Source organism: Paenibacillus contaminans (genome assembly GCF_003285015.1).
In the GTDB taxonomy this organism is placed as follows: Bacteria; Bacillota; Bacilli; order Paenibacillales; family NBRC-103111; genus Paenibacillus_V; species Paenibacillus_V contaminans.
Genome location: NZ_QMFB01000005.1, coordinates 57672 through 288357, shown reverse-complemented (window position 1 = coordinate 288357; position 230686 = coordinate 57672). Strand labels below are relative to the sequence as shown.

Below are 230686 nucleotides of genomic sequence, written 5' to 3'. Positions count from 1 at the left end.
GGTATCGGCTCGTCTGCGGAGCGGGAGCATGCGGTCAAGCGGCTTCGCGGCTTCGTAAAGCTCGCGGAGAGTAACGTTTGGAGCGGATTTTCGCTTCTTGCGGCAGTAAGCCGGATGTATCCGTCCAAAATCGAAAATTTCCGCAAGGCTTATCGCGATGTGACGGAAGGCCTTATTTACCGCAATGTCGGTTCCAATGAGACGGTAGTCGACATCCAGGCCATCCGGTATACGTGGCGGGTGTATTTTCCGCTCGACGAGATCGAGAAGCTGACCCACTTCCTGGCTAGCGGCAACACGCAGGAATGCGGCCGGATCATCGACGACATTTTCGCCAAAAACGCGGAACGGCGCATCCACCATCATCAAATGGTACCTATTGCCAAAATGATGTTCTATGATATGATAAAGCTGCTTGAAGCGGGCGAAGCCGATCCCAAGGATATTCTCGCGCTGGAGACGGCATTTACCCGGAAGACGGAGAGCGCTTTCGGACATGAAGACATGCGAGAGGCGCTTACCCAGGCAATGAAGATGATTGCGGAGAGCGGCAAGCGGGAAGTCAAAAGCAAGCTGAATGCGGCGTCCGTTACCCGGTATATCGATCTTCATTATATGGAAAATTTGCATTTGGACCATATGGCGGAGCAGATGGAGACGAGCCCGAAATATTTCTCGAATTATTTCAAGAAAACGTTCGGCGTGAACTTTGTCGATTACGTCAATAAAGTACGATTGTCCCACGCAAAGGAACTGCTGAAACATACGGATATGTCCATCGCCGACATCGGGGAAAAAATCGGTTATTTAAATTCGTCCACTTTCACGACCACATTCAAAAAATATTACGGCATATCGCCGAGCGAATTCCGCCGAAACCTGACAGGCGATTATTTGCAATCCGGAGGGAACACGAAATGAAAGCGATTATTGCCCGTAACAAGGCTATTCATACCATGGAGATAAAAGAGCCCGAGCTGCTGCCGGGCCATGTGCTCATTCGTACCGAATATACGGCGGTAAGCCCGGGCACCGAGATGACGGCGGTCAGAAATTCGACGGACATTCCGGCCCAGCTGGGGTACAGCGCCGTCGGCATCATCGAGCGGGTATCCGACGAAGTGGCGGACATAAGGAAGGTCGGGCAGCGCGTCGCATGTTACGGCGGCCCCTATGTCCGGCATGCGGAGCTGCTCGGCGTTCCGGCCAACCTGACAGCGCCCGTTCCGGATCATGTGAGATCTGAGGATGCCGCCTTTGCGGGGCTTGGCGCCATTGCGATTCACGCTTTGCGTACCGCCGATTTGCGTTTCGGTGAGATCGCCGTCATTGTCGGACTCGGCATCCTCGGAAACCTGACGGCTCAAATCGCGGCCGCAGCCTCTTATCCGGTTATCGGCTACGATATGAATGCTTACCGTGCGTCGCTTCTGGGTCAGTGCGGAATCAAGCATGCGTATGCGGAACAGCAAAAAGTAGAGGACGCGATTGCAAGCTTGAGCGACGGCTTCGGCGCGGACAGCGTTCTGCTTTGCGCCAGCGGGAACGGCGAGGCGATGTTCAACAACGCGTTCGAATGGATCCGCGACCGCGGCAAAGTCGTCGTAGTCGGCGATGTGACGACCGAGTTTTCGCGCGCCAAAATGTTCAAGAAGGAAGCGCAGGTGCTGATTTCGCGGGCCGGCGGCCCCGGCCGTTACGATGCGGGCTACGAGCGCGAAAACCGCGACTATCCGATGGGCTTCGTCCGCTGGACCGAAGGACGGAACATCCGCGAATATATTCGGCTGCTGGATGAGAAACGGATCAATTTCGATTCGCTGATCAGCGGCATCTTTAACGCCGAGGATGCGCAAAAGGCGTATGACGAGCATATGACGTCGGCTTCGACGGCGATGGGTACGTTGTTCAAGTTTTCGCCGAAATAAGCGCAGTGAGGACCGTTAGAAGTTTGGAGTCCAGATCACATGATTTCAAGAGCGGTTGAAAGCTCCAACCCACTACCTCTCACACGCGCAAACATATAGCCGAGCACCAAAGGACCGTCCGTGATTTCCGGACGGTTTTTCTTATTGGATAGGAAATGTTGCGATGCGAATGCTTTCCCGAACAATAGAATTATAAACATAAAGCAGGGCAGGAAAGGAAAATCCGAACTTGACGGACAAATGAGGACTAGGCAAACAAGAAGGGGCTACTTTAAGATAGAACATACCGGTTAAAAGAGAACCTTAATGACGAAGGGAGAAAGGGGTTAACAGCTATGTTCAGATCGACATCCTGGCGCATATTTGTGATCAGCGGTATTTTCTTCGCCATTACGATTATTCCGTTTTCGTTGTTTCTGGCTAACCGATTTTCTCAATTCGCATACTCTCAGATGGGAACGTTCAATCAGGACCGCATCGATGAAACGGCAGAGCGCACGGAGTTTATGCTGGCCAAGCTGAAATCGTACAGCCTGAATATGTATGAAGACCAAACCGTTCAAAGCTGGATCTATACCTCCACCGAAAATCTGCTGCAAAATGCCGGTACGATGCGGGTTGTAACCAAGTATTTATCTAATGAGCCTTTTATTGAAGGCGCTTACTTATTCAGCATGCGCAAACGTGAGGTCATCGACTCCAAAGTTGGACTACTCCCGTTTGGGGAGTTCGCCGATCAGCCGATGCTGCAGCGAATCGAGCGCAATCCCGGGTCCTTCCTTCGCTACTTTGATCACCAAATAGGAAAAAGTTCGTATTTGGCGCTCCAGCTTCCTTCAACTCCTGTGCAGAAAAACCGCGACGGGTATCTTGTCGTCCTGTTCAACAAGAAGGAGCTGCAAAAGCATTTGATCTCAAGCGGCGGACGGACGGATGCGCTGCTATCGATTGTGGATGATCAGGGCAGGCTGATCTTAGGGGAATCGGATGAGCGTCTCGAGGAGAGCATCCGTAACATCCGAACAGGATTGAAGCGGGGATCCTTCGAGCTGAACAGTGCTGGAGGGGAAACGTTCGTAAATTATGCCCGTCTTGAATCGTTGGGATGGACCATTATATCCATTACGGAGATGAAGCAATTCCGTGAAAAGGCCGATGCGTTCAAAACCGTCATTATCGCCTGCTCTCTGCTGCTGCTTGCGGCGCTTCTCCTTATTGCTTATTGGAATTCACGCCGATTCGTCGGGCCATTCCGCCGGCTGGCAGATCAGCTGCAGCGGATGCTGGGCGTGAAGGGGGAGAACGATTACGGCGTCATTGAAAAGGGAGTCGTCATGCTTCGCGATCATTACCCGCTGATCAAGACTGAATATTTGCGGCAGTGGCTATTGCAGGGCAGGCTTACCGATAGGGCCAGAGCAGCGATTGTCCGTGAATCCGGTCTGCTGAACTACGAATGGCTTCGGCTGGCCGTTGTCAAAATTGATTCCTATTATGAAATGTCCGAGCAGTACGATTTTGTCTCGCGTAAGCTGCTCAAGTATGCAATTGGCAATATCGCGGAGGAGCTGCTGGGCCGGCCGGAACGGCCGATAGAGGTGGTCGATTTCGGCTCGGATCATCTGGTTGTGCTCATTGGCGCGGCCAGTTCCTCGCCTGATCCCGAATTGACCAAAGAGCTGAAGGAGCTGCGTCGGCAAGTTGCCAGCTACGTCAAATTGGACGTCACGATCGCGGAAAGCGAGGCCCGCCGCGTGCATGATGATTTGCGCAAAGTATACGACGATATGAATGAACTGACTTTGTTCAAGTTTGTCAGCGGCGATGACAAAATCTACATCGAACAGGACTTTGAGCGCTATGCCGATCTTCAGGCTCCGATTGAGGAGGCTGTGCATGAAAGCCTGATCCAGACCATTCGCAGCGGCAAAGAGGAGAAGGCGCTGCCCATGCTGGACGAGTTGTTCGTACGCTTGCAGACGATGAAATATACCGAGTGCCAATTTCAGCTGAAACTGCTTCTGTTTGCGATTGTCAAATCGTTTAGCAAAATGACGTCCATCCAGAGTGTTGAAGGGATTGAACATCACTTAAGGCAGTTCTCCACGCTTGCTGATGTCCATGAATGGCTAAAGGATGAGACCGGCCGTATCATTCGGCTGCTAAGCGACAGAAAGGGCTTCAACCGCAAGGAAAAGCTGGTCGAGGAGATCATCGAATACGTTCGTTACCATATTCATGACCCGATGTTGTCAGTGGAAGAGATCGCGGATCATATCGCGTTGACGGGCAAATATGTTCGGCACCTGTTTCACGAGCAATATGGCATGCCGCTGTCGAATTTTATTTTGAATGAGCGGATCGGGAAGGTCAAGGAGCTGCTGGAGCAGACGAGCTTGCAGGTCACCGACATCGCAGAGCAATCCGGCTTTCAGACGAAAAGCCATTTTTTCACCGCCTTTAAAAAAGCGACCGGCATGACGCCGACCCAATACCGCGACAGCAAGGCAGGGGAGCGGACGGAGCAGGCGCGACTTGCCGAAAACTCGGCGAATTAGCGTGCTGCGATCGATTGCGAACTTGCCGGGCAAATCATAACCTGCCGAATCACGCAAATCGGCGGGAAGAGAACCGAATAAGGCCAATGAGAACTAGGCGGATTCTCACTGTGAATGCTACGATGGCGTCGTTCGTATCCTGCAAGCCAAATAAGAAAGGAGGAACGCTTTTGGAGCGACGGAGAAGGTTTGGCGGGGCGTTCGTACACGAGCTGTCGCGGAACAGATATTTGTATCTGCTTGCGCTGCCCGGCATCGCGTTTCTGGCCGTATTCGCGTATATGCCGATGGTTGGACACCTGCTCGCCTTCCAGAATTACAGGCTGTCGGACGGTATATGGGGAAGCGAATGGGTCGGATTTAAAAACTTCGAGTTTTTCTTCAACGGGAAAGACTGGCTGCGCGTGACGCTGAACACCGTTTTCCTCAATGCGCTGTTTCTCGCATCCGGCCTCGGCAGCGCGGTGGTAATGGCCGTTTTTCTGAACGAAGTCCGGAACAGGTTGTTCAAGCGAATCGCGCAATCGTTTATTTTTTTACCGTACTTTATTTCATGGCTTGTCGTCAGCATGATGGCGCTAACGCTGTTCAGCACATCGGAGGGGCTGATTAACCGCGCGCTTGCCGTCCTTGGCTTCGAAGGCGTGGACTGGTATTTGACGCCCGGCGCATGGCCGTACATCCTGACCGTAATCAGCGCCTGGAAGATTGCTGGATATAATTCCATTATTTTTATGGCGGTCATTACAGGCATCTCCGCGGAATATTACGAGAGCGCGCGAATCGAAGGCGCGAGCCGGATGCAGCAGATGCTCTACATTACGCTGCCGCTTTTACGGCCGATCGTGATGGTATTGGCGCTGCTTGGCGTCGGCCGCATTTTCTACGGCGATTTCGGCATGATTTACGCGATCATCGGAGATAACGGCGTACTTTTTCCGACGACGGATGTCATCGATTCGTATGCGTACCGTGCACTGCGGCAGCTGGGAAATTTCAGCATGTCTTCGGCCGTCATCGTATACCAATCCTGCATGGGTCTGGTTACCATTCTGATCTTTAATGCGATTGCGCGCAAGGTGGACGCGGATTCAAGACTATTCTAAAATGGTTCGGCGAAGCGGGCGGAGGCTTGGCCAAGCAGCCTTTTTCGCCGAATGGTTTAAGGTGTGATCGATGTGAGAGAACGGTTGTTTCTTGTTTTGATGTACGCGGTGCTGATCGCGTTTGCGCTGTTTTGCTTCATTCCGTTCTGGATTGTGTTCATCAACTCGTTCGCCGATGAATCGATTCTTCAAACGGCGGGATATCAGCTGCTGCCAGGCCAATTTAGCCTTGATGCGTACGAATTTCTGCTCTCCGGCAAGCAGGTGTTTCGCAGCTACGGTATTACGATTCTTGTAACGATCGCCGGCACGACTCTAGGTGTTCTCGTGACAGCCGCCTATGCCTATACGCTGAGCCACCGGAAAGTGAAGTACCGCAACATTTTTTCGTTTTTGACCTTTCTGACGATGCTGTTCGGCGCGGGGCTGGTCGGCTTTTATATGCTGATCGCCAACTGGCTGCATCTGAAAGACTCGTTATGGGCGCTTATTTTGCCTTATCTGCTTAATCCGTTCTACGCTTTCATTCTCGTCTCTTACTACCGGACGCTTCCGTATGAATTGAATGAAGCCGCGACGGTGGACGGCGCCAATGATCTCTATATTTTCTTTCGCATGATCTGGCCGATCTCGCTGCCTGCGATCGCTACGGTGAGTCTGTTCTATGCGCTGCAATATTGGAACGACTGGTACTTGTCGCTGCTGTTTATCGATAATTACAAAATGCTGCCGCTGCAGATGATGATCCGCCAGCTGATGTCCAATTTGAATGTTATGGCTTATGTGAGCGGCAGCCAGACGCAGTACAACGTCGTCGTGCCGACCTACGGCATGCAGCTGGCGATCGTCTGCGTTACCATCGGCCCGATCGTGTTCGTCTATCCGTTCATTCAGCGTTTCTTCATTAAAGGTTTGACGCTCGGATCGGTCAAAGGGTAGGAAGGCAAAGCCTTTGTGGCTCGTTTGGCCGTTGGGGCTGCAGACTGCCTTCTTTTATGAACCGGCGCATCCGCCTATTTTCTTCATTTTTTTCAAAACAGGGGGAATCAACCATGAAAAGACTTTTGTCCGCCGCGCTCGTGCTGCTGATCGCGCTCTCAGGCTGCACGGGCAAGAACGAAGGGGAAGGGAAAACGTCCAAACCTTCAGGCCAGACCGGAGATAGTACCATCGTAGGCGGTGAAGCCAAGCTGGAGGAGGTAACGCTGAAAATTATGATTCCCGGCGACCGGCCGCGGGATATGGATTTGGTCATCGCCGAAGCGGAGAAACGAATGAAGGATACGATCAATGTCAAGCTCGATGTCGTGTTCGTGCCCTGGTCCGATCTGGCGCAAAAGACGCAGGTGACGCTTGCTTCCGGCGAAAACACCGATCTGATCTTTGATGCGCCGTGGCTGCATATCAATCAGATGATTGCAAGCGGTTTCTATGAGCCGCTGGACGACCTGCTGGCCAAGTACGGCAAGACCGTGCTGGAGAAACGGCCGCAGCAAATGTGGGATTACAACAAGTACGGCGGCAAAATTATGGCCGTTCCGCTCGGCGTAAGCTACATGTCCGGCAATTCCTACATGGTGCGCAAAGACATTCGCGAGAAGCTCGGCGTACCGCCTATCAAAACGTATGAAGATTTGATCGCTTTTGCCTACAAAGTGAAGGAGCAGGAGAAGGGCATCATCCCGATGAGCGCAGGCTCCGCCACTTATTCATTTGTCGCCCACCATGCGTTGAACGATTACGAAACCCATGTCAGGCCGACCCATGCGCTGGGCAACAGCTTGATGCTTTATTACAAGAACAATGACGGCAAAGTATATAATTTGCTGGAGGATCGGGAGCCGATCGGAACATGGCTGGTGAACACGCGCAAATGGTTTAAAGACGGACTGATTTTCAAGGACATTTTGACGACGAAAGATTTTCACCAGCCGGTCTCGGCAGGCAAAGTGGCAATCGTCACGAACGGCGCGTTCGGTATCGGCGATTCCTTAAAGAACACGTTCAAGAACAATGTGCCGGACGGCGAGCTGGAAACGGTCACCTTCTTTAACCCGGAAAAGGGCGCGAATTTCACCAACTTCAAGCAATGGAATTTTCTCGCTGTTCCGAAGGTAAGCAAGAACAAGGAGCGGGCGATTATGTTCCTGAACTGGGCGAATGAGAAGGAAAACTACGACCTGCTCTCTTATGGAATCGAAGGCAAGCATTGGGAAGCGGCAGGAAAGGACAAGATGAAAAACCTGGATACTTCCGGCTACTCTGCATTTGGCTATGTCTGGTTATGGAATCCGGTCGATGAGCGCAGTGTTATAGGCGGCGATCCGAAGAATGATGAACTGGATGCCGTGCTTCGCGATGCCGACAAGTTCACCGCCGATATTTTGGCCGGCTTCGAATTTGACAGTACTCCGGTGCAAAACGAGGTCAGCCAGTACAATATAGTTGATGGGCAATATTACACGGCGCTGTTCAACGGAGTGATTGATCCGGCGGACACATTGAAGAAATTCGAAGCGGAGGCCGGCCCCGCCCTCAAAAAAATTCAGCAGGAGCTGCAAAAGCAAATCGACGAGTTCCTGGCGGCGAAGAGAAAATAGCTTATACACTTATGTAGGGCGTGTCTGAAAACCCGCTCGGAGTATTCAGACACGCCCTAGTAAAAAGGAGCTGACCAAGATGATTTCGAACAAAAAATGGGGATCGATCCTGATGGCAGCAGCTTTGCTGATTACCCCGGTCTCTGCGGTGCAGGCGAAATCGCCTTTTGCTGCTGTGGCAGTAAATCAGGCGGCGGCACCATCGGCAGCGGAGCAGACGAATTTCCGCAATCTCGCGGCAGGTCTACCGTATGACTGGTCCGAAGCGCCGGAAGCTTCGCATCCCGATGACGGATACAAGCTTACGGACGGAAAATATGGCGCGTTGGATAGGAATGATCCGGCATGGGTAGGGCATCTGCGCGGAAAAACGCGCGAAGTCGTATTCGACCTGGGGGAGGAAAAGTCTGTCGGGAGGATAAACGCTCATTTTTTTCAAGATTATCCGGCTAACTCGATCCTCGTGCCGCTGTCGGTATCGATGTACGTCTCCGACGATAAGGAAAATTGGGGGCTGCTTTCCCATAACGCTACGCAGCTGCTTTGGGGAGATGGACCGCCCAGACAGGAAACCTTTGAATGGGATGGCAGCCGGGACGGAATCAAAGGCGGGAATACGGATGGCGAGCTGGCTTATGCCCGTTATGTGAAGGTAGCCTTTACGATGCACCATTCGCTTTGGGAATATATTGACGAAATCGAAATTATGGGGATGGACGGCAAGGCTGACGGAGCAGTAAAGGTACCTGTCGAGCAGCCTCATTTTTTGGAGCCGGGGGAAGCTACAGCCGGTATCCGTAATCTGAATCTGCTATATAACGGACAATACGCGAATGGTTTGGGCGATTGGAACAAGGAACGGCTTATCCCTAATATCAGCTATGTAAATAAAAACGGCGAGCCGGTCGATTGGCTGTTTGACGGCGTTTTATATCTCGGAATTGCTTCGCCTGCCGGCCGCGATTTCGGTCTTGGACAAACGAACCTGGACGATTGGAAATGGTATTTGGATAAAACATTTGCAGCCTCGGGGGATATGCAGCAGTTGAATGAGGCTGCCAAGGAAGTCGGAGCCAAGCTGAACCAGCCTGATCATCAAGTCAAGGTTGTGTTAATGCTTCCGAATCCTGGGGAATCCTTAACAGATTTTGGCGATATTGACGGCAGCGGTTCCTTAAATTTTAACGACTCCGTCGCAGGCAAAGAAGAAGCGTTTGTAAACAGGAAAAAAGCGGTGCAGTGGTGGCTGGATCAGGTCCAGCAAAAATGGCAGGCTGCCAACTACTCCAATCTTGATCTTGTCGGCATGTACTGGATGCCGGAACAAATCGAGATATCCGAATCGGGACCGGACATGATTCGCGCAGTGACGGAAAAAGTGCACGCCATGAACTTGAAGGTTTTCTGGATTCCTCACTCTTTAGCTTACAAAATGTTTATGTGGAAAGACGTCGGGGTGGACGCCGCCGCCTACCAGCCGAATTATTTCTTTGGCGGAATGGAATCCGACCGTCTGGAAGATGCTGCGAATAATGCAAAGCGGTACGGGATGGGGAACGAAGTTGAGTTTGATGACGGGATGCTGACAGATCCCGTACTCCGCCAGCGTTTTATCGAATACTTGGACAGCGGAGTCAGATCCGGCCTGATGCAAAATGGTTTCAGAGCTTACTATCAAGGAAATAATGCAGTATATAATTTAGGGGTAAGCAAGGATCCGAGTTTGCGTTTAATGTATGACTGGCTGTACCGGTATTTGAACGGAACGTACGCCATAGACAGCAGCCCGGCGCCGGATACGATGGCGGAGCTTGTACGGGGTTATGTCTCGTCAAACGAAATCAATTCGGTTTTTGGTAATGAGTTGGCGTATCGTTTGCAGATCATCAAGCTTCTTCAGGACCAAAACAAGCTGAAGGATGCCGTAACGTATATGCAGGATTTTCTCGCACACATTCACGACCCGGCCGTGCAGGCGCAAGGATTGATTTCGGCCTCGGCAGCAACGCTGCTTGATACCTACGCCAATGTTCTCATTCAAACTTGGTCTGACGGCTGGGGCCTCGGCAATCTGGCTCTCGGTCAAAGCTATACCATTTCGCAGCCGCCTACCAGCAACTATCCCGATTCCGGGAATGAGCTTACGAACGGCCTATTCGGCGGGACGGATTTCCGTAATGAGCAGTGGCAGGGCCATGCGGGAAGCGATTACCCTGAGGAACGAAGCCGCACGATCACATTCGATTTGGGCAGCAACAAATCGATCGGGCTAATTAAAGCGCATTTCCTTCAGGATAAAGGACCGGGCATCTATTTCCCTCAGAACGTCGCTTTTTCCGTTTCGACTAACGGCCAAACCTGGAGCACGCTGGCAACGGTTTCTCCGCCGCTTGCTCAGGATGCCGCCACGGCCGAGTTCGTGAGATGGAGCGGAATAACAGACGGCGTGCCGGGAAAAGCGGGAGCTGATAAAGTATACGCCCGCTACGTCAAAGTTGAATTCCCGGTTAACGTCTGGGTCTTCCTTGATGAAATCGAAGTTCTCGGCGTTGACGGCAAGGCGGCCGGTGCTGTAGTTTTGCCGCCTGCGGCAAATCATAAGCCGTAAAACCGGGACGATACACGCCAATCAAATCAGACGATGAGCCAATCGGAGTTGGCTGTCATATGGCAGGGCTTGCACAGTTAGGATCATGGACGCCTCAACATTGTCAGAACCGATCATGCAACGGATAGTAGCCCTCATATTGAGGAAAAGATTACTATTCGTGAGGCAAACCTCACTATTTCAAATCGAAAACCCGTGTTTTGGTTAGGTAATGAGGCAAATGCAACTATTAGTGAGTCAAACGAAATTGATAGTGGTGTTTGCCTCACTAATGGGCGAGAACGAGCATGTTACCTGCGAAATAGTGAGGACAGCCTCATGAACAATAAGGTTTTCTCCACTAATCGCACGGTTCGCGCATAACCACTACGAGTTCCATGTTTGCTTTCGTAACCAGGTCATCACTCCCTAGTTTTAGACTGAACAACAAATCAAAAAGAGGACGAGCGCCAAATATTGCTTCGAAAGCGCTGGCGCTCGTTTTGTCATTCGTTGATCATCGTCTGCCTAAATGCCTTGCACTATTGGGCCGCCTTGCACCTCAGTTACCGCAAGCAGAGCCGGTTCGTCGATCGTTGCCAGCCAGCGGATGCGCATAAGTACCCGGCCGTTCACGATCGTCGTATCAATATCAGCCCCCTGTACGGCAGAGGCAAGCAGAGCATGAACGTTATGCTGCGGGACGAGATGCGGCTGTTTCATGTTCACCATAATCAGGTCGGCCGCTTTGCCGACTTCCAGCGTTCCCGTCTCATAGCTTTCATAACTCCCATCTCCATTTGTATGAAATCCGCATTAAAGCTGCAGCAAAAGCTTTTGGGGCTGCTTGCTTGAGAAGCTTCAAATATAAAATACAAGCATTTGCTATTTTTCATGTGCTTCCGGACAAAATACCCACGCCTTTTATTGACGCTCTACATATTCTGTTGTGTGCATTAATCTCTTTCTGACCTTCTTATCGGAGGTCTTTTTTTTATGGTCTCGTTCATATCTGCCGCCTCCGTCACTTTTATTAAAAATCTATGACATTCGATTTCGACGACGCAGCCGATTATCCGTGAACCGGCGCATACAACGTTTTTACATGCCCGATATTCAAAAAGGTGCTATTGCCGTTCGCATCTGCAAAATCCACGATGCCGCTGTTTATTTTTTTGATAAAGCCGATTTTCTCGGAGTGACCGCCAATATCAAATACGACCATCTGGCCTTCCGCTTGTTTGCACTGAGCTTCGAAAGATTGGGACAAGGGATTAAGGGAGTGTTGGGCAGACAAAGTTCCAATGTTTGGCGAATAAGGGGCGTGAGAAGGCGGGTGCGGAATTAACCATTTCAAGTGTTGTAGAGAAACGCAGATCGGGCCGTAAACGGGAGAGGCAACCACGATATAGTCATTTAGGATACCGGTTAAATAGCCGCTCATGGGTTTGTTTCCACTCACATGGATTTCAACGAATAGTCCCTTTGCTTTGTTAAGCATTTTGGCGACCGTGATTTGTTCGATTTGATATTCGGCGGGCAGCTCGGCGGGCTGGTTTCCATTCGCATCATTGCCCGACATGAGATCCGCCTTCAAATGATGCACATGAGCGAGCGGAATGTACAAATATTGCTGTTGATGGAAAAGGACGATCAGGTCGTCGCCGACATCCATCAGTTTTCCATGCAGTGTCCGGTTGCCTGTCATCTCGACGATCACTTTCTTGTCAGTAAACAGCTTTACTTCGTTCAAAAGAACCCCTCCTTTTTAAAATAACCAAGAAACCCAGTACGAAAGAATGACCAGCGTAAAGACGGTCGAGACCGGAATGACGACGGAAGTGACCTTCAAATATTGGCCCCAGCTGATTTTGACGCCGCCTTTCCTGACGATATGCATCCACATTAAGGTAGCCAGAGTACCGATCGGCAGCAGGAGCGAGCCGACATCGCTGCCGATAACGCTTGCCAAATAGGCGATTTTCAGCGTTAAGGGATCGAGTCCCATATTCATTAAAGTCAGCGTTCCGACCATCAAGGCAGGATGATTGTTAAACAAATTGGAGAGCACGCTTAGCAGGGCGCCCATCAACACGCTGGCGTTCAGCAAGCTGCCGGAGACGATAGGCTGGAGAAACTGTATGAGCAGCTCGGTTAATCCGATATTATTCAAGCCATAGATGATCACGTACATACTGAAGGCGAAAATGAGGATGTACCAGGGCGTTTTTTTCAGCATATCGGCCGGAGAAATTTTTAAATGAAACCAGCGCCATCCCAGCAATAAGGCGGATCCGATTACGGCCATTAACGAAACGGGGATATGGACGTAGGAAGCGACGAACAGGCTGACGCGCACGCAGAACACAAAAATGAGAATATTCCGCATAAACTTGTTGCGATTTTCTGTCGGATAGACTTCTTTTAAGGGGTGGTTTCCCGGCATCAAATTCCATTGAGCGGCTTTAGGCAATTTTTTGGGAAGCGACTTGTAGAAGGTGGCGAATAATAGAGCAGCAAGCAGTACGAGTCCGAGCGATGCCGGAACGAACATCATGGCCGAGTGCATGTAGAGATCCATATTGACGATTTTGAGTGCGATCAAATTGACGATATTACTGACGCCGATCGGGGCGCTCGAGGCTGTAGCGATCAAGGCTCCGGAAAGCAAGTACGGTATTTTTTGATGATGTTTAAGTCCCATGTTCTGCAGCAAGAGCAATAAAATCGGAGTTGTAATTAAAATGCTGCCGTCGTTGTTGACGAAAAGCGTCATGAGAAAACAAAATAAATTCGTTAACCAGAATAGACGAATGCCGGATCCTTTGGCTCTCCTGGTTAAAATCTCGGCAGCCCAATTAAAAAATCCGAAGCTTTCCAGTACGATCGCCATAACAATGGTTGCCATGATGGTGATGGCCGCGCCGCTTATCGTTTCCGTTATTGCCCCTAGATCGGACAAGGTTACGCTGCCGCTAAGGAGAACGAGAAAAGCGCCTACGGTTGCAGGTATCGCTTCATTTACATGGGGACGCCAGAAGATGAAGCCAATCGTCAAGAAGAAGGTGCAAATCGTAATGATAACCGTTAAATCATGCATGCTTTAACCTCTTTTCAAGAATCGATATCATTCTTTCTCTAGTAATCTACTCCTTCAGCAAGCCTGAACGACGCCCCGAACAGTTGAAAAGTCATACTGGTTTCATAGAATCATTTTCCTCCTTTTCGACTGCCTCACAGCATTTATGTAATGTATATATACGTGCATGACGCATAACTCGTACTGGTCAATATCCCTAACTCTATGAAAACCATCTCCTATCATTTACTGACATTTAACCGGGAGTGATATTTGGTAGCGATAGATAATCGACTATAAGGAAGAGGATGATAGAGAGGGCTTGGCGGAAAAAAAGAAGCCGCCCCGCATGGTCCGAATAGACGCGCGGGACAGCTATTAATTGTTGCCGTTTCCTTTAGGGACAGTAAGATTTTATTTCAGTTCGACGGTCAAAACAGCCGTATAATCGGCATCGCGGTTCAGCAAATCGAAAACGCGCTTTTGCGTTTCCAGGCTTACTTGTTTGATCCCGTTCAAAGCAATCGTCTGCGGCAGCTCTTCATGCCGGATAAAGCTTTTTTTGCCGCCCAGCTGAACGATCACATCGACTTTCTCTTTGGCTTCGATGGAAACGGTGATGGAACGATACCCTTCGGTATCGATCATGGTTTCCAGCTCGCCCTCCACAGCCAAATCTCTGGTAAATGTTTTTACATTCCCCGCAGGATTGACCGTTGATGAGGGTTTGCCTGCCGGCGGCTCCGGCTGCGGATTCGTTACAGGCGTTCCTGCTGCAGCGGAAGACGTTTCTAATGACGAATATTGCTGCAAATTCCGATTGGCTTTCAAGTAGTTGTATGTACGGTTCAGAATCGTTACCGCTTCCGCACGGCTGACCGGAGCGTGCGGCCTAAAGTAGCCGCTGTCATCGGCGGTCATGATGCCGCTAGTATGCATGCTAGCCACAGCGGATTCAATTATGCTCGAGTAATCGTCAAAGCTGCTGCTGCAGCTGCCGTCGCTCTCTTTGACAAGCACGAGCGGGTACAAAACAGGCGCGCCTTCGGAAACGTAATAATCGACGGAAATGCCGGTGTCCTCCGAGTAACGTCCGTCAAACCGATATTCGTCGGCTTCCTCGTAAGAGGAGAACAGCTCATAAGGAATATCCGTCATCCCCATAATGACTTGGCAGCTTGCTCCGGGAGCGTCGTCTGCGAACGGTATGGCCATGTACATGATTTGGGCAAGCTCGAGACGCGTCAGTTTTTTTTCGGGCTGAAAGAACGGCTCCTCCACACCTTCTTTAAAAGCAAATGCGATGCCGCCGAAATAATAATCGTAGATCGCAGTAATTTCCTTGTGCGCCCAATGCGTTTCCGGAACGTCCGCATAACCTGCCAGCCTTAAATCGGCGTCCTCTTCCTGCATATTTGGCCTGTATTTATCGAACAGCCGGTAAAGCATGGCCGTAAACTCGGCTTTTGTCAGCGAATTGCCGGGCTTGAAGGTGTTGTCGGGATAACCGTTCAAAATGCCGCGATCCGTCATAAACGAGATGGCGTCCATCGCCCAGCCGTATCGCTGCGGGTCGACGTCGCTGAATTTGGCAGCCGCTTGCGCTTGGACGGAAGGTAAGAAAAGCGAAAATAATAAACAACAAGCAATGATTACGGGTACTAGCTTTTTGGTGATTGTCATCGGGCAGCCTCCTTTGCTTCCATATATTATAAAGAAAGATGTAAATATTTGAAACATATTGATGACATTTGCAGTCTATTTGTACGGGAAGCTGGGCCAAACGGGGGCTAACCGCTATCATGCAGTGCCGCAGCGAGTGCCGGGAGAAACCGTGCTTGGATACGCGAGAGGTTATGGTTGGCCGCCGGGCTTGTATCCTCCACGCGCGCCGGGAGTTGAGCGGCGCAAAAGTTCGAAACATCGCTTTTTCCTCTCAAGGCAGCATTTTACGAGATTACGGAGGGTTTATGGATATGGGACGTTATCGTTATTTGGCAGCAGTGCTTTCGATTGTCATGCTTGGCATACTGGCGGCATGCAAGGACGATTCGCCTGAACCACCGGTTGTCTCCAAGGACGGCGCCAGCGCGGATGTCGTTGTCGTCGGCTCAGAGCTGGAAGGCATGTATTTGGCTAAAGCAGCTAAGGAGGAGGGACTTTCGGTCGTGATCCTCGATCCGCGCGAGAAGCCGGGCGGGCAGCTGATTCAAGGCGAAATGCAGTTTCTGGACGAGCCTCAGGACGACGAAGGCAAAACGCTTTTGCAAGGGCAGGTCAAGACGCTGTTTGACGGGTATAAAAGCGGGAAAATTCGCAAAGCCGCCGAGTTCGAGCACTACTACCGATCGCTTCTGGGCGATATTCCCATCGAGTCCGGAATCAAGATTAACGGGCTTGTCATCGATCCCGACGAACAGTCGCCGAGCTTGAAAAAGCTGAACGCGATCGACTACCAAACGAAGGACGGAAAGCTGAAGCGGATTACTGCGTCCTATGTCGTCGACAATACGGATTTTGCTGCGATAACGAGCAGGCTCGGCTTGCCTCGCATTCCCGGCATCGAGTCCGTGTTCGGAGGAGAACGGGAGCATATGGCCGCGACGATCATGATGAAGTTCAAAAACGTCGATTGGAAAACGTTCAAAAGCGAAGTTTACCGTCTGAGCCGGGAAGAGATCGCTGCGAAATACGGCGGAACTACGACGGTTACGGATTACACCACTTGGGGCTTCGGTAATACGGTTAGAGGCTTCCAGGCAAGCGATAAGCGATTGTTTTTGCGGGGGCTCAACATCGTCAATCAGCGGGACGGCGATGCGGCTATCAACGCGCTGCTCGTTTACGGCGTAGACCCTTCGAGCGAGACAAGCGTCAAAGAGGCGCTCGAAATGGGCATCCGCGAGACGGAGGACGTTCTCAAGCATCTCCGGAAGGAGCTTCCCGGCTGGGAGAAGGCGGAAATAAACGGCTATCCGGACTATTTGTATATTCGCGATTTTGACCGCTACGAAACCGAATATGTGCTGCAAGCTTCGGATATCATGCGAGGGACGATGTTCTGGGACAACGTAAGCGTAGCCGGTTATCCGATCGACTTGCAAGGCACGCTGCAGCATTATTGGGGCTCCCAAAAGGGAAAGCCAGACAAATACGGCATCCCTTTGCGCTCTTTTATTTCCAAGGGCTACAGCAACGTCCTCGTCGCCGGCAAAAACGTAGGCGCAACGGGAGCCGCATACGGCAGCGCGCGCATTCAGCCGAACACGTCGCTTGCGGGTGAAGTTATCGGCATCATTTTGGGACAGATTAAAGGAAAGTACGGCATTCGGGATATCGATCAAGCGCGAATGAAGGAGCTTGTCCGGTACGTCGGCAGCAAGGGAATTGCTCTGGATTCGAAAGAAGGAAACGACAAGATCCGGCACTTGACGGAGGAAGAGCTGAAACAGCTCGATTACGGCAGTTTTGAGGTGAAAAAGTAAGGGCAGCCGGAATAGTTACTGACGAAGAACGCAAAAAGCTTTGCTATGTTCGTCATGAGGTCTAAATTAAATGTCAGATGGTTTAAAATACGGGATGACGAAGCTGGATTGCGGAAGTTTTGAGTCATAAGCAAACGTTAGGTGTATTAACTACAGTTAAAATAACCGAAATTTCGATTTTCATCCATCTAACTGGAAAAACTGCAGTTAAATTTTACGATTTACCGCCTAATTCGCAAAAAGTGTTAAATTAGATACAGGAAATCCATCTATTATGCTGACGGAAGGATTTTTCCGAAAAATAACTGCAGGTTTTCCATGGAGCACATAAAAGTAGAGGAACTAATAAAACGGCAGCCTGACTTTAGGTCAGAACTGCCGTTTTTGGGTGTTATTTATTCGTGCAGCTCGCAAGAGCTAGGCATGTGCGGGCCGTCGTAGCCGCACGCCAGATCGCTGCACAGCCGCTCACTGAGCGCATAGCGGGAAGCCGCCGCCCGTCATGGCAGCTCGTCAGACCGTACAGCCGTTCACGGCCGCCCGCCAAGCCGGCCCCGTTAAATCGCCGTCCAGCCGGCGTCGGCGGTAACTACGGTGCCGTTGACGAAGCTGGAGTCGTCCGAGGCGAGGAACAGCGCAACCTGTGCGATTTCCTCCGGCTCGCCGGTTCTCGGCATCGAGCCCATGCCAAGCATCGACCGTTCCATGCCGAAAGCGTGAGGCTCCTTGCCGCCGACGCCGATGTTCGTGTTGACGCCGCCCGGCGCGATCGCGTTGCAGCGGATGCCAAGCTTCGCGTATTGATAGCCGATGTTTTTGGTCATGCCGACGACCGCATGCTTGGATGCCGTATAAGCGGTGCCCGCCCGTGAACCGAATAAGCCGCCGACCGAAGCGATATTAATGATGCTTCCTTTGCCTTTGGCTTTGAAAATCGGCAGCGATTTGCGGATGGCGCGCATCGGTCCCGTCGTATTTACCGCGAAGACGCGTTCCCACAGCTCGTCCGTCAATTCCTCGGCAGGCACGAAGCCGTCCATTATCCCTGCATTGTTAACCAATATATCGAGCGTTCCATAAGTTTGAACCGCAGTGTAGATCATATGCTGTACGTCTTCTTCCAACGCAACGTTCGCCGCTACTGCAACGGCGCTGCCGCCATCTGCTTCAATTTGTGCGACTGTCGCTTGCGCCGCTTCCAAATTGATGTCGGAAACGACCACATTAGCGCCCTCATTAGCGTAGAGTACCGCAATTGCTCTGCCCATTCCCGAACCTGCACCCGTAACGACCGCTACTTTACCGTTAAGCTTCATTGTGAACGACCTCCGTTAGGATTAATAGTATTGTCGATTGAAGAAACGATTAGTAATAATAAACAGCTGTACGTTATTCAACAACTGTTTATATTTCAAGTATAATGAGAAAGAGTTAGGCGAACAATCATCAAAAAACGGCGTTTTGTCGATAAACGTACAAAAAGCTGCGTTCTGTTCGGGAAGTCTACAAAATAACACAAAGGTGATCCATATGTCGAAGAACGGACAAAATGTCGACCGCAGAGTTGCCAGAAGCAAGCAAGCTTTTAAATCCGCGCTGCTGGCATTGCTTGCAGAGAAGGATTTTCAAGAAATTACGATCACGGAAATCGTGGATCGTGCGGATTTTAATAGGGGCACGTTTTACGCGCATTATACGAATAAAGACGGACTGCTCGACGATGTGATCGACGATGTGCTGTCAGGACTTCTCGATTCTTACCGAGAGCCGTATAAGCATGTGGAATCGTTCCATTTGGACGAATTATCCGTGACTGCGGTCAAGCTCTTCGATCACGTATACGAGAACGCCGACTTTTACTCCACGATGCTGAAAGCCAAAGGCATTTCCGGATTTCAGGAGAAAATGTTCCGCGAGCTCAAAGCCATATCGCAGGAAGAGCTGACGGTTTCCAACGCCGATACCCCTCCCGGTCTGAATGAAGACCTTCAGCTTACGTACCAGACTTACGCGCTGCTCGGCATGATCGTTTATTGGGTGCAAGAAGATTTTAAATATTCGCCGAGTTATATGACCGAGCAGCTTTTACTTATTTTGAACCGCAACCTAAATCATACGATCGTGAAGCGGAAGAAAGAAGGCAAATAACAACCGAATGTACCGATAGTATCTTTTTGCACGAAGCGCTTTCCGGGCTTCCGTCAGGCCGATTTCGGCTTTGGCGGGGGCTTTTTGCATGGCCGGGCAAAAAAGTGCTATCGTCCGAATTTGCTCGATTCGACCGCGTGGTTGCAATCTTTTTCCTATCGTTCCGAGTGTATACAGACCATGTCTGCGCAAAAAAGGAGCAGGCAAAAACTTATTATTGTGCGAAATGACGCACATTTGTAAAGTTAAGCATATGAAAACGGGGTGCGGACGAATCGGACCGAATGGAAGCGCTTCTGTACAACCAAGCAACATAACACCTAAAGAAAGAAGGGGTCCCGATGCGTTCATCTGTTTCAGAGATTCAAACAAATCAGACAAAGGTTCAAACGCCGACTGCCGGCAAACGACTCTGGTTTGATCTTAAACGCGACAAATACTTATATTTGCTGGCGCTTCCCGGCCTGTTGTATTTTTTAGTTTTCAAATATATCCCGGTCGGCGGCCTGATCATCGCTTTTCAGGATTACTCGCCATATCTCGGCATTCTCAAAAGCGATTGGGTCGGCTTTGAGCATTTTCAACGGTTTTTCTCCAATCAAGATTTCGTAATGCTGCTGCGGAATACGATGGCGATCAGCTTACTGAATCTCTTCTTCTTCTTCCCGTTCCCGATCGTCGTATCGCTCTTACTCAACGAACTGCGCCATATGGTGTTTAAACGTTTTGTGCAAACGGTCATCTATATTCCGCATTTCTTATCTTGGGTTATTATAGCCGGTTTGACGTTTCTGATGCTTTCGGAATCGGAAGGCTTCATCAATAAAGTGCTCGAAGCGCTAGGAATGAGCAAAATAAGCTTCCTGACGGAGCCCAATTATTTCTGGGGTATGGTTACCGCTCAGTCCATTTGGAAAGAAGCCGGCTGGGGGACGATCCTCTTCCTCGCGGCAATCGCCGGGGTTAACCCGCAGCTTTACGAAGCGGCCGTTATGGACGGCGCGAACCGTATGCGTCAAATGTGGCACATTACACTGCCGGCTATCCGCAACGTGATTATCATTTTGTTTATTTTGCGTCTCGGCTCGATTATGGATACGGGCTTCGAACAAATTTATTTGATGATGAACAACAATGCGACCGTTACCGATGTTGCCGACGTATTCGATACGTACGTATACCGGACGGGTATCAAGCAAGGCCAGTTCAGCTATAGCACCGCGATAGGCTTGTTCAAATCGATTGTCGGTATCGTGCTCGTCATGCTTGCCAACAAAGCCGCGAAGAAGTTCGGCGAAGAGGGCGTTTACTAGAATTCGGCACAGAAGGAGGTCAGTAACATGAGAAGCAAAAGCTTATCCGGACGCATATTCGATACGTTTAATGTAACCTTTCTCGTAATCGTGTCCATCGTAACGTTTTTTCCGATCTACTACACGGTAGTCCTTTCGTTTACGGATCCCGTTCAATATTACCAAGATAAGCTCATTTTATTTCCTAAAATGTGGACGCTCGACGCTTACAAAACGTTGCTTTCCACCAAAACGTTCCCAAGCGCGATCGGTATCAGTACCTTCCTCGCTACAGTCGGGACCGCGATCAGCTTGATCGTGACTTCGGGCCTGGCGTACGCGGTTTCTCGCAAGCGGCTTCGTTTCCGCAGATTCATCATGTTCATGCTCATGTTCTCGATCCTGTTCCAGCCCGGTCTGATCCCTTCTTACTTGGTGGTCCGTAATCTCGGCTTGATCGACAGCATATGGTCGCTCATTCTACCTGTTATGACGAGCGGCTGGTATGTCCTCTTGATGAAAGGGTTTTTCGACAGCATTCCGGACAGTCTTGAAGAAGCCGCCCGTATTGACGGAGCGAATGAAATCGGCATTTGGTTCCGGATTATTTTGCCGCTGTCGCTGCCTTCGCTTGTGGCCTTCGGCCTGTTTTATGCGGTAGGCTACTGGAATACGTATTTCAACGCGCTGATGTACATCAACGATTTCCAGAAGTGGCCGCTGCAGGTTGTCTTGCAGAACATGCTGGTTGATCCTGCTTCCGCAACCGGCAACATCGATTTCCGTTCCGATAAGCAAATGCCGACGGAAACGCTCAAAATGGCTGCGGTCGTTATCGCCACCGTACCGATCATGCTGGTGTACCCATTCCTGCAGAAACACTTTGCCAAAGGGGCAATGGTTGGTTCGGTTAAGGAATGATCACAATAGAGTAACAATCAAAATGGGAGGTTTGGTCATGAAAGTAAAGAAAATGGTAAGCTTGTCTTCGGCTCTCGTTTTGTCTTCGTCCCTCGTGCTTACTGCTTGTGGCTCGAAGGATAACGCTTCTTCCGGCGGGGACGGCGGCAAAACCGCAGCACCTACGGATATCAGCATCTCCGTAATCAGCTATGCGGACGAGTTCATCGACGAAACGAACAGCTTGTGGCAGGAATTCGAGAAAAAGACGAACACGAAGCTGAAAATCAACTGGATTTCCGCAACGACGTTCGAAGATAAAATCAACGTTTTGCTTGCTTCCGGCAACTTGCCCGACTTGACCTTCGTTGAAGATATTACGGCTGCTCCGGTAGGTCCGCAAATCCGCAATATGATTAAACAAGGCGCATTCTGGGATTTGACGCCTTTCCTGAAGGACTATCCGAACCTGACTTCGCCTGAGATGAAGGAAACGATCGAGAAGTCCAAAATCGACGGCAAAAACTATACGATTCCGCGTTACTATCCTAGCTACGGCGGCGGCGTATTCCCGATTCTGCGCAAAGACTGGCTGGATAAGCTCGGCCTGAAAATGCCGGAAACCGTCGACGAATTCTATAACACGCTGAAAGCGTTTAAAGAGAAAGATCCGGACGGCAACGGTAAAGCGGATACGATCGGCTACGCGGCAAGTCCGGCGTACATGGGCTTTATGTACAACGTGTTCAACGATACGCAAGGCGTATGGAAGCTGCGCGACGGCCAGCTCCATTCGATCCTGACGGAGGATGCTTCCAAGGACGCGATGCTGTGGATCAAAAAAGCGTATGACGACGGCTTGTTCCCGGCTGACTTCGCGATCTTGAACTTCTCGCAAATCAACGATGCGTTCCAAAGCGGCAAAGCGGGCGGCGGCGGTTATGCGATGAACAATGCATTCAGCCGTCTTGCACCGATCCAAAAGGTCGATCCGAAAGCCGACCTGATGCCGATCACATCGCTTACAGGTCCTAAAGGCAACAAGTATACGCCATCCGGCTCGCCATTCTACGGCCACTACCTGATTCCTAAGAAAGTGTCCGAGGACAAAGTGAAGAAAATCCTGGCGTTCATGGACTACGGCTACAGCAAAGAAGGCAACAAATTGGCTCGTTACGGTATTCCGGGCGTTCACTACAACGAAGAGAACGGCAACATCGTAGCGACTGAGCAAGCGAAAAAAGACAAAGTCATGACGAACCTGATGGACTCCATCTTCCATGAAATCAATGAATACTCGGCTGTTGCAGCTGCAGGCATGCCTGCCGACTTCTATGCGCGTCAGAAGCAAATCGTCGACGAGCGCAAAAAAGTAAAAGTAGCGAAGCCGGATGAAGGACTCATTTCGGAGGCGTACAACAAATACTACAGCGAAATCAAGAAAAAAGCGGACGACATGCGTACGAAAGTCATCGTCGGCAAAGCTTCGCTTGAAGAGTACGACAAGTTCATCGCCGATCTGAAAGCAGATCCGAACATGCAGCTGATCACCAAAGAAATCAACGAAGCGTACCAGGCTTCTTTGAAGAAGTAATGTTTTGAGACAACCAACCGCGGGATGCGGTTGGTTGTTTTTTTGTATTGTCCAAGTGATGGAGGATAGTACATTGTCAGGTTATCAACAAACCATTTTAGTTGACAGGAGCGCAAGAACATCCAATTAATGCTATAAGACAATTGTCGTTGGAGGAACTATAGGTATTTTTATAGAATCATAGCTATTGTAAACAATCGTTATGACGAAGGAGTATATTGACATTGAACCCAGTGATCTTGATTGGAATGGCGGGTGTCATTTGCGGTGTTCTGCAGCTCTTGTTTCCTGACTATATTTATAAACTCGGACTACTCGGAATTAGAAGCCGCGAAGCAGTGAAAAAGGGTGCTATACCTACGATTGTTGCTGGAGTATGTTTTATTCTTTTCGGATTGTTTAAAGAAAAGTGAAGTTATTTTAGGGGGGGTCTCAACTAGACCCATAAGAAAGAAGGGGCTTTTAAATGGATGACGACGTTCTAACGCTTATAAAGGTTTTAATACCAATGGCAATATTACTTTCGTTCTTTTATTATTTTAAAGTTATTCAGAAGAAAAGAATTGATGCAGATAAGAGAATTACCTTTTGTAGAATTGAAGGGAAGAGATTCGATTCTTTCAAAACAGACATTTCTTCTCCCAACTTCAAAATATATACTATTATTTTTAGCGATAACTTTGGAAACGAGTTGGAAATTAGTACGAACGACAAAAAAATATTTAATAGTTTAAAACCAGGTCAAACAGGAAAATTAACGCATGGATTGGGTCATTTGGTCGATTTCGAACCGGATTCTCAATAATAAAAAAGAGTGAAAATTTTCAAAAAATCTTGCAGCCATAGGTTCCCGCACAGTAAAATTGAAAAGCAGCGAACCCATGTATGGCAGCGAGAGCGGGATACAGACGAGAAAATTAGCTAATAATAGGAAGATGAAAACTGTTTCCGAAATATGCCTGGTTCGGTTTGACGCGATTAGGAAGCGAGGTACTCAAGTGGGCGTAGCATCCAGACAAGTAAACATCAGCAAAAAGATCACGAAGGCAATTGCCGTAATCGCCGGCGGTATTATTACAGCGTATGGACTGGAAGCCGTGCTTATCCCCAACAGCGTATCGGACGGGGGTGTGACCGGTCTGAGCATTGTAGGCTCGCAATGGATGGGCCTGCCGCTGGCTCTGTTGATTGCACTGCTCAACATTCCATTCATTTTTTTGGGTTATAAGCAAATTGGTAAAAGCTTTGCGATTTATTCGGTGCTTGGGATTGCGTCGCTTGCGGTCGGCACGACGATGATGCATCATATCCCACCGATTATTAAGGGCGATACGCTGCTGATTACCGTTGTCGGCGGCATTATTATCGGTTTTGGCATGGGGCTGGCGCTGCGGAATGGCGGCGCGTTGGACGGCATCGACATGTTGGCCGTACTGCTGTCCCGAAAGCTGCCGTTCGGAACGAGCGATCTCATTTTATTTCTGAACCTGTTCGTATTCGTGGTCGTCTCGACGGTGTTCGGGTTTCAAGGCGCGATTTTGTCGGGGATCGCTTATTTTATCGCTTCCAAGGTCATTCATATTGTGGAGGAAGGATTAAGCGGCGCCAAAACGTATAAAATCATTACCAGCCAAGCGGAGGAAATGATTGAGACGATTCGCGACCGGCTGGGACGAAGCTCGACTTACACGTTCGTTCACGGCGGTTATTCCAACGAGCAGTTCAGAGAAATAACATGCGTAATCAACCGGATGGAGGAAAGTAAAATGAGGGAAATTATCAATGAGATCGACGATAAAGCCTTCATTATTGTGTACGACATAGCGGAAGTGAAAGGCGGCAATTTCCGTAAGCGCGATATCCATTAGACGATGGGATTCGTGAAAAGAAAATTTACATAGCGGCTTATCGCCGCACCAAAAAAGAGAAGCGCCGGGCGGCGGAATGACCCGGCGCTTTTATTCGTTTGGCAGCGCAAAGTTCTAACGGGTGCTCGTGGCCTTATACGAACCCGCCCTTTCCACTTAGGATTCTCTCATGAAAAGCGCGGGCAGCAAACTTTAGATCAAATGCGGTCAACGCACTAGATTTGATGATACCCAAGATGGAGGGCTATGAAGTACTGCGGCGAATTAGTAAAAACATCTTACCTATCAGCCAAAGGGGAAGAGGTCGATATGATAATCGGGCTTGGACTAGGCGCCGACGACTATGTGACCAAACCGTTCGGGCTTGGGGGGCTGGCGGTCAGAGTCCGGGCCATGCTGAGACGATACTTGTATTTCAATCGCAACTCAGCCAACGATACATCAACAGCTTCGATTATAAGACATGGGGATATCGTTTTGAATGATCAAACCTATGAAGTGGAAGTCGGGACTTCGAAAGTCGCGTTGACCGCCAAAGAATTCGATATTTTAAAGCTGCTGCTGTCTTACCTTTCCCGCGTATTCACGAAATCTCAAATCTATCAAGCGATTTGGAAATCTAATCTGGGGGTATGAATGGTCTACTAGTTAAAAGAACCACAGTGCGATTAACCTTCGTGTTGTGGTTTTTTTTCTATGCAGCCTGTTCGGGTTTGATGCAGTAATAAAAAGATCCGATTCAAGGACACCTTCATTAGTCTCCAGTACTTTTAACTGTCATGAGGAAGGGAAAAACTGTATAATTGGGAAAATGTCGAAGTAGAAATACTTGGAGGGCTCCAGGTGTAGTCATTACTCCAGTAATACCTTAAGTAGGAGGATAGGGATATGGATAATATGCAATTAAAATTATTTTCACCGAACGAAGGCATTGGTGGTTTTAGTGAAAAAGGTTTTGATCTCAATGCTATTCATCCAACAACTACATCATGGGTTCGACAATCGAGATTTCTTTCTCCAGAAAGCCCTAAAGAAACCTGTATTAGTGAGTTAATTGGATTGAGCGACTGTTCATCAATAGTTATCAATGACAATGGAAGTATACTTTTTAGCAGCAATCGAGGTAAAGCATTGGTCTCTGTATCCCCTCAGGGTGAAGTAGAGTGGCAATTTCAAAGCGGTACTACTTTGATAACCCCTTCAATAGGAAGGGAAGGTACCATTTATGTAGCATCAACGGGGGCATGGGAATCCAAAGGTCACAAATTATTTTCTTTGAGCAATAGTGGCCAGATAAAGTGGATACACGAGATAGACGATCTAGCCAAATTTTCCCCTGTAATTGATGCGGAAGGAAATATTTACATTGTTACAAATGGAACCAAATTACTTGCTATTGATCCTGTAGGCGAGTTGAAATGGGTTTTCCAAGCGCAATTTGAGTTTAGATGTGCTCCGTTAATAACTAATGACGGACGTATTCTAATATTGGCTGGTGATAAAAAACTATATTCCCTTACTATGGAGGGAGAAGTACAATGGCATACTAAGGCAGATACATTCCTAGAATCTATACCTATTATTGATTATGAGGGAAATATTTATATTGGGCTGTCAGAACAATCGAAATTAAAAATAGTAAGTTTCGACAAACAAGGGAACAGAAATGAGGAATATTCCACAATTGATGGCGATATCTGGACAACGCCTGCAATTTGTAAGAATGGTAATTTATATGTTGGTGCAAGTCCTTTCCGTTTGATTTCTTTCAGAATGGGGGGAGACATACAATGGGAGACCTTCATTGATGGGCAAATTAATTATCCGCCTATCGTTGATAGTTTAGGGACCGTGCTAGTCGTATCATCAAATAATACAAGCGTAAATAGATTATCATGGGTTACCGCTTTGACTTCGGATGGTCGTGTAAAATGGAGAAGTGAATTCACCGGACAAATCACATGTCCTGTTGTTGCACCGGACAAGAAAATTTATTTCACAAATAATTTATCTATGGGATGCTCATGTTTATACTCTTTAGGAGAGTCTTAAATGTAACTATGTTATAGAAGGGAAATAAGGGAGGGACAGTGAATGAGAAAGTATGTAATCGGTATAATCATCGGCATATTTCTAGCACTTTCTTCAACAGCAATTGCCAGCAGTATAGTCGAGACCAGTATTTTTCCTGTGAATTTCATTTTTAACGGAGAGAAAAAAGAATTAACCGGCGAATATTCAACCCTCAATTATAATGGTCACGCCTATGTCCCGATTCGTTTCATCGCGGAAAATATGAACGCCGGTATTGCTTATCATGACCAAACGAAGTCAATATCCGTTATGTACGATGAGGATAAGCCGTTGTTGAAGGATTTTAAGGACACGGGAAAAGTGTACGTCAATCATGTAGCCTTGTCCGGAAAAGACGGTCAAACGAAAATAACCGGCGATATTCTTATAGATCCGTCGGAAAGCTTGAATAATTCGGAAGCGGAACAAGTACTTTGCACGTTTGATCTGGCCTTTCAAGATAAGGAAGGCAAAGTTATCAAAAGCATTCAAAACACGCTGAGCATAACCAAACAAGACCTGGGAAAAATCATGCCATTTGAAAAAACGGTAAATGATGAGCTGCAAGACTATGATTCGATACGGTTGAACGTCAGCTTTTTGGACGGCGATCCGATTCGGGGCGATATGCCTCCTCTGGCGCAAGTTGCTGCAACGAACGAACAGGTGAAGGTGATCCAAGGAACCTACTGCTGGAAGGGCTGTGCTGACTATGCGCCGGCTCCGGATTTGATTAACCGGCATCAGGTTACGGCTGCCGAGGTTCAAAGCGGTGAAGAAATCAAGATATCTTTCGATTACAATCCACAGCCTTTTGAAATCAAGCTGCAACAGTATACCGGCGACTCTGCGGCTCCGGTCGATCTTCAGGAGGGTCGTTTTACAGTCCCTGCGGGAAAAGGCGTGCATATTTACAGACTGGACGCTTTTTGGCACGGAGGAGGAGAAGCGAGTTACGCTTTTGCCGTGAAGGTGAATTGATTCATTTGTGTGTTTGTCAGACTGAATTGCCGCAAAGAGTCGGAAAAAAGAGCCGAGTTTGGGCATGCAGGAATGAGCCAGCAAAGCGTTGAAGTACACGCAGTGCCTGAGGGATCAGGCTGTGTATTCAATCTGTGCACCTACATGTATTCCATCAACAGTTGAAGGAGCGGAAAAAATGAATAGCGATTATAACTTTCGCATGTTTGCTTATCCTTGGGATTTTGCCGGCTCCCTTGGTATGGAGCGATTGAGAAGCTTGCGAAACGAGGCGGGGATCGACGGTCTGTACATGGCTGCGTCGTACCACTCCATGCAGCAGTTGAGCTTGCATGACCAAACGCCTTCCATATACGAGGGAGAGGCGGGGGTGTTTTTCGCAGCGAAGGAAGCGTTGTATGGAGAGATAAAGCCGCATGTTTCTTCCCTTTCTCGGCATGCGGATTTCGATGCCCTGAGGGATGAGATGGCGAAGAGCGGGCTGGAGTACCATGCTTGGGTTGTTGCCTGCCACAACAGCGAGCTGGCTCAACGTTATCCGGAGTGCGCGGTGCAGAATGCTTGGGGTCACCGTTTCCGTCATGCGCTTTGTCCAAATAATCGGAATGTCAGGCAATATGTGACCACAATGCTTCAAGAAATGGAGAGCAGACATGCGCCCGCAAGCTTTTTGCTGGAGTCGCTTTCCTGGATGGCGGTTCCGCATCATCAGCATGCCAAATGGGGCATCGACTTGAATGAGGTCAATCAGCTGCTCGTCTCGTTATGCTTTTGCCCGGATTGCGTGAAGCTTGCTCAAAACAAAGGAATCGATACCGAAGCGTTGCGGTCCGACGTGCTGGAGCAGCTGCGTTTAGTCTATCAGGGAACAGACGGGGGAGAAGCGATGTTCGAACTCGCAGGTCTTTCCGATTATTTGAGCTTCAGGGAAGAGAGCTTGGCGGTCTTTGTCGGGGATTTGAAAAAGCAGATTCACGCTGAAATTCATATGGCCGTTTTCGGTTCTCACCGGGTATCCGGGCTGAATGCGGATCGGCTGCACGGCATTGCGGACCGGATCATGACCTTCTCTTATACGGATGATGTCCGCCAAACGCAAGATGTACTAGAGAAGTATTTAGCGAAAATCCCCTCCGGCAAATTGTCGCTGGGACTTGGGGCCTGCGCTCCGTGGGCAACCGGCCGGCAAGCGCTGGAGGCCAATGTGCAGGCTGCGATCGATAACGGCATTCGCGAGATCGGCTTTTATCACTACGGCATGATGACCGCGAAGCATATGGAATGGTTGAGGGAGACGCTGAGTGTATGGAATAATCGAGGGTGAATGGCGGAAGCGATCGTGCTATAGTAGGGGGGAACAAGCCGGGCAAGGGGGACAGGCCGATGTTTAAAGCACTGATCGTGGACGACCAGTTGGAAGAGCGGGAAGGCATCCGGTTTTTGATCGACAAGTATAAGCTCAAGCTGGATCCGGTGGAAATGTCGAACGGCGAAGAAGCGTTTCAGTATTTGCTGGAAAACCATGTCGATATTTTGCTAACGGATATTAAAATGCCTTTTATGGACGGACTGGAGCTGACGAGAAGAGCGCGGGAGCTTGACGAGAATCTGAAAATTATTATTTTCAGCGCTCACGGCGAATTTGAATACGCCAAACAAGCCATCGCCTACAAGGTCGAGCACTATATTCTGAAGCCGATCGAAGTCGGAGAATTTCTGCAGGTAATGGAAAGCGCTATCACATTATGCGAGCAGGCAGCTGAAAATAAACGGCAAGCGCGAACCTTCGAGAACGCTCATCGTATGGCGGCGCAATATGAGAAAAAACAGCTGCTATGGGAGCTGCTTCACAGCGGCCCAATTAGCGATTCATTGCGAAACAGGGTCGACGAATCGGGGATCCGCGCCGATTTGGAGCGCAGCGTGATGCTGCTCGTGGATGCGGCCGGGCGGCTTTTCGACGCGGACGGACTCGATTTTGCCAAGGCGGTTCGCGAATGCGTGCCCGGAGAGCACGATGTGCTGAACCTGCACGAATATCAAAGCGTCGTTTTTTTGAAAACGGGCGCACACAGAGGGACGAACGACGAGTTGGTCATGCTGGGAGAGCAGCTGAACGCGCATTTGCAGTCCCGGTTCGGGATGAATATGTGTATGGCGATCGCCGGCCCCGTTGAAGAAGCCGAATGCGTTTGCGGCTTGTATCAGCAAATGGAAAGCGTGCTGGAAAACCGTTTTTTTGCTGAAGGGAGCAAGGTTTTCTTGTTGGCGGGCAGCGACGATAGCCTGTATAAAGGTCCGATATACGCGGCGGATTCGGTCTTGGAGACGGTATGCGAGCAAGTGCGGAGCGGCAGGTTCGATCAAGCCGCAGCCGGCATTGACCGGCTATTTCGCGAGTTTTCCGCTTCGGGCAGCCATTCCGCCATTTACGTCAAATACCTTTGCACGGAAATCGCCAAGAATCTGTTCGCGCAAATTCCCGAGCGGGGAGACAGGCCGTTTCGCGCCATTGCGGAATCTCTTTACAAAACGAATCATATCGAGGACGTCAAACGAATATTGCTTGCTCTGCTGGACGAGGCGAACGGGGAATCGGTCTGCAGTCCGGCAAAATCGACAAGCAAGGCGATCGAGCAGATTATGGCGATCATTCATAGCGAGTATATGAACGACCTCGGGCTGGACTATGTGGCGGATAAGGTGTACATGTCCTCGAAATATGTAAGCAACTTGTTCAAAAAAGAGACGGGGCAAAGCTTCATGAAGGCGCTGACGGCTCATCGCATGTATAAAGCGGAGCAATTGCTGCGCGAGACGAACAAGAAGGTCGCGGATATCAGCATTGAAGTGGGGTATCCGAATACGTCGTATTTTTGCAATCTATTCAAAAGCTACTTCGGCACGTCTCCCGCCCAATTCAGGGAAAGAGGGTACTCGCGGATATGATCGCTTATCTGTTTAAACATTTGCCGTTCAAACAGAAGCTCGTTCTTTCTTACCTCATCGTCGTGATCGTACCGATTTTGATCCTCGGCATTTACGCCTACAACCAATCCAAACATCTTCTGCAAACGCAGGCTCAGCAAAGCTTGGAAGCTTACGCGGGTAAAATCGCCGGCAATATCGAGGAAAAGCTGGGCCGCTACGAGGTCATCATTCGCTTTATCGCTTTCAACACCAGGATCCAGCAAATTTTAGGAAATACTTACGACAATTTCAGCGATTTGTCCGTCGACTATCTTAAGGATGTCGAGCCTTTCTTCTCGAACATTTCCGCCATGAACGAGGATCTTCAGCAAATCACCGTATACACGGCGACCGGGCTGCCCCAATTCGGAAACCTCATTCAGCCGCTTGATCTCGCGGTCAACAGCAGCTGGTATGAGGAAGCGAGCAAAAGCGGCGATATTTTATGGTTTTTCGACGGCGGGGAGCTGTACGCGGTGCAAAAGATCGTTAATGCTTACAGCAGCCGGGTGCTGGGTTTTCTTTATCTTAAGCTGGAGCACAACAGTATTCTGGACGGCTCTCTAGTGATGGAAGCGGAAAATTACGGCATCGTCGTCGCCGACAAACGTAACGAGATCGTATACGACAGGGAGGTAAAAGGCAGCGCAGTTTCCGCTTTCAGTTATGCGAATGGCGCCGACCGGGCCGTTCCCAAGGCCGGCGATAAATATATCGCCTCGACGAAATCGATAGCCCGCGCCGGTTTGACGCTTACCTATTATGTGCCGATCGACGGCATGAACAGGGAAATCGGCTGGATTCTCCGGGTTGCGCTGATGATCGCTTTATTATGCCTGGTTGTTGTCGGCGTGGCCATCTTCTTTTTTTCCACGCATTTTGTTAAAAGGCTTCAGAGCTTGAACGACAAGATGAAGAAAACGGAAAAGGGCGATTTCGACTTGTTCATTGTCAGCGATTATCGGGATGAAGTCGGACAATTAACGAATCAATTCGGCAAAATGGTTCGCAGGCTGGACGAGCTGATCAAAGACGGCTACGAGAAGGAAATCGCCAAGAAGGAAGCGGAATTACGGGCGCTGCAAGCGCAAATAAATCCTCATTTTCTATACAACAGCTTATCCGTCATGAACTGGAAGGCGATCCGGATGGGAGCGGACGAAATCAGTTATGTGGCGACGCGCTTGTCGAAGTTTTACCGTGCGGTGTTGAATAAAGGGCATTCGACGATTTCGTTAAAGGAAGAGCTGGAAAACATTCGGACGTATATCGAGCTGCAGCTGATGTTCCGGAAAAACAGCTTCGATGTCGATTACCGGATTGACGGCTCCATCGGCGAGTTTGTGGTGCCGAATTTCTTCCTGCAGCCGATTGTCGAGAATGCGATCGAGCACGGCATCATCCAGAAACGAGAAGGACGCGGATGCTTGACGATAACGGGGGGCCTAAGGGACGGCTGCATCGAAATCGAGATTGAAGATAACGGGCCGGGCATGAAGGAAGAGGTAGTGCGCGGCATTTTATCAGAGAAGCATTCGGGGTACGGGCTTCGAAACGTGGACGAGCGCATCCGGCTGTTTACCGGACAAGCGTATGGACTCCAAATTCGGAGCAGCGAAGGAGCGGGTACGGAAGTTGCGGTTCGGCTGCCGATTCATAAGGCGGATGGAAGGCCAGCCTTACTAAATTAGCGGAAACAAGGCGTTTGTCGGCGATTAGTAGGGAAACCGTACAATTAGTAGCCTTTTCCGAGTCATTGTAAGGTTTTCCTTATTCGCTCAGCAGAACATGGAGGATGGGCTAGAAGTCCCGCCCACTACCTCGCCCACACGCAAACGTATAGCCATGCACCAAAGGACCGTCCGTGATTTCCGGACGGTTTTTTCTAATAAAGAATTTATATGATGTTGGGATAAGAGCGAGTTGTAAAATGCTTGCGAAATCGACGGTCCCCGTGTTTATGAGGCTAGGATCACTACTTTCGCAGCAACAAGGCGTTTTTGGCTAACGAATTAGGGAAAGCGTGCTTTTCGTTTCCAATTTTTTGAAAGTATTGCGCTTTTCCTCGCTGCCTCACCGGAATACGAGAAATCGGCGCCATGCGAACTGGAAAACCTACAGTTAATTTTGCGAATATTCCTCGTTTTAAAGGTCTTAATGGAAAACCTACAGCTAATTATAGCGAAATCTGCAAAAAACGAAGCGATGGGCAAAATTAGCTGGAGGTTTTCCAGCTAAAAGTCTGTTTCGTGCGTTTTAACCGAAAATAGCTGGATGTTTTCCAGTTAGCACCCCGTTCGTGCAATAAAACCTGTGGGAAATGCGCCTGAACGTAAGCCGTTTATCTTGATTCTCTTAATTATCGGAAATGTATAGAAAAACTGCAATGTTCCTGTATTATTTGATATTTTGCATTCGTCCGGACGCTACTACAATGTTTGTAGGGCACAAAAGATACTGGAGGCAGAGCATTGGAACGGAAAATGGCGATCATTACGGAATCTCAAAGCGACTTGTCCGAGTTGCTGCAAAAAGCGAGCACAGGAATCCGGATCATCAACCCGGAGCACTTGTCATCGGCCGATCTGGACGCTTACGATGCGATTGCCGTTCTTGGCGGCACGCAAGAAACGCCGCTTTTGCTGACGCCGCGAAACCGGGCGAGTATTGAAGCGCAAATCAAGCGGGGCAAAAAAGTGTTTATCGAGTACTGCGGCGCTGCCGGGCTGAGCTTTTATAGTCCGCCGTCTCCTACCCGCTACGATCGGCTTGTATTTTGCGATGAGGATGGAGGGGAATTCGGGCTGAGTCAAGGCGACTTGCTGGATGACCAGTGTAATACGGCTTTGCGCAGCTATCCTTCCGCTCATCCCGAGTATCGCTCCATTCTGCATTATGTCCGAAAAGATGTTCATCGCAGCATACAGGTTAGTTCAGAACTGTACGAGGACTCCAGCCATCGCGCGCTGTGGCTGGAGAACAATGATCGCTTGATGGTCTGCTCATTTCGCCTAAGTCACTTTGTCAAAGCCCGTTTTTCGCCTTTGATCAAATGGAAGGGGCTTGCCGACTACATCGTGAGCTGGCTTTGCGATGAACGGGTGAAGGTTAGCGGCTTCATTAAGGACGAGTACAGTACCCGCGCATTTACCGGGGAGGACAGCTTTGAAGCAAGATTACGAGACACGATCGAGCAGGGCGTCGCCTGGTTCCGCGAAGCAGAACTGCTGATCGATGAGGGCAGAGAAGGGATCATGGAAGGGATCGCCACGGAGATTTATCCCGACGGGAAGCAGCGTGTATTGACGGATGTTCGCAACGATTGCACCGGCGAGGCGTCGATGGCCTATTTCCTGCATTATTTGTTGACGGGCGACGCGAACAGCAAGCTGGTTTCGGATCGGCTTATTTCGGTATGCTTTGATATTTTGCAGGAGAAAGAAGAAACACGGCACAAAGGCATGCTGCGCTGGTCGGGGTGGCAATGGGGAACCTGCTATCAGGACGACGCGGCAAGGGTGCTGATTCCGCAGCTGCTTAAATGTTTGTACACCGGCAGCGACGATTATTTGGCCGAATGTACGGATGCGCTGCATTTCCTCGTTTCGACGACGGGAACCGACGGCACGCGCGTCAGCCGGACGGACAATATCAAGCTTACGGAAGCGGAAATGCGCAGGCTGGCGTCGGAGCCGGGAAATTTCCCGAGCGGCCATTATAACGGCTATTATTTGGCATCGCTGCTGCTTGGCTATCGGTTGACGGGAATCGAGCCATTTAAGGAAACGGCCGTCAAAGGCATGCAAACGATTATGGCCGCTTACCCGAATACGCGGAGGGAGCATAGCGAAACCCAGGAGATGTGCCGGCTCATTCTTCCGTTAGCGTGGCTGTATTGGGTGACGAAGGACGATGAGCATAAAGCATGGTTATACCGGGTAACGAAGGATTTGCAGCGGGTTCGCCATTCCTCCGGCGCCTATTTGGAATGGGATACCGGGTATCAAGCAAACCGCAGCGCCAAAAACGACACCGACGAATGCTCCCTGCTAACGAACAATGGCGACCCGATCGCAGATTTTCTCTATTCCGTCAACTGGCTGCCGATCGGCTTTATGCAGGCTTACTTTGTTACTGGCGACGATTATTTCATGGAGCTATGGCGGGACCTGGCTAAGTTTATGATATCTGCGCAGCTTCACAGCGGCAACAAGCAGCTGCATGGCGGCTGGGCGCGAGCTTTTGACGTCGAGTTGATGGAAGTATTCGGCTTGCCCAAAGACACCGGCTGGGGCCCGTGGGTCATCGAATCGGGCTGGACGGTCGCGGAAATCGTCTCCGGCCTGACGATGGGCGCGCTGAGCGAGCGGTTGAAGTTATTTTATGCGTAAGCGTCAAAGAGTCCCATGTCAGCAACAGCGAATGACCGAAATGCTTAGCGGCTGGAAAACCGGCTTCGTGAGCTTATGTTTGTTAGGAGAGGTTTGCAGATGAGAAGCGAGACAAGACGGCAAGGAGAGCCGGCGGCGAGGGCGGCGGCAGGAGCGCTCCCTTCTGTTTGGCGGATGCTAGGCAAGCAAAAATATTTGCAAATGATGATCGTTCCGTGGATCGTCTGGGTGATCGTCTTCCACTATATCCCGATGTACGGCGTGGTCATTGCGTTCCAGGAATACCAGCCGCTCAAAGGAATAACAGGCAGTCCTTGGGTCGGGTTCGATCAATTCAGAGCGTTTTTCCAGAACCCGGAGTTTTGGAATTTGATGAGGAATACGCTTGGAATCAGCTTATGGAAGCTGATCTGGGGATTTCCGATGCCGATTCTGTTCGCCTTATTGTTGAACGAGCTGACAGGCAACCGGTTTAAACGGTTCGTTCAGACGGTTTCCTATTTGCCTCATTTTATTTCTTGGGTGGTCATGGCGGGGATCGTGTACGGGTTGTTGTCGCTAGACGTCGGGGTTATAAACCGGCTGCTATTGGCCGTCGGCCTTTTGGACGAACCGATCATGTTTCTCGGCGATTCCCGGTTTTATTGGCCCATCCTGATCATCTCCGACATATGGAAGGAGCTCGGATGGGGGGCGATCATCTATCTTGCCGCGATCGCAGGCGTCGACCCGGCGCTTTATGAAGCGGCCGAAATCGACGGGGCCAACAGACTGCGTAAAATGGTCCACATTACGCTGCCGTCGATCGCCCCGACTATCGTCATTTTGCTTATATTCCAAATAAGCGGCATTCTGAATTCGAGCTTCGATCAGCTATATTTGCTGCAAAACCCGATGGTGCTCGACGTTGGAGAAGTCATCGATACTTATGTTTACAAGACCGGACTGACGCAAGGAAGGTTTTCATATTCGACGGCGGTCGGATTGTTTAAGTCATTGATCGGGTTTGTGCTGATTGTCCTCGTAAACCGGATCGCAAAGAAAATAAACGGATCGGGCATCTGGTAGGGGGATGAAAGGATGAAGCTTCGGCGGGGAAAATGGTTTGATCGCTTGAATATGGCGGGGATGCTGGTTTTATGCTTTTTGTGCCTGTATCCCTTCTATCAATTGGTTGTCTTGTCTTTTAACGACGGTACGGACGCCATCCGGGGGGGCATTTATTTCTGGCCGCGGGAGTGGACGTTGGATAATTATGCGACCGTATTCAGTAATCCGCTTCTGGGAAAGGCGTACCTGGTTACGGCTGCACGTACGGTCATCGGCACGCTGACAAGCGTCATTGCGACGGGAATGCTTGCCTACGCATTGTCGAAGAACGATTTGCTTTTTCACAAATGGTATGTGTATTTGCTGGTTTTCACTATGTTTTTCAGCGGCGGCCTCGTTCCGACCTTTTTATTGATCAAGTCGATCGGACTATTAAATAACTTTCTCGTCTATATCATTCCGATGCTTATCAGTGTATGGAATGCGATGATTATGATCGGATTTTTTCGGTCGATGCCGGACGCTTTGGAAGAATCGGCGAAAATCGACGGGTATAACGAAATAGGCATCTTCTTCCGTATTGTCATTCCGACTTCGATGCCGGTATTTGCCGCCATTGCGCTGTTTAACGGCGTAAGTCACTGGAACGCTTGGTTCGATGCTTATATTTATATGAATAATCCCGATCTGCAGCCGCTGCAGACGATTCTTGTAAAAATCATTAAGGAAACCGCCGCGCAGCAGACATTAAACGATCTGTTGGCGCGCGACGGCATTCAAGCGACGGCGGTTACGCCGGAAGCGGTCAAAATCGCAACGATGATGGTGGCGATCGGACCGATCCTGCTTATATACCCGCTGCTGCAAAAATATTTTATCAAGGGGATTATGCTTGGCTCTCTTAAGGGGTAATCACTGGGTGCACACAGTGTTTATTTAATAAAAACGATGGGGGATATGCGAATTGAACAAGAGCAATTATCGCAAAAAACTGGGAATCGCGCTTAGCGCATGTTTATGCACCATGCTGTTCGCCGCTTGCTCGTCAGGCTCCGGCGGACAAGCGCCGACCGGCTCGCCGGCGGCAAGCTCGAATACGCCGCAGGCGTCGGCTGCGCCGGATTCCGGCGGCGGTACGGGGGATTATATCGCCGACCAGAAGAAGAAATGGCATATCGGAGACAATATTTCTTTCGACTGGTATATCAACCTGAATGCCAACTTTTCGAAATGGGACAATTATGAGTATTTCAAGGACATTACCGAGATTACCGGCGTCAAGCCTAATGTGAACTTCCCGACCGGAACGCCTTCGGAGAAATTGAATTTGATGCTGGCTACGGGCGAGCTGCCGGATATGATCACGCTGGAACAAACCGACCCGACAGTAGAGAAGCTGATCAAGGAAGGGCTCGTATACTCCCATGACGAACTGATCGAGAAATTCGCTCCCGAATTCAAGAAAGAAATTCCGAATGACGTCTACAAATTAATTAGCTCCGACGTCGACGGCAAGCTGTACGGATTGCCGAGCTATTATTATACCAATTTAATGGGCGCTTACACCTATATGGTGCGGCAGGACATCTACAAGGAGCTGGGTTCCCCGGACATGTCGACGCCTGACAATTTGGCCAAGGCCCTCAAGCTGTTCAAAGAAAAGTTTCCGACGATGGAAGGCCAGCCTTCGATTCCGATGGCATTCGCCAATCTCGGGGAAGATCAGCTGACGACGAATGTCGTTGAAGGCTCGTTCGGCATCCGGCAGTACTACGTGGGCGATAACGGCATCGTATCCAACAAGTATAAAGACCCGCAATACGCCGAATATGTGAAATACATGAACCGGCTCTATAAGGACGGACTTATCGACAAGGAGCTGTTTATCAAGAAGAGCGAGCAGCTGCAGAAGGATTTTGCAACCCGCGTATTCGTCGTGCCGGGCCGGTATTGGGATACGTCAGCCGCCACACAATCGCTGACGAAGCAGTTTGGCGAGGAGAAGACTTATTTTTATGCAATGGATCCAATGAAAGCGGTTCCGAGAGTAGAGTATCCGGGTGAAAGCCGGATGGGCTGGACGATTACGCTCATTACGAAAAAAGCGAAAAACCCGGAAGCGCTAATCAAATTTATCCGTTATATGTGGAACAGGGACGGCAATTTGCTTATGAATTACGGAAAAGAAGGCGTGGATTACAAACTCGCAGACGAAAAGTCGGTATTGCGCACCTTGCCTGAAGAGAAATTGAACGAGTACCGGATCAAGAAAGGCATTTTGCAATTGTCCTTCTTTAAATATGATTGGCTGAAAGAGGTGTTTCCAGATACGCCGGAAACCAAGAAGCAAATGGAGATGTACGCGCTGATCGACAAGAGCGCCAAAGACTGGACGGCCATTACGTACAAGATGGAGCCCGATCCGACAACAGCGGAAGGTACGGTAACGACACGGATCAAGGAAATCGCCAAGACGGCGATGCCGAGAATTATTTTGGCCGATTCGGAGGAGAAGGCGGTTTCGCTGTACCAAGAGATGCTGGCGAATATGGAGAAATCGGGATTAAAGCAGCTTGAAGACTACTACTCGAAGCAGTACAAGAAGAACGTGGAGAAGTTCGGCGCGGAATATGCTTTGAAATAAGGATCGCTCTCAATGAGGAGGATAATCCATGGGTATTAGGAGGCCATTGTTTCAGTTGTGCCATTGGTTGGTATGTTTGACGCTGGTTGGGGGACTGTTTCCTGTCATGGCTGCTCAGGCAGCCCCTGGCCCGGGCACGACGCATCGGCAGTATGTGGAAAGCGAAGCGGATTTTATGAACCCGGAGCGCGGCTTCGAATTTGATTTCGATCCGAGCCTGCCTCAGTATGAAGCCGCCAAGTCGCGCGAAGCAGGCTACAGTATAGCATTTTGGAATATCGATCTGGAAGCTTTTCGCAGCGCTCCGTTAGATGCGGCATTTCTCGACGGGCTGGAGCAAGGCTTCGTCCAGGTGCGGCAGGCCGGGATTAAGGTGCAAATGAATTTTGCCTACGGCACGACCGGTCAGGATGCGCCAAAGGAGACCGTTCTAGGCCATATCGAACAGCTTAAACCGTTGCTAACCGGAAATGCCGATGTGATCGTCAGCGCCCAGGCAGGCTTTATCGGCGCATTCGGAGCTTGGACGTCTTCGTCGAACGATTTGGCGGACCCGGCGACGGCCCGCCTGATCGTTCAAGCGCTGCTGGATGCTTTGCCGGACAATCGAATGATCCAGATTCCCTGGCATGTGAGCAAGGAATCGTTATACCCGAACAACAACACGCCGCTGCAGCCTGCGGAAGCTTTTAGCGGAAGCGATCGGGCGAGAATCGGCTATTTCAACAATACCTTCCTTAATGACAGCTATGCAGCAGGCGTAAAGCAGTACATAGCAGATGATACCCGATTTACGCCGATCGGCGGCCAGACCGGACCGAATCCACCGCGCTCGGACGCCGTCAACGCAATCCCGGAAATGGCGGCGATGCATTACAGCTATTTGTACGCCGGTTGGCATCCGGCCGTATACCAGGCCTGGAAGGATCAAGGAAAGTACGAGGAGATCGGCAAACGTCTCGGCTATCGCTTCGTGCTGGACGAAGCCGGTTGGACGAGCGGCTTCAGGCCGGGACGGACGGCAACGATCGAGCTTGATGTCCGCAATGTCGGGTTCGCCGCGATGTTCAATCCGCGGCCGGTTTATCTGGTGCTTGACGGCGCTGCGGGACGTTTCGACATCCCGCTTGAAGGGATCGATCCGCGGCGGTGGAGCCCGGGAGAAACGACTCCTATCACGGCTGAATTTCAAGTGCCTGCCGCCGTACCGCCGGGCGAGTACAAGCTGGCTTTGTGGATGCCGGACGAAGACGCCCGAATCCAGGCGCGGCCGGAGTACGCGGTACGTTTGGCGAATGAGAACGTATGGGATGCAATCAAGGGCTATAATGTGCTGGCCGATCAGGTGACGGTGCTTGCGCCCGAACAAAACTCCGCTCCGGTCGTGACGGATGCGGCGTACGCGGTTTGGGAGAATACGGCTGTAAACGGTACGCTGCCGGCTGCCGATGCCGACGGCGATCCGCTGACATTCAGCATTGTGCAGAACGGGCAAAAAGGAACGGCGACACTCACGGACGCTGTAAACGGGATGTTCGCCTATACGCCGAATGCGGGTACTACGGGTACGGATACGTTTACATTCCAGGTTCATGACGGAGCCGCGGCCTCCAATATCGGCGCGGTGACGGTGACGATTCGGTCGATCATGGACATTCCGGCGCCGGGTTACGGCGAATATACGGAAAGCTTTGAAGACTTCCTGAATCCGGAACGCGGCTTCACGTATTATTTCCAGCCCGGTGATCCGCTGTATGAAGCCGATCAAGCTCGAGCGCTCGGCTATAGCATCGATCATTGGAATGTCCAGCTGGATGCGTTCCGAAGCGGACCGATCAGCCAATCGTTTCTCGATCAGCTTAATTCGGCTTTCGATAAAGTCCGGCAGGCGGGAATAAAGGTCGTACTTAGATTCAATTACGATTTTTCGGCAATCGGCAACGACGCGCCTAAGAATGTCGTACTGGGCCACCTTGAACAATTGAAGCCGGTCTTGACCGATAACGCCGATGTGCTTGCCGTTATGCAGGCCGGATTCGTCGGCGCATGGGGGGAATGGCATACCTCGCAAAATAATCTGGATCAGCCTGCAAATGCCGTTCCGATTATGGAAGCGATCCTGGACGCCCTGCCAGCCAACCGGATGGTGCAAAGCCGGACTCCGGCCAAGAAAGAAGAGCTGTTCCCGAACGGGGGCGTTCCGCTGCAGCCCGCGGAAGCGTTCAGCGGAAGCGTAAGAGCGCGTATCGGGCATCATAACGATTGCTTCGTGGCCAGTTATAACGATGTCGGAACGTATCCGATCGATGCCGTCGAGCAGTGGAAGGATTACGTATGGGGCGATACCCGCTATACGCCGCATGGCGGAGAGACTTGCGCGCCTTCCTCCTATGCCCATTCCAGCAAAGCGATACCCGAAATGGAAAAGCTGCATACCAGCTATTTATTTAGCGGATGGCATCCCGCCGTTTATCAGGGTTGGAAGGACCAGGGGAAGTTCGACGAAATCAGCCGTCGTTTAGGCTACCGGCTGGTGCTCGACAATGCCGGTTGGACGAAGCGTTTCAGGCCGGGGCAAACGGCAAGCGTCGAGCTGAATTTACGCAACGTTGGATTTGCCGCTATGTTTAATGAACGGCCGGTGTATATCGTCTTGGACGGCGCAGGAGGACGTTTCAATTTTCCGCTGCCCGATGCGGATCCGAGATGGTGGGCGCCGGGAGAGGCGACTAACGTAACGGCGCAATTCCAGGTGCCGGCGAATGTGCCGCCAGGCGATTACAAGCTGGCGCTGTGGCTGCCGGATGACGCCGAGAGTATCCGGAATCGCCCTGAGTATGCCGTACGTTTGGCAAACGAAGGAGTCTGGGACGAGAATAAAGGATACAACGTTATAGCCGAGCACTTGGCGGTGCTTGCGCCGGAGCAAAATACGGCTCCCGAAGCGGCCGATCAAGCTTTGCAAACAGCGGCGAATACGCCGGTCAGCGGGATGCTCCTGGCGAGTGACGGCGATTCCGATTCGTTGACATTCAGCATCGTGACGAACGGCCAAAAGGGAACGGCTGCCATCACCGATGCTGCAACGGGGGCATTCACTTACACGCCGCTGGCGGGACAATCCGGAACGGATACGTTCACGTTCCGCGCGAATGACGGCCGAAGCGATTCCAACGTCGCGACGGTTACCGTGACCATCGAGCCGGGGGCAGAGCCTTCGAATCAGGCGCCGGTCGCGCAGGATGGCGCTGTGACGACGCAGGCGAATAAGGCCGTGAGCGGCGCGGTCGGCGCAAGCGATGCGGACGGCGACACGCTCGCCTACAGCATTGTGACGAACGGACTGAAGGGAACGTCGGTCATTCTGGCGAGCGGCACGTTCGTCTATACCCCGAATCCGGGAGCGACGGGCACGGATACGTTTACGTTCCGCGCCTATGACGGCAAGGAATATTCCAATATTGCAACCGTGACCGTGACGATCCAATCTCCATCGCCAATCGAAGGAGGGGGCGGTCAGAGCGGCGGCGACGGTTCTGGAACCGGTACTTCGGGCGGCGGCGATGGCGGCAACGGCGTCAAATCTGCGGCTCCCGGAACGCTGGCTATACCTGCGGGAGGCTCCGGAACGGTCAGTCTCGGCGAAGATATTTCCGTTTCGGTGCCTGCCGGCGCATCCGATCGGGAGCTGCGAATTGCGATTCGCAAAACCGAAGAGGAAGCCGTGCCGGCTAACGGTCAACGCAAGCTGCTGAGCGCCGTATTCGAGCTGGAGAACGGTTTGGAACTGAACTTGCAAAAGCCGGCGACGGTTACGGTCAAGTTCGATGCTTCGCAGCTCGGCCGAAATCAACGGGTCGCTGTTTTCCGGTACGACGAAGCGAAAAAAGCATGGCTGGAGCTCGAAAGCGTCATAACGGGGAATCAAGCGACCGTCAGCTTGGAGCAATTCGGAAGGCTGGCCGTGTTCGCGATTGACGAAGCACCTTCCGTACCGGCAATGACGCTGACCGACATGAAAGGTCACTGGGCAGAGCAGCAAATTCGGCAAGCCGTATCCGACGGAATCGTTGACGGCTATGAGGACGGAACGTTCAAGCCGGATGCGACGGTAACGCGGGCCGAATTTACCGTGCTGCTGGCGCGCGCGCTTCAGCTGCCCGACGGCAGCTCCGATTTGACATTCACCGATCGCGAGCAAATCGGCCCATGGGCCGCTGACGCTATCGCCAATGCGGTAGAAGCCGGGATTATTTCCGGCTACGAGGACGGAAGCTTCCGTCCGGACGCGGTAATCAACCGTGCGGAAATGGCCGTGATGATCGCGCGTGCACTAGGATGGAAGGCGGATGCCGGCGTGCTTACGCCGTTTGCCGATGACGGAACGATTCCGAGCTGGGCCAAGCCTTTCGTGATGGCCGCAGCGCAAAAAGGGATCTTGGAGGGCCGCGAAGGCAACCGTTTTGCCCCTCTCGACACGGCGACGAGAGCGGAAGCGGTCGTTCTGCTCCTCCGCGTTTTGGAGGCGGCTAAGTAAGTAAGGGAGCGGTGCCGTACCACCTCTTATATGGAGATCGTCCTGCTGCCGCTCGTTTTGGCGGGAGGCGGGCTGATCGTTTAATGCAAGCGCAGCAATCGAAAATGATGACGGGGGGGGGGGCGGCTCAAGCAATCTATAATCTTGCCAAGATGAACTGAAGCCTAATACAAGATAGAGTCCGATTGAAGACATCGGGCTCTTTTTCTATGTACGCTCAGCATGGGTGTTATCTCTAAGCTGATAGTCCGGAATGGGGGCTGGCAAGCGCCTACCATTAGCCAAGAGCAAAGGTGTTCATCGCGAGGCGGAATCTGAATGAAGCTTACGGCAAACGCACGGTTTGAGGTACACGAATCCAATTTGAGGCGGTCGCGTGGAATGAGTCCCCGTATCGTGGAAGCCGCTCCCAGTCACTATTTACCTGTTTAGCGCATACTTTCGAAATTCATATATACTGCAGTCCGAAATTGCCCAATTCGAACAAGGAATCGGGGTTACCCTCACGCTGCAGTCCGAATTTGCCCTCTTGGAGGATGCATTTACCGGTGTGACGAGCCAAATAACCGCTGCAAGCGGGCGTTTTCGGACTGCGGGCGCGGATAGGAATGAGAACTCGATTCCAATTGGGCGAAATCGGACTGCGGCCGATTCGTCGTGCTATTCTCATTGTGTCGCATAGTGCATTCGCATTGTGCGTTTCACTTGTGCCATTTGCTGTGCTCAATTCGCATTGTGCATTAGCATCGCGGATTTCGCTTGAGCATTTTCGCTTGAGCATTTCGCATCGCGCAATTCGCATTGTGAAGTGCATTGCACTCCTCGCATTTCGCATCACCAAGAAAGCGCTATCCCTTGTATTGAAAAGCGGCGCGCCATTATACATAATAGCAGTATAGCGAACGTTATTGGCGCCTTTCCCTCGAACCGGCATTGATCAACAGGATCGAATAACTGCCGCTCAACATTTAGTCTTCTAAACTATGAGTCAGAGGTGGTTTACATGCGGGTCGACCAGCTTGAGAAAACGGAATATCGCGATATTCTGCTGTATAAAATCGAAGAAAACGGCCATGGAGATTACCCCTTTTTTATTCAAAAGGTCACGGTAGATCATGAAGAAGGCAGCCTCCATAGACATGATTATTTTCAGATCTATTATGTCGCCAAAGGCAGGCTGAAGCATTACATTAACGGCAAAACGTTTGGACTCACGAAAGGCGATTTGTTTGTTATCCCTCCCTACATCCCGCACAAAACCTTTTCTTTCGACAATGACAATGAACGTTGTGAGGCGCTCGAAATCGAATTCAAGCCCGAATTCATCAACCAGAGCTTTGCGAACGATGCCGATTTGGAGTTGTTCATGGATTTCATGTATATTGAGCCGTTCATGGTGAACGAGCATCAAGTGCGGCCACGTTTAAGACTTAGCGGATCGGTCGAAATGGACGTCGAAAAAATCGTATACGATTTCTTGCATGAATTCGAGGAGCGGAAGCCAGGCTTCGAGCTTATTATCAAATCCGCGATTCTCAGACTGCTTGCGATTCTTGGCCGGGAAGCGGCTTCGGACTACGGTCCCGCCGATTCATATAGCCATCAGGATAAACATAAGGAATCGATTCTCAGAATCATCCAATATATAGAAGAGCACTACACGGAGAAAATATACTTGCATGACATCGTCAAACGCTCTTTCATGTGCCACAGTTATTTTTGCTCCGCCTTCAAGCAGGTGACGAAAAAGTCATTCGCCCGTTATTTGAACGAATTAAGAGTTTCAAGAGCGAAGGAATTTCTATGCAAGACGGATCTCAAAATCGTCGAAATATGCAGCAAGACCGGATTTAACAACGTGACCCACTTTAATCGCATTTTCAAGCAAATTACTACCATGTCGCCCATGCAATTCAAAGAAACCTATACACATAAAACGCCTAAAAGCAAAATAGTGTGATTGAAGTTTTCGATAAATTACAAGTCAGAGGTGGTTATATGCGCTTCGACCAACTTGACAAAGAGGAATATCGGGATATTTTGATGTACAGGCTTGAGGAGAACGATCATGGCGATTATCCGTTCTATATCCGGAGATATATTTTAGAAAATGATTTGGTGCACACGCGGCATAGACATGACTATTTTCAAATTTATTACATTACCAGAGGTCAGTTGAAGCATCGCATCCATGACAAAGAGTACGAGATGATCAAAGGCGATTTGTTCGTCCTTCCTCCTTATGTGCCGCATAGCGTCGAAAACTACGATCATGTAAGCTGCGAAGTCATTGAGCTGGAGTTTAAACCGGAATTTATCAATCAAAGCTTTGCCGGCGATGTGGATATTCAGTCGTTCGTGGACTTTATGTATATTGAACCCGCAATGGTACAGGAAAGCAAGCTGAGACAGCGGTTAAGCTTGGCCGGGAAGATGGAAGGCGATGCAGAAAGCATATTAAACGATATTTTATACGAGTTCAACGGGAAGAAGCCGGGCTTCGAGCTTATGGCCAAAGCCTTGATGCTTAAATTGCTTGCGATGGTAGGCAGAGAGGCGGCTCCTGAATGTCATCGATCCGACAATCTCGTCGATAAGCACAGGGAGTCCGTCCTGAGGGTCGTGAAATATTTGGAGGAGCATTATGCCGAAAAAATATACTTGGAAGACGCCGTGAAAGTATCGCTGCTTTCCCATACCGCTTTTTGCAATGTGTTTCGAAACGTTACGCAAAAATCCTTCACCCGATATTTGAACGAGCTCAGGGTATCCAAAGCCAAGGAATATTTGAAGAAGACGGATATCAAAATGATCGATATTTGCAGCAAAACAGGCTTCGATAATGTCACCCACTTCAACCGGACGTTCAAGCAGCTGACGTCCATGACCCCCAAAGCGTATAAGCAGGTGAACCGGTAGTTTTCGGAACCGCATAATTGAAAAGCCGCAACTCTTCAAATATGTAACCTGCACGACCAGTAAGGCCGTGTTGGAAAGGATGATCGGCGATCTCACCGGTGTCGAAGAAAAGAAAGCCAGAAAAGAAAAAGAAACCGCAGCTACAAAGCCGGAGCAAGTACCTGCAGGACAAAGAGACGGTCAATTATGTTCGTTTGAGCTGAAAGCCCCTACCCATTACCTCCCCACGTGCAAACGTATAGCCATGCACCAAAGGACCGTCCGTGATTTCCGGACGGTTTTTCTTATTGTCCCGCGACAAATACCCGGCCAAACACCGCGATTTCACGGCATAGTCCGCGTTTGTTCAGGATAAGTCCGGTTCGGATTATAGACGGAATGTACGGCGGCTCCCTATGATGAAGCTATCATCCACTCGGAAAGGAGGCGATTAACATGTTGTTAACATTGGCGCGAAATCGATGGCTGTACGCGATGCTTGTTCCTGGAATCGTTTACTTTTTAGTATTCAAATATTTGCCCATGTGGGGACTTGTCGTCGCATTTCAAAATTATCAGCCGTTCCTCGGCATAACGGGAAGCGAATGGGCAGGCTTTCGTCACTTCGACCGTTTTTTCAGCGACCCGGAATTTTTCAAGCTGTTTCGGAACACGGCTTTGCTTGCCGTCTATAACATTGTCTTTTTCTTCCCGCTGCCAATCATTCTGGCGTTGATGCTGAACGAATTGCGGCTGGAAGTGTACAAAAAAGCAGTGCAGACGATCGTCTACATTCCGCACTTTATTTCTTGGGTCGTCGTCGTCGGCATGTTTTATACGTTTTTTACCATTCAGGACGGCATCGTTCCCAGTTTGATGACGGCAGCCGGTATGGAGAAGATCGATTTTCTGCAAAGTCCGGATTGGTTCAGAACGATGATTACGTCCCAAGTCATATGGAAGGAAGCGGGATGGGGAACGATTATTTTCCTCGCGGCGATCAGCGGCGTAGACCCGCAGCAATATGAGGCGGCCACGATCGACGGTGCCGGAAGATTTCGCCGCATGTGGCACGTCACGCTGCCGGCCCTTCGTAGTACGGTCATCATTTTGCTGATTCTCCGGTTGGGCAGCTTTATGGATACGGGGTTCGAGCAAATTTTTCTCATGCTGAATGCGTTAAATCGCGAAGTCGGCGAAGTATTCGATACTTATGTGTATACAGCCGCGATTCAGCAAGGCGATTACAGCTACAGCACGGCCGTTGGCCTGTTCAAGTCGGTCATTGGCGCCATTCTTGTATTCCTCGCGAATTATATGGCCAAGAAAAATGAAGAAGACGGCATCTTTTGACCGTTTGCATCCAGAGTGGAGGGGAATCCGTTGACGCATGACAAATCGCTGGGAAACCGCTTGTTCGATGCAGTCAATATAGGAATGCTGCTTCTGGTGTCGCTGGTGACACTGGTGCCGTTCCTCTATATTATTGCCGGATCGCTCGCCTCTCCCGAAGAGGTGCTGCGAAAGACATTTATTTTGTTTCCGGACCGTTTCGACTGGACGGCGTACCGTTATATATTTTCGACCGATACGGTGATGAAAAGCCTGTGGGTGTCCGCTTGGATTACGGTTGCCGGCACGGCGATCAATCTGTTCATGACCGGCATCATGGCTTATCCGCTGGCGAGACGGGACTTGCCCGGCAGACGGCCGATCATGTTTTTGGCTACGTTTACCATGATTTTTAGCGGCGGCATGATCCCGACGTTTCTCGTCGTGAAGTCGCTCGGACTGATCGATTCGTACTGGTCCTTACTGATTCCGGGCGCGATCAGCGCATTTTATTTAATCATTCTGAAAAACTTTTTTCAGCAGCTTCCCGATGGTCTGGAGGAGTCGGCCAAAATCGACGGCTGCAATGACTTTCAAATTTTTTATAAAATCGTGGTTCCGCTCTCAAAGCCCGCTATTGCTACGTTAACGCTTTTTTATGCGGTTGCGCATTGGAACAGTTACTTCTCAGCCATTTTATATATCAACGATTCCAGCAAATGGCCGGTACAAGTGCTGCTAAGGCAAATCGTCATCCTTTCGCAAGGGGGGATCGGCGATTCCGCGATGTTCACGGATCAATTCGTCGTACCGCCCGCAGTCACGATCAAAATGGCGGTTATTGTCATCACGATGATTCCGATGCTGTGCATCTATCCGTTCATCCAGTCTTATTTCACCAAGGGGATTTATCTCGGCTCGGTTAAGGGTTGAAAACAGTGTTGACCAAGGTGATCGTTTCGCTCGCGAAAGGAGGACAGAGGCTGTAAAATGACAGCAGTGCGGTTAGCGTATCCTTGGTCAAATCAAATATAAGCACTGTTATATAAAAAGGAGGTCACTGCTTTTATGATAACATTCTCAAAAATGGCGAAGAAGTCGACGATGGGGAGCCTGGCTGCGGTTATGGCGCTTGGCGCAACCGTAGGCTGCAGCGGCGAAAAACCGAAGGAATCCGCAACATCGGCATCGCCTAACACTTCGAATTCGGCATCGCCAAGCAAAACCCCGATTACAATCTCGATGATGGTCCCGCAATACACGACGGAACCGGTCAAAGCCGACAGTCCGGGCATGCAGAAGATTCGCGAGTACACCGGCTACAACATCGACATCAACTGGGTGGTCGGCGCCGGCTTTGAAGAGAAGTTGAACGCTACGATCGCCTCGGGCTCGATGCCGCAAGTGCTCGTCATTCCGGATAACAAAAGCGCCAATATCGTCAATGCCGCACGCTCGGGCATGTTTTGGGAAGTCGGACCGTACTTGAAGGATTATCCGAATTTGGCCAACTTGAATCCGCAAATTTTGACCAACATCTCGCTTGACGGCAAAATATACGGATTGCCTAGAACCCGGCCGCTCTCGCGCTCAGGCATCCTTTTCCGCAAAGACTGGCTCGACAATGTCGGCTTGAAAGCGCCGCAAACCGTCGACGAGCTGTACGAAGTCTTGAAAGCCTTTACGCTCAATGATCCGGACAAAAACGGAAAAAACGACACATTCGGTTTGAGCGACCAGGGGGCGGCAATCGACAATCTGGCCATCTATTTCGGCGCACCTCTAACCTGGGGAGTTCAACCGGACGGCAAGCTGATTCCTTCCTTTATGACGCCGGAATATTTGGAGGCCATGAAGTTTAACAGGAAGCTGTATACCGAGAAGCTTGTCAATCAGGATTTCCTGATCGCGAAGGACGGCTATGTGGCAAATATCAATCAGGGGAAAGCCGGTTTTCTGTTCACGGCGGTGGATTCGGTGACGACCGCGCTGTTCGCCGATTTGAAGAAGTTGAATCCGCAGGCAACGCTCGATGTCGCTACCGGCATCAAAGGACCGAAGGGCGAATTCACGCCGGCCGATGCGGGATATGCGGGACTCCTGATGTTTCCGAAGAGCAGCGTAAAGACCGAACAGGATTTAAAAAATATTTTGGCGTTCTTTAACAAAATGACCGACAAACAGATGATCGACTTAACGATGCTCGGCGTTGAAGGCCATACGTACACAATGGAAAACGGCATGCCGAAGGTGAATAGCGACTTGTATAATAAAGAAATTAACCCGCTGAATCAGATCATGGTCAAATTGGGCATTTTCGGACCGAAGCCGGGCGATACGCCAATGGAAACCAAATGGAAAGGGATCGTCGCCGATAACGAGAAGAAAGGCGTTTCCAATCCGACCGCTCCTTTAATCTCGCAAGCCAATGTGGAGAAAGGCGCCCAATTGTTAAAGCAAGTGACGGACGCTCGCGGCAAATTCATTATGGGCGAACTGGATGAAGCCGGATGGCAGCAGGCTATCGAAACGTGGCGTAAAAACGGCGGGGATCAAATTATCGCGGAATTTACGGCCGAATACGCGAAAATCAACAAGAAATGATGGAGTGATCACGGATGGACAACCAGTTATACCGCAAGACGATACGCCGTGGACTGTTTGACTTCCATGCCGGGGAAGCGGTTCCGGAGGTGCGGCTGAACGTTGCGGATTACTTCGCGGCCGCAGCCGCGGCGGGTATGCAGACGATTACGTTTATGACCAAGGACGCGTTCGGAAACAGCTACTTCGACACGCAGATCGGCCATAAGAATACGAAGCTTAACGGCGATCTGCTCGCCGAAGCCATAACCGAGGCCAAAAAGCACGATATCGCCATCATTGCCTATTATAATGTCGGCTTAAACAGTCATGTCGCCGGGGCCAATCCGGACTACCGGCAGCGGGCCGCCGATCAAACCCCGATTAAGGAAGCGTTCGGATTTTACGATCTGCTCTGCATGAACTCGCCTTATCGGGATTACGTGTACGGTCAATTGCGTGAAATCGCTGAACGCTACGAGGTGGCCGGATTTTTCTTTGACATCACGTATGTGTGGGACAACTGCTGCCACTGCGAATATTGCCGTGCGGCGTACCGAAATCGCTTCGGCTATGATGCGCCGGCGGCGCCGATGCCGGGTACGAAGGAAATGGCGGAGTGGCAGTCGTTCCAGCGGGATATTCGCCACCGGTTTCTGCGGGACGCGGCGAACGGGTTGAAGGCGATACGGCAGGATTTCCTGATTGGCTGGAATCATGCCGGCGACCCGCGATTCGGCCAAGTGGAAGCGGACCGGTATGCGGATTATTTCACCTCGGAGTTCCATCCGCCGCATTATCAGTACGGCAGCTTGCTGGCGCGCTGGAAACGCTCGTTCGGCAAGCCGTTCGAGCTGATGATGCCCAGCGAGATGGGAAGCTGGGGGGAATGGACGGTCGCGCCGCCCGAAACGCTCCGCACGACGGCGGCCATCGCCGTGGCGAACGGAGGCTCGATCAGCTTCGGGCATGTCGCATATCCGTCCGGCGCTTTGAAGGGCATCGTGCCGAAGCCGGTCATGGAGGCGGTCAAGCATGCCAACGACTGGGTCGAATCGATCGAGCCGTGGCTGCTGGAAGCCGTCAGCGAGCCTCACGTCGCCGTTTTATACAGCATCGGCAACAAACGCATGCTGGAAGCGTCGGCGCTGCCGCGAAACCAAGACGAAGCGACGCTGCAAGGCATACACCGGATCTTGTCGGAGGGGCATGTTCACTTCGATTTCCTCGACGAAGACGGGCTGGCGTCGCATATCGGGCGGTACGAGATGGTGATCCTGCCGGATCAAGCTTATTTGAGCGAAGAGCTGCAAGCCATCGTACGGGAATATGTGCGAAACGGCGGCAAGTTGCTGGCAACCGGACGGACCTCCTTGTATCAAGCGAACGGAGAGCGAAGCGACAACTTCGGACTGTGCGATGTGTTCGGAGCCGATTTCCTTGACATGTGGCTGTATGGCGTCTCTTATGTATATCCGGTCGATTCCGCACTGTCGGACAACGTTCCGGATATGCCGCTGCTGCTGAAAAATCCGGCGCTGCCTGCACTGAAAGTATTGCCGACAACCGGAACGAAGCTTGCCGGACTCATGGAACCGGCCGTCGAGACGAAGGTTCACCGCCATGTGTACCATCAGCACGCACATCCGGCAGCCGAGACACCTTATCCGGCCGTTATCATGAACCGGTTCGGCCAAGGGAGCTGTATGTACATTCCGCTGCCGTCGGAGGCGGGATACTGGAGCAGCGGCTCGCCTTGGCTGCGTAATTTGTATCTGAACGGCTTGCGGTTATTGAATCCCGATCCCCGAATCGCCGTTCGCGCACCGCTATCCGTTGAAGTGAACGTGATGCGGCAGCCCGGCCAGTCGCGAGTGATCGTCCATTTGATCAACGTGCGCGAAGAAACGGCGGCAGGCTCGAAGGTGTTCATCGAAGAGGTTCACCCGGTCGGCGAAATCGAAGTTTCGCTTCGCCTGGAAGCCAGCCGCGTCCGGTTGATTCCGGAAGGAACAGAGCTTGCGGTGCAGAAGCATTCGGATGGCATCTCGTTCGTCGTGCCGCCGTTCGGCTTGCACACTGCGGTAGCAGTTGAGATAATCGATCCATCATTGGCATAGGAAAACTTTTATTCCGTATCCGTGAGGAGGTGGTTGTGATGAAGCGGAGACCCCCGCGATTATTAGTTCGGCTTATGGTGATCAGCATTTTCGTGGGAGCGATTCCCGTGCTTGCCTTAGGCAGCTTCTCTTATTACTTATTTTTGGATCGGGTCGCGAACCAGGTCAATCAACGCAACAGCCAGCTTCTCACGGAAACGCAGATGCGCCTCGAGCAGCTTTTTACGACGATCGATTTCTCGCTCACGCAATTGGCTAACGCTACCTTGCTGCAGGACGCGGCCGATTGGGAGTTTTCGGGCAGCCGCTTTCAGTCGTTTAACGAGCTGTCCTTGCAATTGTATCGGCTGCAAAGCCTGGAAATGGGAATCAGCAATGTGTTTTATATCAACTTTACCAAGGGCTGGCTGCTCGATAACTACGGAGCGTCTCTATTGCAAGAGCATCCTGATCGGGAACGGTTCATCGGCTATTCCGAAAAAAACGAGAAATCGTTTTGGGCGACACAAGCGGCGAACACGGGAAAGAGAACGGAAGCGGGAGGCGCAGCCTGGTCGGATATTGCCGCGATCGTTCTTTTGAAGCGAACGCCGCTCCACGCAATGACGCCGACCGGGATGCTGGGCGTGCAAATCCCGCGTTACGAAATCGAGCGCCGTCTGTCCTCCGGCGGCAATCGCGATGCGAAGCTGATGATCGACGCCGATCTTCACATTTTGGCGGGTTCGGATTCCTTCTCGGCCGGTTGGAATCGGCTGCCTGACGAGTTTGCCGCTCGTATCAAGGACACGGTTAAGCCGGGCAGTCCGGCAACGTTCCCGTTCGACGACTCGCATCTGGCCGTCGTCAATCGGTCGGCTTACAACGGATGGTATTATGTTTCCATCTATTCGAATGCCGAAATCGCCAAGGACGCCCGCTCGATTCGGAATACGATGTTTCTCACTTGCTTTCTCGTCCTCTTGCTTACGCTGGTGATCGCGATGGCTATGAATCGCCGCTTCTATAAGCCGATCCGCAAGCTGTACGATTCGGTCGTCCGCCTGTCCGATTCGCAAGCAGACAGCAAATATAACGAAATCGAACTGATTGAAGCGCGTTTGGAAGCGCTGACGGAGACGCAGAACGGCAAAGATGCATTTATCGCGGGTCAGGTCAGCCAACTGCGAGAGCTGTTCCTGTTTAAGCTGCTTATCGGCGAGGTCAATCCTGCGGAAGCGGAAGCCAAATCCGCCTATTACGAGTTGAACCCGCAATGGAAGCAGTTTTGCGTCGTATCCTTGCAAATCAGCAATTGGGAACGCTCACGCTACAAGGAAAGCGACCGCGATCTGATGATGATGGCCGTAAAAAATGTAATGGGCGAGCTTATCCCCGCTTCCAATAGCCTGCCTGCCGTTACGATCGGCCAGAGCCAGGTTGTCGTCATCGGCAGCATGCACGAGACGCCGGAGCAGTTTCGCGACTATGTGGTATCGCTGGTCGTCATGATCCGCGCAGCCGTTGAACGCTATTTGGAGCTTGATACCATATTCGGGATCAGCCGATCGATTCATTCGTTGAGGGAAGCGAACCGCGCCTATCTGGAAGCGACGGAAGCGCTGAAGCAAAAAAGCGTCATCCTCGAGCAATCTCTTTTCTTCTTCGAGGATTTGACGCCCGATCGGATTATCCGGGTCAAATATCCTGCGGCGCTGGAGAAGGCGCTTATTGAAGCGATCGAGGAGAACGATTTCGAGCAGGCGAGAGAGAACTTGCGGCTGATCTCCCGCTATTTGCTGGAGGCCAACGTCAGTTACCGCGAACTGCAGCTATACTTAGTGCGTTTGCTCGTCACGCTGTTGACCGACTCGCTCGATTCCGACGAGTTTCTGTCCCAACTGTTGAACGATCAGAAGACGATTTTCGATCAACTGTTCGAGCTCAACTCCCTGGAAGAGATCGAGAACTGGATCGTCGGGAAGGTGCTCCTGCCGTTCATTCAATGGCGGGAAGAACAGTCGCAGAAGCAGTACTACATCATTACCGAACAGATGCGCAAAATGATTCACGAGCAGTACCAGACGGATCTCACGCTGGAAATTTGCGCGGAGCAGTTGCGATACCATCCCGATTATTTGCGGCGGGTGTTTCGCAAAGGAACGGGCATGAGCTTCAGCGACTATCTCGCCCAGCATCGGCTCAACGTATCCAAGGATTTGCTTGAGAACACGGAGTTGACGATTTCGGATATTGCGCTGCAGCTCAATTTTCAAAATTCGCAAAACTTTATACGCTATTTCAAAAAAATGGTCGGCATCACTCCCGGACAATATCGCCAAAGCTTACGGGATTGATAGGCAAGGATCGGCGTGAAACGTCTCACGTTTCCCCGATCTGAAAAACGCAAGCGCTTGCATTTTACCATTATTTTGTTAATTTCGGTTTTAAAGGCACTATTTTCTCGTTTACAGGAGCAAAAAAATTCATAATTTTACGAAAGGTAGGAGGATAAAAATATGTTGATACAAGTCAACCGAAGGACCGGAAGCCTGTTGGCCAGACTCTTGGTTATTGCTCTATTCGCTTCCGTCTTGCAGTTGAACGGATGGGCTTCGGTCAAATCGGTTCAAGCCCAAACGCAGTTTCACGATATCGATGCGTCCTATGCCAAACAAGAAATCGAGGAATTGGTCGCAGCAGGCATCATTTCCGGCTACGAGGATGGCAGCTTCGCGCCGGCCAATCCGATTACACGCGGCGAACTGGCCAAGATCATTGCCTCTATGCTGAAACTGGAGCCAAAACCCGAGCAGGCCAGCCACTTCCAGGATGTAGCGGAAGATAGCTGGTATCGCGGTTACGTCGGAGCGCTCGTTGAAGCGGGCATCACGCAAGGCGTCTCCGAAACGGCATTCTCTCCCGACTCGAATGTAACACGGGAAGAAATGATCGTGCTCTTCATCCGCGCTTTTGGCCTGGAAGAGAAAGCGCTTCAATGGAGGTCCGATGTTACCTGGTCCGATACAGAGCAAATTTCCGGATGGGCCAGAGCGTACATCGACTTCGGTTATCGGATCGGCTTCGTGCGCGGCATCGCCAATCCGGACGGCTCGCTCCGTTTCGATCCGGAAAGCCGTGCTGAGCGGCAGGCGATCGCCCGGCTTGCTTTTGAATTCTTAGCCAAACTGGACGAATACATAGAGCAAGCCGAAGAAGTCCTGCCAACGGTAACGCCGTCCGCATCGCCAACTACGGCATCTACGGCAACACCGACTACGGCGCCAACTACTGCACCGACAACAACACCAGCCACGGCGCCGACTGCAACGCCTACTACAGAACCGACTGCAACACCAACTGCGGAGCCTACTGCAACGCCTACTGCAGAACCGACTGCGACGCCAACGGCAAGTCCGACTCCGACGCCAACGGCAACGCCAACCGCAGAGCCGACCCCGACACCGGAGCCTACTCCTGAGCTTGGCAGCGTAGCCGGTATTGTAGCCGACATGGCCAGCGCGCCGCTTGCGGGAGCCAACGTCCAGGTGACGGGTATCTCTCTATCGGCTATTACAGATAGCGCAGGCGCTTATGCGATTCACGATGTGCCTGTCGGCAGTCACACGGTTACTGTAAGCAAGACGGCATATGCCCCCTACCAATCAAGTCCCTTCCAGGTTACGGATGGAGGAACGGCGGCCGTTAACGTTACCCTTGAACATATGCCGGACCTGAGTATTGTGGCGAATGGTCAGGCACAGTCGCTAATTATCGTGGAGTCAAGCGCAGATAATCAAACAAGAGTAGCAGCGAATAAATTAGCCTCGTATGTCAAGAAATCGACAAACGCTACTCTCCCCGTCTTGACGACGACCGAGCTTAGCCAGTCCGGTAATCAGTATGACAATAAAGTACGCATTTATGTCGGAACGAAAGCTCCTCAGACAGATACCGCTATTACGAGCGAGCTGCAAGGACTGGCGGATCACGGGTTTGTCATGTGGCCTCACGAGCAATCGATTTCTATCATTGGGCCGACAGCTTGGGGGACGGAATATGGCGTGGACGAATTCCTGGAACGCTATGTTGGCGTTCGTTGGTTGCTGCCTGGACCTGACGGCGAGGATGTACCGTTGACAACAAATCTGGCAGTTCCTTTTGAACTGGTAAAAGATGAACCAGCAGCAATTTCCCGGCATTTCTTCGGGATGGCTATTCAAGGCGAGTGGAGTAGAGATAATCGCATGCAGCAATCGATTAATTTCCACCATAACATGAATACCTTGTTTGATCCTGCTGTTTTTGCCGATCATCCAGAATATTATCCGAATGGGGTTCTTCCTACTCATCCTTATGACTGGCAGCCATGCTTTACGAATGAGACGGCGCAAGCGGCGATCGCAAGAATTATCCAGTATTTTAATCAAAATCCTGCTGCAAAATCCTACTCGCTAGGCATTAACGACAAACAGGATAACTTTTGTGAATCCAATCCGAATCATCCAAATTATCCAGGGAAGTTAAACTCAATGGGTGTAATGAATATGTCAGACGTCTATTATCCCTGGGTTAACCAAGTAGCTGAAGGCGTTTTGGCTGTACACCCGGATAAATACTTTGGATTGCTGGCCTATTTGAACGTTTATGACCCGCCGACCGTTCCGTTGAACCCCCGTGTCATTCCGTTTATTACGGATGATCGTATGACCTGGGTACTCCCGGAACACGAGACAGCCGGCAAAGGACAGGTCGCCCGCTGGGAAGAGAAGGCTACAAATATTGGATTCTATGAATATTTATATGGCTCGCCGTACAATGTGCCTCGTATGTACATGCAACAAATGGCGGAAAATTACAAATATGCGCAAGATCATAAGGTGATTGCTCATGTCGCAGAGTTGTATCCGAACTTCGGAGAAGGCCCGAAACCGTGGGTATCTGCCAAATTGCAATGGAATCCGAGCCTCGATGTCAACAAATTGACAAACGAATGGATGGAGCGAGCGGTAGGTGCGGCAGCAGTCCCTTATTTGAAGCAGTATTATGAATATTGGGAAACGTTCTGGACAACGCGCATCTTCCAATCAAGCTGGTATCTGGCATGGCTCAACGCAGTGAATAAGCGGAATTACCTGAATCTGTTCGACCACAGCTATCTGGAAATCGTGACGAAGGAAGATATCGCGGAGAGCCGTCGCCTGCTGGAGTTGACTGTTGCCAATGCCGGGGCAGGCAAGCAGAAGACGCGTGCCCAGTTGCTGCTCCGCACATTTGAGTACTATGAAGCCTCAGCGCTAAGCTATCCGAAAAAAGGAACGGTCAACACGCCTGCAAACGAACAAGCCGCAATGGCGATGTTGGACGATATCGAAAAAAGCTATGAGATGGCCAAAAAACGGCAAAATTTATTGACTTCATTCACCGGCAATCTGATTCTCGACAGAACGAACAAAGAAAACTCTGGCGCATGGGATGGCGTACAAAAAACACTTATTGATGCTGTGCAACGTTATGTCAATACGGAACCGGCAAATGGAAACGTACGACAACGTTTCTACAACGTCTTGAGTGGGATTGATTCTTACACGAATCTTTCCGCATCTGCGGTTAAAACAATGGCAAGCAAAGAGACCATTTTGCAATCGCTCGATTTCAGTCAAGGACCGTGGACAGCAGCGGTTCCGTTCTCCGAGTTTACCGTTATGGGCTCCAATGCCGCCGCGCCTGCTGAGACGAAAGTGTACTTATTGTGGGATAACGAGAACTTGTATGTCGGGTATGAAAACTTCGACAGTGAAGTGACGACGAACAAATTGATTAAGAGCACCGAAGCACCGAATAACTGGTGGAAAAGCGGCCAGGACGACTCCGTTGAAACCTATGTGACAGGTGATGTCGCAGCAGGCTATAAAGGATTTTTCACCAATCCTAACGCCGTCAAGTTTGTCTATAAGAAAGGCCCAACGCCAGATCCGAGTACTCAATGGCAAGCAAGCGCCCAAATCGGAACCGACCGCTGGAATACGATTCAGGTCATTCCCTTCTCCAGCATAGGCGTCGATCTGGCTCAGACCAAAACGCTGATGGGCTTCTTCTTCCGGGCTTATCACGGGTCGACCAAATTTTTAGGCTGGGGCGGTGGAGCGCCTTGGAAGGATGACAGCTTCAGGCCTGTTCATCTAGTAGAGTCGGCAAATTATCTCCAAAACTCATCGTTTGAGCTGGGCAATCCGCAAACACCTAATGTAATCCCCTCGTGGAGTTCCTGGGGAACTACGGTCACACAACGGACTTACGAATACGCACACACAGGTACTTATAGCCTTGTGACCAGCGGAGTCCAGTCGGCTGCCGGACCTTATCAATACACCAGCCCGGGGATTACTCCTGGCAAGTATAAAGCCGTCCTGTACTACTACTTGCCAGCCGATGCCAGTACAACAGGCACGATTCAGTTCTGGACCAATATCAAATCCGGTGCAACTCAGGTTGCCGATGTGCGTACCGACAACATGCCACTCTCCTGGGCGATCGGAAAGTGGAAGAAGCTTGAGTATATTTTCGAGGTCAAACCTGACTATAACGGAGTTGCGCCTACTCAGATACAAGTCTGTGTAGCACTGAGAGACTTCAATACAACCACCAGACTTTATATCGATGATTTCTCCTTATATAAGCTGGCTGACTAAGCTTTAAAAAGATTGGGGGGGGCGCTAGTCGCCCCCTGCTTTAAAATCGGCTGTTGCTGCCATGCAACATTAGTCTACTCGAATGGCGGGGTTACGCCAAAGTCGTTGTCGAACCTATTTTGACCTGATCGGCAGCGTGGATCATACACGGATGCGTCTCCCCTATAGGAATTACAAGATATGCAAGCGCTTACTATCGTGAGAAATCCGTTTGGCTATTCCGCCGACGATTTCCATATAAGCTCAACCAATTCCATTAAGGAGGCATTTATTCTATGACCCATCCATCCGGTAATTCCAGCCATGAAGAAACATTGCCGCGCAATGACCAACCGCAAGCCGCCAGCAATGAGAAAATGAGCAGGAGAGCGCTGCTCGCCACGCTCGGAACAGCGGGTGTGGCGGTTGCGGCCAATAGCCTGTTTTCAAGCTCGGTCGCCAAAGCGGTTGGCGGCGAATCAACCGTCACCGAATCGGTTTACGGCGGCGAAGGCGGCGAAGGCTGCGAAACGACCATCGATGCCGATTGCGTCAACTTCCACTATACCGATGATCAGCCGGTGCGGACAGTCGGGGACCGCTTGCGCGAGACCGTCAGCGTGAAAGACTTCGGCGCGACAGGCGACGGGGTTACGGACGATTCGGCAGCCATCGCGGCGGCGCTGGATTACTGCAATTCGCTGAAAAATGCGGCAGTCAACCCCGTTTACCAATCGCCTGGAGCCAAGTTGATTATCCCGCCAGGTACCTACAACGTCAATCAACCGTTCACCGTGTTTTGTCATCTGGAAGCACGCGGAGCGGTGTTCCTGTATCCGGATAACTTCGCCGGGACTGCAATCACAATCGGCGGTACGGATAGCAGCAATGTTCTGATCGACGCTATAATTACGCTACCGGATTTAAAAAAGCCGTTAAATCCTGTGCTGACGGCAGGAAGCAAAGGGATACGTATCGCGAATGTGTGGAGCTGCGATCTTTATGCAGGCCGCATCTATTATTTTGAAACCGGGCAGCATTACGATTCCATCGGGAGAGGGAATGTCTTCAACCGCATTTATGGGGGTTATATCTTAAATAGCAAAATCGCCTATTTGATTCAACCAACCGGTCCTATAAACGATTCGTTCTGCAACGAACTGGATTTCATCGGCGGTTCCGTACAGCAAGTAGGAACCGTGTATGGGGTCAGGACTTCCGGGTGGCGGCATGTTGTCCTTAGCGGCACAGGCGTCTCCACCATTACGAATGTAAGATTCAGGGGCACCGATTTTGAAGGGTACACGAGCGAATATCATGTATACGCCAACGGCGCTCAATACTGTTTATTCGATCATTGCCGCTGGGAAGCCGGACTCGTACCGGATCAAGCCCCAGGCAATTATGGCAACTGGTTTGGCGTTGTCGCAACTCCAAGTCCTTCCAACTCATTCTCTCAACCTACCTACAGGACATTTAACAATGGGGATAAAGTTGTGCTCGCATCTGCAACTGCGCCGGCCGGGTTGACCAATGGAGAAGCTTATTATGTGATCAATTCCACATCCGGTTCGTTCCAGCTCTCCACTTCGCCTAGCGACACGAGTCCGCAAGCCTTTACTACTGCCGGCAGTGTCGTTCGATTCACGCTTCCTGTAAGGTTTTTCTTCGACGGCCCTCCAGGATACTATCAGGCAAGCAATAATGAAATCATTGGGGGGACCTACTCCTATCCGAACGCCCAGGAAATCATGTATAACGGCGTTCTGGCCTCCTGCAATCAACTGCGCACTGTCGGTCAACGATTTGCGATCGATCAAGCGAAAACCAATGATTTCGGTACACTGGCTGTTTCGAATACGGCGGGAGCGGCTTTAAATGCGCTGACCATCTACTCTCAAGATCCGTACTCAGACCCAATTAAATGGAGAATGGGCATTTCAGCGGGCGGTAAGCTCAGATGGAACGGCACAACCGCCGGTCAATTTGGCACCGATCAGCAAAATTTTGGACCCGCGGACCCTGGATCGCTTCAGCAAAGTATATCGTTTAATTCGACAAGCTTGATACAAAATACGAACACAAATAGCGGCTCTTCCACGAGCTCGCAATTCAGAGCAAAGGCCGGTGCAAATGCCAGCAACTTGGGAAGTGCTTCCTTTGGTTATTTTCCGGCAGCCAATACGACCATAGGCGCGTTTGCTTCTGGGAAGGTGGTCATTCAGGGGACAGGAACGGGGACGGAATTGCCGAAGGGTGTCGTTTGTTATGCGCCTGCACCCGGAGCACAGTTTGGGCTTTATATGGGAGGCGGTACTGCCAATCTGACTGTTGATAAAACGAATGGCGTATTCGTCGCCAATGTCGCTGCCGAACCTTCGACGAATCCGGTCGGCGGCGTGTATATATACGCACATGGAGGCGCTCTTAAGGTGCGCGGTTCCGACGGGACAGTGACAACCATTGCCCAGGCATAGAATCGACGATTTTCCTTGTACACTAGAGAAGGAAGTGATACGATTTCAGCAATCGAGTTACAGAAAATGGTTGCTCTGGACGGTAGTCAACTATATTGCGAGATGGAGTGAATGGCTTGAAAGCATACGAGCTTGTGCTGCCCCCACGGATTCCTGCGGAAACAGGCAGCGAGATCAATATCTACTTCGATAACCTGATAACGGGCAATGCCGATCGTTACGATTTTGCAGCCGTATCCGAGATTGGAAGACATTTGAATGAACGTTGGACAGCCGTACCGGATAAGCCGGGAGATTACAAGCTGCGAATAGAGGTTTACGACGATCACGGCGATCGTTTGAGTGCGGCGGACACGGTAATTCACGTCCGTGACAAGCAGCAATCCGGACATGCCAAGCGGATTTTGTTTATCGGCGACAGCATTACCGGAGCGGGCCGCTATACGCAGGAGCTGCTGCAGCTGTTTGCTCGGGATGACATGCCGTATTCGCTAGCCGGTTCGCGGGGCTCCTATCCGAATGTACACGAAGGGCGTGGCGGATGGACGGTCAGCAAGTTTTTTATCGATCAGGAAAGTCCTTTCGTGACGGACGGGGCTTTTTCATTCAAGCATTATATCAATACCCATAACATCGATCGTGTCACGGACGTAGGCGTTTTCCTGGGCATTAATGATATCTTTCATCCTACGGCCGATCATGAGGCCGAGAGTATCATCGATCGGCATTTTGCCATGCTTGAAGCCATGTTTGAGGATATTCGCCGTTTCGATTCCGGTATTCATATCCATTTGATTATGCCGATTCCTCCATCGCGGTTTCAGGATAGCTTTGGGTACAATTACGGGGCGGGGCAAACAAGGAAGAGATTTAAGCGCAATTTGCTTTTGTGGAATGCGGCCATCCTTAAACGATTCTCTCAACGTGCCGGAGAAGGGATAACGCTCATCCCTGCGTATGTAAATCTGGATACGGTTCACAATATGGAAACTGCCGAGGAAGCGGTCAATTCCCGAAACTCCAGCACCGTAATCAGGCAGAGCAACGGTGTGCATCCGGCAGAAGCGGGTTATTTACAGATTGCGGATATTATCTATTACGGATTGAAAAATCAAGCGGAGCGTATATAAGACGGATCATCATCCTCCTTCCGCAATAAACTAGTAGCCCATTAAAAGCCGGCCGGGATGGCCGGCTTTTGCAATGCGCCTATGTTTATGTCGCGAAAGCAAAAAATGTACGATATGTTCATAAAATCATATATTTGTTTATGTTCACCGTCTTGCCTATTCATTAAAATGGCGGTAGGACCCGAATTGGAGGTGAGCGAAAGGCAGGGAAGGAACGTTTGGCGTCACTCGATAATTAGGGGAGCAAGACTGCAATCGGAAAGGAGGATGTGCGATCTCACCGATATGGAAAATAAGAAAACCGCTCAAAAAGATTACAAATCAAAGCGAACGCAAGCAGCGGCCGGACCCGGAAATGGTCAACTTTGTTTGTGTCGGCTGCCGCGAGAATGAGAGAATCCCGCTGAGCGTAGTGAGAGACTTCGACGACATGGATGCCGGCGATCGGGAGGTGCCGCTGCAGTTTGTATGCGAGGCTTGCGGCAGCGGAATGTATCCGGAATATTACAAGGGAATACACGGCTATGAGTTTCGGATCGAAGACAGGCTGGGAGCACGGACGTAGAAAAAATAGGTAGAGACAGGATGTGTTTTCACATATATAAAATTCTTTCGATAATATGAAAAGTAGATTGACTCCGAATATCCCGTGATTTATGATTTGCTTAACACATTGCGATGTGGAATCAGTAGGATGAATCTGCTTGTAAGGGAGGCTATCAATGAAAAAGAAAAAGCGAGTCGCAGCGATCATTACGGAGTATTGGGACATCAGCCATGCCGACGTCGTGATTACGAAAATGCTCGAAGGGTTCAGCGTTGACGGCGTACGATATACTTCGACTCTCGAAATCGCTTCGATGTATGTGGACCAATTTCCGGAAACCGACATCAGCAGAAAGCTCTCTGAGAAGCATGGCTTTCCGATCTACGGATCGATAGAAGAAGCGCTGAAATGCGGCGGCGACACTTTCGATTTGGATGGAATTCTTATTATCGGCGAACACGGGGAATATCCGGAAAATGAGCTTCGGCAAATCCTGTACCCGCGCCGCAGATTGTTCGAGGGTTGTTTGAATGTGATGCTGGAAGCCGGAAGGGTCGTGCCGGTGTACTCCGACAAAGGCTACGCGGTTGTCAGGGAGGACATCGAGTGGATGTACCGGAAAATCAAGGAGCATCAAATTCCGTTTATGTCCAGCTCGGTCGTTCCTTTCGCCCCGCAATACCCGGCATCGGCTCCGCCTCCTAAGGGTGCGCCGTTGTACAAAATGTTCGGTTTTTCCTATGATGGCGTCAACGAATCACCGGAACGGTATACGTACCATACGCTTGAGATGATGCAGTCGATTGCCGAAAATCGGGCATACGGAGAATCCGGCATTAAATCGGTCCAAACGTTCGAAGGCGAGGCTGCGATCGAAAAGCTGTTAAGTCCCGAATGGAATGCGTTGTACCGGAAATTGGGCGGTTTTATCAATTTGACGGATTTGGATAAGTTTCCTTATAGCATGACGAATCCGATGTTTTTCGAAGTCAATTACGTAGACGGATTATTATCCGGCATTTTGTTTGCCGACAATGAGGTATGGGATTTCGCTTCCGCTTTCCAGATGGACGAGGAGTCGGAGCCGTTCTGTACCGAGTTCTTTCTGCAAGATAAAAAGCCTTATTTTCATTTCGGCAGGCTCGTTTTGGAAATCGAGAAGTTTATTCACACCTCCCGTCCGCCGTACCCGGTCGAACGTTCCCTCTTAACGACAGGAGCAACGGATGCGATCATGAGGTCGCTCTATCACAAGAAAGAAATTGAAACCCCTTACCTGCAAGTCCGTTATTGATGAAATCTAAAGCTTGTATAAGATAAACTTCGGGGTGATCGTAGATGAGACAGTTGGAAAATAAGGTGATTTTGGTTACAGGCGCTTTCGGTCAAGCGGGGCAGTCGGCGGTAAGTTTGTTTTTGGAAAAAGGCGCGTACGTCGCGGCTACCGACCGTTGGGAGTCGGAGAAGTTCCCAAACTTGACGGGGCTGAAGGAGCAATACGGCGAAGACAGGCTGATTTATGTGCAGGCGGATATTTTCGAGGAAAGCGAAGTGCAGCGCGTTATTGCGGAGACGGATAAGCATTTCGGCAGACTTGACGGCACTTACCATACGGTGTACGGCTCCGTAGAGAAACCGGCGCTTGAGCTCACTTTGGAGGAATGGGATTTTACGCTTAAAGGGACGTTGACAAGCACCTTCCTCGTGAACAAGTATGCATTGCCGGTCATGATTCGCTCCGGCGGCGGCTCGATCGTGAACGTATCTTCGGTCCTAGCGTTTCGTCCGCAAGCAAGCAGTTTGGCCTATGGAACCGCGAAGGCGGGCATCAACCATTTTACACGCATTATAGCGGCGTCGTATGCCAAGCAGGGCATTCGCGCGAATTCGATCGTTCCGGGAGATTTCAAATCGGAAGAAGGCTGGAACTCATTGCCGGAGTCAGTAAAACAGGATATTCGCGACAGCACGTTGCTCGGCCGCAGCGGGACACCCGTCGAGATCAATGAAATGGCGGCTTTCCTGTTGTCGGATGCGTCCTCCTACATTACGGCATCCCTGTTTACGGTAGACGGCGGATATAAAATTTAAGTCCGGTGCAATCCAGCGATCCTATGCAAGCACGGCGATTTTACCGGGTTTTCTTGACATGCCGATACGTTGACACGATAGGAAGAGTCAATTAAATTATTTGTAATAACGTTTTTACAAAAGAGGTAGCTTCCATGACGGTTAGACTGAAAGATATCGCCAGCTATTTGAACATTTCGGTATCCACGGTGTCGAGAGTAATCAATAACAGGGATCGTGTGGACGAGGACACCCGAAGAAGGGTGCTGGAAGCGCTGGATAAATTCCAATACCGGCCCAACGAGGTGGCAAGAAGCCTCAAGAGCAAGTCGACGAAGGCGATCGGACTCATTGTGCCCGGTATTTCAAATTATTTTTTCTCCATGGTTATTAAAGGAGTCGAAGCGGTGGCCAGGCAGCAAGGATACTGCTTGATGCTTTGCAATAGCGACGAGGACAAGGAACGCGAAGGCGACTACACCGATTTTTTGCTGCAGAGGCAAATTTCCGGGCTGGTCATCGGGATTGTAGGACGCGAGGCGGGTTTTCTTGAGCGTTATAAACATGCCGGTATTCCTGTCGTGTTTATCGATAATTTGCCCGACGTCGAAGACAATGTCGATTATGTCGTCATAGACAACGTTAAAGCCAGCCGGGAGCTGACGAATCACCTTATTCGCGTAGGACACAGCAAGCTGGGTATTATTACCGGGCCGCTTGACGAAAGCGTCTCGGACGAACGGCTTAAAGGCTGGCAGAAAGCGTTAGCCGAAAACAACATCCCTGTGAATAAGAAATGGATCGGAACAGGGGAGTTCAAGCAGGAAAGCGGCTATCGGATCATGCAGGGGATGCTGAAGCAGGAGGAGCTTCCGACCGCGATTTTGGCGGCGAATAATTTACTCGCTTACGGAGCCATGCACGCCATTATGGAGGCCGGTCTGAAAATTCCGGAGGACATCGCCGTCGTTTGCTTTGACGCCATTGATTTCATAGGGCTAATCAAGCCGCAGATTACTTCGGTTATTCAGCCCGCGGAGCAAATAGGCACCATTGCCGGAGAAATCATTATGCGTAAAATTCAAAATACGAAAACGAAAGTCGTGGAGAAAATTACGCTGGAGCCGGTGTTGGAAATCAAGGAATCGTGCGGCATCCGGCTTGTGAAATCGGGAGGCGCGGGAAGCTGAACGCTTTCCGCTAACGCTACCGTTTTACAGTCGGTTTAGGGTGCAGCGGTTGAAAGGGTTTATTTTTTTGATTCGTGCGGTAACGTTATTACAAAAAAATATGCATAGTAAGTCGGGTGCTCACATAATCGGGCATAAATTGCAGTTTGAAGCGATATGTATGAAGTGATACTGCTTCATATGGCGGAAAAACAGTTAAGTTAAGGGATATATGGTCTGGTTTTAAATTGTTATTTGTAAGAACGTTATTACAGAACATAACAAGATGAGGTGCTGCGACGATGAGCGAAAAGGCAAAAGCGGATTTGATCCTGACAAACGGATATATTTTAACGGTTGACCCGAGCAGACGGATGATCGAGAACGGCGCGATCGCCATCGTGGACGGACGAATCGCCGCGATCGGCAAAAACGCGGAAGTGCTGCGCGATTACGAGGGCGAGCAATACGATTGCAACGGCGGCGTTGTGCATCCGGGGCTGATCGATGCGCATGAGCACGCGGTTTGGCATTTGGTTAGATGCTGGGTCGCCGATACGTTCAGCGTGCGCGAGGTTTGGGAGGACTACGAGGATCCGCTTGTCCGCAACATTTCGAGCTACGACGAGCATCTCGGGATGCTGCTTGCCACGATGGAGATGGCATTAAACGGCACGACCTTTTTCGGAGATACGGGAAGCTCGAGGCATCTTGAAGGAATGTTCACAGGGGGGAATATCGTAGGCGTCAAGGGCTTTACCGGCGCCGGTATCGGCGATAATTATATCCCCGAGCTGGCGATCATGCAGTATTCCACCAACAAGTGCCTGGACATTCTGGAGCAGCAGTTAAAGGATTATCCGCGCACGCGCAAAAGACCGGTAGGCGCCCATATCGGCTTGGCGGGGATGGAGCATTGCTCCGGCGATTTGATCGTAGGCTCCAAAGAGCTGGCCAAAAAATACGGCGTCCAAATGCAAGTTCATCTGAGCGTGTACGAGGATGAAGTCAAATATTTTGTGAAAGAGTACGGGATGACGCCGATCAAATATTATGACAGCCTTGGCGTCCTTGATGAAGGCACGACGCTTGTCCACGCCATTCAAACGCAGGAAGACGAGCTGCCGATTCTCGCCCGGAAGAGACCGTACATTATCCACTGTCCGGGTGCGTCCGCAAAATACGGTTTGGGCGCCTTATCGGGATATTTCCCAGAGATGATGGATATGGGGGTCGACATTGCGCTCGGCACCGATGCCGGAAACTGGAGCGACGGACTCGATATGTTCATGCAAATGTACTTGGCTGCTGTCGGTCACCGCGAAACGAAAAAAGAAGCGCCGATTTTTACGCGCGAAGACGTTTTCGTCATGGGAACGATCAACGGCGCCAAAGCGCTCGGCGTGGAGTCGGAATGCGGCAGCCTGGAAGTCGGCAAAGCGGCGGACATCGTCGTTCATACGACGTTAAGACCCGAGGCGCTGCCGGCGTATGACCGCTTGAACAGCCTCGTTTATGCGACGCAAGGGAAAACCGTCAACAGCGTGCTGGTGGACGGCGAATTCATTGTCAAGGACGGCAAATGCACGAGAGTCAGCCTCGAGGAAATGGCTCCGGTATTCAACGAGCATGCGATGAACCTTGCGGAAAGAATGAAGTTCAAGCTGCAGAGAACGTGGCCGCTCGTTTAGGGCACATGCGCAGCTCCCAGCGCGCAGTGATAGGCTGCGAAATGGCTCATCATCTTCCATTACGTGATATAGTAATTGGAAAATATACATCTATTTTAAAGTAATTTCGATTTTTGAGCCCAATAGATGGAAAAAATGCAGGTAATTTTATTCGTTTCGTCTATTATTGGAGAAATCAACAAAAATAACTGCAGTTTTTCCATGTAAATACCGATTTTTCGGGTTTTAAGTGAGATTAACTGCAGTTATTCCAGCTAGACTTGCGGCGGCATGAACGATGGCTGTGCGGAAAGCACTTTGTTCATTTTCATCCCCTGCTTAAAGAGTTGATTGGCAAAGCAAATACGCTTCCATCCCCGCTTTGCGGCGGTTTTGGAAGCGTATTTGTTGACATTTCCGAACTGGCGCGGTCGCGGTCTCTCGTTTAGCCGCGGCGCTTTTTGCCGGACTTACAACATAGCCATTGCGGTATGCAGGAGCGACGACGCCCATTCTTTGCCCTTATTCATCCCGATCTAGCCTCTCGGGACAGCAAGTTAAAGTGCTTGAATTAGAACCTTATCCGGTCACCCCTGCTGCCCGAACTTCTCGCGGTACTGGCCCGGCGTCATGCCTTCGTGCTTCTTGAAGATCCGGATCAAATAAGACGGCTGATAGCGAAGTGTTTCGGCGATATCGCTTATTTTCTGATCCGTCGTGAGCAGCAGCTCCTTGCACCGGTTCAGCCGCAGCCGCGTGACGTAATCGATGAAGTTGGTTCCCGTTATTTGCTTGAACGTTTTGCTGAGCTTGTATGGGGTCATATGCAGCTCATCCGCATACGCTTCGAGCGAGATATCGGTCAGGAACTCTTCCTGCAGCCGGGTCAGCAGGGCGTCGATCATGTGCTTCAAATCGGGATCGTACGCCAGCGACAGCGTTTGGATATAAGGGCTGACGAGAGTTGTCCGGAACCAGGCGAGCATTTTTTGCGGTTCGCGGATTTGCAGCAGCTCCTCATAAAGGTGAGTGCCTTCATACAGCGTGTACGGATTCGTATCGCTGCGCATAATCGCATTCAGAATGCTGCCAAGGAGCAGAAGCATGCTCTGGTGGACGATCAACTCCGTTCTGGAGTTTTGCTGCAGCTGACGCAAAAATTCGCCGATCAGGCGCATCGCTTCATCTTCCTGCCCCAAGCGAATCGCACCCGTAATTTCGCGTTCCAGCTCAAAAGGGTACTGGGCCGCCTTGCTCTCCTCGCTCTTGATGTCGTTCATGCTCAGCACTTCGTTCGTGCGCTCGATATCGCGGAACAGCAGCGCTTTGCGGGTTTGCTCCAGCATGTCGGGCGTCTGTACGATCGAATCTGCGATGGGGCTAACTACTATAGTGGCTTCCATACCAAGGATGTCATTGATCGCCTTGATGATTTGCCCGGAGAGCGTATGAAGCTCTTGAAGCAAACGCTCCTCCGATTCATCCCCGTCCAGCGCGACAAGCATAGAAGCGGACAAATCGTGAAAGTCGATGACATGGTTGTGCGGAAACGGGCTCGAAGCAAGCTCCTGCACGATTTTGGAGGCGGCGAACGATACGAGTTGTTCGTCGTTCTCCGAAAATTTTCCGTTTGCGCTAGACGTGCCTTGCAGCTGCATCATGGTGAAAGCGAACTTTTTGTCGAGAATGTCCCAGTCAAGCTGATTCATCTTCTCGATCATTTCCGACTCGGAATAATAATAGTGATGCCCTTGCAAAAACTGATTCAGAAAACCTTCCCGAAGACGGGGAAGCACTTCCTTCAGTCTTGCGGACAAGGTTTCGTTCTGCGATATATTGCGTTTCCACTGGCTTTCGAGAAAGGCGATTTCATCTATGCCGTCCGATCCTTTGTCGTTTTCGATCAACCTGACAAGCCGTCCGATCGGGTTATAGATGCGGCGCGATGCGAACCAGGCCAGCAATAACGCGGCAAGTAGCCCGATGCAGCTGATGACGATAATCGATTTGGACATCGAGTTGAACGGGGCGGTAATATTCGATAGCGGCGTAGCGGAAATGTATGTGAACGTCGAGACCAGGAATGCCATCTTGCCGTACGAAACGGAGTAGCTTTCGCCCTTCCATTTCAAAACGAACGTATTCGTATCCCGATTTTCTTTGACGATCCGTTCCTTTAGCGCTTCTTCGAAGCTGCTTTCCGAGCCGTCCTCATGCGGACGAGGCGAAGTGATATATTGCCCGTTGTTATCGATCAAAAAAGCGGCTCCGTCCTGCGATGTCAACTTTTCCACAAGCTCGTTCAATTTATTTTGATTGATGTAGATAATGAAGGCGCCATAGGAATCCTCACGGTAACCTCCGCCAGGCAGTTTGATGACGATAGCTTTTTGCGCTGATTCGGGCTGGTCTATGCGTTTAAGATTGTTCTCCCAGTAAATGCCTTGAATCGGATCGAGCAGGGACACGAAGAGCTTCCGGTCTTCCTCGTTCGTTATGCGCCTAACCCCCGCCGCATCGCCAATGAGGCTGTTCTGATCCTTGAGGTATAGAAAAACGCTGCTGATAAACGGGTTCGTATCGCGCATCAAGCTGAGCGATTTCAGAAGTTCTTTGGTTGTTTCGAATTGGCCTACGAAATCCAGCGTTTTGATGGATTCGTCAAAGCCCGGATTGAAGGCAAGCTGGGTGGAGTAAAGCTCCAACTGGGAAAAATAGTCGTTCATCCGCTGAATCGATTGATTGAGCTGCACCTGATGCGACTTGTTCAACTCGTTCACGATACGTCCGCCGCCGGCGTAGTACAGGCTGATCCCGATGAAGGTCACCGGCAGACAAGTAATGAGCAGAACAAGAATCAGGCTTTTACGATAAAATGATCCCTTTATGAAATCGAACTTTTTGGTGATCACAAGGACGTCACTTCCTTACCTTTTAGACGAACCTATAGTATTTCTATAATTGTCTGCTAAAATCCTTTTGGTCATTATGAACATTATAAAAATTATTGATCGAGCCGGTGACCGGCGAAAAAAGATCCTAAGATCGCAGGATGCGGCAGCAGGCAAAAAAGAGCTGTTCCCGTCATATTTCGGGGAACAGCTCTTAGTATATTAAAGTCTATTCCGTCTGAATCTGGCGACGAACAAGCAGGAGAGGAGAAGCACGACAAGCGCAATAGCCGTCGCGATCGCTTCTGTCTCGCTTCCTTGCGCCGTCGCGGCTTGCCCTTGGCCGCCGAAGCCGCCTTGGCCGAAGCCGCCCGGCATACCGCCGGGTCCGCCCATGCCGCCGCCCGGAGGCATGCCGCCTTGGCCGCCGCCGAAGTCGCCGAAGCCGCCTTGGGGCGGTTGAGGCATCTGCCCGGCCTGGCCGCCCTGCGGGGCGTTGCCCTGGGGCATCTGCCCGGCCTGGCCGCCCTGCGCGGCGTTGCCCTGGGGCATCTGCCCGGCTTGGCCGTCCTGCGGGGCGTTGCCCTGGGGCATCTGCCCGGCCTGGCCGCCCAGCGCGGCGTTGCCCTGGGGCATCTGCCCGGCCTGGCCGTCCTGCGGGGCGTTGCCCTGGGGCATCTGCCCGGCCTGGCCGCCCTGCGCGGCGTTGCCCTGGGGCATCTGCCCGGCTTGGCCGTCCTGCGGGGCGTTGCCTTGGGGCATCTGCCCGGCCTGGCCGCCTTGCGCGGCGTTGCCTTGAGGCATCTGCCCGGCCTGGCCGTCCTGCGGGGCGTTGCCTTGGGGCATCTGCCCGGCTTGGCCGCCCTGCGGGGCGTTGCCTTGGGGCATCTGCCCGGCCTGGCCGCCCTGCACGGCGTTGTCCTGAGGCATCTGCCCGGCATTGTTGCCGCGTCCGCCCCGGCCGCCGCCCATGCCGCCGAAGCCGCCCATACCGCCGCCGCTGCCGTTTCCGTTATTCGTGGAGGCGGCTTCCCCGCTAAGCTGCTTGGCAAGGGTGGCCGTATAGCTCGAATTAAACGCCGTCAGCGACGTTATGCCGCTTTGATACTGCTCGTACGTGTAGAAAGGTCTAGGATCCTGCTTTACATACACGGATATCATATCGGCTATTTCTTGAGCTCGGGCCGTGAAGGTTTCGGGCGCCAAATAGCCGGCCAAAGCCTCTTGGATCATCTTATGGTACATGTCCTTATACTCGTCGACCGCAAGCAGCTTGGCGATCAACGGCCGGTCGGCCAAAGCGCCCTGCGTCGGCTCGTCGATGTAAACTTGCGAGCCCCCGAAGCCGCCGAACGCCATATTGTAATCCCACGGCAGAATCGAGAATATGCCGTTATTATCGTACAAATAATAATTTTGCTTGTTGGAGCCGAGGTAGCTGTCCATGTTCGAGGTCATGGCGTTCAGCGCGACATATTTGAGAGCTTCCTCGACATCGAGCACCTTTTCGTAATCCGTTCCGTTATTCAGTTCGTCCAGCATCTTGATCAGCACGTCCTGATTGGAAGACTCGGATTTCTGAACAAGTCCGGAGTAGGAGGATATTTTATCGTCCACCCACTTCAAATCGCTGCCGATTCCGTTGAACTCCGCTTTATACAAGGCGCCGTTGGCATTGTCAAAGTGCCTCTCCAAATAAGCGTCGCCAATCTGCTCCACCGCCAAATAAAATCCCCATAACTCGCCGTTTACATACACATTCACATAAGAGAAGCCCGGCGTCGGCAATCCCATTTGCTCGGCAAGCTCATACGTCATAAACTCGCGCATGTACGTGGCATCGCTGTAGTTGTTGTTCAGATTGATTTTGCTGATGCCGTACAAGGTTTGACTGGACAAATACTCGTCGAAGGAAAGCTTGAAGCTGTACCTGTCCGACTCCGAGTTGACGACACTGCGCAGCGAAAGATTCCCTTTGGTGCGAATGCCGACATTGTCGAAATGCATCCCGTTATAGTCGATGGAAGCCGTCTTCATCTCTTCGGCGGCGGCATTATCCAGCATGCTTTGGAAATCGTTCTCGTTTATCGTAATGTTGACATCGATCACTTTATCTTTGGGGAAAACATTCTCTTCGATGTTTTTGACGTTGGCAGCTGCGGAAGTACTCGCTCTTCCGTCCGGGCTGCCGCCGCGATCGGGAAATAACGTGACTGCAAGGCCGATGATCAGCAAGGCGGCGCAGACGAGCGTTATAACGGGCAGTCTCTTTTTCCTTTTCATAAGACCACCACCTGTCACTGGGATACGTAATCGCCGCTGTAGCTGATCAGCACGGCGTTACGGACTCCGTCAAGCTCCGTAATTTGGTTGACGAAACGGGGCTCGTTTTGACTGAGACGCACTTCCACGGTCATTTCGATATTGTCGGAGGTGATCGTTTTTTGCTTCACGTTATAACGTTTGACAAGCGCGCCGAGCTTCTGCACGACCGCTTGCTCGCTCTGATCGGAATCGCAGTTGATGACAAGCAGGTACGGCGTTTCGAAGGAAGCGTTTTTGATAAAAATAAACAGCACCAAACCGACGATCACGGAGCCGATAACCGCAAGGGTGTAAAAGCCCGCACCGGTCACGATACCCGCCACGGCCGCCCAGAACAGAAAGATCAGATCGGTCGGATCCTTGATCGGCGTTCTGAAACGGACGATGCTTAACGCGCCGACCATACCAAGCGACAGGACGAGGTTCGAATTGATCGCGATAATGACGAGAGCGGTAATCAGGGTCATGCCGATCAGGGAAACGTTGAAGCTTTTGGAGTAAAGCACGCCGCTGAAAACCCGCTTATACAGCATATAAATGAACAACCCGATCAGGAATGCGATGGACATGGTGAGCAATATTTTGACGATGCTTATATCCGAGCTGAAGTTTTCAAGCACCGACTTTTTGATGACGTCTGTAAAATTGGTCGTATTTTGATCCATAATTATTGATCCTCCCAGGAGTTGAATTTGAGAAATTTTCTGCAGATGACGTACTTGGAGTTCGATTGTCTGATCAGGCCCTCGGTCTGGATCGCTGTTCGGATATATTCCGGAAGATACTCGTCGTACTTCACCTCAAAGACGATGAAATTGTTGTCGTAGGCGTGGATTGTGCTAAGGTCGCGGTTGAAAATATCAACGCTGTTCATGCCCGTCTTCAGGTTTTTATCGAATGTGATCCGGACGTTTCCGGCATAGGAAACATAAGCTTCGCGAATGTAGTCGACGATGACCTTCGGCCGCAGCATTCGCGTTTTCATCTCGCGGTATGCCTCATACAGCAAAGGCTTTTCAGGGACGTTCAACACTTCATAGTTCCCGGCAAGTACGGCGTCGGCCGTTTCTCTCGTCAGCCGCTCCTTCACCTTGGAGATGAAATCGTTCTTTTTGATTTTTTTCTCCAAATGGATGACCTTGTCCGAGAAATTGTAAATGCGCATGCGATATTTTTCACGCTCCAGCACGCCGCCCAGCTTTTCATGCAGCGCTTTGTTGTCGATGTCGTCGAAATACAGGCTGCGTATATGGTATTCGCCTGACGCGTCCGCATTCTTGTCCCTCTTAAGCAAGTGCTTCAGCTGCCGGCTGATAATCTGGTATTGATGATGGTTAATGTAATATTTCAATTCATGACGAAACTTCAATCTAGCGTTCGCATTCGCAATCAAAATGTAACACCTCTCTCTCCATGTTCGATCCGTTTAGGGATGCGCGGCTTTCGTCGCTGTTCAGTTCTTTGTAAGCGGCTTGCTTTACAATTACTTTACAATAGGCAAATGAACGTACCCTGAGCGGAGCCTGAGAGGAAACTGAAAGTTTGGATAACGGCGTCTTTTGCGTTTATTGTTCGATGCCCGCGCACTTCCTGCGAAAATGAAACCGGTACAGGAGATTCCATGCCATGTACGGACGATTTCGTTTTGACTTGCGTGCCGGTTCCCGATAAGCTTCTGTTAAGGAGCTATCCTGTTCTGCCGAAGGAGGAAGCCTGATGATCGGACAAAAAGGTATTTGGATTTTGGGAGGACTGCTTGTTTTGACGATTGCCGCATTTGCCGGAGTTGAGCTGCTTAAAGTAAAATCGCATTCGCCTGTCAAGCCGAAATCGCTCGTGACGACGTTCGTGGACGATCCCCGGACAAGCAGAGCTTTTACGTGGCATACCGATAGCACGGATACGGCGGCTGTCGTTCAAATCGTGCGCGGGACGGGCGGCGTTTCCTTCGAAGGCAAGGAAGTGCTGACCGTCAAGGGGACGACGACCGTCTTCGAAGCGGAGCGAGGCCGCAAATACGGCGTACATAAGGTGAATGTTACCGGTCTTGAGCCGGGGACGGTTTATTCGTATAGGGCGGGTGGCGGCGGGACCGAGGATTGGAGCGAGACGGCGAGTTTTGTAACGGAAGAGCAGGCCGTGACCGATTTCACGTTTATCAACGTAACGGATTCGCAAGGGGTGACGGAGAGCGATTTCGCATTATGGGGCAAAACGCTGGACAAGGCATTCGCCGTTTTTCCGGAAGCGAGGTTTATCGTACATAACGGAGATTTCATCGAAGAGCCGAAGGACGAGGCGGCGTGGGAGGCGTTTTTCGGCAAAGCGCAGCGCTGGCTGACGAAAGTTCCGCTCATGCCTGTGATGGGCAATCATGAGGAGGTCGACAAAAAGGCGGACCGTTTTGTTTCGCATTTTCAGGTGCCCGGCAACGGAGCCAAAAATGTCATTCCAGGCACGAACTATTCGTTCGACTACGGCTTGGCCCATTTCGTCGTTCTAAATACGGAATCGAAGCTGAAGGAGCAGGCGGAATGGCTGCGCAGCGATCTTGCAGGCACGGATAAGCCATGGAAAATCGTCGCTCTGCATCGCGGTCCGTACGGGGGCAACCAGGATGAATCCGTGCTTAAGCGGTTTGTGCCTTTATTTGACGAGTTTGGCGTTGATTTGGTGCTGCAGGGACATAACCACGAATACTCGCGATCGCATCCGCTCAAAGGCGGGCAAATCGTCGCGGAAGGGGAAGGGACCGTATACGTGGTGCCCAATTCGTCCGGCCCAAAGTTTAATAAGAAGAAGGAAGATTTGTTTTATCACAAGGTACATTTTCAGAACGGGAAGCAGGTGTTTGCCGGCATTCGCGTAAACGAGCGGACGCTGACCTATCAGGCGTTTGATGTAGACGGGAAGAAGCTGGACGAGTTTGAGTTGAAACGTTAGACATAGGTCTTCGAGAGGCAAGGCACAAAGTCAAAACCAATCCAAGGTTCCCCCTGTATAAGCTCTTGTAGGGGGTTTTTGCGTTCCAAGCTTTTCAGCAAGCCGCCATATGGGTTTTTAATTGCGTTACTGCAGTTATAGCACTTTTTTTGCCAATCATTAAAAAATTGATATATCCCGGAAATCAAAACTTTATCCTTTTGGTATACGATTATCCGCGGTAAGCTTGAGGCATCAGCTAGCTGACGGTTCCGGCCGGAACATGAATCGAAGCTAAGGGAGGCATATCGATGGCGGGAAAAAGAACTGTCGCTGTAATCACCGGTCTGCTAATGTTCGTGGCTGTAATAGGCTGTTCGACATCAGAAAAGTCAGGCAACGCTAGCACCCCGGGAAACCAGAACAAGGACCAAGGGGAGGCGGCGACTGACTCCAAAAAGAATGAGAAGGTATACATCTATGCTAACGCAGGAAATCTTTCGCTTGCCTCTACGCTTAGCAAGAAGGAAGATTTGGAGATAGTTCACAAGGAAATATTGGATCGGTCCGGATTCGATGTACAGACCAATATTCCGCCAAAAGGTCAAGAAGCGGAAAAATTAAACCTGTTGCTTGCTTCTAATGAGCCGATTGATATTTTCGTTGGAAGTATAGGCGGATTCAGAGACAACGGCGCAATCCAACCTCTTAATGATTTATTGGACAAATATGGATCATACATCAGGAAGTTATGGCCAAAAGAATGGGCAAGCGCTTGGGATGCGGTTACGGATAAGGAAGGGAAAATATGGGCGATTCCGCAGGTGCCCCAATTAGCTGAGAAAACGATATTTCTTAGGTCGGATTGGCTAGCGAAGTTGAATTTAACTATGCCCAAGACGATTGAGGAGTATGAGACGGTATTGAAGGCGTTTAAAGAGATGGACCCAACGGGGGCGGGTCAGACGATCCCGATTATCACCAATATGACAGGCCTGAATTTGGCTTTATCAGCGGGCTTCATGGATGTAGGTTATGGTCCTTGGCTTGATAAGGACGGAAAAGTTAAACCGCCGGAAATTAATCCGGGATATAAAGACTTCATTGCCAAAATGGCTGAGTGGTACAAAAAGGGATATATCTTTAAGGAAACCTTCACATTAAATACGGAGCGAACACGCGAATTAATAAAGCAGAACAGGGTAGCCTCCGCCATTATTCATTATTCAGTCGTGACGAACATCCAATCCGACCTTCAAAAGAAAACGCCGGAGGCATTATATGAAGTTGCCGGAGAACTCAAAGGTCCTAAAGGCAATATTACAACGATGTCCGGATTGTCGCCGTATGGCTGGATGCTGAATAAAAAATCGAAAAACCCGGAAGCGGCGATCAAGTTCATTGATTGGATTAATTCCGACATCGAGAACTATTTATTGATCATGTATGGAATAAAGGATAAGCACTGGAAATATATCGATGAGACCAAGCACGTCTTTGAACGCATGAATCAGGATTATGCAGGAGAATACCTAACGGCCAGCACATTTGCTTACACCGTACAATTTGCACCGTCCGACCCTGCGAGCAAACCGGAATATGACTTTCTGGGCAAATACAGCGGCGACACGAGCAGGGTGAAAAACCCGGCCACGGCAGATGTGGACTATCTGTACGACCAGCAGGAGATTTCCGACAAGCTGCCTCATATCGAGGATATTAATCGCATGATTGAGGAGGAAGTTGTCAAGTTTATTATGGGGGCGAGACCCATGAGCGACTATGACAAATTTGTTCAGGAGCTGTATTCTGCAGGATTGGACAAATGGATCGAAGTCATGACGGAGCAGTACAACAAAGTAAAAGCGGCGAAGCGATGAGAAGATCCATTCCATCTCTGATCAATCAATATAAATTGTATTATTTGCTAATTGCGCCCGGCGTTATCTATTATCTTATATTTCACTATATTCCGCTGTATGGCGTTGTCATTGCATTTAAAGATGTATCGCCATTTGATGGGGTTAAGGGGATTTTAACAAGTGAATGGGTAGGGCTGAAGCACTTTCGAAATTTCACCAATTCCTATTACTTCTGGGATGTTATGAGGAACACATTGTTGATTAGTATATATCGGCTGATCTTCGGCTTCCCTGCTCCGATCCTATTGGCGATTTTACTGAATGAGGCAAAGAACATCCTGTTTCAAAGAGTTGTGCAAACGATTTCATATCTTCCGCATTTTATTTCGATGGTAATAGTCGCCGGTTTGCTGACGACATTCCTAACGACAGACGGCGGCATTCTTAATACCCTCTTGCAGCAGATGGGCCTGAAGCAAATTTTCTTCCTGGGCGATGCGAATTATTTCCGTTCGGTGCTTGTTATTTCGGGTATCTGGAAGGAGGTAGGCTGGGGGACGATCATCTATCTTGCAGCTATCGCAGGAATCGATTCGCATTTGTATGAGGCGGCGAAGCTTGACGGCGCAGGTCGACTGAGACAAATCTGGCATGTAACGCTGCCGGGGATCGCATTCATTATCACGCTGCTCCTTCTTCTTTCTATCGGGGGGCTGCTGGATGCGGGTTTTGAACAAATCTTTCTGCTGTATTCCCCATCCGTATATAAGGTAGCGGATATTATCGATACCTATGTTTATCGTAAGGGGCTGGTTGATTTGCAGTATTCCTATGCTGCTGCCGTCAATCTTTTCAAATCCTTAATCGCGGTTGTCCTCTTGCTCGGCGCAAACTACTTGGCTAAGAAATACAAACAGGAAGGCATATGGTAGAGGTGAAGGAAGATGAACCAACAACGCCGTAATATGGGTGAGAGAACATTTCAGATTGTGAATTACAGCTTTTTGACCATGATTTCTTTCTCCTTTATTATCCCTTTTCTTGTTGTACTTGCCACTTCGTTTGTCAGTGAGAACGAGCTGATCGCCAGAGGGAATTTCATCCTCATACCGAGGGATTTGGACTTCACGGCCTATAACCTGCTGTTGAGCAAAGGCTCATTGATCTATAACGCTTACGGGATCACATTCCTGAGAGTACTGATCGGTACAACGCTCAATCTTGTGTTTACGGCCATGATGGCCTACGGGTTGGCACGAAGGGATTTACCGGGCAGGAACGGATTGATTACGTTCGTTTTTATCACAATGCTTATCGGGGGCGGACTCGTCCCCAATTATTTACTCATGAAAAGTATACATTTGCTGGACACCTTCTGGGTGATGATTATTCCCGGATTAATCAGTTCGTGGAATTTAATTGTTATGAGGAATTTCTTTATGCAAATCCCCATGGAGATTGAAGAATCGGCGATCATTGACGGAGCTTCGCCGCTGGGCGTCCTCGTGCGGATAGTTTTTCCGTTAAGCTTGCCCACGTTTGCTACCATCGGGCTTTTCTATGCAGTAGGTCACTGGAATGCTTGGTTTGATGCAGCGATCTATATTAATAATACCCAGATGCATCCGCTGCAGCTTATTCTGAGGCAAGTTGTGCTGTCTATGACCTCGGAAGAATTAAATACGACGATGACGGCAGGGATGATGGAAAGACCGACGGCGCAAAGCTTGAAAGCGGCAGCGATCATCGTTACAACCGTACCTATTTTGTTTGTCTATCCTTTTTTACAGAAGTATTTTGTGAAAGGTGTACTGACAGGTTCAATAAAGGGTTAGGGCGTGTCTGAAAACTCACTCGGGGTCATCTTTCACCGCCTTTCCGCCCCCTGCTTCGTTCCGTTTGCTCGACGTACCCCCGGTACGCCTTCCCAAACGCGCCTTGCATGGAACGAAAATTCGGCAAAATCTGTTCCCCTCGGAGTATTCAGACACGCCCTAGCAAATTTCTTGCGATATCATCAGAAAAATTCAAATGGAGGGTGCAATTAAATGGATAATTTGAGGGATGTAGTTTTAGAGCTTGGGCCATCCGAAGGGAATCCGCGCAATAGCGAGGGAGCTTTTATCGAGCTTAAAGACGGCAGGCTGCTGCTCGTGTATAGCCGTTTTCTTGGGGATTCTCCAGAGGATTATGCCTATGCGGTAATTGCTAAGCGTTATTCGGCTGACCGGGGAAACACCTGGACGGATGACGAAGTAATTGCTAAGCCGGAGGAATATGACGCCATTAATCTTATGAGCGTGAGTTTATTGCGGTTGGGAAATGGCGATATCGGTATGTTTTATGGCGTTCGTCAGGGCTGGCATGATTTGCGTTTCTTCCTAAGACGTTCAGCGGATGAAGGCGAGTCATGGAGCGAGGCTGTCTGTTGTATGCCGGGTCCGGGTTATTTCAATGTAAATAACGACAGAGTGATACGTTTGCAAGGAGGGAGGCTGGTTATTCCCGCCAGCTACTTTAGAATGCGCGGGGAAAGTACGGTGGATTTGAGTTCATGGGATTCACGGGCCATGCTGTTCTTTTACTTATCCGATGACGATGGGGTTACCTGGAGAGAATCCAATTCGTTCTATACATTGCCATACTCCAGGTCGGGATCGGGTTTGGACGAACCAGGCGTAATAGAGCTTGCAGACGGTACATTATGGGCATGGTGCAGGACGGATATGGGTTATCAGTATGAAACCTTTTCCATGGACCGGGGAGAGACATGGAGTGTGCCTGTGCCTTCTTTCTTTACTTCACCGAATTCCCCGCTCTCGATGAAGCGAATTCCGGAATCCAACTATCTGCTGGCTGTGTGGAATCCTATACCTGATTATCAGACACGCCTTTACGAACGGCACACGGCGGGGCGATTTCCGTTGATCGGAGCGATAAGCAAGGATGAAGGCAAAACTTGGGGACATTACTTCTCTGTTGAAACGGATGAAAGCAGCGGTTATTGTTATGTTGCCATCCACTTTGTCGACGATTCCGTCTTGCTGGCTTACTGTGCCGGCAATAGGCAAGACGGAAGCTGTCTCCGCAGGCTGAGAGTAAGCCGAATAAGACTATCGGATATTTTGCCGCAGCCTTAGACACGTATGAATGTAACAGGAGCTTATTGTGCGGGGCTCCTGTTTTTTTACTATATAGACAATCGGAATATCTCGGGGCATGCTGATGATAAGAAAGGTCAACGATCCGGCTAAGGAAAAGGGGGCAATAAAATAGCATGATCGAAAAGATATTTACATTCAGAAGAACCCGGAAATTTTACTTTAAAGTGATCGGCTACACACTCTTTCTCTCTTTGCTTCCCGTTCTGATCATCAGCATATACCTGTATCACAATGTCAAAGCGTCGCTCAGAACCGAGCTGCTTAACGCTAATTCCAACTATTTATCCCAGACGGCCAATGCGTTGGAGATTATTATCAATCAAATCAGCAATAATTTCAGGCAGTTCACGCTAGACAGCACGATGCGGGAGTGGGAGAGATTCCCCAGGGGCAGCTACTACGAAGGGCTGAATAAGGATATCAGCGATTTGGATTTGCCCATTCTGGCACGGTATATCAATAGCAAAGCCAAAGTGAGATGGAACCTGGACAATATGAAATTCTCCAATGATTTCATTCATTCGGTGTTTCTAATCGATAGGGCCAAGGATGTTACACTGACGTCTTTCGGGACCGAATTGTCGGAGGATGAAGCGAACGCTCAGGAATGGATCGAAATTCCGGATGACGCAACGGAGTTTCCCTATTTCATGGAAGCGAGATTTATAAATAAGCCGGGGGCTGACGCAGAACAAATACTGCCTGTCATCTACAAATCTCCCAACATTAATAGCTATATGGTCGTTAACCTCAATGCGGATCTTATTTATGCCAGAATTGTAAAGAGTCTGGAAAGGCGTGAAAATGAAACCTTTTTCGCTTTGTCGAAAAACAATGCGGTGCTGCTTCACGACGGGCGGGAAGAGATGTACCGGAAAATCAGAGCGGAACTCGATGGCCGCATGTTGGATGATCTTCCTGCGGATCAGGACGTCATCGAGTACAACGACAAGCGGATGCTCGTCACTTACGAGACATCGCAGCTTCTTGGCTGGACGTTCGTCAGGGCGGTTGATCTGGATGGACTATATAGCAGCATCTTTCACATCAAAGGTCTCATATTCCTCTCTTCCTTTATGCTGATTGTGGCGACGGGACTTCTGGCCTTCATGGCCAGTCAAAGCATCTACGGGCCCGTGTTTCGCTTGCTCGCATATATGAAGAGTGTCGATTATACCGATCATTCGCAAGTACAACCGAATACGCAGTCGTACGATGAGTTCAAGACGATCGAGAACCGGTTTACTCGCTCTATCGAGGACAGAGCCAATCTGCAGCATCGATTGAGGGAAAGCCTGCCGGCTTATAAGGAGAAGTTTCTTACTACGCTGATCAAGAATAACAGGTATAGCAGGGAAGAAATGAGCGAGCGGATTTTAATGCTGGGACTTCGATTTGAACTGAAGGATATGGTGCTGTTGAATGTACTATTCGATGACCGGGGCAGGAAGGAGTTGGACTTCTCCAGCAGAAATCTGATCAATCTGCAAATCGTGGACATTCTGGAGCGGGTGCTCTTCAAAAGCCATTCCGGTTTTATCGTGGAGATGTCCGAGGACTTGTTTACCGTAGTATTGAATAGCAAGCAGTCGGACATGATGGACGTCTATGACCTAGCCGAAAATATGAAATCCGAAGTGAGGAGGACGCTTGACCTATACTGCACGATCGGTATAGGCCGGCATTGTTCGGACGTATATCAGCTGCACAAAGCGTACGACGAGGCGGAAGAGGCAATCGGGCACCGCGGCAACGGCGGGAATGGTGAAGTTATCTACATCGATGATGTGCGGCTTGAAAGTCTGCCGGTCTTCGTATATCCGAAGGAAAAGGAAACGAAATTGAACCAATTCGTCAAGAACGGGGAGACAGGACAGGCCAAGCTGGTATTCGCTGAGTTTGTGAAGGAAGTGAAAGAGCAGCAGGATCGGGTGCAATATCAGCAGTTGTTACAGGCTTTCGTTCAGCTGTGGGTGCGGTTGCTGGAAACGGCAAGCAATATGCGGCTGGATCTGCCCAAAGAGCTAGGTGTGAAAAACACTCTGTTCACCGTGCTTCTACAGAAAAAAGATGTGGAGGAGATGATCAGCTGGTCCGAAGACATGATCGGAGTCATGTCCGTTCATATTGACGGTGCATTCCGGGAAAAGAAAAACAATTACATCCAAGAAGTGATGAAACTGGGCGATAATTGCAGCGGCAAAGAGTTGTCGCTAGCGAATGCGGCTGACCATCTGCAGCTTAATCCCGCCTATTTGAGCAGAATCTTCAAAGACAAGACGGGAATGAATTTCCTGGAATATCTGACACAAGTTCGCATCGAGAAAAGCAAAAAGCTGCTGCATGAAACGAATTGGAAAATCAAAGAGATCGGCGAGGTATCAGGTTACAGCAATGTGAATTATTTTATCCGCGTATTCAAGGAAGTGACGGGTACGACCCCGCGGGAATACAGGAAGTTGTACAGCACTGGAGAATTACCGGCTAACTCCGGAGCTTCGCATCGATAGAAAGAGAAGTCAATTGTAGTAAAGCAATGTCAACTGTAGTTATGTTACGGCCGGTAACCGCGGCATTAAAATAAAGCTGTGATGGATCGGGATAGGTCGCGCTACAGAAGTAAAGAGCGGAGGAATAACATGAAGATAAAGGTTTTGCAAATTGGAGCCGGTTCGATGGGTACGCGCAGAATTCGTGATTTGACAGCTCGCGCGGATGTGGAAGTCGCCTTATTGGAAATGAGGACTGATCGGAGAGAGAAGGCAAGCAATCAATTTGGGATACCCTGTTTCGATTGTATGGAATCGGCGTTAGCTTGGGGAGCGGTTGCAATTAGTATTTCTACGCCGCCGCAGTCACACTCGCAGTATGTGAAGATCGCTTTGGACAGAGGCTTGCATTTTTTTTGCGAGGCTGAGCTGTTTCCGTTTCGTTATCGGGAAGTAGAGCGTAAAACAGCTGAAAAGCAAACGGTTGCCGCGCCTTCATGCACACTTCAATTTTTACCGCTATGCAAAGAATTATTGAGAATTGTGCGGGAAGAGCTTGGCGAGTTATTTGCCTATACTTTCTGCTTATCCATTGATATAGCCAGTTGGCATCCAGATGAAGGAACGGAATATTACGCACGTAATCGCAGCACGAATGGTACAAGAGAAATGGTAACTTTCGAATTAATCGGACTAACCGATCTGTTTTCCGAACCGCAAGGCGTAACAGGTATAGTGCGTACGGGAGGGGAGTTGGGACCGAACTATGAAGATAGCTGGAGCTTGCAAATGCGCTTAAAAAATGGCGGGATCGGTCAACTTGTCGTTCTAGGAGCGAGTCCTACGGTAACAAGAAAAGGCGTTGCCGTAGGCAGCAACGGAACAATCGAGTTTGATCTTCTCACAGGCGATATTCATCGTAGGTTACCGTTGCTTGGGATACACGATACGCGAAATTTTGGCAGTTTGTCGGATCTATTGGAATCCGTCTATAAAGAAGAGATTGACACTTATATTGAGGCGATTAAAGGGACCGATCAGTGGCCGCACGACTTTCGCAAAGCTAACGTGATATGCGGTACTTTGGCAGCTGCTGAGAAGAGCTCCGTTACAGGTAAAGTGGAAAAAGTGAATCCGGACTTTTTACCCGCTGAATTACCGGATCAGTACGAAGATGAAAGCGAATAGAGCAGCGGTACGATGTCAACTCTTCATGCAGGATCAACCTATTCAAGTGAAGTCAATTGGAATAAAGAAATGTAAACTGCAGTTATGTAAACGCTTCCGATAGATGGCTTATATTGTATTAGAGGAAAGGAGAATGGTGGACTTTCAAAGTATACGGTTTCGCTCTTCTGTATGCAAAAGCTTGGGATTACGATTGTTTCATTATTTTAATAACCGGGAGGATTCTTTGATGGCAAAGAATTTGGCGCGAAAAATCGTTTTTATTTGTTTAGCCGTTCTTATGGCTGCGGGAACGCTAATTGCAAATCCCATTCCCGCAAGTGCAGCCACAGCCGACGCAAATTTAATGCAAAATGCCGGATTCGAGAGCGGAACGCTAGATTCATGGAGTACGATTACGGCGGAGATCACGAACGTGCCCGCAAATGTCAGGTCGGGGACATATGCCGCGAAGATAACGCAATTAGGCGAACAAGTGAATCAGGTGGTGACCGGGTTATTGCCGAATACGAAGTATAAATTGACCGGTTATGCCAAAATGGACAGCGGGGCGACGTTCATTGGCGTTAATAGCTACGGCGGCGAGATTCTGGCCGAAACGCTTGTCGGAAATAGTTATACGAAAGGGACTGTCATCTTTACGACAGGTGAATCCAACACGTTCGCCCGAGTGTTCTGTTATAGACCGAGCGGGGATACGGGAAGCGCCTATTGCGACGATTTCTCATTGGAAGAAGTACCTGATGTCGTAACTAACGTACCTAACGTTTTCCCAATCGGTCTTTTTTGGCCGCCCGGACCAAACGATACTACAGATGAAAGATATAAAGAAATGAGAGAGATGAACGCCAATTTTTTCATTGGCAATAACTACGTAGTCTCACCGGAAGCTAACGATAAAGCCTTAAGGCTGGCGGAAGCGAATGATTTCAAAATCATGGTTAACGATAGCCGCTTCGCCGTAGACTTTTACAATGTACCGCAAACTGCGGGAGGCGGAACCCTTTCCGTCAGCGATTCTCAGCCGATCGGGCAGACGTTTAAGGTGAAGAGAGAAGATTTGGACACAGGCTGGTACATCGAAAGCGTCAAGCTTTTTGTCGATCCTGCCTCACCATGGGATCCCGGCACGATACTGACTCTTTCGATTTACGATAGTCCGGCTAAGCAAACTTTACTAAACAGCATTACGAGCAACTCGAGAGACGGCGCATTTCCTATAGGGAATATACCGATCGGCTTAAATCAATCTTATTACATGGAGGTCACGAGCAATAGCTCGACCCCTGTAAACCTATCGGCAAGCACAAGCGATGTATACAACGATGGAGAAGCCTATCGGAATGGCGTGCCGGAACATGCCGACCTTACGTTCGATATCACCTACTTTCAGCTCGTCTACGCCGATGGCGCCAGACTGCGTCCATCCGATGCCAGTTTGGATGCAATCACCGAAACCTATAAGGATTATGAGGCGACAAAAGGATATTATTTGCTTGATGAACCGAGCAGCAATTTTTATCCGAAGCTGCAGGAAGCAACGAAACGATTGAAAGCCAATGATCCCGATCATATGGTGTTTGTCAATTTGCTGCCGAATTTCGCTACCCCCGGACAACTGGGCTTCGAAAACTATACGGCGAGTGAACCATTAACCTCCCAACAATCGCTGGGGCAAACGTTCACGACGATGCCGGGTCAAACCCATATATCGACCGTTCAGATCTGGGTTGATCAGCAGACATGGAACGAAGGCGAGGAAGTGACCCTAAAGCTTTGGGATTCTCCGGCCAAAACGAACCTGATCGCCGGCGGCAGCCGTATGGGGGCAAATTCGAACTGGCCGCAGTTTAATCTTGATACCGATGTCCAAGAAAATACGCTGTATTATATGGAGTTTACGGTGGAGGGGAATGCTTCTATTGACGGAGTGGTCCGCTCGAAAATCGGCGACAACTGGATAAACGACGGAACGGCCTATAGGGATGGATCATTAATAGATGCTGACCTGTGGTTTACTTTTGATCAGAACATTCAAGGCGGAACTTATGAGGATTATGTGTCCCGCTGGGTAAGCACCCAACCGGATGTTCTCTCCTTTGATTTTTACCCTTATGCAAATGGATCGGAGTTTCGAGAAGGATATTATGCCAATCTGGAAATCATCCGAAATCATTCGTTATCGGCCGGGATTGATTTCTGGAGTTATATGCAATCCGTAGGTCATAACTGGCAGCGTGTTCCTAACGAATCGGAAATGCGTTATCAGGTCTATACGAATCTGGTCTATGGCGCAAAAGGCTATATGTGGTACACCTACTTTACACCGGCCGGGCATAATAACGGTCTGATTTTGCCGGACGGGACCAGAAACAATTCCTACTACTGGGCAAAGGATATCGATGCCGAAGTCCAATATCTCGGTTCGACGCTTTTGAAGCTGACTTCCAAAGAAGTTTATCATACCGGCAGCACGATTCCTGATTCTACAAAGGCGCTGCCTGCTAATTTTTTCTGGCAGCAGATTGGCGATCAACCCGCTGTTATCGGGTATTTCACCCACGAGAACGGCCGGAAATATGTGATGGTAGTGAATAACGACTATCAGAATTCGCAGACCTTATCGTTTCAATTATCGCCCGGCATCCATACTGTGACGGAAGTATCCAAAACGACTGGAGCGGAGGTCAGTACGAATTACAACAGTACGACCGGAACGCTGTCCGATAGCTTCGAACCGGGCGAGGGCAGATTGTACGCCTTGGATGCTTCGTTCGCCGATACCTTGACTACCGCAATCGATATGGATTTGACAACGACGGCCGGTACCGCTCTTAACGGCACGCTTAGTGCGAATGCTTCGTCCGGCGGCCCGCTTCTTTACAGCATCGAAACGAACGGAACGAAAGGCACCGTAACCTTAACAAATCCGACGACCGGAGCGTTTCGTTATACGCCGTTTCACGGCGCTGCGGGAACGGATACCTTTACGTTCAAAGCGAATGACGGCATAACGGATTCGAATATCGGGAAAGTATCGGTAACGATCTCTTCCGAACCGGCCGCAATCAGCACTTCTTTAACGGCTGAAAGAAGCTCGGTTCCTGCGGGAACGGAATTTAAAGTGAGCTATGGCTTAAACAATGTTACCGGGGCGGTTTACGGACAGGATATCAAATTGGATTACGATCCTGCCGTCATGGAATTTGTATCCGCAAGGTCCTTACTAGAAGGGCTTGCTCTTGTAGAAATAGTCAAGGAGCCTGCGGGCAAACTGCGGCTGATTGTTGCCAGTCAAGGCTCGGAGCATGCGATCGTTAGCAGCGGGCAAGCGATAGAGCTGACATTTAGAGCTAAAAATATTTCACAAACGGCGACAGGAGTAGTCTCGATTACGAGCGCGGCTCTTGGAAACGATCAAGGAAACGAGATCCTGGCCGCATTATCGTCTATTAGTATTCAGATTACGACAGGAGATACTGGCGGACATAGCACCGACATCAATCAAGACGGAAAAGTCACCATAGGCGATTTGTCCATCATGGCCGCTCATTACGGTAAAGACAGCAGCAGTCCGGATTGGCAGCAAGTGAAGAAAGCGGATATTAACGGAGACGGGAAAATTGATATCCTCGATCTCGCAGCGGTTGCCAAGAAGATTGTGGAATAACGGAACGTATAAACAGGAAGGGGAATCCTCCTTCCTGTTTGTACTAGACGGCCCTTTACCCAGCGAAAGGACGATATGATGAATCGTAAAATGATCCCCTGCCTATTAGTATGCTTACTCTGTTTTCCATGGCTGCTGCTTGCAACCGCTTCTGCGGAGACGGCATCATCGTTTTTATTGACCGCCGCTAAACCTGTTGACGGTAAAACGATCGTCACCATGAGCGGTAAAAACCTTGAAGATCTATATGGCTATGAGGCCAGATTTACGTTTGATCCCGACCACTTAGAGCTTGTGGAAGCTAAATCCAATCTGAACGGTTTTTCCGTATCCCCTATTATCAAGAAAAACGAGATCATCATCGCTCATACCAAAATCGGAAATGTAACCGGAGAAAGCGGGGATATCATCATCGGTACCCTGACATTTAAGACTAAAAATTACGGTACCTCCACCGTTAAGTGGGAATCCATGAAGGTGGTCGACCGCAATTTGTCCAATCAAACGTTTTCCTTAGGAGAGAGCATTTCCGTGTCAAAGGGGTTTCTAGATTTGGATGGCCATTGGGCCAAGGCAGATATAGAACTGCTTGCTTCGAAAAACATCATAAAAGGAATCGATGAAGATCTTTTTGCACCGGAAGCAAAAGTCACAAGAGCACAGTTTACCGCATTAATTGCTCGGGCGCTGGATCTGAAAGTTACTAGGAATCAAAACCCGTTTACCGATGTAACGCCTGGTTCTTGGTATGAGAATGAAGTAAATAGCGCTTATTCAGCAGGCATTATCCAAGGAAAGACAGAAACCAGCTTTGCTCCGGAAGAGAACATCTCAAGGGAAGAAATGGCTGTTTTGATGGTTAGAGCGAGCGACTATGCTTCAGAGTCTGCATCAAGGGACGATATCGATACTGGCTCCGTAATGACTTTCGCCGATTCGGAAGCTATAAGCGAGTGGGCCAAAGCGGAAGTCCAAATAGCTGTCCGTTTAGGAATCATGAATGGCAGAGCGGAGATGAGGTTTGTTCCTCTGGATCAGGCTACAAGGGCGGAAGCGGCGACGGTGATGAAAAGATTATTAACTTCGTTACGCCTTCTATAGCAAAAGAAGCGAGAAACGGGGCAAAGACGCAGAAAACAGGTGATTTACCGTACCTGTTTTTTTGTTTTTATTCAAATATAAGAATTTATAGGTTTCAACTACCAAGTGCTTATGTTTCAACGGTAAACGCGCGCGTCCCAAAGGACCGCGAAGCCGTTTATCCTTGCATTGCGATTCCCCTAGCCGGATAAATTGTTTCCATTAGTAATTTCACTTACTGGTATAATTTGATTCAATATACAATTACCATAATCTTATTTGTTTATGTGAGAATTGGAGGGAATGCCATTGTTTTTTACGATTCCAAGGAAATTGATAAGGAGTCTATGGAGAGTATTCGCGTCCAAGCTCTTTAATAAAATGATTCTCTTATACTCGGTATTGACCTTACTTCCGCTGATCCTCGTGATTAGTGTCTTTTATTATAGATCGACAGCCATTTTGGAGACGAAAATCACCGATTCGAAAAAACAATCATTGGTAGAGATGGTCGATAAAATAGACGGATATTTACGGGATGTTACTCTACAAGCCGCGCAGATCCAAAGGGATGATAGTATTGCAACCGCTTTACGGGAGGATTTTACCTCTACTGACAAAAATCAAGAGAGCTTTACGAGCAGAGGCAAACGTGTTAATGAACGATTGTCCGAGTGGAAATTAAGAAGCGAATTTATCGATGCCATATACTTAGTTAACGCAAATCAACAGGTCTATTATGCCGATTCCGAATACAAGCTTGAGTCTATGCTTGCTCTGGAAGCCATGGCGCACGAGAAGCCCGAGGCTTTCGTTTGGGCTCCCTTTAACGATCATAACCGGTTGGTAGGCGCTAAGGAAATGCTTCATGAGCCTACTGGAAAAAAAATCGGTCTCTTGATTGTCATGCTGAATCCGGAGCGGATAGCGAAGGCCTATTCAACCTACGGCAGTCAGGAATTTTTTATGACGAACGCCGGCGGGCTGATTTTGTCCAATGCAAACCAACAACAAATCGGCACTCGTTTTCGTCTGCCGGATACCAAGAATACGGTTCTATTAGAAAGAGTATCCGATTATTCGGGATTCCGTTTTATCAGCCTTTTTTCAAAATCCAGCTTCCACGAGGAAATTGATAGCTTGGCTTTTTTTGCACTGTTTATTACAGCGGTAACAGGGCTTCTTGTACTGATTCTGACCGTTATTATATTGCGCCGGGTGACAACGCCGATTGCGAGATTAAGTAATCTGATGGGGAAGGCCCAGAAGGAGATTTACGAAAAGATCGACAATATCAAAACGATTGATGAAGTCGGACGGCTCTGTGTCAGCTTTAATCATTTGATTACGGATATACAAAATTTAATTGAAAAGGTTTACAAAGTCGATCTGCTGAACAAAGAAGCCGAACTTAAAATGATTAAGGCCCAGATCAATCCGCATTTTCTATACAACACGCTGGAATCCGTCAACATCATGGCTAAAGAGCTTGGTTCAACGGCTATACCGGACATGATCCGGTTGCTGGCCGCTATTTTTCGCTTTTCGATCTCGCCGGGAAGCGATTTGATTCCTCTGAAAAATGAGCTTCAATTCGTTTTGTACTATTTACAGCTGGCTAAGTACCGATACAAGGAACGGCTGACTTGGACAATCGACGTTTCGGAAGAGCTGCAGCAGGTTATCGTGCCGAAGCTCATTTTACAGCCGCTTGTGGAAAATGCCATTATTCATGGAATTGACCTGATTCAGGAACAAGGCATCATTAAGATCAGCGCTTATTTGCACGAATACGATTTGATTGTCGAAATACAGGATAATGGAGCGGGACTTAACCTGTCATCCAAGGATCATCCAAGCTTAGGGATTGGTTTAAATAATGTGAAGCAGCGGATTCAGCTGCTTTATGGCCGAAGATACGGGTTAACGATAGAGCCGGCATTGGACTGCGGGACGATCGTCCGCTTACGCTTGCCTATTAATTTAATGAAGGATGATGAACCTCAATGAAAATCATGATCGTAGACGATGAAGAGCTCATTCGGAATCACCTTGCCCATTTAACGGAATGGAGCGATTTGGGTTGTCAAATAACAGGTGTTGCGGCGAATGGAGTCGAAGCGCTTGAGCGGATTCCAGCGGATAAACCGGATCTCGTTATTACCGATATCCGTATGCCGCTTATGAACGGCATTCAATTAGCCGAGCAGATTAAAGCGAGGTTTCCGCACATCCGGTTTCTCTTTTTGACCGCATTTAATGACTTTCAATATGCGCAGCATGCGGTAAAGCTGGGGGCGGCGGATTTTATCCTCAAGCCCATTCAGAATGCGGAGCTGCTCCGCTCCGTCGAGTTAATCATGCAGGGGGAAGAGCGGACGAGCCGGGAAGACAGGCTCAAGCAGGAACAAGTCATTCAGTCTATGCTTAGCCATGTCGTTAATGAGCGGGATAAATATGCCGTTGCTAGTGAGAATGGATTGGAAGACCGTGAAATCATTGTCGTTTGTGTTGTGATTGATAATGCAGATGTTCTAATAGAGACTGGGGAAGTGTATTCGTTCGTTGCTTTGAGGGAAGCGATGACCCAAATTCTCGATTATAATCCCTATAGCTATTGGGATTATTCGGATAGCAAGGGACTCTATCTTATCCTGTTTAAGCCGCATGGCGATCTGTGGGAGATGCGCGGGGACAGCATGAAAATGGCCGGCGATATGCTTGATCGCTGTAAAGAGTCGTTTCCGTTTGCCGTATCGATCTGTATCAGCAAAGTGAAGCCTTCTATTTTGTACTTACATCAAGCCTGGAAGGAAATCAAGGACTGCTTGGACTATCGGATGCTGCTTGGCAAAGGCTCGATCATTTCTAACGATGCGCTCCCAAATCGCGTGCAGGGCAACATGAATGGCGCTGACCAGCTCAATGAGTTAATCGTTATGCTGCGTAAAGGGGAAAAAGAAAAAGTTCCTTCCTATTTGCTTTCCATATCCAGGGAGATGATGGGGAAAGGACTGACGAAAACCAATATCCATACTTTCGCCCTGCAAGTCATTCAAAGAGTAGAAATGCTTCTGCTGGAATACAATTTGCGAATTCCCGAAGAAATTCAGTTGCAAACTCGCAAGACCATTTTATCCTTTGATATTTTGTTTGATTTAATGTTGTTTCTGGAGCAATGGCTGGAGGAGTCTGCAGATCGAATTATTGCGACCAACCGGAATCAATCGATGAATGGACTTGTCAAAGAAATTTGTACTTATTTACGAAGTAAATCCGCTGAAGACATGTCTTTGGAGAGGCTGGCAGACTATTTTCATATGAATCATTCTTATCTCAGCCGTTTGATTAAAAAAGAGACCGGTCAAAATTTTCGCGATTTGCTCTGGTCTTACCGAATTGAAGCTGCCAAACGAATGCTGCTTGAAACGAGGATGAAGGCGAATGAAATTGCCTATGAAGTCGGATTCAAGGATCCGGCGCATTTTAGCATATTATTCAAAAAACATGTGGGCTTGAGTCCGATGAACTACCGCGAACAAATCAAATAAAAGTACGATCGGCAAACTGGTCAACTACAGAAAAGCAATGTCAAGTGCAGTTATTCGTCGCATTCGCTTCCCAAGCTATAATTGGACTAAGTGAAAGGGGCAAATGGAAAGGACTTGCAAAAGCGGTCCTTCGGTACGCGATTCGCCTCACCGTACATTATGAAACAGGGGGAACGAAGAATGGGAAAGGTTATGCTGAGAAGATTGGCACCTGCATCGGTTTTATCCTTATCGTTATTGATTTCAGCGTGTTCAAGCACTCCATCGCCGGCTTCATCGGTCGAACCGTCGGCAACGGGGCAAGCGTCAAACTCGCCGGACACGGCGGCTAAGGAAATGACGATTAAGTTTGACCCGCAAGGTTATTTGCCGCGGGAAAGTACGACGAAGGATCCAGCCGTACACAAGGTAATGAAGGAGTTGGCAGACGAATATACGAAGCTGAAACCAAACATCAAGATTGAGTTTGTAGAAGTGACGGCACCTGACCGCAAGGCATGGCTGCAAGCAAGAATGCTGAGCAAGGATGCGCCGGATATTTTCTGGACGAATTTCGAGGAAACGTGGACCAACTATCAAAAAGGCTGGTTTCTTCAGATGGACCCTTGGTTGAATAAACCAAATCCATATAACGATAATAAAATTTGGAAGGATACATTTGTGACAGGCATTATTGACGCCGTCAGAGCACCGGACGGTAAAGCGTATACCATTCCCGGGGACGGTGTCGCGATAGGTATTTATTACAACAAGACGATCTTTGACAAGCTTAGCTTAACCGTACCGAAAACTTGGACTGCATTCATCGAGGTACAGGAGAAAATTAAAGCGTCCGGGGTCATACCGATAGCTTTTAGCACAGAGTCCGCTTCTTCCGGTCCGTGGGCCGATACGATTATGCATAGCGAATTTATGCTCGATAAGATCAAGGATATCGATACTAGCGGTAACGGCAGATTGGAGCCGAATGAGACTGTTAAAGCCATTAAGGACGGAAAGTTTCCCCTTAAGGAAGTCGTCAAGCAAGAGTATACGCTGCTGAAGGAATGGTCGCAGCAATGGCCTAAAGGCTTTAATGCGCAAATCGATGAAGAACAAATGTTTGAATCCGGAAAAGCCGCCATGTTTATGGCTGGAAATCAATATGCGGATTATTTGAAGAAATCAAATTTCGGATTTGAATTCGGGGTGTTCAGCTTCCCGGCTATTACTCAGGATGTTGCATCCGCCGCGTCAGGCAAGGCAACCAAAATCTACGGGCCATGGGGGCCTGCACAGTGGTTGGTACCTGGTTATTTGGAGCAAGAGGATCCGAAAAAAGTGGCGGCTATTATGGATTTTCTAATGTTTCTCGGCAGTCCTGACAATATGACGCGGATTTCGGCGGAAGGCTTGACGATTCCGAACATTCTTGGGGCGAAAACGCCCGAGGGCCAGGAACCGTTTATAAACGAGATCCCGCTAACCATTATGCAGGGCTATCATGCGCTTCTTGATGCGCCGTTCAAAGATAAAATGAAGGCCGCGATGCAGCTTTATCTTAATGGAGATTGGACCATCGATAAGTTTACCGATGAAGTCATGAAATATTATAAAGAAGCAGCTGACCGCATGGCAGAGGCTAATCCAGACTGGTTGAAATAGACCGGTATCCATAATTGGGGCTTCTAAACGGAGGCCCCTTTATCAATTTTGCAGGAATGGAAGATGAACATGCCCTATTCGGATGCAAAGACGCTTCAACTCAACAGGAATCGGCAAGTAAACGACAAGAAAAGAAAACAGATAAAAGTTACCATCAAAGCTTATTTATTTCTGCTGCCCACGATTCTATTGATCATGACCTTCAGTTATTACCCGGCGTTATCCGCATTTTATTATTCGTTTACGAATTGGGACGGGTTTCAGACAGCGAAGATTATCGGTTTTAAAAATTTTGAAATCATTTTTACTTCGGATGAGTTTCGCCGAGCTTTTCTGAATTTATTTTGGTTCTCTGCGTTTAATGTGATCACAGCGCTCACAGCCCCGCTTTTGGTTGCCTTGCTCATTTATAAAGTCAAACATGCCAAGCTGCAAAATATGTACCGGCTATTGTTCGTATTTCCGATGGTGGTGCCGGGCATGGTGACGATCTTGCTGTGGAAGTTTATCTTAAACCCGGATGTTGGCTTGTTGAATTCCTTTCTCGCTGCCATAGGCGTCCCCGACGAACATTTGCCGTTATGGCTGGCAAGCATGAAAATGGCGCTCCCATCGCTATTGTTAGTTGGCTTTCCTTGGATTTCGGGCGTTTCCGTATTGATCTATTTGGCCGGTTTCCAAAGCATACCGGTTTCTCTGCGAGAGGCAGCAATTGTAGACGGAGCGAACGGAACGACATTATTTTTCCGGATAGAGCTGCCGCTAATTATGTCGCAAATCAAACTGATCATGATTTTAACGATTATTTCGGTGCTGCAAACGTTTAGTCTGCAGCTCGTTCTTACCAATGGAGGGCCGGCTAATACGACAACCGTTCCAGGTTATATCATGTATCGCGAAGCGGTGACCAATAGTCAGATGGGGTTCGCGTGTGCGATTGGCGTCGTGTTATTTATTATGATTTTCATCCTCACGGTGATCAACAATACATTTCTGAAATCGTCCACGGAGTTCGATCAGAATTAAGAGAGGTAAGAGACCATGAATAAGTTAACCTATCGTTCAGGGATTAAACATGTCGTTCTAGCTGCCCTTGGACTTCTGACGTTCATTCCGTTTATCATGCTGGTGCTGATCTCTTTTAAGGATGCCAAACAGTTTGCGACCCACCGTTGGGTACTCACGTTTCCGCTGCATCTGGAAAACTACACGGAAGCCTGGCATCAGATTCAGAGATTTATCTTAAATAGCTTTATCATAAGCGGTGTAACTGTCGTCGGCGTGATTATCGTTTCCTGTCTAGCCGCTTATCCGCTTGCCCGAATGCGGTTTTTCCTCAAGGAACAGATCTACTTTTTGATTATTTCCTTATTGATGATTCCGAGCGTTCTAACCTTAGTGCCGCTTTTTGGGATTGTTATCAAACTGCATATCCTCAACAACTGGCTTGGATTATGGGGGCCGTATATTGCCGGGGGTCAAGTGTTTTGTATCTTCGTATTACGCTCTTTCTTTGCATCTTTGTCGGAAGAGATGTTTGAAGCGGCGAGAATGGACGGTGCAGGGGAGGCCAAAGTTCTGCTTAGTATCGTCGTGCCGTTGTCGAAGCCCATAATCGGGACATTGGCGATGTTAAATATTTTATCGACCTGGAACGAATATGTGTGGCCGATCATGGTGATGAACAGCATCAAGCTTCAGCCCATACCTGTCGGACTCCTTTATTTCACCCAAAAACAGACGGACTACGGCTCGTTGTTCGCAGGTTATGCCATTGCATCAGTGCCGCTCGTGTTGTTGTTTGCGTTTGCCAGTAAACAGTTTGTTGAAGGCTTGTCCTCCGGTTCGGTAAAGATGTAGACGGTTCAATGCACAGATTACATTGGAGGTTTTCAGGATGAGGAATGGAACATTCGGAAAAGTCGTAATGGAGCTTTCTCCGACGGAGGATAATCCGCGCAATAGCGAGGGTTCTTTTATAGACTTGAAAGACGGCCGATTGATGTTCGTTTATAGCCGCTTTGTAGGCGAAACCGAAGACGATTATGCTTTTGCTTTAATCGCCAAAAGGTATTCGTCTGACCAAGGGAATAGTTGGTCCGAGGATGAGATCATCGCAAGCCCGACAGAATATGATGCTTTGAATATAATGAGCGTTAGCTTACTGCGTCTTGCAAACGAGGATATCGGGTTATTCCATTTGATTCGATATGGCTTTCATGATACCAGGCTTTATTTACGAAGGTCATCGGATGAAGGGAAAACTTGGAGCGAAGCGGTTTGCTGTATGCCGGGGCCGGGATATTATAACGTCAATAATGATCGGGTGATTCGACTATCAAGCGGGAGACTGGTCGTACCGGCATGTTATTTTCGGATGCAGGGTAACAATACGGCAGATTTAGGTTCATGGGATCCTCGCGCGATGCTGATGTTTTGCCTGTCCGATGATGATGGCGTTACATGGCGGGAGTCTCGCTCCTTTCATGCTCTTCCTGTTGCATGGTCGGAAGCGGGCTTCGACGAGCCTGGAGTCGTCGAGCTGATGAATGGCACGCTCTGGGCTTGGATCCGAACGGATCTTGGCCGGCAATACGAGTCGTTTTCGGTTGATGGAGGGGAGACCTGGAGTGTGCCGACGCCCTCGATATTCACTTCGCCCAGTTCACCGCTTTCCATGAAGCGGATCCAACAAAAGAATAACGTCCTATTGGCTGTTTGGAACCCAATTCCGACTTATCAAACACGCATTTATGAGCGACATTCCGGGGGACGTTCGCCGCTTGTCGGAGCGATCAGCCGCGATGAAGGAAAGACTTGGGAAGAGGAATTTGCCATGGAGACAAACGAGCGATCGGGATATTGTTATACCGCTATTCATTTCGTTGATGATTCCGTATTACTGGCTTATGCCGCTGGACATGCGGATGAAGGCTTCTGCCTACGAAGACTTCGCATACGAAAAGTTAAACTGTCGGAGTTTATGTCTTAGATGGTCAAATAAAAAGCTTTCAAATCCACAGGTAAAGTGGAGTCGAAAGCTTTTTTTTGCGTGGAGCTGGTTTATACTCTTAGGTTCTCATTGCAGCCGCTTGTCTAGCTCTTCAATGTCCGTAGAAGACAAGCCTGTCACTTCAGCAATAAGTGAAATAGATAAGCCTTTTTTCAACATGCTTGCTACAATTTCTTTATCTCTCTCTGCTTTGCCTTCCAACTTACCTTCCAGCTTGCCTTCCTCTCGTCCTCGCGTTTCCGCATAATCCAACGCGGAACGTTCATCAAGAAGCGCTTTTTTCCTCATCTCGTAAAGCATTCGCGCCTCTTTATTCTGACTAAGAAACTCCAGTGTCGTCATCGCCTTTTTCAAGCCTGGTGTATCCATTGCTAATTCCTCCCATCTGTCTTTGGGTGTGCCGTTAATGAACATCAGCCAATTTACCAGCCGGTGATCCATCTTTTGGGCCTTCAACCCCAAAGCTGCGCACTGCCAGAGATGTTATCTTCATTATACCAAAAATAGGGTGGAACGCAGTCCGGAGAGATGATTAGTGGAAACACTCGGTACCTGGTAAAGAAAAGGGCTTAACCAAATGGCCATCAAATGGTAGGGAAACTGGAAATTCTACATCTATTTCCCTGCCGTCACCCCTTTTGAAGCAATTAGATGGAAAATGTGAAGGTATTTTCATCGTTTCGGCTATTTTTTGATAGAATCAACAAAAATAGCTGCAGTATTTCCATGTAGATGCCGATTTTTCACTTTTTCAGAAAAAATAACTGGAGTTTTTCCATCTAGGCCTAGGCCGGGCATCGACATGAGGGCGTTCCCAATATCATTTTCTCAATTAGCAGACAGAGAAGCCCCCATCCGCACGATAGCAGTGGTTTGGAGGCTTCTCTGTCTAGGACTGCCCATTCCGCATTTACCTTCCGGTCAGCTCCATTAAGTCGCAGGCCTGACTCTGCACTCCAACAACTACTTAATCCCCGCCGTCAGCATGCCTTCGACGAAATAGCGCTGTCCGAACACGAACAGCACGATGATCGGAAGGGTGGCGTAGGTCGCGGCGGTCATCAGCATGGGCCAATCGGTGCCGAATTCGCCGACCATGTTGGCCATGCCGACCGGCAGCACCATCATCGTTTTGGACTTGGTGATGATGAGCGGCCACATGAAGTCGTTCCAGTGCGACAGAAACGTCACGAGAATCATCGTCGTCAGCACCGGCTTGGAATTGGGCATAACGATGCGCACGAGCGTCGACAAAGGATTGCAGCCGTCGAGCTTGGCCGCTTCGATCATTTCCGAGGGTATCGTCATGAATGACTGGCGGAACAAAAAGATGGAGAACGCCCCGACCATGGACGGAATGATCAAACCCTTGAAGCTGTCGAGCCAGCCGAATTCCTTGAGCAGCAGGAACTGCGGAATGATGACGACTTGATGAGGCACCATCAGCACGGCCAGCGTGCAGAGAAACACGATATGCTTGCCCCGGAAATGCAGGAAGGAGAAAGCGTAAGCCGCAAGCGAGCAAGTGACGACCTGCGACGCCACCCGCGCCGAGGCGACGAACAGCGAATTGCGGAACCATTGGAACAGCTCGGTTTGCTTCCAGATCTGAATGTAGTTCTCCCAGATCCACGCTTTGGGGAGCCATACGGGCGGGAATTGCAGCGTTTCGGGAGTCGTCTTCATCGAAGACGTCAGCATATAGAGAAACGGGATGGTCATGCCAATAGAAATGGCGGAAACTACGACGTAAAGCGCGATTTTTCCGGTAATTTTGGCGGCCGGCATCGGGTTTCCCCCTCCTTATCGTTCATAAAACACCCATTTTTTTTGCAGCTGGAATTGGACGATCGTAATCAGAATGATGACGAGAAACAGCACGGTCGACAAAGAGCTGGCATATCCGATATTGTAGCTGCGGAAGGCGTTCTCATAAATGTAGTACAAGAGTGTAGTCGACGAATCGCCGGGCCCGCCTTTGGTCATGACGTAGAACGTGTCGAATGCCTGGAAGGAGCCGATCAGATTGACGATCAAGAGGAAAAAGGTTGTCGGCGACACAAGCGGAACGGTTATATTCCAAAGCTTCCGCCAGGCTGTCGCTCCGTCGATTTCGGCGGCTTCGTACACATCCCTCGGGATGTTCTGCAGCGCCGCCAAATAAAAAATGGCGGTATACCCCGAGCCGGACCACAACGCCATCAAGGCGATGGAAGGCACGACAAGCTGGGGATCGTAAATCCAGCCCGGCTTTTGCAAGCCGAACAAGTCGAGCGCCGAGTTGATCAGGCCGTATTGCGGATTGTAGATAAGCAGCCAAACGAGCGATGTGGCGACGGTCATGCTGACGGAGGGCATAAAGAACAACGTCCGGAAGAAAACCGCGAACCGGATTTTATTAAGCAGCACGGCCAGCACGAGCGATACGGCGACTGTCGAAGGAACGAACAGCAGCACATAATAACAGGTAATTTTAAGCGAGTGATAAAACATAGGGTCGCGGAACAGCTTGAGATAGTTTTCTGCGCCTACGAACACTTTAGGGGTCAATATATCCCATTGATAAAAACCCAGGGCAACGGCATACAGGAGAGGCCCCCATAGAAAAAGAAGGAGTCCGGCCAGCGTAGGGGACAACATCCCCCACGCCCAGAACGTATCCCGCCGGAAAGCCGGAATTCCTCTTTTTACGGATTTATGCGTTTGAAGCTCAAGCGGACTAGGCATGGATTATTTCCCGCTATTCGTAGCTTTCAGCGCTTCGGTCAATTTGACGCTGACCGCCTTCAGCGCGTCTGCCGGTTTGGTCTGGTTCAGCAAGAGGAGATCGCCCTGTTTCGTCGCCTCGTTGTTCCATAGCGAAAAATTCGTCGTAGCCGGATAAATGGTGGCCAATGCGGTGGAGTCGATCAGCGCCTTCAAATTTTTATCGGGATTGAACTGAATGAAATTGCTCTGCAAATCTTTGCGGCTGCTGATGTTCGATTTGGAAAACTCGACCAGACTATCCTTCTGCCCGAGGAACAGAACGAAATCGGCCGCGACGTCCTTATGCTTGCTGTTGGCGGCAACGACGCGAGCCGGTCCGTGGGTCACGACTTTAATGCCTTGCGAGCCCTTCGGCCAAGGGGCGACATCCCAATCGATCGTGGCGTCCGAGCTCTTCAGTGTTCCGACAAGAGAGCTGCCGGTCGGGAGCATGGCGATTTTGCCGGCGATGAACAGATTGACAAGGTTGCCGTCGGGAGCGGCCGTTTTGTCGGGAGCCGATTTGTCGACGAAGACGAGATCCTGCAGCCACTGCAAGGTGTCGATATTTTCTTTGGATTCCAGCAGCGATGCGGTTTTGTCGTCATTGTATATTTTGCCGCCGTTCGAGAGCAGCCAATTTTGGGCGCTGAGCACATCCAGAGAGACCGCGGTTCCCCAGACGCTTCCCGGCTTCGTCAGCTGCTTCGCCACTTCGCGGAATTTATTAGTGTCCCATGTATCGTCCGGATAGGGGATTTTATTGTCGTCGAATATTTTTTTGTTATAAAAAATGCCGTTTCCGTCCATAGCCGCCGAAATGCCGTACGGCTCGTTTTTATATTTGTACAAGTCTTGGATGGAAGTAACGAAATCGGCTTCGTTATAATTGTTGCTTGTAATATAAGGCGTCAAGCTGGAGAGCTGCCCCTTGGTGACATAATCGGCGAAATTCGGACCGTTCATATCGAAAATATCCGGCAAATCTTTGCCGGCCGCTTGCGCGAGCAGCTTCTCCCAGTAGTTGGCCCATGGGAATACGTTTGTCGTTACTTTGAAGTCCAACTCGGGATGGAGCTTCTGATAAGCTACAGCTCTTTCGGTAATCCAATCCGCATAAGGCTGATACCAGGCGGCGTACGTAAGGGATACGGCTTTTTTGCCTTTGGCGGAGCCTTCAGGACTGCTGCTCGAGCCATTGCCGGTCGTACCGGAATTCGAGCAAGCGCTCACAAGGAGAGCAAGCAAAACGATGAAGACTGCGATCGGTTTTTTTCTCGCAAAATTGGTTTGGGACATTGTTCAACCACCTTTGTATTGTAGTTAGGGGGACGCGCGTCCTGCCCTAAACAATAGAGTCGAGCGGCGGTATGGTCAATAAACTTTATTTTTGACATAAACCGGATTTTGCATAAACCGAATATGTGGTAAACCGTTTTTGCAAAAGCTCCGTGGTTTGCGGCCGACAGTCGATGCGTATCGCCCAGCCGCGCGCCGGGAGCTGCTGGAATTTTGCAGTTTGTATAATAGCCAATCGCTTCGAGTCACTGCGGGTTGCGAGCGGCGGGGCCTTCGTTCCGTCCTCAACCGGTCGATTCCGCTTTGCGGTACATGCCGGGGGTCATGCCGACGCTTCTCTTGAACACGCGGATGAACGCGATCGCCGTCGTGTATCCGACCGTTTCGGCAATGTCCTGGATGGAGCCGTCCGTTTCGGTCAGCAGCCGTTTGGCGCCGTTCATGCGGAGGTCGATTAAATAGTCGGTGAAATTGATCGAAAGCTCTTCTTTGAAAAAACGGCTCAAGTGGGAAGGATTCATCCCGAATACATGCGCCAGGTGAGTCAAGGACATGTTCGGATTGGCGTAATGCTGGTCGATATAAGCGCGAATTTTGTTCATGGTCGCGGATAAACTGCGGTGCTCGCGCACTTGGACGGACTTCAGCGCAAAATCTTCCAGCACGCCCTGCAGGCAGCGGTCCATCTCGTCGATCGTTTCCGCCCAATCCAGCATGGAGACGAGAATCGGCTGTGCCTCCGACTCCCATAGTCTCCCAAGCGCCTCGGATTGCTCCCACACCTCCCGATGGATGGAGTAAAGCGTATAGTTCATGATGCTGATCAATTCGTCGTGGGAAAAAACGCCGCACCGCAATTGGCGGAAGAGGCGCTCCTGTTGAGACCCCAAGCTGCTGTCGCCGGTTCTGACCGAATGGGCGAGCGGACGGATCATTTGCACGCTTTGGAACAAATCCAGCTGCGGCCGCGAGGCGAGGTCGGCTTCCGTAATGACGCGATTGCCGCCAAGCGAAGATTTGCAGCTGACCCGATGCAGCGCCTTTTCGTAGGAGAACGGAAGCTTATCCAGGTCGTCGACCGAATCGCCAATGCCGATTGTGACCGTAAAAGGCAGGTTGAGCAGCGTCCATTCACGCAGCGTATGGCATAGCAGGGTCAGCCGCTCGTTCAGCGCTTCCGGGTCTTCGCCGGAGGCTTGCGCAAGAAGGCACAGCCGCCCGGACGCGAGCCATTCGCACCAGACGGAGAGGCCTCGCTCCGCGCTCAATTCGCGAAGGCAAGTCTGGAAAGCATATTTAAGCAGCTCCCGGTCGCGCTCAGGATAAACGTCGGCAAAATGCCGCTGCTTGTCGATCTCGGCTACAGCTGCCGACATCCACTCGAATTGCATCGATAAGCCGCACATCTCCAGGCTGCTCTCCGTTTTTTCGTCCGTCCGAAGCCGGCCTTCGAGCAAGTCGAGAAACGCCAGCCGGCGCCCTGTCACCCGATGCTCCTCCTGCAGCTTATCCAGCTTGCCGGTGTTTTCCCGCATCCGTTCGATCGTTTGCTCGATCGCCGTGAATTCGTCGCCCTGATTTCGCTTCGATGTCATGTGAGAGGTTTCCGGCATATCGATTTTGGTCATAATTTTACGGATTGGCGCGTAGTTCCGCCGGCTGGCGATCATGATCCACAATATGCCTCCCGCGACCGAAAGCGCTGCCAAACCGGCGAGCAGCAAAGTGATGCCGGACATCGTATGAACGACGCTTATATATTTGACCCCGCATGTCATCTCCCAGCCGGTATAATCGGACTTGAGTCGCAGCGAGTCGATCGATTCGGCGGCCGTCCCCGTAATCCGGGCTCCGCCTTGATCGAAGAACGTTATGATGTTCATGTTCGGGCCGACCAGCTCCTTCAGCAAAAGCCGGAGATCGTCGACGCGAACGTTGACGACGATGACGCCGCCGTCGAAGAAAGGGAATGTTTTGGCCAGCGAGACGACGGTTCGCGAAGGCTCGGCGGAGGAGCTCGGATACTCGCGCGCGCTGCTCCATATCAAGCGGTCCTGCGTTTCCAGCGCATGGTCGATAAATTCGCGGTCGGAGACGCGATCCCGATGCTCGAAGCTCGTATCGCTGACGAACATGCCGTCGGCTTTCCGCATCACGTATACGGAATCGATCATGGGGTAGCTGGATTTCATATTTTGCAGCGAAACGAACAGCTCATAAGGCGCGGGGTCCGTCGTTTTGCCGCTAGCCATGGCGAAACGCTGAACCAAGTCGGTCGCGAACAGCTGTCTCAACATTGCGTTATCGATCGCGCGCAGGTCGTTGTCGACCGTGCGCAGCACTTGCCGGCCGAACACGTCGTTGGAATGAAGCGTCGTCCTGCGGGCCAGATCGCTGAGCGCGAAGAAAGAAATGAGGATCAGAACGATGGCGATGACGAGAAAAATCGGCAAGTAGGATACTACCAATCGGTTGTACCATTTATTCATCATGCGGCTTGCCCCCTTCGGAACGGATTGATTCGTCTGTCTTGATTTTAGTCGATTTAGCGGCCCAATGCTTTATCATTCCGGTCGGTTGTTTTGCATTGCGCCGGTTTATTTCGACTGGCGTTTGAGTGTTTTCTCAATAAACGGACGTAGTAACTTATAGAGACGCTCAAGCGGAAGAAAGGAGGCAGCTATGGAAATATCGGAGCAAAATGTCGAGAGCGAGCTTAAGCGGCGCAATCCTTACGCTTTGGAGTTTGTTATGGACCATTACGGCGGACATCTTCATGGTCTTATTCAGCGGATACTCGAAGGGATCGCTCATAAGGAGGATATAGAGGAGTGCTGCAGCGATGCTTTTGTTGCAGCCTGGGAAAGAGTGGAGGAATACGACAGCGCGAAAGGCTCCTTGAAAACGTGGCTGCTTATTTTGGCCAAATACAAGGCCCTTGACTATAGACGCAAGCTGCAAAAGCGGGTTGAAACGGTAACGCTGCAGCTTGATCCGGCGTCTCCGTCGGGGGTGGAGGACATTTTTCTTTCACGGGAAGAGTCGCAGGAGATGATAAATGCGATCGCCCGTTTACCGGAGCCGGACAGGAGCATGTTTTGCAAACGATATATTTACTACGAGACGCTTGACCATATCGCAGCGGAGTTCGGGCTGACCAAGAAGGCTGTCGAAAACCGGCTGTACCGCTGCCGGACAACACTTAAACAAAGCTTGGCTCATGTCCTGAAAGGAGGATAAGCATGAACGATTCCAGCGAAAAGACGATGTTCCGTCTGCTCGACGGGCTTGAAGAAGAGAAGCTGAGCGAGCTCGGAGACGTGGAAGCCCCCGGTGAAGGGAAGCCGGATGCCGAAACGCTGCTCCGGATCAAGAGGCAAACTTGGGCCAAGCTGGGAATAGCTCCGGCACCGGCTCCGGCTCAACCGGCCGATGAACGGCCGAACCTGCTCGCCCGACAGCCCTTGCACGAACCGCACGCGGCACCGGCTCCGGCTCAACCGGCCGATGAACGGCCGAACCTGCTCGCCCGACAGCCCTTGCACGAACCGCACGCGGCACCGGCATCGGCTCAACCTGCCGATGAACAGCCGAACTTGCTCGCCCGACAGCCCATGCACGAACCGCACGCGGCACCGGCTCCGGCTCATCCGGCCGACGAACGGCCGGATCTGCTCGCCCGTCAGCCCATGCACGAACCTTCCACGGCTCATCCGTCCGCTCCCCGGCCTGTCCGTCCGTTCCGGCGGCTCTGGCAAGTAGCGATAGCGGCGGCGGCATTGCTTATTCTTGCGGTGGGTCTGAGCTTCACAACGGATGTGAAAGCGGAGCTGCGAAAAATGCTGCAGTTTATTCCCGGCTTGGGCATCGTTCAGGAAGGCGACGCCGACAAGCCTGCGTATGTGCTTGAGACGCCGGTTAAGGTGGCGTCAGGCAAAGGGGAAATAACGGTTGAAGCCGTCATGCTTGAGCCAAACCAGACGATTATTACCCTGCTCGGAACGAATACGCCTCAGATTCGGGAATTTCAGCTGAAAACGGGTGACGGCCGCGAGTATCCTTTTACTTTTTCCACCTTGGTTAACTCAAACATCTGGCAGGGCACCTATTATTATCCGAACCCGATTGAGCTGTCAGCAGCCGAAGAAATAACGCTTCAACTGCCCGATATGGTTATAGGGCCTCTTAAGCTGAAACCGGCGAAAGAATCCGACGCCCTTCAGGAGCTCGGGCATTCGGCCGAACGCGCCGGCATCCAAATCGTTGCCGTAGATACGCCGATCGATGAGGAAACGACGAAAATTACGCTCCTTTCCCGGCTTCCGGAAGGGCGGCAAATCGAGTCCTTCGGCAAGGAGACGATTACCGGCAATGTCCGTCTCGAGCTGCGCGACGGTCAAGGCGCGGAAGTACCTATTCTCGAGGATACCGGCTTTTTGCGTCCAAAGGAGCTCCTCTTCAAGCATCCGTTGCAACGGATTGGCGAATTGACTTTGACGATGCCGTATATTCGCGTCGTCGATCGGCAAGCAGCCGAGCTGGAAGTCAAGCTGCCCGTTCCTGCGGAAGGCTTCGCTCCGCTGAACGAAACGGTTACGCTCGCAGGTTTCCCGGTAACGTTCACGCAGATCGAGCGTACGGACGAGAACAATGTACGAATCGGCGTAAACGTCCATTTCGATGCGGCCGGCGAGGAGACGCTGCAAAGCTTCCTTGTCGACAGGGAAGATCCCGATCTAAAAAGCTATAGCTGGCGGATCAATGAATCGTCGCAGGAAATCGTCGAGCTGAATCTTCCCGTTTTGCCGGGTGAGAAAGAAATTGCGTTTTATTTGAAAGAGCCTCGCATATTGATTCAAGGACCGTGGGTTATTCCGTTAAAATAGCTCTATCAGCAGGCAAAGCCTCCTATGACAAAGCCGTCATTGGGGGCTTTTCGCATATACGGGCTTAGAGCCGATTGCGCGATTTTTCGCTAGACTCGGGGATTGAAGTAATGATAAGATGTCTGGCAAAGTCATGTAAAGCCGGCTATGACGCTGCGCAAACCGAAAGAAGGGTTGCCCGTCCCGCCGCTTGTGTATAATGGAGCATGTCAGGAGAATGAGAGGTGAACCCATGTCCATCCGCTTAAAATTATTATTGTCTTACACCGGAATGCTTGTTATCAGCCTTGTTATGTTCGTAGTGACGGCGCTGCTTTTTACCGTTGTTTCGACAGGGGATATTCGTAATTTCCGCGACTTCTATAAATTGCATTATCAGTTGAATCCGCTGACTGAGCAGGAGGAATCGATTTTCCTGGAGCTGAAATATTTGGCGAAGAACGATCCGGATAAGCTGCAGGACCAGAAGCTGATGCGCGAATACGATTACGAGCTTAGATCGGAGAAAGCCGGCCTTTACGTCCGGAGGGAAAGCAATCATGCCTATGAATCGATCACACATGTCCTGCCGGAGTTTTATCAGGGGCTGCCTCCATACGATCTGAATAACAACCAGATTCGGAGCACGTTTTATATCGGAGAACGGTTTTATGCGTATGCCAAGTTCGATTTTAAATATACTGACGGAGCAAAAGGCAGCTTATTCGTCTTCCGGGAGCGCAGCCCCTTTGTCGGCTTGACGCGAAGGCTCCTGCCCGTACTGACCTTGATTTTGGTCGGCGTCCTGGTTGTGGCCAACGTTTTGCTGTACCGCTGGATAACGAGAAGCGTCGTCAAGCCGCTGAACAAGCTTAGAAGCTTCACGGAGCGGATTGAGGACGGAAATCTTCAATTCAAGCTGGATTTGCATTCGAAGGATGAGATCGGGAAGCTGAATGAGGCGTTCGAGAAAATGAGGCAGCGGCTGCAGGAGTCCGTCAGCCTTCGGCTGCAGTACGAGGAGAACCGGAAAGAGCTGATTTCGAATATCTCGCATGATTTGCGTACGCCGATTACGAACATTAAGGGCTATATCGAAGGGATACGCGACGGGGTTGCCGATACGCCCGAAAAAATGGAGACGTACGTCAACATCATCTACGCCAAAGCGGTCGACATGGACAAGCTTGTAGACGAGCTGTTTCTTTACTCCAAGCTGGATATCAAGCAGGAACCGTTTACGATGGATCACGTGGATATCGCAGCGTTTTTGGACGATTTCACCGAGGAGCTGCAGTTCGATCTGGAGAAAAAAGATGTCACGCTCGAATGGGAACGGCAGGCTCATGGAAACGTCGAGGTTGTCGCCGATTTGGAAAAAATAAAACGTACGCTGCTTAATATTATCGAGAATGCCATTAAATATGCGAATAAGCCGCTTAAAGTGATCCGGATTTCGCTTCAGGCGGATTCCGATTGGGCCACGGTTGAAATCAAGGATAACGGCATCGGCATTCCGGCGGAAGCCGTTCCTCATATTTTCGAACGGTTTTACCGGACCGAGCTTTCCCGCAATTCCTCGACCGGGGGGAGCGGGCTGGGGCTTGCCATCGCCCGGCAAATTATCGAGGGGCATGGGGGCAGCATATGGGCTACAAGCGAGCCGGGAACCGGAACGAGCTTGTTTTTTACCTTGAAACGGACAACGAACCAGGGAGGTGCCGGGCAGCGTGACTCGCATACTGATCATTGAGGACGAAACGACTATCGCTCAGCTTGAGCGGGATTATTTTGAACTGAACGGTTTTGCCGTAGAGTTATGCCATACGGGCGACGCGGGGCTGCAGCTTGCCTTGCAGGGGGAGTACAGCCTCGTTATCGTCGATCTGCAGCTCCCGGGGATGGACGGATTTGAGCTTTGCCGGCGGATCAGGGAGGCCAAGGAGGTTCCCATTCTGATCGTATCCGCGAAGAAAGAGGAAATCGATAAAATAAGGGCGTTCAAGCTCGGAGCCGACGATTATGTCACGAAGCCGTTCAGTCCAAGCGAGCTTGTCGCAAGAGCGAAGGCGCATTTGACCAGATACGAGCGTCTGCTTGGCAAGCAGGAGCCGCGCCCCAAGAACGAAGAAATCCATATCCGGGGTATCGTCATCGACAAAGCTTCCCGCAGAGTATTCGTCCGGAATAAGGAAGTTTTGCTTCCGGCGCGGGAATTCGATCTGCTCGAGTTTATGGCCAGCCGTCCGAACCGGGTATTCAGCAAAGAGGATTTATTCGAACGAATTTGGGGAATGGATTCGAACGGCGATATCGCAACCGTTACGGTGCATATCCGTCGTGTGAGGGAGAAGATCGAGATCGATCCGTCCAACCCGCAATATATCGAAACGGTTTGGGGAGCAGGCTATCGTTTTACCGTATAAACGATGTCGTTCAAGGAGAATTAAGCTCTCGTTTATAAATTATTAATAGTTCGTTTCTGGGCCGTTCACATGTATCCTCTATCATGTAGTTGTAGGCAGCAAACAATTACGGAATTCGAGGAGGATATCCAACAATGAAAAATCATAAGCAAAAAATAGCGGCAGTTCTGTTAGCGGCGGCAATCGGTACGACATCTTTGCCTTTCGCGGTGATGAATGCGCAAGCCGCTTCCGATACGAACGCAGTTGCAGCGGTTTCCGCCAATCAAGACCTCAAAGCGGCAATTAACGATCTGATTAAGCTTGGCGTGCTGCACGGCTACCAAGACGGTTCGATCAGGGAACAAAATCAAATCACCCGCGCCGAAATTGCCAAGCTGGTTGTCAAAACATTCGATCTGCAAGGCAAAGCCGAAGGCCAGGCCCTTTTGTCGGACGTCAGTGAGAAGGAATGGTACTACGACTACGTCATGGAAGCGGTCGGACAAGGCATTATGCAGGCGGACAATGGAGCGTTCAACCCAAGCGCAGCGGTAAGCGACGACGAGCTTGTCCAGATCGTATCCAAAGCGCTGAAGCGCGACGTCAAATCCGTACAATACTGGATGAGCCAGCAAGTTTCGGCAAGCCAGTCGGCATCCCGCGGCGAAGCGATCCAACTGCTCCATACGTCGCGCAAAGCGATACCTTCCGAGAACGCGAAAATCAAGAGCGTAGAAGTATTAAACGCGATTACGCTTGTCGTCACCTTCGACGCACCGTTGACGGCTGACGATGAGGCGTTTGCCAAAGCTAAGGAAGACTTCGTGTTCAATGACGGTTTAACCCTGACGAATATGCCGCGTTTGAAAACCGGCTCGATTGCCACATACATCGTTCCTACATCGGTGCAAAAAGAAGGCACGAAGTATAACCTGACGTACAAAGGCAAAAATGAGGGCAGCTTTACCGGCAGCGGAACGAAGCTGGAAATGACGACGGCGAGCCAAGTGACGAACGATACGTTCGAGATCGAAGCGCTCAAGGCGAACGGAGTCGTCGACTACGGCTATATCATTTCCGCATACAGCGGAGGCCGCGGCGCCAATGCGTTCGTGCTGGACGACAATAACAAGGCAAACGGCCAAACGTACCAAGTCATTTCTTCCATGCAAGCCAGACAAGTAACGATTACGCCGGAAGGCGGCCAGCCGATTATCGCGAAATACGTACCGTTTACGCAATCGACGGACGGCAAGCAAGAACCGAAATTCCGTCTGCCTGAAGGTCAAGTTTTGACGCCGGGCGTAAAATATACGGTAACGTCCGATTGGGCTTCCATTGCAAATCCGACTTTCGTTGCGCAAGAAATCGCATCGCTGCAAGTTACGGGCGCCGAGGCGACGAGCGACGTTTCGATCAACGTTACGCTGTCCCAGGATCCGGGCGACGAGCTGTTCTCGGGACGCAGCGTCGAATTGACGGCTCCGAACGGCGATAAGCTTCTTGCTACGTACAAATATTCCAGCCGTAAAGGCGCCGTAGGCGTATTCGATATTCAGAAGGACGGCAAACTGACTTCCGGTACGACGTACTCGGTAGCTCCTGTCGGAGCTTGGGCGACGGCATCGCAAGTTAGCTTGACCGGGAAGTAATGCTGCAGGCGCTCCGTCGTTCCGCAAGGCCATGATGAATGAAATGTCGATTCGACGACACTAGTCCGAACTTATTTCATGGCGGGTTTCGGGCGCGGAGTGCTTATAAATTCCCATATTTTAAGAAAGGTGCTGGTTCGCTATGCTGCGCTTCGTCGTCTTGGCGTTAGTCCTCGTTTTATCCGGGTGCCGGATGAATGTCGCTCCCCTTTTGCACGATGAGGGGCAGCAAGCGGCCCAATCCGCCAAGATGGAGATGGATAAAATGAACCAAGCTTTGCTGGAAGCCGCCGCTAAAGGAGATAAGGAGACGATCGAGAAGCTGCTCGCGGACGGCGCGGACATTGACGCGACGGACGAACGGGGAAGAACGTCGGCTATGATTGCCGTGCACACGAAGCAGCTTCCGGTCTTCAACTTACTGGTCGAGAAAGGCGCGAATATTAACATTCGCGACAGCCGCTCGGACAATCCGCTTTTGTATGCCGGAGCGGAAGGCATGCTTGATTTTGTCAAAGCTTCGATCGCGGCGGGAGCCGACACGAAGATCACGAACCGTTTCGGCGGAACGGCGCTCATTCCGGCCGCTGACCGGGGACATGTGGATATCGTGCAAGAGCTGCTTGCCGCTTCCGATGTAAACCTGGATCATGTCAACAATTTGGGCTGGACCGCATTGCTGGAAGCGATCATTCTCGGCGACGGCGGGAAAAATCATCAAACGATCGTCAAGCTGCTGATCGAGCATGGCGCAAACGTAAACTTGGCTGATGGCGACGGCGTTTCTCCGCTCAAGCATGCCCAGACACGGGGCTATAAGGAGATGGCGGAAGCCTTGAAAGCGGCGGGAGCCAAGTAGTGCTTCGCACACGCCGTATAGCTGCTCCATAATAAATGCATGCCAAGGGGCTAACCCAAAAGTCAATTTTGAGCTTTGAATATCCCGCATCAATATGAATGTTGCATGAAAAAGACGCTTCCATCCACTATTACAGTGGTTTTGGAAGCGTCTTTGCACATCTTTTGGGATTGACTCACTTGGAACGCCCTTTTGAGACAGCGGCTATTTCGATCCTGGACGGTATAATAAGCCAATATCGAATATATTAGCCAATTACCGGAAGTACGAAATAGGATGGAATAAGGTTTGCACTCAGTTAGTTGGCGATCAAGTCTAAAACTAGGGTTGAAAACACGGTTACGAAAGCAAACACGGAAATCGTAACTGTTTGCCTGGACTGAGCGCGTAGTGGATAAAACCTTATTGTTTATGAGGCTATCCTCACTATTCCACCTGTAAAACGCTCGTTCCGACCGAATAGTGAGGCAAACGCCACTATCAGTTTTGTTTGCCTCACTGATAGTTGTGTTTGCCTCATTAACTCGTCCGAACACGGTGTTTTAGTAAGAAACAGTTTTGTTTGCCTCACTAATAGTTGTGTTTGCCTCATTGACTCGCCAGAACAAGGATCATCAGCGGCACGGAGCATGCATGTATCTAAAGCTCAGTTGAAATGCTCCTAATTCGCGCAGCACTTCTTGAACTTTTTGCCGCTGCCGCAAGGGCAAGGGTCGTTGCGGCCGATTTTTTTCTTGGCGGTGAAATCGATAACCTTCCCATTGCCCGGAGGCGCTTGTACGAGCACCTTGCTTGGCTCCGGAGAGAGCTCGTTCGGCGTATGGCCTTTGAGCGCCCAATGCCTTGTATGATTGTGCAGCTGAACGATGTGCTCCATGAACGCCTTCGTCATCTCGAGGCTGCCGATTTCCAGAAACTCCTGCAAATACTGAAACAGCTGATTCGGCGTCCGGTCGTTTTGCACCGCGAAGACGCATTCTTGGATAAGCTCGTCCGCTTCTTCACGCTTTATTTTATAGTTGCCGTCAATAAAATCGACAAAAGCCTGATAGGCCGAATTTCGGTCTACGAATCCCGGCTCGCCTGCAAGCAGAAGCTGCTCCTTGGTGAACGGATAGAATGGTAGCTCTTTTCTGGCTTCCTGTTCTTTTTTGACGTTCTCCGCGTTCGAGGCTTTGCCGTGGGAGTAGCCGGCGGAATCTCCCTTTATGTTGTATTTATAATAGTGGTCGGCGTCTTTAATAAGGTTCAGGTAGTCGAAGATACTCGGAACTTTTTCCGTATGCGCAGCAGCCAGCTCGGCTAGCTGATCGATATTCAGTGTGCCGTAGTAGTAAAGCAGCCCGAAAGTGAGCCTGATAAGCTCCGTGTTGCGGCTGGCCGCTTCATCGCAGGACGCATCGTCGCAAGCGGCAAATGCTTTCAAAACCTCGACCGGCAAAACAAGCACGTTTTGCTCCTTATATTTCCCGGGAAAAAGGAGTCCTCTTTCGGTAAAATAGTTTACTTGGCGCGGTTCCAAAGGCAAGTTTGCGAAACCGCCGCAAGCGGTAATCTGCTTTAGTATGTTATAGCGAGTCAAGTCGAAGCTCAAGAGAAGCGCGGGCAGCGCTTCAATAATATGCTGAGCCAATAAAGCGCTAAGTTCTTTCTTGTTGAGTGCGCTGGCACCTTTAACATCCAAATTGACGCGAATGGCGGAAAGCTCGGTTTTCGTCAACCGCGCGAGAGCGTCGGCGAGCGAAAGAGGCACCTCGATATCGGTCCATTTTTTTTCCTCCGCCTTGTCCTGCCCAACTTGAAAATCTTCGCCCATCTTTTTCAAGGCAACCAGCAGCTTTTTCTGGTCTGCGGCACTTAGCTGCTTATTCATGCGTTCACTCCTTCCAAACAAATGAAAAACCCATCCACACGCTTCGGCGGGATAGGGTAAGTTTACTATAGTATACTACTATAACGAATTTTCGGCTGTATATCCAGACCCATTTCCATGAGACCATGGGACCAGCCGAGCTAAGCATTGCCCGCGAGAGGGGCGGACGCCCGTTTTACCTGCCTTCCTTGGCCGCTTTTATTTTGACCTCATACTGGTTGAAAATCTCGTTTCCTTTGTAATTGTCCAAAATGTCTTTGCGGTAGGCGGGCCAATTTTGCCCCGATTTGTCCTTGAACAGCATCTGTACCTGAAGCTCGTTCTGCTTGGCGCGCATCGCTTCCGCACTGACGCCGAGCGGCGGGGTCAAGGTGGTGCCCACGCTTTCATAGACGGGAATTCCGGTAATCGTGCGATAGATGGTTTTGTCGCGCTCCGTCATTCTCGGATCGATCACGTTCAAACCAAGCGTCTGCGGAGTATTCGGCGTGAAAAAGCTCCAAATGGCGAGGAAATTGCCTTTATTGACGATATCCTCTTCGATTACTTGCGGCTTCAGCGTGATCTCGCTGCCATTCCGGCTGTAATGCTTGCCCTCGACTCCATAATGGGTCAGCAGAAAGCCTTCCTCCCCGCACAGCCAGTCGAGAATCGCGGCGATGCGCTTCAGCTTCTCGGGATTCAGCCCGGCGGCATTATTCGAGAAAACGAACGGATATTCCGGCGTAACCGCCGCCCTCAGCGGCTGATTGCCGAACGGATTAAACGGCACCCACTCGGCCTTAGGGTCTATGGCCTTGCTTCTGGCTTGTATGCTGTTCGCGTTGGAATCGAAGGCGAAATCGACGGTATTGCCAAGCACGATTCCGGCTTTGCCGCGTACTGCTTTATCCACGTAATCGAGCCCCTTGTTCAGAAACCAGTCGGGTTCGACAAGTCCTTTGTCCATAACCTTCAAAATATCGTCCGCTACACTGCCTACGCGCAAATCCATCTGCATATCGACAAGCCGGCTTCCGTCGTAGAACGCAGGGAACAGCAAGCCGTTCTTCACGTATTCCGGCCAATCGGCGGAAATGGCCGTTCCTCCGCCGGAGGTGGTGAAGCCGTAAGTATCGTTTTTGCCGTTGCCGTCCGGGTCTTCATTGGTAAACGCTTCCAGGACGCGATAGTATTCGTCGTAGGTGGACGGGATCGGCAAGCCGAGCCGGTCGAGCCAATCTTGGCGAATGTAATAAGCGCGGTACGAGTTTTTGTCATAAGGGATCGGCGCGCGAAAAAACTTGTTATGAAACTGGTATTGCTTAAGCTCCGTTTCGTTCATCCAATACTTGAAATAATTCGGCATTGTGGCCGGCGATACGAAAAGCGTCATATCCGCAAGCGCGTTGTCAAGCGCATAAGAAGCGCCTCCATCGGGGCTGATGCCGAGCCACACATCCGGCGGATCGTTGGCGGCAAGCAGCGAAGCGAGCCTGGAATTGTATTCGTTCCCCGGCTCCATGGCCGTTACTTTCAAATCCACGTGAAATTTCGATTCGATCGCTTGTCTGACGAAATCGTTCTTGCGATCCGGCAGCACGGCGCCGGCCGGTCCGTTAATGAATAAATGAAGAGACAGCCTCTCGTCTTGAGCGGTGCTCTGTCCGCCCAATTTGTTGCCTGCCGGAAGCCAATCCGTCTTCATCGCGACGAAGACTAAGCCGATTAAAGCGGCTGCAGCCGCAGAGGCAAACGCTGCGTATTTTATCTTGCTCAAGTAAGGGAACCTCCTGTCGGATTCCATGATACCGGATAAACGATTACATGCCGGAACGCTTGATCATTCATTCAGGCTATGTGCCGAATCGCTGTCTGTATCCGCATTTTCTGCATAATTCCTCGACGGCTTCTCTCCGCGAAAATCCGTAAAACAGATTGTTCGCCCGTTCGCTCTCTACGATTTCCGAGAAAGAAGACGTATGAACGTTACCCAAGTTGATGACTCCTTCGCCATCGAGGCAGCAAGGGACGACCGTGCCGTCGACCAGAACGCCGGCTTGCGTGCGCAGCCCGTGACAGAAGCCTTTGCCGTCGTCCTCCGGCGCTTGCAGGCTAGGCCACTGAAATTCGTATTCCTGATTCAAATAGATGTTTTTGGCAATTTTCACCCCGCTGCCCGGCATTACCTTTTCCTCGATCTTGAAGTCCAGGTTGAAGGCTTGCTCAAGAACCTCGAGCGTTTCGCGGTTACGATTTCTTTGCATGTTCGTCACATTGTCCTGATCCAGATTCCACAGCCGGAACGAAATGATGACGTTATGCTCGACCGCTTCCCGGACGAAGGCGAGAATGTTGGCCAAATAGTTTTCGCGGTCGACCGATCCCTCATGCCCGTCGAAGCTATGGAGCGAGAAGTTCATTTGGCGCAGCGCCGGCTTGCCCAGAAGCTTATGCCGGTTTTTGACAATCAGCGTTCCGTTCGTCGTTATGTTGACCTTGAACCCCTTGGCATGGCTGGCGTCGAGCAGCTCGTCGATTTTCGGGTGGAGCAGGGGCTCGCCTTTAACGTGCAGATAAATATGGTTCGTATGCGGCTTGATTTGGTCCAGTACGCGGTTGAATGCATCCAGCTGGATGAATTTCGCTTGCCGTCCCGTTTGCGGGCAGAAGCTGCATGCTAGATTGCAAACGCTGGTAACTTCGATATAAACCTTTTTAAACGTTTTCAAGACGGGTCTCCATTCCGTAGCTGTTGTGCTTGTGAGTTATATGAATGCTGTTGAGCGTGTAACGAACAAGTATAAACGGTTTCGCCGTCCCGAACGCTTTCGAAGAAAGCGACTTCGTAAGCCTAAGATAAGGTCAGGCGTGTTCACCGATAAAATATCAGGCATAAGGAACATGAAACATATAAATGCTGATATTTAAAAAAACTCAAGCAAGAGTTCAACTTGAGCTTTCTTCTATTCTATCACAGGTGACGGCGGCGCTTTATAGGAAATTTTTAAAATCTCATAAAAGTATACATGCTGCCGATCCGTTCGACTTCCCGGTAAACCGGGGCGTAACGGACGATTACCCTTGTTTGCTCGATTCGCGATAAAACCGGTATTGGTTTTTGCCTCTTTCCTTCGATTCGTATAAAGCGATATCCGCCTTCTTGCATAAGGTTTCCGGATCGGCGCCATGCTCAGGGAAAAGCGAGATTCCGATGCTGACCGTTACTTTCTCGTCCTTCAGCTGGAACTCTTGAGCGGTAGACGTTACGATCGCTTCGATGATCCTGCTTGCGGCATCCTCGGCCTGCATTTTGCTTGCGGAAGGCATAATGAGAACAAATTCGTCGCCGCCCAATCGGATCGTGATATCCTCCTTGCGGGCGATCGAGCGTATACAGTGAGCTGCGCTTTTTAACAATTGGTCGCCCATGTCATGCCCCAAATGATCGTTGACCAGCTTAAAATTGTCGAGATCGATCATCAGGATTGCGGTATTCCCTTTGTTTTTGGCTATGGTCGAGACCAGCAGCTCATCGAAGGCGGCCCTGTTCTTCAAGCCCGTCAGACTATCGTGGAAAGCGAGGTACATCGGCTTGGCCACCCATCTGGATATAAGCAAAGACAAGACGACCGTAATCGCTAAAATGACGACGAGCTGCCAAGCGAACGTTTTTTTATTGCCGCTTAAAATCAACTGCAAGTCTTTGTCGTTATAGATGATTTCGAGAACCTTGTTTTGCGTCGTCCCCGTGTCGAATTCCGAAACATAGTGGACATAGCGGTAAATAGCCGGCTCATTTTGCCATTGCCCCGTAAATTCGGTCGTTTGCCCCGTGTTGAGCGTTCGCTCGAAATAGGCTCTTCTTTCCTCCGTCAGCTTGCGGCCCGAAGCGTCTTCGGATTCCCCGAACGCGATGCCGCCGATGTTCAATACGTTGACCTCGTTGATCGAAGGGGAGTTTTGCACAAGCTCGTCAATCGTGCTTAGGAAATTGAATTTATTGAAAATATCGCCTTCCTCAAGCGAATAGCCCAGCTCGATCGTGAACTTTTTGTCGCGCGTCGGCATGTAGCTGTATTTTTTGATGGCACCGGACTTTTGCTCGATGTCAATGCCGTCATGGAAAAACTCGCCCGCATTTCTTTTCTCCTCCAGCACCTGGGCGAGCTTCCTGCAGCATTCCGAGAAGTTGATCCCGACATCCCGCGCCATACTGCTGTGCGTAACGACATTGCTGCTGTTGATAATATAAATATCCAAGGAAAGCATTCGTTTAAGCGAAGCGAAATCCCATTCGTCGAAATTCGGATTGCGTTCGTACATGTTCATTAGAAAAAAAGAGTTTTCGCGCATTTTCGTCGCGACATTTGCTCCGAACACCAGGTAAGCTTTCTCAATCGTTTCCAGCGCATATTTGGCCATTCGTTCATACTGACGCACTTGATCCGTTTTGTTATGTATGGCTTGTTCTCTTAACCTTAGATGGTCCGATGTTGCAATGGCAAATGAAATAGCGACAGCAAAAACGATCATGGTAACCGTCAATTTAATTCCGAAACGAAATTGCATCTCGTCCACCTCGCTGCTGAACAAATATCAAATATCTGGAAGGGGGGATTCATGTGGACTATTCCACACGAAGCCATGAAATTCCTTTATTCGACAAGTAAAATATTCAGCGGATCTTTGCTTCCGAAGACCGTGCGATAACGTGCGGAATAAGGAAAAGCCGGCGCGATGAAGAAATATCCTTCGTAATGGAACACCTAGCAGGCTTGATGAACGCGATGACGGAATATACGAAAAGCATCATGCAAGTGACGACCTCAATCGCAGAAATCTCGCATGAAATAAAAGAATCCGCCGACATGGTTCATGCCCAAGCGGCGGCTACGGAAAAAGATTACGGCAAGCACGGAGGAATTGACCGCGCTGCCTCGGCATTTGCTGGATATGGCCAAGGAGAAGGCCGGCGGTCGACAAACCGGCGAATAAATACCAGACATGGCAAGCCCGCCTCCGACTGAGAGTATCTCGGCGCTGCAAAGGGAATACGCAACTCTCGCCAAACGGTGCGGCAGACTTTTGCCGAGTTAAAGCCTGTTCAACGGCTCGATGCGGTAGACCGACTTCTCGCCGGCCGGTCCTTGGTGCTCTCCGTGTATGACCCAGCCGTACGAAAGCGTCGAAGCCAAGCGGCTGCGCTCATCCGCGGTGAGCTTGGCGGAGATCGACTCTTGTCCGGGCTCCAGACCGAGCTCGGCCTCCTCGCCCAAGGCCAGGAGAATCCAGCTGGCGATGCCCCGCAGCGTGTTGAACTTGATCTGGTAGCCGTTGTAGACGGCGTCTTCGAAGGCGGCCGAATCGTTTGCGGCAGATGCGGTCAATTGCTTGTAGTCGAACTGAAATTTGCTCTCGTCCTGAGGCAGCTCGCCTGCATGGATGCGGCGGAGCAGCTCCTCCTTGGGCCAGCCGTATGCGGTTAACGATTCCAGCATGAGGGCGTCCCATTGGGACAGCTTGCTTTGACGGTTCTCGGAAGAAGACATGAATGATCGCTCCTTTTAATGGCGTGCGTGTATTTGTGAACAAAGAGACTGCCCCGGCCGCATTAGGGCGTGTCTGAAAACCCACTCAGGGTCATCTTTCACCGCCTTTTCGCCCCCTGCTTCGTTCCGTTTGCTTGACGTACCCCCGGTACGCCTTCACAAACGCGCCTTGCATGGAACAAAAATTCGGCAAAATCTGCTCCCCTCGGAGTTATCAGACACGCCCTAGCGGCGGTTGAGGCAGTCTCTTTTGATTCTCTTTAGAATTCCTTATTTTTTGCTTGCTTTGTACGCGTTCAGGAATTCCTTGGCTTTGCCGGCATCGGCTTTAAGCTCAAGGCCGGTTTTGACGATCGGGCTGACTGTCGATACGGCTTTGAATTTATTGTTTTTGTAGTAAGCGAGGAACTCGTCTTGATTGATGGAGTAGAGCACCGCTTTTCTCAGATCGGCGCTTTTCGCCACTTCACGGTTTTTGGTGTTAAACAGCAGGTACGAGACGGCGTTGCTCGGGATCGTTTGCAGCGATAGCTTGCTGTCGCCCTTAACGATGTCGAACTTCGTCTCCGACACGCCGTAGTACAGGTGAATCTCGCCGCTGCGCAGCGCGGACAGCGTGCTGTCGGCGTCTTTAATAAAGCGGACTTTGATGTTGTTGACCTTCGGTTCGTGTTTCGTGCCCGTCATGTAAGCCGGGTTTTTGAGGAAGACCGCTTCGTAGTCGTTTTTGTACGACAGAATGTACGGACCGCTGGTAAACAGGGTGTTGTTGTATTTAGCGCCTTCGGTTACCGTGTTTTGGTCGCCGTACGGGATGTCTTTGTTCACGTCGAATTTGGCGACGTCATACGTGTTGATGCTCTCGACTTGCTTCTTGGATACGATACCTGCCGACTGGTGAGCCAGGTAATTCAGCACCTGCGGGAACGGGTTGGTCGTCGTCAATTTCACGACTTGGTATTTGCCTTCTTTGCTGTTTGCTTGCTTCTTATCGGAAACCAGGCCGGAGATTTTGGCGCCAAGGCCTTTTTCCAGACCGGCTTTAACCGTTTCGGAGCTGCCCGATTGCTTGATCGATTCCAGGACGGAAGGATCCGTTACGAGCTCTGCGTTTTTGATATGCTCATGCAAGGTGTACGTGCGGTGGTTCGGCACCGAGTTTTTGTCCTTCGCACGCAGCAGGGAGAAGATGACGTCGTCCGCACCTACGCGTTCGCCCGAATCGACAGCCAGCTTATCCTTGATTTGGGCGAAATTGATGTCGTCCCGCAGGATGAAGTAGTAGTCGGTGTTGCCTTCGGCAATGGCGAAGTTATACGACAGGGAGCCTTCCGGCGTCAGCTTGTCGTCGTCCGTCAGGTTGAGCAGCCTTACATACATGTTTGTATTGATGATGTTGATCGATCCGTCGTTTCCTTTGATCGGATCCAGCGACGTCAAGGTCGGCAGCGTCGATTGCAGGATAATCGGATCTTTCGCGCGTTTCGCGGCATCCTTGAAGTCCAGTTCTTCCCATGGGAGAGAGCGGGATTTCGAGAGCCGTACGGAATCCTTGTTCAGGACTTCCTGATTGAATGCTTGCGATTTGACCGAAATGTAAAGAGGAGCGATATACGCCTTGTCGAATACGAGCTTCTGCTCGAGCTGTTTGTACGTGTCCGTGAACTGCTCTTGCGTCTGCGTCGAAGCTTTTTCGATCAATTCGTCGATCTCCGAGTCGGCCAGGATGCTGTAGTCTCCGCCCGTTTTGAACAGCGAACGCACGGCGTAGTCCGGGTTGCCGGTTACGGTGGTCCAGCTCGACAATGCGATGTCGTAATTGCCTGCGTCCTGCTGCGCCTTGAATGTACCGTAATCCGGCTGAAGGTTCAGCTTAACGTTGAAGCCGTTTTTCGTCAGTTGATCGCGGACGATGTTAACGTCGGTCTCCCCGGAGCTCATAGCCAGAAGCTCGATATCTACCGGATTGCTGTCGACGGCCGGCTGCCCCGAAGGCGCCGGCGAGTTCGACTTGTCCTTGGTTGCCAAAGTGCACCCGCTCATCATTAGCGACACGCTGAGGATGGCCGGGATGAGTAATTTACCCCTTTTTTTCAAGTGAATCCCTCCTGATGAAAATAGTATTTGTTATATGAACGCACATTCATTCATCACCCCCGCATGTTTGGAAACGTAGTAGGTAGATGGAGTATGAATGAGGATTCCGAAAATGTTGCCGGTAAAGACCGAAGGCTTAATCCAGCTTCGGATCGAGCGCGTCGCGGAGCCCGTCTCCCAAGAAGTTGAAGGAGAGAACGAGCGCGATGATGGCCAGACCCGGGTAGATGGCCGTAAACGAATGCGTCTCCAGATACGCGCTGCCGACCTTTAGAATGTTGCCCCACTCCGGGATATGCGGCTCGACGCCGAGGCCGAGGTAGCTTAAGCTGCTGGTCGAAATTACTGCGCCCCCGATGGTTAATGTCGATTTGACGATCATAGGAGAGATGGAGTTGGGAACGATATGCTTGAACAGAATCGCCAGATCGCCGGAGCCGAACGCTCGTGCTGCCTGTACGTATTCGAGCGTCGAGACGAGCATAACGTTCGCCCTCATCGTCCTGGCGTAAGTCGGAATCGCTCCGACGCTAAGCGCCAGAATAAGGTTAACCGTGCTGGCGCCGAATGCGGCGATGATCGCAATCGCCAGCAGGATGCCGGGGATCGCGAATAAGATGTCGAGCGCCCGCATGATGATGTTATCGGTTTGCCGGCCGTAATAGCCGGAAATCGCACCCAGAATGCCCCCGATCACGACCGGAATCAACGTGGACAAAAGGCCGACGAACAGCGAGATCCGCGCGCCGAAAACGATCCGGGAAAAAAGGTCGCGGCCGAAATTATCGGTGCCGAGCGGGTAAGCCAAGCTTGGTGACTGCAAAATCGCTCCGTAATTGTTTTCGATCGCCATTCCGTAATCGAACGTTAGGTAGCTGCATACGGCTATGGACATCAGGAATCCGATAAAAAACAGGCCGAGCATCGAAGTGGAGCTTCTGGACAAGCGTTCGACGACATCGCTAAGCTTTGAGCCTGACGAATATCCTTTGTCGCGCAGCTTGGCGATCAACAGGATGCCGAGGAACAAGGCGAACAAATTGCCTGTTAAGGAGGTGACCAGCAGGATGACGGCTACGGCCCACATCCATTTAGGAAGGAGCTTATCGTCAGCGCGGCGAGCCACCAGCACCAAAGCGATCAGCTGAAGCACGGCCGCTGCCAAAAGCAGCGCCATTCCTTGCAGGAACGTATTGGCGACGTAAGGCTTGAACACGTTTAATGCCGAGACGGCGAATACGAACAAGGTCGTAAGCAGCGTATAAAAGGCCAAGGTGTAAGCCGCGCTTTTCTTACGTTTGATCAGCTGGAATGCTGCACTGCCGACGAATATATTGGCCGTCAGCAAGCTGAGCAGCAGCACGTAGCCTAACCGTCGGGTGGACCGACGCAGCTCGCCGCTGCGAAGCAGGTCCTTTCGAATAAGGGACATTACCGCCAGCTGCAGCAGCCCAAAAACCAAATACGCGATGCACGCAGCCAGAACGGCCGGCCTCAAGACGGCGCCGGATAAGTCGTAGCTGTTCAGCGCCAGCACCAGCGCAATCCCGAGAGAAGCGATGCCGGAGAAGCTTGCTTGACCATATTCCGGGCAAGAGCTCAGCCGGAAGCGGATTTCATGATTGTTTAGTTGAGTTGTTTTCACGGCAGCCACCTGCTAGTATTGTTTCATTTTTGAACGGATTCTAGGATCGAAAAGCGCGTACAGAATATCGATCACGACATTGACGATGGAAATTGCAATTGCGGTGTACACGACGCCTCCCATTATTGCGGGAATGTCCGGGATGAACTGCTTGTCTACAATGTAGCTCCCGATGCCATTGATGTTAAAGACCTTCTCGGTAACGGCCGCTCCTCCGAGCATCCCGCCGAACTGAAGTCCGATGACCGTAATGATAGGGATCAGCGCGTTGCCTACGGCGTGCTTCCACAGGACGTGCCTGCGGGATAACCCCTTGGCTTTGGCGGTCGTAATATAATCCTCGTGAATGACCTCGAGCGTGGAGGAACGGGTCATTCGCGCAACTGCGGCAGTAAGCCCTGTACCCAGAACGACGATCGGCATAATCATGGACAGCCAGTTCTGGGGATTATATGTAGCGGGAAGCCAATGCAGCTTAATCGAGAAATTCAGAATGAAAATCAAGCCTTGCCAGAAATTAGGGATCGACAACCCGAGCAAAGCGATCAGCATGAACGTATAATCGAAAAACGAATTCGGCCGCGTCGCCGAAATAATGCCGATCGGCAGGGCGATGAGCACCGCGACGATCGTGGATATAACCGTGAGTGTCATGGTCACGGGAAATTTATTGGCGATCGCTGTCGTAACGTCCTCATTGCCGGCAAACGACTTGCCAAGATCGAATGTCAAGATACCTTTCAGCGTATCCCAGAGCTGAACCAGATAAGGCTGATCCAGACCGTACAGCTTATTGAATGCGGCGATCTGCTCGGCTGTGGCGGTTTCCCCGAGAATATTGGCGGCCGGGTTCAGCGGCGATATATACAGGATGGTGAAGACCAGAAAGGCGACGCCAAAGATGACGAACACCGTCATGACCAGCCGCTCCAAAATATACTTCAGATAGGCGTTGCTATAGATCCCCATCAGCGCGTACATCAGGATGCCCGGCAGGAAGGACACGGCGAGAAACGCAGGGGAATCAATCAATTTTCGAAACGTCTCCGCCAACGTAACACGAGTTTGGTTGTGCAGCTCCAGATTGGCTTCGAACCGCAGCTGCAGTTCTTCCTTGAACTTCTCGGCGGTTAAACGTTCCGCTTCATGCTCCAGCTGCTTCTGACTCACATGCTGGTTGAAAAATTGATGTTTTCGGGTTAACTGTTCCTTCATTTCCGATAAAATCCGGTTGTAGCGGCCGGACTCCAGGAGCTCGCGTTCCAAGCTTTGCCGCAGTTCCTGATGATCGTTCCGTTTGCGGCGATACAGGTAGACGAGGCCGACGATTACGGTCACGGGTGCCCCTGCGAGCAGCAGCAGGAAGCGATAAGCGGGATGTTGTAACATTTTGGAGTAGATGTTCCCGAGTCGGTCAACGAGACGGGAACCCGTCACGATCGTATGCCCTGTCAAGCTGGTAAGCCCCTTTCTATATCAGTGTGTTTAATTTGCATTATTCCGATTGATATAGTAGATTTTATTTTGAGGGGCGAAGAAAGTCAACACCCCAAACGAAATTTATGAAACAATATTTCAAAAATTTGAAATTTGGTGATACAATTTTACCATGCTGGAAAGACTCATGGTAGATAGCAATTTAAAATAAATCATTATAGACGGCCAGGTGACAACATGGATACGTTATTGCAGGTGAATCAGTTATCCGTCTCGTTTTTTTCTCGCGATAAGGAAGTCGAAGCTGTTCGGGGCGTGAGCTTCGAGGTCCGCAAGGGCGAAACGTTAGGGATTGTCGGAGAATCCGGCAGCGGCAAAAGCGTCACGGCGCGCACGATCATGCGTCTGATGCCTTCTCCCCCATCTATGGTGAAGGGAGGAGAGGTTTTGTTTCAAGGCCAGAATCTGGCTTACAAAACTGATCTCGAAATGGAGGAGATCCGGGGACGCGATATCGGGATGATTTTTCAGGACCCGATGTCCTCGCTCAACCCGACCATGCGGATCGGCAAGCAGATCGAGGAGAGTCTGATCAAGCACCGGAAGCTCTCCAAGTCGGAAGCGCGCCGGGAAGCGATCGAGATGCTGAAGATGGTCGGCATCCCGAATAGCGAAGCCCGATATATGCAGTATCCCCATGAATTCTCCGGCGGTATGCGTCAGAGGGTTATGATTGCCATTGCGCTTGCATGCCGCCCCTCGCTGCTGATCGCCGACGAACCGACAACTTCGCTGGATGTGACCATTCAAGCGCAGATTCTGCACCAGATGAAAGAGCTTCAACAGAAGCTCGGCACCTCGATCATCCTCATTACTCACGACCTGGGCGTCGTTGCTGGTATGTGCGACCGCGTCGTGGTCATGAAGGAAGGCGAGATCGTCGAAACCGGAACGACGGAGGAGATATTCTCCGCACCGAAGCATCCTTATACGATCAGACTGCTTAACGCGCTGCCCCGATTGGACGAAAAGAAGAAGCAGAAGCCGGTACCGAGCATCGCAAGATCGGCTGAGGAAAGTCCGCTGCTGCAGGTCCGGTCGCTGAAGCAGTATTTCGACCTAGGCAAGGGGCAGATCGTCAAGGCGGTCAACGACATCAGCTTCGATATCCGGGCGGGCGAGACGCTTGGCGTCGTAGGCGAATCCGGGAGCGGGAAGTCGACGACGGGACGCGCGATTCTTCGCCTGAACGAACCGACCGGGGGCGAAGTGCTCTTCAAGGGAATCGCGTTGAACCGGCTCAATCGCGGTGAAATGAAAACGATGCGGCGGTACATGCAGATGATCTTCCAGGATCCTTACGCCTCGTTGAACCCTCGTCTTCGCATCGTCGACATTATCGGCGAAGCGCTGGACGTCCACCGAATGACCAGCGGGAAGCTGGCTCGGCAGAAGCGGGTGGAGGAGCTGCTCGATATGGTCGGGCTCAGCCCAACGCATGCGATGCGGTATCCGCATGAATTCTCGGGAGGCCAGCGCCAGCGGATCGGCATCGCCCGCACGCTTGCCGTCGAGCCGGAATTTATCGTCTGCGACGAGCCCTTGTCGGCTCTGGATGTCTCGATCCAGTCGCAGGTGGTCAATCTTTTGGAGGAGCTGCAGCAGAGACTGGGCCTCACCTATTTGTTCATCGCCCACGATTTGTCGATGGTCAAGCATATCAGCGACCGCGTGGCGGTTATGTACAAGGGTAAAATCGTGGAGCTGGCCGAAAGCGAGGAGCTGTACGAGAATCCTCAGCATGCGTACACGAAGTCGCTGCTTGCCGCGATCCCGGTTCCCGACCCGAAGGTGGAATCGCGAAAGACGTTCACCGCTCACATGGAATCGTCGAAGGCGGATCCGTACGGCTTGGAGCGCTCGAGCTTCGTGGAAGTGAAGAAGGGGCATTGGGTGGCGGTCGCCGAAGCGTGATATGGAAGGGTTGTGACAGGCTGCGCGGAAGGCGGCCTGCCACAACCCTTTATGTATTGCAGGTATGCGGAGTATACACATGAAATCCGGCGGATAGAGGGGGTAAGCGAGAAAATGCGATCAGGAGCTGGGCTGCATGTCGCTTGAGCTTCGCAAGAAATGTCGACTGGGCAGTTCGAAATCATTCAGCGATAATGTGCGCCAAAATTAATTTTTTGAATGTTTAATTATTTCTGCGATTTCTTGTACCCTTTTCAGCGAAATCCCGTTTTGCTGCTCTACGGCGAGAGGATGCTCCGTAGGCTCGATTTCAATAAATGGCCGGACTCCTACCTCGCGGGTATGCACCATTGTTTTCAAACTTAATGTCGATTCGGAATAACAAGGCAATGCAGTCGAAAGCCAGCCGAACATCGGCTCCAGCTCATTCTCCCGCCCCTTCTTTGTCCAGGTGGATACGGACTTATCGAAGCTGGCTTTGCTTAGCGACACCCAAACATCCCAAATAAAAGGCTGCGTATCGTCTACTATTGTAATTTCAACATTACCGCGGATGAAAAAGTGCTCGCCGTCCATCACGCATAAATCGGAATCGAGGCGGAACCTCGCTTCCCGTTCTTCCGGTTTGGCTTGAAACCAAAGGTAGGGTGCATCGCAACCGTAGCTTCTTGGCAGATCAGGGTGCCTCTTGCCGCAGCAGGAGCATAGGTAACCGTTGTTTTTTGGCTTATAAAAGCGATTAAACATCATTCGTATCCCCTAGAGAAACAAAATTGTCTTACTTCCAATACCATCTGTCCACATCGTTCCGTTTACGTGTGCAAGTAAATCGGTAAACAAATGTCAATTCGAAGCATCAGAGCTCAGATGAAATCTCCATGCCTCCGACGACTCGTGTCCTGAAGTGCCGGTACTGTGACCGTATCAAATTCAAGCGCAACTGCGCTGCATACGAAACCAGGGTTTGACTGAGGGCTTGGCTCTCTCACGACAAGTCAAGTTGGATCACGAGTGGTCAAGGTACTATTGGGAAAAAGGCTGCTGGCTTGTAAGGCAAGCCTCCTATTTCTCGACAAAAAGCCTACTTTCTGGATGCATAATGAGGCAAAAGTTACTATTAGTAAGGCAAACCTCACTCTTTCTAACTGAAATTCGTGTTTCTGGCGAGTTAATGAGGCAACCGCAACTATTAGTGAGGAAAAGGAAATTGATAGTTTCGTTTGCCTCACTATCAAGTGAAAAGGAACATTTTACTGGCGAGATAATGCGGAAAGCCTTATTAACAGTAAGGTTTTCTTCATTAGGCTCATATAAAACGAGGTTCGACAGCCGACGAGTGACCGAGCCCATGCGCCGGGAGTCGCTCGGTGCGGATCAAATCCGTATGACACCGATAAAACGACAGCTTCATACGTTGCCTCTAATGGTCGTAACAAGCCTCCAAACGCTCGGCCTCATCAAATAACCCGATTGTGCGTAACTCTTTCATAATCAATTCCCTTAGCGCCCGAACCTCAAAATATGGTTTGATTTGAGCATCTCTAATGAAGGTTAGTTTGGATTCAATGATTCAGTCCGGTATCCAATTTATTGCTTCTTTTTCAATATGCTTAAATATTCCTTCCAAGGCCCGACGTCCTCCCTGTACCTCTCGGCCATGACCCTTACGATTTGAGAGATGTGCGTCAAATCGTGAACGACCCACGTTGCTAGCAATTCCCTTACTTTCACTTCGCCGAACGCAGGATGAGAGCCTGTCAATTCAAAATGCATGTCAGGATCGATAAGCTTCCTGAGCTTGGCTATATTTTGTTCCCTAACCGTTTTAAATTCAAGAAACCGCTGCTCCGTCGATCTTCCCTGCTGTTCAGTTAAGTGAGAATACCGGTCAAACGGGGGAAATGGCTTGCTGTCACCTTCCTGTAGAATAAATTCCAGCCTGGGTATCCAATTGGTCTTCTCTCCCTCGATGAGGTGCTCGATGACTTCGGCAGCATTCCAGGTTCCCTCGCCTTCATTGCCTTGCAGCCATCCGTCGGATAAACCGGCCAAAAAATACTCCAAGGTTCGCGGAGTACGCTCCAGAATCTCGATCACTTCTTTCATATTTACATTCATAGGATCGCTCCTCTTTTGCGATTTTCGGCGAGCCGCTTTACCGAAAAGGACTCAATAAACTCGCGTCCCATCTGCCGCTCTTGCAAAGCAATAATACCAATGTTACCACATATATCCGTTTTGGCGGAGAGATCTATGCGTTATGATAGTTATTGGAGCGGCTCCCAAGGAAGTTCGAGCAGCTTCATAGTTTTTTCGAAAACGTAGCTGCCGTCACAGAAATGATCGGTCGTATTCAGTAGACTTACTATAGAGAGTGCGGCTAAGAACATAACCGAAGTGGAACTTTTCAGGCTGTTTAGAAACCCCGTTTTCTGCCAAGTTGGCGACACCTAACCCCTGTATTTACGCGGTTTTTCGGGCGAGGTTTTTGTCGTTAAAGCACTTTCTAAACATTCTGGACTATCGTTTTGAATTCAACTCAGATAGGTGTGTATGATCATACATAACGATAAAACGTTGAACGCATATCAAACAGCATCGCCGATGGAGCCGGCGGATTTTCTCGGCCTTGCGATCCGCTTAACGGAGATGGTCTACGAGGCGCATCAACAGACGACGTTCATTGGCGGCTTGCATCCGGCTCATATTATCGTGCAAGGGGATGGAGAGAAGGCGTATTTGTCGGCGAACGGAGCTTGGCATGCGGCTTACCGTTCACCGGAGCAAACGAGCCGGCTCAATCGCGTGCCGGACAGGCGCAGCGATCTGTATGTGCTGGGCGTCATCTTGTATGAGCTGCTGACCGGCCTGCTGCCGTTTCGTCCTGAAGGCGATGAAGACTGGGATAACGCTCACATCCGGATGACGCCCCGCCCGTTGTCCGCCATTCGGCCGGAATGGGGAGGAACGCTGGAAGCGATCCTGCTGAAGCTGTTGGCCAAATCGCCGGAGGACCGGTACCAGAGCGCTTACGGATTGCTCGATGACTTGAAACGATGCGCCGGGGTGCTTCAGAGCGATGGGCGGCTGCTTCCATTTGAAATCGGCGTTATGGATCGAATCCGTTCCGGGAGGCTTCCGGACGCTTTGTACGGCCGCAGCGCGGAACTTGAGCGCCTGTCCGCCGGTCTGGAACAGGCCGCGAACGGTTTGTTCGCCTTCCGGTGGGTTAGCGGAGATGAGGGAAGCGGCAAAACGTACCTAATACAATCGCTGCAGCCGGATATTGCGGCGCGTGACGGCCGTTTGCTTGCAGGGAGTGCCGATCCTTCTCATCCGGCAAAGCCGTTTGAGCCGTTTCTTCAAGCGCTGCGGCATTGGATCCGCGAGCTTTGGAGCGAGCCGGACGATGTGATCGTGCGGTTGAAAAAACGATTGCATGCCGAATTCGGGCAAGAGGCGGAGACCATTGTTTCGATGCTGCCGGAAGCCGCGCCGCTGTTCGCAAGCCAAGCGGAAGGGAACGCTGTTCCGGATAAGGAAACCGGGGCGCGGTTTGGCGAACTGCTGCCGAAACTGCTCGGTTGTTTTGCCGCAGCGAAACCGCCGCTTGTATTGGTTCTTGATCATCTAGAATGGGCGGACGAAGACACGCTTGCCGTTATTCGCGCGCTTGCATCGGGGGATGCCATTCCCGGCCTGTTCCTGATTGGAGCTTGCCGGACGGACTTGTACTGCGACGGGGATGACGGGAGGCGGGTACGCGTACCGGATATTCCATGGCTTCGGGAACGGCTGCGGGCGTATCCGGAGGAGCAGGTAGCTCTAGATCCGCTCTCTTATACGGACGTCAGGCAATACGTCGCCGATGCGCTGCATGAAGATTCGGCCCGGGTTCGACTGCTGGCGAGATCCGTCTATCATCAGACGGGCGGAAATCCGCGTGCGCTTCGCGTTTTGCTGGAAAGCTGGACCAAAGCGGACAAGCTTTCTTTTGACGATAAGCAGCGAAGATGGGTTTGGGACGCGGAAGTGATCCGGCATATGGGCGATGGGCAAGGAGGTCACGGTTGGATGGAAACCGGCTTCGCCGGCCTCCCCGATGAAACGAAAACAATGTTGGCGATGGCAGCTGCGATTGGCCCGGCTTTTCGCCTCTCGGTTCTTTCCGAGGCTTGTGAGCTTACTCTGGAAACGACAGCTCGTTTGCTTTGCGATGCAGAGGCGGAAGGAATCTTATGCCGGGAGGATGGCGCCGGAACCGATGGCGAGCATGAGAGCCTGTACATGTTTTTGCACGATCGGCTGCATCGGATGGCGTATGCTTATGATTCAAATCGGAATGCGTGGCGGCATCTGAAGATCGGACGGGCGCTGCAGCGCCAGCTGGAATGGAACGACGGTACCATGGCGGAAGCGATCGAACATTTGAATCTGGGTGTTGCTGACATGTTTGCGCAAGAGCGGATGCAGCTGGCTGAATACAATTTGCGTGCGGGACGCAGCGCTATGGAGCATGGGCAATATGAACAAGCAAAACGATACGCGAAAGCCGGGCTTCAGCTTGTACAAGATGAAAGCGAGATGGCTACAGGGGCTTTGCGCTTCCAATTGAAGCTTGTTCTGGCATGGTCTGAGTATATGCTCGGCAGCATTGCGGATGCGAAGCGGCTTCTGCTCGACATGAAGCAGCATGCCAATCAGCTCGATCAGGCGGAGCGTTCCCGTCTGTGGGCGTCGTTGATTCAATTTCATACGTTTGATGAGAATGAGAAAGCGATTCAGTATGGAAAAGAGGCTTTGGCCGCTTATGGATGGAAGCTGCACGAGGACGTCTCCAAATGGACTGTCATCAAGGAAGTGATGCATACCCAGCTCGTCCTGAAGCGAAAGAGAGGGAAGCTGCATCAGTTACCGCCCTCTCATGATACCGAGTATGCGACGCTAAGTCAGCACGTGGAACGGCTGTTTTTCCCATTGCTTCTTTATAATGCCGAGTCGATGGTTGACCTGTATGCCCGATTTATTCGTTATGCGATCCAAAAAGGAAGGACGGAGTCGCTGACGGGAATTTTGTGCGTTTATGAATTGTTGGTGCAGAGGAAGCTACCGCGCTTTGTTCAAGCGGTCCCCGACGCCGAGATGCAAACCGCCCAAGCTTCGGTTGAGACTGCGTCCGGACAACAGCATATTCTCGCTTTCGCAACAGGATTGTCCAAGCAATTGGAGCATCCTTTCGAAGCATCCGTTTATTTGGAGAAAGCGCTGCGTGACGGGCTGGAGCGAGGTGAGGTGACTTTTGCCAATTTGGCCATGATTACATGTCTGCTTACGCACAACCGTGACTTGTATGCTTTATCCAGGCTATTGGAATTTTTCGATAAACATATGAGGCAGTATGCGAATGACAAGACGCTGGAGCTGGTGCACATTGCCGGCAGTTATTTGGCGGCGCTTCAGGACGCGTCTTTGCAGGACAGCTTTGTTGCCATTCCCGTCCCGCACAAAGAAGGAGAGGACAACTATGGCTGCCTCTGCAAGCTTGAGGTCGCTTATTTGTCCGGGAAGTACCGGGAGGCGCTGTATTGGGCGAAGCTGGCAAGGGAGACCGAGTTGGCTTTGGATGTGGCGCGGGTTTGGAAGCAGCGCCTGTTTGAGACACTGACGTTAACCGCTATGTATCCGGAGGCGAATGCGGAGGAACGCAGCCGGATACGGAACGCGGTACGGGAGCAGCTGCGAAGCATGAAAAAAAGGAAAGGCTACCTCGGCTCCGGTTCCTCCGCGTGCTTGCTGGTCCAAGCGGAATGGGCGCGGATCCAGGGGAACGATATGGGCGCGCTGAGCGGCTATACGGCGGCGGCGAAGCGGGCGAGAGCCGAAGCATACGGCTTAATGGAAGGGATCGCTTGCGAACGGATTGCGTCATACTGCGAGAGCGAGATGCTGAGCCGGGCAGGGGCGATGATCGCCGCGATGGATGCCTGCACGGCTTACTCCGCTTGGGGGATTACCTCCAAAGCTGCACAAATCAGGACGGAGCATGCGGATCTATTTGATCTGCTATCCACGCCGCTGGACATTCCGGCGCTTGGGCAGGCGAGGACGGAAGATCGCTCGAATTTTCGAATTCCGCAGCCGCAGCAGACCGGTTCTGGAGAAAACGGAGCTGCGGAGAGCGGAGACGCGCTTCTGCGGCAAATCATCGCTTGCTCCGGCAAGCCGAAGAAGGACAATTGGCTGGAAAGCTTCCTTGAGGCGGCGCTTCGCCAAACAGGTGCAGACCGGGGTTACGTACTTGCCTGCAGGAGCGGCGGCGTCCAGATCGAAGCAAAACTTGGACAGCACGAGGGTGAAGAGGACGCCGATTTGTATGCGGAGCATGTCTTGCGCCATACGATCGCGACCGGAGAGCCGCTTTTGCTTCACGATGCGGCGCGCAGTTATTTTGCGAAGGGCCGCTACATGGACATGTATCGCCCCCGCTCCATACTGTGTATGCCGATCGTTGTGCCGGGAGATCGAACGTTCTACGCGCTGTATTTGGAAAACCGGCATGTGCCCGATGTATTTACGGATCGTGACGTCCGCATGCTTGAGCTCATCGCAACACGTTTGATGTACTTCAACATGCTGGAGGACGAAGCAGCCGCTGCGGCGACTGCGGTACCCGGAGCAGCAAAGTCGAGGGATACGGCGGACATCGCAGACACGGTGGATATGGCAGATCATGCACAACATCGCGTCTCTACTACCGCGACAGAAGCGGCGGAATCGCCCTTGATCGAGCCGCTGACGAGGAGGGAAATTGAAATCGTCGCCGCACTCGCAGAAGGGTTATCCAATAAAGACATTGCGGAACGGTTCGGAATTGCGGAAACGACGGTCAAGACGCATACGTCCAGAATTTTCGGAAAATTGGGCGTCAAACGGCGCGGGCAAGCGGTCGTGCTCGCCAAAAAGCTGCAGTTGCTTGAAACGTAAGGGGGCTGTCCCAAAATTCGCTTTCGGAATTATCGGGCCCCACTTCATATGTGATTTCGTTTAACAAAAGAACCTTCATTTCCACTTACCTAGTGGTTTTGAAGGTTCTTTTACATCATTTATGGGATTCGCTCGTTTGAGCGTACCCTTCTGGGATAGCCTCTTTTTGTTTATATCCTCTTGGTTGAACGCTACCGAAGGCCCCTTACGCTATAGTCCGATTTCGCTCACTTGGAGCAGGGAATCGAGGTTCCTCCTACGCTGTAGTCCGAATTTTCCCGCTTGTAGAATGGATTTAGCGATGTATCGAGTCAAATAGCCGCTGCAAGCGGGCATTTTCGGACTGGAGGCGAGGAAAGGAATAAGGACTCGATTCCAATTGTGCAGAATCGGACTCCAGTCGGTTCCAGCGCATGCAAGCGACGAGCGATGCCGCCGTCTCCCTTATATGCTAGTTGAGGGGCCTGAAGATCGAGGAGCACACACCGTTTGGTTGAGCGGCGGCACCTATTTTTGCACCGTGCATCGCTGCCGGCGCGTGGCGTTTCGCTGCATGAAGACGGTCGGTCGGCCACATCATGCGCATGCGATCTCTGTGCTGCGGACAAAGCTGGGTACAGCCTGCGGTGCCGTGTTATACCCGCTAAATACTTTTGTGTTTTCTTCGCGATATACAACTTTCGTAGGACTACTATTTTCTTGATTTCGCGTACAATGCTTGCAGGTTCGATGATTGAGCAGGAAAAAGGAGTGTTTAGAAGCTTGAAAACGCGAAGATGGAAAGCGCTGCTTGCGTGTTTATTATCTGTAATGATGCTGGTGTCAACCGTTACGCCGGCTTTTGCGGCAGGGACGAATCCCGGTGAGCTTACAACTTCAAATAATGCTGCATTGAAGCAAACGGAGTTGTATCAAGCGCTGGTTGACGAATATGGCGAAGCGGAAGCATCGACGATGCTGCGCATGATGCAACAGCTTGGCGCCGTGAATGGCGAAGGCGGACTTCAAACCTATCCGGTCGTGTTAAACGGCCAATCTTATTCACTAGCTCAGCTACAATCGTTATGGGAGGCTGCCGACACAGACCTGTCGCAGGTTGCTGTCGTGGATGGCGAGGAAATTACGCTGGGGCAGCTCAAAAAGCTTCTGGAAATCGAGAAGTCGCTAGGTTATGCGTTAAATGGTCTTGAGCAAGGGACCGTCTCGATTACGGACAAGCATTTGGACAGTCTCGACGGGATTTTGGATCAGGTGCAGGCAGGCGGCGTTCAAGCCTACGACGAGCAGGGAAATCTGCTTGGCTATGATGCGGCCGGCAATCTGGCAAGCTTGCCCGATCCCGCTAATGCTGCGGGCAAGAGCTCCCCTCTCCTGATGAATGCGGCGGCGCCGGAAACCTTTATCGGCAATAACAGCGATTATCAAGACTTTGTGCAAGTGAGCATTGCAAAATTGCGCGGCATGTGGGGGGGGACCGTGGAGGCAGAGTTCGCCTTAAACGCTGCGCAGACGGTACCCGTCTCTTTCGATTACGAACTGATCGCAGGCTCGCAAAAATTTCTTTATCCAGATGCGAGCAAAAATCGCGGTACCGTTATGTTTCAGCCAGGAGAGACGAGCAAAACGGTTACGATTCTGCTAAATGCAAGATACCAAGGCAATGTGGAAACGAAGGATTGGAACATATTCCAAACGAGAGTGTACCACGGGGCTGCGCAAGCGGATCTGATTCATTTTTACAATTATAAAAATTTCGACCGTTTCAGCTACAAGACTTCGCTTAGCAATACCGATTACCAGATCAATTACGCCTATAACGGCGGCGCTTACTTATCGGTTTCCACGATGCCTGGTACTGCTGGACATTTGCAATATTCCAACATCGCCGGTTTTGATAACTTAAATTATAACTACGCAAAATTTTACGACAAAGCGAACAATGGCGTTGTGGATCGGCTTGAGGCGAATACCGGCAAATACAAGACGGGCCAATTGCTGCCGATTAATGTGTTCTTCAATCGTCCGTTTGAAATTTCGTCCATGTATGGTCAGAAGCCGGCGGCGACGATTCAATTACATAACGGAGCAACTGGCTATTCGTTAACCAGATCAGGCATCCCTACGTTGCAAGAATATATGACTGCGGGGTTAACCTTCGGGTTTGCGGCGGCGCTCGACAAGCAGACGATTAAGGACTATTTGCAAAATCCGCTGTCGTATACCGGGCTGCAAACCGCTACAATCGACGGCATTACGTGGACGTATGACTGGCGCTACTATCGGCAGCAGGATTTTTATGGGAATTGGGTGAAAAATCCGACCACCTTCATTTATCCGGACAGCGGCTATCAAGCAAAACCTTACGCGAACAATCCCGATATCATTCTTACGCCTGCAAGAGCGGACGCATTTACCGGGCTTTCTATCGATAAGACTACGTACTATGTCGGGGACAAAATTAAGGTAAATGTAACGCTGGAGGATACGGATGGCTTTTATGAATGGCTGGTGAATGGCGCAATCACGCCGGCAGACATCAAGAAGCGCGTTTACGCCTCGATCGGTGACCGGGACAACGGCATCATCGAGCTGGATTGGAAAAGAGATCCCGGCGGCGAGCCGGTTACGCCTCTGCAACTGGAAGGCGAATACGAAGTGAATGACGCCACCTTCGCCTATCTGTCCAGCGCCCATGCCGAAAACGGCTACTTGCGCGCCAAGATTTTTTACAATAATGGCAGCGAGCTGAATTCCGTCAATACAGGCTTGCGCGAAGATATGGCGATGCTGAATGAAACGTTCCAGTATTTCCGGATCGTCAAGCCGGTGTATGTAACGGCCGATAATTCTAGCATCGCCTATCCGGCCACTTGGCCTTCCGGAACGGCCAAAACGGTCAATTTAATAAGCAAAACGGCGACCAAAATAGCTTACAAGATTCCACAAGATACAACATTCAAGACAGCGGATCAATTCGTATGGTCCAGCAACGACGAGTCGATCGCCGCGATTTTGGCGGATGGGACGATCGTGCCGAAGCAGACGGGGACAGTAACATTTAAGCTAACCGTGAAAAATGACGGCCGTCTGCAGCCGGAAACTGTGCTCGTCAGCGATCCGATCGAAGTTGTGGATGATGGCTCTTCGGCGATCATCATTCCCGATTTTGCGAACCAATTGATGGCTTATCAGCATGAAGATGCGGTGATGTATTGGTCGACCAACGTCATGGCTCGGTACAAGCAGCTTGCGGGCAGCGGGGCTGCACAGCAGGCGTATTTCAAAGTCGAATTGTTTGAGGGGTACCACGAGGAGGATACCTTGGCCGCGCAAACTCCGGTGGCAACCTGGTCTGCGCCGCAAACGGCGGGGCTTATCAATACGACGAATTTTAAAATTCCCGGTCAATATTTAACGAATTTGTCCGTTGGCAGCCAGCCGACCTATACGCTGCGCGTATCGACCGTCAACCCGGAGAATACGTACCATGTGTTATCGGCGACCGCTCATATTATCGTTCGTTCTCCTGCCGTCAAGATTCAGATCGACCGATCGGCGGGTCAGGCGTTCACCGATCAAGTCGGTTCCATTCCGATCACATGGACGCTGCAAAATTTTGACGGTTTTGCCGGCAGCGAGTTTGAATTTGAAGTGACGCGCAACGGTACGCTGGTGCCGGGCAGCAAAATTACGTACGATGCACAATCCGGCCAGTTTACGAGTAGTTCTGTGCGGAAAACGGACGGAGACTTCGTGCTCCAGTTTGCTCCAGTAGACGCCACCGAGCACCGTCTGAAGGACAATTACGTCGTAACGATCAAGGCGAAAAACAGCGCCGATTCTACCTGGTCCTATGATTCGTATTATTTGTACGTATATGACTCAGATGTGCTGAACATTCAGGTAGACGGCCAACAGCAGAGTCAAGTTACGCTGAGTAATATCGATCGTATTTCCCGCATGACGAGCGAAGACATTTTGGCGCTGAAGCGCGATATTACACTGGTGAAAAATACGTCGATTAACCACGCGGATTTTACCGATCTGAATTTGATTACCGACCAGATCGCGTGGAACGTAGACGACAGCCATGTTGCGACCTTGAACTACGGGACGTACGGCAATCTCGCTTCAACAGAGGAATACGGGTATAGCTCGTATTTGCCGAAGTCGTTGTTCCAGCTTACCGGACTTGAAACCGGCCAGACGAAAGTGTCAGCGACCCATGCGCGTACCGGAATGAAGGTTGATCTGGACGTTACGGTCGAGACGCTGCGGGACAAGCTGTACTTGTTCCAGCTTTATCCGAAGGCAGAGACAACCGTCAACTACTCGACGATGGAAAATGGCTTGAAGGTAGAGCGCACGGTCCAAACGAACGCAAACGGCGAGCTTGCGCTTTATGAAGAGAACGGCATCGTCAGCGATGTGTATGTGACCTCGTTTTATGACAATTCGACTTACACTGGCGTGATCGATCAGCTTCATCTGAAGTCGAAAGAGCAAAATCCGGCTACAAGACAACTGTATCCGGTTAATATTTTGCAGCTTAGACGGTTGGCTGAGGTCGACGTTTATTTGAAAAAGCCGGACGGCAAGCCGTATGTAGGTGAAGTCACGTATCGCGGCGGCGTATACCGCAACGGACGGTATGCCAAACCAGCGGAAGTTGGGGTCGACACTGTCTATACGGTAGGCAACGACGGACGGTTAAAGGTGATTTTCGATACGACGGATTTCTATGATCCAACGCTGGAAAATAACGCTTCTTCTTTGTCGGCGAAGGATGAAATCGAAATTATATTAGAAGTTCAGTTCGCGAATGATGCTTATTATCCGATCATGGTGTACAGCTCGGGGAATGCGAATCCGGTTGACCGAATTGAATTCGGCGACAAGGTTCAGCAGTTGCGAGCGAATGCATCCGGAAAGCGGGAGACGTTTGTTTACGCGCAATCGGTGAAGACGAACGGAAGCTACACCCGGATCGATTTGTTGAACTACAGCGGAAAGTTTGGGCCTAACGATCAGTTCAAGATGATTAACCTTGCGACTGAATTTATGTGGTGGGGCGAAACGACTGTTGGCGATTCGGCTAAAGCGGAATTGGTGAGCAATCTCGGCACACTTCCCGATGGACAGAGCTCAGAGACGATGAAGTATCCGTTCTCGGATTACTATACGACTCGGCATGTTCAAGTTCTGAACGCAAAGACGATCTGGCTGGACAAGGCAGAATCGGGGACGTTCAGTCATCGGTTGTACAATGATCGAGGAGAGTTTCTGAAAAGCTTTAATACACGCGCAACACTGGTCAACATGATCGGTGTGCCTGGCGTCGATATTTACGGGCTGAAATCGGAAATTAGCCGGGTTCGCAACGACATGGCAGGAACGTCGACAAGCACCTCATCGATGAGCAATAATGACCGCGTGATGATGGAAACGTTGAAGCTGCTCGGTAAATTTAACCTGGGCGTCGGGCCGATGTCCATGCAATTGTACCCGACGGATGATCCGATGGTGTATAGGACGATTATGCGTCTGCATACATCGAATGTGCCATCTGCAACAAGCAGCACAGCCGGAGGAAATGCTTCCGTATCGTTCTTCCAGAAAAACAGCCAAAGCTTCGCGCCAGGCGCCGGCGATATGAAAAGTATGGCGCTTGGCTCCTATGCCGCCGAGCAGCGTTCCGCATTCGCCAAAGCGCAGGCGGAGCAAGGCTCGTCAAGCAAAGGGCCGATGTATACGGTCAGCGGTTATTACATGGGTGAGCTTCGTTATAACACGCAAACGGCCAAATGGGACAATATCGTTCAGGCCGGAGGTTTTACGGCAGGCGGAGGCTTCCAATATCAGCAAGTATGGAATATGATGGCCGGATTCGTTCCGGTTACGTTCTCCATTGATGTTGGGGCCGCAGTGGAAGTTTCTTTCCACACAAGCGTGCTATACGAGCAAATTTCCGGATACCCCTGGGCCGACCCAACGAAGACCAGCGTTAATGACTACTTGACGTCCTTGCGCATTGTTGCGTACGCCGAAGCGTTTGGCGGCATCGGCTTCGACTTGTCGGTTATTGCGATGAAGATCGGATTGTTTGGACGGCTGCAGTTTGACAACACGGCAACATGGCTGAACCGCAATTATTTGGCGGATACAAGCGAACGAGTATTGTCCGGGGATAAGCTGAACTTAACAGGTATTGCCGGCATTCGTGTTGTCCTTAAATTTTTGTTCATTTCGATTTCCTATGATTTGGCTTCTTTCAAATATAGTCGTACGTGGCTATTCAAAAACTGGGACAAGATCGAGAAATATTGGAATGCAAATTCCAAGCAAGCCTTGACATCGAAAAATGCCGCCCGAGCGATCAGTCTGTATCTGGAATCGATCGGTCAACCGGAGATGGCGGTTTTGCAGTCGACTACGGTGGAGAGCCGCGATTATTTGCAGGAGTATGAACGTTCGTGGAAAACATCCAATGGCGGCGGGAATGCGCGATTGCGCAGCACCTTTGCCGGAAGCGGCCTGGACTCGAAGATTGATACGCTGCAAACGAACGCTTATCCGTTCTCCAACCCGCTTGTTGCCGATGACGGCTCCTTGTTCGTCTACTTGTCGGATGCAGGCAGCACAAATGTTGCAGATACGGCAGCATCGTGGGCGAAGGTTAATGCCGTTTCCGGATTATATGAAAATCAAGGCCCGATTACGACGGACCCTGCGATGCGCCGATTCGGTGACAGCAGTCTCCAGATTGACGGCGAGAATGACTTTGTTGCGGCAGTTTGGGTAACGCAAAAGCAGCCGCTTGCGAAGGAAACGGGCGAAACGATTACGAATGAAGAAATTTTGCTGATGAATAACGGCACGGAAGTGATGGCGGGCATCTATGACGGCGGTACATGGACGACGTACCCGTTAACCGATAATTTATCGCCGGACTTGGCTCCTGTTGTTGCCGTCAGCAATGATAAAGTTTTCGTCGCTTATCGAAACGCTTATTCACAAAATGTAAATAACCCGTTCGACTTCACGTCGTTCGATTCGATCCTGTATCGCGTATATGATCGTACGACCAAGACGTGGAGCGATCCGGAGCTGCTTTACAATGGATCGAACGGAACGATTATGGGAATTAGCGCGACGGCTCTGTCCGACGGCACAAGCGCTGTTGCTTATGCGCTAAATAACGGCGGAAGGCAGGATGCGGCAGACAACGAGATCGTGTACACCGTTGTGGATACAAGCAAAGACGCTGCAGCCGCCGCTTCCACCTGGAAAACCAAAGGCATTGTGAAAAGCGTTCAACTGACGAGCAATCAATGGGCGGACGAAAATCCAAAATTGACGAGCGTCCGGTGGACCGACGGCAGCGAGCGATTTGTGCTTGCTTGGTACAAAACGAGTGTGAACTCGTATGGTTCGCAGGTAAAAGATATTCCGCTGGCAGCTATTCGCGCTGACGGTGAGCTGGATGCAAGCTTTGTAGACAGCTTATCGGATTTGACTGTCTCGATGAGCGAGCAGATTGATCCGAATTTTGTATTTGCGAACATGTCGCGCGCAAACAATACCGTCGATAACTTGTCGATCGTATGGAAAGACTCCGAGGTCAATACGGATGAGGCAACGGGCGAAACGGTTTCACGCGATCGCTTGCGGGCTGTAAAGTTTGGCGCAGCAGGCAATCAGTTTTACTTGAGCGCTGTTCAGGATATTGGTAAAGCGGAAGACTATACGCAGTTTGACCAGCTTTCCGTCTATGTGAGCGGTGCAGATGGCCGTCAAGTAAAAGGCGTCTTGCTTGGCACAACCTATACGACAGATGCGTTTGAAGCTGGAAATGTGACGTCGCCGGACGGGGACAACTTGCCTGTTTACGTCTCGAAGTCGGTCAGCAATTTGTACACCTCTACCGGGTATTACAAAAATGCTTTTAACGGCGGGCAAATTTGGCTGAACCCAGAGGAAATTGTGAAAGGTTTCGATCTGCCGATTGAATTTTCGATCGTGAATGAAGGGCTGGATCGCATTCAGGAAGTGGAAATCAGTGTGAACGGGGTTGCACGGAAATATCCGGTCAATCTATTGCCGAACAGTACGGAGCAGTTGATCTATACGTACAGCATTCCGAATACGGTTGGCAATATCAGCTTCACGGTGAAGGCAACGTTTGCCAATGGCGATGAGCTTGAGGAGCAAGGACGCATTATTTTGGATATTGCGGATGTAGGGATGTCGGATATTAGCATGCAGGCGGAGGGAGGCAGCCGTAAGCTGTACGTTCCGTTGTACAACAAGAACGACGCATCGCTTGCAGGCAACAAAAAGAAAACAGTCAAGCTGGGCTTGTACAGCAATACCATTTTTACGGACGAGTATGCGATTGGCGTTCCGGTAGAGATCAAGGATGAGTTGTCGCTCGGCATGATCGATAATGGCGGTTATGTTGCGGTGCTGGATTTTGATGTGAAGTCTTATTTGGCGGCGCAAGGCAAAACCGAAATTCCGGACGACGGGCTTTATGTGTACCTGCATGCCTGGATCGAGGACGAGGAAGGCCATGTTGTTACGGAGTTCGATGATACGAACAATGTCAAATCCGTATATGTCGAGCGGCTGGCATTGAAATACAACAAGCCTCTTGTGCGTATGGAAACCGAGCAGGACAATACGGGGACTGGCACAAAAGTCGCATTTTCGATGCAAAATATGAACATGGCTCCGATTGCAAACGGAAATGTGGTCATGTACTTATTGGATCAAGCAGGCGTTGTGCTGGAGACGCAATATTTGAGAGCGAGCACGGATTTGTTGCAGCTCGGCTCGGAGCAGACGGTTAAGCATACGTTCAACTTTACTCAGAAGGGTTACGATATAAGAGCGGAGTTCTATCAGGAAAGCTTGGATGGCTTCAACAAGGAGTTAAGTATGCTCACGATGTCGGGCGTGCCGCTTTCGTTCAAGTCGAATGGAACGAGCTATGATGTAAATGTGCGGGATCTGGCTTCGTCACAGCTAGTAGCTGTGGCTGCCAACAGGAACGCTGCGATTACGATTAAGCAGAACGGGCTAACGGTTGCTAGCGGTACGGGAAATGTTACTGTGGACGTTGCTCTGCTTGCTTCCGCCAGCGGAACAGCAAACTCGTTCGAGATTTGGGTCAAGTCTTACCAAGGCGGCCCGTTAAATTCCTCTCAGGTGTACACGGTCAATCTGACCAATACGTCGACAGGAATCGGCAAGCTGACGGCTTCGGCGGAAAGCTCCAACCCGATTAAACCGGCGGTATATTGGGATGACGCCTCCGTTTACTTGAGTGAATACGTGATTGATGGTTATGAGATCAGCAAGGCGCAAGTGAATATCAACAATCAAGGCTGGGTTGACGCCACAAATGCGTATGACGGCTCGCAGCGGACTGAGGTTGCGAAGGCGACGGCGCCGGATACGTATGAAGTGCGTACCAGAATCGTATTCAAGAACGGGACGATCCAGGAAGCGAACAAGCTGGAGTTTGTGATCGAAAATCCGGTGATGGACCCTGTTCAATCGACGATGGAGCCTGTAGTAAAAGAAGGCGTGGCGGGCGGAACAACACCGATTACCGTGCCTGTTATTTTGCGGAATGCTAACGGTTATCCGTTGGCAGGCAAGATCGTAGAACTGACGCAAGTTTCCGGTGTCGCTTCGACGATTCAACCCGTCCAGCCGGTAACCGATGCGGATGGCAAGGCGATTTTCCAGATTACGTCCGGTGTACTGGGTTCCGCCGCATTCGAGGCTAAGGAAAAGGACGGCGCTTCGCTGTCCCAAATTTTGAACCTGACGTTCAAAAACGGCGGTATCAGCTTGACGCGCACGACCGTTCAGGTGGAGTCTGGCGTTTATGCGAACAATCTGGACGAGGCGTCGGTGACGGTGAGCGTCTATGATGCGGCGGGAAATCCGCTTTCGAATCATCCCCTGTATTTCTATCCAATATCGTTTGCCGGAAGTTTTTCCGTAGATCAGAATACGGGATACACCGATGGGAACGGGATGTATACAGCAAGGTTCAAAAGTGACACAGCTAACGTCAATCAGCAATTTAAGATCGATTTTGGTAGTGGTCTCACCGTAGTCAAAAGCATTCGCTTTATCCCGGGGCCGTTTGACGGAAGCGGGAACGGGATGGAGATCGCCCTTCTGGGTAATACGGCAACTAACGTAATGGCTAGTGGCAGCGATAGCCGAACGATTCAAGTAACCTTAAGGGACAGAGCTGGACTAGGCGTTGCGAACAAGACGGTCAGCTTGGCAGCGGATTTGCCAGGCGTTACGATTTCATCCGGGATGACGGCGACCAACGTTAATGGCGAGATGCGTTTCACCGTCAGCGGCACAACGCTTGGCGAGGCGACGCTGACCGCTGTCGAGGCGGAGACGCAGGCAGCGAAGACGATCAAGCTCAACTTCGTTCCGGGTCCGTTCTCATCGACCAATTCGGAAGCAAGCATTACCAAAACAACGATGGTAGCGGGTAGTACGGATACGGCAACGGTTACCACTCATATTCGCGACGCTTTTGGCCATCCGATTGCCAATCTTTCCGTACGTATGGAAGCTCAGCGTTGGACGGGTACGGGTACGGTTCCTACACAATGGCAAACAACCGATGCGGATGGCAAGGTGGAGTTTACGGTAGTGGCTCAGTCTTATGGGGGAGTTCAGTATCGTTTGTTCGTTGGCAGCAACCCGCAGCTTTTCAAATTGTTTGATGTGCTTTTTGATTATGGTACCGCCAGCGAATCGAACATGGACGTTTATGTATCCAAGCGAGAGATCGAGGCTAAAAACAGTTCCGATTTAGCTGAAATGACGGTAACCGTCAAAAATGACTTGGGACACTATATCCCTAATGCGATTGTCCGTGTTTCTTCGGAAAGTCCGAATGTCAGGTTTAGTTCGACAACCTTATCTACGGGAACCTTCGGTCAAGCGACATTCGGTGTTTATGGAGAAGCTGCAGGTACGGCAACGATTAAAATCACTGTGGACGGTTCCAGCGCGGAGCTTACGGAAACGGTAAAGGTGATCCCGGCGCCGATTCAAGACTACCGTACGCAACTGACAAGATCGATCGACAAGCTTGAAGTGCTCGGCAACAATATCGATCAAGCGACGCTAACGATTACAGCGAAAGACCGCTTTAATAATCCTTATGCCGGGGCGGATGTCGAGGCAACGGTCAGCAACTGGGGCGTGTCCTTCGCCGTATATGGAACGACGGATGCAGCCGGGCAAGCGGTTATTCCTATCCGGTATGCAGGATCGGGTACATTTAATGTGTATCCAAAAGTGACGTATGAAGGCAGCTCCGCTTCTTTACCGCAGATTAGCAACTTAACGTTCGTACAAGGGCCGGTTAATCTGCTGAACGCGGACATTTCGGTCGATAAGCAGACGTTCAAGGTTGGCGAGAAGCCGAAGGTGACGATCGTGCTGAAAGCTGAGAACGGATTGCCATACGAGCCAACGGGTAACGAGTGGTATTATTATGAAGTGGAAGGCACGACCGGGGATGGGAATCAGCCATACGCGCAAAGACTCGATCTGAGCTACCCGCAAGGTCAAGTGCCGTATGAACTGAATATTTCGCAGACAGGGGAAGCTTCCTTAGCGGTCTACTTGGCAAGCTATCAGTCGGGCCGAATTGCGAAGCTGCAGGATCTGCCGGTACTCACCTTTACTACAGGAGACTTTGTCGGCAATGCGACATTGACAAGCGATTCTCCCGGCGGTGAAACGCCTGCCAGCTTGCGGCAAGAGTACTGGACGAATTTACAGGCGACCACGACGGATGTTGGCGGCAACCCGGTCAGCGGCCGAACGATTTCGCTCCGGGCGTATGTTTGGGACGATGATCAGCAGAAACTGGTGATCGATCCGAAAACGACGATCATTGCAACCGGAAGTAACATGTCCGGCGCCGACGGAACGGTAACGTTCAAAGCCAAGCGCAGCGAAGCAGGGGATGTTACCTTTGAAATGGTTGATGAGGACTTGGAACAAGTTGTAGGTTATAAGTATTATCACCGGTTCACCCAGCAGCTTTTTGATCCGGAACAATCGCGAATCGAAACGGATCATCTGGAACGGCTGGCTGACGGCGTCGAGAGTTCGCTGATTACAATTCATATGATAGGTACGGATGGCCAGCCGATGGTCGGGCAATATCTGAATTACTACGGATATGGAACGGACAAGGTTCAGGTAGAGGAATTGGATAATCAGAGCGGGTCGGATGCGAACGGCGTATATCGCTTCAAGGTGACGAGTCAAACGCCGGCGGATGTCATCATGTATTTTGCCGATGTTTATCATGGGATCAGTACTAACGTACCGGTCATGCTTCGATTTGTGACGCCGGAGCAAAAAATCGATACGCGGCAATCTACCGTTGCGGCAGCGGATGCGGCGGTTGTAGCGGACGGGAAGCAATATGGCGTTGTCGCTGTCGAGATCGTCGACCTGACGAATACTCCGATCGCTTATCGTAAAGTTCAATTGATTGGGTTAAACGGAAGCTCCGACATTGATGTTGAGGTACTGGAAACGGATGCCGATGGAAAGGCATGGTTCTACGTATCCAACGATGAAGTTGAAGAAGTGACGTACAAGGTTGTCGATGTAGTAAGCGGTCAGGAGTTGGAGAAAAAGGCTACCATGATGTTCGTAGCAGGCAATTTGGATGTGACTCGTTCCAGTGTGACAAGTACGCATACCGAAGTGCCGGCAGACGGGCAGTCCGCTGCAACGATTGAAGCCGCACTCGTAGATGCGGACGGTCATCCGCTGCCGGGTCGGCAAATTCGTTTGGAGGCGACCGGAGGTCAAGGGACAATCGCGCCGCAGCTTGCCGTTACGAATAGCGATGGCAAAGCAAGCTTTACAGTGAGCCGTTCCGAAGTAGGCGCGATTACGTATGTTGTCGTCGATGTGGCGACAGGGCTAACGCTGCCGGCGCAAATGACGATTCACTATGTAACAGGCGCTCCGGATGCCAATCGCTCCGAGGTTGCTGTTCGTCCGAGTGCAGTCGTTGCGGACGGTTCGAGCAAGGCAACGATCTCTGTAGCGCTTAAAGATGCTTCCGGTCATGCCTTGCCTGGCGCGGCTGTCAGATTGGCGGCGAATGGCGGCAACTCAACGATAACGGCCGTAAATGCAGTTACCGATGCTTCAGGTGCGGCAGCATTCGAAGTGTCTAATGCAGAGGTAGGACAAGTCAGTTACACAGCCTATGCTGCGCTTTCCGGCTATCCTGAACTGGCGATTGCCCAGCAAGCGAATGTTTCCTTCGTGAACGGAGACCTTGATTTGAATCGGTCCAGCGTAACGGCTGCTACGTATTCGGTCTTGGCGGATGGTATTTCTGCTATCGACGTGACAGTTGCCTTGCAGGATACAAACGGTCTGGAAGTCATCAACCGCGAGCTGAAATTGCAGGTGGAAAACCAGCCGGGCAGAACGTGGAACGCAACTACGAACGAGCATGGCGCAGCGAATTTCGAAGTAACCAGCTCAACTGTAGAGGACATGACGGTATATGTAACCGATGTGCTTACCGGTTTGGAGCTTCAGTCCAAATTGAATCTCTCGTTCAAAGCCGGAGCTGTTGATGTCCATGCTTCCGGAATTGCAGTTGCGCCTGCAGCGGTACCTGCGAATGGGACCGACAGCGCAACGATCACGGTCACGATACAGGACGCTTATCAGCACGTACTGGGCGGTCAAACCGTTTCGCTGATGAGTAATGGCGTGGCAGTGGGCATGCAGACGACCGATTCGAACGGAAAAGCAAGCTTCGCTGTAACGAATAGTGTCGTTGAGAACAAGAGCTATCACGTATATGTATCTGTTAACGGGCAAGATCAGCTGCTCGGTGAAGCGAATGTGATGTTTACGAATGGCCGTATCGATGCAGCGGCTTCTACCATTGTGACGGACACCCAAACGCCTATTGCAGCGGACGGAACCGCCAACGCGGCCATTACCGTGACGGCAGTAGACGAATATGGCCATCTTATGGCGAACCGCGAGATTGAGCTATTGGAAAACGTGACGAATCGTCACTGGCGCGGCGTTACCGATGCGAGCGGAAAGGTACAATTCCTGGTTAACGGCACCGTTATCGCGCAGCGCACCTACCGTGCGTATGATGCAGCCGGACAGAAGGAAATTCAAGGCTCCGTTACACTTACTTTCATCGCAGGCGCAGCAAGCCGTTCAGCTTCTACAGTTGCAGTCGCACCGAATGAAGTCAAGGCAGACGGTGTGAGCGAAGCGAAAATTACGGTGACGGTAAGCGATGCATACGGTCATGTGCTGCCAAATCATCAGGTTTCGTTACGGGCGGTAACCGGCAGTGCGCAAGTGAAAGAGGGAATACTCGTAACGAATCAAGCTGGTCAAGCGGTCTTTACCGTTGTAAACGACCGAGCGGAGAAGACGCAGTTCGAGGTTGCGGTTACAGGCGGGAACACGAGTATCGTCCTGGATGCGAAGGCCGAAGTGAACTTTGTCAGCGCGACAACAACGCCGCCGACTGAAACGAATCCAACGCCTGTGGATCCGACGCCTGTAGATCCGAAACCTGTAGATCCTGTGGATCCGGAGCCTATCGACGAGGAGCAAGGATTGTTTAAATCGGATATCCTTGATATCGAGAAAATACGGGCACGTTTCCGTGCGCAGCTAGCACGCACAGCCGGAGAGGATGGCGCGGCAAGATTCAGCGATCTAGCCGGACATTGGGCGACTATGCCGGTCGGTTTATTCGCAAGATTGGACGGAATTCGCGGATATTCGGATGGTACCGTTCGTGCCGACCATACGATCACGCGCGCAGAATTTGCTTCTTTGCTCGTACAACTGCTGGAGATTGAAAATACGGGAACCAAACAATGGTCCCTACGCGACATCGACTCGCATTGGGCTTATGAATCCATTGCCGTATTGGCAGGACATGGCGTGATCAATGGTTACTCGGACAGCACCTTCCGTCCGGACCAAACGATCACCAGAGAAGAAATGGTGACCTTGTTGCTTAACCTGGTCAATGTAAAGGCGTTACCGAAGCGCTATGCGGCTTCATTTACAGATTCCGGCCAAGTCAGCCCTTACGCTGTACAGACTGTGCAAGCAGCGTCAAATGCGGGGATCGTGAGCGGTTATCCGGACGGAACCTTCCAACCGCAAGGGAATGTTACCCGAGCGGAAGCCGTCGTGATGCTGGCGAACCTGCTGCAGCTGGAAAGTGGGATTCGCGCTTTATTGCAGCCGGAATTGGCAAATTGATGTGTGAAAAAGAGTGCCTCAAACGTCATTGACGGTTGAGGCACTTTTTTTTCGTATGACGCCGCGGTTCGGCTCGGTCGAATAAGCCTGAAAAGTCGGCTTAAAACGCCGCCGCGGCCCGGCTCGGTCCGAAATAAGCCTGAAAAGTCGGCTTAAAACGCCGCCGTGGCGCGGACCGGTCGGAATAAGCCTGAAAAGTCGGCTTAAAACGCCGCCGCGGAGCGGCTCGGTCGAAATAAGCCATCCCTTCTCTAGTAAAATAAATAGCACCTCAACAAAGAAACACGACGCGTGTTCATCTTTGTGAGGTGCTTTCCTGACATGATGATACACCATTATGCCTGAATATCCATGTGTTATAAATTTCCATGAAGTTGGCGAAGCGGACCGGACCAGACAGCAATCTGCAAAGCCGGGCATTTATGAAAGGACTTGAAAACGGCCTACATGCGCCGTGTCCGACGATTTGCCGGATGAGGGTTCATGCGGGCGGGAAACGTTTTAACGTAAGCTCGACGAACGTCCGTACGTCCTGTTGCCTCTGCAAGAAGGTCTCGATTGACGTAAGTCTCTAATCAAGACGATCAATAAGTTTCATAAACCAGTTCGCCGTTTATTTCCAGCTTTTTATTAAAAGCTGCATAAATGTAGAGTCGACCCGCCGGGGTATCGCCTGCATCGTAACCCAATTGAAAGGCGCCGTCACCATCGAATACAAGCTCGGATAACACCAGCTCGGTCACGTCTTCGTCTGGGTGCGCTTCGGCAATCAGGTCAAGCGCGCCGGCGTTCAGCTCGTCAAAACGTTCCCATGCGTTCTTGACGAAAGGCGACAGCCGTTTCATGTCCGTTTTGGCGGCGGCTTCCGTTCTAACGGATAGCTCTTTTCCTTTATAGCTTAACGTGGACATATAGGATGACAGCGAAACATCGTATTGAAAAGTGCCGACACCTTTGACCGTATGGTCCGGCTCGACGATGAGATTATCCGCAACATCCAGCCGCTCCAGCTTCGGATTAAAAGCGGTATCCAGCTTCGAGATTTTATTTTCCGAGCAATAAAGCTCGACTAAATGCGCATTATGGCTGAGATCCAGGCTTGCGATGTGATTGCTGAAGCATCTCAAGCTCTGCAGCGCCGGGTTTCCGGTTACATCCAAACGCTTAAGATGATTGTTATTGCAGCGGATACCGATCAAGTCCGGGCAGTTCTTTACGTCCAGGCCGATTAAATAGTTGCTTCCGCAATCGAGACGGGTGAGCCGTACGTTATGCTCCAATTTCAAATCGAACAGGGAATTGTAGCCGCAGTTAAGCTCTTGTAAATTTGAGTTCTGTACCAAAGGTAATTCCGAAATGATGTTCCAATAACAGTCCAGCTTGGCGAGTTTGACGTTGTGACTGACATCCAGATTCCGAATCCGGTTAAATCCGCAATCGACGGTTTCCAGCTGCACATTTCCCGTCAAATCCAGGGAGGGCAGCTCGTTTTTGTTGCAATCAAGCTCCTTCAGCAGCGGATTGCGGCTGAGATCCAAACGGGTCAGCTCGTTGTATCTGCAGGACAGCTTTTCCAATTTCGGATTATTGCCCGTGTCCAGAGAAGTTAATTTGTTTCCTCCGCAATCGAGCGCCTTCAGGTTTATATTGCTGCCGATGTCGAGCTCCGTCAAGTTATTGAACGAGCAATCCAGCTCCTCAAGGGACGCGAAGTGCTCAATCCCTTTCAAACTTGAATACTTGTGATTTGCAAGCTGTAACGATACGATTCGATCGACATCGCTAGCCAGAATCGACTCACGGTTTCCGCAAAATGCTTCCAATACATATGCTTTGAAGCGTTCATCAATGAAATCTTGGGTTATATTCATGGTTGCTCCTCCTTGAGGCGAGTATTAGGGCGGGGGATAAAAGGCAAAAAGCTCCCAAACCTCCGCCGAGGCTCCTGGAGCATCTCACACCGCATCTTCAGCCGATAAGCCTATTTGGATAACTCGAAAGCCTGGTTCGGCTGGTTGCGCCCGTCACTGCTTTACTAGTATTGGATCGCTAGCCGGTTCCCGGATTACGGCGACGCTTCCAGTCGCGGTAACGCTCTGTAATAATCGGCTCGATTTTGCGGTAGTTTTCGAACGAATCTTCCACATGGTAGATCGTCGGCAATCCGGCAGCCAATACGTTCGTGAAATCGACAGCCGTATAAAGATCGTTATGGATATCCAGGTATTCGCGGGCAAACGAGTCGGCCTCATCGGACAGCTCCTTCGAGCTCAGTACGCCATCCCAGTTTCGGCGGAAAAATTGAGCGCCCGTCATTTCATTTCGTTTGACAAGCTCGATATCCGCCGCATCGTCTTTGCGGCTTCGTTTGCCGGTCAGATCGTTTTTGATCACCCAGGCTATGAACATGCCCGACGGGACGTAGGCTTGATAGGAATCCAGCTCTTGAGGAAAGTCGCCTTCGTAGTGCCATTTGGCTTTATCGAATACGTATATTTCTTTTTCCGGAATCTGAAACAAGATATCGCTCGGTTCCTCGGCAAAACCTTTGTTTTTCAGCTCGTCAGCCAGTTCCTTCAGCCGATCGACCGCTTCCTCCTTAGTGGGATATTGCTCGTATGTAGGATTCATCGTCTTTTTGTCGGCATATAATCGGCCTTTAATGATATTCAGGATACAAATATTCGTTGCTTCCGTAATGCTCAAATGCCGGTAATCTTTAAACGTTTTACCCCGTTTGGTCAATACCGTCTCCGTCTTGTCCATGCTGTCACCTCGCTGTATTGCCGGAAATCCTGCCTCTTGCAGGCAAACTGCAAATTCCCTCAAACTCTATTATAGTTTCCTGCGATGAAAAGGGCAGCAGCCTTTATACCTGCTTATTTGGGTGAATATGGGAAAATTGACTCAGATAAAATATGCTCCATAGCATTCGATGCTGATATGAAATTCTTTTTGTAAGAATTGTGCTCCAAGCTACAGAACGATTGCTTAAATTATGCTACCCTGTATAGGAAAATGAAAACATAGGAGCAAATTAGATGGATAAAGTTTTTGTTACCGGGGGCACAGGCTACATAGGCAAAACATTAATTCAGGAAGCGCTTAAGCAAAATATTGAACTGATCGTGCTTACACGTTCTGCTGCAAAAGCGAAGCAGCTGGAGGCTCAAGGAGTTGCGGCGGTTGTGGGGGATTTGCTGGAGGATGGAGAATGGCAGAAGACTATTCGAGAATGTCAGTATGTGATTCACTTGGCCGCGCCGCCAACCTGGGGCAAAAAGGTCACGAAAAAAATAGCGCGGCAATACAGCGCCGGTCATTATGCTATGACGGTACGTTTGCTGGATCATATCAGCCCGACTGCTATTAAAAATATTATCTATGTAGCAGGTACCAGCTATTTAGGAGACAGCGGAGCCGATGAGCCCAAGGATGAAAAGTACCGCAGTACGCCAAAAGGGTGGGGACCTTATATCGCCCCTTCGGTAAATGTGCTGGAAACGTACAAGCAGCGAGGGCTGCCGATTACGACGGTGTTTCCGGCACAAATTTATGGCGCGGACTCGTGGACCGTGCAGTTGTTCATGGAGCCTTTGCATCGGAATAAGCCGATTTATTCGCTGCAAGGAAATGAACCGATGTTTTCGCCTATTCATGTGGAGGATTGTGCAAGAGCTTGTTTGCATCTGATGAAGCATGCGAGCACAGGCGAAAGCTACATTTTATGCGACGCTTATCCGGTGACATCCGGCAAATTCAAGCAAATGATCGAGCGGGAGATGCGAGTAACCGGAAAAACGATCAAAATTCCGGCATGGCTGTGCAAGCTTGTAATCGGCCCTGTGCTCACCGAATACGCAACCGCGCATACTTATTTTTCAAATGCCAAGCTGCTTGCAACGGGTTTTGAGTTCCGTTATCCGAGCATAGGGCAGGGGATTCCCCATGTTGTAAAGCAGTGGTTGGCAAGTGTTACGGCAAAATAATGAGGGGGGCGCCGCCCCCTTTTTCGTATCCCTCGTTATCACTTATTGATTTTACAAATGGTTGTTAATTCTGTGTGAATACATTGCGGCGAAGTGTTCCATTCTCCAGCCTCGGGTCCTCTAAGTTCAAGATAGTATTGAAATAATTTATGATCCATGTTCATCCATCCAGCCCCCCATCTTCTATATGATTTAAGTGTATTTCAGAAAACTACTTTATCATTCAAATAAATCAGTTTATCGTAACCAACGTCAAGAAGACTTCTTTTCCATACTGCGGGCAATTAAAAACTGCGCCGAATAGTAGGTGATCATCACACCGTACTTTGCCCACGCAAGCGGAGCGACAAACATATTCCAGGCAAGCAGAGAGTCGGACAGAAAAAATAGGACGGCTCCCGCTACGGCAATCCGGCTCCCGCTAATAACGGCGCTCCAGATCATAATGGAAATGACAATGACATAGATGAGCACCGGAATCCATAATCCGCTGTTTCCGCTTGCTAACATGCCGTCGTGGAGCTCCCGCAACAGGAAATAGGAGTACGCCGCAATGGGGATAAGAGAAAGCAGATGGACGGAAGCGAACTTCCATCTCGTCATAAAAGCGATGATATATACGAGATGCGCCGTCAAAAACGCGAATAGCCCTGCCGCAAACCATTGATTTCCCGGTAACAGCAATAAACCGTCGCCAATGGCAGAAAGGAATAAGCCGGCAATGATGCAAGTTTTATAAGCTTTCTTGATGTTGCGGGTTAAAGCTGCCAGCCCAATGATAAGAAGAATCGTCCCCGGCTTTAATATCCAGCGCAACACCGTTTGGTCGCCTGCCATGGCGAATAAGTATCCTATCCCGGAAACTATAATTGCGGCTACTAATAGATTTCGATACATAGACCGTTTCCCCCAGCACGAGTTTAGTTTTGCACGCTGCGCTTGTTCCTGTCTGTCGGCAGCATACCGCAGTCAGTATAGTTCACAAAAACGATTCGTACATCTACCAAACGGTATAGAACGCTCAATAACAGCGAGAAACTGCCGATAATTTAGATGAAGGGAGCGGAACGTTTTTTTGCACCTTTACCACAGATTAAGCGAAAAAAGGGGAACGGTCTCGATTGTCGAACTACTGTAATTGACCTGCAAATGGATGCACGATGTGCACAAAAGGGGTAGTGTTTAACATGCAAGAGCTTACCAAGACGATCCGAATCCCGGATGAAATATATGGTAGAGAAAATGAACGGGCCGTTTTGCAAGAAGCATTCCGATGGGCCGCTCTCGGTTCCACAGAGTTAGTTGTCATTTCCGGGCAGCCGGGTGTGGGGAAATCTTCTCTCGTGCTAAAAGCCTTCAAATCCGCCGTCATCGGAACGTGTAAATTCGCTTCAGGCAAATTTGATCAGTACAGTACGGGCATTCCTTATGAGCCTTTTATAAAATGTTTTCAAACCGTTATTAGGCAAATCCTGACCGAGCCTGAGCGCACTCTTCAAAAATGGGTCGAGCGCGTTCGAGAGGTAGTCGGTCCGAACGGAGCCGTCATTGCGGAAGTGATCCCGGAAGCGGAATTGCTTCTAAAGCCGTATCCTCCTCTGGAACCTGTTTCGGCCATTGAATCGCAGAACCGGTTTGAGTCGGTGTTTCGCCGCTTCGTTCAGGCGTTCACACAGTTGGATCATCCGCTCGTTTTGTTTTTTGATGATGTGCAATGGGCGGATGAAGCTTCGCTTCGACTGCTGCACGCGTTGATCGTTGCTCCCGAAAGTCAAAATCTGCTTGTGATCGCCGCATACCGAGAACAGGGATGGAATGGGGACATCAACCGGATCGAGCAATGGATGGAAGGTGAACATGCCGGTTATTCGATCCGCCGGATTTCGCTCGAGCCGCTCGAATTCAAGCATATACAGAAGATGGTGGCGGATTCCGTCGATTGTCAGCCATCCGTAAGCACTCCTTTGGCCCAGCTGTTATTTGCCAAGTCATTGGGAAATCCGTTTTATTTGAAGCAGCTGCTCCAATCGGCCTTCGACGAACAAAGCATTCGGTTTCATCCCGATGGACTATGGGAATGGCATCTGGAGGCTCTAAAGAAGCTGCCGGAAATCGTCGGACAAGTCGATTATTTGATCGATCGGATTAACAAAACGCCAATGCGCTCCAGAGAGCTGCTTGTTGTCAGCTCATGTCTCGGCAACAAGTTTGATGCTCGATTGTTAAGCGCTGTGAGCGGTTATAAAGAGGATGAGATGAACGAATATTTGTCGTCCACCGTTCAGGACGGGCTGTTGATTGCTGTAGATCAAGCGGACTCCGTCCTACAATATCAATTTACACATGATCGAATTCAACAGGCGGCTTATTCGCTGCTGGATCGTCAGCGCCTGATGGAGGTCCATTTGACCGCAGGGCGCTATATGATGAAGCGATATTCAAGCGACAAGGACCGGCCTTTGTTCGATATCGTCAACCATCTCAATCATGCGCTCGAGCTGCTGTCTCCGGAGGAACGCGAAACGGTTGTCGAATGGAACGAGGAAGCGGGTAGGAAAGCGATGCAATCTTCCGCCTATTCGACAGCGCTGCAATATTTTAAGACGGGGATCGAAAACGCTTCAGACGATTTCTGGAATCGCCGCTTCGAATTTACGTTTCGGATGCATGTAAAATGTGCCGAGTGCGCCTATTTATGCGGGCAATATGACCAGGCGGATGCCGGACTGAACGACGTTCTGAAGCGGTCGCGCAGCTGGTCGGAGCGCGTGCAGGCGTATAAATTGAAAATCGAGCATTACAGCAATATGGGAAAATATTCGCACGCGATTGAATTGGGGCTTCAGGCGCTCCGGGATGCCGGCATTCGAATATCCGACCGGCCGCATAAGCTGATTATTCTTAAGGAAGTTCAATTAACGAAGCGGCTATTGGCGAAGAGGATGGAGGAGCTGCCCGAGCTGCCCGAAATGACGGATCCTCAGGCCACAGGCGTGATGGAGCTGTTGGCGGCTCTTGTGGCGCCGACGTTTTTTTTCAACCGGGAAGTGTTCGCCGTCATTGCATCCAAATTCATACGGCTCGTATATGAGCACGGTTCCTCTTCGGTAGCCCCCGGTGTATATGCGGCTTACGGCATGCTATTAGGTACGGCGCTCGGTCAATACGAACTGGGGTACCGTCTGGGGCAAATTGCGATCGACTTGGCGGATCGGTCCGCCAATGCTTCGGTTAAAACCAAAGTGCATGTTATGTTCTATGGTGTCATATCTCCTTGGATACGATACGACCGCGACGATGAAGTCAAGCTGGAGCAGGCTGCCAGGCTGGGCTTGGAGGCGGGGGATTACGTATACGCAAGCTATGCGATCGGCAGTCTGATCAATTTGTCTTATGTCAGAGATTCGATGGACCGCATGTTCGAGGTCAACCGCCAAAGCTTGCAAGTGATCGAGCAGACGAAAGAAGAGCTTGTTTTCAAAAATGCTTTGATTTATATGGAGTTGGCAAAAACCTGGAAGTCTGCCGCTGGAGACATAGGGCCGATCACGTGCGGCCGGACAAGCGAAGCGGAATTTTTGGAAGAAGTCATGAAAGAGGAAGGCAAAGCCGTAACGCTGTATCAACTATATACGTATAAAACGCAAATGTATTATTTGTTCGGTCGGTACCGGGAAGCGGTTCGCTTCGCTGAATTAGCCAATCCCTATGAGCATTTGTCGGCTCATGCTCCTCATTTGTCGGAGCATCATTTCTACGAGGCGCTGTCGATTGCAAGTGCATGGGAGGAATTTTCCGCAAGCGAAAGAAGCGCGTATTCGAAGACATTGAAGCGGAGATGCCGGCAGTTCAAAGCATGGGACAAGATGTCGCCGGAAAATTTCCGACATAAATGGCTGTTGATTCAAGCGGAAATAGCCCGGTTAAAAGGGGCGGAGCAGGAGATGGTCGATCTGTACGATCGTTCCATTCAATTTGCCCGCGAGCGAAAGTATGCCCAGTATCAGGCGGTGGCGTGCGAGCAGGCAGCCAAGTATCATTTGCAAAAAGGCAGAGAAAGAATCGCCCGCGGATATATTCAGGAAGCTTATGAAATGTACGGCGTATGGGGGGCGGAGTCCAAGCGAAACGGCTTGCGGATGCAGTATCCGGAGTGGCTGCAGGAATCATCGAATAGCGAAGACCAGGCAGCTTCACCCATACCGGACGAGGGCCAGGATTCAACGCGAGAAAAAGACGAGGCGGCTTTCTGCAATCCTGCTGAAGGTGACACGGACACGGTTCGGCAAGAGGCTGCTGATAAAGTAATTGACTTTGGTGCGATTGTCAAAGCTTCCTTGTCTTTGTCCCAAGGATTGGACTTGAAAGAGATTCACAAGCACCTGCTGGAAATTATTATAGAGACTTCCGGTGCGGAAAAAGCATGCCTGATCGTAGTTAGGAACGGCGATCTGCATGTGGAGACCGTTATCAAGGTCGACGGCGAGATTAGCGAGCTGTCTGCCGCATTGCCGGATAGCGAGGATGTGCCGGCATCCCTTGTACAGTACGCTTCGCGGCTTGGGCAATGGGTTCATATCGAGAATGCCGCGCAGGATGAGCTGTTCCAGACCGATCCGTACATGATCCGGAATCATTGTCGGACGGTTTGTTGTTTGCCGCTTTTTTTACAGGAAAAGCTTTCAGGGGTGCTCTATTTGGAAAATAGCCGGCGCATCCGTACGTTTGCAAATGACAGCATCGCGACGATTCGCATTTTGGCATCGCAAGCTTTGTTCGTTTGGAAGCTGTACGGCTCTTTCGGAGACATGCCTGTCTCGCCGATCGCGTCGAATGAACCGAATGAACCGAAGGAAGAGCATTCCATGGACGCCTTGACCGACCGCGAGCTTGAAGTGCTGAATCTGATGGCATCGGGAATGACCAATAAGGAAATTGCTTATCAGTTGGGGGTTACGGCAGGTACGGTCAAGGTTCATATCCACAACATTTTCAGCAAATTAAATGTGAACAGGCGAACGAAAGCGATTGCCGAAGCCAAGAGGAAAAATATACTGAGTTAATCGGTTGTGAGGATGCGATGAGCATCCTTTTTTGATTAATCAGCAAGTATATCGTGGAAGTGGCTCTAAATCTCGGTAAACGCCAGCGGATAGACGCCGGTAGGCGTTTATCCTTGTCGTATAAAGGGACTTGTTCCGGTAAAATCGCATTTTTCTTTCGTTCTATACCTGCTCTATACCATTTGGTATATGCGGATTTTTATCAAGACGGATATGATCATTAGGTGTTTCATAGGGAAGTCGTCGTTCATTACAAGAATCTATTTGACTAGGAGGATATCGTATTGGGGTTCAAAAGCAGGTTCAGACGTTGGCAAATCGTTATCGCTTATTTTCTCATTGCGGGGCTTCTCGCCCTCGGCGGCGGGGTTCCCGTTCAAGCCGATTCAGGCGCCGGCAGCAGCTCCTTCAGCAGTTTTACGGTTACGACAGAAACCCCCGCTTATTTTAGCGGTTATCGGGACAATCAGGGAAATTATATGAAAGAAAAGCCGGCCTATCATTTCAAATTTACTGCTGCCGACAATTTGCAGGCGGGGGACATGATTCAAGTCGCGCTGCCGCATGCGTTTAATTTCGTGGGAAACCCGGGATTTATGTGGTCGGCCAATCAGGCCGTTCCGATGGCTAATATCTCTGCCGCAGTCAACGGGACGCCAAACGGTATTTTTGCTGCCGCAACGACGCAGTTTTCTGATGACGGGTTTCCGGAATTGTCGTTTCAACTATCCAGCGGCATCGTTAGCGGTGCTGTGGTGGACGTTCGTTTGGCCAACTTTCTGATTACACCTGAGTATCACCGCATTATACCGGGGCTGAAGTCGTTTGCGCTCCGTTCGAGCGGCAATTCTACTCCATTCTCGACGACTCACGGCTTATTTACACGCAATGTTGCCGGTTACTATCCGGATGCCGACTCGTATGCGGCTTCGGCCGTCACGGGTTATCATTTCAAGTTTACTGTCATGCAGCCTATAGAACCTAGCGATACGATCACGATGGTATTTCCTCAGGGAGCGACGGTTCCTGCTTCGGTCGACGCATCTAAAGTCAAAATCAACGGGACGCCGGCGGCTTCGGCGGTTGTGTCCGGCAATGAAATGACCGTACAGTCGACGACTGCATTGCCAAGCTTCTCGGCAGCGGTAATTGATATCGACCCTTCTGCCCAAGTGGCGAATCCGTCTGTACCCGGCTATTACAATTTTGCCGTCAAGACGAGCGTGGATCCGATGGCTGCGACCCGCAAGATCGGAATCGTCTCCGCATCGGGCGCTTCGTTAGCCGACAACCCGTCCAACAACGATGGTTATGTGGCAGAAGAAGATACTCATTTGCGCTTTATGTTTACCGCACCTACGATACTGAAGGCGGGAGATACGGTTACCGTATCCAGCGCTCCCGGTACGGTATTGAGCGAACCGGGCATATCCGCAGCAGATATCGTCTTGGAATGGGCGTCGGACTATCAGGAGAACAACGTCTCCGCTGCGGCTTCCGTAACCCGCATCGCAGACAACCAACTGCAATTCGCCCCTCCCGCGGAATATTACGTCGATCCCGACTATCATCTCATATTCAATATTCCGAAAACGATCGTACAAGGCTATGGAGAATACGAATTTCAAGTATCCACTTCGCAGCAGGTCATACCTGCAAGCGTGACGCTAATCGTTGCTCCGCCTCACATTCAAAATTTCAATGTGAATGCCAGCACTAGAGTTGCAGGGGCACAGAACGTGTCCTATACGTTCGCTTTCCAGACGAATGAACCGTTAGACGCAGACGACGATTTCAATCTCATTTTTCCGCAGGGAATCACAGTCCCGCCGGATATACAAGCAAGCTCCGTTACGGTCAATGGGGTGCAGGCGACTGGTGTTGCGTATGACAGTTTCCTGCGTAAACTCAGCGTAGGAGTCCCTATGAATTTACGCTTGCTGGATGCGGTTTCCATTACGATCGCCGGGAATGCAGGGCTGACCAATCCGGCTGTCGGAGAGTATTCGTTCAGCGTGTATCCTACGTGGTACAGCGATAAAGGAGCGACGGAAAAACTCAATTTTGCAACGATGACGGGAATCGCCGCATCGCCGAAAACCGTGGAGCTGAAGCTGGGAGACACCGTCAGCAAGCAGCTTCAAGTGACGGCGAGCTTGTCGGATCAGTCGGTACAGGACGTAACGGCAGCAAGCTCCGGCACGACGTACGGCAGCAGCGACACGAGCGTCGCGACGATCGCGCCGGACGGCCTGATCGAGGCCAAGCAGGCGGGCCAAGCGTTGATCACGGTCGCCAGCGGCGGATACACCGATACGGTGAGCGTCACGGTAGCGAATGCCGACGTGCCGACGCCGACCGTCACCGGGATTGCCGCATCGCCGAAAACCGTGGATCTGAAGCTGGGAAGCAGCGTCAGCAAGCAGCTTCAAGTGACGGCGAGCTTGTCGGATCAGACGGTACAGGACGTAACGGCAGCAAGCTCCGGCACGACGTACGGCAGCAGCGACACGAGCGTCGCGACGATCGCGCCGGACGGCCTGATCGAGGCCAAGCAGGCGGGCCAAGCGGTGATCACGGTCACGAACGGTGGATACACCGATACGGTGAGCGTCATGGTAGCGAATGCCGACGTGCCGACGCCGACCGTCACCGGGATTGCCGCATCGCCGAAAACCGTGGAGCTGAAGCTGGGAGGCATCGTCAGCAAGCAGCTTCAAGTGACGGCGAGCTTGTCGGATCAGTCGGAACAGGACGTAACGGCGGCAAGCTCCGGCACGACGTATAGCAGCAGTGATACGAGCGTCGCTTCGATCAAGCCGGACGGCCTGATCGAAGCCAAGCAGGCGGGCCAAGCGGTGATCACGGTCACGAACGGCATCTACAGCGACACAGTGAGCGTCACAGTAGCGAATGCCGACGTGCCGACGCCGACCGTCACCGGGATTGCCGCATCGCCAAAAACCGTGGAGCTGAAGCTCGGAAGCAGCATTAGCAAGCAGCTGCATGTGACGGCAAGCTTATCCGACCAGACGGTACGAGACGTGACGGCCGCAACCTATGGCACGGTGTACAGCAGCAGCGATGTGAATATAGCGATCGTCAAGCCGGACGGACTGATTGAGGGCAAGCGGGCAGGCCAAGCGGTGATTACGGTCACCAACAGCGTCTACAGCGACAGGGTAAGCGTCACCGTAACAGCAGATCAGCAAGAAGGGGGGACAACCTCCAGTCCTAACAGTTCTTCTGTCCCTCAAGAGATTGACAGTGTAGAGAAGTTTATCATTGCCGCGGAAGGAGGAAGCGTAGTCTTTAATGGAGTCGCTTCCGTACAAATAGATCCGGATGCCTTACCTGCAGACGGGAAAGTAAAAGTAGCCAAACTTCCTTCACATCGTGCGCCTCTAACAACAGGCCTGGAGAGGCTCGGCAGCAGCATCGTGGAGTTCACCAGCAGCACGGGCAAAACATGCAATCTCCCGGTAACGCTTGGTTTCAGCTATAATCCGCAGCAAGTGGAGGCAGGTTCGAAGCCGGCTGTGTTTTACTACAACGAAACCCAAGCCCGTTGGATGTACTTAGGAGGCAAGGTGGAAGGAGACGGTACGATTGCCGTCGAAGTCAACCATTTCGGGAAGTTCGCCGTATTTGCATCTAGCATAATCGAGTTTGCTGATTTGAAAGGCCATTGGGTAGAGGCGTATGCGGATCGTCTGATCGGCATGGGGGTCGTTCGCGGCTTTGAAGATGGAACGTTCCGTCCTGATCGGAAAGTGACCCGGGCAGAGTTTGTGAAAATGGTAGTCGATCTGATGGCATTAAAGCCTGCTGCGGCTCCCGCCGCTTTCGCAGATAACGATTCGATTCCGGCTTGGGCGAAGGAAGCGGTCGATTCGGCCGTTCAGGCAGGAATCATCCAAGGCTATGAAGAACAGGGCAAGCCTTTGTTTAAGCCGAATCAATCGATAACTCGCGCGGAGCTGGCTGCCATTTTCTCTAGAGTATTGGAAAAGCTGCCGATTAGCGGGAATGTAGACAAGGTTGCGTTTGCGGATCAGGCGAGCATTCCGGCTTGGGCACAGTCAGCGGTTCAAGCAATAGCAAGCTATAAAATCGTTAGCGGCTATGAAGACGGCACATTCCGCCCGGAAAATAACGCTACGAGGGCGGAAACGGTAAAAATGCTAGTTATGTTATCGGAGTGGTTGCCGCTTTAGCTTTCATGCAGGCGAACTTTATCGAAAAATAGGAAACAGGCCCTGGCACTATGCCAGGGCCTTACTGCAGTGGCTCAGCAGCCGGTCGAGCAGATGAGTGAGCATGTGGAACGCATGTTATCCACTATTTTAACATCTTACATGCTTGCGTTTAAAGCCAATAGCGTCTTTATCCACTGCCTTTTGAATACGATCGGAAGCGATCAGGAAGCTGCTTTTTTTCTTATCCTTGTTGACCTCTACCGGGCCGACTGCATTGGCGGTTTCGACAGCCTTATGATGGAGCGGCAAATAGGATACCCCGACCGTGTAAATAAAATTGTTCATCGCGTATTTCGTTCGTTCGGGGGCATCGTGAATCGTATTTTTCACAATTTCAAGCATATTGGCAATTTTGTCTTCGGCAAATTCAACGTCCGGGCGATTTCCCAATAGCCAGCAGTAACAACTCCAGCCCGCCGACATTTTAAGTTCTTCGCCGCTTACGATCCATTTGTCGGCGACTTTTTGCGCTATATCCGCTTCCGCCAAGGTTACCGCAACCACGTAATCCGACAGCATATAAAAATAAGCCGCATCGACCCAACGATCGTAATCCGCCTCAGTCATCCCATTCGGATCTGCGATTATTCCGGCAAAGTACATGGCGTCGTAGTTCCCGGTAGCGTAAAGTTGCTCGGCCAAAGGCTGATTTATTTTTGTTTTTTTGAAAATGGGCTTCATTTCGCCTGTAGCCACGCCAAAAAGCGGTTCGTGCGCGCCATTTGAGATGTAAATTTTCTTGGTTCGTTCCTTGCCGAGAGCTTCAAGCTCCTGCATAACCGTTTCTAAATCCATTATTCAACACTTCCTTCTTTTTATTATAACCTATAAATCGTTACTCCATATCGAACCCTAGTCTTTTCAAAATGGAATTAACGAATTCGGTTTTATTGTCAGCGTAGGTGAGCTTATCTTTGCTATGCGTCAGAGATAGTCTTTCTTTTAACGTCTGATATTCCTTTCGAGCCTCTTCATGCTGAATTAAATAATCTCTAAATGCAAGTTGTTTTGATAAAAAGGAGCTTTCTTTCTGGTACATATGAATTTGATGGGTTCTTGGTTCGCCCTTATTGAAATAATGTCTGTCCGGCAATATGTTTGTACCCTTGTATGAATACCCTAAGCTTTCCAAACCTTGAACGCATCTATAACCTTGTTCGAAATCTTCCAATTCAATTGCAATATCAATGATTGGCTTAGCGCTTAAACTCCTAACAGCAGTACTGCCTATATGGTGAACTGTTAAAATAAGCTCGCCGATCTCTGTTTCCATTCTATTCTTCTCTAATAAAAATTCCGCTACCCATTCCTCTGTCCAAGGAAGGAGGAACACTTCACCTTTAGGTAAACCAAGCATACTGCACCTCCAGTAGGAATTTAGCGGCATTTCTATTATAGCTCATCTTACCGAAACTACGAATAGAACAAATAAGGCCACCCCGAAAGGGAGGGGGACAATAGGTTCAATCCAATAGCAAGAACAGTGCGCGCGTAGTATTGGTAAGACTGCGGTGGGGGCAATAATCGGAGGAGTAATTAGATAATGATAACAAAACACACCCGCGTAGCCGTCAGAGCTTTGTGGGTGTGTTTCCATTAATAATCGCTACTTGATAATCAACGATATAGAGAGAGTTTAACAACAACATAGGCTTTTTACTTTAACAACTCTAACAAAGCTTGAGGATTCTGATTTGCTTGAGCCAACATCGTTTGGGTAGCTTGAGTTAAAATGTTCGATTTTGTAAAATTCAACATTTCCTTGGCTATGTCTGCATCACGAATACGTGATTCGGCCGAGGTTAAATTTTCAGCGGAATTTCCCACGTTGTTCAACGTGTGTTCCATACGATTTTGCAGTGCACCATATATTCCTCTATAGTTCGAAACTTTTGCTATTGCTCGATCTGCTTGAGCTAATGATTGCTCGGGTACGGATGGCGGCAATATCCCAATATTTGTAATGCCCAATCCTTGCTTATTTACATTGAACAGGGGGATAGAAATCGTCTGATCTTGGTTAGCCCCTGCCTGAATGTCAAGTTTTGGCGGGATATAGTCTATATCCTTTATGTCTGTATGTATAGTCGTTTCAATATGGTTAGTTACTATTGTTTCATGTGTTTGTTCAAACACATCAAGTTTTAACGCAAACGGGCCATATTTGAAACCCAATGTTACGCTCGAACCCTGCGGCACGGTTAGTTGCCAATCAAAAGAGACTTGCGGCTGACCTACTGCCGGATTATTTATTGCAAGATCCGTTGGAGCTAAAAATCCAAGCGAATTGTCAAACGTAATGCCGGCGTCAGCATCTGTTCCCGTCATGTTAAATGTACTTCCTGAAATCGGATTTATTATGTTATTTCCATTAGCCAGAGGACTCCCGCCAGCATCAGAGATAACTGAATTTGTTGGAGGATTAACTAAATTACTTAGTTTAATATTAGAATCAATTGAATCACCATTAGTAATAACATATTTGATTTCCATGGAATTATCGGGTAATACAGTCCTATACCTCATAATGGATAGGTTTGTACTTGGAAACCACATATGATCCCAAGCCGGTACAGTGCCTGCGTTACTGCGGGAAGTGTATTCAATTGGTCTCGAGCTTCCATTAACATGGATATTTTCGAGCATTGAACCGTATGCATTCCCAAGATCTTTCGGTCCGAAAATGGTTTCATTCATGCCTACAGAGTGCCAGTAAGCAGGTGTAGTATATTGCGGATCGCTTAAGGCGGTTAACGTCTCATAAACAGTCGTATTTGTGTCTGTCCTGGTTGTTGTATGAATGTCGGTATTTTTATCATTGTATCCTTCTCTTCCATCCGGTGAAACGATTGGTGTAATATTGTTCGTATTAACGTATGTATCGGTCGTTACAGATGTATCTGAACTGCTGACTAAATGCCTTGCTTCCGGAGGTGTTCCTTGCGGTTTGTAAACTACATTTTTATGTATTGAAGTAACCGGTGGAGGGTCGCTTATAGAAAAAGCTACGTTACTGCTTGAACGATCAGCCAATATCTCGTAATCGTCTCTTGACAACAAGTTAATTGTATTGAATTCGGTTCTCTCTGAAATGCTGTTTATTTCATCAGCTAGCTGATGTATTTCTTGGTCAATCGTCCGCCTATCTTCATAGGTATTCGTATCATTCAAGCCCTGAACGATTAATTCTCTCTTTCTCTGTAAAAGGGAAGTTATTTCTTGTAAGCCGCCTTCTGCTGTTTGAATAAGTGAAATACCGTCTTGTATATTTTTTTCCGCTTGAGCTAATCCACGAATCTGCGCTCTCATTTTTTCCGATATTGCCATTCCCGCCGCATCATCTGCCGCTTTATTAATATGTAATCCTGATGACAACTTTTCCAATGAGCTTGCCGTAGATTTATTATTTTTGTTTAATTTATTTAATGTATTTAGTGTCGAAATGTTATGCGCTATTCTCATATTGCCACCACCCATAATCATGCATCGGCATTTTTAGTGTAAGCTACCATTCTAAAAATAATATCTTACAATATTTATTGCATTTGGTATAGAGTCACCTTAAATTAATGCCCCAAACCAGTTGCACCATATGTTGGTATTTTTCTTTTCGTATAATGTAAAGACACAGGAAAAACTGAAGCACACCATTGTAAAGGCGGTGTCCGAAGTGAACGGTTGCAATGTGGCGTCGGTCAAATGGGGGCGGGAGTGGCTAATGACAAGCCGGTATTCCTCTTATAGGGAAATAAGGTTATCCTGCACGCCGGTAAGCGCGTGCGGGATAACCTCAAGTTAGCGAATATCAGATTAGTTCGGAAAGCTGAAGCAGGCGTTGCACGATAGTTGCAGCCTCGGCTCTCGTCACGAAGTCTTGTGGCGCAAGTCTTGCGCCGCTTCTCCCCTGTATGACTCCTGCCTGGATGCTATCTGCAATTCCCTCCAGCGCCCAGTCGGAGACAGAAGCCGCATCCGTATACGGAAGAAGCGCTTCGTCCGCCGCTTGATCAGGCATTTTGGCTTTCAGCCCGGTGAGCGTCATTGCTCTGGATAGTAGGATCATCGCCTGCTCGCGAGTAATCGTATCCTGCGGATGAAACGTTCCGTCTTCAAAGCCGTCAAGCAAACGATAAGTATATGCCGTATGCACGACGTTGTTGAACCAAGCCGCCTGGAAAATATCCGAGAATGGTGCGGCCCCCTTCTCCAAAGGAAGCCCTAGTCCACGAACGAGAATCGCGGCAAACTCCGCGCGGGTAACCTCCCGTTCCGGCTCATACGAGTTGCCTTCCGTACCGATGACGATCATCCGCGCACCCATGTCGCGAATGGCCTGTTCGGCCCAATGGCTCGTCACATCACTGAATTTTATAGAACGAGATACAATGGCGAAAGTGCCGTTGGTAAAGCTGCTGGCTTTCGCATAGTGCCGGTTCTCCTTCACAATGACTTGGAGAGGTACATTGCGGAGGATACCATCCGGTTCAACAACTACGGCTGTTGTCACTGAATCCGGGTTCACGTTGTCCGGAATCGCAATCCAATGTTCTAGGAAGGCGTGGAACTTCGAAACCTCGACTGTTGCATCTCCGTAGGTCGCCTGGATGATAAATTCAATCGGCGGCGCGAGGAGGGTGAACATGCCTTTGGATTCGGCTTCTTTGATCGTTTTAGCCGTGTCCTGTGCGGCCCGTGTATTGATCTCTATTTTTAGTTTGATGTCCTGCAAGGCGACCGATTCGCCAAACTGGCTGGCTAGAGCTTCGATGTTGATTTGCTGCACTGGCAACACATACGTGGCCTGGTCGGCTTCGAGAGTGATGACAGCTTGCTTTTTTACCATGCTTTTGACCCATTGGCCGTCTATTTCAGCCACAACCCTGTCAAAGCTTGAGTTAGCCCGATATGTGATGATCGCGCCTTGCTCTTCCGCCGCAAGTCGATTTTCAAGCTTGGTCCGATCGCTAACTATCGTCAGCATCGTGTTGCCGTAATCCACTGTTGTTTTCGCTCCCGCTTCGACCACTCGATGGTTAAGGAGGATGTCCGCCAGTGAAGCGATAGGCTCTTTGTTATCGTCGTTATTGCTGCCGGTATTGTTGTTGCTGCCACCGCTGTCGGACGGGAAACTCGGGATGACTGCGTTGGATGCAGCAGAAGCTTTGCTGCTTTCGACTTGATTGATCGCTTTTACGGTAAAGGTATAACTTACGCCATTGGTCAGGCCGGTGACCGTGATCGGGCTGGAGGATCCGCTCTGCACGATACCCCCTGATGAAGCGGTCACTTCATAGCTGGTGATGGCATAACCGCCGTGATCGGTCGGTGGCGTAAAGGAAACGGTTGCCTGCCCATTCCCGGCAACGGCTGTCACATTTGTAGGTGCGGCAGGAGCGGCAGCGGGTGTGGCAATGGCTTCATTCGACGCGGCACTCAAGCCTCCTGAATTGCCGGCTTTTACGATAAAATAATACGTCATGCCGTTCGTTAGCCCAGTCATGTTGTACGTCGCATCCGTTACTGTTGCGTCTGCCGCATCGATAAACAGGCCTTGAACGGTTGATAGATACACATTGTAATAGGTTGCGCCCGTCACAGAATTCCAGTTTAAAGTGACTTGGCTGTCCGCTCCATCCGCAGTCAAATGTTGCGGAGTTGGAGGGGCCGGTTGTGCCGCTTCTGTCACGGTTACTACGTAATTCTGCGTGGTGTTGTCCGCAGCGGTTACCGTATACGTCACCGGACTGGAGAAGTTCTGCGCTACGCCGCTATTCGGCGAGATGCTTGCGCCCGTATGCGCAATCGTCGGTGTTAGCGACGTGATATCCGTGCCGTACGGAACGGTTACAGCAATCGTGCGATTCGCCTCGTTCACGGTTCCAGTAGCAGACGGTGTCGTGAAGCTGAATCCGGTGATTTCCTTCGCTGGGTTGACCGCTACATTCACCGTTACCGTGTAGCTCTTCGTGCTTCCATCCGCTGCGGTCACCGTGTACGTCACCAAATTGGAGAAGTCCCGTGTTGCTCCGCTACCCGGCGAAATGCTTGCTCCTGTTTGCGTAATCGTTGGCGTTAGCGACGTGACGTTCGTTCCATAAGGTACATTCACTGTGATTGTCCCGGCTGCTTCGTTTATCGTTCCAGCAGCAGACGGTGTTGTGAAGCCGAACGCCGTGATCGCCTTCGCCGGGTTAGCAGCTACAGTTACCGTTACCGTGTAATTCTTCGTACTTCCGTCCGCTGCGGTCACCATGTAAGTCACCGAATTAGAGAAGTCCCGTGCTACTCCGCTATTTGGCGAAATGCTTGCTCCAGTGTACGTAATCGTTGGTGTTAGTGCAGTGACGTTCGTTCCATATGGCACATTCACCGTAATTGTACCGGCTGCTTCGTTTATCGTTCCAGCAGCAGACGGTGTCGTGAAGCCGAACGCCGTGATCGCCTTCGCCGGGTTAGCCGCCACATTCACCGTTACCGTGTAACTCTTCGTGCTTCCGTCCGCTGCGGTCACCGTATACATCACCGGGCTGGAGAAGTCCCGTGTTACTCCGCTACCAGGCGAAATGCTTGTTCCTGTGTGCACAATTGTCGGCGTCAGCGACGTGACATCCGTTCCATAAGGCACACTCACCGTGATTGTACCGGCTGCTTGGTTTATCGTTCCAGCAGCAGACGGTGTCGTAAAGCTGAACGCCGTGATCGCCTTCGCTGGGTTTGCCGCTACATTGACTGTTACTGTGTAGCTCTTCGTGCTTCCATCCGCTGCGGTCACCGTATACATTACCGAATTGGAGAAGTCCCGTGTTGCTCCGCTATTTGGCGAAATGCTTGCTCCTGTATGCGTAATCGTTGGTGTAAGTGCAGTGACGTTCGTTCCATAAGGCACATTCACCGTAATTGTACCGGCTGCTTGGTTCACCGTTCCCGTAACAGCCGGTGTCGCAAAGCTGAAGCCGGTGATTTCCTTCGCTGGATTCAGCGCCACGTTGACCGTTACCGTGTAGCTCTTCGTGCTTCCATCCGCTGCGGTCACCGTATACATTACCGAATTGGAGAAGTCCCGTGTTGCTCCGCTATTTGGCGAAATGCTTGCTCCTGTATGCGTAATCGTTGGTGTAAGTGCAGTGACGTTCGTTCCATAAGGCACATTCACCGTGATTGTACCGGCTGCTTGGTTTATCGTTCCCGTAGCAGACGGTGTCGTAAAGCTGAAGCCGGTGATTTCCTTCGCTGGATTCAGCGCCACGTTGACCGTTACCGTGTAGCTCTTCGTGCTTCCATCCGCTGCGGTCACCGTATACATTACCGAATTGGAGAAGTCCCGTGTTGCTCCGCTATTTGGCGAAATGCTTGCTCCTGTATGCGTAATCGTTGGTGTTAGTACAGTGACGTTCGTTCCATAAGGCACATTCACCGTAATTGTACCGGCTGCTTGGTTCACCGTTCCCGTAACAGCCGGTGTCGCAAAGGTGAAGCCGGTGATTTCTTTCGCCGGGTTCGCCGCCACATTGACCGTTACCATGTAGCTCTTCGTGCTTCCGTCTGCTGCGGTCACTGTGTACATCACCGGGCTAGAGAAATTCCGCGCCACTCCGCTGCTCGGCGAAATGCTTGCTCCAGTGTGCGTAATCGTTGGCGTTAGCGACGTTACATTCGTTCCGTAGGGCACATTCACCGTGATTGTACCGGCTGCTTGGTTTATCGTTCCCGTAGCAGCCGGTGTCGTAAAGCTGAACGCTGTGATCGCCTTCGCCGGGTTAGCAGTTACATTGACCGTTACTGTGTAACTCTTCGTGCTTTCGTCCGCTGCGGTCACCGTATACATTACCGAATTGGAGAAGTCCCGTGTTGCTCCGCTATTTGGCGAAATGCTTGCTCCGGTGTACGTAATCGTTGGTGTTAGTGCAGTGACGTTCGTTCCATATGGCACATACACCGTAATTGTACCGGCTGCTTGGTTCACCATTCCCGTAACAGCCGGTGTCTCAAAGGTGAAGCCGGTGATTTCTTTCGCCGGGTTCGCCGCCACATTGACCGTTACCATGTAGCTCTTCGTGCTTCCGTCCGCTGCGGTCACCGTATACATCACCGGGCTGGAGAAGTTCCGCGCCGCGCCGCTGCCCGGCGAGATGCTTGCTCCAGTGTGCGTAATCGTTGGCGTTAGCGACGTGACGTTCGTTCCGTAGGGCACATTCACCGTAATTGTACCGGCTGCTTCGTTTATCGTTCCAGCAGCAGCCGGAGTAGCGAAGCTGAACGCCGTGATCGCCTTCGCAGGGTTGGCAGCCACATTCACTGTTACGGTGTAATGCCGTGTGGTATTGTCCGCAGCAGTCACCGTATAGGTCACCGGGCTGGTGAAGTTCTGCGCCACGCCGCTATTCGGCGAGATGCTTGCGCCCGTAAACGTAATCGTCGGCATCAGTGCAGTGACGTCCGTGCCGTTGGGCACGGTTATAGCGACGGTATGATTCGCCTGGTTCACTGTGCCAGTTGCAGCCGGGTTAGCAAAGCCGAACGCCATGATCGCCTTCGCCGGGTTCGCTGCCACATTGACCGTTACGGTGTAATTCTGCGTGGTATTGTCCGCAGCAGTCACCATATAGGTCACCGGGCTGGTGAAGTTCTGCGCCACGCCGCTATTCGGCGAGATGCTCGCGCCCGTAAACGCAATCGTCGGCGTCAAGGACGTCACGTTCGTTCCAAACGGTACCGTTACGCTTATCGTACGGCTCGCCTCGTTCACCGTTCCCGTCACCGCTGGGCTTCCGAAGCTGAATCCGGTGATCGCCTTTGCCGGGTTTGCAGCTACCGTAACGGTTACCGTGTAGCTATTGGTGCTTCCATCCGTTGCCGATACTATGTAGGACACCGGGCTGGAGAAGTCCTGTGCTGTTCCGCTAGCTGGAGAGATGCTAGCGCCTGTGTGCGTAATCGTCGGAGTTAGCGACGTGACATCTGTGCCATAAGGAACGGTAATGAAGACTCCACGGCGCGCCTCACTCACGAGACCGATTACAGCCGGTGTAGTGAAGCGGAAGTCAGTCATCACCTTCTGCGTATCATTCTCTACCGTAACGGTTACTGTATAGCTTTTTGTACTTCCATCCGCTGCGGTTATCGTGTAGGACACCGGACTGGAGAAGTTCCGTGCTGTTCCGCTAGCTGGAGAGACGCTAGCGCCTGTGTGCGTAATCGTCGGCCTTAGCGACGTGACATCTGTGCCATAAGGAACGGTAATGTCGACCGCACGGCGCGCTTCACTCACGATTCCGATTACAGCCGGTGTAGTGAAGCGGAAGCCAGTCATATCCTTCGCCGAATTCCTCTCTACAGTGACGGTTACCGTGTAGTTTTTCGTACTTCCATCGGCTGCGGTTACCGTGTAGGACACCGGACTGGAGAAGTTCTGCGCTGTTCCGCTAGCTGGATAGATGCTAGCGCCTGTGTGCGTAATCGCAGGCCTTAGCGACGTGACATCTGTGCCATAAGGAACGGTAATGTCGACCGCACGGCGCGCTTCACTCACGAGACCGAATACAGCCGGCGTAGTGAAGCGGAAGTCAGTTATCTCCTTCGCCGAATTACTCTCTACCGTAACGGTTACCGTATAACTTTTCGTGCTCCCATCCTCAGCTGTGACCGTGTAGTTCACCGGACTGGAGAAATTCCGCGCGACTCCGTTACCCGGAGAGATACTAGTACCCGTGTGCGTAATTGTCGGGGTCAGCGATGTGACGTTTGTTCCGTACGGCACCGTTACGCTGATGGTGCCGCTTGCCGCGTTCACCGTTCCCGTCACGGCCGGGTTTGCGAAGCTGAAGCCGCTGATTTCCTTCGTCGTACTTACTGCCAAACCGAGCCTTTCTGGCCTTAATATTCCATTTCCCCAGTGCCACAGCTTCCCATCTTGATCTATGGCATACGATCTGCGAAATCCCCCCTCCACATATTTGAAGCCTATCAAACGTACAGTGCCCCCTTCGGAAAAAGAGACACTATATGTCTTAGCATATGACGTACTCGTGGTTGTATTGTCGCCCAGTTGTCCCTTGTCATTTACTCCCCAAACCCACATTTTCCCGTTAACATCTATCCCCAGTGAGTGAGTATACCCTGCGGAAATTTGAGCAAATTTAATCGGAGTGCTACCGTTCTTAATCGGAATCGGCATTTGATTATATTTGAAATCTGGAGAAAGCCCGTGTCCAAGTTGCCCTTTGTCATTGGCTCCAAACCCCCATACATTACCGTATATATCGAGAACTAAACCAAAAGGCCCTCCTTCACTTGATGAGGAGCCAAGAGAAACCGATTTGAAATCGACGCCTGCTACCGGCGGATATCTTTTGGGATCGAATTGCATTTCATGTATGTACCATAACTGATCCTCTGAATCAATCGCCATAATCGCTTGTATATGCCCATAAATAGATTTAAATGTAAATGTGTTTCCGTCTTTCACCACTTGCATTTGAGTTGGTACTTGGGGAGTCGATGTCGTATCAATCCCCCATGACCATAGGAAACCGTTGCTGTCCAAAGCATATGAAGTATTGTGTTTTACTGCTATATCTGTAAATGTTCTACCTGGGACAGATATTCTCCCCCATGTAAGAGAACTGCCTGAAGGTCCATTGCCTAATTGTCCGTGCTCATCGTTTCCAGTCGTCCAGATATTCCCGTTAACGTCCAGTGCAACGGAGTGATTAGTCCCTGGATTTACTTTTTTAAATTTAACCAAATTGCTGCCGTTCATCACTTTAACTTGTTTGGGGAGTTCGGAAGATACGGTTGTTCCGTCACCATATTGGCCAAATTGGTTGCGATTCTCCTCCCCCCATGCCCAAATCTGACCCTCCTGATCTAACGCAAATGTAGTCGGTTCTTCGGAAGTAACAGATACAAATACGGGGTCAGCTGGTGCAGCATGTGCATTCGTCTGAATAAACAAGTAACTTGCGATAAGGATCAGCGCAAATAGAGCGTACTTGATCAATGTCATCATTAAAATCGATTTTCTCATCATGTTCTCCTTTACTGGAAGTCTTGCATTCTCACGGGATTCGAATATTATTATGCAGGAAATTCCCATAAGCTGGATCGAGTTCACCCTACTCGGAAATGGGATGAAGATGTCGGCCTTCGAATAAGAACGATGGAGCAGCTGCAGCTATTCAAGCTAAGAGATAGCCTCCTTTCCTAATAACAGCAGGGAAATTATCCCTAAGATTTTAGCAAAAACCAGTATATCAAACGGCTATAAAAGAACTGCGAAATAACTATGAAAGAACTATGAAAGAATGACTGTTCACTTGTTATAGTGAAAGATCTTTACATATAGTATGATCAATAGTAGAGGGATAGGAATTTCAGGTGTTTCCCGTTCTAAGGAGAATTTCGAAGTTATGAGTATAACGCTATCCAATGTGGTCATGCTGGTTTCCATTTTTTTGATGATCGCGTTCTTATGCTACGCCTTTCTGTATAGGCAGGAACGGGGAATCCGGTATTTTGCCTGGGTTATGGTTTGCCGCGTGGTTTATGCCGGAAGTGTAATCATGGAAATCAACAGCGAAAGCTTATCGTCAAAAATGCTTTTTCGAAATATTGAACAGACCAGTCTGTTGTTTGTGGTACCTATGGTCATTTTTTTTATGCTGGCCCTATTCGGAAAAGACGAATATTTGCGTCCGTTTCGAATGATGCAAATTATTTCGGTTTTCGTGCTTTGGTCGTTGCTTATATGGACGAATCCTTATCACCATCTGCTTTTCAGGGATATAGAGCTCAACCAAGGACATTTAGAAATAAGCAAAACCGTTTATGCGATTGCGTTTAATATCATCTGTTATCTGATTATTGCCGCTTGCGTCTTTTATTTGTTTGTCTATCTGCGGCGCGTTCGTCCCGAGCTTCGCAAGCCAGGCATCTGGCTTGTACTTTGCGGCTGTATCCCCGCTGCGACGGAGGTTGCCAAGTCCGCTTATTCAGGCTTCACGCCGTGGCTGCTTCCTATTTCGGTGTATTGCGGATTTTTGGGAATGACCATGCTGTGGATCGTGATCCGTTACCGGATGTTTTCGGTCGTGCCGCTTGCAAGAAACATTGTGGTGGAGACGATGGAAGAAGGGATACTCATTGTCAATCATAGAGGGAGCGTCATCGATAGCAATGCGTATGTCGAGCCTTTATTTGCAGGTTCAGGAGGACGTTCGATTGCGGGACAGCATGTTGACAAATTGTTGGCCGATTGGCCGGAATGGCTGCGCTCCTGCAAGCGAATGGAGACGACCGAGATGGAGATCGACGCACGGGTGGACGGGGAATCCCGGGTCTATTCGGTCAAGGTGTATCCGCTTGTTTCCCGGGGAAATGCTGGACAAGGAACCGTATCCGTTTTGTTCGATATTACAGAAAAGCAAAGGCAGATGGAGCAGATCGTTAAGCTTAATCAGCTCAAAGACCATTTGTTCGCAATCGTTTCCCACGATATCCGGAATCCGTTAGCGGTTCAGGCTAGTTTGATTGAAGTGCTGGAATTGGATAAAACGATGTTTAACCGCAATCATCAGGAAGTGATCGACGCACTAAGCGGACAAATTCAAAATACGTATGTGATGATCGAAAATTTGCTGGAATGGTTTCGCAGCCAAAAGGAAGGCATGCTGCTGCAACCCGAACGATTACGACTGGCAAATGTGGTCGAGGTAGTATGCCGCACGCTGCGAATTAAAAGCGAAGCCAAACAAATCGCTATACATACGGAGATCGGCAGCGACATTGAAGTGTTTGCGGATAGAGAAGCGGTCAATTTGATCGTTCGTAATCTAATGACGAATGCGATCAAATTTTCCGAGCGGGGCGGGAGCGTTATGGTTAGCGCTGAAACGAATGCCGGGCAGGTGATCGTATCGGTTAGCGACAATGGTGTGGGTATGGAGGAAGGACGGGTTCGGGAATTGTTCGATCCGCTGAGACTCGTGTCTACAACAGGTACTGCCGGGGAGAGAGGAACCGGCCTGGGATTGCAAGTCTGCCAACAATTTGTGCGGATGAGCGGCGGACAAATATGGGTGGAGAGCGTGCCGCGCCAGAAAACGGTTTTTTACTTTTCGCTTGACGCTGCAGACTCGGAAAGGGATGACGATGAAAGTATTGCTTATCGATGACGAACAGGCGATGTTGACGGCATTGAGCCAGCTATTGTCGCGAATAGAAGGCGTGGTAATCGCCGGGATGGTACGCAGCAGTGCAGAGGCGGTTGCGTTTGCCGCACAGCATGTCGTGGATCTTGCCTTTATCGATATCAAGATAGCGGAAGACAGCGGACTGACATTAGCCCTTGAATTGCGGCACATGAACGCCGATTTGGATATTGTGTTCGTAACCTCCCATAAGGAATATGCGCTGGATGCTTTTGATGTTTATCCCTTGGATTATATTGTAAAGCCCGTTTCCCTGAAGCGATTGGAAGAAACCATTGCGAGAGCGGCGAGAGGGCGGGTGGGGAAGCTTGATTCCGGTAAAGCGGACACCCCGAAACGATTGTCGGTTGCAGGCTTGGGAGGCTTGCAAATCAGCGGCGAGCAAGGAGACTCCTTGAAGTGGATGTCCCGCAAAAGTCAGGAGCTGTTCGCGTATTTGTTGCTTTGTCGCGGGAATCGCGCGTCCAAAGTCCGTATTATGGAAGATATATTCGATGAAAGGGAAGGGAAAAATTCGGAATTGTACCTCAATACAGCGCTGTACCAGCTGCGCAAGACGCTGTCTACGCATGGAATGAAGGAAATACTTGTTTCCGATCGCGAACAATATCAGATGAGTCTGGAACAAATCAAGGTCGATTTTATAGAATTCGAAGAACGATTGTCCGGTTTCCACACTATTGATGAAAACAATGAAGAGGCCGCGATTGCCGTTGAGAAAATGTATACGGGCGATTTGTTCGAAGACAAGCCGTACGAGTGGGCGCTTGCCGAGCGCGAGCGGATCAGCGATATGTACGAGGAATTTGCCAAGCGTCTAGCAAAGTGGCTGCTCGAAAATAATCGGATTCGTCAGGCCGTTCAGATTTCCAAAGGTCTGGTACGGCGCAACGAATTGGATGAAGAAGCGAATAGGCTGCTTATGCACGGGTTTGCCGCTTTAAAGGACAGGCTGGCCCTCCAATTGCGATATAAGCAGTATGAAGCGGTGTTGAAGCAGGAACTCAATATCGAGCCTTCGGCGGAGCTAGTCGAGTGGTATAGTCGATTGTAGCTAGTGAAGCGTCTTTAAAGTAAGCGGCAAACAGCCCCCCGCCTTTCCATTAAGATAGGGGCTGTTTGCCGTTTACTTTGGATTATCCCAATACTTCCCGCCTGTTTCATTCGACACCCATAGCACCGGCTCCCACCGGTATCTAGACCCTTAGCGAGCCGCGGAACCCTCTGGCAGCGTAGTAAGAATCCGCACCATTATGATAGACGAAGACATTTCCGTAACGGTAATCAGCAAAAATGGCTCCGCCGAGTTTCCTAATCTCAACAGGTGTTTTCAACCAGCTTGATGTTTTCGTATCGAAATTCCCAAGCTTCTGCAGCTCCCGATATTGTTCTTCCGTTAAGAGCTCAATGCCCATGTCAGCCGCCATATGAATGGCGCTATCTTTCGGTTTATGTTCTTTCCTAGACTCCAACGCTTCATGGTCGTAACAAATACTTCTGCGGCCTTTAGGACTTTCCGCTGAGCAATCATAAAAAATGAATTCGCCCGTCATCGTATCGCGACCAACAACATCCGGCTCTCCGCCGGTTAGTTCCATTTCATGGAGCGGCCACAGCTTTTCTGTATGCGCTTCGAGCTTTACTTGTACGTCAGCCCACTCGAGATCCGTATGACGGTTCATGTTTTTCTCAAAACGAATCTTCAACGCTTTGAGAAGTCCTTCCCGTTGTTCCGGCGACAATTGCTTTTTTGTATTTTCCATGATGTGAAACCCTCCTAATGAAGTCTGTCTACTGTAATCAGGGAGCAAAAACTTCCGGATTATCGTTACGCCATGCGCCTATGCAGCCGATTAAACAGGCCGTGCAGCTTCTCATCACGCTCCCGATCTCACTATCCTCGTACTCGATTGCGATATTTATACCTGGCTTGCGCCATGCTAAAATCCGGCCGGAAAATCCAGGCCAACTACATTTTTCATCCAGTTCAGGCTGGCCATATGCCTTTATCGAATCATCCGGCGTTGAGCTCATCGTGATTCCCTCGGGAAGATTTCCCGGAAACGGAGCTTTAATTCTGTCATCCGACCCGGGCGCAAGAAAATGTATGGCGCCAATGATCCAACCATCTTGATCGGTATAATGAAGTCCGGTTAGATCATTTATTTTGGGTGCGCGATAAATATCGATGCGTATCGATGATTTCACAGACCAGATGATATCGTCGTTGAAATAGCTGTTAGGGGGCGGCATTCGCTTAACGCCGAATGATTGCAGCAAAGCTTGAACATTTTTGGGATTGTACGGATGACCAAGCATTTCAATGAGCAGCTCGGATGGTTCTTTCATGGTTATATCATTCCTTTCGCTTACCTCTAGATTTAGTCGACGAGAGAGAGGTGGTTATTATTCTCCAGTATCTTATAACTTTACCTTTGCCTCGCCCGGTGTTTCATAGGTAAAGTTCATAATCCTGATCATAGGATACTTTCGTTTCTTCATATGTCGGTATATCTAACAGTACCACTTTTTCAATATCCAAGTGCAAGAAATCGTTGGCTAGTATTTTTACCATTCTCTCAATACTCATCATATCCCAATCTTTTGACAGCTTTGAAAAAACATAGATGTAGGTAGGTTTATGACCTTTGTCATTCAAGGGAGCAAAGTGGACAACTTGATGTGAAATATCCTCTTCATTTCTCGGATATATATAACTATAAACTATATCTTTGTTACCTCTAATGAATTCTTCAATTTCGTTACAAAATTCATTGTCCTCAATTTTATCGAGTTCGTTATTTAGTGAATATATTAGACAGGGCTGAGTCAGTAAATCAAAATACCCTAGAAAATTGATTCTTTCCTTATCCGAATATAATGTAATTTCGTCATTACAACTTTTGTCGCAGAATCCATATACTCCGTACCAAAATAACCAGTGTCGAACATGTACATATACAGTGTCCGTAATCATCCATCAACCTCAATCCTAAAAAAATATTGTCTTAGAGTGACTTATGTTTATATTAATTCCAGTATCTCACAAGACATTTCATTAACACAACTTTGTATCAAAACCGGTTCGGACCTTCATTCCAGCATAAAGTTACCACGAGTAGAAGGGGATAACACCCTGAAAATCAAACAAATGCAGCCGCGAAGATCAAGAAGGGCGACAGCACACACATGCAAACGCCGGTGATTAGAGAAAGGCGATAAGTCGGAGCGTAATGGGCTTGGCTGCCCTTAAACCAATGTTTAAGCTGCCGGCATGTGAAATAAAGTTAATTAGTTTGACGATCGCAATAACATATGTTACTGTTAACCTATGTTATTTGTGATGAGGTGTAATGATGTCAATTCAATTAGCAATATTGGGCATACTGAGTTGGAAGTCCTCAACAGGATACGAACTAAAAAAGATTTTTGAAGATTCCTCCTTCATGTATTGGTCCGGTAATAATAATCAAATTTACAAAGCTCTAATGAGTATGGAACATGAAAATTTTGTTACCAGTGAAGTGGTCCATCAGGATAACTCTCCTTCGAAAAAGATATATACCATAACGGAAGAAGGGCTTAATGAACTAAAAAAGTGGCTTGTGTCGTCACCGGAAGCTCCAGAAATAAAAAAAACATTTTTGGTACAGCTTGCATGGTCGGATATGTTAAGTAACCAAGAATTAAGTAAGGCGCTCTCGAAATATGAAAATGAAATCAAACTGCAATTGTTAATGCAGAAGGAGAAATACAGACGTGCTCTTCATTCGCCTAATAGAAGCGCTAGGGAAAGCTTAATATGGGAAATGATTTCAGAAAACATTATTTCAACCTATAACAATGAACTTAATTGGGTCCGTGAAACCCGCCAGAAGTTGTTTGAAAATGAGGTTATGGAGGAAAAAGACAAAATGAACTATCAAATTAGAGAAGTAGAGAATAAAAAATATATTGAACTGATTTCTACTACTGAACCTTTAACTACAGAAAATGATGCACTTGATGTAATAGCTTTATGCTGGGAACATGAGACAAATGCGCTTATGATACACTATGCAAGCTTATCGGAAGACTTCTTCAAGCTTAAAACCAAAGTAGCCGGTAATATTATTCAAAAATTTATAAACTATGGTATAAAAGCTGCTACGATTGTTCCTCAGGAGATCATTCAAAAAGGCAGATTTAAAGAAATGGCCGTGGAAACGAACCAAGGCAATCATTTTAGATTATATGAAAGTAAAGAGGAGGCCGAAAAATGGCTTCTGGAATAGCAAGAAAGGCGAGAGTTGATGGGAAATATATATAAGTCGGAAGTAGGCAAACGGGAAGTTTTAGGACAGTATCGAAAAATACTTGCCAGCTGGCCGGTGGAAAACCGCCAATACGAAGTTGAGACAAGATTCGGAGCGACTTTTGTCATTGAATCAGGATCAAAGGACAATCCCCCGCTGATCCTTCTGCATGGAAGCGTATCGAATTCTTTCACTTGGTACGGGGAAAGCAATTTTTTTCTCGCTTCTTGGAAAATGGGGTCAGCTGCAAACACTTAAATTGGTGGGGGCTGGTAATATTTCTTCGACATCGTTATCCGGATTGGGAGAAGATCTTACATTCGCATCGCTTACATTCAAATATTTCAAACCACGAACTGCAAAAATGCCGCTATTTAGTAATCAGTCACTGTATCAATTAACGATGCCGATTTACATGCTTTTTGGCGATTCCGATCAATTAATACCTGCTAGCAAGAGTATTAATCGACTTAAACAATTTGCACCACAAGCTAAGATCGAGCTGCTGCCTGATACGGGCCACCTAATTATCAACCAAGCGGATAGGATACTAAAATTCTTGAACCTTCAGGGTAGTTGATAGGTTACCGCAAACAATAAAAAGTAAGGGTTTCCAACATTAGTGCTCCGGCCTAACAGCCGAGAGAAAAACTTAATGTCTGGAACCCCTTTTTTTCTTATCTTTTCAATCTATCATCTTGTTTAAGTGAAACATTAATTACATTTTTCACGTATATCCCTTTAGATTCATATTTTAACAGAGGAAACGATAGAGAAACCTATGGACTATCGTAGAGGTGTCACATATATGTCGGTTTTGAAAAAACGAAAGTGGATTTTATGGTTATCAGCTTTAGCCCTTATCGTTGCAGTTCCAATTATAATTTTCATGCGAATAATCATTCATTCGAATGTACCGGAACTTGCAGAAGGAAGCATTGAGCAGCGGTATGCACAGCAAGGAAGCTATCATGTAAAGGTAGAAGAAGTTAAGAGTACGATCGGAGAGGCTTTATTTAGAATATACTACCCGGCATTTCAAGGAGACGAAACCTATCCTGTTATTTCTTGGGGGAATGGAACAGGCGCCACACCAGATCGTTATGATGGGCTCTTAACTCATCTTGCCAGCTGGGGATTTATTGTAATCGATTCCTATAGCACGACAACAGGAACAGGCAAAGAAATTGTGGAGGCTATCGATTATTTGAAAAATGAAAACCAGCTAACGAACAGCTTGTTTTATCAAAAAATACAAATGGAACATATTGGCGTAGCCGGGCATTCCCAAGGGTCAACTGGGGTCATTAATGCTCATACCAACTATAAAAGCGGATCGTTGATTAAGACGGTTGTATCCATCGCTCTCCCCGATTTGAAGCATTGCGATCCGGAAGATGTGTACGATACGGCGCGTATTACCGTTCCTTTCCTCATTATGGGCGGTACACGAGATTTTCTAATCTCACCGGTATCGACGAATCAATTAGCCTTGCATAGTACTAACGCAAGCACGCCTGTTATGATGGGGATGGCAAAAGGGGCAGCTCATACGGCGATTGAAGGTAATGGCGGCAATCATAGGGGTTACTTGACGGCTTGGATGAGATATCGGCTGCTTGATGATCAGGAAGCCATGAAGGCATTTCATGGGGATTCTTCCGAAATGATGCATAATACAAATTGGGCGGACGTTATACAAGCAAATATGGAACCCGCCGCATAGATGCCCGGAAGCCGTTACTCCTGCAATGTACCTATGTCCAATGTTCCTTGAAACACACAATTCCAGGATGTTACAGTTAGATCGGGCAGTGCATTATAGTCACTACTAAAAATGAAAAGGAGGCTGACAACATGGGAATGTACGGATATTACTTTGCGATGGACGACAAACTGGTGCAACAAATCGCGGCAGGCGACATTGCATTGAAGAGTTTGAAAATAGACGATTATCCCGGACTGGACATTGATAGATCGTGGGAAGCGATTCACTACTTGCTTTGCGGAGATATTGCCGATGGAGAGCCCCCTCTTGGCTATGTTGTTCCGTTGACCTCAGACAAAGGCATCGATTTTGGCTCATTCGGGGCGTTTTCCTTGCGCGCAGAGCAAGTTGCAGAAGCGCTTCAGGCTATGTCTGAACTGGATGAAGCGCAGCTCCGTTTGCGGTATGATTTCCCGACTATGGTCAAGGACGAGGTGTATCCTCTTGAGCCTGGCGCTGTTTCGGACGAGGATGAGGATGCGTTCTTTGCATTCATACTGCAGCATTTTAACGAAATCCGGCGTTTCTACAGCCAAACCGCAGCCGAGGGCAAAGGTCTCATCTTCTATATTTTCTGAATTACATAGGCTTATGGGAGCCTCGCCTAACTTCATATTGCTGGACATAAGAACGCCCCCGACTTATCTAAAGTTCGGGGGCGTGAAACTTTACCGCTCGATATTTATCGTTATTTTCAAGTATCTATATCACCTCAAAGTGCGTACGATTACTTTCTATCGGATGTTGCACAATGATGAAGTGCAGTAACGAAAGGTAGTAACGAAAGGAAGGAGTACCCATGCTTATTCATCAAAGCTTGTCATTGGTGCTAGCGGTGTCATAGGATGCAGTTTGGTTGAATACTTAACGCAGCTTCCGGATTGGGACATCATCGGAGTATCGAGACGTGGAGCGGAGTCGTACGATAAAGTACGGTATATTCCCGTTGACCTGCCCGATGAAGCAGATACCCAAAAGAAGCTCGGCGGCCTGACGGAAGTGACCCATATCTTCTATGACTCCTCATATACCTGTGAAGCCCAGCTGTATGCAATGAATATACTTTGGGTGGCTTACTATTTGTCTGTCATGAAAACATCCTCTCTTAATCTTAGCTACTACTTACCTATTAGGAAAAGGTTATCTCCCATATATAACTGATATTGCTCAAATACAGATGAATCTGCAAACAAGTCCAAGTACACATCATTTTCAAATTCTACCGTCAAATCTTCTGTTGGTAAGTAATGAAAAACCCCAGAAATAATTTTACTCTGTATATGATTCTTCAATTTACTTGAAGGAGCATCTTCATTACGTTCAGAATATCCAACCAGTATCGAACAAGCATTTCTTAATCTCCAAGAACACTCAATGTTTAAACTGCCATTGCTGAACTTAATATTAACTAGTTCTTGTCCAATGGGGAGAACCTCTTCAACTTTCTGCCCTTTGAAGACAGAAAAATCAATATCATTTTGATTGAGTCCTATGTTCACGACATTACTCCTCTTCAAAAATGATCTTACGTACATCCAATAATGTAACCACAGCAAGGACATGTATATTTTTTTATCATTTCATCACCCTATTATAAAGTCTTCGTCTTATTCCAGTCCTTATAGACCTCTATTCTTATTAAACCATTCTTCATTATTCCAAAGTACAGGCAGTGCGCCCACAGGCTGTATATGTAATTGAGGGTCGTCAGAATGTAAAAACGCCATCAACTTTTTTTGATTTTCTACAAGTAATCTCCAAGAATTATTTTGGATAATGTCTAGTACGCGGTACGCAGTGTCTTTATCTAGTTCATTGAATTTGTCGAAGTTCTTGAAAACTAATACGAAGCCTTCATTGCTAAGGGTAATATCGGATAAGCAATCATTAAATGAATCTAGGTTTTTTCCGTAGTAATCTGGGAAGTCAAGAGTATTACCTAATTCCAAAAGACACCTGTTCTTATCCCATGATTCACAATCAAAGATATAGACGTCAAATCCTTCTTCTTTTATATTATCAACATACTTTTCTAGTATGCTTTGTCTCCAAAACATAACGATAGAACCGTTTATTATCAACGACTTCCATAATGCATTTTCTCGTTCCATCTATTTAACCCCCAAACAACTTTCTTCAGAACAATGACCTAAACCCATTGTACCATATGTTGGCATTTTTCTTTTCGTATCGTTATTTTTTTTACGTCTGATTGCTGAGTAGATATTAATAACAGAGACGTTCATTAAGCTGTAAACCACCCCCCGAGTGTCCTATAATAAACTCCCACTCCCTTGTGAAGACAAAAAAATACCCTCTCACTTAAGAGAGGGCAATCCCATATTAGCTTCTCATTCGTTATTTCCGTTCCAAACTAATAGTGAACAGCACTCCACATGCCTTGTATCCCTATACTGTCATTGGATTGAGCTCATTAGCTCGTAGAAGTATTTAGGTTCATGAGTTTTATTAAGACGATACCAAGCGTCTAATGTTTTGGGAGAAAATACATCTAGCGCTTTTAAAACATGAACAGAAAATTCTAATGGAGCTACTCCGGATGCAGTGATCAATCTCTCATCGGTGACAGCCGATTCCATGTTGTAATATTCTTCTCCCGTGTAAGAAGGGCAAACCATTTTAAGGTAGGCCAAGTCATTGCTTGTGTGCCAATGTGAATCCAACAATCCTGCTTGAGCAAGTCCTAAGGTAGCGCCGCAAATTGCTCCAACGACTATCCCTTCCTTTAAACACATCTCGGCCATTTTTAATATGGGTACGTGAACAGCTTCTGTCCATGTATTTCCACCAGGTAAAATCAGTGCATCTACGCTTTTAATGCTGCACTCATCCACTTTGATGTCAGGCATTATTTTCAATCCGCCCATTGTAGTTACTGGAGTCTTTTCTATCCCAACGGTGACTATTTTGGCAGGAGCCAGCCCCTGTCTGAAGTATCTTCCAGAGTTCAGTTCGGCGGCTAAATAACCTATTTCCCAATCGGACATGGTATCAAACACATAAAGATATACGGTATTATTCATTTCTAAGTGCTCCTCATCAAGTTTATTAGGTAACAGCAACCATTCATCTGTAATGAGTGGTTATCCTTATAATAAAACAACCTCACTGACAACTGCTGTCAGTGAAGCTGTTAAACTTGATAATATTCCATTAACTCTGAAGCAACCGCCACAAGTTTATTCTTTAGATTCTGTGGCTCTATAACTCGAATGGATTTCCCGTAAGGAAGAATGATTAACGGAACATGTGTATACAGTGCTTCTTCCTCAAGTAAAAAAATGGCTTGCGTCGATGTCCGCTCCTGCAAATGATGCTCCAAAAACCAATGTATGCATAGATCATCCAACGCCTCTGCCTTGCCACTAATAATTAAAGAAATGTATCCGGATTTACCTGCTACATCTGGTAACAGATTATTCATAAAAAAAGTACGCGCTGAAAATTCATTGGGACGCCTAAATGAGAATGCCGTGCGTGTGATGCTCAGAATTCGTTCTACCCGAAAGCTGCGGATCTCATTCCGCAGGTGGCAGAATGCAATGGTGTACCACTTATTGTTCCAATTAACCACGCCATAGGGGTCTATTACCCTATTGGGGGACTGCTCTTCATGACTGTTACGATAAGAAATTTCTACAGACCATTCATTTGCTACAGCGTGCTCCAATTCCTGCAATACCGGCTGTACAGCGGGGTATCCCCTGCGGTTTATTACTTCAATTCCGGCTAAATGATGGCTTAGTAACCTTTCCTGCTCCTGATTCGAATACATTTTCAACTTGGATGTTGCATTCTCTAATGCCTCACTCAAAGGATACCCGGCTTCTTTTGCAAATAGGGCAGCATGAAGCAATGTCTTTTTTTCATCCATACTAAATAACAGAGGAGATTTGATAAAATTGTGCAGCAAGCTATACCCGCCATTGTGCCCGGTGTCGGATATGATAGGGACGCCACTGGCACATAATGCATCCATATACCGATAAACTGTTCTTATATTTATCTCCAACTTTTCCGATATTTGCTTCGCAGTCAATTTCTCTCCCGAATTCAACATCCATAGAATGGTTAGCATATTATCATTTTTTGGCATAACATAACCCTCACCTTTGATTAACACTATAATTAAATTCTAACAAACACTTTAAGTGTTTGCTAATCAACTGTATTCCTTTATTCTGAGCCTAGTAGTGTTGATACACTCCTGAGTTCCTTATTATGTTGACAATCCAGATATTTCGTCCGTTGATGACAATTCGTTGAAGTTTCTCTGCACTCCCTAGCAACACATGTCACCTTCCCCAATCGCCTCTCCGCTTTACAGCCACAAGAATTCCCGGCCTTTCCTAATCCCTAAGTCCTATCCCTCCGAGCAATTAAAGTTTGCATAAGAACAGAAGAAAAACAGGAGCTATGACGGGCAAAATCGGGGTCAAAAAAGCAATTAAAGTTGACCTAAGAGCAGGGGTAAACACAGGATTAGACTGGGGATAGGGCTAAAGATAATCGGAGGAAAATTCGGAGAAAAGCCTGATTTATCAAGGAGTTCGGTGTTTCTGTCCCAAATAATGCAGAGAAAAAAAGCCGCGGGATCCCAGGAGTGAATACCTGATTTCTCGCGGCTCTTAGGCAACCTTTTATGCTTTAGGCGGACTATTTAGGCTTTGGGTGAACTTTGATTGCTATTTACACCTTCATCAACATTACATTTGAGCGATACTGTCACATCTCATTTTCGAACCATCAATATGATCGACTCCACATGGGATGAGTGCTGACGGTAGAATAACCTAATACGATGTGGCTGTATTCACCTATTCAAGCAACCTTATATCAGCCGCTTTTACGTGACAAGGCAATTGTTCGTAATTCCCCATCTCTTTAATTATCGGATATATTTCCTGTAAAGCATCCTTACTCAGTCTTCCGATTGTTGAATACTTTACCATATCCTTAGATGTCACACCAGAAAAGGCTCTTGCAAAATGATTAGTCGGCAATACTGCTGTAATTCCTATCCCGTAGTTAGCCGCCGAAAAAGGTGTGTATTCACCGATAAGAATTTCACCTGCATTGTTTATACTGGTCAAAGCACGATTCTCAGTTTCTTTATCACATACAATCATCAAATGTTCTGGTGCAAACCAATTAATAAAATCAAAAGCTTCGTCAATGTTTGATGCAACAACGATTGCACCCTTACCGTTAGAACCAAAGACATTTTGTAAGTATTGTCTTCGTTTTTCTTCTACCCCATCAATACATTTCCAAAGAAGAGTTTCTACTTGATGAGCAAGGTTTGTAGAAGTTGTGACAAGGATAGAAGAAGAATCGGGACCATGCTCCCCTTCATTAATTAAATCATAAGCTATTTTTAACGGATCGGCAGTTTCGTCTGCGAAAATTACACATTCGGTTGGACCGATGCCTAATACACTTTTTTTACCATATGTCATTGCTACACTCATTGCCGCCGCAATTCCACCTGGTCCTGGCCCATAAATCCCATCAACTTCTTGAATGGAATTTGTGCCCTGTGCAAATCCAGCAATTATTGATACTCCGTTGCCGATCACAAATTGATCCGCTCCCGCAAGCCTTGCCGCCGCTACCGTTCCTTGATCTCCAAGTCCATTTTTTAATGGAGGCATCCCCACAACAATTTTCTTAACACCTGCTGTTTTTGCCGCTACAACCAGCATTATTGCAGTAGAAATTAACGGTCCTTTCCTTGCTGGTATCCATATACCTACCGAATCTAAGGGAACTACATTTTCACCGATTACTGTTCCAGGTCTAATTTGCTTTTCCCACGTTTTCGGTAACATAGCTAAATTAGCCTCTTGAACATTATTAATTGCTTGCTCTATAGCTGAACGTAATGATGGCGACAGCGAAGTTATGCATCCTTCAACATAATCATTTGAAAGAATCAGTCCATCCAAGTCAACCTCATCATACTTCATTGTAAAACTTCTGATTCCTTCATCGCCCTTATTGGCCACCTCATCAAAAATTGATAGAACCCCATTAAGTACATCTCTGTTGAATAGCGTTTTGTGTGTTTTGAAACGCTCTGTAAGTAGTCCATTCTGTTCTGGAAATTTGAATACAATATTTTGATTCTGCATCTCATTCTACCTCCATTTTTTAATAAACAAAAAGAGCCATGTAGGATAAAAAATACCTACATGACTCTTATACTTCAAGTCCGTAGGTATAACGCCAATAAGCGTTTGTACCTACGGAAAAAAATTCCGTAATACAAACGCCTAACTATGATGATGATTATAGGATTTTGTTAACATAAATATAAAACGGTTCATTTAGTTATCCCCCTAAACCACACTTGGACATATTATAAATTGCAAATTGCAATTTGTAAAGGGTTTCCAGTGTTGAGATCGATACTCGCCACGACAGTGTTATGATCACTATCATGACGAATATTCAGTACCTCGATAAATTTGCATTTACTGTTGATAGTCATACCTTGTAAACTGTGTTGAAGAACACCCCTGATTTATTGATTTTATGTTATATGCAATTCACTCTGATATATTCATAATATGTACTATTTTTTGCCTCCCCGACCATCTCGCCTTCCGAGTGTTTATGTATGCAACCGCTGAGTATATGCATCACATAGATATGTTTTAATATGGCGGTTTAAGTTAGGCAAACGGCTCGATGCCCCCCCCTGCTACACCGAAAGGTAGTTTTTCGGCGTAGCAAGGGTGAGCTGTGATAGAAATATGGCGTATAATCGCCGAGGTATCCGTATCATCAGCCTCGCAAATAGCGACAAACTCAGCGGAGCCAAGGTCTGGTATCAAACGCTCCGTAATCACAACAATTATTGTTTGCCCCCCTATCCCTTTCGGGAACCAGGACAGTCACATCCTTCATATAGAAGAAGGAAATCTTTATAAGTTCGGCTATGGCAGGCGATACCTTACCGAACTTTCAAGGCAAAAACGCCCACCATCAACGGCACTGCCAGGAAGAGTTAGTTCCTCGGTTATTTTTTAGGCGATCATACCTTCAACGCCGATTCTTTTTATTTTCATGTCCGAAATCTCTTAAACGGACTATTCTGTTAGCGGAAACTGCGTATTTGAAATACAATAGTTTTCACATCCTTTGAAAGATCTCATATCATATACAAGTCGAATCGAGTTGATAACTGACAAATGAAAAAGACAAATCCACCTCTAATGATGGACTTGCCTCGATTCATTTTCTTATTAAATTGGAATGCTTAATCCCTTCTAAATACTGGTTTGTTATATCATAATGCGTAAATCGGATTTGAATTTGCTCCTGTTCAATAGAACTAACTCTCCAATCTGCTAAAATACGAGACAATCTTGAACCCCTTATTTCTTTTGTAAAGAAATCACTTACCACTGCTTCTGCTTCCGATTCCAATATTCTACACGCAACTTCGTCGATACCGACAATCCCTACTCTCAGTGAAAATTCGTTGAAATAACGTCCGAACATATGAAAGGCACATGCAATTTGAGTTGCCATTCGGTATATAGCCTCTTTGTTATAAACATCGAACAGCAATAAAGTAATTAACGGTTTATTCTGGACGATCTTAACTTGAGCGATATACACATGTGCATTTATCAAACTGTCTATTGAATAAGAGTCCAGTTTTGTAAGCTTCGGAGACCTGGATATTTGATCTTTGCATTCCGATAGTGAAGCACCTCCCACTAAACCCATTAAACGTTTTTGCTTAATGTCAGTTAACCGATTGATTTCATAATTGATCTCGTCAGAGTTTAGGAAGGGACGAAGTGTCGGGGAGTGGAGGATATTATTCAAGAACACAACGCCCTGATTTTTTGATTGCAAGATGTTACTACGGTCTTTATTAATCAATTCGATTACTGTCTCAACGGTGATATTGGGGCATTTTTGTTGTATTCGAGGGATTAGCTTATTCAAGATGTAACAATTTTTGAATATCGAGACGAGAATACGTTCATTTGTATTTGATTTTGGAACCGCCGCTACACTTTGACTACTTCCTTTACCCTCAATGAATCGGATTCCGAATTTTTTTAATGTAAGCATATGGAGTTGTGTCTTTTTCCCATAAGCAGTAAATGGTTCCCTCCGTATGATTTCGGCTTCAGCTAATTCCTTAATTTGTCCGTAAAAGACTGAATAACTTTGGGCTAAGCCAAGAATTCGGGCGTATCGGAATAGCTGTTTCATGAGGATTACCTTGTTACCAAAATGATAGATAATAAACAAATCCTTATGGTACCGTTCACTTACTCGTTGTTTCTTTTCGTTGATATAGCCCATATTTCACCTCCTGCGCTTTGAATGTTTCGTATCCATAATTCATTATTTTCACAAGTGTTTCTTTTGCCTTCATTTCTTCTTGTCCATAGGTGTTCGTGACCACTTCGAACGCAATTTCTGTGCCGTTTCCATCGACATATACGGCATCTGGCATCGATATTAAACCTCTATTAAACATATCCTCATAAATCCTTGTTTTCTCTTCCTCTCCCTGATCCCTCAGTTCACCTAATCGCTCTATAAACTTGTCACGAATTTGACTTTCCGTAACCCACTGATCACGAGATTCCAATGGAATGCTAAAATACTTGTCTGCAATCACTGTATCGTGCGACGGGTTTTGTGCATGGTACTGCTTATCTAATCCCCAAAGTTGATGACCTAACACTCGTCCAGATTTAGTGAGTTTGTAACATTCCTTGATCTCACCAGCTTGCTTGTAAAACACCTTCTCGAAATGACCATCTCGCATTAAATTCTTGATTCTGGAATCTGCTAATCCACAGTGACATAAATGCTCGTATCTAACATGTCCAGTACGAAATAATGCGGTGAATGCATTACGATCACGCTCAAAATATTGCGTGATATAAGGCTTGTTTCTTCTCGGCATGACTGTTCCCTCCTTTGATAGTTGATGCGTTATGTTTGGGCTTTTGTGCGTCTCATATGAGACGCTTGCCCAGAATGGGCAACTGTTTTCCCAAGGGGCGAGCGAGTCGCAATTCGTTTCATAGTGAATCCCGAAGGGTGAACGGTCGCCACAGGCGAATGCAACGAATTGATGGAGATTCCTACTGAACCGTTACTCCCGTAGGGAGAAGGTGAAGTTGGAAGTCTCCCGACGAGCGAAGCCCCTCATCCCGCTTTCTGCATTATAGATTTCCCACAAGGCGATATAACTGAGATGACGAGAAATAGCAAAAAAAAGCTCCATGCATTAAGCATAGGAGCGACATCCCAGCATTAATTATGCTTCATCACTTTAAAGCAAGAAACCTCAGACACGTATAGAACCGTTTTTCAAACTCAAAGAGTTGTTTTTTTCATATACTCAAATCATCGAAAAGAAATACTGCAGATTTCATCGGTGAAATGATAGAAATACGGTTCATACTCGTTTGTGGAAGAAATGTGTATTGAATCCTTCCGACTATCCAACATGCACTCAAACTTAATAATCGGAGGAGGAATAAATATGCAAGTTGAAAGAATTTCCAATAACGACAACAAATTGTCTTTCGAAGACATCATCCAAACTTTGATTGACGAAAAAGTTGACAGCCTAATCGGGTCCTATTACGATCGTACTCAGGTGAATATGGTCACATCTCATGATGAAAGGAAGAATGCCGCATGAGATGTGCAATATATGTACGAGTTTCAACTAACAAGGAAGAACAGAAAAGTTCACTGGAAAATCAAAAGAATTTGTTTCTCAACTATGTTTCCGAAAGAGGTTGGACTGTTTTTGACTTTTATGTGGAAATCGAGACGGGGACAACTTCAAAACGTCCAGTTTTACAACGCCTTATAGCAGACGCAAAGGCAAAGAAGTTCGATATGATATTGGCAAAAGAACTTTCGAGGCTTGCAAGAAACGGAGGTTTATCTTACGAGATTCGAGATGTTACCCTAAATCATAACCTTGATATTATTACGTTAGACAATGCCATTAATACTCCCGAAGGTAATGTTCATATGTTTGGGCTTTATGCTTGGATGTATGAGCAGGAGTCTCAACGAATTAGTGATCGTGTAAAAACGACCTTTAAACTTAAAGCTCAACGTGGTGAATTTAAAGGTTCAATTCCGCCACTTGGTTATGGATTAAAAGACGGTCGCTTGTATGTACGAAATGACCCAACCCCAGATATTGTTAGACGGATATACAGAGGCTATTTGGCGGGAAAAGGACATGATTGTATTGCTCGTGAGTTATACGAAGAAGGTATTCCTACCCCGTCACAAATTGCTGGAAAGAAAAACGCTTCTGATATGTGGGGAGGATCTACGATTCGTGGAATTCTTACGAATCCCCATTATGTGGGCGATTTGGTACAATGCCGATCTACAACTAAAAGTGTAACGAACAAAAATAGGAACTATAAAGATCCGAAGGACTTCATCATCGTCCAAGATACCCACGAACCAATTGTTACAAGAAAAGACTTTGAAGTTGTTCAGCAATTACTTGAAAGTAGAAAACGGACGAGACCGCAATCAGAGGTACATCTATTTACGAATACCGCATATTGTGCTGATTGTGGGCGTGGCATGCACTTTAAGAAGAATGTCAAAGGCTACTTGTGCGGTAGTTATAATAAATATGGAAGTAAAAAGTGTACCGATCATCTCGTTCGTGAAGCCGATCTAATCTCTGTTATTCTACAAGATATTCAAATGCTTGTATCGAATTTAAGTAATGATGTTGTGATTAAAAAGCTTGAGAACCAGTTAAGGAAGCAAAAGCAACAGAATGAAAAAGTGCTCAGAACAATAGATACTCAAATAGAAAAGTTCAGAAATCGGAAGAAACAAGCTCATGACAAGCATTTTGATGGAGATATGCCAAAAAGAGAATATGATGAATACGTTACTTCTATAAATCAGGAAATAGATGAACTGATGCAGAAAAAATGCCAGCAAGATGAATCGCTTCAAATTCAAGATGATACTTTAGCTTTTTCGGAATTGAAGAAAACCCTTGAGGAGTTCCTATCTTTCAAGGAGCTTACGCCAGAAATCCTTCATAGATTGATCGATCGTATTGAAATTAAAGCAGACGGGAGTCCGAGAATCTTTTACAGATTCTCGAACCCTTCTGCTTATTCTTTACTTCTAACTATCAACGCACAGCATTCAACGTGACTCGTCTGCGGAAACATATCGACCGGCTGGGCCCATTCGATGCGGAAGCCGGCGTCGAGCAGGACGGCGCAGTCTTTGGCCAGCGTCGACGGGTTGCAGGAGACGTAGACGAGCCGCTTGGGCTTGGCTGCGGCGATCGCGTCCAGCAGCTTGCGGTCGCAGCCGGTGCGCGGCGGGTCGACGACGATGACGTCGGGACGGGTGCCGGCCCGCACCCACTCGGGCAGCAGCTGCTCCGCGCGGCCCGTATGGAAGCTGGCGCGGCTCGCGCCACTCAGCTCGGCGTTGCGCCGGGCATCCTCGACGGCATCGGCGATGACTTCGATGCCGCGCACTTCCCCGGCGAACGGCGCGAGCCACAGCGCGATCGTCCCGGTGCCGCAGTAAGCGTCGACGACGAGCTCGCGCCCGGTAAGCGCCGCCGCTTCCTTGACCGCGTCGTAAAGCCGCAGCGTCTGCTGTGGGTTAAGCTGGAAGAAAGCGCGCGGCGACAAGGAAAGCTCGACGTCGCCCAGCTTTTCGCGTATGCGCTCATCGCCCCAGAGTACGTTAGTCGTTTCGCCGAATACAAGCGGCGTGTTTTCGCGATTGATGTTGTGTGCAATACTTTTTACGGAAGGGAGCGTTTCGCGAACGAGAGCGACGAGCTTGTCTGCGTTTGGCAGTTCATTTCCCGCCGTTATGAACGTCAGTTGAACGTCTCCGCTTTCCGTACCGACACGAGCCACGACCATGCGTAGTGCTCCGCGTTTGGTCCGTTCGTTATAGATCGGAATGCCGAGCTTCTGCACGATGCCGCTGACTGTTTGCATGACGCTGTTAATGCCCGGATGCTGGATCGGACAGCCGGTAATATCGACAAACCGGTGCGTACCCGCCTCGTACAAGCCCGTCAGCACACGTCCGTCCCGCGTAGCGACCTGCAGCTGCGCCTTGTTGCGATAGCCCCAAGGGTCGTCCATGCCGATGATCGGCCGAACGGGGATATTATCGCGTTTCGTATATCTGGCGAACGCTTCACGGACGAGCTCTTCCTTGGCGCGGAGCTGGCCTTCATAGCTCATATGCTGAAGCTGGCAGCCGCCGCAAGTCTCATAAACGGAGCAGGCCGGCTGAATGCGCAGGGGTGATTTTTTCTCGAGCTGCTTAATTTCCGCCGTAAGATATCCTGGTTCGGCCTTCGTAACGGCCGCTTTGACGACTTCCTCGGGAAGGGCGCCTTTAATGAAAACGGCCTTCCGTCTATAATAGCCGACGCCTTCTCCATTGATCCCGATCCGTTTGACGGTGACGACGATCGTATCGCCGACCCGCACATCCTCCGCTGATGCGGGGGAAACGGCTGAAGCCGTTTTGGGACGGTGTTTTTGGCTGTCGGGCCTGTCTGGCCTCAGGTTGCTTGCCGTATCTTTATTTGCTGTGTTTTTGTACGATCGATTTGTATTTTTTTTCTCGTTCCCATTGTTCCGGTTACCGGCCGCTTTGCGGTCCGTGCTTCCGCCGGCTCCGTGTTTCTTCTCCGATGTCACGTTCTCACTCCGTTCGATATTGCGCGGCGCATTTTGGCGAAATGGGCCGTCGTTTCATTCCTACTATACCGCATCGACCGGCAAAACGCACATGGCACAGACTTCCGTTTGCTCTGCACCGGATTTGCGCACGCAAGCCAGTAAAAAATCCCCTAACGACGGTTTCATAGAAACGGACTTCAGGGGATTTTGAATTAAAGTCTTTATACCTATGCTAACAAACGCACTTATTTATCGTGAAAAAACCTGCAAACCTTCCATTTTGGATAAATACAGCTTCATATTTTGCCGGATCTCCTCCAGCTCGGAGTAGGTCACATTGAGAGCCGTGTGATAGCTGAATGTGGGGAATGTTTCACGGAAAATAAAGTAACGCTCCGGCTGCTTGACGTTTACTTGTCCGTTCCATTCGGCGGCGCTTTTCAGGCTGGGAAGGCTTAGCGTGTTTTGCCTCAGCTTGAGCTGCGCTTCATGGGAAAGCATGAAATCGATAAAGGTTTGCGCCGCTTGTTTATGCTTTGAGTTTTTATTGATGGCAAGCCCGATGACGATGACCAGCGTTTTCGGCGTTCCAAGATAGGGCAGCGGCGAAATATCGTACGAGAAGTCGACGTCTTCTATCATATTCAGGAAGAAGTATGACGTTAGTATCATCGATACCTTTTGCTGACGGAACAGCATATCCACGTCGTGATCGTTCTCGGACAGGAACGGCGGGAATACTTCCTCGCTTAAGTCGATTAAGGTTTGGAAGCTTCCTTTAAGCGAAGTTCTGTCAAGCTCCAGGTTATTGCCTTTCTCTTTGCCGCGATTGAACACGACGTTATTTTGCAGCAAGAAGATAGGCCAGCGATTATCGGATAAAAGATGGAAAAAAAATCCATACCGGTCTCTGCCGGTCGATAGCTGGTGCGCCGCCTTTTTAACCGTATCCCACGTCCAACTGCTGTCCGGCTCCGGAACTTTGTTCTCCGTAAAATGATTTTTGTTGTAGCAAAGAACGACCGGAGAGAACATGAACGGCTGTACATATAATTTCCCGTCATGCGTAAACGGCTCGTTTAGAACCGGGTAAACGCCTTCTTTGGCGGCTAGAGGCTCGAGCATGTCAGGCGGGCCGTCAGGATTCGTGAATAGCTCCACATTCCAATTATTGATCGTCATTACATCGATGTTATCGGATTCCATGTAGTCTTTCATGGTCGGATTCGTATGGTAATAAGGCATAGGAATCATGTTGATCCGGATAAGTGGGTGCTGCTTGTGAAACTCGTCTATTAAAGCTTGGAATTGCGCTTCTTTAATCAAGGAAGGGTAGTAGCCCAATTTGATCGTAGTTCCCGTCGGAGATTTCCGGACGCGATTTCCGATTCGCGGGATCTTCTCGATGAAGTTCTCGGCGGCAAGCAGATCCAGCCCTTTGCGTACCGAGTTTTTACTTAATTGAAAACGGTCGGCGATATCGGACTCGGAAGGCAGGTAGCTTCCTTCTTCCCATATATTTGTTATGATTTCATTTCTTAATGTGATCATCATTTCCTCGTAGCGGCCCCTGAAAGTAGAACGTTTCGGTTTTGAGCCCATCTCCAAACACCCCGATTACAAAATAATCCATCGACAGCTAATTATATCATAAAGCGTTGATTCACCATATCATTCCAGAAATGTTGTGCAACATGTAAGACCATGTAAGGGGATTCAAATTTCGTTGACAGTTCCTTTTAGCTGTGATTATAATCAACTATGAACTAGATAAGCAACATATAATTTTGGTTTTTTAAGAAAAAATCAGTATTTTACTTGAAAATACAATAAAAGGAGGACATTTTTTATTTCGGTCATGCTTTTTAGGTGGTTATCATAAACTTAACTGGATCATAATTTACTCGGATATTATGGGTGGTCTCTTTGATGTGTGGTAGATGTGAAATTCTATCTCGGGGGTGATAGAAAGAATTCGCGTAAAGCTATATGCGGATATGAAAGCTGGAGCATTTTTTATTTATACACGTGCTCTTGGAGACTGGGTTGAAAAATGAATAGTTGCAGGAAGGAGATTTACGGAAATGAACTATAAACGTCTGATTATGCCGGTTCTTATTTTGAGTCTTATTTTTTGTACTCCTATGTATGCGTTTGCAGCAAACTATTCCGGTACGGGAACGGCTTCGCTCCGCTTGGAGTATAACGGGAACCAGGTAGCGCAAGGTGATGGGGTTACCATTCATGTCGTTGCCCGCGATGCCGCCGATTTGTACGGTGTGCAATTTCAAGTGAAATACGATGCGTCGAAGCTGGAATTGAAAAATGCTAATCCGCAAGGAAATTATAAAGACTTTGGCGGTATACGCATCAACCATACGGAGGGCACGGTCTTGCTGCCGCTGCTGCGCTCGGGAGCTTCAGTCACGAACTCGCCGACGGTTGCCAAACTGGACTTCGTTGCTCGCAGTACCGGTAATGCGGATATCTCCATCGAAGGAGTTAAAGCGGTTACGAGCGAGAGCTACATAAATGCGAGCGGGTACAAAGATTTGAAGGAGCTGGCGATCGCTGCCGGAGGGGCGCTGACGATCGGGATTGCAAGCGGGCCTGAGCCGTCGCCATCGCCAACGCCGTCAGTATCGCCAACGCCGTCGGTATCGCCAACGCCGTCGCCATCGCCAACGCCGTCGGTATCGCCATCGCCGTCGGTATCGCCAACGCCGTCAGTATCGCCATCGCCGTCGGTATCACCATCGCCGCAAAGCCCGACTCCTTCTCCTTCCGCAACGGCAGCTCCTAATGTCCAGCAAGCTTTACAGGAGTTGGAGAAGAATCTGGCTTCGGATAATCCGTCGCAAGCTTTGACACAATTGACGACGCTGCTCGCTAACGGAACAGGCAAATATTCCTCTGCCGAAATGAATCAGTTGGAGAAGTTGGCAGGCGAGCTGCAGCAGAAATTGCAAAATAGCGTGAAGACGACTGCCGATTCGGCGACGGGTTCGATGACGCTCGATCAAGATTCGTTAATGAACGCCGTGCAAGCATTGGAGAAGCTTTCCGAGCTGGCGGCAAGCCATAAATTAGATCTGCCTTCGGGTAAAGAAATCCATATCCGGCTTGCCGATCATGCAGCTTCGGAGCTGCTCGTTTCCTCGGATCAAGCCAAGCTTCTGGAGGGCGGCAAAGTATCGCTCGTGCTGGAGAATGGGCAAGGAGCAGCTTTGATCTCGCCGGACGCTCTATCGAACGACAAACAAACCTTGCTCCAATTAACGGCTGCAGAAGAGCAGTCCGAACGGCAAGCCGACAAACGTTTGAAGTTTGTTTCCGGTTTGCACTTGCAAATCTCGACAATGGAAGATGGCGAAGCGGTCGCTGCCAATATTGCGGCTGGGCAAGTCCAGCTTAAGCTTACCTATGACGCTGCCGGCCCGAAAGCCCATAAGCTGGGCGTATATGTATGGAACGAATCCGCCGCATCCTGGGAGTATGTGAGAGAAGCCAAGCAGAACGACGGACAGTTCGAACTTGCTGCGGGCGAGCCTGGTATTTACGCCGTTATGGAATTCTCCGCAAACTTCAAAGATACGGAAAATGTGTACGCGGAAGCACTGCATGCCATTGAAGCGCTGTCGGCCAAGCACTATATGAACGGAACGGGAGAGGAAGAGTTCTCGCCTGGCAAAGACATTTCGCGAGCCGAGTGTGTCGCTTTGCTTGTCCGTATTCTGGGGTTGGATTCCGTTTTGAGCGGCGCGGATTCCTTTAAAGATGTCGATGCGGATGCTTGGTACGCAGGAGAAGTGAATGCGGCTCAAAAAGCCGGAATCGTGGAAGGCGACGGCGTCGACTTTAATCCGAACGGCAAGCTGACGCGCGAGGAAATGGCCGTCATGCTCGTTAATTCGGGCCTGTTAAAAGCTGCCGCTTCGACGACGGACAAATTTGCGGACGACGATTCGATCAGCGATTGGGCTAAGGATGCGATCTATTTGGCAAGGGCGAACGGCCTTATTAACGGCGTCGGAAACAACACCCTCTTGCCTAAATCGAACGCGAACCGCGCGGACGTTGCCGTCATCTTGCTGCGGTTGATCGAACACAGATAAGGAGTGAGTCTATTGAGATTGTTAAGAAAAAGGATAGCCACGCTCGCTGCATCGGCAATGTTGGCGGCGACCGTTTTCACGGTCTTGCCTCTTCCGAAGGCCGGCGCTGCGGAACCGCCGGTCCCGACAGCCGAAATTACGATGGTTAACCCCGGCTTCGAGGCTGCGGTCGGGCAGGACGGTAAAATTCCGGGCTGGAATGTGAATTACACCGCAAAAGATGATAGCGGCGGTAAAGTAACGCATAGCGTAAGCAGTGCGGCTGCAAAATCCGGCAGCAAAAGCTTGAATTTGTTTGATAGTGGTAATGGGACTTCCTCAGGATATACGGTTGAAATGATAAGCGATAAATATATGGTTATACCGGGCAAAGAGTATACAGTTACCGCATGGTTAAATCATAATCAGCCCGCCGCTCCAAGCTACCAAGGCGGTTCCGTAGGCGGATCGATCTATCTTCGTTTCTACGATGCGAATAATAATGAGATAAACAATAGCCGCTCGGTGCAAAATTTTAACACAGGCACGAAAGGCGAATTTAATCTGCTTTCACCGCCTAGTAAAGTCGCTCCGCCTGAAGCGAGATATGTCGCCGTTTCCCTTCTGATCACTGCAGCTTGGGCTGGAAATAACTTCTTCGACGACGTTCGGATCACATATCCGTCGCCGGAGTCCGGCACCGTGGCGCTGACCAATCCGGGTTTTGAGAGCGCGGTAGGGCAGGACGGCAGCATTCCCGGATGGACTGCAAGTTACGCCGTGGTGGACGATGTCTATGGCAAAGCCTCGTACAGTGTCAGCAATGCGGTTTACAAGAGCGGCAATCAGAGCTTGAACCTGTTCGATAACTCGGCGGGCACGCATACGGTTGAGCTGGTCACCTACAAATATCCGATTGAACCCGGCAAAGAATACGCATTAAGCGCTTGGATCAATCCGAATCAGCCGGAAGGCTGGAAGAGCGGTTCCGTAGGCGGTTCGATTCAGATTCGCTTCTACGATGCGAACGGCAATGAATTGACCAATGATACGGTTTCGAAGCATTACAGCAACACAAGCGCACATGGCCAGTTTGCGCAAGTTTCGCTTACGGGCAAAGTGGCGCCGGCGAATGCCGTCTTTGTATCGGCCGCTTTATTGATAACGAAAGCTTGGACCGGCAATACGTACTTTGACGATGTCGAGCTATCGTTTAAGACACCGACGCCAACGCTGCCTCCCGAGGATTTATCCGAGAAAATAATCGAATCCGACGATTTGAAAGCGGTAATCAGCATACCGGTTCCGAATGCCGGTTTTGAGCGGGGTATGACGAACGGTTCGATTACAAGCTGGGAAAAATGGGCTGCTTCGAGTGCGGACATCAAGCACGAGCTTGCCGCTGACAAAAAATATTCGGGTAATTTCAGCCTCAAGCTGACGGATACGACGACAAGCGACAATGCTGTCATTCAAAGCGAGAAGCTCCAGGTAAAACCGGGCGTCGAGTATAAAGCTTCGGCGATGCAGTATGTCGCGAGCTCGCCGGCTCCGGCTGGCAACGGCGCTACATTCTTGCTTCGTTTCTTTAACGCGCAGAATGTTCAAGTGGGAGCGGATATTTTGCAGCATTCCAGTACGCCTGTCGATTTATGGTTCAAGGCTGAAGTAAAAGGGATCGCTCCGAACGATGCCGCATATGCGAGATTGTTTGCGCTTGTCAATAAAGGCAGCACGGCTGTCGCTTATTTCGATGACTTCTTGTTTACGTACGAACGTCAACTCATGCAGCTTGAAATAAAATCGCCGGAATATGCGGCTAAAGACGATACCTTCTCGGTGCAGCTCGGTTCCCGATATGCGGAATCGCTGACAGGAGCCGAACTGAGCTTGGCGTTTGATGCGAGTGTGCTTGAGCTTGTGGACGTAACGGCGCATCCGGATTTTGGCGCAATCGGCAATACGTCCCTGACCAAAGAAGAAAACAATGGTGTGCTGAACATTCATATTGCCAGAACGGATAGCGGCGTCGTAAACGGAGATGTAGGCATTGTTTATGTCACATTCAAAGCGCTTGATGGGCAAGGAGATGCGATTCTTTCGCTTAAAGCCGGCTCCGTATTGAAAACGCTCAAGGGAAGCGTTATAGAAAGCAAGACTTTCACATCCGATGTAAAAACTAGAACAACGCTAAAACTATACAAGTTTGACGTAAACCATGACGGCGTTGTAAATCTGGTAGACCTTCTGCTGGTCGCCAAAAATATCGGCAAGACATCGGACGGCGTAATGGTCTATTACGACCTGAACGGCGACAAAAATATTGACATTATCGATGTCGGTCTGCTGGCCCAAGCTTTGGCCGATCTGTAGACTTGGCGTTCATCATGCAAAACGATTCCAATGCATAGGGGTTCCCCTGCAAAGCACTTGGGATATGCCGTGAAGAAATCCTTCACTTCCGGGGAAATTTGTTTAGGAGGTTTACGATGCGAAACATTCGATATAAATGGATCATGCTAGCCGTTATTTGCTGCCTGGTCGTATCCGCCTCATTTACCGCAACTCCTGCGCAAGCAAGCGCAGGAGACGGGGAGGGCGTCACATTCAAAGGAAGAACCTTCGGCGATCCGGAGAAAATTGCCACGCCGATTACGAAGGCAGGCATCTCGGGCGCGGTCGTCGGCGAAGAGGACGGGAATCCCGTATTTTATACGACAGTCAACGCCGAGCTGGCTTCGTTCCAGGTTGTGGACGTCAAGACGAATTCATTGCTCCGCAGCTTGCCGATGCAAGGCGTTCAGCAGGCTTGGGCGCATGCGGTCGCGCCGGACGGATCCGTCTATATCGGCGGGATCCGGACGTCGGGTCAAACGAAGGGGATTTTGTGGAAATATTCTCCCGAAACCAAACAGCTTGTCGAACTCGGAGAGCCGATACCGGGCGAGAAATCGATCTGGTCGTTAACGGTCGACGACAAGGGTAATGTGTATGGCGGTACGTTCCAGAACGGCAAGGTTTTCAAGTACGATCCGGTTGCCAATGCGTTTACCGACTACGGAACGATGGTTGCCGGCCAGGAGTACGTTCGCTCTATCGCTTATCATGACGGTTATATTTATGCGGGAATCGGTACGATTGGCGACGTGATCAAGCTTGGCGTAACGGAGGCTACCAAAGGATATAAACAGAGCATCGCCGCTGGTGTCCCTGCCTTGTTAGGCGTTGCCCCGGCGCAAGTGCCTTTCGCTTACGATATGGCTGCCGTCGGCGATCTTTTGCTGGTGAAATTTCAAGATAAAGACATCCTTACGCTGCTTTTCTACGATTTGAAAAATGAAATATGGCTGGATCATGTAATCGGCAAAGACACGGCAAACGGCGGTACGGGAGTCGGCGTATTCAGCTTCGCACAGCTGGTTACCCGCGATAACAAGCTTTATATTCCTGCGAACGGCCACCTGACGGAGCTCGACCTGACGACTTTTCAAGCGACTCCGATTATTAAATACGGCACTTCGTTAAGGGGCGCGGCTTGGGTTGAGTTTGACGGTCTTGCGGGGTATGAAGGGCAATCGCTGGTCTCGATGAAAGCAAACGGCGAAATCGCGATTTTTAACGTGGACGCCAAAACGGTGTTGAGCATGCCGTCCCAGCTGCAAGGCGCTCCGAATCCGATTCACAATATCGAAGTGGGACCTGACGGAAATCTGTATATGTCGGCTTATCCTGCCGGCTTGGGCGCCGTATTTAATCCGCGCACCAACAAAACGACGAATTTGACTCTGGAGCAAGCCGAAGGGATGGTTGCTTTCGGAACGGATATGTACTTAGGTGTATATCCCGGCGGTCATGTGTATAAAATCGACACGACCCAAAACACGCCGGTTGCGAAGGAAGTATTTACAATCGGCGAGGCTCAGGACCGACCTTACATCATGAAAACGATGGAAGATAAAATTATGATCGGTACGATACCGGGTTACGGCGAGCTTGGCGGCGCCCTTACGATTTTCGATCCCGCTACAGGCGATTACGAGGTGTTCCGCAATATCGTCAAAAATCAAAGTATCGTCGGCTTGGCCTATAAGGACGGTTACATTTATGGCTCAACCACTGTGCATGGCGGTCTTGGAGTTACCGCTACCGAAAAATCCGCGAAAATGTTCGTTTGGGATGTCGCGAACAAGCGCAAGGTGAAAGAGATCTCATTGGAGGATAAAATTCCGGGACTCAGCAATCCTCCGATGATCAGCGGCTTGACCGTAGGTCCGGACGGCAACATCTGGGGATCGGTGAACGGCATTTTGTTCAAAATGGATCCGGTATCCCATGACATTTTGAAATACAAAAATATGTACCCTGACATTAATAACTACGGCATGTGGCGTCCCTATCATCCTTATTGGGGCAAGGACGGCCTCTTGTACCTTGACTTGGCGGACCGCATTACCGTTATCGATCCGAAGACGTGGGAGTTTGTACGATTGTTCCCGAATAGTATGGAAGTAAAGTTTATGGCGCTTGCACAGGATGCGGACGGCAGCGAACATATTTACTTCGCCGACGCTACGGATATGGGCAGCTTGCAAAAGATTACCGTAACCGATACGGAGTACGAGCATGCGGGCAAACTGAAATTGCAAGGCCCTGCTGCAGCGGAGTTGAACGAAACGATTACGGTCGGGTTGAAGCTCGATCAAGCGAATGAGCTGTATGGCTTCAAGGCGAAGCTTCTGATCGATCCGGAACAGTGGACTGTCGAGAACGTAAAAGGCTCGGAGGACTGGGAAGCCAATGGATATCTGGCATGGTCCGTTAAAGGGAACAGCCTGACGATCGTAGGAACGCAAACGGGGGACAGAAGCTTTAACGGCAGCGATACGATCGCAGCGAATATTACGCTGAAGGCTAAGAAGGCTAACGCCGCAACCAGGCTGATCCTGTCGGGCGAGTCGGAAACGGTTCGCATCGACGGAGATGTGACGGGAGTGACGCATCGTCTTGGCGCAGACGCCGCATTGTTCGTCAAGATCGGCAAGCTTTCCGACATTACTATGGATGGAATTGTTGACGCAGACGACTTGGCTGAGATTGCCGATCATATCGGTGCTGAAATAAACGATAGCAATTATTTCATGGATCTCAATCACGACAACAAAATTGACATTGCTGACTTAGGTTTGATCGGGCTTGAAGCGCTAAAATAGAAACAACAAAAATAGCCGCTCCATGGATACTCCATGGGGCGGCTATTTTTGTTTGTTGCAGTTTAGCAAACCTAAGCCGGAGCCGATTTCCCTGTTTCTCCCGCTTCCAATTCCGCCGTGCAAAACTTGCAGCGGGTAGCTTTGATCGGAACGTCCGAAATGCAGTGCGGACAAGTTTTTGTCGTAGGAACGGCAGGGGCTTCATCCTTTTTACGGAAACGGTACAGCTGCTTGACGACCAGAAAGATGACGAAGGCTACGATTAAGAAGTCCAGCATTGTCGTAATGAACGATCCATAGTTGAATGTAGCCGCGCCGGCTTCTTTAGCCTTTTGCAACGTTTCGTATTGTTTTCCGTCCAACGCGATGAACCTGTCCGTAAAATTCACTTTGCCGAGCAGCGCACCGATCGGTGACATGATGAGATCGTTAACGATCGAAGTCACCACTTTACCGAACGCGCCCCCGATGATAACGCCGACAGCAAGATCGACCATATTGCCTTTGAATGCAAAATCCTTAAATTCCTTAAGCATGAAGCTTGACTCCTCCCACGTTGGTTATTGCTTCCCATTGTACAAAATCGGCGGCGGACGAGCAACGGGAAATTTTGCGGAGGCATAACGATTATCCGCCTAATAATGTCTATTATTACGGGAAACCCAAACCTTTCGCGTTCCCGCTTCATATTCCATGTATAGAGCCGCCATGCAAAGGAAACGCTTTATTGTAAAAAGAGACACAAAGTCGTCACCGTTTCTTCATGAAGTTTTAACTTGGCGGTAACGTAGATTTCATACTTGCACAGTAAGATAATGGTATAAGGAACGACCCAAATACTTACTATTTGAAAGGTGGTTAAACGCAATGATTTTGTTCCGGTTGGCGAAGTGGATGGAAGAACATACGCAGCTGAAACGATCGATTTCCGAGAACGAAGGAGACGTATTGCTTTTGGAGGATCAGAAGGATCAAGTGGAAGAGCAGCTTCGTGCGCAAGCGAACAAGTGGCTGGAGGAAAACACCGACCCGGCATTCCTGGCGGGCGACGATATTTCCGGCCGGCAAGCGCAGGCGGAATCGTTTTATTGATACAGTCGGATAACACATCTCGATAAACGCGCGCGTTCTTATGGAAGGCTTGGCCGTTTATCCTCATTTTATCGGAGAGCAAAACATGGAAGAGGCATGGTAATCGCCCCGCACCTAAGATGCCGGCAGCCGTTACGCTTTGTCGTTCCTTTTGATATGCCAAAAACAGCTTTTGTATTTGCCGCCTCATCCATGTAGAATAAGAGGAACCGATACTAAAGCCAAAAGAGGTTCCCTAAATGAAAGTAGTCGTCTCCACCCTAAATGCGAAATATATTCATACGTCGCTGGCGCTTCGTTATTTGAAGGCGTTCTGCGAGCATGATTTCGATATCGAAATCGCCGAGTATACGATCAAGGATCCGTTCATGAACGTCGTCTCCGACCTGTTCAAACGGAAGCCCGACGTGCTCGGCTTTTCGTGCTACATTTGGAACATTGAAGAAACGATCCAGATTATCAAAATGATCAAAAAAATTATGCCCGAGCTGCAAATCGTGCTTGGCGGGCCCGAGGTGTCGTACGATACGGAATACTGGATGCAAAGAGTTCCGGAGGTCGATTTCATCGTCATGGGCGAAGGGGAGGAAACGCTCCATCATCTGCTGACGGAAATCGGGACGACCCGTAAGTTCCATTTTGTCTATGGCGCCGCATACCGCAAAGGGGAAGAAATCATTCTCAACCCGGGCCGTCCGAAGCTGAAGCTCGACGATATTCCGTCGCCGCATTATTTTGCCGAGGATGTGCCGGCTTTGGCGAACCGTGTCGTTTATTTCGAAACGAGCCGCGGCTGTCCATTCAGCTGCCAGTTCTGTCTGTCGAGCATCGAGGTAGGGGTGCGCTATTTCGACATCGAGCGGACGAAGAAGGACATTCTGTACCTTATCGGCGCCGGGGCGAAGCTGATCAAATTCGTCGACCGGACCTTCAATATCAAGCGCGAATACGCGATGGAAATCTTTCAATTTCTGATCGATAACCATCAAGGCTGTGTTTTTCAGTTCGAAATAACGGCCGATATCATGCGTCCCGAGGTGCTGGACTTCCTTGCGGAGAACGCGCCGCCAGGCGTATTCCGGTTCGAGATCGGCGTGCAGTCGACGAACGACCAGACGAACGAAATCGTCAAGCGCCGGCAAAATTTCACCAAGCTGTCGCGTACCGTCACCACGATCAAGAACAGCCGTAAAATCGACCAGCATCTCGATCTGATCGCCGGCCTGCCGGAAGAGGATTACAACTCGTTCCGCAAAACGTTCAACGACGTGTTCGACCTTCGGCCGGAGGAGCTGCAGCTAGGCTTTCTCAAAATGCTTCGCGGCACCGGCATGCGCCTGGACGCTGAGAAGTACGGCTACAAGTTTATGGACAACGCGCCGTACGAAATCCTCGGGAACGACATTTTGCCCTTCGAGGATCTCGTCCGCATCAAACGAGTGGAGGATGTGCTCGAGAAGTATTGGAACGCACACCGGATGGATCATACGGTGCTCTTCCTGATCGAACGGGAATTCGAGTCGGCATTCGACTTTTTCCAGCAGTTCGGGGATTACTGGGAGGAGCGGGGCTGGCAAAAAATCGGGCATCAGCTCGAGGATTTGTTTTCCCGGCTGCACGGCTTCTTGTCGGATCGTGGAACTGCACGTATGGACGTGATCGAAGGGCTGATGAAGCTCGATTATTTCCTGGGACATAAATATAAGCCGCGCAAAATTTGGTGGGAATTCAAGCTCGACAAAAACGGACAGAGCAGCCTGATTCGCACGGCGGCGGAACAGCCGGCGCTTGTGCGCGGCGAGACGGATTTCGGGACGCTCGGCCTTTCGGAGGCTCAGTTGCATAAACACGCCGTCGTCGAAGTCGTACCTTTCGACTTGCAGACTTATTTGCGCGAAGGAGACATTCATACCGGCCAATCGACGGTTATGCTCGTTCTGTTCGATCCGGAGCGCGCTCCCAAGGCGCAGCTGTTTACGATGGAGCTGGCCGCTGCGACGGCAGTGCACCAGGTTTGACAGCCGAATTGCGACAGAGCACCTTGCGCCGGGAGTCGCAATGGTGCGGAATAGAGCTGTATGAGGTCATATAACGTGCCGCACACGGCGGGAAAAGCAGGAAGGACAGCTAAACGGCTGTCCTTCCTTTTTCAATTCCGGGAAGCTTTTCGGCGTTATAGCGGCCAAAGTTCACGCTTTGCGTGCTAAAAGCGTTGATTCAAATGTCGCCCGCTCCGAAACCGTCGAAGTTCCGGGCTGCACCGCTCCTTGCTCCTCACTGTACCCTCATTTTATATTTGCCGCTATGCTGCAGTTTGACCTTCACTTCGATCCGATCCAAGGAATCTTTGTCCAATGCAAAGTCGCCCTCATCCTGCATTTCATGCCACATCTTCGGATTATCCCGATATAGGCAGCTTCCCAGACCGAGAACGTCCGCTTTGATCTGAAGTCCTTTCTCGTATGTTTTTCTGATCTGGTCTTCGATCACCTTCGCGGCTCCGGCTTCGATTTCTTTCTTTGAACGATTGCGGATCAATTCGTCTACGAAAGCTTGAATCGATAGCTTAACATGGAAATAGGCCTTGCCGTTTCGAACTTCATGATGGATGCTCGGCTTCGGTTTTATCAGTACTATCGCAGCATCCGGAGAGTCATCGTCCGGAATATTGATCGGGGAACGCTGCAGCTTTTTTTGCAGCCAGCGATATCCTTCCAAATCTTGTTCGGATAGCCATCCGTTGAATTGCTGCCCGTTAAGGAAATATCCCCCGTCTATTTTGAACATTGTCCGTTCTTTCAAATCTTCGGTCCAAGAACGCTGATCGAGAGTTATGGAAGGCAGCAGGGCCGCTCCTGCGGGTTCGTTGAATTGGGCGATCATTTTATAGCCGTACAACGGCAAAATATACGAGCGCTGGGAATAAGTTTGCGCAGGCGTCGCCAGCAGCGTTTCGAGCGGGGACATGTTCAGGTTCGATTTCTGGGCAAAAATATTACGCAGCGGTTCTTTGGTTCCGTAAATCAGGATGTTGTAGCGGATTTCCCGATATCGGTTTGCCATATCGTACGCTTCTCTTACCCGGGCGCTATTTTTCAGAAACCGTTCGCTTGCGACGATCGCTTTTACATGCCCCCAAAATATTCTCAGCTGGGACGTGGCGTATATGGAATTGAACGACTCCGTCACCGTTACGCCCTCCCCTTTGCCGATCCAGGTCGGAACGTTTTTGCCAACCTCCGCCGCTTCGCCTTTGGCCACATTGGAGAAGTTGAGTACTTGAACATACGTCATATATTTACCGTTCTCGTAATCGAAGCCGACGGCGGTCACATAGGCCATATTCTGAATATCCTTCGAATTCCAGCAAGAGGTCTGCAGCAATAGGAGGACGGTGCTTGCGGCGACAAGCGCCCATTTTTTCATTAGGAATCTTCCCCTTGATGGTCCGGATCGACAGGATGAATCGGCTTCGGACGAAAACGCATTTTGCTCCATGGAAGCCGCAAGTACCCTCTAAATGCGTCCCTCATATAAAACGGCGATAGCGGGGCTAAATACGGGACGCCGAAAGACCGCAATTTGGACATATAAAACAACAGCATGATCAGCCCTAGAATGAGCCCGTACATCCCGACAATCGCTGAAACGGCAAAAATGGAAAACCGGATGACGCTGACGACGGTGCTTAGCGTCTGGTTTACAAGCGTTACTCCCATAATGGCGGTTAGTGCGCCGACGACGACGACGGAAGGCGACACGAGCCCGGCCCGGATGGCGGCATCGCCGATTACGAGAGCGCCGATAACGGTCAGCGTCTGTCCGATCGAGCTTGGCAGACGAACGCCTGCTTCCCGGAATATTTCCAGGAGGAGCAGCAGCACGAACATTTCCAATTGCGCCGACAAGGGAAGACCGAGCCTCGCTACCGAAACGGTCGCCATAAGCCGGAACGGGATCTGGTCCTGGTGAAATGCCGTGAGGGCTACCCAAAAGCCGGGAAGCAGCACGGCCAGCCAAAAGCTTACAATGCGAATAAGCCGAGCGAAACTCACGTATTGAAAACTGAAATGCACGTCCTCCGGCGATTTCAAGATCAGCCCGAAGGTTGCGGGGCCGACCAGCACCAGAGGGTTGCCGTCGATGATGATGACGAATCTCCCGGCAAGCAGGCTGCTCACGGCGAAGTCCGGCCGCCCGGAGGAATCGAGCAGCGGGAATAACGGGTATTTGGTGTCGGCGAGAGCCTCTTCCAGCTGATTGATGCTGTAAACGCCGTCGACATCGATTTTGTTTAACCGCACGCGCACTTCTTTCAATATATCCGGCGACAAAATGTCGTCGAAGTACATGAGCACGATATTCGTCCTGGTTCTTCTGCCGAGTATGAACGTTTCGGAGCAAAGCGAAGTGCTGCGAATCCGTTTGCGGATCAAGGCGACATTGACGGTGTAATCTTCCACGAAGCCGTCTTTGGGACCTTTGATGGAAATTTCGATGCTCGACTCCTCTGGGGTCCTTCCCGGACGATTGTTGATGTTCAGCCTGAAGAGGACATTCGAATGCAGGAACACAAGCACAAGATCGCCTTGGAAAACGGAGTCTACGATGTTCTCCTTGGCAATCTCCCCTTCGAAACGGACGAGCGGTAAAGGGCAGGCCGAATGTCCGTCCAGCAATGGCTGAAAACCGTTTTCCCGAAAGAGCCGATTCAGCTCCGGAAGCACGTTCGTCACGATTTGCGAGCTGTCGCATAGTCCTTCCGCGTAGATCAGCATCACATCGGAGGACGCCCCCTGTTCTTGGAAATGAAATACTTGAAGCTGCACATCCGATGATTTTTCGAACATCCTGCGCAGTGTGGATTCGGTCCAAGCCGCTACCGGTACAGGCTTATGATCGTTCATGTCAGTCCCTCCTTGGCAGGCTTGGCTATCCAAGCGATTACGGCCCACGTAACGGTCAGAAACAGGGTGACGAACAAGGAAACCTCAAGATATCTTTCGAACATATTCAGGTAAAACGTATTGTAACGGCTTATTGCTGCAGCCAAAGCGAGATAGCTTATCGTGATCGCCAAAAGAAACCGGCTGCGCGATTCGGATTTTCGGAACGGTATCAAATCGGTCAGCAGAAATTGAGCAAGGCTGATTCGCACGGTCGCTCCGGCAAGCCATTGGAAAACCGACAAAAAATCGACGTGCTCCATATAGTTTCCTATCGTCACAAGACGCCATTGCTCATACGGCGATACCATCTGCTTGGCAGACTCGAGCGGACCGAATTCCGTAATCGCTCCGACAATCGGGCCTAGCGTAATATAAACGAGCACGAGCCCGAGAAGGATAACCTGCCAGGGTCGTACCTTCTTTTTCAACTGATGCTGAAGCAGTAATAAAAGCGATAATTCGACGAAAGCGCCGCCTGAATAAAGCATGCCTTTGAAAGCCGGCTCCCAGCCATGCTCCAGAAATGGCTTTAGCAGCAGCCAATTTTTTTCAGACGTATTGGCTATCGACACGAAATAACCCAGGCAGACGACCGCGGGTAGCAAAATACCGGCCCCTATCGCAATGGTGTTAATACCGTATTTGGCCGAAAAATGGCAGACGATAACCAGAATGATGACCAGAACAAATTGGGGCGTGGCGGGTAAATAATTGGATACGGTCCATAGCGACGTCTGGATGATCGTCATGCCGCCGATCATATACAATTGCAAGATCACCGGCGCAAGCATCAGCCACGAGAGCAGGGGGGAGGTTCGTTCGGCAAGCCACGGCTGCAGCTTTTGCCTGCCGGATTTATTCATAATATAGACAAGCAGGACGCACCAAGGGACGTACGGCACCGCGGTAAGCAAAACGGATATCCAAGCGTCTCTTCCGGAAGCGTCGAGCAGCATCGGATTTACGATGACGTGGCTTAACAGCCCGTTGAACAGCATGATGATCATAAATACTTGCAGGAAGCTGACTTGACCGGTTGAATTGTTCATAGCATCCTCATTCTCATCTTGGCATGTCCAAAACGATTAATTGAGTAGTAGGGTTACCCGGATTCCCAAAATTATGCATGGGGAGGGGCAGTAGGAGGGATGCCACGGCACATTGCCTTCCTCCGCTACGTTCTCCCTGGTTACTCCTGTACCTCCATGATGCCCCGGCACAACCTTTCTTCTCCCGCCTCCGTAAGATCCCGCTCTCGCAATGTGATTTTGCCGAATTGGAGCAGGGATATCCCCCTTATCTGCCTCTCCAGTCCGATAAAACCCGCTTACAGTACGGTTTTTACGAGCTACCTAAGAAAACCCTTACGCCAATTGGGCGAAATCGGACTCCAGCGTAACGCCGCGCTTTCTCCTAGTCTCTAAGTGGGTTAAATCGGACTCCAACAGCTCCCACTGTCTATTGGTAGGCGTTTATGAGCACGCCGCTATATTGTCGGATAAACGGAGGGGACTGCAGGCGCTTAACTTTACAACTTTGGCTGTAAAGGGTGCACTTCTTTTATAGGCCGTATGGACAAGCTATCGTCAAAGCTTCATCTTCTTCATATTTATAATCGCCTAGACGGCGTTATGCGACAGGGTTTGTGAATGGGGCTAATGAGACAGCGTTTCTGTATCCCGTTGATAGTTGAGGGCAAGGAAGTCAGTGAGGAGGGGCGAGGTAAGTGCAAGGAGATCAGGCGTTTCTTAAATAGCCGGTTTATGACGAGAGGGGTTACTAAAGTAAGGCGGAGGTTACTGAAACTCGCCGGTTGACGGCATGTATGGGAAATAATGAGGAGAAGGCAACTAATAGAGAAGCTGGGGTTATCAAAATTGCCGGCAAGATACTCGCCTAAGTATGCCTTGAAGCCCGTGTAAATAAAGCCCAGCCTTCCTTCGAAAACGGAGCCGCTAACCCTAGGGACCTGACGGTTTCGCCGAGATGCTCGGGAGAACGGTTGTCCGTTCCACCCAAGCATGTCTTCTCATGTGTTTTTTTGAGCGGCGGAGCCGTTCGCACGTTGCCGCCCAAACAGACTACTGAGGCAAACGATAAAGAAACGGCGACAGCCTTTCCTTGAGCAGGTCGATGTTTTCCTTAACGGGGAAGCCGCGGTGCATCAAGCCCAGCAGGATGCCGCCGGCCACCGGCTCAAACAGAGGAGCGACGACATCCACCGAAGGATGCGCCCTCTCGACACACTCGGCGAAGGTGCTGAATACGATTGGATGCGCTTTCCATACGCCGCCTGCAATGCTCGCTTTAAATGGGTTCGGAAGCTCATCGCCGAGCTTGCTCAACAGGCCGTTCATTTGATAAGCGAGGCTTTCGCCGGCTTTCCGCAAAATTTCGGCCGCGACCGGATCGCCGCCCGCCGCGCAATGGCCGACACTCCGGCATAGCGAGGAGATGAAGGATCTTTGCCTGCCGCGGGGCAGCGAGATGATTTCATAGATGTGCGAAAGCTTCCATTCTCCCAACCGTTCATTGATGCTCTCGAAGAGTGGGGTGGAGGGCTCGGTGCCGTCCAAAACGCGGGTGTAAGCGATTAACGCTTGACGTCCGATATCGTAGCCGGAGCCTTCGTCTCCGAACAGGGAGCCATGTCCGCCGGCCCGCTTCGAAACCGTCTCGGTCTTGAGGTGCACGAACGAGCCGGTGCCGGCAAGCGCCAAAGCTCCGTATTCCTCCTGGATGGCGGCGTACAAAGATAAAGTGAATTCGCCGACCTCCCTCAGGTCGACCTGCCCGCCCAGCTTGTCATGAACGGCCGGACGCGGGTTCGCCGGCATCGCGCAATATACGGTGCCGATGTCGGATGCATCGGCGGAGCCTTTCGAGCTTTCCAAGGCTTCGACGATGGCTGCGGAAACGGATTCGTTCACTTCCTCGGGGGTATTAAACGAGCCGTTGGCGGAGCCGCCCGTTCCCGTCCCAAGCAAGTTGCCTTCTTCATCGGCGATCAGGCACAGCACCTTGGTCCCCCCGCCGTCAATCGACATAATCTTACGCATGAGTTCCTCCCGGAAGCGGGATATCCGACTATCGTCATGCTGCTAGGCTTGTTCGGTCTCATCTGCGATATAAAGACGGATTCCCTTCTGATCGAATATTTCTAGAAATTCGGGATCGGGCAGCCGGTCCGTAATGACCGTGCTAATCGAGGCAAATCCGATAATTTCAAAAAGGCAGCGGCTATTCGAAAATTTGCTGTGATCCGCAAGGATGATCGATTCCGTGGAGGCTTCCATCATTTTTTTGCGTATGGCCGCATTCATCATATGATCGTCGCGCAGCCCTTCCGGATGGATCGCCTTCGGCGTTATGAATGCTTTGGTCGCCCGCAGCCGGCCGACGATTTCTTCGGCGAAGGGGCCGACGAACGATTGAGACAACGGATTCAAGGTGCCGGGAATGCCGATCAATGTGCCTTCCTCGTAAGCTTTGAACAATTCGAAAACGGGAATCGAGTTGCTGATAACCGTTACATTGCGCAAGCTTTCCTTGATTTGCAGAGCCAAGTGCCATGCGGTCGAGCTCGCGTCCACGAAAATGCTTTCGCCTTCTTTGATAAGCGAGACGGCTTTTTTGGCGATCGCCGTTTTGTTTTCGCTAAGCATGAGGGTCAACGATTGAAAAGGGCTGCTTTCGATTTCTTTCGAAGCGGCGCCGCCAAAATTCCGTTCGATTTTACCGGCCTGCTCCAAGGTCCGCAAGTCTGTGCGAATCGTAACCTCCGAAACGTTAAACAGCCGGCTCAATTCGGCTACCTGTACAAACCCTTTCTCTTCAACCAACTTCGTTATTTCCGCGTGACGTTGTTTAGCTAGCATGTATTCGAGCAACCTCCGGATTGAACTTTCTATCTTCCACTAATATAAACGATTCGTCTTTTGCTTTACAACCTTTTTATCGTAAACGAACTTTCGAATTTTTGTGTTGACAGCTGAGTTAACTTGAAAATATAATCAATACGAAAATATAAGAAAGTTATAATTTTCGATTACTTTCGAAGGGCTGGTGTTTTTCTTGCTTAAAGAAAAGTTTTTTGAAAGCCTGAAGCAGCTGATTGCTACGATCGAAGAGAAACAAAACGATGGAATCACGAAAGCCGCACAAGTCATTGCGGATGCGATGGCCGACGGGAAGTGCGTACATATTTACGACACCGGCCACATGCTCAACAGCGAGCTGCTTAATCGCGCAGGAGGGCTTACCGCTTTTAGAGCGCTGAATATTAGTCTGCATGTGGACGATAACGTCCGCAAACGTCCGCGGGATCCAGGCGTGGATCGCAGCATGGCGGGGCTGATGCATTTTGCGCTGAAACAAAGCAACGTTCATCCAGGCGATGTGCTGGTTATCGGCAGCGTTTCCGGCAAATCGGTTTCACCGGTCGATCTTGCTATTGCAGCGAAGGAATTCGGCGCCTATGTAATCGCCATGACGAGCGTCGAATATTCCTCCCAGCTGAAAAGCGAGCATCCGACCGGCAAGAGGCTGTTCGAGGCGGCGGATCTTGTGCTGGACAACTGCGCGCCTCCGCTTGATGCGATGGTCGAAGTGCCTGGGCAGGATATTGCAATTTGTCCGGCCTCCGGAATTTCGGCGGCGACGATCATGTGGGCGGTCAAGGCGCAGGTCGTAGAGCTTCTGCTGGAGAAAAACAAGAAGCCTTCGATTCTGAAATCGATCAATAATCCGGGCAGCGACGTCTTCAATGAAGAGGTATACCGCAGATACGAAGAGACGGGCTGCTGATCTCGGTCGCAGACGAGCCGCTCGGCCGGCAGCAACGTGGCTTAGCTCCATGCTCATGAACCGGGCGTCACGCTGCATGACAACGTCCGGTTGCGGACGAGCCGCTCGGCCATGAGCATTGTGGCTTTGCTCCATGCTCATGAACCGAGCGTCACGCTGCATGACAACGTCCGGTAGCGAATGAGCCGCATCGGCCGGCAGCAACGTGGGTTTGCTCCATGCTCATGAACCGGGCGTCACGGTGCATGACGGCGCTCGGTTCGCGAGCGAAGCAATTCAGGTGAAAGGAGGAACGTCCATGCAAATTGACCGTTACTTCTCGATCGTACAAGAAACGCTGAACGAGGCGCTGCGAAACGGCAAGGAATCGATGGTGCAAGCGGCTCGCTTGTTCGCGGATACGGTCGCTTCCGGCAGCACGATTTATATTACCGGCTGCAGCCACTCCAGTATTTTTGCCCAGGAGGTGTTCTACCGCGCCGGCGGATTTATGCTTATGAATCCGATTTTCTTGCCGGGGATGACGCTCGAAACGCCTCCGGTGACGCGAACGACGAAGCTTGAGCGGCTTCCGGGCTATGCCGAAATCATTATGTCCGAAACTCCGGTCAAGCAGGGCGACACGATCGTCATCGCTTCGGTATCGGGGAGGAACGACGTTCCGGTGGAAATAGCGCTATGGGCGCGCGAGCACGGCGTAAAGGTTGTTGCGCTTACCTCGGTCGTTTATTCGCAAAGCGTGCAAAGCCGTCACAAGAGCGGACAGCGGCTGATGGAGCTTGCAGACTGCGTGCTTGACGTCATGTCCCCGCCCGGCGACGCCGCTCTGGACATTCCGGGGCTGCCTGTCCGAACGGCTCCTACGTCTACGGTGATCGGAGTGACCATGCTGCATGCCGTTATCTCCGAGACGATCCAGCTGCTGCTGGAACAGGGATTCGAGCCGCCGGTGTTCCTGTCCGCGAATTTAGACGGCGCTGACGAGAAAAACCGGCAAATGCTGGAGCAGTATAAAGACCGGATTCATTATATGTAACGAGAAACATGCGTACCAACGTCAAAAGCCGCCGAACGAGGATATCCTTGTCCGGCGGCTTTTTTCGTGCTTTTATCGGAAAGTAAAGCGTAGGAGTGGCTCTAAAACCCGGTAAACGCGCAGTCCTTAAAGGACGGCGTAACCGTTTATCCTTGATGTTATTGGAAAGTTTTAACCGGCCATGAGCATAGAAAATATGCTTTACAGCGCCGGAGGCTCCGCGCCCATCAATGACCATTCGTCGCGGGAGGGTCCGTAAACGCCCGGTACCTTCAATCCGGCTTGGCGCATCAGTACGGTCATTTGTCCGCGGTGATGCGTTTGATGGCTGATCAGAATAGACAGCGTCAAGCCATTCAGCCAAGAGTCGCCGTACATGTCGCTCTCCTTAAGAAGGGAAGCGTCCGTCCATTGGCTTTCGATGGCGGCGATCATGGCCGCGCTTGTTTGCCTGTAGGTATCCGCAATTGTTTTTGCGGAAGCGGGAACGGGTGCATTGTCCTCAGGCGCTTCGAAGCGGAGTCCCGTGCGGGACAACATTTCGTGCAGCGTAATCACGAGGTGCCATGCGATGCGTCCGAGCGTACGGTCCTCCGAAGAAACTTCCTGCGCAAGCGATTCGTCTGTCAGCGCATCGAATATTTTTTGTGTGGAACCTGCTTCGTGATGCCAATTTTGTACAAAATCGCCGATCTTTAAGAACATATCCCAATCTCCCTTCCAAAATGGTATTTATGTATGATGCCCCGGTTAAAGGGCTCATCACCAAAGTAACGTTCGCTGCTTACGGGATGTAGCTGCGCAATAGTGTTGCCTCTCCCGATAGCCGGTATTCGCTGGAGCCCGCTGGCAGCAGGAAACAGTCGCCTGTCCGCAGAGCTAGCTTATGCTCTCCCCAATGAAGCGTTCCTGTGCCGTCGCAGACGACAAGCAGCGTAAAGCTCTCGCTGTTTGCGGCAAGGCTCCATTCGGTTTCAAGGCGACCCTTTTCCACGATGAAATAAGGGGATGCCGCGAGCTGAAGCCATTCGTTCGAGCGCTCCAGCTCCGTCGTCATACGCGTGGCTCCCGAGCCTTCGTATGCGATGACGTTCAGCGAATCCTCGATATGCAGATCGCGCGGTTTGCCGTCCAGTCCCGGACGGTCGTAATCGTACAGCCGATAAGTCGTATCGGAGTTTTGCTGAATTTCGGCGACGAGCACGCCCGAACACAGAGCATGAACCGTTCCTGCCGGAATATAGAAGGAATCGCCGGCCGCCACGGGCACTTCCTGCATGCAATCCATGATCCGGTTATTTTGGATGGCTTCGGCCAGCGTCTCGCGCGTGATGTCCGGGCGAAGGCCGTAAATGATTTTTGCGCCGGGCTTGGCGTCCAAAATGTACCACATTTCCGTTTTGCCGAGCTCGCCCTCGGGCAGGCGGTCGTATAAGTCGTTCGGATGAACCTGAACGGACAAGTCGTCCTGGCAGTCAAGAAGCTTCAATAAAAGCGGGAACCTGCCCGTTTTCTCGGAATAGCCCTTAGCCCCGAAAAACGCCTTGCCATGCCGTTCTCTGACTTCGTCAAGACCGAGGCCGGCCAGTTCGCCGTTCACGACCTTCGTCGTGCCGTTCGGATGATCCCCGATCATCCAGCCTTCGCCGATCGGACGGCCGGGCGGCAGCTCGAAGCCGAACTGCTCGAGCGCTCTTCCACCCCAGACGCGTTCTTTAAATTCCGGTTGAAATTTCAAAGGATAAGATTTCATTATTAGTACCTGCTTTCTGCGAGTATGATGAAGTTTTGTGCAATGAACAATCGCCGGCGTTTTCCGTTTCAGCGTTTCTCAATGGCAATGACATACGGAGGATTGTTTTGCTGGTTGAGAAAACGGTAGCATAACGCCTGAAAGTCGCGCTGCGGAAGCTGCTCGGCCCAAGCTTGTACCGCTTCCGCCTCCTCGGCGCCGCCATCGTGGCCCGGATAAAGCACGACGGTTACGATTCCGCCTTTGCGCAGGGCGGATAAAGCGGCATCGAGGGCGGGCAGGGTAGTGCCGATCGTTGTAATCGTTGCATGATCGCCTCCTGGCAAATAGCCGAGGTTGAACATGACGGCGCCGATTTTGCCGTGCGAGGCGCCGTCGATATGCTGAAGCATCCGTTCATGTGAATCGCATACGAGCGTAACGGCCTCCGCTCCTGAAATCCCCGAATCGTCCAGCCTTTCCCGTGTTCTGGCAAGCGCCGTTTCTTGTATATCGAAGCCGTAAACGCGTCCCGATCCGCCAACCAGCTTCGCCAGAAAAAGCGTATCCACACCGTTGCCGGCCGTCGCGTCGACAGCGGTATCCCCTGCTCGCAGCCGTTCCTCGACCAGCTTGTGCGCACAGCTTAATACGGACAAAAATCCCATCCTGTAACCTCCGAATAATACGCTAATTGCTTAAGGCGCCCATGTCACAAGCTGTTCTTGCGGCGTCCACAGCTTGCCTTGCCACGTATTGCGGCTTTTCAATTCATTGTCGATCGCATTGAGTACTTCCCATTTCTTCAGGCTCCACATCGGACCGATCAGAAGGTCGCGCGGCGCATCGCCGGTCAGCCGGTGAACGATCATTTCCGGCGGCAGCAGCTCCAGCGTGTCGACGATGAGCTTGACGTATTCGTCCTGCTCGAGAAAACGCAGCAAGCCCGCCTCGTATTGCTTGACCATCGGCGTTTTGCGCATCAGGTGCAGCAGATGGATCTTGATGCCCTGAACGTCCATACGGGCTACCGCTTTGCCCGTTTCCATCATCATGTCATGCGTTTCCTGCGGCAGCCCGTAGATGATGTGCGCGCAGGTGCGGATATTATGCTTACGCAGTTTCTCGACTGCGTCCAGGTAGCACTGCGTATCGTGGGCGCGATTGATCAGCTCCGAAGTCGATTCGTGCACGGTCTGCAGGCCCATTTCCACCCATAAATACGTACGTTCGTTCAGCTCGGCAAGGTACTCGACGACATCGTCCGGCAAACAATCGGGCCGCGTGGCGATGGACAGCCCGACTACCCCCGGCTGCTGCAAAATAAGCTCATAATATTCGCGCAGCTCTTCCACCGGAGCGTACGTATTCGTATAGGCCTGGAAGTAGCCGATATATTTGGCTTCCGGCCATTTCAAGTGCTGAAGATCCCTAATGCTGTTAAATTGCGTGACGAGATCGTCTCTCCGGCTTCCGGCAAAATCCCCTGATCCGCGCGCGCTGCAAAAGGTGCAGCCCCCCTTGGCAATGCTGCCGTCACGGTTGGGACATGTGAAGCCGGCATCGAGCATAACCTTGAACACTTTGGTTTGAAACTGTCCGCGCATTTCGTAATTCCAGGTGTGAAACCGTTTATCCCCCCAAAGCAGAGGCTGTGGTTCGCTTGTTTGCAGCATGTCGTACTTCCTTTCCAATCCTAACTTCATTATATAAAACTTGCTTGGACTTCATAAGCCGCTAAGCGCCAGGAACCCGTTCGTTCAATACAGATAAGCGTTCCATTAGTTATTTTAGCGAAAAACAGCTTAAAAAGCGACTTTTCCGACTTCATTGCGGCTTCCAAAAACAACGGCGGTTATTTTCATGATGGCGGACAACAATAACGGTGCGGCGTTCTAAAATACTTCCTAATAGAAAGGGGAATATTGGCTTGAAAAAGCTTCAATTGATGAGTGCAGCCCTTATCATTTTAACTATGCTGGCGGGTCCGCAGGCCGTTCAGGCGCATACCGGTACGAATACGGGAAAAGATACGGGGGCGGATACCGGAATGAACTTAATGGGCGAGCCGTCGACATCTGTCGGTACGCCTGCGCCGGGCAACCCTCCGGGCAATTCGCAAATGCTGAACCGGACGAATCCGGATACGGGAATTTATAGCAACACCGGCAATGTTTACGATACGACCCGCGTTCACGGCCCGAATCCGACCGTAACGCCGAATACGTACCGGATGCAGTCGACGACCACGCTTGATCCGAATATGGGCAAAACAGCCCCGTATCCGACCGTTAACACGCCAAAGCCCAACAATTACGGCATCGGCAAATATAATATGAACGGCTACCAGATGCGGGCGGCCGCCAACCGAAACAATATAAACTGGGGCTGGCTCGGCCTTCTCGGTCTGTTTGGTCTCGCAGGCTTGCGGAGCCGCGGACGGGATCGGGACGAGGCGAAATAAAGGCAGCGGAAAACCTTGTATTTTTGCTATCCGTGACTTGCAAAACCTAACATGATGTGTTAAATTGGAAGTGAGCAAAATCAAGGGTTTCCAGCCAATACACACCAGAATCCGACGTTCTAAATTAACCGACGAGGTGAGTGCGATGAATACCCAGGTTCACATTCCGCAAGATGAGCAAATGATTACGGTAAAGCTTTCTATTAAAGAGGCCATCGCGTTAAGCGGCGTTCGTTTCAATCAGCAGCCGAGTTTGGCGGTCGACGCCAGGAAGAAGCTGAGGAAAGCGCTGGAGCACGAAATGCTTCCCGAATCCGACAAAATTCATTATCACGCATTAGACATGTAGCCTGGGCGCGCTCCCGTTCACTTTCAAGAGGTTTAGACATCGAATCTTGGTATGGATGCGGATCATGCCGAATATCGGAATAAGCATATGAAGGAAACTCTGCCATGAACGGCGGGGTTTCTTTTTTGCTGCGGACAGTTGTATAATCGAACTGGTTTGTTACGTTGGAACGAAATGTGGGGGATCGTTGTGCGACTGCGCGGAAGAAAAGGAATACGTGAAAATATCGAAAGCCAGCCTGAGCTAGTTGTCTTGAGTCCGCAGGACTATAAGGGGAAGTGGTTGTCGTTTTTTGGAAACGATAATCCGATACATGTTGAGCTGGGCATGGGCAAAGGAAAGTTCATCAGCGAGATGAGCCGCAATAATCCGCAATACAATTATATCGGTGTGGACATGTACGACGAACTCATGCGCAAAGCGAGCGCGAAGGCGCGTGCGGCGCACGGCATAGAGGAAGGCAAGCTGCCGAATTTGGCGCTGGCTTTATTTAATATCGAGAAGCTCGAGGACGTATTCGCGCCGGACGAGCTTTCGCGGGTGTATTTGAATTTCAGCGACCCGTGGCCGAAGAAAAAGCACGCGAGACGCAGACTGACTCACTCGAATTTTGTTAACAAGTATAAAAACGTGCTGAATGCCGAAGGCGAAATCCATTTCAAAACGGATTCCCGTTCGCTGTTCGAATTTTCGCTGAATTCAATCGCCGATATGGGACTTCGCATGCGCAACATTTCGCTGGATCTGCATGCGGAGGAACGCCGTCAAGATCTCGTGCTGACCGAATACGAAACGAAATTCGCCGACAGAGGGATGCCGATATACCGGTTGGAGGTTGTGATCGGACAGTCGGCGTACGACCGGCACCTACGGGCTCTCGAGGAATCGGACAAGCGCCAAGCGGTTGACGCAGATACGGATACGGACGAGGATACCGAGCAAAACGATGATTAATAACAAATGCCGTCATCCGGCTAAGGATGGCGGCATTTTGTTAAATATAAGGAATTTAATGTTTCACGTATCAAGTGCTTATGTTCAACGGTAAACGCGCCTGTCCTTAGCTTACGAAGTCGCTTTCTTCGAAAGCGTTTAGGACGGCGAAGCTGTTTATCCTTGCTCGTAAGGCTAACCGATCAGTATAGCGGCAAGCAGGGCGGTGAGGGAGCCGATCGCCGCACCGGCGGCGCAATCGGAAGGATAATGCAGCCCCAAATAAACGCGGGATAGGGCTACCAGGCAGGCTGCCGGGATTAGAATGAAGCCCAGCGCCGGGGCGAATAGGACGAAAGGCACGGTTACGGAAAAAATGGCCGTCGAATGTCCGGAAGGAAAAGAATGGTCTTTTAGCGGATTGCGGCAAATGTTCGTATTTTCCAGTACCATATAGGGCCGAAGTCTAGGGTACTTTTTCTTGATGACGGCGACGGGCAGATGACTTGCGGCGAGTGCGGCGGCGCTTTGCCATGCGGTAATCCGCCAATCTCCCGATGCGAATAAGGCGATCGCGAGCGTCGCGATGATCGTAGCGGAAGCCCCGCCCAAATGCGTCAGCCGGTTGAACAAATAATCGAGCGCGGGGTGGCGGCTTTTGTTGTTTACGAGACGAAACAGCTTCGTTTCATAATGCTGCAGCCAATGAATGACGCGGCTAATGGTAACCACTCCCCCGTTAAGGAAGACGACCTCCGAAGGCCTCTCCCAAATCTTAAATTTTTCTAAAATATGATCGGTATATGCTCCATCATAGCCCATGAATGTTATGGCAGTGTCAAGCCGCTGCAAAGCTTTTGTACACCGATTATTCCCTGGTGCACCGCGGTTTTTTGGAGCAAGCCGTCAGCTGGACAGCGGGTTTGGCTCGTCACCCGACGGACACTTAATCGGTTTTGCCCGCGAAAGTGTATAAGGAGCCGGGCTGCAACCTTTCGCTTGCCCGTTTCGTACAAGGTTATGTGCCGACGATGGAACGGAGGACACATTTTTGCGCATTGGGGATAGCTTCCGCCGCTTCTCGGGAATCCTAGAACAGAAACGTCTGCCCGCCACCGTAACGAATTCGTTCGTGATGTTGTCATTTGTTTTGTCCACATGAGTTGATTATAATAATACCGGATCATGAAAATTGATGAAAACGCGGCTTAAACGAGACTGTACGCAAGATCTTCCGCTAAAGTACGATTGTTTTCACGGGATTACAGCCGATCCGGCGTTCCATCGCCTTTACAGGGTTTTGACAAATCGCCCTAAACAAGGGAAAATCAATCTCGGCGTTATTTTCATTTTGCGTTTTCATAACATGACAAACCGGATCATCCTATACAGAGAGAAAAGGGTAAAAGAAAAAAAGGGGGTTTTTGCATGTTGGACAACATTTTCTTCGTCCTGCAGATCGTGCTTGCTTCCATCGGAGTGTACCAGCTGTTCATGACATTTTTTGGATGGTACCGGAACAAAAGGAAAGCGCAGTTCGAACCGCAGAAGTCATTCGCCATTCTGGTGGCCGCTCACAACGAGGAACAAGTCGTCGGCGCGCTGCTCGAAAACCTGAAAAAACTTGATTATCCGAAAGAGCTTTACGACGTATTCGTTATTTGCGACAACTGTACGGACAAGACGGCGGAAATTTCCCGCAGTCACGGCGTTTATGCCTACGAGCGCCATAACAAAAACCTGAGAGGCAAAGGCTATGCCATCGAATGGATGCTGAAGGAGCTGTGGAAGCTTCCGCGTACATACGACGCAGTCGTCATGTTTGACGCCGATAACCTGGTTAACGACGATTACCTGCGCCATATGAACAACGACCTGTGCTCGGGCTCGAAAGTTATCCAAGCTTATCTCGATACGAAAAATCCGCATGATTCGTGGATTACGTCCGCATACGCCATCACTTACTGGTACTGCAACCGTCTGTGGCAGCTGCCGCGCACGAACCTGAAGCTGGCCAGCTACCTGGGCGGCACGGGCATGTGCTTCGATTCGGCGCTGCTGAAGGAAATGGGCTGGGGCGCAACTAGCCTGGTCGAGGACTTGGAGTTTACGATGCGCTGCGTACAGCGCGGCGTGAATCCGGTGTTCAATTACGACGCCAAAGTGTACGACGAGAAGCCTCTTACGTTCTCAGCATCCGCAAGACAACGTCTGCGCTGGATGCAGGGTCATTTCGACGTAGCAAGACGGTATTTCTTCCCGTTGCTGTGGCAAGGCATCAAAGAGCGCAGCTGGGCGAAAATCGATACGGCGATTTATGCAGCCAACGTTTATAACTTGTTCGTCAGCTCGATCGTCAGTATTATTCTGTGGATCGATGTAGCGTTCCCGGGCGCTCCGGTATTCAAGTCGCTGTTCCAGGTATCGCCGTTCTTGTTCATGTTCGTTTCCGTGGCAAGCTACGTGCAGTTCCCGTTAGCGCTGATTATCGAAAAAGCGCCGCTGAAAACTTGGCGTTACCTGCTGCTGTATCCGGTGTTCCTGCTTTCCTGGTGGCCGATTACGTTTTATGCGTTCTTCACGCAGAACAACAAGCAATGGAGCCATACGAAGCATACCCGCGTAATCCGTCTCGAAGACGTGAAAACGAAGCAAGCGAGCTAAATTCAAAACTGCCGAACTGCCGGTCTTGTGCCGGTAGTTTTTTTATTTCATAGTGTGCGGCAGGCAGCCGGTTCGGCGCGGAGTCGCGCTTAGGGCGGCTTAGGTGAAGAAAAGGCCACTGTTAGGGAGGCTTCCTTGTTAGCGCCCCGGAGCCGCTTTCTAGCGCTTAGTTGGGCAAACCATGCTGCGCACACATAACGGATCGCGACGCCTGCTGCTTCATAGCCTGCGGACACCCTGCCGGCGCTTCTGCGCGTCCTGCCGATAATCGCGGCAAGCCAGGCGAATATTTTGCGATTGCAGCAGTTGACAATGCGAAGCAAGGATGGTAAACTGTTTCAGTACTTACGAAAAGCAGAAGCGCCCGCTTCTCACCTGACCGACTTGCGTTGGCTGGTATGGGATCCATAACATCATCAATCTCGACTTTTGATGCGATCTTGGAAGATGTGGGCTGAAGAAGCTTACATCTTTTTTTAGTTGTCAAATATCTCGAGGAGGTGGCAGGTTATCAGTAAAGATCATTTAATTAACGACGAAATCCGTGTCAAGGAGGTCCGCCTGATCGGGGCAGACGGCGAGCAGCTCGGCATCAAGCCGATTCGTGAAGCCATGCAGATCGCGTTGGACGCAAGCCTAGACCTAGTCAATGTCGCACCGACGGCGAAGCCGCCCGTATGCCGTATTATGGATTACGGGAAATTCCGGTACGAAATGCAGAAGAAAGAGAAAGAAGCCCGCAAAAATCAGAAAATCGTCGAGCTCAAAGAAGTTCGCTTCAGCGCGACGATCGATGAGCACGACTTCCAAACTAAGCTTCGCAACGTTTTGAAGTTTCTGAACGAAGGCGACAAAGTGAAATGCTCCGTACGTTTCCGCGGCCGGGAAATCACGCATGCCGAGATCGGCAGAAAAGTGCTTGAGCGCGTAGCGAAGGAAGCGGCGGAAATTTGCAACGTCGAGCGCATGCCTAAGCTGGAAGGCCGCAGCATGATCATGATTTTGCAGCCCAAGCAGCAGTAATTAAACGCAGTGCCGCGTATCGGCAGCCGGTTTACGCTTAACCGACAGGCACTACTTCATTTCAAGGAGGACGAACCACCATGCCAAAAATGAAAACTCACCGTGGCGCCGCAAAGCGTTTTTCCAAAACGGGCACAGGTAAAATCAAAAGAAGCCACGCTTTCAAACGCCACATTCTTGAGAAAAAATCTCCTGGACGCAAGCGCGCACTGGGTAAATCGGCGATCATGGCCAAAGGCGACGTTAAACGCATCGAGCAAATGATCGTTTACATGAAGTAATTCATGTAATATCGGATCTAAACCGCACGGAATGGAACGCCAATGGGAGCCGGTTAACTTGCGCCGCAAGCGGTAACCAATAATTTTAAATTTTTCAGGAGGCTGAACACTATGGCAAGAGTAAAAGGCGGGTTTGTCACTCGTCGTCGTCATAAAAAGATTTTGAAGCTGGCAAAAGGTTATTTCGGTTCGAAGCATCGCCTGTTTAAAACAGCGAACGCGCAAGTCATGAAATCCCTGCTTTACGCATACCGGGATCGCCGTCAGAAAAAACGCGATTTCCGCAAACTGTGGATCGCACGTATTAACGCTGCAGCACGCATCAACGGCTTGAGCTACAGCAAGTTCATGCACGGCTTGAAGCTGTCCGGCATCGACGTAAACCGCAAAATCCTGGCTGATCTGGCTGTAACGGATGCGAAAGCATTTGCCGATCTGGCAACCGCAGCTAAAGCGAAAGTGAACGCTTAATCGCGAGCTTTCGGTTATATAGAGATCTTTCCGCACGAATGTTTTCGGGCGGGAAGATCTTTTTTGAATTTAGCGGGTAGTATAAACGTGTAGCCGGTTAACTCGGAGCAAGGGTCGAGGTTCGCGTAGAATTGTAAATCGAATTTGCCCGCTTGGAGCAAGAGATCGAGGCTCGCGAAGTGCCGCAGTCCGATTTTTCCGGCTTGCAGAGTGGTTTCACCGGTGTGCTGAGCAAAATACCCGCTGCAAGCAGGCGTTTTCGGACTACAGGCGGGAAAAGGAAGCCGTACTCGATTCCAAGTGGGCAAAACCGGACTGCGGATCAGGCAAGGCACAAGACAAGGAACATCCGGTGAAAATCCGGTCGGTCGGCCGTACAAACCGGAATATATAAATGCTGGAAGCAAAAACGGGCAGAAGAACGGATTTTCCTGCGCCGGATATGCATTCTCGGGCATACGGAATCTCGTTTACGGACGTAAAATGCCGGTCGCCGCATTCGGTACTACGTTAAAGGGTTGACGAACAGCCGTAAACTGCATATAATAATCTTTATTATTAGTTCAACACGTTATCGGCAATGACGAGGACGAAGCACTAAGGGCTCTTATGTTCCAGAGAGTGATCGGATCAGCTGAAACCGACGCCTTAATCCCTTATTCGCGAGCTCACCTCCGAGCTGTTTCCTTGAACAGCAGACGCAACTGCAATTGCGGCTGGCCATTAGGGGAAATCGGATTGGCACACGTTACCGTGCTTTAGGTTGCAGGCAGGCTGCGTGCCATACTGTATACCTATTAAGGTTATGTGCTGCGAGGCGCATAACAAATTCGGGTGGTACCACGGAAGCTACATCCCTTTCGTCCCTTCGATGCCTTTAGGCATGCGGGACGGAAGGGATTTTTTATTTATACCGCCCGAATGGAAAGCCAGGATCAATGTTTCGTTAATTTTTGAGGGGAGGGTTCAGGATGAGTGTTCAAAGTCCGACGAAAGTACTGAAAGATGAACTGAAAGAGAAACTGATGAAGCCCGATTACATCTCCGGTTCGGAAATTTTGCTTCGCAGCCTGCTGCTGGAAGGTGTTGAGTGCGTGTTCGGTTATCCGGGCGGCGCGGTGCTGTTCATCTATGACGCCATGCATGGCAATCCGGATTTCCATCACCTGCTGACCCGCCATGAGCAGGGCGCAATTCATGCGGCTGACGGGTACGCCAGAACGACAGGGAAGGTAGGCGTCTGCATCGCGACATCCGGTCCGGGGGCAACCAACCTCGTGACGGGAATCGCTACCGCCTACATGGATTCGGTGCCGCTTGTGGTCATTACCGGAAACGTAGCGACTTCATTGATCGGAACGGACGCTTTCCAAGAAGCGGATATCGTCGGCATTACGATGCCGATTACGAAGCACAGCTACCTGGTTCGCGATGTAGAGGATTTGCCGCGGATCATTCACGAAGCGTTCCATATCGCGAATACGGGCCGCAAAGGGCCGGTATTGATCGATATTCCGAAGGACGTTTCGGCCCACAAAACGACGTATAAGCCGGTGCAAAGCGTCAGCGTGCGCGGTTACAACCCGAACGTCGAGCCGAACAAGCTGCAGGTCGACAAAATGCTCAAGCTGATTCAGGAGTCCGAGCGTCCCGTCATTTTGGCAGGCGGCGGCGTCGTTTATGCCGATGCGGGCGAGGAGCTTCTGGAGTTCGTCAATAAAACGCGGATCCCGGTTACGACTACGCTGCTCGGTTTAAGCGGCTTCCCAAGCGGCCACGAGCTGTGGATGGGGATGCCGGGGATGCACGGAACCTATACGGCGAACAAATCGATTCAAAGCGCGGATTTGCTCATTTCCATCGGCGCACGCTTCGATGACCGCGTAACCGGCAAGCTGAGCGGCTTCGCGCCGAACGCGAAAATCGTTCATATCGATATCGATCCGGCCGAAATCGGCAAAAACGTCGAAACGCTCATTCCGATCGTAGGCGACGTCAAGAACGTGCTGCAGTACGCAAACACGAAGGCACAGCCGGCAAATTCGGAAGCGTGGATCGCTAGCGTACAGGAAAGCTCGCGGCAATATCCGTATTCCTACAAAGATTCGGATACCGAGCTGAAGCCGCAATACGTTATCGAGATGCTTAACGACACGACGAAGGGCGACGCGATCGTAACGACCGACGTAGGCCAGCATCAAATGTGGGCGGCCCAATATTACAGGTTCAACCGGCCCCGCTCTTGGGTCACCTCCGGCGGTCTCGGCACGATGGGCTACGGCTTCCCATCGGCGATCGGCGCTCAGATGGGCAATCCGGATAAGCTTGTCATCTCGATCAACGGCGACGGCGGGATGCAAATGTGCTCGCAGGAGCTGGCGATTTGCGCTATCAACAACATCCCGGTCAAAATCGTCGTTATCAACAACCAGGTGCTCGGCATGGTGCGTCAATGGCAGGAGCTTATTTACGACAACCGTTACAGCCATATCGACTTGGCGGGCAGCCCGGACTTCGTGAAGCTTGCCGAAGCTTATGGCGTTAAGGGGCTTCGCGCTACGAACAAGGAAGAGGCGCAGCAAGCTTGGAAAGAAGCGATGGATACGCCGGGACCGGTGCTGGTCGAGTTCGTCGTACGCAAGGATGAGAACGTCTATCCGATGGTGGCGCAAGGAAGCACGATCGATGAGATGATCATGGGGGATGCGGAATGAACATGAGAAGACATACGATTTCCGTTCTGGTCAACAACCAGCCGGGCGTGCTGCAACGGGTTTCCGGCCTGTTCGGCCGCCGCGGATTTAATATCGAAAGCATTACGGTAGGCGCTTCGGAAGAGCAAGGCTTGTCGCGGATGGTCATCGTGACGACCGGCGACGACCGGACGCTCGAGCAAATTTCGAAGCAGCTGTATAAGCTCGTCGACGTCATTAAAGTAGTCGATCTGAGCGCGAACCCGATGGTTGCCCGCGAACTGGCGCTGATCAAAATCAGCGCGGTTCCGGCGCAGCGTCCGGAAATTCTCGGCATCGTCGAGACGTTCCGCGCAGCCGTCGTCGATATCGGCCCTCATTCGCTGGTGGTGCAAGCCGTCGGCGATACGGACAAAATCGACGCGATGGCCGAGCTGCTCAAGCCATACGGAATCCGTGAATTTTCACGGACAGGCGTAACCGCAATGACACGCGGCTAAGCCGCCAATCAGTCATTATCAATCAATTAACGATTCCCGCGTGAGCGGGGGTTTGAGCGGATGCGCGGCGGCTTGTCCGGCGCCGGCGCCCTTCGGAACGGGAGCTTTCCATAAGTGTTCCGGCGTTCAAACGCCCGTTCACAGGGTTTTAAATTAAAGGAGGATATCATCCAATGGCAGTTACATTGTACTATGAGAAAGACGCAGACTTAAGCGTACTTCAAGGCAAAACAATCGCAATCATCGGCTACGGCAGCCAAGGGCATGCCCAAGCGCAAAACCTGCGCGACAGCGGTCTTAAAGTCATTATCGGTCTTCGTAAAGGACGTTCGTGGGATCAAGCGGTAAACGACGGCTTCGAAGTTTACTCCGTAGCGGACGCTTCTTCCCAAGCGGATCTGGTGCAAATCCTGATGCCGGACGAAACGCAAGCGAAAGTATATAACGAAGAAATTCAGCCGAACCTGAAAGACGGCGCTGCAATCGTCTTCTCGCACGGCTTCAACGTTCACTTCGGTCAAATCAACCCTTCGGCTGACAAAGACGTATTCCTGGTCGCTCCGAAATCGCCGGGCCACATGGTTCGCCGCGTATTCGTAGAAGGCTTCGGGGTTCCAGGTCTTATCGCCGTTCATCAAGACGCTTCCGGCAAAGCGAAAGAAATCGGTCTTGCTTATGCTAAAGGCATCGGTTGTACGCGTGCGGGCGTTATCGAAACTTCTTTCAAAGAAGAAACCGAAACCGACCTGTTCGGCGAACAAGCCGTATTGTGCGGCGGCGCATCCGCGCTCGTTAAAGCGGGCTTCGAAACGCTGGTTGAAGCAGGCTACGCTCCTGAGATGGCTTACTTCGAGTGCTTGCACGAGCTGAAGCTGATCGTTGACCTGATGTACGAAGGCGGCCTCGCTTCGATGCGTCACTCGATCTCCAACACGGCGGAGTACGGCGACTACGTTACAGGACCTCGCATCGTAACCGAAGAAACGAAGAAAGAAATGAAACGCGTTCTCGAAGATATCCAACAAGGTAAATTCGCACGCGACTTCATCCTCGAGAACCAATCGAACCGCGCGTTCCTGACGGCTACTCGCCGCAGAGAAGCCGAGCATCCGATCGAGGTTGTCGGCGGACAACTGCGTGAATTGATGCACTGGATCAAGAAGTAAGACAAGCGTTATCCGCATAAAGTAGTAAAAGTGCGGCCTAATAAGAACAATGCGGGGAATATATCCGAACGCCGATCGCTGGCGGGTGGTATGTTCCCCGCTCTTTAACGAGAGCATACACAAGCAGGAGGTGACAGGGATGAGGAAGATCTATATTTTCGATACGACGCTGCGTGACGGCGAGCAATCGCCCGGGGTCAACCTGAATACCCAGGAGAAGGTGGAAATCGGTCTCCAGCTTGAGAAGCTTGGAGTGGACCGGATCGAAGCCGGATTTCCGGCAGCCTCGCCCGGCGATCTGGCTGCGGTAAACGCGGTTGCGCGTTCGGTTAAGAATGCGACGATCATCGGACTTGCCCGTTCCCGGGAGAAGGATATCGATGCGGTTTACGAAGCGCTTAAGGGCGCTCAGGATCCTTGCCTGCACGTATTTTTGGCGACCTCGCCCATTCACCGGAAGCACAAGCTGCGGATGGAGAAGCATCAGGTGCTGGAGACGGCGGAAGCGGCAATTAAATACGCCAAAAAATACTTCAGCAAGATCGAGTTTTCCGCAGAGGACGCCGGACGTACCGAGCTGGATTTCCTGTGCGAGGTTACTGAGCTTGCGATCCGCACCGGCGCGACGGTCGTTAACATTCCCGACACGGTCGGTTATATGAATCCGAGCGAGTACGGGAATATTTTCAAGACGCTGAAGGAAAATGTGAAGGGCATCGAGAAAATCCAGCTCAGCGCTCACTGTCACGACGATCTCGGCATGGCTACGGCGAACGCATTGGCCGCTATTTTGAACGGCGCCGATCAAATCGAAGGCACGATCAACGGCATCGGCGAGCGTGCGGGCAATACGTCGATCGAGGAAGTCGTTATGGCGCTTGAAACGAGATCCGAGTTTTTCCAAGCCAAATCGTCGCTTGTACTGAATGAAATTTACCGTACGAGCCG

General features: G+C 50.0%; 150 protein-coding genes, 1 pseudogene and 1 other annotated feature (2 of these 152 only partly in view). Of the genes and pseudogenes, 96 read left to right on the top strand and 55 right to left on the bottom strand.

Annotated elements, in window-relative coordinates:
- The 7 genes from DQG23_RS11630 to DQG23_RS11600 form a co-directional block, all read left to right on the top strand.
- On the top strand, window positions 1–921 hold the 3' portion of the coding sequence (locus DQG23_RS11630) for a helix-turn-helix transcriptional regulator (RefSeq protein ID WP_113031005.1). Its footprint begins 1368 nt before the window's first position; the window shows 921 of its 2289 coding nt (coding positions 1369–2289); the start codon falls outside the window, past its left edge; it ends in the stop codon at window positions 919–921.
- Window positions 918–1928, top strand: a complete 1011-nt coding sequence (locus DQG23_RS11625) for a zinc-dependent alcohol dehydrogenase (protein WP_113031004.1) — start codon at window positions 918–920, stop codon at window positions 1926–1928. Before DQG23_RS11630 ends, DQG23_RS11625 begins: the two co-directional genes overlap by 4 nt.
- 335 nt (window positions 1929–2263) lie before the next feature.
- The gene (locus tag DQG23_RS11620; protein WP_113031003.1) at window positions 2264–4486 is read left to right on the top strand and encodes an AraC family transcriptional regulator; all 2223 of its coding nucleotides are present in this window, start codon (window positions 2264–2266) and stop codon (window positions 4484–4486) included.
- A gap of 170 nt (window positions 4487–4656) precedes the next feature.
- Window positions 4657–5592 (top strand): ABC transporter permease, encoded by a 936-nt coding sequence (locus tag DQG23_RS11615; RefSeq protein WP_113031097.1) that lies wholly within the window; start codon window positions 4657–4659, stop codon window positions 5590–5592.
- A gap of 72 nt (window positions 5593–5664) precedes the next feature.
- Window positions 5665–6531, top strand: coding sequence for a carbohydrate ABC transporter permease (locus DQG23_RS11610; protein ID WP_113031002.1), 867 nt, complete (start codon window positions 5665–5667; stop codon window positions 6529–6531).
- Window positions 6532–6644: 113 nt separating this feature from the next.
- Window positions 6645–8192, top strand: a complete 1548-nt coding sequence (locus DQG23_RS11605) for an extracellular solute-binding protein (protein WP_113031001.1) — start codon at window positions 6645–6647, stop codon at window positions 8190–8192.
- A gap of 79 nt (window positions 8193–8271) precedes the next feature.
- Window positions 8272–10800, top strand: a complete 2529-nt coding sequence (locus DQG23_RS11600) for a DUF4855 domain-containing protein (protein WP_238177849.1) — start codon at window positions 8272–8274, stop codon at window positions 10798–10800.
- A gap of 507 nt (window positions 10801–11307) precedes the next feature.
- Here the strand turns inward: DQG23_RS11600 and DQG23_RS11595 are convergent.
- The 4 genes from DQG23_RS11595 to DQG23_RS11580 all read right to left on the bottom strand — a co-directional run bounded on the left by DQG23_RS11595 (window position 11308) and on the right by DQG23_RS11580 (window position 15541).
- Window positions 11308–11511: a hypothetical protein gene (locus tag DQG23_RS11595; RefSeq protein ID WP_113031000.1), complete on the bottom strand. Its 204-nt coding sequence runs from the start codon at window positions 11509–11511 to the stop codon at window positions 11308–11310.
- A 340-nt stretch (window positions 11512–11851) separates the two neighbouring features.
- On the bottom strand, window positions 11852–12532 hold the full coding sequence (locus DQG23_RS11590; RefSeq protein WP_113030999.1) for a DUF2642 domain-containing protein: 681 nt from the start codon (window positions 12530–12532) through the stop codon (window positions 11852–11854).
- Between the two features lie 15 nt (window positions 12533–12547).
- Complete coding sequence (locus DQG23_RS11585; RefSeq protein WP_113030998.1) at window positions 12548–13879, bottom strand: ArsB/NhaD family transporter; 1332 nt, start codon at window positions 13877–13879, stop codon at window positions 12548–12550.
- A 393-nt stretch (window positions 13880–14272) separates the two neighbouring features.
- Window positions 14273–15541, bottom strand: coding sequence for an S-layer homology domain-containing protein (locus tag DQG23_RS11580; protein WP_158560417.1), 1269 nt, complete (start codon window positions 15539–15541; stop codon window positions 14273–14275).
- Between the two features lie 293 nt (window positions 15542–15834).
- Here DQG23_RS11580 and DQG23_RS11575 point away from each other — a divergent pair, with 293 nt between their 5' ends.
- Entirely contained in the window at window positions 15835–17343 is a 1509-nt protein-coding gene (locus DQG23_RS11575; protein WP_113030996.1) for an FAD-dependent oxidoreductase, read from the top strand.
- Between the two features lie 557 nt (window positions 17344–17900).
- On the opposite strand, the gene DQG23_RS11570 is transcribed toward DQG23_RS11575, so the two are convergent.
- On the bottom strand, window positions 17901–18659 hold the full coding sequence (locus DQG23_RS11570) for an SDR family oxidoreductase (RefSeq protein ID WP_113030995.1): 759 nt from the start codon (window positions 18657–18659) through the stop codon (window positions 17901–17903).
- 214 nt (window positions 18660–18873) lie between these two features.
- On the opposite strand from DQG23_RS11570, the gene DQG23_RS11565 reads away from it, so the two are divergent.
- The 33 genes from DQG23_RS11565 to DQG23_RS11405 all read left to right on the top strand — a co-directional run bounded on the left by DQG23_RS11565 (window position 18874) and on the right by DQG23_RS11405 (window position 68458).
- Window positions 18874–19491 carry a TetR/AcrR family transcriptional regulator gene (locus DQG23_RS11565; RefSeq protein ID WP_113030994.1) on the top strand — a complete coding sequence of 206 codons (618 nt, stop codon included), beginning with the start codon at window positions 18874–18876 and terminating at the stop codon, window positions 19489–19491.
- Between the two features lie 341 nt (window positions 19492–19832).
- Entirely contained in the window at window positions 19833–20804 is a 972-nt protein-coding gene (locus DQG23_RS11560; protein ID WP_113030993.1) for an ABC transporter permease, read from the top strand.
- Between the two features lie 27 nt (window positions 20805–20831).
- Window positions 20832–21704, top strand: a complete 873-nt coding sequence (locus DQG23_RS11555) for a carbohydrate ABC transporter permease (RefSeq protein ID WP_113030992.1) — start codon at window positions 20832–20834, stop codon at window positions 21702–21704.
- Window positions 21705–21741: 37 nt separating this feature from the next.
- Window positions 21742–23277: an extracellular solute-binding protein gene (locus DQG23_RS11550; protein ID WP_238177848.1), complete on the top strand. Its 1536-nt coding sequence runs from the start codon at window positions 21742–21744 to the stop codon at window positions 23275–23277.
- 224 nt (window positions 23278–23501) lie between these two features.
- The gene (locus DQG23_RS11545) at window positions 23502–23690 is read left to right on the top strand and encodes a hypothetical protein (RefSeq protein WP_113030990.1); all 189 of its coding nucleotides are present in this window, start codon (window positions 23502–23504) and stop codon (window positions 23688–23690) included.
- Window positions 23691–23743: 53 nt separating this feature from the next.
- On the top strand, window positions 23744–24082 hold the full coding sequence (locus DQG23_RS11540; RefSeq protein WP_113030989.1) for a hypothetical protein: 339 nt from the start codon (window positions 23744–23746) through the stop codon (window positions 24080–24082).
- 220 nt (window positions 24083–24302) lie between these two features.
- Window positions 24303–25145, top strand: a complete 843-nt coding sequence (locus DQG23_RS11535; protein WP_420330228.1) for a YitT family protein — start codon at window positions 24303–24305, stop codon at window positions 25143–25145.
- A 309-nt stretch (window positions 25146–25454) separates the two neighbouring features.
- Complete coding sequence (locus DQG23_RS11530; RefSeq protein WP_158560416.1) at window positions 25455–25781, top strand: response regulator transcription factor; 327 nt, start codon at window positions 25455–25457, stop codon at window positions 25779–25781.
- Window positions 25782–26033: 252 nt separating this feature from the next.
- Window positions 26034–27197: an outer membrane protein assembly factor BamB family protein gene (locus tag DQG23_RS11525; RefSeq protein ID WP_113030986.1), complete on the top strand. Its 1164-nt coding sequence runs from the start codon at window positions 26034–26036 to the stop codon at window positions 27195–27197.
- Between the two features lie 42 nt (window positions 27198–27239).
- Complete coding sequence (locus DQG23_RS11520; protein WP_113030985.1) at window positions 27240–28199, top strand: stalk domain-containing protein; 960 nt, start codon at window positions 27240–27242, stop codon at window positions 28197–28199.
- A 178-nt stretch (window positions 28200–28377) separates the two neighbouring features.
- Window positions 28378–29523 (top strand): hypothetical protein, encoded by a 1146-nt coding sequence (locus tag DQG23_RS11515; RefSeq protein ID WP_113030984.1) that lies wholly within the window; start codon window positions 28378–28380, stop codon window positions 29521–29523.
- Window positions 29524–29582: 59 nt separating this feature from the next.
- Window positions 29583–31148: a response regulator gene (locus tag DQG23_RS11510; protein WP_113030983.1), complete on the top strand. Its 1566-nt coding sequence runs from the start codon at window positions 29583–29585 to the stop codon at window positions 31146–31148.
- Complete coding sequence (locus tag DQG23_RS11505; RefSeq protein WP_113030982.1) at window positions 31145–32860, top strand: sensor histidine kinase; 1716 nt, start codon at window positions 31145–31147, stop codon at window positions 32858–32860. The genes DQG23_RS11510 and DQG23_RS11505 overlap by 4 nt, the downstream gene beginning before the upstream one ends.
- Before the next feature lie 780 nt (window positions 32861–33640).
- On the top strand, window positions 33641–35560 hold the full coding sequence (locus DQG23_RS11500; RefSeq protein ID WP_113030981.1) for a hypothetical protein: 1920 nt from the start codon (window positions 33641–33643) through the stop codon (window positions 35558–35560).
- A gap of 99 nt (window positions 35561–35659) precedes the next feature.
- On the top strand, window positions 35660–36628 hold the full coding sequence (locus tag DQG23_RS11495; RefSeq protein ID WP_113030980.1) for an ABC transporter permease: 969 nt from the start codon (window positions 35660–35662) through the stop codon (window positions 36626–36628).
- Window positions 36629–36640: 12 nt separating this feature from the next.
- On the top strand, window positions 36641–37522 hold the full coding sequence (locus DQG23_RS11490; RefSeq protein WP_113030979.1) for a carbohydrate ABC transporter permease: 882 nt from the start codon (window positions 36641–36643) through the stop codon (window positions 37520–37522).
- Between the two features lie 52 nt (window positions 37523–37574).
- Window positions 37575–39254: an extracellular solute-binding protein gene (locus tag DQG23_RS11485; protein WP_113030978.1), complete on the top strand. Its 1680-nt coding sequence runs from the start codon at window positions 37575–37577 to the stop codon at window positions 39252–39254.
- A gap of 28 nt (window positions 39255–39282) precedes the next feature.
- Window positions 39283–43791, top strand: coding sequence for a DUF4832 domain-containing protein (locus DQG23_RS11480; protein WP_113030977.1), 4509 nt, complete (start codon window positions 39283–39285; stop codon window positions 43789–43791).
- Between the two features lie 1003 nt (window positions 43792–44794).
- The gene (locus DQG23_RS11475; protein WP_113030976.1) at window positions 44795–45751 is read left to right on the top strand and encodes an AraC family transcriptional regulator; all 957 of its coding nucleotides are present in this window, start codon (window positions 44795–44797) and stop codon (window positions 45749–45751) included.
- 38 nt (window positions 45752–45789) lie between these two features.
- Complete coding sequence (locus tag DQG23_RS11470) at window positions 45790–46710, top strand: helix-turn-helix transcriptional regulator (RefSeq protein WP_113030975.1); 921 nt, start codon at window positions 45790–45792, stop codon at window positions 46708–46710.
- Window positions 46711–47145: 435 nt separating this feature from the next.
- Window positions 47146–48042 (top strand): ABC transporter permease, encoded by an 897-nt coding sequence (locus tag DQG23_RS11465; RefSeq protein ID WP_238177847.1) that lies wholly within the window; start codon window positions 47146–47148, stop codon window positions 48040–48042.
- Window positions 48043–48126: 84 nt separating this feature from the next.
- Window positions 48127–48954 carry a carbohydrate ABC transporter permease gene (locus DQG23_RS11460; protein WP_113031095.1) on the top strand — a complete coding sequence of 276 codons (828 nt, stop codon included), beginning with the start codon at window positions 48127–48129 and terminating at the stop codon, window positions 48952–48954.
- Between the two features lie 135 nt (window positions 48955–49089).
- Window positions 49090–50625 (top strand): extracellular solute-binding protein, encoded by a 1536-nt coding sequence (locus DQG23_RS11455; protein ID WP_113030974.1) that lies wholly within the window; start codon window positions 49090–49092, stop codon window positions 50623–50625.
- A 14-nt stretch (window positions 50626–50639) separates the two neighbouring features.
- Window positions 50640–52724: a beta-galactosidase trimerization domain-containing protein gene (locus DQG23_RS11450; protein WP_113030973.1), complete on the top strand. Its 2085-nt coding sequence runs from the start codon at window positions 50640–50642 to the stop codon at window positions 52722–52724.
- Between the two features lie 38 nt (window positions 52725–52762).
- Window positions 52763–55060: a helix-turn-helix domain-containing protein gene (locus DQG23_RS11445; RefSeq protein WP_113030972.1), complete on the top strand. Its 2298-nt coding sequence runs from the start codon at window positions 52763–52765 to the stop codon at window positions 55058–55060.
- A gap of 162 nt (window positions 55061–55222) precedes the next feature.
- Complete coding sequence (locus DQG23_RS11440) at window positions 55223–59395, top strand: DUF4838 domain-containing protein (protein ID WP_113030971.1); 4173 nt, start codon at window positions 55223–55225, stop codon at window positions 59393–59395.
- A gap of 275 nt (window positions 59396–59670) precedes the next feature.
- Entirely contained in the window at window positions 59671–61851 is a 2181-nt protein-coding gene (locus DQG23_RS42550) for a glycosyl hydrolase family 28-related protein (protein ID WP_192894580.1), read from the top strand.
- A 116-nt stretch (window positions 61852–61967) separates the two neighbouring features.
- Complete coding sequence (locus DQG23_RS11430; protein WP_113030970.1) at window positions 61968–62981, top strand: SGNH/GDSL hydrolase family protein; 1014 nt, start codon at window positions 61968–61970, stop codon at window positions 62979–62981.
- 355 nt (window positions 62982–63336) lie between these two features.
- The gene (locus DQG23_RS11425) at window positions 63337–63546 is read left to right on the top strand and encodes a hypothetical protein (RefSeq protein ID WP_113030969.1); all 210 of its coding nucleotides are present in this window, start codon (window positions 63337–63339) and stop codon (window positions 63544–63546) included.
- Window positions 63547–63703: 157 nt separating this feature from the next.
- The gene (locus DQG23_RS11420; protein ID WP_113030968.1) at window positions 63704–64822 is read left to right on the top strand and encodes a hypothetical protein; all 1119 of its coding nucleotides are present in this window, start codon (window positions 63704–63706) and stop codon (window positions 64820–64822) included.
- Between the two features lie 44 nt (window positions 64823–64866).
- Window positions 64867–65619 carry an SDR family NAD(P)-dependent oxidoreductase gene (locus tag DQG23_RS11415; protein WP_113030967.1) on the top strand — a complete coding sequence of 251 codons (753 nt, stop codon included), beginning with the start codon at window positions 64867–64869 and terminating at the stop codon, window positions 65617–65619.
- A gap of 134 nt (window positions 65620–65753) precedes the next feature.
- On the top strand, window positions 65754–66788 hold the full coding sequence (locus DQG23_RS11410) for a LacI family DNA-binding transcriptional regulator (RefSeq protein WP_113030966.1): 1035 nt from the start codon (window positions 65754–65756) through the stop codon (window positions 66786–66788).
- A 281-nt stretch (window positions 66789–67069) separates the two neighbouring features.
- Entirely contained in the window at window positions 67070–68458 is a 1389-nt protein-coding gene (locus DQG23_RS11405) for an amidohydrolase family protein (RefSeq protein WP_113030965.1), read from the top strand.
- A gap of 566 nt (window positions 68459–69024) precedes the next feature.
- On the opposite strand, the gene DQG23_RS11400 is transcribed toward DQG23_RS11405, so the two are convergent.
- The 4 genes from DQG23_RS11400 to DQG23_RS11385 all read right to left on the bottom strand — a co-directional run bounded on the left by DQG23_RS11400 (window position 69025) and on the right by DQG23_RS11385 (window position 75046).
- The gene (locus DQG23_RS11400) at window positions 69025–71349 is read right to left on the bottom strand and encodes a helix-turn-helix domain-containing protein (RefSeq protein WP_113030964.1); all 2325 of its coding nucleotides are present in this window, start codon (window positions 71347–71349) and stop codon (window positions 69025–69027) included.
- A gap of 201 nt (window positions 71350–71550) precedes the next feature.
- Window positions 71551–73611: a CotH kinase family protein gene (locus DQG23_RS11395; RefSeq protein WP_113030963.1), complete on the bottom strand. Its 2061-nt coding sequence runs from the start codon at window positions 73609–73611 to the stop codon at window positions 71551–71553.
- Between the two features lie 14 nt (window positions 73612–73625).
- Window positions 73626–74318 carry a DUF4956 domain-containing protein gene (locus tag DQG23_RS11390; protein WP_113030962.1) on the bottom strand — a complete coding sequence of 231 codons (693 nt, stop codon included), beginning with the start codon at window positions 74316–74318 and terminating at the stop codon, window positions 73626–73628.
- A 2-nt stretch (window positions 74319–74320) separates the two neighbouring features.
- On the bottom strand, window positions 74321–75046 hold the full coding sequence (locus DQG23_RS11385) for a polyphosphate polymerase domain-containing protein (protein ID WP_238177846.1): 726 nt from the start codon (window positions 75044–75046) through the stop codon (window positions 74321–74323).
- A gap of 323 nt (window positions 75047–75369) precedes the next feature.
- On the opposite strand from DQG23_RS11385, the gene DQG23_RS11380 reads away from it, so the two are divergent.
- The 15 genes from DQG23_RS11380 to DQG23_RS11305 all read left to right on the top strand — a co-directional run bounded on the left by DQG23_RS11380 (window position 75370) and on the right by DQG23_RS11305 (window position 98215).
- On the top strand, window positions 75370–76596 hold the full coding sequence (locus tag DQG23_RS11380) for a purple acid phosphatase family protein (RefSeq protein ID WP_113030961.1): 1227 nt from the start codon (window positions 75370–75372) through the stop codon (window positions 76594–76596).
- A 290-nt stretch (window positions 76597–76886) separates the two neighbouring features.
- Window positions 76887–78455, top strand: coding sequence for an extracellular solute-binding protein (locus tag DQG23_RS11370; protein ID WP_113030959.1), 1569 nt, complete (start codon window positions 76887–76889; stop codon window positions 78453–78455).
- Complete coding sequence (locus tag DQG23_RS11365) at window positions 78452–79369, top strand: ABC transporter permease (protein WP_238177845.1); 918 nt, start codon at window positions 78452–78454, stop codon at window positions 79367–79369. Before DQG23_RS11370 ends, DQG23_RS11365 begins: the two co-directional genes overlap by 4 nt.
- A gap of 12 nt (window positions 79370–79381) precedes the next feature.
- On the top strand, window positions 79382–80272 hold the full coding sequence (locus DQG23_RS11360) for a carbohydrate ABC transporter permease (protein WP_113030957.1): 891 nt from the start codon (window positions 79382–79384) through the stop codon (window positions 80270–80272).
- Between the two features lie 213 nt (window positions 80273–80485).
- Entirely contained in the window at window positions 80486–81577 is a 1092-nt protein-coding gene (locus DQG23_RS11355) for a sialidase family protein (RefSeq protein ID WP_113030956.1), read from the top strand.
- Between the two features lie 137 nt (window positions 81578–81714).
- Complete coding sequence (locus DQG23_RS11350; RefSeq protein WP_113030955.1) at window positions 81715–84111, top strand: helix-turn-helix domain-containing protein; 2397 nt, start codon at window positions 81715–81717, stop codon at window positions 84109–84111.
- Between the two features lie 129 nt (window positions 84112–84240).
- Window positions 84241–85278: a Gfo/Idh/MocA family protein gene (locus tag DQG23_RS11345; protein ID WP_158560415.1), complete on the top strand. Its 1038-nt coding sequence runs from the start codon at window positions 84241–84243 to the stop codon at window positions 85276–85278.
- 229 nt (window positions 85279–85507) lie between these two features.
- Entirely contained in the window at window positions 85508–88948 is a 3441-nt protein-coding gene (locus DQG23_RS11340; RefSeq protein ID WP_158560414.1) for a cohesin domain-containing protein, read from the top strand.
- A gap of 78 nt (window positions 88949–89026) precedes the next feature.
- A complete protein-coding gene (locus DQG23_RS11335) occupies window positions 89027–90049 on the top strand; it encodes an S-layer homology domain-containing protein (RefSeq protein WP_158560413.1) in 1023 nt (340 codons plus the stop codon).
- A gap of 441 nt (window positions 90050–90490) precedes the next feature.
- The gene (locus tag DQG23_RS11330; RefSeq protein ID WP_158560412.1) at window positions 90491–92038 is read left to right on the top strand and encodes a sensor histidine kinase; all 1548 of its coding nucleotides are present in this window, start codon (window positions 90491–90493) and stop codon (window positions 92036–92038) included.
- Window positions 92035–93579 carry a response regulator transcription factor gene (locus tag DQG23_RS11325; RefSeq protein WP_113030950.1) on the top strand — a complete coding sequence of 515 codons (1545 nt, stop codon included), beginning with the start codon at window positions 92035–92037 and terminating at the stop codon, window positions 93577–93579. The genes DQG23_RS11330 and DQG23_RS11325 overlap by 4 nt, the downstream gene beginning before the upstream one ends.
- Window positions 93580–93759: 180 nt before the next feature.
- Window positions 93760–95223, top strand: coding sequence for an ABC transporter substrate-binding protein (locus tag DQG23_RS11320; RefSeq protein ID WP_158560411.1), 1464 nt, complete (start codon window positions 93760–93762; stop codon window positions 95221–95223).
- A 63-nt stretch (window positions 95224–95286) separates the two neighbouring features.
- On the top strand, window positions 95287–96249 hold the full coding sequence (locus DQG23_RS11315; protein WP_146762291.1) for a carbohydrate ABC transporter permease: 963 nt from the start codon (window positions 95287–95289) through the stop codon (window positions 96247–96249).
- A 15-nt stretch (window positions 96250–96264) separates the two neighbouring features.
- Window positions 96265–97083, top strand: a complete 819-nt coding sequence (locus tag DQG23_RS11310; protein ID WP_113030947.1) for a carbohydrate ABC transporter permease — start codon at window positions 96265–96267, stop codon at window positions 97081–97083.
- Window positions 97084–97120: 37 nt separating this feature from the next.
- Entirely contained in the window at window positions 97121–98215 is a 1095-nt protein-coding gene (locus tag DQG23_RS11305; protein ID WP_113030946.1) for a sialidase family protein, read from the top strand.
- Window positions 98216–98302: 87 nt separating this feature from the next.
- On the opposite strand, the gene DQG23_RS11300 is transcribed toward DQG23_RS11305, so the two are convergent.
- The 5 genes from DQG23_RS11300 to DQG23_RS11280 form a co-directional block, all read right to left on the bottom strand.
- On the bottom strand, window positions 98303–98677 hold the full coding sequence (locus tag DQG23_RS11300; protein ID WP_238177844.1) for an Rpn family recombination-promoting nuclease/putative transposase: 375 nt from the start codon (window positions 98675–98677) through the stop codon (window positions 98303–98305).
- Between the two features lie 522 nt (window positions 98678–99199).
- Entirely contained in the window at window positions 99200–100024 is an 825-nt protein-coding gene (locus DQG23_RS11295) for a carbohydrate ABC transporter permease (protein WP_113030945.1), read from the bottom strand.
- Between the two features lie 15 nt (window positions 100025–100039).
- Window positions 100040–100963: a carbohydrate ABC transporter permease gene (locus tag DQG23_RS11290; protein ID WP_113030944.1), complete on the bottom strand. Its 924-nt coding sequence runs from the start codon at window positions 100961–100963 to the stop codon at window positions 100040–100042.
- A 3-nt stretch (window positions 100964–100966) separates the two neighbouring features.
- Window positions 100967–102283: an ABC transporter substrate-binding protein gene (locus DQG23_RS11285; RefSeq protein WP_113030943.1), complete on the bottom strand. Its 1317-nt coding sequence runs from the start codon at window positions 102281–102283 to the stop codon at window positions 100967–100969.
- 284 nt (window positions 102284–102567) lie between these two features.
- Window positions 102568–104775: a helix-turn-helix domain-containing protein gene (locus DQG23_RS11280; RefSeq protein ID WP_113030942.1), complete on the bottom strand. Its 2208-nt coding sequence runs from the start codon at window positions 104773–104775 to the stop codon at window positions 102568–102570.
- A gap of 190 nt (window positions 104776–104965) precedes the next feature.
- On the opposite strand from DQG23_RS11280, the gene DQG23_RS11275 reads away from it, so the two are divergent.
- The 6 genes from DQG23_RS11275 (at window position 104966) to DQG23_RS11250 (ending at window position 112067) form a co-directional block, all read left to right on the top strand.
- On the top strand, window positions 104966–105523 hold the full coding sequence (locus DQG23_RS11275; RefSeq protein WP_113030941.1) for a sigma-70 family RNA polymerase sigma factor: 558 nt from the start codon (window positions 104966–104968) through the stop codon (window positions 105521–105523).
- Between the two features lie 2 nt (window positions 105524–105525).
- On the top strand, window positions 105526–107169 hold the full coding sequence (locus DQG23_RS11270; protein WP_113030940.1) for a hypothetical protein: 1644 nt from the start codon (window positions 105526–105528) through the stop codon (window positions 107167–107169).
- 232 nt (window positions 107170–107401) lie between these two features.
- Entirely contained in the window at window positions 107402–108901 is a 1500-nt protein-coding gene (locus DQG23_RS11265) for a sensor histidine kinase (protein ID WP_113030939.1), read from the top strand.
- Window positions 108879–109574, top strand: coding sequence for a response regulator transcription factor (locus DQG23_RS11260; RefSeq protein WP_113030938.1), 696 nt, complete (start codon window positions 108879–108881; stop codon window positions 109572–109574). The genes DQG23_RS11265 and DQG23_RS11260 overlap by 23 nt, the downstream gene beginning before the upstream one ends.
- Before the next feature lie 134 nt (window positions 109575–109708).
- Complete coding sequence (locus DQG23_RS11255) at window positions 109709–111208, top strand: S-layer homology domain-containing protein (protein WP_113030937.1); 1500 nt, start codon at window positions 109709–109711, stop codon at window positions 111206–111208.
- A 142-nt stretch (window positions 111209–111350) separates the two neighbouring features.
- Complete coding sequence (locus DQG23_RS11250; RefSeq protein ID WP_113030936.1) at window positions 111351–112067, top strand: ankyrin repeat domain-containing protein; 717 nt, start codon at window positions 111351–111353, stop codon at window positions 112065–112067.
- 661 nt (window positions 112068–112728) lie between these two features.
- Here DQG23_RS11250 and DQG23_RS11245 read toward each other — a convergent pair.
- The 4 genes from DQG23_RS11245 to DQG23_RS11230 all read right to left on the bottom strand — a co-directional run bounded on the left by DQG23_RS11245 (window position 112729) and on the right by DQG23_RS11230 (window position 118491).
- Window positions 112729–113940 (bottom strand): YecA family protein, encoded by a 1212-nt coding sequence (locus tag DQG23_RS11245; protein WP_113030935.1) that lies wholly within the window; start codon window positions 113938–113940, stop codon window positions 112729–112731.
- Between the two features lie 175 nt (window positions 113941–114115).
- Window positions 114116–115699: a type 2 periplasmic-binding domain-containing protein gene (locus tag DQG23_RS11240; RefSeq protein ID WP_113030934.1), complete on the bottom strand. Its 1584-nt coding sequence runs from the start codon at window positions 115697–115699 to the stop codon at window positions 114116–114118.
- A 76-nt stretch (window positions 115700–115775) separates the two neighbouring features.
- Entirely contained in the window at window positions 115776–116651 is an 876-nt protein-coding gene (locus tag DQG23_RS11235) for a radical SAM/SPASM domain-containing protein (protein WP_113030933.1), read from the bottom strand.
- 346 nt (window positions 116652–116997) lie between these two features.
- Window positions 116998–118491, bottom strand: coding sequence for a GGDEF domain-containing protein (locus tag DQG23_RS11230; RefSeq protein ID WP_113030932.1), 1494 nt, complete (start codon window positions 118489–118491; stop codon window positions 116998–117000).
- Window positions 118492–118700: 209 nt separating this feature from the next.
- Between DQG23_RS11230 and DQG23_RS11225 the strand changes: the two genes are divergently transcribed.
- The gene (locus tag DQG23_RS11225; protein ID WP_146762290.1) at window positions 118701–118949 is read left to right on the top strand and encodes a hypothetical protein; all 249 of its coding nucleotides are present in this window, start codon (window positions 118701–118703) and stop codon (window positions 118947–118949) included.
- A gap of 66 nt (window positions 118950–119015) precedes the next feature.
- Here DQG23_RS11225 and DQG23_RS11220 read toward each other — a convergent pair whose 3' ends face one another.
- The 4 genes from DQG23_RS11220 to DQG23_RS11205 form a co-directional block, all read right to left on the bottom strand.
- Window positions 119016–119471 carry a hypothetical protein gene (locus tag DQG23_RS11220; RefSeq protein WP_113030930.1) on the bottom strand — a complete coding sequence of 152 codons (456 nt, stop codon included), beginning with the start codon at window positions 119469–119471 and terminating at the stop codon, window positions 119016–119018.
- A 270-nt stretch (window positions 119472–119741) separates the two neighbouring features.
- Window positions 119742–121568 (bottom strand): ABC transporter substrate-binding protein, encoded by a 1827-nt coding sequence (locus DQG23_RS11215; RefSeq protein ID WP_113030929.1) that lies wholly within the window; start codon window positions 121566–121568, stop codon window positions 119742–119744.
- Window positions 121569–121704: 136 nt separating this feature from the next.
- Window positions 121705–123213, bottom strand: coding sequence for an ABC transporter permease (locus DQG23_RS11210; protein ID WP_113030928.1), 1509 nt, complete (start codon window positions 123211–123213; stop codon window positions 121705–121707).
- Window positions 123214–123225: 12 nt separating this feature from the next.
- Window positions 123226–124668, bottom strand: coding sequence for an ABC transporter permease (locus DQG23_RS11205; protein ID WP_420330224.1), 1443 nt, complete (start codon window positions 124666–124668; stop codon window positions 123226–123228).
- A gap of 219 nt (window positions 124669–124887) precedes the next feature.
- Between DQG23_RS11205 and DQG23_RS11200 the strand changes: the two genes are divergently transcribed.
- Window positions 124888–126624, top strand: a complete 1737-nt coding sequence (locus DQG23_RS11200; RefSeq protein ID WP_113030927.1) for an ABC transporter ATP-binding protein — start codon at window positions 124888–124890, stop codon at window positions 126622–126624.
- A gap of 207 nt (window positions 126625–126831) precedes the next feature.
- Here the strand turns inward: DQG23_RS11200 and DQG23_RS11195 are convergent, their stop codons facing one another.
- Window positions 126832–127374, bottom strand: a complete 543-nt coding sequence (locus tag DQG23_RS11195) for a DUF2199 domain-containing protein (protein ID WP_238177843.1) — start codon at window positions 127372–127374, stop codon at window positions 126832–126834.
- Window positions 127375–128211: 837 nt separating this feature from the next.
- Window positions 128212–128742: a DinB family protein gene (locus DQG23_RS11190; RefSeq protein ID WP_113030925.1), complete on the bottom strand. Its 531-nt coding sequence runs from the start codon at window positions 128740–128742 to the stop codon at window positions 128212–128214.
- Between the two features lie 435 nt (window positions 128743–129177).
- Here DQG23_RS11190 and DQG23_RS11185 point away from each other — a divergent pair, with 435 nt between their 5' ends.
- Window positions 129178–133608 carry an AAA family ATPase gene (locus DQG23_RS11185; protein WP_113030924.1) on the top strand — a complete coding sequence of 1477 codons (4431 nt, stop codon included), beginning with the start codon at window positions 129178–129180 and terminating at the stop codon, window positions 133606–133608.
- Window positions 133609–134370: 762 nt separating this feature from the next.
- Window positions 134371–148959 carry an Ig-like domain-containing protein gene (locus tag DQG23_RS11180; RefSeq protein ID WP_113030923.1) on the top strand — a complete coding sequence of 4863 codons (14589 nt, stop codon included), beginning with the start codon at window positions 134371–134373 and terminating at the stop codon, window positions 148957–148959.
- Between the two features lie 584 nt (window positions 148960–149543).
- Here DQG23_RS11180 and DQG23_RS11170 read toward each other — a convergent pair.
- Both DQG23_RS11170 and DQG23_RS11165 read right to left on the bottom strand, forming a co-directional pair.
- On the bottom strand, window positions 149544–150830 hold the full coding sequence (locus tag DQG23_RS11170) for a leucine-rich repeat domain-containing protein (protein ID WP_113030921.1): 1287 nt from the start codon (window positions 150828–150830) through the stop codon (window positions 149544–149546).
- Between the two features lie 178 nt (window positions 150831–151008).
- A complete protein-coding gene (locus DQG23_RS11165; RefSeq protein ID WP_113030920.1) occupies window positions 151009–151725 on the bottom strand; it encodes a DUF7832 domain-containing protein in 717 nt (238 codons plus the stop codon).
- A gap of 275 nt (window positions 151726–152000) precedes the next feature.
- Between DQG23_RS11165 and DQG23_RS11160 the strand changes: the two genes are divergently transcribed.
- Window positions 152001–152948, top strand: a complete 948-nt coding sequence (locus DQG23_RS11160) for an NAD-dependent epimerase/dehydratase family protein (RefSeq protein ID WP_113030919.1) — start codon at window positions 152001–152003, stop codon at window positions 152946–152948.
- Window positions 152949–153200: 252 nt separating this feature from the next.
- On the opposite strand, the gene DQG23_RS11150 is transcribed toward DQG23_RS11160, so the two are convergent.
- Entirely contained in the window at window positions 153201–153785 is a 585-nt protein-coding gene (locus DQG23_RS11150) for a lysoplasmalogenase (RefSeq protein ID WP_158560410.1), read from the bottom strand.
- A gap of 350 nt (window positions 153786–154135) precedes the next feature.
- Here DQG23_RS11150 and DQG23_RS11145 point away from each other — a divergent pair, with 350 nt between their 5' ends.
- Window positions 154136–158011 carry a helix-turn-helix transcriptional regulator gene (locus DQG23_RS11145; RefSeq protein ID WP_158560409.1) on the top strand — a complete coding sequence of 1292 codons (3876 nt, stop codon included), beginning with the start codon at window positions 154136–154138 and terminating at the stop codon, window positions 158009–158011.
- Between the two features lie 284 nt (window positions 158012–158295).
- Window positions 158296–162228 (top strand): S-layer homology domain-containing protein, encoded by a 3933-nt coding sequence (locus tag DQG23_RS11140; RefSeq protein ID WP_113030916.1) that lies wholly within the window; start codon window positions 158296–158298, stop codon window positions 162226–162228.
- A gap of 129 nt (window positions 162229–162357) precedes the next feature.
- Here the strand turns inward: DQG23_RS11140 and DQG23_RS11135 are convergent, their stop codons facing one another.
- The 5 genes and pseudogenes from DQG23_RS11135 to DQG23_RS43740 all read right to left on the bottom strand — a co-directional run.
- Window positions 162358–163065 carry a DNA alkylation repair protein gene (locus tag DQG23_RS11135; RefSeq protein ID WP_113030915.1) on the bottom strand — a complete coding sequence of 236 codons (708 nt, stop codon included), beginning with the start codon at window positions 163063–163065 and terminating at the stop codon, window positions 162358–162360.
- A gap of 40 nt (window positions 163066–163105) precedes the next feature.
- Complete coding sequence (locus DQG23_RS11130) at window positions 163106–163627, bottom strand: GrpB family protein (RefSeq protein ID WP_113030914.1); 522 nt, start codon at window positions 163625–163627, stop codon at window positions 163106–163108.
- Window positions 163628–163926: 299 nt separating this feature from the next.
- Window positions 163927–165732, bottom strand: coding sequence for a flagellin N-terminal helical domain-containing protein (locus tag DQG23_RS43420; RefSeq protein ID WP_113030913.1), 1806 nt, complete (start codon window positions 165730–165732; stop codon window positions 163927–163929).
- 343 nt (window positions 165733–166075) lie between these two features.
- Window positions 166076–172126: an S-layer homology domain-containing protein gene (locus DQG23_RS11120; RefSeq protein WP_238177842.1), complete on the bottom strand. Its 6051-nt coding sequence runs from the start codon at window positions 172124–172126 to the stop codon at window positions 166076–166078.
- A 201-nt stretch (window positions 172127–172327) separates the two neighbouring features.
- A pseudogene (locus tag DQG23_RS43740) lies at window positions 172328–173275 on the bottom strand (RCC1 domain-containing protein); the annotation flags it as partial.
- Window positions 173276–173678: 403 nt separating this feature from the next.
- Between DQG23_RS43740 and DQG23_RS11115 the strand changes: the two are divergent.
- Entirely contained in the window at window positions 173679–175442 is a 1764-nt protein-coding gene (locus tag DQG23_RS11115) for a sensor histidine kinase (protein WP_158560407.1), read from the top strand.
- A complete protein-coding gene (locus DQG23_RS11110) occupies window positions 175420–176532 on the top strand; it encodes a response regulator (protein ID WP_158560406.1) in 1113 nt (370 codons plus the stop codon). The genes DQG23_RS11115 and DQG23_RS11110 overlap by 23 nt, the downstream gene beginning before the upstream one ends.
- Before the next feature lie 142 nt (window positions 176533–176674).
- Here the strand turns inward: DQG23_RS11110 and DQG23_RS11105 are convergent, their stop codons facing one another.
- The 3 genes from DQG23_RS11105 to DQG23_RS11095 all read right to left on the bottom strand — a co-directional run bounded on the left by DQG23_RS11105 (window position 176675) and on the right by DQG23_RS11095 (window position 178455).
- The gene (locus tag DQG23_RS11105) at window positions 176675–177241 is read right to left on the bottom strand and encodes a DUF4256 domain-containing protein (protein WP_113030909.1); all 567 of its coding nucleotides are present in this window, start codon (window positions 177239–177241) and stop codon (window positions 176675–176677) included.
- A gap of 37 nt (window positions 177242–177278) precedes the next feature.
- On the bottom strand, window positions 177279–177827 hold the full coding sequence (locus DQG23_RS11100) for a hypothetical protein (protein WP_113030908.1): 549 nt from the start codon (window positions 177825–177827) through the stop codon (window positions 177279–177281).
- Between the two features lie 103 nt (window positions 177828–177930).
- Entirely contained in the window at window positions 177931–178455 is a 525-nt protein-coding gene (locus DQG23_RS11095; protein ID WP_113030907.1) for a hypothetical protein, read from the bottom strand.
- 379 nt (window positions 178456–178834) lie between these two features.
- Between DQG23_RS11095 and DQG23_RS11090 the strand changes: the two genes are divergently transcribed.
- From DQG23_RS11090 to DQG23_RS11065, 5 genes are all read left to right on the top strand, one after another.
- A complete protein-coding gene (locus DQG23_RS11090; RefSeq protein ID WP_113030906.1) occupies window positions 178835–179752 on the top strand; it encodes a PadR family transcriptional regulator in 918 nt (305 codons plus the stop codon).
- Window positions 179753–179942: 190 nt separating this feature from the next.
- Window positions 179943–180353: an alpha/beta fold hydrolase gene (locus tag DQG23_RS11080; RefSeq protein ID WP_146762288.1), complete on the top strand. Its 411-nt coding sequence runs from the start codon at window positions 179943–179945 to the stop codon at window positions 180351–180353.
- A gap of 228 nt (window positions 180354–180581) precedes the next feature.
- Window positions 180582–181499: a poly(ethylene terephthalate) hydrolase family protein gene (locus DQG23_RS11075; protein WP_113030903.1), complete on the top strand. Its 918-nt coding sequence runs from the start codon at window positions 180582–180584 to the stop codon at window positions 181497–181499.
- A 131-nt stretch (window positions 181500–181630) separates the two neighbouring features.
- The gene (locus DQG23_RS11070) at window positions 181631–182119 is read left to right on the top strand and encodes a YfbM family protein (RefSeq protein WP_113030902.1); all 489 of its coding nucleotides are present in this window, start codon (window positions 181631–181633) and stop codon (window positions 182117–182119) included.
- Between the two features lie 274 nt (window positions 182120–182393).
- Entirely contained in the window at window positions 182394–182702 is a 309-nt protein-coding gene (locus DQG23_RS11065) for a hypothetical protein (RefSeq protein WP_238177841.1), read from the top strand.
- Here the strand turns inward: DQG23_RS11065 and DQG23_RS11060 are convergent.
- From DQG23_RS11060 to DQG23_RS11030, 7 genes are all read right to left on the bottom strand, one after another.
- Complete coding sequence (locus tag DQG23_RS11060; RefSeq protein WP_113030900.1) at window positions 182660–183040, bottom strand: hypothetical protein; 381 nt, start codon at window positions 183038–183040, stop codon at window positions 182660–182662. The two genes, DQG23_RS11065 and DQG23_RS11060, sit on opposite strands and share 43 nt — an antisense overlap.
- 120 nt (window positions 183041–183160) lie before the next feature.
- A complete protein-coding gene (locus DQG23_RS11055) occupies window positions 183161–183652 on the bottom strand; it encodes a barstar family protein (protein WP_238177840.1) in 492 nt (163 codons plus the stop codon).
- 306 nt (window positions 183653–183958) lie between these two features.
- Complete coding sequence (locus tag DQG23_RS11050; RefSeq protein WP_113030899.1) at window positions 183959–184585, bottom strand: type 1 glutamine amidotransferase family protein; 627 nt, start codon at window positions 184583–184585, stop codon at window positions 183959–183961.
- Between the two features lie 110 nt (window positions 184586–184695).
- The gene (locus tag DQG23_RS11045; RefSeq protein WP_113030898.1) at window positions 184696–185658 is read right to left on the bottom strand and encodes a helix-turn-helix transcriptional regulator; all 963 of its coding nucleotides are present in this window, start codon (window positions 185656–185658) and stop codon (window positions 184696–184698) included.
- Window positions 185659–186379: 721 nt separating this feature from the next.
- Window positions 186380–187696: a histidinol dehydrogenase gene (gene hisD, locus DQG23_RS11040; protein WP_113030897.1), complete on the bottom strand. Its 1317-nt coding sequence runs from the start codon at window positions 187694–187696 to the stop codon at window positions 186380–186382.
- 1105 nt (window positions 187697–188801) lie between these two features.
- Window positions 188802–189893 (bottom strand): hypothetical protein, encoded by a 1092-nt coding sequence (locus DQG23_RS11035; protein WP_113030896.1) that lies wholly within the window; start codon window positions 189891–189893, stop codon window positions 188802–188804.
- The gene (locus tag DQG23_RS11030) at window positions 189856–190506 is read right to left on the bottom strand and encodes a hypothetical protein (RefSeq protein WP_113030895.1); all 651 of its coding nucleotides are present in this window, start codon (window positions 190504–190506) and stop codon (window positions 189856–189858) included. Before DQG23_RS11030 ends, DQG23_RS11035 begins: the two co-directional genes overlap by 38 nt.
- 585 nt (window positions 190507–191091) lie before the next feature.
- On the opposite strand from DQG23_RS11030, the gene DQG23_RS42100 reads away from it, so the two are divergent.
- Together DQG23_RS42100 and DQG23_RS11025 are read left to right on the top strand one after the other, a co-directional pair.
- A complete protein-coding gene (locus DQG23_RS42100; RefSeq protein ID WP_158560405.1) occupies window positions 191092–191253 on the top strand; it encodes a hypothetical protein in 162 nt (53 codons plus the stop codon).
- The gene (locus DQG23_RS11025) at window positions 191250–192764 is read left to right on the top strand and encodes a recombinase family protein (RefSeq protein ID WP_113030894.1); all 1515 of its coding nucleotides are present in this window, start codon (window positions 191250–191252) and stop codon (window positions 192762–192764) included. The genes DQG23_RS42100 and DQG23_RS11025 overlap by 4 nt, the downstream gene beginning before the upstream one ends.
- Here DQG23_RS11025 and rlmD read toward each other — a convergent pair.
- Window positions 192722–194293: a 23S rRNA (uracil(1939)-C(5))-methyltransferase RlmD gene (gene rlmD, locus DQG23_RS11020; protein ID WP_113030893.1), complete on the bottom strand. Its 1572-nt coding sequence runs from the start codon at window positions 194291–194293 to the stop codon at window positions 192722–192724. The genes DQG23_RS11025 and rlmD overlap by 43 nt on opposite strands.
- A 231-nt stretch (window positions 194294–194524) precedes the next feature.
- Window positions 194525–195829, bottom strand: coding sequence for an extracellular solute-binding protein (locus DQG23_RS11015; protein ID WP_158560404.1), 1305 nt, complete (start codon window positions 195827–195829; stop codon window positions 194525–194527).
- Between the two features lie 530 nt (window positions 195830–196359).
- Between DQG23_RS11015 and DQG23_RS11010 the strand changes: the two genes are divergently transcribed.
- From DQG23_RS11010 to DQG23_RS11000, 3 genes are all read left to right on the top strand, one after another.
- Window positions 196360–198390 carry an S-layer homology domain-containing protein gene (locus DQG23_RS11010; protein WP_113030891.1) on the top strand — a complete coding sequence of 677 codons (2031 nt, stop codon included), beginning with the start codon at window positions 196360–196362 and terminating at the stop codon, window positions 198388–198390.
- A gap of 12 nt (window positions 198391–198402) precedes the next feature.
- The gene (locus DQG23_RS11005; protein ID WP_113030890.1) at window positions 198403–200742 is read left to right on the top strand and encodes a carbohydrate binding domain-containing protein; all 2340 of its coding nucleotides are present in this window, start codon (window positions 198403–198405) and stop codon (window positions 200740–200742) included.
- A 116-nt stretch (window positions 200743–200858) separates the two neighbouring features.
- Window positions 200859–203579 (top strand): cohesin domain-containing protein, encoded by a 2721-nt coding sequence (locus tag DQG23_RS11000; protein WP_113030889.1) that lies wholly within the window; start codon window positions 200859–200861, stop codon window positions 203577–203579.
- Window positions 203580–203650: 71 nt separating this feature from the next.
- On the opposite strand, the gene mscL is transcribed toward DQG23_RS11000, so the two are convergent.
- Window positions 203651–204115: a large conductance mechanosensitive channel protein MscL gene (mscL, locus tag DQG23_RS10995; RefSeq protein ID WP_113030888.1), complete on the bottom strand. Its 465-nt coding sequence runs from the start codon at window positions 204113–204115 to the stop codon at window positions 203651–203653.
- Between the two features lie 331 nt (window positions 204116–204446).
- On the opposite strand from mscL, the gene DQG23_RS10990 reads away from it, so the two are divergent.
- Both DQG23_RS10990 and DQG23_RS10985 read left to right on the top strand, forming a co-directional pair.
- Window positions 204447–204671 carry a hypothetical protein gene (locus tag DQG23_RS10990; protein WP_113030887.1) on the top strand — a complete coding sequence of 75 codons (225 nt, stop codon included), beginning with the start codon at window positions 204447–204449 and terminating at the stop codon, window positions 204669–204671.
- 239 nt (window positions 204672–204910) lie between these two features.
- Window positions 204911–206689, top strand: a complete 1779-nt coding sequence (locus tag DQG23_RS10985) for a B12-binding domain-containing radical SAM protein (RefSeq protein ID WP_113030886.1) — start codon at window positions 204911–204913, stop codon at window positions 206687–206689.
- A gap of 256 nt (window positions 206690–206945) precedes the next feature.
- Here the strand turns inward: DQG23_RS10985 and DQG23_RS10980 are convergent, their stop codons facing one another.
- The 5 genes from DQG23_RS10980 to DQG23_RS10960 form a co-directional block, all read right to left on the bottom strand.
- On the bottom strand, window positions 206946–208097 hold the full coding sequence (locus tag DQG23_RS10980; RefSeq protein WP_113030885.1) for a Ger(x)C family spore germination protein: 1152 nt from the start codon (window positions 208095–208097) through the stop codon (window positions 206946–206948).
- Complete coding sequence (locus DQG23_RS10975; protein ID WP_113030884.1) at window positions 208097–209578, bottom strand: spore germination protein; 1482 nt, start codon at window positions 209576–209578, stop codon at window positions 208097–208099. Before DQG23_RS10975 ends, DQG23_RS10980 begins: the two co-directional genes overlap by 1 nt.
- Entirely contained in the window at window positions 209575–210669 is a 1095-nt protein-coding gene (locus DQG23_RS10970; protein ID WP_113030883.1) for an endospore germination permease, read from the bottom strand. The genes DQG23_RS10975 and DQG23_RS10970 overlap by 4 nt, the downstream gene beginning before the upstream one ends.
- A 1032-nt stretch (window positions 210670–211701) precedes the next feature.
- Window positions 211702–212679: an N-acetylglucosamine kinase gene (locus DQG23_RS10965; RefSeq protein ID WP_113030882.1), complete on the bottom strand. Its 978-nt coding sequence runs from the start codon at window positions 212677–212679 to the stop codon at window positions 211702–211704.
- Window positions 212680–212721: 42 nt separating this feature from the next.
- Entirely contained in the window at window positions 212722–213498 is a 777-nt protein-coding gene (locus tag DQG23_RS10960) for a DeoR/GlpR family DNA-binding transcription regulator (protein WP_113030881.1), read from the bottom strand.
- 196 nt (window positions 213499–213694) lie between these two features.
- Between DQG23_RS10960 and DQG23_RS10955 the strand changes: the two genes are divergently transcribed.
- Together DQG23_RS10955 and DQG23_RS10950 are read left to right on the top strand one after the other, a co-directional pair.
- A complete protein-coding gene (locus DQG23_RS10955; RefSeq protein ID WP_158560403.1) occupies window positions 213695–214426 on the top strand; it encodes a sugar isomerase domain-containing protein in 732 nt (243 codons plus the stop codon).
- Between the two features lie 298 nt (window positions 214427–214724).
- On the top strand, window positions 214725–215462 hold the full coding sequence (locus tag DQG23_RS10950) for an SIS domain-containing protein (protein ID WP_113030879.1): 738 nt from the start codon (window positions 214725–214727) through the stop codon (window positions 215460–215462).
- A gap of 201 nt (window positions 215463–215663) precedes the next feature.
- Here the strand turns inward: DQG23_RS10950 and DQG23_RS10945 are convergent, their stop codons facing one another.
- The 4 genes from DQG23_RS10945 to mnmL all read right to left on the bottom strand — a co-directional run bounded on the left by DQG23_RS10945 (window position 215664) and on the right by mnmL (window position 218870).
- Window positions 215664–216167 carry a DinB family protein gene (locus DQG23_RS10945; protein WP_113030878.1) on the bottom strand — a complete coding sequence of 168 codons (504 nt, stop codon included), beginning with the start codon at window positions 216165–216167 and terminating at the stop codon, window positions 215664–215666.
- 79 nt (window positions 216168–216246) lie between these two features.
- Window positions 216247–217215 (bottom strand): type I phosphomannose isomerase catalytic subunit, encoded by a 969-nt coding sequence (locus DQG23_RS10940; protein ID WP_113030877.1) that lies wholly within the window; start codon window positions 217213–217215, stop codon window positions 216247–216249.
- Between the two features lie 68 nt (window positions 217216–217283).
- Window positions 217284–217862, bottom strand: coding sequence for a tRNA 5-(aminomethyl)-2-thiouridylate-methyltransferase MnmM (gene mnmM / locus DQG23_RS10935; RefSeq protein WP_113030876.1), 579 nt, complete (start codon window positions 217860–217862; stop codon window positions 217284–217286).
- A 30-nt stretch (window positions 217863–217892) separates the two neighbouring features.
- A complete protein-coding gene (mnmL, locus tag DQG23_RS10930) occupies window positions 217893–218870 on the bottom strand; it encodes a tRNA modification radical SAM protein MnmL/YtqA (RefSeq protein ID WP_113030875.1) in 978 nt (325 codons plus the stop codon).
- A gap of 254 nt (window positions 218871–219124) precedes the next feature.
- On the opposite strand from mnmL, the gene DQG23_RS10925 reads away from it, so the two are divergent.
- The 3 genes from DQG23_RS10925 to trmB all read left to right on the top strand — a co-directional run bounded on the left by DQG23_RS10925 (window position 219125) and on the right by trmB (window position 220961).
- Entirely contained in the window at window positions 219125–219658 is a 534-nt protein-coding gene (locus DQG23_RS10925; RefSeq protein ID WP_113030874.1) for a WGxxGxxG family protein, read from the top strand.
- 145 nt (window positions 219659–219803) lie between these two features.
- Window positions 219804–220007 carry a hypothetical protein gene (locus tag DQG23_RS10920; RefSeq protein WP_113030873.1) on the top strand — a complete coding sequence of 68 codons (204 nt, stop codon included), beginning with the start codon at window positions 219804–219806 and terminating at the stop codon, window positions 220005–220007.
- Between the two features lie 189 nt (window positions 220008–220196).
- Complete coding sequence (gene trmB, locus DQG23_RS10915; protein ID WP_113030872.1) at window positions 220197–220961, top strand: tRNA (guanosine(46)-N7)-methyltransferase TrmB; 765 nt, start codon at window positions 220197–220199, stop codon at window positions 220959–220961.
- A 174-nt stretch (window positions 220962–221135) separates the two neighbouring features.
- On the opposite strand, the gene DQG23_RS10910 is transcribed toward trmB, so the two are convergent.
- Window positions 221136–221672, bottom strand: a complete 537-nt coding sequence (locus tag DQG23_RS10910; RefSeq protein WP_420330223.1) for a phosphatase PAP2 family protein — start codon at window positions 221670–221672, stop codon at window positions 221136–221138.
- 696 nt (window positions 221673–222368) lie between these two features.
- Between DQG23_RS10910 and DQG23_RS10905 the strand changes: the two genes are divergently transcribed.
- From DQG23_RS10905 to DQG23_RS10865, 8 genes are all read left to right on the top strand, one after another.
- Entirely contained in the window at window positions 222369–223604 is a 1236-nt protein-coding gene (locus DQG23_RS10905) for a glycosyltransferase family 2 protein (protein WP_113030871.1), read from the top strand.
- 346 nt (window positions 223605–223950) lie between these two features.
- Window positions 223951–224088: a sequence feature (ribosomal protein L20 leader region), on the top strand.
- Between the two features lie 5 nt (window positions 224089–224093).
- Window positions 224094–224627, top strand: coding sequence for a translation initiation factor IF-3 (gene infC / locus DQG23_RS10900; protein WP_420330227.1), 534 nt, complete (start codon window positions 224094–224096; stop codon window positions 224625–224627).
- 80 nt (window positions 224628–224707) lie between these two features.
- A complete protein-coding gene (gene rpmI, locus DQG23_RS10895) occupies window positions 224708–224908 on the top strand; it encodes a 50S ribosomal protein L35 (protein WP_113030870.1) in 201 nt (66 codons plus the stop codon).
- 111 nt (window positions 224909–225019) lie between these two features.
- On the top strand, window positions 225020–225379 hold the full coding sequence (gene rplT, locus DQG23_RS10890) for a 50S ribosomal protein L20 (RefSeq protein ID WP_113030869.1): 360 nt from the start codon (window positions 225020–225022) through the stop codon (window positions 225377–225379).
- Window positions 225380–226350: 971 nt separating this feature from the next.
- On the top strand, window positions 226351–228093 hold the full coding sequence (ilvB, locus tag DQG23_RS10880; RefSeq protein ID WP_113030867.1) for a biosynthetic-type acetolactate synthase large subunit: 1743 nt from the start codon (window positions 226351–226353) through the stop codon (window positions 228091–228093).
- Between the two features lie 2 nt (window positions 228094–228095).
- Complete coding sequence (ilvN, locus tag DQG23_RS10875; protein WP_113031089.1) at window positions 228096–228572, top strand: acetolactate synthase small subunit; 477 nt, start codon at window positions 228096–228098, stop codon at window positions 228570–228572.
- A 173-nt stretch (window positions 228573–228745) separates the two neighbouring features.
- Window positions 228746–229738 carry a ketol-acid reductoisomerase gene (ilvC, locus tag DQG23_RS10870; RefSeq protein WP_113030866.1) on the top strand — a complete coding sequence of 331 codons (993 nt, stop codon included), beginning with the start codon at window positions 228746–228748 and terminating at the stop codon, window positions 229736–229738.
- A 139-nt stretch (window positions 229739–229877) separates the two neighbouring features.
- A protein-coding gene (locus DQG23_RS10865; RefSeq protein WP_113030865.1) for a 2-isopropylmalate synthase crosses the window boundary here: on the top strand, window positions 229878–230686 show its 5' portion. It continues 742 nt past the right edge of the window; only the first 809 of its 1551 coding nucleotides appear in the window; the start codon lies at window positions 229878–229880; its stop codon lies off the right edge, out of view.

What these genes read in the sequence shown, in the direction of transcription:
- DQG23_RS11100 (WP_113030908.1), bottom strand. Translation starts at nt 177,827, where the DNA reads ATGAAAGAACCATCCGAGCTGCTCATTGAAATGCTTGGTCATCCGTAC.
- DQG23_RS11145 (WP_158560409.1), top strand. Translation starts at nt 154,136, where the DNA reads ATGCAAGAGCTTACCAAGACGATCCGAATCCCGGATGAAATATATGGT.
- DQG23_RS11070 (WP_113030902.1), top strand. Translation starts at nt 181,631, where the DNA reads ATGGGAATGTACGGATATTACTTTGCGATGGACGACAAACTGGTGCAA.
- DQG23_RS11345 (WP_158560415.1), top strand. Translation starts at nt 84,241, where the DNA reads ATGAAGATAAAGGTTTTGCAAATTGGAGCCGGTTCGATGGGTACGCGC.
- DQG23_RS11540 (WP_113030989.1), top strand. Translation starts at nt 23,744, where the DNA reads ATGGATGACGACGTTCTAACGCTTATAAAGGTTTTAATACCAATGGCA.
- DQG23_RS42100 (WP_158560405.1), top strand. Translation starts at nt 191,092, where the DNA reads ATGCAAGTTGAAAGAATTTCCAATAACGACAACAAATTGTCTTTCGAA.
- DQG23_RS11050 (WP_113030899.1), bottom strand. Translation starts at nt 184,585, where the DNA reads ATGAATAATACCGTATATCTTTATGTGTTTGATACCATGTCCGATTGG.
- DQG23_RS10920 (WP_113030873.1), top strand. Translation starts at nt 219,804, where the DNA reads ATGAATACCCAGGTTCACATTCCGCAAGATGAGCAAATGATTACGGTA.
- DQG23_RS11270 (WP_113030940.1), top strand. Translation starts at nt 105,526, where the DNA reads ATGAACGATTCCAGCGAAAAGACGATGTTCCGTCTGCTCGACGGGCTT.
- DQG23_RS11150 (WP_158560410.1), bottom strand. Translation starts at nt 153,785, where the DNA reads ATGGCAGGCGACCAAACGGTGTTGCGCTGGATATTAAAGCCGGGGACG.
- DQG23_RS11170 (WP_113030921.1), bottom strand. Translation starts at nt 150,830, where the DNA reads ATGAATATAACCCAAGATTTCATTGATGAACGCTTCAAAGCATATGTA.
- DQG23_RS11105 (WP_113030909.1), bottom strand. Translation starts at nt 177,241, where the DNA reads ATGGAAAATACAAAAAAGCAATTGTCGCCGGAACAACGGGAAGGACTT.
- DQG23_RS11440 (WP_113030971.1), top strand. Translation starts at nt 55,223, where the DNA reads ATGTTGATACAAGTCAACCGAAGGACCGGAAGCCTGTTGGCCAGACTC.
- DQG23_RS11360 (WP_113030957.1), top strand. Translation starts at nt 79,382, where the DNA reads ATGAACCAACAACGCCGTAATATGGGTGAGAGAACATTTCAGATTGTG.
- DQG23_RS11335 (WP_158560413.1), top strand. Translation starts at nt 89,027, where the DNA reads ATGAATCGTAAAATGATCCCCTGCCTATTAGTATGCTTACTCTGTTTT.
- DQG23_RS11090 (WP_113030906.1), top strand. Translation starts at nt 178,835, where the DNA reads ATGTCAATTCAATTAGCAATATTGGGCATACTGAGTTGGAAGTCCTCA.
- DQG23_RS10950 (WP_113030879.1), top strand. Translation starts at nt 214,725, where the DNA reads ATGCAAATTGACCGTTACTTCTCGATCGTACAAGAAACGCTGAACGAG.
- DQG23_RS11410 (WP_113030966.1), top strand. Translation starts at nt 65,754, where the DNA reads ATGACGGTTAGACTGAAAGATATCGCCAGCTATTTGAACATTTCGGTA.
- DQG23_RS11495 (WP_113030980.1), top strand. Translation starts at nt 35,660, where the DNA reads ATGAGAAGCGAGACAAGACGGCAAGGAGAGCCGGCGGCGAGGGCGGCG.
- DQG23_RS11570 (WP_113030995.1), bottom strand. Translation starts at nt 18,659, where the DNA reads ATGAAGCTTAACGGTAAAGTAGCGGTCGTTACGGGTGCAGGTTCGGGA.
- DQG23_RS11190 (WP_113030925.1), bottom strand. Translation starts at nt 128,742, where the DNA reads ATGAATGTAAATATGAAAGAAGTGATCGAGATTCTGGAGCGTACTCCG.
- DQG23_RS11450 (WP_113030973.1), top strand. Translation starts at nt 50,640, where the DNA reads ATGGACAACCAGTTATACCGCAAGACGATACGCCGTGGACTGTTTGAC.
- DQG23_RS11520 (WP_113030985.1), top strand. Translation starts at nt 27,240, where the DNA reads ATGAGAAAGTATGTAATCGGTATAATCATCGGCATATTTCTAGCACTT.
- DQG23_RS11465 (WP_238177847.1), top strand. Translation starts at nt 47,146, where the DNA reads ATGTTGTTAACATTGGCGCGAAATCGATGGCTGTACGCGATGCTTGTT.
- DQG23_RS11075 (WP_113030903.1), top strand. Translation starts at nt 180,582, where the DNA reads ATGTCGGTTTTGAAAAAACGAAAGTGGATTTTATGGTTATCAGCTTTA.
- hisD (WP_113030897.1), bottom strand. Translation starts at nt 187,696, where the DNA reads ATGCAGAATCAAAATATTGTATTCAAATTTCCAGAACAGAATGGACTA.
- ilvC (WP_113030866.1), top strand. Translation starts at nt 228,746, where the DNA reads ATGGCAGTTACATTGTACTATGAGAAAGACGCAGACTTAAGCGTACTT.
- DQG23_RS11265 (WP_113030939.1), top strand. Translation starts at nt 107,402, where the DNA reads ATGTCCATCCGCTTAAAATTATTATTGTCTTACACCGGAATGCTTGTT.
- DQG23_RS11275 (WP_113030941.1), top strand. Translation starts at nt 104,966, where the DNA reads ATGGAAATATCGGAGCAAAATGTCGAGAGCGAGCTTAAGCGGCGCAAT.
- rpmI (WP_113030870.1), top strand. Translation starts at nt 224,708, where the DNA reads ATGCCAAAAATGAAAACTCACCGTGGCGCCGCAAAGCGTTTTTCCAAA.
- DQG23_RS11250 (WP_113030936.1), top strand. Translation starts at nt 111,351, where the DNA reads ATGCTGCGCTTCGTCGTCTTGGCGTTAGTCCTCGTTTTATCCGGGTGC.
- DQG23_RS11605 (WP_113031001.1), top strand. Translation starts at nt 6,645, where the DNA reads ATGAAAAGACTTTTGTCCGCCGCGCTCGTGCTGCTGATCGCGCTCTCA.
- DQG23_RS11230 (WP_113030932.1), bottom strand. Translation starts at nt 118,491, where the DNA reads ATGCAATTTCGTTTCGGAATTAAATTGACGGTTACCATGATCGTTTTT.
- DQG23_RS11325 (WP_113030950.1), top strand. Translation starts at nt 92,035, where the DNA reads ATGAAAATCATGATCGTAGACGATGAAGAGCTCATTCGGAATCACCTT.
- DQG23_RS11350 (WP_113030955.1), top strand. Translation starts at nt 81,715, where the DNA reads ATGATCGAAAAGATATTTACATTCAGAAGAACCCGGAAATTTTACTTT.
- DQG23_RS10985 (WP_113030886.1), top strand. Translation starts at nt 204,911, where the DNA reads ATGAAAGTAGTCGTCTCCACCCTAAATGCGAAATATATTCATACGTCG.
- DQG23_RS11510 (WP_113030983.1), top strand. Translation starts at nt 29,583, where the DNA reads ATGTTTAAAGCACTGATCGTGGACGACCAGTTGGAAGAGCGGGAAGGC.
- DQG23_RS11300 (WP_238177844.1), bottom strand. Translation starts at nt 98,677, where the DNA reads ATGGATCACCGGCTGGTAAATTGGCTGATGTTCATTAACGGCACACCC.
- mnmM (WP_113030876.1), bottom strand. Translation starts at nt 217,862, where the DNA reads ATGGGATTTTTGTCCGTATTAAGCTGTGCGCACAAGCTGGTCGAGGAA.
- DQG23_RS11010 (WP_113030891.1), top strand. Translation starts at nt 196,360, where the DNA reads ATGAACTATAAACGTCTGATTATGCCGGTTCTTATTTTGAGTCTTATT.
- DQG23_RS11245 (WP_113030935.1), bottom strand. Translation starts at nt 113,940, where the DNA reads ATGAATAAGCAGCTAAGTGCCGCAGACCAGAAAAAGCTGCTGGTTGCC.
- DQG23_RS11365 (WP_238177845.1), top strand. Translation starts at nt 78,452, where the DNA reads ATGAGAAGATCCATTCCATCTCTGATCAATCAATATAAATTGTATTAT.
- DQG23_RS11280 (WP_113030942.1), bottom strand. Translation starts at nt 104,775, where the DNA reads ATGATGAATAAATGGTACAACCGATTGGTAGTATCCTACTTGCCGATT.
- DQG23_RS11305 (WP_113030946.1), top strand. Translation starts at nt 97,121, where the DNA reads ATGAGGAATGGAACATTCGGAAAAGTCGTAATGGAGCTTTCTCCGACG.
- DQG23_RS10940 (WP_113030877.1), bottom strand. Translation starts at nt 217,215, where the DNA reads ATGAAATCTTATCCTTTGAAATTTCAACCGGAATTTAAAGAACGCGTC.
- DQG23_RS11110 (WP_158560406.1), top strand. Translation starts at nt 175,420, where the DNA reads ATGAAAGTATTGCTTATCGATGACGAACAGGCGATGTTGACGGCATTG.
- DQG23_RS11080 (WP_146762288.1), top strand. Translation starts at nt 179,943, where the DNA reads ATGGAAGCGTATCGAATTCTTTCACTTGGTACGGGGAAAGCAATTTTT.
- DQG23_RS10970 (WP_113030883.1), bottom strand. Translation starts at nt 210,669, where the DNA reads ATGAACAATTCAACCGGTCAAGTCAGCTTCCTGCAAGTATTTATGATC.
- DQG23_RS11620 (WP_113031003.1), top strand. Translation starts at nt 2,264, where the DNA reads ATGTTCAGATCGACATCCTGGCGCATATTTGTGATCAGCGGTATTTTC.
- DQG23_RS11285 (WP_113030943.1), bottom strand. Translation starts at nt 102,283, where the DNA reads ATGTCCCAAACCAATTTTGCGAGAAAAAAACCGATCGCAGTCTTCATC.
- DQG23_RS11460 (WP_113031095.1), top strand. Translation starts at nt 48,127, where the DNA reads ATGCTGCTTCTGGTGTCGCTGGTGACACTGGTGCCGTTCCTCTATATT.
- DQG23_RS11055 (WP_238177840.1), bottom strand. Translation starts at nt 183,652, where the DNA reads ATGGAACGAGAAAATGCATTATGGAAGTCGTTGATAATAAACGGTTCT.
- DQG23_RS11045 (WP_113030898.1), bottom strand. Translation starts at nt 185,658, where the DNA reads ATGCCAAAAAATGATAATATGCTAACCATTCTATGGATGTTGAATTCG.
- DQG23_RS11455 (WP_113030974.1), top strand. Translation starts at nt 49,090, where the DNA reads ATGATAACATTCTCAAAAATGGCGAAGAAGTCGACGATGGGGAGCCTG.
- DQG23_RS11380 (WP_113030961.1), top strand. Translation starts at nt 75,370, where the DNA reads ATGATCGGACAAAAAGGTATTTGGATTTTGGGAGGACTGCTTGTTTTG.
- DQG23_RS11340 (WP_158560414.1), top strand. Translation starts at nt 85,508, where the DNA reads ATGGCAAAGAATTTGGCGCGAAAAATCGTTTTTATTTGTTTAGCCGTT.
- DQG23_RS11115 (WP_158560407.1), top strand. Translation starts at nt 173,679, where the DNA reads ATGAGTATAACGCTATCCAATGTGGTCATGCTGGTTTCCATTTTTTTG.
- DQG23_RS11595 (WP_113031000.1), bottom strand. Translation starts at nt 11,511, where the DNA reads ATGGTGAACATGAAACAGCCGCATCTCGTCCCGCAGCATAACGTTCAT.
- rplT (WP_113030869.1), top strand. Translation starts at nt 225,020, where the DNA reads ATGGCAAGAGTAAAAGGCGGGTTTGTCACTCGTCGTCGTCATAAAAAG.
- DQG23_RS11370 (WP_113030959.1), top strand. Translation starts at nt 76,887, where the DNA reads ATGGCGGGAAAAAGAACTGTCGCTGTAATCACCGGTCTGCTAATGTTC.
- DQG23_RS11395 (WP_113030963.1), bottom strand. Translation starts at nt 73,611, where the DNA reads ATGAAAAGGAAAAAGAGACTGCCCGTTATAACGCTCGTCTGCGCCGCC.
- DQG23_RS10990 (WP_113030887.1), top strand. Translation starts at nt 204,447, where the DNA reads ATGATTTTGTTCCGGTTGGCGAAGTGGATGGAAGAACATACGCAGCTG.
- DQG23_RS11600 (WP_238177849.1), top strand. Translation starts at nt 8,272, where the DNA reads ATGATTTCGAACAAAAAATGGGGATCGATCCTGATGGCAGCAGCTTTG.
- DQG23_RS11095 (WP_113030907.1), bottom strand. Translation starts at nt 178,455, where the DNA reads ATGATTACGGACACTGTATATGTACATGTTCGACACTGGTTATTTTGG.
- DQG23_RS11560 (WP_113030993.1), top strand. Translation starts at nt 19,833, where the DNA reads ATGCGTTCATCTGTTTCAGAGATTCAAACAAATCAGACAAAGGTTCAA.
- ilvN (WP_113031089.1), top strand. Translation starts at nt 228,096, where the DNA reads ATGAGAAGACATACGATTTCCGTTCTGGTCAACAACCAGCCGGGCGTG.
- DQG23_RS11505 (WP_113030982.1), top strand. Translation starts at nt 31,145, where the DNA reads ATGATCGCTTATCTGTTTAAACATTTGCCGTTCAAACAGAAGCTCGTT.
- DQG23_RS10980 (WP_113030885.1), bottom strand. Translation starts at nt 208,097, where the DNA reads ATGAAAAAATGGGCGCTTGTCGCCGCAAGCACCGTCCTCCTATTGCTG.
- DQG23_RS11290 (WP_113030944.1), bottom strand. Translation starts at nt 100,963, where the DNA reads ATGCCTAGTCCGCTTGAGCTTCAAACGCATAAATCCGTAAAAAGAGGA.
- DQG23_RS11550 (WP_238177848.1), top strand. Translation starts at nt 21,742, where the DNA reads ATGAAAGTAAAGAAAATGGTAAGCTTGTCTTCGGCTCTCGTTTTGTCT.
- DQG23_RS11220 (WP_113030930.1), bottom strand. Translation starts at nt 119,471, where the DNA reads ATGTCTTCTTCCGAGAACCGTCAAAGCAAGCTGTCCCAATGGGACGCC.
- DQG23_RS11580 (WP_158560417.1), bottom strand. Translation starts at nt 15,541, where the DNA reads ATGACAATCACCAAAAAGCTAGTACCCGTAATCATTGCTTGTTGTTTA.
- DQG23_RS11625 (WP_113031004.1), top strand. Translation starts at nt 918, where the DNA reads ATGAAAGCGATTATTGCCCGTAACAAGGCTATTCATACCATGGAGATA.
- DQG23_RS11035 (WP_113030896.1), bottom strand. Translation starts at nt 189,893, where the DNA reads ATGGGCTATATCAACGAAAAGAAACAACGAGTAAGTGAACGGTACCAT.
- DQG23_RS11295 (WP_113030945.1), bottom strand. Translation starts at nt 100,024, where the DNA reads ATGCCGGCCGCCAAAATTACCGGAAAAATCGCGCTTTACGTCGTAGTT.
- DQG23_RS11195 (WP_238177843.1), bottom strand. Translation starts at nt 127,374, where the DNA reads ATGATGTTTAATCGCTTTTATAAGCCAAAAAACAACGGTTACCTATGC.
- DQG23_RS11420 (WP_113030968.1), top strand. Translation starts at nt 63,704, where the DNA reads ATGAAAAAGAAAAAGCGAGTCGCAGCGATCATTACGGAGTATTGGGAC.
- DQG23_RS43420 (WP_113030913.1), bottom strand. Translation starts at nt 165,732, where the DNA reads ATGAGAATAGCGCATAACATTTCGACACTAAATACATTAAATAAATTA.
- DQG23_RS11185 (WP_113030924.1), top strand. Translation starts at nt 129,178, where the DNA reads ATGATCATACATAACGATAAAACGTTGAACGCATATCAAACAGCATCG.
- DQG23_RS11490 (WP_113030979.1), top strand. Translation starts at nt 36,641, where the DNA reads ATGAAGCTTCGGCGGGGAAAATGGTTTGATCGCTTGAATATGGCGGGG.
- mscL (WP_113030888.1), bottom strand. Translation starts at nt 204,115, where the DNA reads ATGCTTAAGGAATTTAAGGATTTTGCATTCAAAGGCAATATGGTCGAT.
- DQG23_RS11525 (WP_113030986.1), top strand. Translation starts at nt 26,034, where the DNA reads ATGGATAATATGCAATTAAAATTATTTTCACCGAACGAAGGCATTGGT.
- DQG23_RS11405 (WP_113030965.1), top strand. Translation starts at nt 67,070, where the DNA reads ATGAGCGAAAAGGCAAAAGCGGATTTGATCCTGACAAACGGATATATT.
- DQG23_RS11475 (WP_113030976.1), top strand. Translation starts at nt 44,795, where the DNA reads ATGCGGGTCGACCAGCTTGAGAAAACGGAATATCGCGATATTCTGCTG.
- DQG23_RS11200 (WP_113030927.1), top strand. Translation starts at nt 124,888, where the DNA reads ATGGATACGTTATTGCAGGTGAATCAGTTATCCGTCTCGTTTTTTTCT.
- DQG23_RS11445 (WP_113030972.1), top strand. Translation starts at nt 52,763, where the DNA reads ATGAAGCGGAGACCCCCGCGATTATTAGTTCGGCTTATGGTGATCAGC.
- DQG23_RS11415 (WP_113030967.1), top strand. Translation starts at nt 64,867, where the DNA reads ATGAGACAGTTGGAAAATAAGGTGATTTTGGTTACAGGCGCTTTCGGT.
- mnmL (WP_113030875.1), bottom strand. Translation starts at nt 218,870, where the DNA reads ATGCTGCAAACAAGCGAACCACAGCCTCTGCTTTGGGGGGATAAACGG.
- DQG23_RS11310 (WP_113030947.1), top strand. Translation starts at nt 96,265, where the DNA reads ATGAATAAGTTAACCTATCGTTCAGGGATTAAACATGTCGTTCTAGCT.
- DQG23_RS11315 (WP_146762291.1), top strand. Translation starts at nt 95,287, where the DNA reads ATGAACATGCCCTATTCGGATGCAAAGACGCTTCAACTCAACAGGAAT.
- DQG23_RS10975 (WP_113030884.1), bottom strand. Translation starts at nt 209,578, where the DNA reads ATGAACGATCATAAGCCTGTACCGGTAGCGGCTTGGACCGAATCCACA.
- DQG23_RS11160 (WP_113030919.1), top strand. Translation starts at nt 152,001, where the DNA reads ATGGATAAAGTTTTTGTTACCGGGGGCACAGGCTACATAGGCAAAACA.
- DQG23_RS11480 (WP_113030977.1), top strand. Translation starts at nt 39,283, where the DNA reads ATGGGTATTAGGAGGCCATTGTTTCAGTTGTGCCATTGGTTGGTATGT.
- DQG23_RS11320 (WP_158560411.1), top strand. Translation starts at nt 93,760, where the DNA reads ATGGGAAAGGTTATGCTGAGAAGATTGGCACCTGCATCGGTTTTATCC.
- DQG23_RS11575 (WP_113030996.1), top strand. Translation starts at nt 15,835, where the DNA reads ATGGGACGTTATCGTTATTTGGCAGCAGTGCTTTCGATTGTCATGCTT.
- DQG23_RS11135 (WP_113030915.1), bottom strand. Translation starts at nt 163,065, where the DNA reads ATGGATTTAGAAACGGTTATGCAGGAGCTTGAAGCTCTCGGCAAGGAA.
- DQG23_RS11025 (WP_113030894.1), top strand. Translation starts at nt 191,250, where the DNA reads ATGAGATGTGCAATATATGTACGAGTTTCAACTAACAAGGAAGAACAG.
- DQG23_RS11355 (WP_113030956.1), top strand. Translation starts at nt 80,486, where the DNA reads ATGGATAATTTGAGGGATGTAGTTTTAGAGCTTGGGCCATCCGAAGGG.
- DQG23_RS11585 (WP_113030998.1), bottom strand. Translation starts at nt 13,879, where the DNA reads ATGCATGATTTAACGGTTATCATTACGATTTGCACCTTCTTCTTGACG.
- DQG23_RS42550 (WP_192894580.1), top strand. Translation starts at nt 59,671, where the DNA reads ATGACCCATCCATCCGGTAATTCCAGCCATGAAGAAACATTGCCGCGC.
- DQG23_RS11470 (WP_113030975.1), top strand. Translation starts at nt 45,790, where the DNA reads ATGCGCTTCGACCAACTTGACAAAGAGGAATATCGGGATATTTTGATG.
- DQG23_RS11030 (WP_113030895.1), bottom strand. Translation starts at nt 190,506, where the DNA reads ATGCCGAGAAGAAACAAGCCTTATATCACGCAATATTTTGAGCGTGAT.
- DQG23_RS11390 (WP_113030962.1), bottom strand. Translation starts at nt 74,318, where the DNA reads ATGGATCAAAATACGACCAATTTTACAGACGTCATCAAAAAGTCGGTG.
- DQG23_RS11015 (WP_158560404.1), bottom strand. Translation starts at nt 195,829, where the DNA reads ATGATGATCACATTAAGAAATGAAATCATAACAAATATATGGGAAGAA.
- DQG23_RS10960 (WP_113030881.1), bottom strand. Translation starts at nt 213,498, where the DNA reads ATGCTAGCTAAACAACGTCACGCGGAAATAACGAAGTTGGTTGAAGAG.
- DQG23_RS10965 (WP_113030882.1), bottom strand. Translation starts at nt 212,679, where the DNA reads ATGCGTAAGATTATGTCGATTGACGGCGGGGGGACCAAGGTGCTGTGC.
- DQG23_RS10945 (WP_113030878.1), bottom strand. Translation starts at nt 216,167, where the DNA reads ATGTTCTTAAAGATCGGCGATTTTGTACAAAATTGGCATCACGAAGCA.
- DQG23_RS11555 (WP_113030992.1), top strand. Translation starts at nt 20,832, where the DNA reads ATGAGAAGCAAAAGCTTATCCGGACGCATATTCGATACGTTTAATGTA.
- DQG23_RS11565 (WP_113030994.1), top strand. Translation starts at nt 18,874, where the DNA reads ATGTCGAAGAACGGACAAAATGTCGACCGCAGAGTTGCCAGAAGCAAG.
- DQG23_RS11165 (WP_113030920.1), bottom strand. Translation starts at nt 151,725, where the DNA reads ATGGACAAGACGGAGACGGTATTGACCAAACGGGGTAAAACGTTTAAA.
- DQG23_RS11255 (WP_113030937.1), top strand. Translation starts at nt 109,709, where the DNA reads ATGAAAAATCATAAGCAAAAAATAGCGGCAGTTCTGTTAGCGGCGGCA.
- DQG23_RS11225 (WP_146762290.1), top strand. Translation starts at nt 118,701, where the DNA reads ATGAACGCGATGACGGAATATACGAAAAGCATCATGCAAGTGACGACC.
- DQG23_RS11530 (WP_158560416.1), top strand. Translation starts at nt 25,455, where the DNA reads ATGATAATCGGGCTTGGACTAGGCGCCGACGACTATGTGACCAAACCG.
- DQG23_RS11000 (WP_113030889.1), top strand. Translation starts at nt 200,859, where the DNA reads ATGCGAAACATTCGATATAAATGGATCATGCTAGCCGTTATTTGCTGC.
- DQG23_RS11425 (WP_113030969.1), top strand. Translation starts at nt 63,337, where the DNA reads ATGGTCAACTTTGTTTGTGTCGGCTGCCGCGAGAATGAGAGAATCCCG.
- DQG23_RS11130 (WP_113030914.1), bottom strand. Translation starts at nt 163,627, where the DNA reads ATGCTTGGTTTACCTAAAGGTGAAGTGTTCCTCCTTCCTTGGACAGAG.
- ilvB (WP_113030867.1), top strand. Translation starts at nt 226,351, where the DNA reads ATGAGTGTTCAAAGTCCGACGAAAGTACTGAAAGATGAACTGAAAGAG.
- DQG23_RS11515 (WP_113030984.1), top strand. Translation starts at nt 28,378, where the DNA reads ATGAATAGCGATTATAACTTTCGCATGTTTGCTTATCCTTGGGATTTT.
- DQG23_RS10905 (WP_113030871.1), top strand. Translation starts at nt 222,369, where the DNA reads ATGTTGGACAACATTTTCTTCGTCCTGCAGATCGTGCTTGCTTCCATC.